Source organism: Bradyrhizobium sp. 604_D8_N2_3, from assembly GCF_051810765.1.
Classification (GTDB): Bacteria; Pseudomonadota; Alphaproteobacteria; order Rhizobiales; family Xanthobacteraceae; genus Bradyrhizobium; species Bradyrhizobium barranii.
In genome coordinates this window covers 7,503,192-7,728,919 of the sequence record NZ_JBPWPM010000001.1, presented here as the reverse complement: position 1 = coordinate 7,728,919, position 225,728 = coordinate 7,503,192, and the positions used below count along the sequence as shown (strand labels likewise).

Annotated in this window: 226 protein-coding genes and 4 pseudogenes (1 of these 230 only partly in view); 146 read left to right on the top strand and 84 right to left on the bottom strand. The window is 63.2% G+C overall.

Annotated elements, in window-relative coordinates; genetic code table 11:
- Positions 1-7: 7 nt before the first annotated feature.
- The 8 genes from AB7245_RS37100 to AB7245_RS37065 all read left to right on the top strand — a co-directional run bounded on the left by AB7245_RS37100 (position 8) and on the right by AB7245_RS37065 (position 9,531).
- Positions 8-631, top strand: a complete 624-nt coding sequence (locus AB7245_RS37100) for a CMD domain protein (protein WP_439035538.1) — start codon at positions 8-10, stop codon at positions 629-631.
- Positions 632-643: 12 nt separating this feature from the next.
- Entirely contained in the window at positions 644-1,228 is a 585-nt protein-coding gene (locus tag AB7245_RS37095; RefSeq protein WP_085399596.1) for an alkylhydroperoxidase domain protein, read from the top strand.
- Positions 1,229-1,287: 59 nt separating this feature from the next.
- A complete protein-coding gene (locus AB7245_RS37090) occupies positions 1,288-2,445 on the top strand; it encodes an ABC transporter substrate-binding protein (RefSeq protein WP_085399597.1) in 1,158 nt (385 codons plus the stop codon).
- A gap of 56 nt (positions 2,446-2,501) precedes the next feature.
- Positions 2,502-4,325, top strand: coding sequence for an ABC transporter permease (locus AB7245_RS37085; protein ID WP_439035537.1), 1,824 nt, complete (start codon positions 2,502-2,504; stop codon positions 4,323-4,325).
- Positions 4,322-5,170 carry an ABC transporter ATP-binding protein gene (locus tag AB7245_RS37080; RefSeq protein ID WP_085399599.1) on the top strand — a complete coding sequence of 283 codons (849 nt, stop codon included), beginning with the start codon at positions 4,322-4,324 and terminating at the stop codon, positions 5,168-5,170. Before AB7245_RS37085 ends, AB7245_RS37080 begins: the two co-directional genes overlap by 4 nt.
- Positions 5,167-5,907: an ABC transporter ATP-binding protein gene (locus AB7245_RS37075; protein ID WP_063981254.1), complete on the top strand. Its 741-nt coding sequence runs from the start codon at positions 5,167-5,169 to the stop codon at positions 5,905-5,907. Before AB7245_RS37080 ends, AB7245_RS37075 begins: the two co-directional genes overlap by 4 nt.
- 254 nt (positions 5,908-6,161) lie before the next feature.
- Positions 6,162-7,235, top strand: a complete 1,074-nt coding sequence (locus tag AB7245_RS37070) for a HoxN/HupN/NixA family nickel/cobalt transporter (RefSeq protein ID WP_085399600.1) — start codon at positions 6,162-6,164, stop codon at positions 7,233-7,235.
- Positions 7,216-9,531: a TonB-dependent receptor gene (locus AB7245_RS37065; protein ID WP_085399606.1), complete on the top strand. Its 2,316-nt coding sequence runs from the start codon at positions 7,216-7,218 to the stop codon at positions 9,529-9,531. Before AB7245_RS37070 ends, AB7245_RS37065 begins: the two co-directional genes overlap by 20 nt.
- A 6-nt stretch (positions 9,532-9,537) precedes the next feature.
- On the opposite strand, the gene AB7245_RS37060 is transcribed toward AB7245_RS37065, so the two are convergent.
- From AB7245_RS37060 to AB7245_RS37030, 7 genes are all read right to left on the bottom strand, one after another.
- Positions 9,538-11,049, bottom strand: a complete 1,512-nt coding sequence (locus AB7245_RS37060) for an ATP-binding protein (protein WP_028154285.1) — start codon at positions 11,047-11,049, stop codon at positions 9,538-9,540.
- 105 nt (positions 11,050-11,154) lie between these two features.
- On the bottom strand, positions 11,155-11,973 hold the full coding sequence (locus AB7245_RS37055) for a YkgJ family cysteine cluster protein (RefSeq protein ID WP_063981257.1): 819 nt from the start codon (positions 11,971-11,973) through the stop codon (positions 11,155-11,157).
- Positions 11,974-12,215: 242 nt separating this feature from the next.
- Positions 12,216-13,280, bottom strand: a complete 1,065-nt coding sequence (locus AB7245_RS37050; protein WP_085399601.1) for a ketopantoate reductase family protein — start codon at positions 13,278-13,280, stop codon at positions 12,216-12,218.
- Positions 13,281-14,093: 813 nt separating this feature from the next.
- Positions 14,094-15,902, bottom strand: a complete 1,809-nt coding sequence (locus tag AB7245_RS37045; RefSeq protein WP_439035536.1) for an autotransporter outer membrane beta-barrel domain-containing protein — start codon at positions 15,900-15,902, stop codon at positions 14,094-14,096.
- Between the two features lie 127 nt (positions 15,903-16,029).
- A complete protein-coding gene (locus AB7245_RS37040) occupies positions 16,030-16,809 on the bottom strand; it encodes a hypothetical protein (RefSeq protein ID WP_439035535.1) in 780 nt (259 codons plus the stop codon).
- 702 nt (positions 16,810-17,511) lie between these two features.
- On the bottom strand, positions 17,512-18,174 hold the full coding sequence (locus AB7245_RS37035; protein ID WP_439035534.1) for a helix-turn-helix domain-containing protein: 663 nt from the start codon (positions 18,172-18,174) through the stop codon (positions 17,512-17,514).
- A gap of 237 nt (positions 18,175-18,411) precedes the next feature.
- Positions 18,412-18,642 (bottom strand): hypothetical protein, encoded by a 231-nt coding sequence (locus tag AB7245_RS37030; protein ID WP_063981259.1) that lies wholly within the window; start codon positions 18,640-18,642, stop codon positions 18,412-18,414.
- 151 nt (positions 18,643-18,793) lie between these two features.
- On the opposite strand from AB7245_RS37030, the gene AB7245_RS37025 reads away from it, so the two are divergent.
- A complete protein-coding gene (locus AB7245_RS37025) occupies positions 18,794-19,090 on the top strand; it encodes a hypothetical protein (RefSeq protein ID WP_063981260.1) in 297 nt (98 codons plus the stop codon).
- 36 nt (positions 19,091-19,126) lie between these two features.
- Here the strand turns inward: AB7245_RS37025 and AB7245_RS37020 are convergent, their stop codons facing one another.
- The gene (locus AB7245_RS37020; protein ID WP_354102280.1) at positions 19,127-19,294 is read right to left on the bottom strand and encodes a hypothetical protein; all 168 of its coding nucleotides are present in this window, start codon (positions 19,292-19,294) and stop codon (positions 19,127-19,129) included.
- A gap of 331 nt (positions 19,295-19,625) precedes the next feature.
- Between AB7245_RS37020 and AB7245_RS37015 the strand changes: the two genes are divergently transcribed.
- Entirely contained in the window at positions 19,626-19,871 is a 246-nt protein-coding gene (locus AB7245_RS37015; RefSeq protein WP_063981261.1) for a PilZ domain-containing protein, read from the top strand.
- Positions 19,872-19,899: 28 nt separating this feature from the next.
- Here AB7245_RS37015 and AB7245_RS37010 read toward each other — a convergent pair whose 3' ends face one another.
- The 3 genes from AB7245_RS37010 to AB7245_RS37000 form a co-directional block, all read right to left on the bottom strand.
- A complete protein-coding gene (locus AB7245_RS37010) occupies positions 19,900-20,088 on the bottom strand; it encodes a hypothetical protein (protein WP_148312123.1) in 189 nt (62 codons plus the stop codon).
- 41 nt (positions 20,089-20,129) lie between these two features.
- Positions 20,130-20,309, bottom strand: a complete 180-nt coding sequence (locus AB7245_RS37005) for a hypothetical protein (RefSeq protein WP_063981262.1) — start codon at positions 20,307-20,309, stop codon at positions 20,130-20,132.
- An 836-nt stretch (positions 20,310-21,145) separates the two neighbouring features.
- Positions 21,146-21,409 carry a hypothetical protein gene (locus AB7245_RS37000; protein ID WP_063981263.1) on the bottom strand — a complete coding sequence of 88 codons (264 nt, stop codon included), beginning with the start codon at positions 21,407-21,409 and terminating at the stop codon, positions 21,146-21,148.
- A gap of 174 nt (positions 21,410-21,583) precedes the next feature.
- On the opposite strand from AB7245_RS37000, the pseudogene AB7245_RS36995 reads away from it, so the two are divergent.
- Together AB7245_RS36995 and AB7245_RS36990 are read left to right on the top strand one after the other, a co-directional pair.
- A pseudogene (locus AB7245_RS36995) lies at positions 21,584-21,922 on the top strand (SOS response-associated peptidase family protein); the annotation flags it as partial.
- Positions 21,923-22,080: 158 nt separating this feature from the next.
- Positions 22,081-22,290, top strand: coding sequence for a hypothetical protein (locus AB7245_RS36990; RefSeq protein WP_439035533.1), 210 nt, complete (start codon positions 22,081-22,083; stop codon positions 22,288-22,290).
- 18 nt (positions 22,291-22,308) lie between these two features.
- On the opposite strand, the gene AB7245_RS36985 is transcribed toward AB7245_RS36990, so the two are convergent.
- Both AB7245_RS36985 and AB7245_RS36980 read right to left on the bottom strand, forming a co-directional pair.
- Entirely contained in the window at positions 22,309-22,551 is a 243-nt protein-coding gene (locus AB7245_RS36985) for a helix-turn-helix transcriptional regulator (protein WP_063981265.1), read from the bottom strand.
- 181 nt (positions 22,552-22,732) lie between these two features.
- Positions 22,733-23,044, bottom strand: coding sequence for a hypothetical protein (locus AB7245_RS36980; RefSeq protein ID WP_063981266.1), 312 nt, complete (start codon positions 23,042-23,044; stop codon positions 22,733-22,735).
- Between AB7245_RS36980 and AB7245_RS36975 the strand changes: the two genes are divergently transcribed.
- The 6 genes from AB7245_RS36975 (at position 23,043) to AB7245_RS36950 (ending at position 27,957) form a co-directional block, all read left to right on the top strand.
- Positions 23,043-23,396 (top strand): hypothetical protein, encoded by a 354-nt coding sequence (locus tag AB7245_RS36975; RefSeq protein WP_187387934.1) that lies wholly within the window; start codon positions 23,043-23,045, stop codon positions 23,394-23,396. The genes AB7245_RS36980 and AB7245_RS36975 overlap by 2 nt on opposite strands.
- 6 nt (positions 23,397-23,402) lie before the next feature.
- On the top strand, positions 23,403-24,107 hold the full coding sequence (locus tag AB7245_RS36970) for a hypothetical protein (RefSeq protein WP_439035532.1): 705 nt from the start codon (positions 23,403-23,405) through the stop codon (positions 24,105-24,107).
- Between the two features lie 39 nt (positions 24,108-24,146).
- A complete protein-coding gene (locus tag AB7245_RS36965) occupies positions 24,147-24,341 on the top strand; it encodes a helix-turn-helix domain-containing protein (RefSeq protein ID WP_063981268.1) in 195 nt (64 codons plus the stop codon).
- Between the two features lie 209 nt (positions 24,342-24,550).
- Positions 24,551-24,784 (top strand): hypothetical protein, encoded by a 234-nt coding sequence (locus tag AB7245_RS36960; RefSeq protein WP_063981269.1) that lies wholly within the window; start codon positions 24,551-24,553, stop codon positions 24,782-24,784.
- Positions 24,785-24,856: 72 nt separating this feature from the next.
- A complete protein-coding gene (locus AB7245_RS36955) occupies positions 24,857-25,504 on the top strand; it encodes a hypothetical protein (RefSeq protein WP_063981270.1) in 648 nt (215 codons plus the stop codon).
- A 65-nt stretch (positions 25,505-25,569) separates the two neighbouring features.
- Positions 25,570-27,957, top strand: a complete 2,388-nt coding sequence (locus tag AB7245_RS36950) for a DUF3631 domain-containing protein (protein ID WP_354102278.1) — start codon at positions 25,570-25,572, stop codon at positions 27,955-27,957.
- A gap of 824 nt (positions 27,958-28,781) precedes the next feature.
- On the opposite strand, the gene AB7245_RS36945 is transcribed toward AB7245_RS36950, so the two are convergent.
- The 5 genes from AB7245_RS36945 to AB7245_RS36925 all read right to left on the bottom strand — a co-directional run bounded on the left by AB7245_RS36945 (position 28,782) and on the right by AB7245_RS36925 (position 32,391).
- Positions 28,782-29,429, bottom strand: coding sequence for a recombinase family protein (locus tag AB7245_RS36945; RefSeq protein ID WP_084795335.1), 648 nt, complete (start codon positions 29,427-29,429; stop codon positions 28,782-28,784).
- 411 nt (positions 29,430-29,840) lie between these two features.
- Positions 29,841-30,263, bottom strand: coding sequence for a hypothetical protein (locus tag AB7245_RS36940; protein ID WP_063981274.1), 423 nt, complete (start codon positions 30,261-30,263; stop codon positions 29,841-29,843).
- Between the two features lie 318 nt (positions 30,264-30,581).
- Positions 30,582-31,241, bottom strand: a complete 660-nt coding sequence (locus tag AB7245_RS36935) for a MarR family winged helix-turn-helix transcriptional regulator (RefSeq protein ID WP_245328548.1) — start codon at positions 31,239-31,241, stop codon at positions 30,582-30,584.
- 650 nt (positions 31,242-31,891) lie between these two features.
- Positions 31,892-32,026, bottom strand: a complete 135-nt coding sequence (locus AB7245_RS36930; RefSeq protein ID WP_256376464.1) for a hypothetical protein — start codon at positions 32,024-32,026, stop codon at positions 31,892-31,894.
- A 122-nt stretch (positions 32,027-32,148) separates the two neighbouring features.
- Positions 32,149-32,391 (bottom strand): hypothetical protein, encoded by a 243-nt coding sequence (locus AB7245_RS36925; RefSeq protein ID WP_439035531.1) that lies wholly within the window; start codon positions 32,389-32,391, stop codon positions 32,149-32,151.
- Between the two features lie 153 nt (positions 32,392-32,544).
- Between AB7245_RS36925 and AB7245_RS36920 the strand changes: the two are divergent.
- The 4 genes and pseudogenes from AB7245_RS36920 to AB7245_RS36905 form a co-directional block, all read left to right on the top strand.
- Positions 32,545-32,752: pseudogene (locus AB7245_RS36920) on the top strand (NAD-dependent dehydratase); the annotation flags it as partial.
- A gap of 359 nt (positions 32,753-33,111) precedes the next feature.
- On the top strand, positions 33,112-33,567 hold the full coding sequence (locus AB7245_RS36915) for a cupin domain-containing protein (RefSeq protein WP_439035530.1): 456 nt from the start codon (positions 33,112-33,114) through the stop codon (positions 33,565-33,567).
- Positions 33,568-33,682: 115 nt separating this feature from the next.
- Positions 33,683-34,396 carry an SDR family oxidoreductase gene (gene bdcA / locus AB7245_RS36910; protein WP_063981277.1) on the top strand — a complete coding sequence of 238 codons (714 nt, stop codon included), beginning with the start codon at positions 33,683-33,685 and terminating at the stop codon, positions 34,394-34,396.
- 682 nt (positions 34,397-35,078) lie between these two features.
- Complete coding sequence (locus tag AB7245_RS36905; RefSeq protein ID WP_439035529.1) at positions 35,079-37,640, top strand: ATP-binding protein; 2,562 nt, start codon at positions 35,079-35,081, stop codon at positions 37,638-37,640.
- Between the two features lie 256 nt (positions 37,641-37,896).
- Here the strand turns inward: AB7245_RS36905 and AB7245_RS36900 are convergent, their stop codons facing one another.
- Positions 37,897-39,207, bottom strand: coding sequence for an LLM class flavin-dependent oxidoreductase (locus AB7245_RS36900; protein WP_354102277.1), 1,311 nt, complete (start codon positions 39,205-39,207; stop codon positions 37,897-37,899).
- Positions 39,208-39,891: 684 nt separating this feature from the next.
- On the opposite strand from AB7245_RS36900, the gene AB7245_RS36895 reads away from it, so the two are divergent.
- On the top strand, positions 39,892-40,953 hold the full coding sequence (locus AB7245_RS36895; protein WP_354102276.1) for a 5'-methylthioadenosine/S-adenosylhomocysteine nucleosidase: 1,062 nt from the start codon (positions 39,892-39,894) through the stop codon (positions 40,951-40,953).
- Between the two features lie 333 nt (positions 40,954-41,286).
- Here the strand turns inward: AB7245_RS36895 and AB7245_RS36890 are convergent, their stop codons facing one another.
- Positions 41,287-42,408: an IS630 family transposase gene (locus tag AB7245_RS36890; protein ID WP_063981152.1), complete on the bottom strand. Its 1,122-nt coding sequence runs from the start codon at positions 42,406-42,408 to the stop codon at positions 41,287-41,289.
- Positions 42,409-42,856: 448 nt separating this feature from the next.
- The gene (locus AB7245_RS36885; protein ID WP_063981282.1) at positions 42,857-44,059 is read right to left on the bottom strand and encodes a serine hydrolase domain-containing protein; all 1,203 of its coding nucleotides are present in this window, start codon (positions 44,057-44,059) and stop codon (positions 42,857-42,859) included.
- Positions 44,060-44,778: 719 nt separating this feature from the next.
- Here AB7245_RS36885 and AB7245_RS36880 point away from each other — a divergent pair.
- From AB7245_RS36880 to AB7245_RS36850, 7 genes are all read left to right on the top strand, one after another.
- A complete protein-coding gene (locus AB7245_RS36880) occupies positions 44,779-46,089 on the top strand; it encodes an aromatic ring-hydroxylating oxygenase subunit alpha (RefSeq protein WP_063986111.1) in 1,311 nt (436 codons plus the stop codon).
- A 10-nt stretch (positions 46,090-46,099) separates the two neighbouring features.
- Positions 46,100-46,624, top strand: coding sequence for an aromatic-ring-hydroxylating dioxygenase subunit beta (locus AB7245_RS36875; protein ID WP_063986112.1), 525 nt, complete (start codon positions 46,100-46,102; stop codon positions 46,622-46,624).
- A gap of 47 nt (positions 46,625-46,671) precedes the next feature.
- Complete coding sequence (locus AB7245_RS36870; protein WP_187387936.1) at positions 46,672-46,821, top strand: hypothetical protein; 150 nt, start codon at positions 46,672-46,674, stop codon at positions 46,819-46,821.
- Between the two features lie 66 nt (positions 46,822-46,887).
- Positions 46,888-48,207, top strand: coding sequence for an MFS transporter (locus tag AB7245_RS36865; RefSeq protein WP_354102275.1), 1,320 nt, complete (start codon positions 46,888-46,890; stop codon positions 48,205-48,207).
- 593 nt (positions 48,208-48,800) lie between these two features.
- On the top strand, positions 48,801-49,217 hold the full coding sequence (locus tag AB7245_RS36860; protein WP_187387937.1) for a GFA family protein: 417 nt from the start codon (positions 48,801-48,803) through the stop codon (positions 49,215-49,217).
- Between the two features lie 200 nt (positions 49,218-49,417).
- Entirely contained in the window at positions 49,418-50,323 is a 906-nt protein-coding gene (locus AB7245_RS36855) for a helix-turn-helix domain-containing protein (protein ID WP_084794980.1), read from the top strand.
- 199 nt (positions 50,324-50,522) lie between these two features.
- Entirely contained in the window at positions 50,523-52,397 is a 1,875-nt protein-coding gene (locus AB7245_RS36850) for a winged helix-turn-helix domain-containing protein (RefSeq protein WP_439035528.1), read from the top strand.
- A gap of 374 nt (positions 52,398-52,771) precedes the next feature.
- On the opposite strand, the gene AB7245_RS36845 is transcribed toward AB7245_RS36850, so the two are convergent.
- Positions 52,772-53,506, bottom strand: a complete 735-nt coding sequence (locus AB7245_RS36845) for a response regulator (protein WP_063981286.1) — start codon at positions 53,504-53,506, stop codon at positions 52,772-52,774.
- A 497-nt stretch (positions 53,507-54,003) separates the two neighbouring features.
- On the bottom strand, positions 54,004-54,324 hold the full coding sequence (locus AB7245_RS36840; RefSeq protein WP_063981287.1) for a YdhR family protein: 321 nt from the start codon (positions 54,322-54,324) through the stop codon (positions 54,004-54,006).
- A gap of 1,443 nt (positions 54,325-55,767) precedes the next feature.
- Between AB7245_RS36840 and AB7245_RS36835 the strand changes: the two genes are divergently transcribed.
- From AB7245_RS36835 to AB7245_RS36820, 4 genes are all read left to right on the top strand, one after another.
- Complete coding sequence (locus tag AB7245_RS36835; protein WP_063981288.1) at positions 55,768-56,577, top strand: SDR family NAD(P)-dependent oxidoreductase; 810 nt, start codon at positions 55,768-55,770, stop codon at positions 56,575-56,577.
- 410 nt (positions 56,578-56,987) lie between these two features.
- Entirely contained in the window at positions 56,988-57,152 is a 165-nt protein-coding gene (locus tag AB7245_RS36830; protein ID WP_187387939.1) for a hypothetical protein, read from the top strand.
- 187 nt (positions 57,153-57,339) lie between these two features.
- Positions 57,340-57,489: a hypothetical protein gene (locus AB7245_RS36825; protein ID WP_187387940.1), complete on the top strand. Its 150-nt coding sequence runs from the start codon at positions 57,340-57,342 to the stop codon at positions 57,487-57,489.
- 771 nt (positions 57,490-58,260) lie between these two features.
- The gene (locus tag AB7245_RS36820; protein ID WP_049832042.1) at positions 58,261-58,485 is read left to right on the top strand and encodes a hypothetical protein; all 225 of its coding nucleotides are present in this window, start codon (positions 58,261-58,263) and stop codon (positions 58,483-58,485) included.
- Between the two features lie 91 nt (positions 58,486-58,576).
- Here AB7245_RS36820 and AB7245_RS36815 read toward each other — a convergent pair whose 3' ends face one another.
- The 6 genes from AB7245_RS36815 to AB7245_RS36790 form a co-directional block, all read right to left on the bottom strand.
- A complete protein-coding gene (locus AB7245_RS36815) occupies positions 58,577-58,819 on the bottom strand; it encodes a hypothetical protein (RefSeq protein ID WP_439035527.1) in 243 nt (80 codons plus the stop codon).
- Positions 58,794-59,969 (bottom strand): integrase arm-type DNA-binding domain-containing protein, encoded by a 1,176-nt coding sequence (locus AB7245_RS36810; RefSeq protein ID WP_439035526.1) that lies wholly within the window; start codon positions 59,967-59,969, stop codon positions 58,794-58,796. The genes AB7245_RS36815 and AB7245_RS36810 overlap by 26 nt, the downstream gene beginning before the upstream one ends.
- A 958-nt stretch (positions 59,970-60,927) precedes the next feature.
- On the bottom strand, positions 60,928-61,563 hold the full coding sequence (locus tag AB7245_RS36805) for a MarR family winged helix-turn-helix transcriptional regulator (RefSeq protein ID WP_028153455.1): 636 nt from the start codon (positions 61,561-61,563) through the stop codon (positions 60,928-60,930).
- An 849-nt stretch (positions 61,564-62,412) separates the two neighbouring features.
- Positions 62,413-63,738, bottom strand: a complete 1,326-nt coding sequence (fliI, locus tag AB7245_RS36800; protein WP_063981292.1) for a flagellar protein export ATPase FliI — start codon at positions 63,736-63,738, stop codon at positions 62,413-62,415.
- Positions 63,739-63,774: 36 nt separating this feature from the next.
- Entirely contained in the window at positions 63,775-64,503 is a 729-nt protein-coding gene (gene flgF, locus AB7245_RS36795; RefSeq protein ID WP_071909949.1) for a flagellar basal-body rod protein FlgF, read from the bottom strand.
- A 3-nt stretch (positions 64,504-64,506) separates the two neighbouring features.
- The gene (locus AB7245_RS36790; protein WP_085405313.1) at positions 64,507-65,307 is read right to left on the bottom strand and encodes a DUF1217 domain-containing protein; all 801 of its coding nucleotides are present in this window, start codon (positions 65,305-65,307) and stop codon (positions 64,507-64,509) included.
- Between the two features lie 142 nt (positions 65,308-65,449).
- Between AB7245_RS36790 and motA the strand changes: the two genes are divergently transcribed.
- The 38 genes from motA (at position 65,450) to AB7245_RS36600 (ending at position 97,355) form a co-directional block, all read left to right on the top strand.
- Positions 65,450-66,346, top strand: a complete 897-nt coding sequence (gene motA / locus AB7245_RS36785; protein WP_085405312.1) for a flagellar motor stator protein MotA — start codon at positions 65,450-65,452, stop codon at positions 66,344-66,346.
- A complete protein-coding gene (locus tag AB7245_RS36780) occupies positions 66,343-67,284 on the top strand; it encodes a flagellar motor switch protein FliM (RefSeq protein ID WP_028153460.1) in 942 nt (313 codons plus the stop codon). Before motA ends, AB7245_RS36780 begins: the two co-directional genes overlap by 4 nt.
- On the top strand, positions 67,265-67,579 hold the full coding sequence (locus tag AB7245_RS36775) for a hypothetical protein (RefSeq protein WP_063981296.1): 315 nt from the start codon (positions 67,265-67,267) through the stop codon (positions 67,577-67,579). The genes AB7245_RS36780 and AB7245_RS36775 overlap by 20 nt, the downstream gene beginning before the upstream one ends.
- A gap of 76 nt (positions 67,580-67,655) precedes the next feature.
- Positions 67,656-68,030, top strand: coding sequence for a flagellar motor switch protein FliN (fliN, locus tag AB7245_RS36770; RefSeq protein ID WP_063981297.1), 375 nt, complete (start codon positions 67,656-67,658; stop codon positions 68,028-68,030).
- A 2-nt stretch (positions 68,031-68,032) separates the two neighbouring features.
- Entirely contained in the window at positions 68,033-69,073 is a 1,041-nt protein-coding gene (locus tag AB7245_RS36765) for a flagellar motor switch protein FliG (protein ID WP_014492656.1), read from the top strand.
- Between the two features lie 13 nt (positions 69,074-69,086).
- Positions 69,087-70,172 carry a flagellar biosynthesis protein FlhB gene (gene flhB, locus AB7245_RS36760; RefSeq protein ID WP_039153365.1) on the top strand — a complete coding sequence of 362 codons (1,086 nt, stop codon included), beginning with the start codon at positions 69,087-69,089 and terminating at the stop codon, positions 70,170-70,172.
- Positions 70,173-70,257: 85 nt separating this feature from the next.
- Positions 70,258-70,638 carry a flagellar basal body rod protein FlgB gene (gene flgB / locus AB7245_RS36755; protein WP_014492658.1) on the top strand — a complete coding sequence of 127 codons (381 nt, stop codon included), beginning with the start codon at positions 70,258-70,260 and terminating at the stop codon, positions 70,636-70,638.
- 11 nt (positions 70,639-70,649) lie between these two features.
- The gene (gene flgC / locus AB7245_RS36750; RefSeq protein ID WP_014492659.1) at positions 70,650-71,066 is read left to right on the top strand and encodes a flagellar basal body rod protein FlgC; all 417 of its coding nucleotides are present in this window, start codon (positions 70,650-70,652) and stop codon (positions 71,064-71,066) included.
- Between the two features lie 2 nt (positions 71,067-71,068).
- Positions 71,069-71,398, top strand: coding sequence for a flagellar hook-basal body complex protein FliE (locus AB7245_RS36745; protein ID WP_014492660.1), 330 nt, complete (start codon positions 71,069-71,071; stop codon positions 71,396-71,398).
- Between the two features lie 17 nt (positions 71,399-71,415).
- Positions 71,416-72,204 (top strand): flagellar basal-body rod protein FlgG, encoded by a 789-nt coding sequence (flgG, locus tag AB7245_RS36740; RefSeq protein ID WP_085405310.1) that lies wholly within the window; start codon positions 71,416-71,418, stop codon positions 72,202-72,204.
- A gap of 35 nt (positions 72,205-72,239) precedes the next feature.
- On the top strand, positions 72,240-72,695 hold the full coding sequence (flgA, locus tag AB7245_RS36735) for a flagellar basal body P-ring formation chaperone FlgA (protein WP_063986113.1): 456 nt from the start codon (positions 72,240-72,242) through the stop codon (positions 72,693-72,695).
- A complete protein-coding gene (flgI, locus tag AB7245_RS36730) occupies positions 72,692-73,822 on the top strand; it encodes a flagellar basal body P-ring protein FlgI (protein ID WP_063981299.1) in 1,131 nt (376 codons plus the stop codon). Before flgA ends, flgI begins: the two co-directional genes overlap by 4 nt.
- Positions 73,823-73,889: 67 nt before the next feature.
- Complete coding sequence (locus AB7245_RS36725; protein ID WP_063981300.1) at positions 73,890-74,660, top strand: MotE family protein; 771 nt, start codon at positions 73,890-73,892, stop codon at positions 74,658-74,660.
- Positions 74,661-75,356: a flagellar basal body L-ring protein FlgH gene (gene flgH / locus AB7245_RS36720; RefSeq protein WP_028153467.1), complete on the top strand. Its 696-nt coding sequence runs from the start codon at positions 74,661-74,663 to the stop codon at positions 75,354-75,356.
- A 42-nt stretch (positions 75,357-75,398) separates the two neighbouring features.
- Entirely contained in the window at positions 75,399-75,842 is a 444-nt protein-coding gene (locus AB7245_RS36715) for a flagellar basal body-associated FliL family protein (RefSeq protein WP_085405330.1), read from the top strand.
- A complete protein-coding gene (gene fliP, locus AB7245_RS36710) occupies positions 75,839-76,579 on the top strand; it encodes a flagellar type III secretion system pore protein FliP (RefSeq protein ID WP_071909955.1) in 741 nt (246 codons plus the stop codon). Before AB7245_RS36715 ends, fliP begins: the two co-directional genes overlap by 4 nt.
- Before the next feature lie 261 nt (positions 76,580-76,840).
- Positions 76,841-77,746, top strand: a complete 906-nt coding sequence (locus AB7245_RS36705) for a flagellin N-terminal helical domain-containing protein (protein ID WP_071909957.1) — start codon at positions 76,841-76,843, stop codon at positions 77,744-77,746.
- Positions 77,747-78,014: 268 nt separating this feature from the next.
- Positions 78,015-78,926, top strand: a complete 912-nt coding sequence (locus AB7245_RS36700) for a flagellin N-terminal helical domain-containing protein (RefSeq protein WP_063981303.1) — start codon at positions 78,015-78,017, stop codon at positions 78,924-78,926.
- Positions 78,927-79,198: 272 nt separating this feature from the next.
- Positions 79,199-80,107, top strand: a complete 909-nt coding sequence (locus tag AB7245_RS36695; protein ID WP_063981304.1) for a flagellin N-terminal helical domain-containing protein — start codon at positions 79,199-79,201, stop codon at positions 80,105-80,107.
- 309 nt (positions 80,108-80,416) lie between these two features.
- Positions 80,417-82,045 carry a flagellar basal-body MS-ring/collar protein FliF gene (gene fliF / locus AB7245_RS36690; RefSeq protein ID WP_063981305.1) on the top strand — a complete coding sequence of 543 codons (1,629 nt, stop codon included), beginning with the start codon at positions 80,417-80,419 and terminating at the stop codon, positions 82,043-82,045.
- Positions 82,042-82,743 carry a hypothetical protein gene (locus tag AB7245_RS36685; protein WP_085405308.1) on the top strand — a complete coding sequence of 234 codons (702 nt, stop codon included), beginning with the start codon at positions 82,042-82,044 and terminating at the stop codon, positions 82,741-82,743. Before fliF ends, AB7245_RS36685 begins: the two co-directional genes overlap by 4 nt.
- Before the next feature lie 6 nt (positions 82,744-82,749).
- On the top strand, positions 82,750-84,090 hold the full coding sequence (locus tag AB7245_RS36680) for a MotB family protein (protein ID WP_085405307.1): 1,341 nt from the start codon (positions 82,750-82,752) through the stop codon (positions 84,088-84,090).
- Positions 84,087-85,274: a chemotaxis protein gene (locus tag AB7245_RS36675; protein ID WP_085405306.1), complete on the top strand. Its 1,188-nt coding sequence runs from the start codon at positions 84,087-84,089 to the stop codon at positions 85,272-85,274. The genes AB7245_RS36680 and AB7245_RS36675 overlap by 4 nt, the downstream gene beginning before the upstream one ends.
- Positions 85,271-86,596: a flagellar hook-length control protein FliK gene (gene fliK / locus AB7245_RS36670; protein WP_085405305.1), complete on the top strand. Its 1,326-nt coding sequence runs from the start codon at positions 85,271-85,273 to the stop codon at positions 86,594-86,596. The genes AB7245_RS36675 and fliK overlap by 4 nt, the downstream gene beginning before the upstream one ends.
- On the top strand, positions 86,547-87,128 hold the full coding sequence (locus tag AB7245_RS36665) for a transglycosylase SLT domain-containing protein (protein WP_085405304.1): 582 nt from the start codon (positions 86,547-86,549) through the stop codon (positions 87,126-87,128). The genes fliK and AB7245_RS36665 overlap by 50 nt, the downstream gene beginning before the upstream one ends.
- A gap of 97 nt (positions 87,129-87,225) precedes the next feature.
- Positions 87,226-88,458 carry a flagellar hook protein FlgE gene (locus AB7245_RS36660; RefSeq protein ID WP_063981311.1) on the top strand — a complete coding sequence of 411 codons (1,233 nt, stop codon included), beginning with the start codon at positions 87,226-87,228 and terminating at the stop codon, positions 88,456-88,458.
- A 34-nt stretch (positions 88,459-88,492) separates the two neighbouring features.
- The gene (flgK, locus tag AB7245_RS36655; protein WP_085405303.1) at positions 88,493-89,968 is read left to right on the top strand and encodes a flagellar hook-associated protein FlgK; all 1,476 of its coding nucleotides are present in this window, start codon (positions 88,493-88,495) and stop codon (positions 89,966-89,968) included.
- A gap of 3 nt (positions 89,969-89,971) precedes the next feature.
- Positions 89,972-91,018, top strand: a complete 1,047-nt coding sequence (locus AB7245_RS36650; protein ID WP_085405302.1) for a flagellar hook-associated family protein — start codon at positions 89,972-89,974, stop codon at positions 91,016-91,018.
- Positions 91,019-91,072: 54 nt separating this feature from the next.
- Positions 91,073-91,417 carry a flagellar biosynthesis regulator FlaF gene (gene flaF, locus AB7245_RS36645; RefSeq protein WP_063981314.1) on the top strand — a complete coding sequence of 115 codons (345 nt, stop codon included), beginning with the start codon at positions 91,073-91,075 and terminating at the stop codon, positions 91,415-91,417.
- The gene (gene flbT / locus AB7245_RS36640; RefSeq protein ID WP_063981315.1) at positions 91,417-91,836 is read left to right on the top strand and encodes a flagellar biosynthesis repressor FlbT; all 420 of its coding nucleotides are present in this window, start codon (positions 91,417-91,419) and stop codon (positions 91,834-91,836) included. Before flaF ends, flbT begins: the two co-directional genes overlap by 1 nt.
- A gap of 15 nt (positions 91,837-91,851) precedes the next feature.
- Entirely contained in the window at positions 91,852-92,271 is a 420-nt protein-coding gene (gene flgD / locus AB7245_RS36635) for a flagellar hook assembly protein FlgD (protein ID WP_071909979.1), read from the top strand.
- Positions 92,268-92,534, top strand: coding sequence for a flagellar biosynthesis protein FliQ (gene fliQ, locus AB7245_RS36630; RefSeq protein WP_014492683.1), 267 nt, complete (start codon positions 92,268-92,270; stop codon positions 92,532-92,534). Before flgD ends, fliQ begins: the two co-directional genes overlap by 4 nt.
- 76 nt (positions 92,535-92,610) lie before the next feature.
- On the top strand, positions 92,611-94,692 hold the full coding sequence (gene flhA, locus AB7245_RS36625) for a flagellar biosynthesis protein FlhA (protein ID WP_071909981.1): 2,082 nt from the start codon (positions 92,611-92,613) through the stop codon (positions 94,690-94,692).
- On the top strand, positions 94,689-95,441 hold the full coding sequence (gene fliR, locus AB7245_RS36620) for a flagellar biosynthesis protein FliR (protein WP_063981318.1): 753 nt from the start codon (positions 94,689-94,691) through the stop codon (positions 95,439-95,441). The genes flhA and fliR overlap by 4 nt, the downstream gene beginning before the upstream one ends.
- Before the next feature lie 5 nt (positions 95,442-95,446).
- Positions 95,447-95,866 carry a hypothetical protein gene (locus tag AB7245_RS36615; protein ID WP_085405329.1) on the top strand — a complete coding sequence of 140 codons (420 nt, stop codon included), beginning with the start codon at positions 95,447-95,449 and terminating at the stop codon, positions 95,864-95,866.
- Entirely contained in the window at positions 95,863-96,348 is a 486-nt protein-coding gene (locus AB7245_RS36610) for a rod-binding protein (RefSeq protein WP_085405301.1), read from the top strand. The genes AB7245_RS36615 and AB7245_RS36610 overlap by 4 nt, the downstream gene beginning before the upstream one ends.
- A gap of 39 nt (positions 96,349-96,387) precedes the next feature.
- Positions 96,388-96,900 carry a hypothetical protein gene (locus AB7245_RS36605; RefSeq protein ID WP_063981320.1) on the top strand — a complete coding sequence of 171 codons (513 nt, stop codon included), beginning with the start codon at positions 96,388-96,390 and terminating at the stop codon, positions 96,898-96,900.
- Complete coding sequence (locus AB7245_RS36600) at positions 96,897-97,355, top strand: hypothetical protein (RefSeq protein WP_014492689.1); 459 nt, start codon at positions 96,897-96,899, stop codon at positions 97,353-97,355. Before AB7245_RS36605 ends, AB7245_RS36600 begins: the two co-directional genes overlap by 4 nt.
- Positions 97,356-97,477: 122 nt before the next feature.
- Here AB7245_RS36600 and AB7245_RS36595 read toward each other — a convergent pair whose 3' ends face one another.
- Complete coding sequence (locus tag AB7245_RS36595; RefSeq protein ID WP_028147148.1) at positions 97,478-98,248, bottom strand: response regulator transcription factor; 771 nt, start codon at positions 98,246-98,248, stop codon at positions 97,478-97,480.
- A gap of 817 nt (positions 98,249-99,065) precedes the next feature.
- Here AB7245_RS36595 and AB7245_RS36590 point away from each other — a divergent pair.
- Positions 99,066-99,998, top strand: coding sequence for a hypothetical protein (locus AB7245_RS36590; protein WP_071909990.1), 933 nt, complete (start codon positions 99,066-99,068; stop codon positions 99,996-99,998).
- A 14-nt stretch (positions 99,999-100,012) separates the two neighbouring features.
- Here the strand turns inward: AB7245_RS36590 and AB7245_RS36585 are convergent, their stop codons facing one another.
- Positions 100,013-100,594 carry a MarR family winged helix-turn-helix transcriptional regulator gene (locus AB7245_RS36585; protein WP_028147146.1) on the bottom strand — a complete coding sequence of 194 codons (582 nt, stop codon included), beginning with the start codon at positions 100,592-100,594 and terminating at the stop codon, positions 100,013-100,015.
- 545 nt (positions 100,595-101,139) lie between these two features.
- On the opposite strand from AB7245_RS36585, the gene AB7245_RS36580 reads away from it, so the two are divergent.
- Together AB7245_RS36580 and AB7245_RS36575 are read left to right on the top strand one after the other, a co-directional pair.
- Positions 101,140-102,366: an MFS transporter gene (locus AB7245_RS36580; protein WP_439035777.1), complete on the top strand. Its 1,227-nt coding sequence runs from the start codon at positions 101,140-101,142 to the stop codon at positions 102,364-102,366.
- Positions 102,367-102,467: 101 nt separating this feature from the next.
- A complete protein-coding gene (locus AB7245_RS36575; protein WP_085405299.1) occupies positions 102,468-103,355 on the top strand; it encodes a dienelactone hydrolase family protein in 888 nt (295 codons plus the stop codon).
- 58 nt (positions 103,356-103,413) lie between these two features.
- On the opposite strand, the gene AB7245_RS36570 is transcribed toward AB7245_RS36575, so the two are convergent.
- A complete protein-coding gene (locus AB7245_RS36570; RefSeq protein WP_085405298.1) occupies positions 103,414-104,682 on the bottom strand; it encodes a serine hydrolase domain-containing protein in 1,269 nt (422 codons plus the stop codon).
- 121 nt (positions 104,683-104,803) lie between these two features.
- On the bottom strand, positions 104,804-105,652 hold the full coding sequence (locus tag AB7245_RS36565) for an NAD-dependent epimerase/dehydratase family protein (protein ID WP_085405297.1): 849 nt from the start codon (positions 105,650-105,652) through the stop codon (positions 104,804-104,806).
- Positions 105,653-105,795: 143 nt separating this feature from the next.
- On the opposite strand from AB7245_RS36565, the gene AB7245_RS36560 reads away from it, so the two are divergent.
- Positions 105,796-106,551 carry an HAD family hydrolase gene (locus AB7245_RS36560; protein WP_085405296.1) on the top strand — a complete coding sequence of 252 codons (756 nt, stop codon included), beginning with the start codon at positions 105,796-105,798 and terminating at the stop codon, positions 106,549-106,551.
- Between the two features lie 24 nt (positions 106,552-106,575).
- Here the strand turns inward: AB7245_RS36560 and AB7245_RS36555 are convergent, their stop codons facing one another.
- Positions 106,576-106,983, bottom strand: a complete 408-nt coding sequence (locus AB7245_RS36555) for a nuclear transport factor 2 family protein (RefSeq protein WP_085405295.1) — start codon at positions 106,981-106,983, stop codon at positions 106,576-106,578.
- Between the two features lie 98 nt (positions 106,984-107,081).
- The gene (locus AB7245_RS36550) at positions 107,082-108,566 is read right to left on the bottom strand and encodes a mannitol dehydrogenase family protein (protein ID WP_439035525.1); all 1,485 of its coding nucleotides are present in this window, start codon (positions 108,564-108,566) and stop codon (positions 107,082-107,084) included.
- 146 nt (positions 108,567-108,712) lie between these two features.
- Between AB7245_RS36550 and AB7245_RS36545 the strand changes: the two genes are divergently transcribed.
- The 7 genes and pseudogenes from AB7245_RS36545 (at position 108,713) to AB7245_RS36515 (ending at position 116,369) form a co-directional block, all read left to right on the top strand.
- The gene (locus AB7245_RS36545) at positions 108,713-109,522 is read left to right on the top strand and encodes a FadR/GntR family transcriptional regulator (protein WP_135216105.1); all 810 of its coding nucleotides are present in this window, start codon (positions 108,713-108,715) and stop codon (positions 109,520-109,522) included.
- A gap of 89 nt (positions 109,523-109,611) precedes the next feature.
- Positions 109,612-110,571: pseudogene (locus AB7245_RS36540) on the top strand (sialic acid TRAP transporter substrate-binding protein SiaP).
- 233 nt (positions 110,572-110,804) lie between these two features.
- Positions 110,805-111,383, top strand: coding sequence for a TRAP transporter small permease (locus AB7245_RS36535; RefSeq protein ID WP_085405293.1), 579 nt, complete (start codon positions 110,805-110,807; stop codon positions 111,381-111,383).
- Between the two features lie 4 nt (positions 111,384-111,387).
- Positions 111,388-112,794 carry a TRAP transporter large permease gene (locus AB7245_RS36530; protein ID WP_085405292.1) on the top strand — a complete coding sequence of 469 codons (1,407 nt, stop codon included), beginning with the start codon at positions 111,388-111,390 and terminating at the stop codon, positions 112,792-112,794.
- Complete coding sequence (locus AB7245_RS36525) at positions 112,791-113,840, top strand: L-idonate 5-dehydrogenase (protein WP_354078040.1); 1,050 nt, start codon at positions 112,791-112,793, stop codon at positions 113,838-113,840. The genes AB7245_RS36530 and AB7245_RS36525 overlap by 4 nt, the downstream gene beginning before the upstream one ends.
- A gap of 72 nt (positions 113,841-113,912) precedes the next feature.
- Positions 113,913-115,103 carry a mannonate dehydratase gene (gene uxuA / locus AB7245_RS36520; protein ID WP_085405290.1) on the top strand — a complete coding sequence of 397 codons (1,191 nt, stop codon included), beginning with the start codon at positions 113,913-113,915 and terminating at the stop codon, positions 115,101-115,103.
- A 114-nt stretch (positions 115,104-115,217) separates the two neighbouring features.
- Positions 115,218-116,369: an alpha-hydroxy acid oxidase gene (locus AB7245_RS36515; RefSeq protein WP_063981332.1), complete on the top strand. Its 1,152-nt coding sequence runs from the start codon at positions 115,218-115,220 to the stop codon at positions 116,367-116,369.
- 20 nt (positions 116,370-116,389) lie between these two features.
- Here the strand turns inward: AB7245_RS36515 and AB7245_RS36510 are convergent, their stop codons facing one another.
- A complete protein-coding gene (locus AB7245_RS36510; RefSeq protein ID WP_439035524.1) occupies positions 116,390-117,328 on the bottom strand; it encodes a LysR family transcriptional regulator in 939 nt (312 codons plus the stop codon).
- 212 nt (positions 117,329-117,540) lie between these two features.
- Between AB7245_RS36510 and AB7245_RS36505 the strand changes: the two genes are divergently transcribed.
- The 6 genes from AB7245_RS36505 to AB7245_RS36480 are packed head-to-tail and all read left to right on the top strand — an operon-like array spanning position 117,541 to position 123,434.
- Positions 117,541-118,623, top strand: coding sequence for an ABC transporter ATP-binding protein (locus AB7245_RS36505; RefSeq protein ID WP_085405288.1), 1,083 nt, complete (start codon positions 117,541-117,543; stop codon positions 118,621-118,623).
- Positions 118,624-118,659: 36 nt separating this feature from the next.
- Positions 118,660-119,373 (top strand): HAD family hydrolase, encoded by a 714-nt coding sequence (locus tag AB7245_RS36500; RefSeq protein WP_085405287.1) that lies wholly within the window; start codon positions 118,660-118,662, stop codon positions 119,371-119,373.
- A 15-nt stretch (positions 119,374-119,388) separates the two neighbouring features.
- Positions 119,389-120,696, top strand: coding sequence for an NAD(P)/FAD-dependent oxidoreductase (locus AB7245_RS36495; protein ID WP_085405327.1), 1,308 nt, complete (start codon positions 119,389-119,391; stop codon positions 120,694-120,696).
- Positions 120,697-120,723: 27 nt separating this feature from the next.
- Positions 120,724-121,770: an ABC transporter substrate-binding protein gene (locus AB7245_RS36490; protein WP_167768221.1), complete on the top strand. Its 1,047-nt coding sequence runs from the start codon at positions 120,724-120,726 to the stop codon at positions 121,768-121,770.
- Positions 121,771-121,794: 24 nt separating this feature from the next.
- Positions 121,795-122,652, top strand: a complete 858-nt coding sequence (locus tag AB7245_RS36485; RefSeq protein ID WP_244623317.1) for an ABC transporter permease — start codon at positions 121,795-121,797, stop codon at positions 122,650-122,652.
- On the top strand, positions 122,649-123,434 hold the full coding sequence (locus AB7245_RS36480; RefSeq protein ID WP_085405285.1) for an ABC transporter permease: 786 nt from the start codon (positions 122,649-122,651) through the stop codon (positions 123,432-123,434). Before AB7245_RS36485 ends, AB7245_RS36480 begins: the two co-directional genes overlap by 4 nt.
- A gap of 198 nt (positions 123,435-123,632) precedes the next feature.
- Here the strand turns inward: AB7245_RS36480 and AB7245_RS36475 are convergent, their stop codons facing one another.
- Positions 123,633-124,283: a TetR/AcrR family transcriptional regulator gene (locus AB7245_RS36475; protein ID WP_085405284.1), complete on the bottom strand. Its 651-nt coding sequence runs from the start codon at positions 124,281-124,283 to the stop codon at positions 123,633-123,635.
- Between the two features lie 208 nt (positions 124,284-124,491).
- Between AB7245_RS36475 and AB7245_RS36470 the strand changes: the two genes are divergently transcribed.
- Both AB7245_RS36470 and AB7245_RS36465 read left to right on the top strand, forming a co-directional pair.
- Entirely contained in the window at positions 124,492-125,832 is a 1,341-nt protein-coding gene (locus AB7245_RS36470; RefSeq protein WP_085405283.1) for an MFS transporter, read from the top strand.
- 21 nt (positions 125,833-125,853) lie between these two features.
- Positions 125,854-127,347, top strand: a complete 1,494-nt coding sequence (locus tag AB7245_RS36465; protein WP_085405325.1) for a carboxylesterase family protein — start codon at positions 125,854-125,856, stop codon at positions 127,345-127,347.
- Between the two features lie 18 nt (positions 127,348-127,365).
- Here AB7245_RS36465 and AB7245_RS36460 read toward each other — a convergent pair whose 3' ends face one another.
- The gene (locus AB7245_RS36460) at positions 127,366-128,265 is read right to left on the bottom strand and encodes an NmrA family NAD(P)-binding protein (protein ID WP_439035523.1); all 900 of its coding nucleotides are present in this window, start codon (positions 128,263-128,265) and stop codon (positions 127,366-127,368) included.
- A gap of 79 nt (positions 128,266-128,344) precedes the next feature.
- Here AB7245_RS36460 and AB7245_RS36455 point away from each other — a divergent pair, with 79 nt between their 5' ends.
- Complete coding sequence (locus AB7245_RS36455) at positions 128,345-128,953, top strand: TetR/AcrR family transcriptional regulator (RefSeq protein WP_085405324.1); 609 nt, start codon at positions 128,345-128,347, stop codon at positions 128,951-128,953.
- Here AB7245_RS36455 and AB7245_RS36450 read toward each other — a convergent pair.
- Positions 128,946-129,419 (bottom strand): GNAT family N-acetyltransferase, encoded by a 474-nt coding sequence (locus AB7245_RS36450; protein WP_321576295.1) that lies wholly within the window; start codon positions 129,417-129,419, stop codon positions 128,946-128,948. The two genes, AB7245_RS36455 and AB7245_RS36450, sit on opposite strands and share 8 nt — an antisense overlap.
- Positions 129,420-129,440: 21 nt before the next feature.
- Entirely contained in the window at positions 129,441-131,138 is a 1,698-nt protein-coding gene (locus AB7245_RS36445) for a GMC family oxidoreductase (protein ID WP_439035522.1), read from the bottom strand.
- A 262-nt stretch (positions 131,139-131,400) separates the two neighbouring features.
- Between AB7245_RS36445 and AB7245_RS36440 the strand changes: the two genes are divergently transcribed.
- Positions 131,401-132,153 (top strand): metallophosphoesterase family protein, encoded by a 753-nt coding sequence (locus tag AB7245_RS36440; protein WP_085405280.1) that lies wholly within the window; start codon positions 131,401-131,403, stop codon positions 132,151-132,153.
- Positions 132,154-132,168: 15 nt separating this feature from the next.
- Here the strand turns inward: AB7245_RS36440 and AB7245_RS36435 are convergent, their stop codons facing one another.
- From AB7245_RS36435 to AB7245_RS36425, 3 genes are read right to left on the bottom strand one after another with little or no spacing between them, the layout of a single operon-like run.
- Entirely contained in the window at positions 132,169-132,801 is a 633-nt protein-coding gene (locus tag AB7245_RS36435; RefSeq protein ID WP_028160721.1) for a hypothetical protein, read from the bottom strand.
- A gap of 8 nt (positions 132,802-132,809) precedes the next feature.
- Complete coding sequence (locus AB7245_RS36430) at positions 132,810-135,059, bottom strand: xanthine dehydrogenase family protein molybdopterin-binding subunit (RefSeq protein ID WP_085405279.1); 2,250 nt, start codon at positions 135,057-135,059, stop codon at positions 132,810-132,812.
- 1 nt (position 135,060) lies between these two features.
- Positions 135,061-135,522 (bottom strand): (2Fe-2S)-binding protein, encoded by a 462-nt coding sequence (locus tag AB7245_RS36425; protein WP_167768222.1) that lies wholly within the window; start codon positions 135,520-135,522, stop codon positions 135,061-135,063.
- On the opposite strand from AB7245_RS36425, the gene AB7245_RS36420 reads away from it, so the two are divergent.
- The gene (locus tag AB7245_RS36420) at positions 135,521-135,739 is read left to right on the top strand and encodes a hypothetical protein (protein WP_135216107.1); all 219 of its coding nucleotides are present in this window, start codon (positions 135,521-135,523) and stop codon (positions 135,737-135,739) included. The genes AB7245_RS36425 and AB7245_RS36420 overlap by 2 nt on opposite strands.
- Before the next feature lie 16 nt (positions 135,740-135,755).
- On the opposite strand, the gene AB7245_RS36415 is transcribed toward AB7245_RS36420, so the two are convergent.
- From AB7245_RS36415 to AB7245_RS36400, 4 genes are read right to left on the bottom strand one after another with little or no spacing between them, the layout of a single operon-like run.
- On the bottom strand, positions 135,756-136,484 hold the full coding sequence (locus tag AB7245_RS36415; RefSeq protein ID WP_085405278.1) for an aspartate/glutamate racemase family protein: 729 nt from the start codon (positions 136,482-136,484) through the stop codon (positions 135,756-135,758).
- A gap of 39 nt (positions 136,485-136,523) precedes the next feature.
- Positions 136,524-137,282, bottom strand: coding sequence for an amino acid ABC transporter ATP-binding protein (locus AB7245_RS36410; RefSeq protein ID WP_085405277.1), 759 nt, complete (start codon positions 137,280-137,282; stop codon positions 136,524-136,526).
- Positions 137,279-137,941: an amino acid ABC transporter permease gene (locus AB7245_RS36405; protein ID WP_085405276.1), complete on the bottom strand. Its 663-nt coding sequence runs from the start codon at positions 137,939-137,941 to the stop codon at positions 137,279-137,281. The genes AB7245_RS36410 and AB7245_RS36405 overlap by 4 nt, the downstream gene beginning before the upstream one ends.
- Before the next feature lie 10 nt (positions 137,942-137,951).
- Entirely contained in the window at positions 137,952-138,788 is an 837-nt protein-coding gene (locus tag AB7245_RS36400; protein ID WP_135216109.1) for a transporter substrate-binding domain-containing protein, read from the bottom strand.
- A 237-nt stretch (positions 138,789-139,025) separates the two neighbouring features.
- Here AB7245_RS36400 and AB7245_RS36395 point away from each other — a divergent pair, with 237 nt between their 5' ends.
- From AB7245_RS36395 to AB7245_RS36330, 14 genes are all read left to right on the top strand, one after another.
- A complete protein-coding gene (locus tag AB7245_RS36395) occupies positions 139,026-139,943 on the top strand; it encodes an NAD(P)-dependent oxidoreductase (RefSeq protein WP_085405275.1) in 918 nt (305 codons plus the stop codon).
- 17 nt (positions 139,944-139,960) lie between these two features.
- Positions 139,961-140,314 carry a RidA family protein gene (locus tag AB7245_RS36390; RefSeq protein ID WP_085405274.1) on the top strand — a complete coding sequence of 118 codons (354 nt, stop codon included), beginning with the start codon at positions 139,961-139,963 and terminating at the stop codon, positions 140,312-140,314.
- Between the two features lie 9 nt (positions 140,315-140,323).
- Positions 140,324-141,550 (top strand): pyridoxal phosphate-dependent aminotransferase, encoded by a 1,227-nt coding sequence (locus AB7245_RS36385; protein ID WP_085405273.1) that lies wholly within the window; start codon positions 140,324-140,326, stop codon positions 141,548-141,550.
- Positions 141,547-143,208 carry a thiamine pyrophosphate-binding protein gene (locus AB7245_RS36380; protein ID WP_439035521.1) on the top strand — a complete coding sequence of 554 codons (1,662 nt, stop codon included), beginning with the start codon at positions 141,547-141,549 and terminating at the stop codon, positions 143,206-143,208. The genes AB7245_RS36385 and AB7245_RS36380 overlap by 4 nt, the downstream gene beginning before the upstream one ends.
- 3 nt (positions 143,209-143,211) lie before the next feature.
- On the top strand, positions 143,212-144,477 hold the full coding sequence (locus tag AB7245_RS36375; protein ID WP_085405271.1) for an NAD(P)/FAD-dependent oxidoreductase: 1,266 nt from the start codon (positions 143,212-143,214) through the stop codon (positions 144,475-144,477).
- A gap of 9 nt (positions 144,478-144,486) precedes the next feature.
- Positions 144,487-145,230, top strand: coding sequence for an aspartate/glutamate racemase family protein (locus AB7245_RS36370; RefSeq protein ID WP_071910045.1), 744 nt, complete (start codon positions 144,487-144,489; stop codon positions 145,228-145,230).
- 108 nt (positions 145,231-145,338) lie between these two features.
- Positions 145,339-146,043, top strand: a complete 705-nt coding sequence (locus AB7245_RS36365) for a GntR family transcriptional regulator (RefSeq protein WP_014492735.1) — start codon at positions 145,339-145,341, stop codon at positions 146,041-146,043.
- Between the two features lie 212 nt (positions 146,044-146,255).
- Entirely contained in the window at positions 146,256-147,518 is a 1,263-nt protein-coding gene (locus AB7245_RS36360) for a site-specific integrase (RefSeq protein ID WP_439035520.1), read from the top strand.
- Positions 147,519-147,792: 274 nt separating this feature from the next.
- Positions 147,793-148,284, top strand: coding sequence for a hypothetical protein (locus AB7245_RS36355; protein WP_439035519.1), 492 nt, complete (start codon positions 147,793-147,795; stop codon positions 148,282-148,284).
- A gap of 400 nt (positions 148,285-148,684) precedes the next feature.
- Positions 148,685-149,119: a hypothetical protein gene (locus tag AB7245_RS36350; RefSeq protein ID WP_439035518.1), complete on the top strand. Its 435-nt coding sequence runs from the start codon at positions 148,685-148,687 to the stop codon at positions 149,117-149,119.
- Entirely contained in the window at positions 149,116-150,588 is a 1,473-nt protein-coding gene (locus AB7245_RS36345) for a PriCT-2 domain-containing protein (RefSeq protein ID WP_439035517.1), read from the top strand. Before AB7245_RS36350 ends, AB7245_RS36345 begins: the two co-directional genes overlap by 4 nt.
- Before the next feature lie 3 nt (positions 150,589-150,591).
- Positions 150,592-151,662: a phage/plasmid primase, P4 family gene (locus tag AB7245_RS36340; RefSeq protein WP_439035516.1), complete on the top strand. Its 1,071-nt coding sequence runs from the start codon at positions 150,592-150,594 to the stop codon at positions 151,660-151,662.
- A gap of 270 nt (positions 151,663-151,932) precedes the next feature.
- Complete coding sequence (locus tag AB7245_RS36335) at positions 151,933-152,205, top strand: hypothetical protein (protein WP_439035515.1); 273 nt, start codon at positions 151,933-151,935, stop codon at positions 152,203-152,205.
- A 58-nt stretch (positions 152,206-152,263) separates the two neighbouring features.
- Complete coding sequence (locus AB7245_RS36330; protein WP_439035514.1) at positions 152,264-152,791, top strand: hypothetical protein; 528 nt, start codon at positions 152,264-152,266, stop codon at positions 152,789-152,791.
- Here AB7245_RS36330 and AB7245_RS36325 read toward each other — a convergent pair whose 3' ends face one another.
- Positions 152,792-153,493 carry a recombinase family protein gene (locus AB7245_RS36325; protein WP_439035513.1) on the bottom strand — a complete coding sequence of 234 codons (702 nt, stop codon included), beginning with the start codon at positions 153,491-153,493 and terminating at the stop codon, positions 152,792-152,794.
- Between the two features lie 917 nt (positions 153,494-154,410).
- Between AB7245_RS36325 and AB7245_RS36320 the strand changes: the two genes are divergently transcribed.
- From AB7245_RS36320 to AB7245_RS36290, 7 genes are all read left to right on the top strand, one after another.
- Positions 154,411-154,593, top strand: a complete 183-nt coding sequence (locus AB7245_RS36320) for a hypothetical protein (RefSeq protein WP_439035512.1) — start codon at positions 154,411-154,413, stop codon at positions 154,591-154,593.
- A 437-nt stretch (positions 154,594-155,030) separates the two neighbouring features.
- On the top strand, positions 155,031-155,573 hold the full coding sequence (locus tag AB7245_RS36315; protein WP_439035511.1) for a hypothetical protein: 543 nt from the start codon (positions 155,031-155,033) through the stop codon (positions 155,571-155,573).
- 36 nt (positions 155,574-155,609) lie between these two features.
- Positions 155,610-155,843 carry a hypothetical protein gene (locus AB7245_RS36310; protein ID WP_439035510.1) on the top strand — a complete coding sequence of 78 codons (234 nt, stop codon included), beginning with the start codon at positions 155,610-155,612 and terminating at the stop codon, positions 155,841-155,843.
- Positions 155,840-156,556, top strand: coding sequence for a hypothetical protein (locus AB7245_RS36305; protein WP_439035509.1), 717 nt, complete (start codon positions 155,840-155,842; stop codon positions 156,554-156,556). The genes AB7245_RS36310 and AB7245_RS36305 overlap by 4 nt, the downstream gene beginning before the upstream one ends.
- Positions 156,553-156,741 (top strand): hypothetical protein, encoded by a 189-nt coding sequence (locus AB7245_RS36300; RefSeq protein WP_439035508.1) that lies wholly within the window; start codon positions 156,553-156,555, stop codon positions 156,739-156,741. The genes AB7245_RS36305 and AB7245_RS36300 overlap by 4 nt, the downstream gene beginning before the upstream one ends.
- Positions 156,738-157,223, top strand: coding sequence for a hypothetical protein (locus AB7245_RS36295; RefSeq protein ID WP_439035507.1), 486 nt, complete (start codon positions 156,738-156,740; stop codon positions 157,221-157,223). The genes AB7245_RS36300 and AB7245_RS36295 overlap by 4 nt, the downstream gene beginning before the upstream one ends.
- A gap of 614 nt (positions 157,224-157,837) precedes the next feature.
- Positions 157,838-158,938: a hypothetical protein gene (locus AB7245_RS36290; protein WP_439035506.1), complete on the top strand. Its 1,101-nt coding sequence runs from the start codon at positions 157,838-157,840 to the stop codon at positions 158,936-158,938.
- Between the two features lie 259 nt (positions 158,939-159,197).
- Here AB7245_RS36290 and AB7245_RS36285 read toward each other — a convergent pair whose 3' ends face one another.
- The 10 genes from AB7245_RS36285 to AB7245_RS36240 form a co-directional block, all read right to left on the bottom strand.
- Positions 159,198-160,226 (bottom strand): hypothetical protein, encoded by a 1,029-nt coding sequence (locus AB7245_RS36285; RefSeq protein ID WP_439035505.1) that lies wholly within the window; start codon positions 160,224-160,226, stop codon positions 159,198-159,200.
- Positions 160,227-160,245: 19 nt separating this feature from the next.
- The gene (locus AB7245_RS36280; protein ID WP_439035504.1) at positions 160,246-160,932 is read right to left on the bottom strand and encodes a hypothetical protein; all 687 of its coding nucleotides are present in this window, start codon (positions 160,930-160,932) and stop codon (positions 160,246-160,248) included.
- Between the two features lie 27 nt (positions 160,933-160,959).
- A complete protein-coding gene (locus AB7245_RS36275) occupies positions 160,960-161,346 on the bottom strand; it encodes a hypothetical protein (protein WP_439035503.1) in 387 nt (128 codons plus the stop codon).
- A gap of 328 nt (positions 161,347-161,674) precedes the next feature.
- Positions 161,675-162,244: a hypothetical protein gene (locus AB7245_RS36270; protein ID WP_439035502.1), complete on the bottom strand. Its 570-nt coding sequence runs from the start codon at positions 162,242-162,244 to the stop codon at positions 161,675-161,677.
- Between the two features lie 167 nt (positions 162,245-162,411).
- Positions 162,412-162,798: a hypothetical protein gene (locus tag AB7245_RS36265; RefSeq protein WP_439035501.1), complete on the bottom strand. Its 387-nt coding sequence runs from the start codon at positions 162,796-162,798 to the stop codon at positions 162,412-162,414.
- The gene (locus AB7245_RS36260; RefSeq protein WP_439035500.1) at positions 162,795-163,115 is read right to left on the bottom strand and encodes a hypothetical protein; all 321 of its coding nucleotides are present in this window, start codon (positions 163,113-163,115) and stop codon (positions 162,795-162,797) included. The genes AB7245_RS36265 and AB7245_RS36260 overlap by 4 nt, the downstream gene beginning before the upstream one ends.
- 28 nt (positions 163,116-163,143) lie before the next feature.
- A complete protein-coding gene (locus AB7245_RS36255) occupies positions 163,144-163,350 on the bottom strand; it encodes a hypothetical protein (RefSeq protein ID WP_439035499.1) in 207 nt (68 codons plus the stop codon).
- A 416-nt stretch (positions 163,351-163,766) separates the two neighbouring features.
- Positions 163,767-164,267, bottom strand: a complete 501-nt coding sequence (locus AB7245_RS36250) for an SgcJ/EcaC family oxidoreductase (protein ID WP_439035498.1) — start codon at positions 164,265-164,267, stop codon at positions 163,767-163,769.
- Positions 164,268-165,170: 903 nt separating this feature from the next.
- The gene (locus AB7245_RS36245; protein ID WP_439035497.1) at positions 165,171-165,410 is read right to left on the bottom strand and encodes a hypothetical protein; all 240 of its coding nucleotides are present in this window, start codon (positions 165,408-165,410) and stop codon (positions 165,171-165,173) included.
- A 43-nt stretch (positions 165,411-165,453) separates the two neighbouring features.
- Complete coding sequence (locus tag AB7245_RS36240; protein ID WP_439035496.1) at positions 165,454-165,663, bottom strand: hypothetical protein; 210 nt, start codon at positions 165,661-165,663, stop codon at positions 165,454-165,456.
- A 424-nt stretch (positions 165,664-166,087) separates the two neighbouring features.
- Here AB7245_RS36240 and AB7245_RS36235 point away from each other — a divergent pair, with 424 nt between their 5' ends.
- The 3 genes from AB7245_RS36235 to AB7245_RS36225 are packed head-to-tail and all read left to right on the top strand — an operon-like array spanning position 166,088 to position 168,057.
- On the top strand, positions 166,088-166,630 hold the full coding sequence (locus AB7245_RS36235) for a thiamine pyrophosphate-binding protein (protein ID WP_063981353.1): 543 nt from the start codon (positions 166,088-166,090) through the stop codon (positions 166,628-166,630).
- Entirely contained in the window at positions 166,630-167,220 is a 591-nt protein-coding gene (locus AB7245_RS36230; RefSeq protein WP_071910051.1) for a thiamine pyrophosphate-dependent enzyme, read from the top strand. Before AB7245_RS36235 ends, AB7245_RS36230 begins: the two co-directional genes overlap by 1 nt.
- 57 nt (positions 167,221-167,277) lie before the next feature.
- Complete coding sequence (locus AB7245_RS36225; protein WP_038934859.1) at positions 167,278-168,057, top strand: SDR family NAD(P)-dependent oxidoreductase; 780 nt, start codon at positions 167,278-167,280, stop codon at positions 168,055-168,057.
- Positions 168,058-168,061: 4 nt separating this feature from the next.
- Here the strand turns inward: AB7245_RS36225 and AB7245_RS36220 are convergent, their stop codons facing one another.
- The 3 genes from AB7245_RS36220 to AB7245_RS36210 are packed head-to-tail and all read right to left on the bottom strand — an operon-like array spanning position 168,062 to position 171,081.
- Positions 168,062-168,889, bottom strand: coding sequence for a carbohydrate ABC transporter permease (locus AB7245_RS36220; RefSeq protein ID WP_081369148.1), 828 nt, complete (start codon positions 168,887-168,889; stop codon positions 168,062-168,064).
- Entirely contained in the window at positions 168,886-169,734 is an 849-nt protein-coding gene (locus AB7245_RS36215) for a carbohydrate ABC transporter permease (protein ID WP_085405270.1), read from the bottom strand. The genes AB7245_RS36220 and AB7245_RS36215 overlap by 4 nt, the downstream gene beginning before the upstream one ends.
- Before the next feature lie 6 nt (positions 169,735-169,740).
- Complete coding sequence (locus AB7245_RS36210) at positions 169,741-171,081, bottom strand: ABC transporter substrate-binding protein (protein WP_063981357.1); 1,341 nt, start codon at positions 171,079-171,081, stop codon at positions 169,741-169,743.
- Positions 171,082-171,158: 77 nt separating this feature from the next.
- On the opposite strand from AB7245_RS36210, the gene AB7245_RS36205 reads away from it, so the two are divergent.
- Together AB7245_RS36205 and AB7245_RS36200 are read left to right on the top strand one after the other, a co-directional pair.
- Positions 171,159-172,214: a LacI family DNA-binding transcriptional regulator gene (locus AB7245_RS36205; protein WP_085405269.1), complete on the top strand. Its 1,056-nt coding sequence runs from the start codon at positions 171,159-171,161 to the stop codon at positions 172,212-172,214.
- Between the two features lie 36 nt (positions 172,215-172,250).
- Positions 172,251-174,401: an ADP-ribosylglycohydrolase family protein gene (locus tag AB7245_RS36200; protein ID WP_135214841.1), complete on the top strand. Its 2,151-nt coding sequence runs from the start codon at positions 172,251-172,253 to the stop codon at positions 174,399-174,401.
- A gap of 6 nt (positions 174,402-174,407) precedes the next feature.
- Here AB7245_RS36200 and AB7245_RS36195 read toward each other — a convergent pair whose 3' ends face one another.
- Genes AB7245_RS36195 through AB7245_RS36185 form a run of 3 tightly spaced genes read right to left on the bottom strand, consistent with a single transcriptional unit; the run spans position 174,408 to position 178,177 of the window.
- Positions 174,408-175,202 carry an IclR family transcriptional regulator gene (locus tag AB7245_RS36195; protein ID WP_085405267.1) on the bottom strand — a complete coding sequence of 265 codons (795 nt, stop codon included), beginning with the start codon at positions 175,200-175,202 and terminating at the stop codon, positions 174,408-174,410.
- Positions 175,203-175,221: 19 nt separating this feature from the next.
- A complete protein-coding gene (locus AB7245_RS36190) occupies positions 175,222-176,955 on the bottom strand; it encodes an FAD-dependent oxidoreductase (RefSeq protein ID WP_085405266.1) in 1,734 nt (577 codons plus the stop codon).
- A gap of 7 nt (positions 176,956-176,962) precedes the next feature.
- Positions 176,963-178,177 carry an ABC transporter substrate-binding protein gene (locus AB7245_RS36185; RefSeq protein WP_135214840.1) on the bottom strand — a complete coding sequence of 405 codons (1,215 nt, stop codon included), beginning with the start codon at positions 178,175-178,177 and terminating at the stop codon, positions 176,963-176,965.
- 375 nt (positions 178,178-178,552) lie between these two features.
- On the opposite strand from AB7245_RS36185, the gene AB7245_RS36180 reads away from it, so the two are divergent.
- Entirely contained in the window at positions 178,553-179,854 is a 1,302-nt protein-coding gene (locus tag AB7245_RS36180) for an MFS transporter (RefSeq protein ID WP_085405264.1), read from the top strand.
- A 6-nt stretch (positions 179,855-179,860) separates the two neighbouring features.
- Here AB7245_RS36180 and AB7245_RS36175 read toward each other — a convergent pair whose 3' ends face one another.
- Entirely contained in the window at positions 179,861-181,399 is a 1,539-nt protein-coding gene (locus AB7245_RS36175; RefSeq protein ID WP_085405263.1) for a hypothetical protein, read from the bottom strand.
- Positions 181,396-182,364 carry a LysR family transcriptional regulator gene (locus AB7245_RS36170; RefSeq protein ID WP_085405262.1) on the bottom strand — a complete coding sequence of 323 codons (969 nt, stop codon included), beginning with the start codon at positions 182,362-182,364 and terminating at the stop codon, positions 181,396-181,398. The genes AB7245_RS36175 and AB7245_RS36170 overlap by 4 nt, the downstream gene beginning before the upstream one ends.
- Before the next feature lie 167 nt (positions 182,365-182,531).
- Between AB7245_RS36170 and AB7245_RS36165 the strand changes: the two genes are divergently transcribed.
- The 10 genes from AB7245_RS36165 (at position 182,532) to AB7245_RS36120 (ending at position 192,710) form a co-directional block, all read left to right on the top strand.
- Positions 182,532-183,809, top strand: a complete 1,278-nt coding sequence (locus tag AB7245_RS36165; protein WP_244623167.1) for a cation:dicarboxylate symporter family transporter — start codon at positions 182,532-182,534, stop codon at positions 183,807-183,809.
- Positions 183,810-183,827: 18 nt separating this feature from the next.
- Positions 183,828-184,862, top strand: coding sequence for a PdxA family dehydrogenase (locus tag AB7245_RS36160; protein WP_085405260.1), 1,035 nt, complete (start codon positions 183,828-183,830; stop codon positions 184,860-184,862).
- Positions 184,852-186,306, top strand: coding sequence for an MmgE/PrpD family protein (locus AB7245_RS36155; RefSeq protein ID WP_085405259.1), 1,455 nt, complete (start codon positions 184,852-184,854; stop codon positions 186,304-186,306). Before AB7245_RS36160 ends, AB7245_RS36155 begins: the two co-directional genes overlap by 11 nt.
- A 17-nt stretch (positions 186,307-186,323) precedes the next feature.
- Entirely contained in the window at positions 186,324-187,760 is a 1,437-nt protein-coding gene (locus tag AB7245_RS36150; RefSeq protein WP_085405258.1) for an MmgE/PrpD family protein, read from the top strand.
- Positions 187,761-187,800: 40 nt separating this feature from the next.
- Positions 187,801-188,772 carry a Bug family tripartite tricarboxylate transporter substrate binding protein gene (locus tag AB7245_RS36145; RefSeq protein ID WP_085405257.1) on the top strand — a complete coding sequence of 324 codons (972 nt, stop codon included), beginning with the start codon at positions 187,801-187,803 and terminating at the stop codon, positions 188,770-188,772.
- Positions 188,773-188,781: 9 nt separating this feature from the next.
- The gene (locus AB7245_RS36140; protein ID WP_085405256.1) at positions 188,782-189,570 is read left to right on the top strand and encodes an SDR family NAD(P)-dependent oxidoreductase; all 789 of its coding nucleotides are present in this window, start codon (positions 188,782-188,784) and stop codon (positions 189,568-189,570) included.
- Entirely contained in the window at positions 189,570-190,388 is an 819-nt protein-coding gene (locus AB7245_RS36135; RefSeq protein ID WP_085405255.1) for an alpha/beta fold hydrolase, read from the top strand. The genes AB7245_RS36140 and AB7245_RS36135 overlap by 1 nt, the downstream gene beginning before the upstream one ends.
- A gap of 88 nt (positions 190,389-190,476) precedes the next feature.
- Positions 190,477-191,268: a fumarylacetoacetate hydrolase family protein gene (locus AB7245_RS36130; protein WP_085405254.1), complete on the top strand. Its 792-nt coding sequence runs from the start codon at positions 190,477-190,479 to the stop codon at positions 191,266-191,268.
- Between the two features lie 83 nt (positions 191,269-191,351).
- On the top strand, positions 191,352-192,143 hold the full coding sequence (locus AB7245_RS36125; protein ID WP_085405253.1) for a transporter substrate-binding domain-containing protein: 792 nt from the start codon (positions 191,352-191,354) through the stop codon (positions 192,141-192,143).
- Positions 192,144-192,287: 144 nt separating this feature from the next.
- On the top strand, positions 192,288-192,710 hold the full coding sequence (locus tag AB7245_RS36120) for a hypothetical protein (RefSeq protein WP_135214837.1): 423 nt from the start codon (positions 192,288-192,290) through the stop codon (positions 192,708-192,710).
- 10 nt (positions 192,711-192,720) lie between these two features.
- Here the strand turns inward: AB7245_RS36120 and AB7245_RS36115 are convergent, their stop codons facing one another.
- The 4 genes and pseudogenes from AB7245_RS36115 to AB7245_RS36100 all read right to left on the bottom strand — a co-directional run bounded on the left by AB7245_RS36115 (position 192,721) and on the right by AB7245_RS36100 (position 196,033).
- Positions 192,721-193,464: an IclR family transcriptional regulator gene (locus tag AB7245_RS36115; RefSeq protein ID WP_063981375.1), complete on the bottom strand. Its 744-nt coding sequence runs from the start codon at positions 193,462-193,464 to the stop codon at positions 192,721-192,723.
- A 17-nt stretch (positions 193,465-193,481) separates the two neighbouring features.
- Positions 193,482-194,333: an HpcH/HpaI aldolase/citrate lyase family protein gene (locus AB7245_RS36110; RefSeq protein WP_439035495.1), complete on the bottom strand. Its 852-nt coding sequence runs from the start codon at positions 194,331-194,333 to the stop codon at positions 193,482-193,484.
- Positions 194,333-194,800: pseudogene (locus AB7245_RS36105) on the bottom strand (MaoC family dehydratase); the annotation flags it as partial. The gene AB7245_RS36110 and the pseudogene AB7245_RS36105, both read right to left, overlap by 1 nt.
- Positions 194,801-194,830: 30 nt before the next feature.
- Complete coding sequence (locus AB7245_RS36100) at positions 194,831-196,033, bottom strand: CaiB/BaiF CoA transferase family protein (RefSeq protein WP_439035494.1); 1,203 nt, start codon at positions 196,031-196,033, stop codon at positions 194,831-194,833.
- A gap of 225 nt (positions 196,034-196,258) precedes the next feature.
- On the opposite strand from AB7245_RS36100, the gene AB7245_RS36095 reads away from it, so the two are divergent.
- Genes AB7245_RS36095 through AB7245_RS36075 form a run of 5 tightly spaced genes read left to right on the top strand, consistent with a single transcriptional unit; the run spans position 196,259 to position 201,646 of the window.
- Positions 196,259-197,287: a TRAP transporter substrate-binding protein gene (locus AB7245_RS36095; RefSeq protein ID WP_085405250.1), complete on the top strand. Its 1,029-nt coding sequence runs from the start codon at positions 196,259-196,261 to the stop codon at positions 197,285-197,287.
- Positions 197,288-197,327: 40 nt separating this feature from the next.
- Complete coding sequence (locus tag AB7245_RS36090; protein ID WP_028147088.1) at positions 197,328-197,882, top strand: TRAP transporter small permease; 555 nt, start codon at positions 197,328-197,330, stop codon at positions 197,880-197,882.
- Between the two features lie 14 nt (positions 197,883-197,896).
- Positions 197,897-199,186, top strand: a complete 1,290-nt coding sequence (locus AB7245_RS36085; protein WP_439035493.1) for a TRAP transporter large permease — start codon at positions 197,897-197,899, stop codon at positions 199,184-199,186.
- A 29-nt stretch (positions 199,187-199,215) separates the two neighbouring features.
- Positions 199,216-200,382 (top strand): acyl-CoA dehydrogenase family protein, encoded by a 1,167-nt coding sequence (locus AB7245_RS36080; RefSeq protein WP_071910096.1) that lies wholly within the window; start codon positions 199,216-199,218, stop codon positions 200,380-200,382.
- 31 nt (positions 200,383-200,413) lie between these two features.
- Positions 200,414-201,646: an acetyl-CoA hydrolase/transferase family protein gene (locus tag AB7245_RS36075; protein WP_085405249.1), complete on the top strand. Its 1,233-nt coding sequence runs from the start codon at positions 200,414-200,416 to the stop codon at positions 201,644-201,646.
- Between the two features lie 30 nt (positions 201,647-201,676).
- On the opposite strand, the gene AB7245_RS36070 is transcribed toward AB7245_RS36075, so the two are convergent.
- The 5 genes from AB7245_RS36070 to AB7245_RS36050 form a co-directional block, all read right to left on the bottom strand.
- Positions 201,677-203,248, bottom strand: coding sequence for an AMP-binding protein (locus AB7245_RS36070; RefSeq protein ID WP_085405248.1), 1,572 nt, complete (start codon positions 203,246-203,248; stop codon positions 201,677-201,679).
- A gap of 33 nt (positions 203,249-203,281) precedes the next feature.
- On the bottom strand, positions 203,282-203,917 hold the full coding sequence (upp, locus tag AB7245_RS36065) for a uracil phosphoribosyltransferase (protein ID WP_085405247.1): 636 nt from the start codon (positions 203,915-203,917) through the stop codon (positions 203,282-203,284).
- Between the two features lie 158 nt (positions 203,918-204,075).
- Complete coding sequence (locus AB7245_RS36060) at positions 204,076-204,204, bottom strand: hypothetical protein (RefSeq protein WP_256478590.1); 129 nt, start codon at positions 204,202-204,204, stop codon at positions 204,076-204,078.
- A 90-nt stretch (positions 204,205-204,294) separates the two neighbouring features.
- Positions 204,295-204,693 (bottom strand): hypothetical protein, encoded by a 399-nt coding sequence (locus tag AB7245_RS36055; protein WP_085405246.1) that lies wholly within the window; start codon positions 204,691-204,693, stop codon positions 204,295-204,297.
- Positions 204,694-204,710: 17 nt separating this feature from the next.
- Positions 204,711-204,902: a hypothetical protein gene (locus AB7245_RS36050; protein ID WP_085405245.1), complete on the bottom strand. Its 192-nt coding sequence runs from the start codon at positions 204,900-204,902 to the stop codon at positions 204,711-204,713.
- A gap of 201 nt (positions 204,903-205,103) precedes the next feature.
- On the opposite strand from AB7245_RS36050, the gene AB7245_RS36045 reads away from it, so the two are divergent.
- A complete protein-coding gene (locus tag AB7245_RS36045) occupies positions 205,104-205,397 on the top strand; it encodes a hypothetical protein (protein ID WP_161495938.1) in 294 nt (97 codons plus the stop codon).
- Positions 205,398-205,433: 36 nt separating this feature from the next.
- Here the strand turns inward: AB7245_RS36045 and dapA are convergent, their stop codons facing one another.
- The 4 genes from dapA to AB7245_RS36025 all read right to left on the bottom strand — a co-directional run bounded on the left by dapA (position 205,434) and on the right by AB7245_RS36025 (position 207,523).
- A complete protein-coding gene (gene dapA / locus AB7245_RS36040) occupies positions 205,434-206,351 on the bottom strand; it encodes a 4-hydroxy-tetrahydrodipicolinate synthase (protein WP_135214836.1) in 918 nt (305 codons plus the stop codon).
- 17 nt (positions 206,352-206,368) lie between these two features.
- Complete coding sequence (locus tag AB7245_RS36035) at positions 206,369-206,623, bottom strand: hypothetical protein (protein ID WP_063981387.1); 255 nt, start codon at positions 206,621-206,623, stop codon at positions 206,369-206,371.
- 133 nt (positions 206,624-206,756) lie between these two features.
- Positions 206,757-207,035, bottom strand: coding sequence for a hypothetical protein (locus AB7245_RS36030; protein WP_081369150.1), 279 nt, complete (start codon positions 207,033-207,035; stop codon positions 206,757-206,759).
- Between the two features lie 20 nt (positions 207,036-207,055).
- Positions 207,056-207,523, bottom strand: coding sequence for a hypothetical protein (locus AB7245_RS36025; protein ID WP_085405242.1), 468 nt, complete (start codon positions 207,521-207,523; stop codon positions 207,056-207,058).
- 380 nt (positions 207,524-207,903) lie between these two features.
- Between AB7245_RS36025 and AB7245_RS36020 the strand changes: the two genes are divergently transcribed.
- The 7 genes from AB7245_RS36020 (at position 207,904) to AB7245_RS35990 (ending at position 216,291) form a co-directional block, all read left to right on the top strand.
- Complete coding sequence (locus AB7245_RS36020) at positions 207,904-208,128, top strand: hypothetical protein (protein WP_085965673.1); 225 nt, start codon at positions 207,904-207,906, stop codon at positions 208,126-208,128.
- Positions 208,129-208,139: 11 nt separating this feature from the next.
- A complete protein-coding gene (locus tag AB7245_RS36015; protein ID WP_041953522.1) occupies positions 208,140-208,229 on the top strand; it encodes a K(+)-transporting ATPase subunit F in 90 nt (29 codons plus the stop codon).
- Between the two features lie 112 nt (positions 208,230-208,341).
- Entirely contained in the window at positions 208,342-210,045 is a 1,704-nt protein-coding gene (gene kdpA, locus AB7245_RS36010) for a potassium-transporting ATPase subunit KdpA (protein WP_208088430.1), read from the top strand.
- 18 nt (positions 210,046-210,063) lie between these two features.
- Positions 210,064-212,178: a potassium-transporting ATPase subunit KdpB gene (kdpB, locus tag AB7245_RS36005; protein WP_085405240.1), complete on the top strand. Its 2,115-nt coding sequence runs from the start codon at positions 210,064-210,066 to the stop codon at positions 212,176-212,178.
- Between the two features lie 57 nt (positions 212,179-212,235).
- Positions 212,236-212,841, top strand: coding sequence for a K(+)-transporting ATPase subunit C (locus tag AB7245_RS36000; RefSeq protein WP_085405239.1), 606 nt, complete (start codon positions 212,236-212,238; stop codon positions 212,839-212,841).
- Positions 212,842-212,881: 40 nt separating this feature from the next.
- Positions 212,882-215,605 carry a sensor histidine kinase gene (locus AB7245_RS35995; RefSeq protein ID WP_085405238.1) on the top strand — a complete coding sequence of 908 codons (2,724 nt, stop codon included), beginning with the start codon at positions 212,882-212,884 and terminating at the stop codon, positions 215,603-215,605.
- Entirely contained in the window at positions 215,602-216,291 is a 690-nt protein-coding gene (locus tag AB7245_RS35990) for a response regulator (RefSeq protein ID WP_028147071.1), read from the top strand. Before AB7245_RS35995 ends, AB7245_RS35990 begins: the two co-directional genes overlap by 4 nt.
- 140 nt (positions 216,292-216,431) lie before the next feature.
- On the opposite strand, the gene AB7245_RS35985 is transcribed toward AB7245_RS35990, so the two are convergent.
- Positions 216,432-217,316, bottom strand: coding sequence for a non-homologous end joining protein Ku (locus AB7245_RS35985; RefSeq protein WP_085405237.1), 885 nt, complete (start codon positions 217,314-217,316; stop codon positions 216,432-216,434).
- 117 nt (positions 217,317-217,433) lie between these two features.
- Here AB7245_RS35985 and ligD point away from each other — a divergent pair, with 117 nt between their 5' ends.
- Positions 217,434-220,100, top strand: a complete 2,667-nt coding sequence (ligD, locus tag AB7245_RS35980) for a DNA ligase D (RefSeq protein ID WP_354078001.1) — start codon at positions 217,434-217,436, stop codon at positions 220,098-220,100.
- A gap of 106 nt (positions 220,101-220,206) precedes the next feature.
- Here the strand turns inward: ligD and AB7245_RS35975 are convergent, their stop codons facing one another.
- Complete coding sequence (locus AB7245_RS35975; RefSeq protein ID WP_007595743.1) at positions 220,207-220,371, bottom strand: DUF3309 family protein; 165 nt, start codon at positions 220,369-220,371, stop codon at positions 220,207-220,209.
- Between the two features lie 182 nt (positions 220,372-220,553).
- On the opposite strand from AB7245_RS35975, the gene AB7245_RS35970 reads away from it, so the two are divergent.
- Positions 220,554-220,871 carry a polyhydroxyalkanoic acid system family protein gene (locus tag AB7245_RS35970; RefSeq protein ID WP_085405235.1) on the top strand — a complete coding sequence of 106 codons (318 nt, stop codon included), beginning with the start codon at positions 220,554-220,556 and terminating at the stop codon, positions 220,869-220,871.
- Between the two features lie 3 nt (positions 220,872-220,874).
- Here AB7245_RS35970 and treY read toward each other — a convergent pair whose 3' ends face one another.
- The 3 genes in view from treY to glgX are tightly spaced (at most 1 nt apart) and all read right to left on the bottom strand, a layout consistent with a single transcriptional unit that may run on beyond the window.
- A complete protein-coding gene (gene treY, locus AB7245_RS35965; protein WP_439035492.1) occupies positions 220,875-223,661 on the bottom strand; it encodes a malto-oligosyltrehalose synthase in 2,787 nt (928 codons plus the stop codon).
- Between the two features lies 1 nt (position 223,662).
- Entirely contained in the window at positions 223,663-225,417 is a 1,755-nt protein-coding gene (treZ, locus tag AB7245_RS35960) for a malto-oligosyltrehalose trehalohydrolase (RefSeq protein WP_085405233.1), read from the bottom strand.
- Positions 225,414-225,728: the 3' end of a glycogen debranching protein GlgX gene (gene glgX / locus AB7245_RS35955; protein WP_085405232.1), read on the bottom strand. It continues 1,764 nt past the right edge of the window; the window shows 315 of its 2,079 coding nt (coding positions 1,765-2,079); its start codon lies beyond the right edge, outside the window; the stop codon is at positions 225,414-225,416. Before glgX ends, treZ begins: the two co-directional genes overlap by 4 nt.

Genomic DNA, 225,728 nt, shown 5'->3' with positions numbered 1-225,728 from the left:
CTGACTGATGGCTACGAAAGATATCATCGACACGCTCGCCGGGATCGAACCGGGCACGGCTCTGAATGGCATTCGCGCACGCCGCCTGCAGGCGCGCGAGAACGCGCAGAAGAGCTATCTCTCGCTGTTCGAGCCAATCGACGCCGGCGACTTTTCGCTTGTGGAGCGCGCCGCGGTCGCGCTCTTCGTGATCGGCCTTCACCGCGAGCCCAATGTGGCCGCCTTCTACCGGGCGAAGCTCGCGGCGACCGCCGATGGTGCGCGCCTGGCCGAGGCGATCGAGGTCGAAATCGCGCGCGGCGAGACGTCAGGCCCGTACGGTGCGTATCCGGCCGGACCGCTGTCAGTCGAGAACACGGCCGGCCTGATCTATCGCGTGAGCGCGGAGGGCAGGTCCGTCCTTAGCGCCAGGCTCGCCGCGGCGCTGGAGCATGCGCATCTGCTGGTGTTCCGCCCGCGCGATGCCGCGTCCGCCGACATGAAGGCGCTGCTGGCCGCCGGCTGGTCGGACACCGGCATCGTCACCTTCTCTCAGCTCGTCGCGTTCCTGTCGTTCCAGGTGCGCGTCGTCACGGGCCTGCGCGTGCTCGGCGCCTCGCTGGGCACCGCAAGCGCTGCGGCCGGCGCGTAAGGAGACTGCATCATGAGCGCTGCAAACAACGTCAATCCGCCCGTCGTCTTCACCCAGGACGAACTCGGCTGGGTGTCGTGGATCGATCCGCTGCCCGAGGCCGAATTGACCGAGCGGCATTTCGCGGGCCTGGTCGATCGCTCCCGTGCCAAGTCCGAATACTTCCGCCTTCTCGTGCGCGATCCCGAGGTGCTGGAAGCCCGCACCAAGACCGACAAGGACATCTTCTACAACGTCGCCGACGGCCTGCCGCGCGCCGAACGTGAGCTCGCGGCGGCCGCGACCTCGCGCTATAACGGCTGCATCTACTGCGCTTCGGTGCATGCGCGTTTCGCCAGCACCTATTCCAAGCGCCGCGACGACGTGCAGCGGCTGCTCGACGAAGGCGTCCAGGCCGACCTCGGCGAGCGCTGGAACGCGGTGGTCAAGGCCTCGGTCGCGCTGGCCGCGACGCCGATCGCGTTCGGCCCTGAGAATGTCGAGGAGCTGCGCCGCGCCGGCCTCGACGATGCCGAGATCGTCGACGTCATCAACGGCGCCTCGTTCTTCAACTGGGCGAACCGGCTGATGCTGTCACTCGGTGAGCCCTCGAAATAGGCAATCTCACCGGCACAAGAATTGCTGTTTGTTTCAACACTATCTGGATGGAGCCGTGCATGAGCAACATCGATCGTCGTACCCTGGTCAAGGGCTCGCTCGCCGCCATGATGGCGGGAGCAGCCGGTTCGCGCGGCGCCTTTGCGCAATCCGCCGAGCCGATCCTGCTCGGCGTCAGCGGCCCCCTGACCGGGCCGAACGCGCAATATGGCACGCAGTGGAAGCAGGGCTTCGACCTCGCGCTGGACGAGATCCAGGCGGCTGGCGGCATCAACGGCCGCAAGCTCACCTACAATTTCGAGGACAGCCAGAGCGATCCGCGCCAGTCGGTGGCGATCGCGCAGAAATTCGTCTCCGATCCCCGCGTCGTCCTGGAGCTCGGCGATTTCTCCAGCCCCGCCTCGATGGCGGCTTCGCCGATCTATCAGCGCGCGGGCCTGGTGCAGTTCGGCTTCACCAATTCGCACCCTGACTTCACCAAGGGTGGCGACTTCATGTGGAGCACCTCGGTCAGCCAGGCCGACGAGCAGCCGCTGCTGGCGTCCTATGCCGTGAAGCGCCTCGGCCTGAAGAAGCTCGCGGTGCTGCACCTCAACACGGATTGGGGCCGCACCAGCCGCGACTATTTCGTCAATGCTGCAAAGGAATATGGCGCGGAGATCGCGGTCACCGAGGGTTATATCGCGGAGGAGCGCGACTTCCGCTCCACCCTGGTGCGCGTGCGCGATGCCAATCCGGACGGGTTGATCCTGATCTCCTACTACTCCGACGGTGCGCTGATCGCACGTCAGGCGCGGCAGGTCGGGCTAAAGCAGGTGATCTGTGCGGCAAGCTCGGTCTACTCGCCGAAATTCCTGGAGCTGGGCGGCGAGGCCGTCGAAGAGGTCCATGTCGGCACGCGCTACTTCCCGGAAGACCCGCGGCCCGAGGTGCAGAAATTTATCGCCGGCTTCAAGAAGAAGTACAACGGTCTGGAGCCAGACGCCTTCAACGCCTACGCCTATGATGCGATGAACATGGCGGCTGCCGTGGTGAAGATCGGCGGCACCGACCGCAAGGCGGTCCGCGACGCCTTCACCAAGGTCAAGGACGTCCCTAGCGTCATCTTCGGCGCCGCGACGTTCGACGTCGCGACTCGCCGCGTCAAGGGCGCCATGAACGCCGAGCTGGTCGTGCGCAAGGGCCAGTTCGCGCTCTGGGACGGCAAGCCGACCTGACATGATGGCCGGAGCGGGGGCTCCGGCCGCTTTCCTCTCTACGCGGTGATATCAGCGTGTCTTCCTGGCTCGACTACACGATCAACGGGCTGATCGTCGGCAATGTCTACGCGCTCGTTGCAGTCGGGCTTGCGCTGATCTTCGGCGTCAGCCGGCTGATCAACTTTGCCCAGGGCTCGATCTATCTCGTCGGCGCCTATATCGGCTGGGTCGCGGTGGTGCAGCTGCATACGCCGCTGCCGCTCACCATCATCGTGGTGGCGGTGGCGGCCGCGATCGTCGGACTGATCATCGAACGGTTCGGCCTGCGTCCGCTCCAGAATTCCGTGCGCATCGCGCCGTTGCTCGCGACCATCGGTATCAGCTTCGTGCTCGATCAGCTGGTGATGCTGACCTTCTCGCCCAACCCGCGCGCGCTGCCGAGCCAGCTGCCCGACGTGCGTTTCCAGGTCGCTGGCGGCACGATCGGACCGCTTGATCTGCTGATCGCCGGCGTCGGCCTCACCAGCGCGCTGCTGCTGTTCGTGTTCCTGCGCTACAGCAAGCTCGGCTGGGCGGTGCGCGCGACCGCGCAGGACCGCGATGCCGCGATGCAGATGGGCGTCGACGTCAACCGGGTTAATCAGGCCGTGTTTGGCATTGCGGCGGCGCTCGGTGGCGTCTCCGGCCTGCTGGTCGGCATGTACTACAACCAGATCGACACCGCGATGAGCCTGCAGGCAACGCTGAAGGGCGTCGTTGCGGAAGTGGTCGGGGGTGCCGGCAACGTGCCGGGCGCCGTGATCGGCAGCTTGTTGCTCGGGCTGGTCGAGAGCTACGGCGTCGCCGTGTTCGGCACGAGCTACCGCAATCTGTTCGCGTTCCTGCTGCTGGTCGTCGTGCTCGTGCTGCGTCCGAACGGCCTGTTCGCCAGCGCGCGGCAGGCGCCACCCGAGCCGCTCACCGGCACCTTCATCGCGCCGAGCCGCCCGGTGCGGATTCCGCGTTGGGCGCTGCTGGTTGCCGCCGGCGTGTTCGCGATCCTGCCGTTCTTCCCGGTGTCCTTCTATGTGCTCCAGACCCTGATCAACGCCTGGCTGCTCGGCATGCTCGCGCTCAGCCTGACGCTGGTTGCGGGCACGGTGGGACAGGTTTCGCTCGGACATGCCGCGCTGCTCGCGATCGGCGCCTACACCTCGGCGCTGCTGTCGCTGAATTTCTCCGTCCCCGTCGGCCTCGCCATCATCGCCGGCGGCCTGATGAGCGCCGCGCTCGGCACGGCATTGATCTCGCCGTCGTTCCGTCTGCGCGGGCATTATGTGTCGATCGCGACGCTGGCCATCGGCGAGATCGTGTCGCTGGTGATTTTGAACTGGGAGAGCGTCACCCGCGGCCCGATCGGCATCTCCGGCATTCCGCCGCTGTCGCTGTTTGGCTACGATTTGGTCAGCCCGACCTCGATCTACTGGTTCAGCTTTGTCGTGATGGTCGTGCTGGCGCTGCTGCAGGGGCGGCTGCTCGGCTCGCATCTCGGCCGCAGCTTCCGCGCCATCCGCGACGACGACATCGCCGCGCGCGCCTATGGCCTCAGCCTGAACCGCTACAAGTCGCTGGCCTTCATCTTCGGCGGCTTCGCCGCCGGCGTCAGCGGCGGCATCGCCGCGCATCTCTATTCCTACATCAACCACGAGACCTTCAACACGCAGCAATCCATCCTGGCGCTGACCGTCGTGATCCTCGGCGGCCTCGGCAACGTCGTCGGCGCCATCGTCGGAGCGGTCGCGCTGGTCGGCTTGCCGGAGGTGTTCCGGATCGCGGCGGAGTATCGCATCCTGATCTACGGCATCGTGCTGCTGCTGCTCGTGCGGTTCAGGCCGCAGGGCCTGTTGGGCACGATATGATGGCGGAGCACGCGCCCATGCTGTCCCTGCGCGGATTGACGCGCCGTTTCGGCGGCCTCACGGCCGTGGACGCCATCGACCTCGATCTCGCCAGGGGTGAGCTCATCAGCATCATCGGCCCGAACGGTGCCGGCAAGACGACGCTGTTCAACCTCGTGACCGGGCTCGATCGGCCCGATGCCGGCAATGTCGGCTTTGAAGGTCAGGACATCACGGGTCTGTCGCCCGAACGGCTCGCTGCTGGAGGTATCGCGCGCACGTTCCAGCTCGGTCGCGTCTTCGGCAATCTCAGCGTCATGGACAACGTCCTGATCGGCGCGCATACGCGGCTGCGCGCGGTGAAGCCCGCAGTGCCTGTGATCGGCCCGCTGCTGGAGTTGGGGCTGGCGCTGTTGCGTCCGGCCAGCGTCAGGGACGAAGAGGAACGGCTGCGCGAGGAGATGAAGACTATTCTCGCACGCTTCGGCGAGCGGTTGCTGCCGCGGATCGACCAGCCGGCCTACAGCCTGTCCTATGCCAACCGCCGCCGCGTCGAGATCGCGCGCGCGCTTGCGCTGAAGCCGCGCCTGTTGCTGCTCGACGAGCCGACCGCCGGCATGAACCCGACCGAGACCGCGGAGATGCAGGGCCTCGTCGCCGAGCTGAAGGCCGAGGGGCTGACCATCCTCCTGATCGAGCACAAGCTTGAAATGGTGATGCGCCTCTCCGACCGCGTCATCGTCATGGACGAGGGCAAGAAGATTGCGGAAGGGCCGGGTGAAGTGGTGCGTGGCGATCCCAAGGTGATCGAGGCCTATCTCGGCCATGGCCTGTCGGAGACGCCGGAGCGGGAGAGCGTGGTATGACGACTGGCGCATCCGAGCCGCTGCTGGCGCTCTCGAACGTCAACACTTTCTACGGCCAGGCGCAGGTGCATTTCGACCTGTCGATCACGGTCGGCCGCGGCCATATCGTCTGCCTGCTCGGCGGCAATGCCAGCGGCAAGTCGACCACGATGAAGATCATCTTGGGCCTGGTGAAACCGCGCTCGGGTGACGTGACCTTCGACGGTGCCTCGCTGCTCGGGCTCACCACGCCGCAGATCGTCCGCCGTGGTATCGCATCTGTTCCCGAGGCGCGGCGGTTGTTCGCGGACATGAGCGTGCGCGAAAACATCCTGATGGGGGCCTTCGTGCGCAACGACCGCGATGCGGTGGCGCAGGATCTCGACAAGATGCTGACGCTGTTCCCGAAGCTTGGTCAGCGGCTGTCGCAGCGTGCCGGTTCGCTCTCCGGCGGCGAGCAGCAGATGGTCGCGATGGCGCGCGCGCTGATGAGCCGTCCGAGGATGATCGTGATGGACGAGCCGACCATGGGCCTGTCGCCGCTCTATGTCGACCGCGTGCTGGAGTTGATCCGCACCATCAACCAGGAAGGCGTGTCGGTCTTCATGGTCGAACAGAACGCCAGCCTCGCGCTCGAGATCGCGCACGAGGCCTATGTGCTCCAGACCGGCAAGATCGTGCTCTCAGGCCCGGCGCGGGCGCTGAAGGACGACCCCCGCATCCGCGATGCCTATCTTGGTGGTTCCGAGGCCGCGTAGCACCATCTCGGCCTGCATGGTTCGCCCGGCGATGCAGAGCATCGTCCGGACGCCCGCTGCGCGGGCTCCTCACCATGAGGGTCTGCTCGCAACGTGGCCGCGAATCCAGGCCTCATCCTGAGGACCCCGCGCAGTGGGCGTCTCGAAGGATGGTTACAAGCATTCCTGCAAAGCGGCCCCCTGGAATTGCATTGGTTAGTGTGATCATTCTATGAAAAGATCATACCGTTGCCGCGAAGGGGCGTGCGAACGGAATGATTGTCGTGACGAAATGGTCCCTACGGGCGGTGGAGCCCGCCACCGTGTTGCTGTTCGGCGGGCTCATCGCCGCCAACGTCGCCGCATGGGCCTGGGCCTTCGCGGCGTTCGGTGACCGGCCGACGGTGATGGCGACCGCGCTGCTGGCCTGGGTGTTTGGCCTCCGCCATGCCGTCGATGCCGACCACATCGCCGCCATCGACAATGTCGTGCGCAAGCTGATGCATGCGGGCGGTGCGCCGCGCAGCGTCGGCCTCTATTTCGCCCTCGGCCATTCCACCGTGGTCGTGGTCGCGACCATGCTGCTGGCACTCGGGGTGGTAAGCCTCGGCGGCGACAGCCTGCTCAGGGATATCGGCGGCCTCATCGGCACATCGGTGTCGGCGCTGTTCCTGCTCGTGATCGCGGCCATCAATCTCGCCATCTTCGTCGGCCTGTGGCGGACGTTTCGCATCGCGCGCGCGCAGGGCATCCACGACGCCGCGCAGCTCGACGCGCTGCTGGCGAGCCGCGGATTCCTGGCGCGCCTGCTCGGCCCGATGTTCCGCCTGGTGACAAAGCCCTGGCACATGCTCCCGCTCGGGTTCCTGTTCGGGCTCGGCTTCGACACCGCGACCGAGATCGGCCTGCTCAGCATCTCCGCGACGGAAGCCGCGCGCGGCGCTTCGCTCGTCGACGTCATGGTCTTTCCCGCGCTGTTCGCGTCGGGCATGGCGCTGGTCGACACCGCCGACTCGGCGCTGATGGTCAGCGCCTATCGCTGGGCCTTCGTCGATCCCCTGCGAAAGCTCTGGTACAACCTCACCATCACCGGCGCCTCCGTCGCGGTGGCGCTGTTGATCGGCGGCATCGAGGCGCTCGGCCTGATCGCCGACCGGCTTGGTCTAACCGGCGGGGTGTGGACGCTGGTCGACGGCCTCAACGAGTCGCTCGCCAATGTCGGCTTCGCCGTGATCGCGCTGTTTGCGATCGCCTGGCTCGTTTCGGTCGTGCTCTATCGCCGCATGTTTGCGGGCGCCGCGTCCCGCGCGAATGTACTTCGGGGCGCCGATGCGACCGAGGCGGCCTGAGCTCGGCCGTCGTTGCGGAGCGTTGACGGCATTTTCGGCCATCATGCTTCTCGCGGATGACGGCAGCGCGTTCGCGCAGAGCAGTAGCGCCTCGCGCGAACTGCCGCCGATCGAGGTCTCCGGCGGCGAGACGACGCCTCACAAGAGACTGCCCGCATCGCGGCGAGCCAGCAAGCCGGTCCTGGCCAATCGCCGTCACGTGGCTCAGCCGACGCAGGCTCCGGCCTCGGACGCCCGCAGCGTCGCCTCCGGCGCAAAGGGCCCGCCAGGCATGGCGAGCGAGATCACCGTCTCCGGCGATGAGATCAATGCGCGTCCTTTCGCCCGGCCGGGCGAGGTGCTCGAAGCCGTGCCGGGGCTGATCGTCACCCAGCATTCCGGCGAAGGCAAAGCCAACCAGTATTTTCTGCGCGGCTACAATCTCGACCACGGCACCGATCTCGCCATCTATGTCGATGACGTCCCCGTCAACATGCGCACCCACGCGCATGGCCAGGGCTATGCCGATCTCAACTGGCTGATCCCGGAAACCATCAGCGCGATGGATGCGCGCAAGGGGCCGTACTTCGCCGACGAGAGCGATTTCGCCTCTGTCGGCAGCGTGCGCATCGGCCTGATCGACCGTACCGAAAAGGGCCTCGCGCAGGTGACCGCCGGCAGCTTTGGCTATCGTCGTCTTCTCGGCATGGACTCAGCGAAAGTCGGTGACGGTTCGCTGCTCGTCGCCGGCGAGATCGGCACCTACAATGGCCCCTGGGACAATCCGGACAACGTGCGCAAGCTGAACGGTCTCGTGCGCTACAGCCGGGGCACCGCGACGGATGGCCTGACCATCGCCGGCATGGCCTATGCCAACAAATGGAATTCGACCGACCAGGTGCCGCAGCGTGCGATCACCGCCGGTTTTATCGACCGCTTCGGCTCGGAAGATCCGAGCGACGGCGGCAACACCAACCGCTTTGCGCTCTCCGGCCGCATCGCGCAGAGCGACGATGTGGGGTCGTGGAAGGCCAACGCCTACGTCGTGAAGAGCCAGCTCGACCTCTTCAACAATTTCACCTATTTCCTCAGCGATCCCGTGCTCGGCGACCAGTTCCACCAGCACGACGACCGCCTGATGGCGGGCGCCAACATCTCGCGCACGCTGAACGGCTCGTTCGCCGGCCTGCCGATGCAGACCACGATCGGCCTGCAATCGCGCTATGATTCGATCGATCTGGCGCTGAGCAACACGTTCCAGCGCGGCTTCCTCTCAAGCATTCGCAGCGACAAGGTCGGCGAGGGCAGCGTCGGTGTCTTCGCCGAGAACACCGTGCGCTGGACTGATTGGCTGAGGACCACTGTCGGCCTGCGCGGCGACTACTATGCGGCCGACGTCACCTCGCTGTTCAATGCCAACAATTCCGGCCGCACTGACGCCGCGCTCGGCAGCCCGAAATTCCGCGTGGCGCTCGGCCCGTTCAACCAGACCGAATTCTTCCTCGGCGCCGGCACCGGCATGCACTCGAACGACGCGCGCGGCGCGACCACGACGGAAGATCCGAGCGATCCCGCCACGCGACTGACGCCGTCGCCGCTGCTGGTGCGTACCAGGGGCGCGGAGGTTGGCGTCCGCAGCAAGATCGTGCCCGGCCTCGACACCTCGTTCAGCCTCTTCATCCTCGATCAGGATTCCGAGATCCTGTTCTCCGGCGATGCCGGCGATACCTCGGCGACCCGCGCCAGCCGCCGCTACGGTTTCGAGTGGACCAATCATTACCGCCCGCGCTCGTGGATCGACATCGATGCCGATCTCGCCATGACGCATGCGCGCTTCCGCGGCACTGACAGCGAGCAGGCGGAGGTCTACGCCTCGCTCGCGGGCTATCCCGAAGCGCAGATCGGCAACGCGCCCGGCAACTACATTCCGAACGCGCCGGCGATGGTGGCATCAGTCGGCATCACGCTCGGCGAGAAGACCGGCTGGTTTGGGGCTTTGCGCTGGCGCTATCTGGCGTCGAGCCCGCTGACGGAAGACAATGCGTTCCGCTCGTCCGCGACCAGCATCTTCAACAGCCGCCTCGGCTATCGCATCGACAACGGCTGGCGCATCCAGCTCGACGTGCTCAATCTCTTCAACACGCAGGCGAACCAGATCACTTATGCCTACGGTTCGCTGCTCAAGACCGACACGCTGTACAATCTCTGCACCGGCGGCGTCGCGCCGACGGCGGTCTGCCAGAACGGCGTGATGGATTACGTGCTGCACCCGGTCGAGCCGCTGAGCTTTCGCCTGACTGTCGCCGGGACGTTCTAGGCGATCTCAAGCCGAGGCCGCGCTCGGAACCGGCTCCGCCGGCAGATCGTCGCCGTTGGGATCGCCCGGCGCGGTGGCCCAGGCCAGCTCCACCAGCGTCACGATCCGGCGGCCGGCGCCGTCGAGCTGGCAGACGATCAGGCCCTGCTCCTCCATGTAGCCGAGCAGGCGCTGGGCGCGGCGCAGCGAATGCGAGCCGTAGGCACGCGCGATCGCGGCATCGCCGGGGCAGGGCCAGCCTTCCTTCGCCGCGCGTGCGATCATCATGAACACGCCCTGCATGTCGTCGGGCAGGATCGAGGCGCGCAGCGACACGTCCTGCCAGACATCGTCCTCGGCATGCTCGGCGCCGAGCCCGGCGCGCGCGCGCGTCAGCATGCGGCGGAATTCGTTCAGATCAGGCACCGCGGAGCCGAGGCCCTCGATGCGGCAGCGAACCACGAACTCCTGATAGAGCACGCCGACGGCGCGGAAGCCGGCATCGGGCTCGGCGAGCACGGCGCGAAGCGTACGATCGACGCGCTCGCGCCGCTCGGCGAGCTCCTCGGCGCTGATCGGCACCTCGGCCACCTCAGGCCGGATCTCCGGCGCGGCCGCCTTCGCGGCGCGGAGCTGCTCGAGCAGATCAGGCGCGGGCCGGCGCTGCGGGCGGCTGGCATCGGGCGGCGGTGCGGCCAGGATGACGGCGCGCATATCCTCGAGTGCGGCTTCCGGCATCGGCATCAGCCGCGGCGTGGAATTGCGCGCGTGGGTGTCGGTCGGGCCGATATGCAAACGCAGGGGGCGTCGCGACAACGCCGGGCCGAGCGCCATGAACTGTCCGCGCTCGAGATCGCGAAAGGATTCGGCCTGCCGCCGCTCCATGCCGAGCAGGTCGGCGGCGCGCGCCATGTCGATGTCGAGGAAGGTCCGGCCCATCAGGAAATTGGAGGCTTCCGCCGCGACGTTCTTGGCGAGTTTTGCCAGGCGCTGGGTCGCGATGATGCCGGCGAGGCCACGCTTGCGGCCGCGGCACATCAGATTGGTCATCGCGCCGAGAGAGAGCTTGCGCGCCTCGTCCGAGACCTCGCCGGCGACCGCCGGCGCGAACAGCTGCGCCTCGTCGACCACCACCAGCATCGGGTACCAGTGATCGCGGTCGACGTCGAACAGGCCGCCGAGGAACGCCGCGGCACGCCGCATCTGGTTCTCGGCGTCCAGCCCTTCGAGATTGAGCACGGTGGAGACGCGATGCAGCCGCGCGCGCTCGCCGGCGACCTGAAGGCCGCGCTCGGTGTGATCCTCGGCCTCGATCACCAGATGACCGAATTGCTCGGCCAGCGTGACGAAGTCGCCTTCGGGGTCGATGATGGCCTGCTGCACCCAGGGCGCGCTCTGTTCGAGCAGCCGCCGCAACAGATGCGACTTGCCGGAGCCCGAATTGCCCTGCACCAGGAGCCGGGTCGCCAGCAGTTCCTCGAGGTCCATGGCGGCCGCGGCGCCTGCCGTGGTCTGCCCCATCTCGATCGCAACTGTCATGTCCCCGACTCAAGTCCCCATCATTCGCGGAGTGGGGCTTATCAACCCGGCCGGGGCGCGTCGAGCGGCACCGTGCGAATCATGCGGTGTTGCCCACGGCGGAGTTCAGGCGTGATTCGATTGCCGTAAAAGTGCGGGCCGATAGGGCGCCTGCGGATCGTCGTCCTCGTTCTCGGGGATCGCACAGGAGCCGAATTCCTGCCGGATACGCTCGATCTCGGCGATGCGCTCGTGCAGCCGCTGCAGATGCTCGGGCGATGTCGCGCGCCAGAACCGGAAGGTGTCGGTGGTGAGCGGCAGGAACGCCGTTCCGAACAGCGTCGGCTCGGGAACGATGGTGCGTCCGAGCAGCAGGAACCGGTTCTCGCCGGAGACCACGAGGGTCGCGTAGCCGCGGTTACCGATCCGCCTGATCCCGTTCAGCGACCATTCGACGAGCTTGCTGAAATAAGGCTCCTCGCGCCAGCGATCGGGGCAGTGGTCGTCGACCGTCACGTTGACCGCGTCCTGGCTGAAATGCACGATGATGCCGGACGTCGCCGGAAACCACGCATCATCGAGATGACCTTGCAGCCAGGCGCAGACGAACGACCGGCACATCTGCGGGCGGCGGTCGTAGATGGTGCACCCGGTTCCCGTCTGCCAGTGTCTGCACAGCTGGTTCACCGGCTTGTCGACGGCGGCCACTTCAAGGATATCGCAGCAGGCGTTGCACGATCCGCACTGCCGGGTCAGCGGCGCCGTTTTCGGCAGGCCGGTCGCGCGAAAACCCTGGCCGTCGCGGACCAGGAGCTTTTGCTTCTCCAGCGTGCTCAGCGCGCGCTCGACCTTGAGGCGGGACAATCCGGTCGCGTCAACGATCCCCTTCATCGTCGTCGCGCCGGCCTCCACCGCGCGAGCGACCTGCAACGCCGTCTGATCCATCGTCTTCTACTTGTTCTTCAGCCCTTCGATCCGGCCATCGCGCTGCCCCGGAACCTGCGGAAATCGGCGCTCGCGTGACGGCTAGCAGTCGCATGTATGCGGGATTTACGCAAACGGACTGCTGAGCAGGATCGCCCGTATTGGGCCAAATTGTAAGCCCATGCTCAGGGGCGATCCGATCTGCATCGACAATTCGATCAGTGCAGGCCGGCGCGACCTATGACGGCAGCGCCGGCACGCTGCTACTGCGCGCCAGATCCGCCCTGCACGATCTTCTCGTTCAGCTTCAGGTCCACGGTCTCGACCGTGCGGTCGATCTCGGCATTGGGGGCGCCGAGCTGATGCGAGATCAGCTTCACCAGCAGGTCGACGCGCTCGATGAAGGGCGCGCCGCTCGCGACCGCGCGCGCGGCCGATGACGGCTTGAGCAGGCTTTCGGCGGCCTTGGCGTATTTCGCGAACGGCACCTGGTCCTGCGGATCGGCGCCGAGACGGCGGGCGATCGCGTCGACATGATCGTAGATCGTCTGCGAACGCTTGAGATCGCCGTGCACGGCGTCGCGGATCGACTGCGGCTCGTGCGGCGTGATGCAGCGATAGTTGCCGGTCAGCAGCATCGACCATTTCGCCAGCGGCACGAACAGCGAAGAGAACACTTTCAGCTTCACCGGCACGTCGTGACCGTCGAGCGTCACCGCGTCGATGTCGGCTTCGAGCTCGCGCAGCACCTTGTTGTGCTTCTCGTCGGCGAAGGCCGATGCCTTGAAATTCGTCGGCAGGCCGACATGAAGCACGTTGGCGGCTTCTTCCGGCGGACGGAAGGCCTGCGGGTCGGGCGAGCACAGCGTCACCAGGCCGGGCTCGAAGCGCTCCCACACCTGCGCATTGGTGTAGGCCTCCTCGAGATCCATGTCGGCAAGCGACGGGATCCGCTTCAGGTAGGGCAGCGGCGGCATGTTCATGATCGACAGGCACGGCAGCTTCGCCGCGGCGATCTTGACCATGAGAACGCGGACCGTGTGGTTGGTGTATTGCGGCTCCTGCATTGCCAGGCCGACCATGTCGTAGCGCGAGAGGTCGACATTGCCCGGCGTCACCGCGTCGAGCTTGCCGGGCAGGTCGCGCGAGAAGATCGCCCGGTGCACCGCCTCGTCACGCAGCTTGATGCGCACCTCGGTACCGTCACGGTTGATCAGCTCAGCGGTCTTGGCGCGGCAGACCAGGGACACGTTATGGCCCGCCATCAGCAGCTTCGTGCCCAGCAGGGAACCGTAGGAAGCCCCGAGAATCAGGATGTTACGCGCCATATTCCGTCCCTTTGAAAATGTGTGGGATTTTTGAGCCCCGGCCGTCATCCGCGGGCGAGTTGCCGGCATGTAAAGCGAAGTCCGCGGGGATGGCAACTGGGATAATGCATACAAGGCGGAAGGCGGACTGCCGGGCGGGCGCGGGTGATCGGTCGCCCGGATGGAGCGCAGCCCGATCCGGGACCGCTCGTCCGGCGCCCACGCCTTTCCCGGATTGCGCGGAGCCTGTCATCGGGCGGCGCTTCGCGTCGAGCTCTCGTTGCCCGACGGGCAAAACACCCGAGAGGGCGTCAAGCCGCGCGGGCGAAAATATTCCACTTTACCGAAATTCGGAATTGGCGCATATGCTGCCCATCCCGGCTCACCAAGAGGGGCGATCTTGTGTCGTCACTGTCGCGAGCCGGGTTGCGGTGGACGCGGCAGCGTTGGGCGCGAGAAGTGCGGGTAGGGCGGATTGCTCTCCGTGAGCCCAAGACTTCGTGCCGGATGAGCGGCGCTGTCAGGTTCGTCTCGTCTGTAAGTTTCCGGCTCCGTCGACAGGGCTGGAAAAACTGCGGCGAAATGGCGGGCCGTGCGTACGGCAAAACCGTGTGGTCCTGGCGTCCAGCACTAATTTTCGGGTGCCGTGGATGAGACAATCTCTTGCAGAACAAGACGTTTTTCAGATCTCTGAATGACGAAGCGAACCGCGGGTGAGATGGCCGGGCCCCAATAGGCCCTAGACCGCTTATCCGCTGAAAGCGGACGCGAACCACTTGTAGGCGGCAAGGGCCCATAAGTTGAAGTCCCTGCCCGAGAAGTGGCGGGCCGTTGTTACCAGCTGTAGCGGATCGTGCCGGTGCCAGCGTAGGTGGATGAGTGCGAGGCGAAGCCGCCGTCGAACTTGGCGAGCAGGCTGATGCCGTTGACGAACCGAAGCTCCGCACCCACCGACGTCAGCGCGGAATCTTTCGGGGGGATCGCCCCGTTGACGATGAAGCTCGCCCCCGGCAGCGCCTGGAACACCGGCATGAGGGTGGGATCACTCACCCAGTCATGCGCCCACGCGAGCCGGCCGCGCAACGTCAGCACGGCGTTGGAATAGAGCGCCAGCGACCGGTCGAAGCGCGCACCAAGCTCACTCCTGGTGTCGGTCGCATCGCGCGAACCGAACGCGAGGGCAAAGCCATTGGGAATGGTGCCGATTTCGCCGTAGCTCGGCGTGTGGAAGCTCTGCGCCTGGATCGCCGCATAGGGCGCAACCCCGACATACGGCGTCTCGAAGTGATAGCCGCCTTCCAGCCGCCCGCCGTAGCTCTGCGCGTTGAAGTCAGCCGTCAGATGGTCGCCGCCAAAGGCGAAGCGGTCGGTTGACATCCAGTGATTGGTGAAGGCGAAGTCCGCGGCGAGATAGGCCGCGCCCCAGCGGGTCGCGCCGTAAATGCCAGCCTGGACGGCATCGCTTCTACCACCGCCAAGCCCGTGCGACAGGCTCCAATTGGTGCCGCCACCGGCGATTGCAAAGCCCACCACGGAATTGGGCGCAAGGCGGTAGTCGAACCCGCCCGCGAAACCCGCGGTGCGTGTCGAAAGATCATGGCTGCCGATCACGGGATCGCCGCTGGTCTTGTTGCCCCCGCCATAGCCGCCACCCCACACCGTCCAGCGCGGCTCATAGATCGGCGCCGGCGCCGGGGGTGCCTTGGTGTACATCGAGGCATAGGCAAGAGCTGGTCCCGACGGCCGAGGCTCGCAGTCGGGCCTGAGGCCGAGCGCTGGATAGTCAGTGCGGCTAACACCGCATCGACCATCGACGAACGGATCGAGCATCAGGTTGAGAAACTGGCTGCCGAGCTGGAATGCGGCTGTCTGTGCACCGGTCGCAGCTTCTCCGGAGATCTGATCGAGGGCATTGGTGAGATTGCTGCCGGCGAGGCCAAAGAGCGGCACGAAGGCCGGCGGCAGCGCACCGCCGTTGTTGAAGAAGTTGTCGATGGCACGGCCGACGTTGAGCTGGTTCTCGGTGAAGACCGGTGGGGGCGGCGGCAGCGTCGGTCCACCCGGTATGGGTGGTATAGGTATTGGCGGGTTAGGATCGGGAACGAGCTGGGCCTTGAGATTAAGTATTGCGTCGTTGCCGACGTAGGCCAGTCGCGCCCCGAAGCCGGCCGGCAAGCCGAAGGTGGCGAGCGCGTCGAACGTGCCGGTGAGCCCGCCGGCGGCCGTCAAAATGGTGTATTGGCGCGAGACATAACTCCCAGGTGCAAAAACGGCCCCCACTGTCCCCGCGAGCGAAGCGGTGCCGGTCACATTGGTGGTCGACGCCGTCGAGGGGTTTACCTGCACGATGTAGAACGCGCCGGATTGAAACGCGAGGCTGCCGGCGACGTTTATGCTGCCCGGCGTCCCCACCGGACCGGGAACGAGGAAGCCGCCCGCGTTAATGCTCGCCGGGCCTACGGTGCCGCTACCGTGGAGCGCAGCGCCTGAGTTCACAGTGGTCAGGCTCGATGATGCGATCGAACCATCCACCAACAGCGAACCGGCGTTCACCGTCGTTGTGCCGGTGTAAGTATTGGTGCCAGACAGCGCTAACGTGCCACTGCCCGTCTTGACCAGCGAGCCGCCGGCGCCGATGATCACACCGCTGACTTCGGTCGATAGATTGTTGCTGCCAACTGTCAGTGTTTTACCGGGAAGTATGTAATTGCCGGCGCCCGCGATCGATCCGGCTGTGATCTGATTGTCGCCATTTGGCCCCGTCGTGAACTCAAAAGTGAGGTTCCCCCCCAGCGTTGACGATCAATTGCGCGTTGCCGCCGGTGCTGTTGCCCGAAAACGTCGTTATACCATTCGTGGTGATGGTGGCGTTGCCCGCCGTGCTGCTGTTTGTGAACATTAACTGAAAGTTGTTCGCGATCGTAGCGGTGCCCGCCGAGCTGTTTCCAGCAAAAGTCACGCTGCCGGCGTTGGTAATTGTGGTGGCGGCAGCGCCCACTGAAGTGCCCGCTGAGCTGTTGTTAGTGAACACCAAATTGCTTAGGGGCGAAGTGGTAATTTGCACGCCGTTCGGAGCAGCGAAGATGCCCGCGCCGGTAAATGTCAGGCTGCTCAAGGGAGCGAGACTGAACGTATAGACCGGCGCCAAATTACTGAAGATAAAAGCGCCGACGCTGTTTGCGGCACCCGAGTTGAACGTCAGGTTGGGGATCGTGGAGAACCCGAAGGACGCGGTGCCGGTCGGCACCGTGGCAGGGTTCCAGTTGCCGGCGGTGTTGAAATCTCCTGAGCCGGGATTGATCAGCCAATCCGCATTCTGCGCGTGTGCGGATGTCGCAGCGAGCAGCGCCGCGACTGCCGTCGTGGCCACCAGATGCGCGCGGACCTCACCCCTGCGCAGACCTCTCAAGGCCAACCGAGTTGCTCCGGAAGCATTTTCCGGTTGATGCGTGGTTCTGAAGCGGTCCGAATATCTTGCCGGTTTGGTCGCGCGAGTTTTCTGCGCATTTGTATCGACGTTGGCTCGCCTGATGCTGTCCCCAGAACTCATCGTTTCCCCCTTCGAGGAGCCGCGACTTCAGCAATGACTGACGAACGGTGAGAGCGTGGATTGCCTTAAGTGTGGCGAACGACAAGCGCAATTACAGTTTGTAGCTTGCTGTTGCGAACGTGTCACGAAGTGGACAGAGTTGCTGACCAGTTCTGAATAGTTCGCTTGCCCCAAGCGGCCTACTTTCCTTCCTTCTCGATGATCGCAAGGCTCTCAAGTTGGTGCGCTCGCTGTCCAGTTATTGGAAATGTTCTTATGCATGGCGGATCGGCGGGCTGAATTCCTCGCATCCGCTCCCAAGAGCTTGTGTTCCGCAGCGTAGGCTCTGCATTGTTCAACCGTGGGCATTGATGCCTCTCCCTGTTTGAGGGCACATCTTCCTCCCTTTTGCAGTACCTACCTATTTTTCCCGTCGCGCTTCGGTAACGTGGATGCCCTCATCGGTTTTGGGTCCTTCCGAACGCGTGGGAACCTGCGGGGACCGCGTGACCGCGACCTTTGAGGATATTTGCAATCGCGCAATCGCGAACTAAATTTTATGCAGGTCGGTACACAAAGGTGGTGCGCGATGTGGCGCAATGCCGTCGTCCGACATCGTAGAAGTCCGAGCCCGTCCGACCGTCAGTGCAGCCTGCTTATTGGCTCAGAAGGGCCAAAAACCGAATTCGCTGTAGAGATTGCCCACTATTGGAAGCGGTGACCTTATGCGTCAAGCTGCGCGAGTTCAGCACGACGTCGGATTATAAATTGTTTATGGCTTGTGCCGATGAGCCGCAGCACGCCGTCGTCCTGAAGGCTCGAAAAGGCCCGTGCTACTGTCTCAAGCGACAATCCGAGATAGTCTGCAATATCGCGGCGGCCCATCGGCAAAACGATCACGTCCGGATGCGCATGCCGCTCGTCCATTTCGAGGATGAATGCCGCCACTTTCTCGCGCGCGGTCTTTCGTCCTAAGAGAAGCATGTGGTTCTCAGCGTGTTGAAGACTTTCTGTAACAAGGCGGAGCAAGCCGGTTCTGCCCCCTTCTTGATTTGCGAATGCGTCAAGAAGGTTGCGCTGCTTCAGGAAAACGGCCCTTGTCTCTACAACAGCTTCGGCAGAGAACCGATGGTTAGCACCATTCTCGAACCCGAACATATCACCCGGCAAGTGGAATGACTTGATCTGGCGGCGACCATCAGGGAGCCGCCTAAAGCATCGAACCGCTCCAGAGAGGACTTGATAGACATGCCCAGTCTCATGTCCTTCGCCGAAGATTTCCCTTCCCCTACGATACTTGAACTCGCTAAAGATCTGCTCGCCTGCAAGGACGGCTAAGCGATGTTCGTTGGAATTGGGGTTAAGTACGTTGTTTCTGACCTGCATCGCGAACTCCGGTTACGAATGTTATGCCGCCGGTGCCCGCGCGATGGCAGTATTGGCCCTCTCCGACCGAGGTGACGCGTCTATTTTATGTAAGTCAAGGCTAAGGAGTGTCACCGACGGGCAGCTTTGCGACTGAGAGCGCGTGCTTCAAGTCAAAACCGACGCCAAAGCGGCACTACTTCCGCGGGGCCAAAACGCGACTTGCTTCTACGTCGGCCCTTAGGCCGGACGGGACGTTCAGGGCCTGCCGCGCTGCTTGATCGCCCACAGCCGGTAGACTTCGTCCTCGTAGGGATCATCATCGACCGGCGGCGGCACAAGCTTCGCGCCTTCGCTGCGGAAGTGATCGAGACCACGGCCCAGCTTGTGGCCCGCCAGCGTGTGCTGATCGTTGGCGAAATCTGGAACAGCCGGAACGTAGCCTTCGAGTTGAAACCGCAGCCCGATCGCGGCAGTGGCACCCAGCACGGCTCTTGGGAGCCCTGCACATGATCCTGATGCAGTTGCCCACCATCAGCCGTGCTTCGCCGATCTTGCTGCTGTAGCGCTCTCTGGACTGCGCCAGCGCCGTCGCGACGAACGGCACGACCCATGGCGCCGCGATGGTGTCGAGGTCTTCATGGCAGATCACTTCGAGCCGATTGCAGACCATGCTGTGGAATGCCTTGCTGGTGTGCAGCAGCTCGCAGGCGAATTCCATGGCTTCCTTACGATCCGGCGCAGCATCGAGCGGGTGGTGTTCCAGGTGCGCGGCGAGATCGCTCGCGTTTGTCAGGAGATGGCCGACAAGTGCGGCGAGCCCACCACTCGACGAACGGTACGGATGATGCTGGCGCATGTTGGCGACCAGCGGCAAATAACAGCGTGTTTACGAGAACGCTGCAATCTCCTCGTGCTGTTGCCGAAAAGCAACTGATTTATTGTTTCTTCGTTGAAGCGTTCTATTTTGCGTTTACGCCGCACCAAACAGTTTTAGTTTTGCGGTCTCCGGGCTGGGGCGTGTTTTACAACAGCGAATTTTCGAACCCGGAGGCTTTTTGAAATGATTTTGGAATTCCTCGCAATTCTTTCTCTCGTTCAGTTCGCCAACATGATTTCGCGACTGATCGGTCGGCGGCATGACGTACTCTCCTACGTTTCAAGATCAGGTCCTCACCGGTAAGAGTGGCTAAGGCGGCATTGCTGGCACCGTTTTGACGGCATCCAATCGTTTGATCTCGCGCTGACTACGTCCTGCCGTCGCGCCACTCGTCGTCTCGGCTGGATTGGTTTGCCGGGTGCGAAACATGCACAAGATCGCGCGGGGACCACGCGCGCACACGTTTGGAAAGATTTGGACCTCGTACAATTTTAAAAAGTTATGGTCTCTTACTTTTAAATCCAAATCGTCGCGATAGTCTGCGCCGATTATCGCGTTAATTTTTGATCCGATGACGTTTGGAGTTGGTCCTATGATTGAGCGGCGAGCATTGGCGCGCATTGAAATCAACCAACCCGCGATGATTCACTTTGACGGAATTGACGGCGTTCATGGCTGCGTGGTGAAGGACGTGAACGATCAGGGGGCGAAGTTTCACTGCCCATTCTACGTGTTTTCTCGCGATTTCGATCTGTCGCTGGATGGCTTCAAGACGACGAGGCGCTGCCATGTAGTGTGGCGGCACGGGACTACGTGCGGCGTCAGATTTGTCTTTTGATACCGCGCTCCAATTGTTTGCAGGTAAATCACGCACCGCGCCAGACGTGGAGCACCCCCTCACGGAAACCGCCAACGAAGTGGTCCGATACATCGGGCGGCATGATGCGGCAAACGTCGTCGAACGATCCGCTGACCACGGTGGCAATCTCATGCGCGGTCGCAACCTTGGCCCAACGCCGGCCTGCGTCCAATCCGCGCTGACGTTCCCGATCCACGCCCATACCTCCCCAGCCAAATGAATCTGCGGCGCGTGGGCTCAGGCCCGACCGCTACGTGTGTGCACGATTATCGAGAGCTTTTTTGCCGTCGCCTTCGCCAGCACAGCGCCCGTGGTGCGATCAAGCTCCTTGGCGATCAGCGAGAGCGGCATGGTGCCCGCCAGCAATTTGAGCTTTTCGATCTCTTGCTCGGTCCAACTTACTTTCCAGCGCCCCATGGGTCTCGAGCCATCCTTTGCAAAAAGCGGCAAATTCGCCCGCACACATTATGGTCGAAATCTCGCCTCGCAACACCGGTTCCCGTGTATCCATTAGCGGCAATGGCCTTTCCGTTGTTGATACGCCGAATGGCACAAACTGCACTTGCTGACGACGACTACTTATCTCAGCGTTTCAACGGCCCCGTCCTTGACGGATGTCCTCCTCCAAAGATCTCTCCGGCGGCGGGCGAGGCAGCGGCCGTCTCCGGCGCCTTCCAGCCCCGGCGCCGGGGCTGACCTTTGCCCTGAGTTCCTACGCTCAAAAGTGGACCATCATTAGCAATGGTTTGCGGCATAGTTTCCTTCGGGACGGCAATGTTGGGCGATGGCGCAGGAACCTCCGGACGACATAGGGCTGACCAAATCGCAGCGAAGCGCACTGGAAGCCGCCGCGCGAGGCGAAGTCACGCATGACCCCCACGTGTTCTCGTTCGGCTTCGTGAATCGGGAGGGCCGCAGTACACGGTCGGTGTGGTGGCTTTGGCGCGCCGGGTTGATCGAGTACGGACGGAAAATCAGTGACCGCAGGGTAATGATGGAGCCAACAGCCCATGGATGGGCGGCGCTTGGACATGCGATTTGTTCACCGCCGAGGAGCTGAACCACGCGCGCTACAACGAAATGCCCATCAGAAAATGGCCGTCGGTGGATGCATAACCAACCACTGTCGGCCCTCGCTGGTCGCCGTGCGAGCACGGCTGGTACACCGGCGCAGCAGCGCTTCTGATCGAGGCCCGAACATAATCGCGCGGCGGTTTTTTCATGGTTGTCCGCCGGGGCCGATGCGATCCGCCTTATCCTGCTTGGTTGCCCGCGATCCACTGACGCAGATCTAGCCAGCGGTCGATAACGACGCCGAAATCGTCGCGATAGCGCCATGTGAGCCGGCATTTTGCCACCGTCAGAAAGTCGTCGAACGTGATGTAGAAATCGATCGGTAGCAGGCCGAGCCGGTCTGAGTGGACGACGGCGCCGGTTCGGCTGACATCGCAAGCAATGACACGCAAATTCTGGCTGCCATCAAAAAAGAGCAGCCCTTCGGTAGGATGCTTGTTCATGTGCAGTCCTCGGTACGTTGGCCGCGCTGGCTTTTGGTACGTAACGGAAGCGCATGGTTTAATGAAAGCAACCATACGCCCTTCAACTGAACTGAAAATCTGGAACCTGATTTAGAGTTAAGTGGCAAATTTTATTAAACTTTTGCTTGTCCGGAAGCTGGGACAGCAGGGATTAAGAAAAAGGATGTGGTGTGGTTCGCGCTGAACGAGGACCGTCTGCTGTTCGCCTTCGCTGGCATCCGGACGACGTTCAACGGTGATCGCGGCACCAAGTCGAAGCCGGTGCCAGGACCGCATCAGGTCTATGGCTTCCTGACAACCGCGCCGAATGCGGTGGTCGAGCCGATCGATCCGAAAGCGATGCCGGTGATCCTGACCACCGATGAGGAGCGCGATGTCTGGATGCGCGCGGCGTGGGACGAGGCCAAGGCATTGCAGCGGCCATTACCGGATGACGCGCTGCGGATCGTGATGCGCGGAGCGGACAAGGAAGACAAGGCAGCGATTGCATAGCGCTGCGCGCCGAGATCGGAGCCCGGCGAACTGGTCGCCGCGATAACGGCACGACAATGATCACGCCTTCGAGAGATGTGAGGCGGTTCACACTCGGCTTGTGGTGCGCGCCGTACACGGAGCGTTGGGCGCAAACTCTCAATCGCATGGAGCTTGCCATGAAGATGATGATGTCGGCACTCGTGCTCGTCGCTCTGCTCGGAATAGGGTCCGGGTTGATGCGATCGGGCTTGCATTTCACCCATTCGACGACGACTGGGCTCGCGACGTCGAAGCCGCAACCGCCTCAAGCCGTCGGCAGCGCCAAACTTCCGGTTCAGGACTTCGACGATCGATCGTTGGTCTTCCCAAGGGTAACCAAGCCGTAAGCGGCTCAGGTTCCCAGACTACGGCGAGAAGCGCGCGTTCGATTTGCCCCCAGCCGTACGCGGGCGACGTCCTTTGCCCCGAGCCCGATGCGGGTTGAATTCATCGACAGCATTCTGCCACGCCACGATCTCGTCCTCAAACCAGATGCGACGGTTCGGGGAGATGTAGGTCGATTTGGGGAAGCGGCCGGATTTCTCCAGTCGAAAAATTGTAGTTCTGGAAACGGGAACGATCGCCAGCACCTGCTTCTCGTTGAGCATGCGGCGAGGACCAGACCTGCGCGCCGCATCAACGCTTGTCTCGTTGGGTGTTCGCCTTGCTGCGGTCATTACGAACTTCCCCTCAGGCCCGGGAGGTTTGATGCGCCAACATCCGGTACTCATGGCAACGTCCTGGCGGCACGTATTGACAACCCAAAGCTACCGCCTCAGCGCCCCCGCGTTACCGTTCTCGCTGTTCAAGGTTGATCTCCGAGCGGCGGCGGATCGCCCGCGGATTCACGAATCGTCTTACCGCTGCTTCGATTTGGCTGAACGCACCGGTTGTGAAAGTAACGAGTTTGGAGAACATTTCGCGTTCAATCGCCGCGGTAACACGGATTGTGAGGCTGACCATGGTTTCGTCAATCTCGTTGAGGTAGTATTCAAAGGTCTCACCGGCGCTGTTGGCGAGTTGCCCGCGCCAAGGGCGAGTGACCTGGTGGTGATGATACACCACTTCGGGTGCCAGGTCAGAAACGCAGGAGCCGGACATGGGAAAATGGAATGTGATCCTCCCGTCCAAGCACCTGAAAGAGTGCGGCCTCGCCGGTAAGTCTCTCGTCGTCGAAATTGAGCGAGCCCCAGCGAAACTCTCGGACCGCGTCGGGCTTCCAGGCGATCGCATCGACATTGCTCAACGAGATGGTCCACTGGAATCCGGACGCGATCGAGCGTCAGCTGCGCACATGGTAGAGAACGACGTTCGCCGCGCCTACATGCACGCCGCCGAATTTTGGGGCGAACGGATCGCAATGATGCAGGTGTGGGCGGATTATCTCGACACGCTTCGGCATGGGTTATCGGAAGACCGGGACGTGCGGCCATTCGTACGCGCTCAGGGGTAATTGGTCGTGCCAGTTGTTCGCGGAAAATTCCCGGAGCCATCGAACGATTGGCGGAACCAAGTCAAGGCAATCATCTCCGAAACCGGGATCGCAACTGTTCTGGACGTCGCCGAACTGTGTCGTGACTTGGACTGGGCGCGCACCTGGTACGTTACTCGGAAGAAGTTGGCGGATTTGCCCAAACGGAAAGAAAAGGTCGGCGAGATTGAGAAGGCGGCACGCAAGCTGAGTTCACGTCTTGCAGACGAAGATGCGTGGGTTGCTATATTGCGTGCGCTGGCTGACGTTGACCCTGACGCCCGAACTGTCGTGAAGCTCATTACCGCAGCGGCAGCGGACTACAACACGCCGATCGAGGAGCCTGCGTGGGCAACCGAAGCGGCAAGGAGAACGATGGCCGAGCTGGGTTTAGAAAAGCTCAGTCCGTTCGACTGGCTCGCCGGTGTCTACCTCACGGCCATCTATAAGCGGCACTTCAATCGTCCTGCGCGCCGCAGTCGAAGCGACGATCAAGTCGTCGGCGGCCCCTACGTCAGATTTGTTCAGGCGACGCTGCAGGAATTGCGTATTTTCAATCGCGGCAGGCCCTACAAGCCGGAGACGATTGCGCGGGCCCTCTCGACTGCACGGGCCCATGGGGGAGATTTGAATCTTTCTTCAAAACTCCCCCACGTCCAAAAGAGCCGGCGGAAGCGTACACCCCGTTCGTAGAAGGCCGCTCACGTGCGGCCTAAACGACGGGAAACACCCATGAACGACATATTCGCATTCTCGCCTGACGAGGCCGCGCATCGCGCGGGCGTCGGGCGGACCTTGATCTTTTCCGAGATCAAGCGCGGGCGCCTGGAGGCCAGGAAGGCCGGCGCGCGCACGATCATCACCGCCGAGGCACTCAAGGCGTGGATCAAGTCCTTGCCCGTAAGGCAGTCGCCGGAGGCCGCGTAGCTGACCGGCGCGCTCCCGCGCCCAGATGACCACGCGGAGCTTGCTCACGCCGGAAGACGGCTGAGCAGGGATCGAAGATGGCCGCGGAAAACAGAGAGTCGAGCAGGTGGCCTGACCGGCAAGTCGAAAGCCACCTGCAATCTCGGCAAATACCGACCCCCCGAGAGGTAACAACAAGTGGGCCGGAGCGCGCCCGGAGGCGCAGGTAGATGAGTATCATCTATGCGAAGAAGGCAGGGGCTGCAAGCCTCTGCGGCAAGATCGGCAACGCGATCCTCGACCGGACGATCGGCGAATTGATTTTCGGTCTGGATATGGCGGCCGACCGCATCCACCCGGACGATCTCGGCGGCGCGAACGAGGCGCATGTCGCGATTAACGCCGCCGTTCAGTTCCTTAACGAACTGCAGGGATGCCTGCATGAGTTGCGCGAAGCGGCCTAGACGACTGACGGCGGCACCGTGACGAGCGGTGCCGCCGTCCTTTTGGTGATCAAGGAAAGAGGAGAAAAGACAATGGCCGACAACGTGAACAACGCTGACGCTGGCACTGCCATGCAGGCCTACACACTCGTTGATGACGGTTGGAACAGCCCCATCGATGACGAGGGCGCCGGTCGTCAGATCCAGGGTACGCTGCTGCGCTTTGACGACAAACAGTGGTTTGCCGGCAAGGAAAAGGCGGCGATCCCCAATGGCAGCTGCTACATCGCTTTGAGTATCAGGACAGGCTGGAAGAGGTGGGAAAACGGCAAGGTCGTCGACTTCGTGACGGAGATCGATGGCCATTATCCTAATCGTCACGAACTCGGCTACACCGACGAGAGCAAGTGGGAATGCGGCCCCGACGACAAACCCACCGATCCGTTGCAGAACTCGCGAGAGGTGCTGCTCATCGACCCGCATACGTGTACGGCTTACACCTTCTGCACGGCCTCGGCCGGCGGACGCAGCGCGGTGGATGATCTCAAGAACGCCGTACGCAACGCCCGCCGTCTTCGCCCCGGCGTCGTGCCGCTGCTGTCGCTGGAATGGCAGGTCATGCGGACAAAGTACGGCATGAGATCCAAGCCGTATTTCAAGATCGTGGACTGGAGCATTCCCGGCGCGGAGGTGATTGCCATCGCGCACGATAGCGGCGGGATGAACGATCCCATCCGCTAACCAAGGTTGCGAAGGCGAGGCTTCGGCCTCGCCCTTTCCTAGTCTCAATTTCGACGAGGCCAGCCGTGACACCCACCGACATACGCCAGCACATGATCAAATCCGGGTACGTGCCGACCCCGGTGGAGGGCAAAGCGGCGGTTCTCGAGGGCTGGCCGGAGCGCGTCGGGGTCTCCCAAGACGATCTTGCTATCTGGAGCAGGCTGTACCCCAGCGCCACCAACACCGGCATGCTCTGCGCGCATTGCCCAACATTGGATATCGACGTTCTGGACGAGGCCGCCGTTGATGCCGCTGTCGCGCTGGTGCGCGAGCGGTTTGGTGAGCTCGGCAAGGTCCTGCTGCGTTATGGGCGTCGTCCCAAGGTCGCTATTCCGTTCCGCACCGATATGCCATTCGCGAAGGTACAGGTCCTGCTGACCGCGCCTGACGGTGACACCAACCAGAAGGTCGAGTTCCTCTGCCGTGGCCAGCAAGTTGTCGTCCACGGCGTTCACCCCGACACTCAAGAAATGTACCAGTGGAGCGGCGGCAATCCCGGCAACACCAAGCGCGCGGAGTTGCCGTTGATTGACGAGGCCGAAGCGCAGGCATTGATGGACGATCTCGCCGCGGTGATGCTGAACCACGGCTATCAGCGCAGCAGGAACGACAACGCCAACGGCAAGCACCGTGATGCGCCTACTGGTGGCGAAAGTACCAACGGCAGCGAGGCGTCTGGCAACTGGGGCGATCTTTACGCGAACATTCTCGCCGGCCATGCCCTGCACGACAGCTTGCGCGATCTCGCCGCCAAGCTTGTTACGGCGGGAACCGATCCCGGTGCGGTGGTCAATACGCTGCGCAGTCTGATGGCGAGATCGGAGGCACCGCGCGACAAGCGCTGGAAGGAACGCCACCGCGAGATCCCGGAACTGGTGAAGAGCGGGTTACGGCTGTTACGGGAAAACAGGCAAAGGGAGGAGGACGCCGCAATTGACGCGGTTGCCGAGCACGACGGTGCCCCTTTGCTCGACGACGTGCGCATCTATTTGGATCGGTTCGTCTGTTACCCGTCTGAGCATGCCACCATCGCGCACACGCTGTGGATTGCGCATACGCATCTGATGTCGGCGTGGGAAAGCACGCCGCGTCTTGCGTTTCTGTCGGCCGAGCCGGAGAGCGGAAAGACGCGGTGCCTCGAGGTAACCGAGCCATTGGTGCCCCGTCCCATCAACACCATGAACTCGTCGGCCTCCTACCTGTTCCGCAAGACCGGCAGCGATGAGGGACAACCGACCGTGCTGTTCGACGAGATCGACACCATCTTTGGTCCCAGGGCGAAGGAGCACGAGGACATCCGGGCCTTTATCAATAGCGGTCATAGGCGCGGCGCCAAGTTTGGGCGCTGCGTGGTTCGCGGCACGATTGTCGAGACTGAAGAGATCGAGAGCTATGCCGCCGTCGCACTGGCCGGGATTGGCTGGCTGCCGGACACCATCCTGACCCGCAGCATCATTATTCGTATGCGCCGGCGTCTACGCGGCGAGCGCGTTGAGCCTTTCCGTCACCGCCTTCATACCCCGGAAGGCGCGGCCCTGTGCCGACGCTTGATCGGCTGGGCGCGCATGGTGGCCGCCGACGCCGAGGAGGCGCGACCCGTCATGCCGCCATCTGTCGAGGATCGTCAGGCGGACGGCTGGGAGCCTTTGCTGGCGGTGGCCGATCTGGCGGGCGGCGCGTGGCCGACATTGGCGCGTGAGGCCGCTGAAGCCCTCGTTGCCGTGAGCCGGGACACGCCGGTCAGCCTGAACCTGAGATTGTTGGGGGACCTGCGCACGGTGTTCCTGAACAACCTGGTGGCGGTCGCGCAGGCGATTCCGCATGGCCTTGCCACCAAGAGGATACTTGAGGAGCTGTTCGGGCTCGAGGATGCGCCGTGGCACACCGTCAACAAGGGGCAGGCCTACACACCCAGCCAGCTCGCGGTCACCCTGCGCGACTATGAGGTGAGGTCGGAGAACCTTCGGCCCCATCCGAACGTGAGGACGCAGGCGAAGGGCTACCCCATCGCCCCTCTCGCCGATGCGTGGCGCCGCTACCTCCCGCCTCTCTCCCTTCCGCCAGACGCCGTACCCAACGTCACCACCGCAACCAAGGACGTATACGAGCGCTTCTTCGAGGTGGTGGTTACGCCGGTTACGGTGGTTACGCCATCTAGCCAGAGGGAGGGAGGAACGTCGCCGCCGTCCGAGTTGGACCCGCCGCGCGTCAATCAGCTGGCTGGCTGGTATTGCCGCCAGGCCAAGGCTCTGAAGGCCGAGATGAGCCCGTCCATCCTGAAGGCTCATCTGGAAAAGCAGCTGCGCGAGACGCTCGGCAACGAAGTGCCGGAGAACGCCCTCGATACCGAGGTGGGCCGCGTCGTGGGGGCGGCAAACAAGTCGAGATCGTCTACGCGAAAGAGGTCATAAAGAGATAGGAAAAGCATGGACGGCCGCGCATCGAGGAGCTTGACGCGGAGCCGCAGCGGCACCAGACCGCGCTTAACCCCGACGCCTGGCGCCGAGTCTTGCTCAGATGCGCAGTAACTCTGCTCCAGAAGGACGGTGATGTGATGCAGCAGTGCGGTGAACCCCAGCGCCGCTTGGCGCACGGCGGCAAGTCTGATGGACGTGGTACACCGGTGCAGCCGCGGTGGCCTTGCCATCGTTACCCGCAACCCAGACATTCGCCGGTCGGGACGAATGGCGCTATATTGGTTTCAGGCCCCCAATGAACCGGCCGGATGACATTGAGCCAGAAACAAAAAGCCGAGGTCCTAACCCCCCGCAACAAGATGGCGTTGGACACGCTGGCGGGGGTTCGGGGGGAGATGGCCAGGCTATACCGCATGGGACTGAACGGTAGGATCCCCTCCGACGAAATGACCCGGTTCATTTATGCTCTGAAAGAGATCCGCGCCTGCCTCGAGGCGGAAGTCTTGACCGACGTTCAACAGCGATTGGCCGTGCTGTCGCGAGATATGGGGGTCCACAATGGTCACCGCATCCTACATCAACCGACTGTCTCAAGCAGTTGACCGGATCGAGAGCTGGGGCCAGCCGCGTCCGGGGAAGGTTGTGACGGTGCCTCGCTGTTATCACGAGGACCCGGATGCCGCGCTAGATCGTCACTACACTATCCACCCAGAAGATCGAGGCGCGGATGTCGTGATTTTCGAGTTTTGCGACGACGAGGAATTGGTCAGCGAGACTCAGGATCGTAGCCCGTCGGCTAGGCCTGCGTGCGAGGAATCCTAGAGACTCCGAGCCAAGACGTTCTTGACGCTGGTGGCGTACCAGGCGCCCCCACGTGGGCCTGCTACTCCTTGAGCATTCAACCGATCAGCGATGTCGCGTAACGACGTCGCTCCTGTTTGCTGAATCTGCTGGATCAGGGGCATCACCTCAACGGCGCGGGCATCGGCGGCTTGCCGAATCTGCCGAATGGCGCGCTGCCGGGCGTCCTCAAGGCCCGGATTACCGAGCCTGACGCCGCGCACCTTTGCCGCCGCCAGCGCAGCCCGCGTTCGTGTTCCAATCAGCGTGCGTTCCTTCTCCGCGAGTGCGGCGAAGAGGTGCAGGACGAAGGGATCGACATCGGCCCCGAGTTCGGCGACCAAAAACGGCACCCGATGCACCATGAGCCCGCTAATGAAGTGCACGTCGCGGCTGAGGCGATCCAACTTGGCGACGCCGAGATGGCACTTGTGCTTCTTCGCGTGCGCCAGCGCGGCTCTGAGCTGCGGACGGCGGTCCAAGGCATCGTGGCCCTTGCCCGAGTCCACTTCGACAAATTCGTCAACGATGTGGAAGCGCTCGGTCTCGGCAAAGTGGAGCAACGCGGCACGTTGCGCTTCGAGACCGAGACCTGAACGACCTTGCTGTGATGTGGAAACACGCATGTAAGTCACTAGGGGCCGCTCGGGAGTCACGGGATACCTCTATAAAAACCGCTGTATTTGGCTATACCACCGATTAGATTCTGTACGATGTGCGTTTTCTGAATCGCAGCGATTCACTTTTGCCGTATCAGCGCGCGTGGCGAGTGCGGCGCCTGTTCGCTGACGACCGTCGTCAGTTTCTTGCCCTCGCACATGCGCGTCACTGCTGCTTCTGCCGGCGCCAATGGACATGGCGGCCGCTATTGGCGTGCTGCAACGTGCAGGCATGTGCAGGCGCTCAAGCGCCGCGGATGGTCCTGGACAGCAATGAATGAGGGGTGGGGCGGCCCCGGGGCACATAGTCGGGATTTCAACGACCAAGGTACCGGTACCGGTTAACAGTGCATCGTCTGGCGTCGGCGTCCCAGCCGGTTAATCCGGCTCCCAGCCATACACCTCAGCGGGTACCCACGGCCGACATCCCATGGCGAAGCCTTCAAAGATAAGGCGGCCCAGCTCACTGCATTCGCGCAGACCTTTGAGTTGGCGCACGATCATGCGGTACTCGGCACTGCCCTCGCGCACATCGTTGAGCCGATAGAGCACGTCGCGGATGAGCTCTTCGAGCTCGTCCCCCTCGCGCCGAGCTTCCGCGTCCTGACGCTCAAGAGCGTCGAGCAGGTCGATGATGCGCTGCTCCCGCGCCTGCTCATCGAGATCAGTCGTCGGGCCTCCGTGCCGCCCCCATTGCGCGTCGATGTAGCCGTCGGAGGTGGGGTACTCCTGACGGAGCAAGCGAGCCAAGACCGGGTCGTCTTCGCTAAGGCGTTCCAGTTCTGCGCGCTTGTCCGACATAACGTGACGTGCCCCTCTCGCCCTATTCCGATTCTACCGAAGCCAATGAAGTCGGCAACGGCTCAAAGTGCCGTGACCCGGAAAAACCCGACGCCGCCGATCAACCTGTCGTTCGTCGGTGCAACGCCGTCGCTCGTGGATGGCGGGACCACCATGCGCCGCGCCCAACGGCTCTTGTGGCCCTCGCGGTGGACAGCTGTCGCTGAGGGTGGGAGCGACCCAGGGGGCGATAGCCGGGATTGAAGGCGACCAGGTACCGGTACCGGTTATCCCAAGGCAGACTTCGGCATGTTTGTGTATTGGCAATGATCCGAAGTTTCAAGCTGTTGACGTTTTGGCTGCCAAGCTCTTCTGTGGACGCGGCTCGAAATACGTACAAAGCAAGCTCGTATCTCTTGGTGCAACGGATCGCCGAAAGAAACGGCAATTGAAATGGCGATGTTTCCCCTCGTCGTTTTCGACCAAAAATAGGCACTGACTGCAAACGTCGGCGTTTTGTCGGCGCTGGGCGACGTCGAGCCGAATCAGAATTTCGCGAAGCGAGTCGCGTAGCTGAGATCGATTTTCGTCCTCAAGCGCCACGATCTGCTCTCGAAGAGCATTTATTGGATCGCGCTCCAGGAACTTCTCGCCTTCACGTGTAACGCTTAGCGTAATCGAGCGCTTGTCGTAGGAAGAAGGCTTACGGACTACCAATCCCTTGCTCTGCAAGATGGCGGCAATCTGGGCTGCGGCGCTTCGGTGGGTGTCTAGAAAAGCAGTGAGAGCAGACGGAGTTCTCGAAAATTCGTTTGCGCGAGCGAGAAAGCGCAAGGCCGACCACTCGCTGTCACTTAGACCGGATCGAAGACCTTCAAAAAGCCAACTGCCGGCGGATTGCAGCAGGAGTTGTACGACTTCATTTGCCACTCCCATTAATAGTCCCCGTGCGGCGGCGTTGGCTGCTTGATAGCCGTGATCAACTGGATCAAGATCCATCGTGTTCGGTGAAAGCTGAATTCCAGTCGGGACTAAGCTGGCTCCGGTATACCGTACCGTGAACTCGAAAGTGGCTGCGCTGCGACTTCCGCCCGATTTGCCGGATTCTGATATCCTCGCCGCTCGATAGATGGAACACCGTACGAATACGGCTGGTGCCGCCGCGTGACGTCCAGCAGCTGAGGTCCGCTTGTGGCCCTTTCGAGACCTGCCGACTACCTCTGAGAATGTCTGCTAGCAGCGGGTGAGCGGATGAATTGTTTGTGTGAACACCGGGCGCAGCTTACTCGGCGCGAAATCACATGCGCCGCGAAGTTATCGAATTCCGTTGCCATGAGCATGCCTTCATCCGCACGACCTTGGGCAAGGATCAGCAATCCCAAAGGGGGGAGGGAAAAACCCCCCTGCAAGCATGCTTATTTTTGGCAAGGCCCCTGACGAAGTCACCCGACGCCCGTCATTGCCGAATGAACACCATGGCAAGCGGTGCTCGCGGCGCGACGTAGAAACGCGCCTCGCATGCCACGCAGGTCAGGTGCTCGGCGATATCAACGCGCAGCCTGGATCGTAATTTGTTCGATCCGCAATCCGGACACTTTCCGACGTTTAGTGCTTCAAGAGTATCTGTCTCGCTCATGACGCCACGAACGTCAGACGCCGAACGAACGCGTGATCTGCTTCGCCATGACGATAACCGAGTCAGTATATTTGCCATTTGATACCTGATGATCGCACAGCATCAGAAAAAGCAGCGCGAAAGCAGCAATCATGCAACCTTTGAGCATAACGGTCTCTCCTGTGAAGAGACTGCCAACCGAGCAGGTCTGGACAATAGTTAGCGAAACGGGTGTCGCCGCCGCGACGATTGCGATAGCCTTAACGTTGGCGACGATCCATTAACATTCCATTAAGCAGAACCAGAGGGCAAGCGCCCCTGATCTTCGGACCAATCAATAATCTCGAAGAACATGCCCCGCCGGAGCATTTCGGTCTCTAGATTGGCGGCATGCTCCTTCCAACCAGACGTTTCGTGAACTTGGAAGCGTGGTTTCTCTCCGGCGACCTTCTGAGCATCGTCCGACGCAAGAGCGCCGCGAACACTCTCATACATCATGGTGAGGCTGTCGTTCGTGAAAGCTCGATAGTCCATCGGTCCAACCAACAAGGAGGCCGTCGCCCGGTTGCGATCAGCGACGGCTCCTGTGTGAGTTCGTTGATAACGACTATGCACTAGACAGCGATAATGATGGACATTGGGGGTTAATGGGCCGTTTCCTGCCAAATTATCGCAGGCAAATTATCGGAGAGCGGGCGGCCGTTCCTGTTCCTGGGCTCCGCTGCACAATGGAGCGGACTCACCGATATGACCGACGCAAGGTTATTTGGCCCGCCGTCTGGAATGGGCCGCAACAACCGGGGTTGCGCGCAATAATGCCTTCAACGTCGTCAACGGCGACGTCTTTCGCTGGAGCTGGATGTGGGCGCGGTTGGCCGGCTGGTTCGGGTTCGACCTTTTTGTCCGTCTTCGCAAGGCGATGATCATCCCTTGATAGCGGATGCCAATAATAATGCTTTCGTTCGGTGAGAGCCGCCCTGTCGATTAGGGTGAGCGCCGCGTGACAGTCCTTATGGACAACAATAAGTACGGTACTCGGGTTGAACGGCTGGGAGTTGTCGAAGCCGGCCGGCGTCGACGCTGGACGGATGACGAGAAGCTCAAGATCGTTCTGGCTTCTTGCAGGTAACAAGTTCGTAACCGGGCGCCGAACCGCGCGAAACGCAAGAATCTTCAAGATTGGTTCTTCCGCACTCCCTAGATCGAGGCCACGGTGCTTGAGGGCAATGTTCGAAACCAAAGTGGACACAGAAAATGAGTCAGACGACAACTTCAGCTTCTCACCCGGATCGCAACGCGCGGGCCGACTGGTTGCAAACGAGGCCTGGCGAGCTTTTCCTGATGCGCGTGTCGGCAGCCGACACAAACGGCGTATATTCATTGGTTGAGATTGTCTCGGACCCCGGCGACGGCACGCCGCTGCACGTCCATCAAAATGAGGACGAATACCTCTTTGTGCTGGAAGGTACAGCGCGCTTCGCGCTCGGCGACAAGATATTCGATGCGGAAGCCGGGACGATGGTCACGCTCCCCAAAGGCATTCCACACGCCTGGGGTAACCGCTCGACCTCAAAGCTGCGGATCGCGGGGATTGCTTACCCCGGCGGTGTTGAGGAAGCCATGCGCGTCATTGCCAAAGGCGGCGTGACGGACCTTCCCGCGCTGGCCAAGAAATTCGCTATCAAGGTGCTCGGCCCCACGCCTTTTTGAGTTGGTCGCGACGCGTCTGACGCTCCGGCGGACACCCAAAGGTCGCTCTGAGTCTTCGGAAGCGGACATCGAGGCCCGCCTGTAGTGCTTGGTACACAAATTCAAGGAGCTAGTTATGGGTGACTTCACTGACAAGAACATTCTCGTTCTCGGCGGCAGCCGGGGTATTGGTGCAGCGATTGTCCGACGTTTCGCGAGGGGGGGCGGCAAAATTGCCTTCACCTATGCCGGATCGAAGGAAGCCGCGGAGGCGCTTGCGGGTGAGACACGCGCCGTAGCGATCCGCACCGACAGCGCCGACCGTGACGCGCTGATTGCAACCGTCGCGTCCCGCGGCGCTCTCGACGTACTCATCGCGAATGCAGGCACGAGCGTTATGGGCGATCCGTTGACGCTTGAGGCCGACGCCATCGACCACATGATCGATGTAAATGCCCGCGCCCCCTATCACGCCGCGATCGAGGCTGCGCGCAAGATGCCCGACAATGGCCGCATCATCGTGATCGGCTCGGTCTTCGGCGACTTTATGCCCTTTCCGGGCGGAGCCGCGTATGCGCTCACCAAATCGGCGGTGCAGGGCATGGTCCGTGGGCTCGCGCGCGATTTCGGCGATCGCGGAATTACCGTCAACAGCATCCAGCCTGGACCGACTGACAGCGATATGAATCCGGCTGACGGACCGATGGCCGAGTTCGTGCGCAGCTTCATGGCAATCAAGCGCCATATTCGCACGGATGAGGTTGCCGAGCTCGCCGCCTATATCGCGGGCCCGCACGGTGCAATGATGACCGGCGCGATGCACACCATCGACGGCGGCATGGGCGCCTGAGCGCGCGCAGGAGCGTGAGATAGGTGTGCGTGTGCACGCCTACCTCAATCGCGAGGAAAGCGTTCAAACGAATTCGGAGTAGTAACGATCCGAACCGCACGGGCCGGGACCCGGGTTGGAATCTGTTCATCGTCTTGCTTGGCACGGCTCCCCCTTCTCAAGAGTTGGAGCCTCTGGCAATCCCGGAGCGGGTCAATAGGCGAGTGGGCAACAAATTTCGGCTCCCGGTGTCGCCCGAAGTAGTGAGCCGCACCGCAGGCATGTTGACTTCCAGCTTATCCGGCGAAAACCCGGGCGTTGGGAAACTGATGTGGCGAAAAAGAAACGCTGCGCCTACGGCTGCGCTTGCCTTCGGGCTTCTGATTGCGTCGCTGGTCTCCGTCGCCTTAGATCCGACCATCGACACGGCCGCGTCGGTGGCATCGGCCGCCATCCTAGGTGCTGGACGTATTACGATCGTAACGAACTTTTCCGCCGATGGCTCCGAGTCGCCACACCGCGCCTACTTATTCCGAGTCTGATGGCGTAAAGTTTGGCACGGGATAGATCAGCACCTACGCGACGTTCCTATCGCGCCGTCAGGATGATTGTCGGGCGTATCGCCGACAGCGCTTCTCCGTCGATCGAGACGAGTTCGGCGTCCCCCGACGGGCGAACGTTACGGGATTGGGGCCTTGGGAAAATGACTCTCTTATCACGCCTATTCGTGCTGGTGGCTGTGGCGCTACTGCCCACGATCGCGATCCAAATGTACAATGAATTCGGCCTGCGCCGCGCGCGCCAAGTCGAAGTGCAGAATCAGGCGCTCAACCTGGCTAAGCTCGCCGCGGCAGAACAGCAGCAGATCGTCCAGGGAATTCGTCAAGTCCTGATCGCAATGTCAGAACTCCCGTCGATCAAGATGAGGGACAGCCAAGCATGCAATGCTTACCTAGCTGCAATGCGGCAGCGTTTCCCGGCGTTCGTTACTTTTCTTGTCACCGACATGAATGGACGGTCCTTCTGCGATACAAACAGCGACCATAGGCCGCTCACGATCGCTGCCCGGGCCTATTTTGCGGACGTCTTGAGGACCGGCGTTTTCACGGTCGGAGAATTCTCAGCAGGTCTGTCAACTGGCCGGAAGGTCATTCAATTTGTGTTGCCGTTTTATGGAAGCGATAACCGGATGGGCGGCGTCATCGTAGCGGGCCTCGGCCTGGATTGGCTCGCTGACCACATCGCTCGAAAGGGTGTTCCGGAAGGAGCTGCGCTCGCCGTCACGGACCGCAACGGTACTTATCTCGCGCGCTACCCCGATAACGACGAGTTGGTCGGCACAAAGATGCCCGGTGAGAAGTACTTGAAACTGGACGAGCGGGGTGCGGTCGAAATACTCGCTGTCGATGGTGTGGAGCGGATCGAAGGTTACTCGGCCCTGCAGGCTGATTCCGGGGGGCTTGTTGTCAGCTTTGGCCTCGACAAGGCGCAGGCCTTCACCGATATCAAAAATCACACGGAACGCGACATCCTCCTGATCGCCCTGAACACGTCGCTGGTGTTGGTTTTGACATCGTTAGGTGCCCGACGGTTCATATATCGCCCGCTTGGCGAGCTGGTCGACGCCGCGAACCAATGGCGGCTCGGCGAATATACCCGTCGTGTAAACATCCTGGATAAATCCGAAATCGGCAGGGTCGCCGACGCGTTCAACTCCATGGCCGATGCACTGGAGCACCGCGAGCATGAATTGTCCAAGGCGAAGGAAAAGGCCGAGGAAGCCGCGGCTCGGATCACGACAATCTTTGAGAGCACGACCGACAGCGTACTCATCATCGATTGCGATTGGCGGATCAGCTATCTCAACGGGCCGGCCTGGGTACAGGTCGCCAAAGGCCGAGACCTGATCGGCATGACCCTTTCGGAAGCCTTCCCAGTCGCTGCCGACATGGAAGTCGTAAAACAAATTCGGGAGGCGGCGTCAGAGCACCGCGCGGCCTTCGTCGAAATGCTCTGTCCACGCACCCAGATCTGGTATGCGATCAACGCGTTCCCCTCAAGCCAAGGTCTCGCAATCTTCCTTCGAGACATCACTGATCACAAGCATGCCTTGGAGGCGCGCCGCCTGATGCAGGAGGAGCTCCACCAGAGCCAGAAGATGGAGTCGGTCGGCCAGCTCACTGGCGGTGTCGCGCACGACTTCAACAACCTGCTGATGGTGGTCTCCGGAAACCTCGAACTCATCGAGGATGCAGCAGACATTGGTAAGGCCCGGCATTTCGCCGCGGCTGCACGGCGTGCAGTCGCTCGGGGAGCAAAGTTGACGGGGCAGCTTCTCGCCTTTTCCCGGCGACAGAGGCTGAACCCAAAACTGGTGAACGCAAACGAGCTGATTTCCGAATTCCAAGGGCTGCTCAGCCAAGCGGTCGGAGGCGCATGCGAGGTCATCCTGCGGAGCGATGAGCCACTGTGGCTGTGCCAAATCGATCCGCCACTGCTGGAGACCGCTCTCCTTAACCTCGCCCTGAATGGGCGCGATGCCATGCCAAACGGTGGCATACTCAAAATCGAGACCCGGAACGTCAATCTGGACGAGGGAGCCGTGGCCGGGTGTTTGCCCGGATCGTATGTACGGGTGTCCGTCACGGACTCGGGCTGCGGGATGCCATCCGAAGTGCGCGATCGGGTTTTTGAGCCCTTCTTCACGACCAAGGAGGTCGGCAAGGGCACCGGACTCGGCCTCAGCATGGTCTATGGCTTTGTCCGACAATCCGGCGGGCATATTGCTATCGAAAGCGCGCCTGGCGCGGGGACCACGGTCGCACTGTACCTACCTAGGGCCACACAAATGCCTGATGCCGAGGTGGAAACCGTCCAAACGCAGGCCATCCCGGGAGGTTCGGAGCGAATCCTTGTGGTCGAGGACAATGAGGATATCCTGGAGGTCACATCGGCAAGACTAACCGAATTAGGCTATCGGATTGTTTGCGCCCGGAATGGTGCGGAGGCCATCCTGATGCTCGAGAGTGGTCAAGAATTTGAACTCTTGTTCAGCGATGTCGTAATGCCAAACGGAATGAATGGCGTTGAGCTTGCCGGCGAAGCGAGACGGCTGAACAAGGGCATCAAGATCCTGCTCACCTCGGGCTACGCGGGGGATGTTTTGGAACGACATCAAGCGGTAGCCGAGTTTCCGATCATCGAGAAACCTTTCCACCTCGCTGACTTGGCGCGGCGCCTGCGGTCAATCCTGCAGGAAACGTAAGATCCCCGCCTTTGCTCCCTCGCACTTACGTCGCCGTCGCAATCGATGACACCTGCACGGCCCGCAGCCTTCCGCATTACAAACGTCGCGCTTCACAAACCAGAACTCATGCCGTAGTTCGGTCCGGTCATCGCCCCGGTATAATTGCAAGAAGAACGACATTCTCGTCCTGATCTGAATCGTGCCGTCCGGCATCAGCTTTTGATGCCTTGTCCGATCGTTTCATCGATATTGGACGCTCCACGACGACTAGGTTTCATTGTGAACCACCCAATTTTCCCAGAGTGATGGCGAGAGCCGCCTTCGCGACGCCGTCCTCTCCCACGGCAGCCGTCACCGATTGAACGAGGCCATTCACAAGCTCCGAACGATGCTGCGCCATATACTCCGCCGACGCCTTGAGATTTCGGGTGTGACCGTTCAATTCGGGCACCACATAGCGTGCGAACAATTCCCACGAACGCATCGTAGCCTCGCGATTGGCCCAATCGTGAACGAAGCCAAGCAGTACGCCGAAACCGCCGGTTATCTTCTGGAGGCTGCGCACCATCTTTATCATCGCATCTGGGGTACCTATCACCGTCGAACCCAGACCAGAACCGCGCTCGCCGGTGACCTGGGCAAGAAGTTGTCTCGGATCTTCTATGCGTGTCGCGCCGGGCAATCCCAGTACACGGACTCTAAGCTCGTTGTGCCACCACCAAAGGCCGTCGATCGCCTCCCGTTCAGCCTGTTCCTTCGTCTCGGCCAGATGGAAGGCCACAAGTACGCGCCAATTTCGTCGGTCGACCGTGTGGCCATGCTTCGCCGCGGCCTTTTCGGCAAACGACCATTGGAGCGGCAGAGCCTGCAGGCCTTCGGTCGTGGTCGAAGCGATCGACAGCACGCCCATTCCATATTTTCCGGCAAGCCGCATGCCTGAAGGGCTGATCGATGAGGCTGCCGCCATCGGTAACGACTCCTGTAGCGGTAGAAGCTGCAGTTGGGCATCATTCAGGATAAACCAGTCGTTGCGATAACTGAACCGTTCCCCACGCAGCAGACGAATGATTACGCCGAGCGCATCATCCTGTCGGTTGCGAAGGAGGATCGGGTCGATGCCAAACGTCCGCGCATCCGCCGGCGACGCGCCGGGGCCCGTTCCAAAGATGACTCGGCCGTTCGTTAAGTGATCGAGTTGCACAATACGCTCAGCAACGTTGAACGGATGATGATAAGGCAGCGATACCACACCAGTGCCCAGCCGAATGCGCTGTGTTCGCTCCCCCGCTGACGCAAGAAACAGCTCAGGTGAGCCGATCGTCCCCCATCCTGAGGAGTGGTGCTCTCCGCACCAGAATTCGTCAAAGCCAAGCCGATCCAGGTGAACGACGAAATCTAAATCGCGGCGCAACTGTAGAGTTGGATGCTCGCCGACGGGATGGTGCGGTGGATGGAAAGCGCCGAACTTCAGCTTTGTCCTCGATTCGCCAGCGAGACTAGGCACGACAAATTCTTTGGAAGGATCGTCCGCTAGTGTGCCGATCACCGGGGCTCTCCATGGTTTCTTTTTTTTCGGATTGTCCATACTGCCGTCATTCGGTACGTGCGGTTTGGGCGAATAAATTGGATGGAGTGCGCTACGCTTTGACTACCGGCTTGGGAATGCGCGCTACGGGTGTAGCCAAGTCGAAGTGGGGAGCTATTACATGCCGCTGGCCCATGTGTGCGGCGGGGCGTGCAAGTGACCTCTCCAAACCCGTGCGCGGCATTGATCGCGCTCCGGAAGATTCTCACCACGACGCGTTCATCGAGTTTGGTTTGCGCCCAGCCACCAGTACCTGCGTTCGCCCGAAAAGGCCCATCACACAACAATTGCAACGGTAGTGAGCCCACTGGTGTAATCGGTAGCGCATAGCAATCAGAATTTATCATGAGCGCGTAGAGCGGCATCTAAAATGTAAAATTCCCGCAATTGCGCGGAGCGCGCTAGAGGCAAGCGTCGCCCGGAACTGGTGCAGTCGAAGAGTGCATTGATACGGCCCAAACGGTCGGTTGTAAGATTATTGCGACCGTAACCCATTATCCGAGAGGAGTGACGCCGATGTAATGGATGGGCTCCAAGCTGTCTCGGGTCTGCCCGGAGCGCTCCATGAAAAAGATCTGCCTGAGATCGAACAACAAGGCATTCCAACGGTCTTTGGCCACTCGCTCGCCCCTCCCGACGGCGCACGACAAGCCTTACCTCTCGATAGAGCCGGAACGCTCTCTTATGGTTCACGCCGAAGCCTCGCCGCTCGAGCACAACGTGCGCGCGTCGACATCTTGCCACCAGCAGGTCAATTTGAAGAGCAGGCGCGCGACAGATTACAACACCCCATTGCTGAAATCAGATCGATTGACCGCTCCGAATAGGAGACGCGCCATGCGTTTTGCGGCAATCGTTGCTGTTTTCCTCAGCCAGCTAATGGATTATGCAGCCTCCGCCAAACAGACTGACCGCACGCCGCGGATTGCCGTCATTTGCGCATACAGCCCAGAATGGCTCGCGCTTAAAAGCGCAATGAGTGAGGTTCGCACGGAGATCATAGCGGATACCACTTACATTATCGGCAAGCTCGAGAATAGAGAAGTCGTTCTCTTCCTCAGCGGTGTTTCGATGGTCAACGCTGCTATGACGACGCAGGGCGCCATCGATCATTTCAAGATCACGCGCATTGTCTTCTCGGGCATTGCCGGCGGCATCAATCCCAGCCTTTCAGCGGGGGATGTCGTCGTTGCCGATCGTTGGTTCGAATATCTTGAATCTGTCTTTGCGCGAAAAACGGGGACCGGTTGGTCGGTGCCGGACTGGCTCGGGAAGACAAAGCCGAACTACGGCATGATCTTTCCCTATGCGGTCGGGATTGCTCATCCAGGTCAGAGCAAGCCGGAGAAGCGTTTCTGGTTTGATGTCGACCCCTCCATGCTGGAGGCGGCACGTTCGGTGGCAGCGAAGATCGAACTGAGAGCCTGCATCAAGAAAGATGTCTGCCTCGGCCACACTCCTCGTGTCGTCATCGGCGGCGCCGGCGTCTCCGGTCCGGCCTTCGTTGACAATGCCGATTTCCGTACCTGGATATACGATACCTTCAAGGCCAACTCGGTTGACAATGAAAGCGCCGCTGTCGCTCATGTCGCCTATTCCAATCACATCCCCTTTATAGCCTTCCGCGGTTTGTCTGATCTAGCGGGCGGCGATATCGGCGAAAATACGGAGGATGCCCTCGAATCTTTGGCTTCTGACAATTCCGCTGCGGTGGTCGAAGTATTTCTGCACGCGCTCCCAAACTGAGCGATCCTGACTGATACAGTCGCGCTCCAAGATCAAATTCCATTTGGAGTTGGGAGCATCGCCAATCGACCTAGGAGTGGCCATCCCCGTTGATCTCGCATTATTGATACGCTGCTTCGGCCCACAATTCTATGGCTCAAACATGCCCCGTCGAGCAGGGAAACAGTACGCCTACCGGCTTGTCGGGATCCGTCTGCAAGAGTGCGCCGAAGGCGTAAACTCCGGCGTCGTCAGTGCACAACTTGGCCCCAACGAGGCCAAGCTCCGACTTATTGCTGAGATCGGCTACCACCGTTTCCACTGTCTAACGCACCTAGTACCTCGTCACAGGGATTATGACTCTTTGGAAGTGGCGGGGTAGGCGCCAGCCATTTTGGCGCGAGCCTTGTCTGTTGTGAACATCCATTTGATGCGGGAGCGGGCGGCATTTCGTTGTCGTTCCCAGGCGGTGATTTCGCGGCGCAGTCGCTTAGGGTCGTCGATCCTGCGATCCAGGCACTGGCCCCGCAGGACGCCGATTTCGATCTCGACCATGTTGAGCCAGCTTGCGTGTTTTGGGGTATAGTGGAACTCGAGCCGTCGCAAAATCCGCCTGGCTTCGGCGGGCGGGAACGCCTGATAGAGGGCGCCGGCGGAGTGGGTCGATAAATTGTCCTGGACGACCCGGATGATCTCGGCGTCGGGATAATGGATGTCGACGAGATCACGCATGCATTGGGCGTAATCCCTTGCCGCTCGCCGCTCGGTGACCTTGACCTTGCGCCAGGGACGATGCACGTCGAGGAGAACGAAGAGATTGACCGTGCCATTGCGACGATACTCATAATCGTAACGTTCGAGCCTGCCGGGCTTGGCCGGGATGGGCTGACGCGTTTCGCCGATGAGTTGCACCGGGCTTTCGTCGAAGCACACCACTGGCCGCCTGGAGTCGGGTGCCTCGGCATAGAGGTCGAGCACATCCTCCATGCGGGCGACGTATTCGCCGTCGACCTGCGGAATGCACCACATGTCTTTGCGCCAGGGCTTGAGGGCATTCTCGGCCAGGCGCCGCCGAACCGTCTCGTGCGACAGGCTCTTGTGTTCGGTGAGCTTGACCATCGCACCCGCCAGCAGCTTTAGCGTCCAGCGGGCACGGCCCCTTGGCGGACTGGCGCAGGCTGTCGCCACCAGCAAGGCTTCTTCCTTGCCCGTGAGTTTGCGCTCCGCCCCGGGACGCGGCTCTTCGCTCAGCGCCCGCTCCAGATTGCCTTCCACGAAGCGTCGCTTGGTCCGGTACACGGTCGAGCCGCTCACGCCGACGCTCCTTGCGATCTCCTCGTCGCTGGTCTCGGCATCGGCGGCCAGCAAAATCTGCGCTCGCTTGAGCTTGCGGGACGCATGCTTGCCGCCGCTGAGCAGTGCCCTCAGTTCGGTGCGCTCGATTTGGCTGAGTTCGACCCGATAGCGTACATTCATGGCGTGCCTCCTCGTTCGAGGCACGCACGAACAACTGAATCGGATGGCCGGCGTGAGTCCTTCGACAAAACCCTTCACGCCCACGCAGGGGCAGTATCTGGCTTTTATCCACCTCTATACCCGGCTGCATCGCAGGCCCCCGGCCGAAACCGACATGCAGGAATATTTCCGCGTCAGCCCGCCTACGGTTCACCAGATGGTCCTGACACTGGAACGCGCCCGCCTCATCAGACGGCAGCCAAGGACGCCTCGCAGCATCGAGGTCCTCGTTGATCCGAAACTCCTGCCGGAGCTAATCTGACCGCCGGACCCAACCTGTCAAAATCACTGTGCAGAGCCACTAGTTTTCGATACGTTTGCGGAAACTGCTCAAGGCACGCAATTTGCGAATTGCGGTCGTCTATCCAAACGAACATCGTTCTATCTGTTTTAAGTTCGTTCCCGATCGTCATAAGTTTATGACGTCGTTTTCATCCACTGATGGCTTGCAATGGCAGTACACGCCGCGCTCGAAGGCGGCGAAGACATCGAGGCACTTGCGGTCGGCGAACGGCAAGACCTGCATCATGATCACACCGGCGATATCGCGCACTGGATCGATCCAGTAATAGGAGTTGGCGAGCCCGGCCCAGGCCAGGCTTCCGGCGCTGCGCCCCTCCGGCGTCTTCGCCGTATTGATCATATAGCTGAGGCCCCATTTCTTCGGCATGTCCGGATAGAAATCGACGTCGTTGCTATAGGGCGGAGCAGCTGTCTTCATCTTGGTCATGTTGAGGTCGCCGATGTGGTTCTGGCTCATCAGCGCCACCGTTTCGGGTTTGAGCACCTGATGGCCGTTGCTGCGCCCTTTGTTCAAAATCATCCGGGCGAATGCGAGGTAATCGGATGCGGTCCCATATAGTCCACCGCCGCCCATGTGGAATTCCGGCTCCTGCTCCAGCTCGAAGGGGAACGGCCGCAATGATTCATCCGGGCCGCGGACGTGCATACCCACGAGGCGGGTCCGCATCGAATCGCGAATCTTGAACGCCGTGTCGTTCATTTCGAGCGGCGCGAACATGTTGTCACGTAGGTAGGCGTCCAACCTTTGCCCGCTCGCGGTCTCGACCGCCTTGCCGAGAAAATCGATGTTGGTGCCGTATTCCCAGCGAGTGCCCGGATCGCCAACGATCGGCACCCTGAGGGCGGCGCGCTTGCAGGTCGTGATACTCGGCGTTCCGGTCTTCTCGAGATAGGTAGCCATGCTATCGTTCCACATGTCATAACAGAAGCCGGCGGTGTGGGTCATCAGCTGCAGTAGTGTGATCGCTGTCCTGGCCGGTCGCAGCTTTGGTTCGCCGTCGGCGCCAAAACCCTCCAGTACCTGTGGATTGGCAAGATCGGGCAACAACTTTCCGATCGGCTCATGGAGTGACAGCTTCTCCTGTTCGACAAGTTGCATCGCCGCCGCCGCGGTGATCGCCTTGGTCATCGATGCGATCCAGAACACGCTGTCGGTCGTCATCGGCTGGTCCTTAGACAAGTCCCGCCTGCCGAACGCAGCGTGATAGATTACCTCGCGGCTTGTGCCGACCGTGGCTACCACCCCGGGAATCTCGCCAGCATCGCTGGTGCGACGTAGGGCCTGATCAATTTCCGCTGAATTGCGCATAACTCTCTATCTCCTTTAGTCGTCCTGGAGGCTGCGGACCTCGGCCCGAGCCGCCCGGTCTGGTGGGTCAGCACCGGCCGACGGACGTGTCAGCCGCGGCACAAGGTGTTGGCAAAGCTGTTGAGTTGCCGAATAACGTTCATGTGCGCGCGTTTCGCAGCCGATAAAGATCTTCCGAACATCATCGTTTTCTTCTTCCCCGCTTCCCTATTAGTCGATGAGTCTCTGCAGGTCTCTGCTAGTTAGGCACTAGAGGAGGGTGATGATTGAACATTCTTGCTGTGCTCGTGTTAAAGACGCGAAGTTGTGCTCGGAATACATCGGGAACGCATTGACCGACGCGCGGGCTTTACTTGAGGCCGGTCTGTATCGGCTTCTGACTTGGCACGTACCCCGCAATTTCTCAGCATGTGGAGAGTGTAAGCGTCGAGGGCTTACACTTGAGCATCGCGTTGTGCCGCGTCTGGAGACGACCTGAACCAATCATCGCCGTTCACCGCTGGAAGTCGACGCCTGCCATGCGCGGCTACAGATGTAACCACGTGTATCAAGACTGCCACCCAAGTGTAACCAGCCTCAATCTAATTTGGTTGATCTGCAGCCGAGCTTCTCCGTCGGGTTGCTCCGCTGGAGTCGCCAAGAACAGGCACGTCAACAAGGTGACGTTCCACGCATCGATCGAAGTCCTACTGGTCGGCCATCACAACAAGGAGCAAGCGATGGAACATCAAGAACTGGACAATTTGATCATCGATGATCGAGTGCGGGGAGTTTTTCGCGTCAACCGTCGCGCCTTCACCGACGTCGCGGTGCTGGACTACGAGCGTCGGGAAATCTTCGATAGGTGTTGGCTTTACGCCGGTCATGAATCGGAAATCAGCAGTCCCGGCGATTACGTCACGCGCAAAGTCGCAGGCCGGCGGCTTCTGATTGTTCGATCTGAAATCGGCGAACCGAAGGCATTTCTCAATAGCTGCACGCACCGCGGCAACGTGGTGTGTCGAGAGAAATCAGGCTCGGCGCGGGTATTTTCTTGCTTCTATCACGCCTGGACGTTCAACGCGCAGGGCGAGTTGATCGGGGTTCCCGGTCAGGAGTCCTATACGCCGGCCTTCGATAAGAAGGAACTGGGGTTGAAAGAGGTCCCTCGATTTGAAAGCTATCGCGGGATGATGTTTGTTTGCTTCGACGCGCAGGTTGCCGATCTCAAAACTTATCTCGGTGAGGAGACACGCGAAAAGCTTGACTACATGATCGATTTTGGCGGTGACGAGGTCGAGATCGTGCCGGGTGCGCAAGCCTACAGCATGAAGGCCAATTGGAAGCTGCTTGTCGAAAACAGCATCGACGTCTACCACGCGATGTCGACGCACAATCGCTATTTTCGTCAATACCTGCCAGATATCGGAGTGGGCAATGAGGGCTGGGTTGCGCCGACGGCGATGACAAATCAGACCCGCGGCGCGGCTCTGGGTGGCGGCGGGCATTCGATGGTCGAAGGTCCAGTGAGGCCGACGCCTTTGTCCGTGTTTGCCAAGGAAGAACTCGCCGAAATCCGGTGGGAACTGGACGTGAAATTTGGTAAGGAACGCGCCCACCAGATCGCGGACTACAACCGCAACCTCTTCATCTTCCCAAATCTTATTCTGGTCTCGTTATGGCGCACGGTTCGCACGTTCTATCCGATCTCGCCAGGCTATATGGAAGTCGACGCGTGGGGGCTCCTGCCAAAGGGCGAGTCGCAAGAACTACGCCAGAAACGGTACGAAAATTTCCTGTCGTTTCTCGGGCCGGCCGGCTTTGCCACACCTGACGACGTTGCAGCCTTGGAGGGTTGTCAGAGCGGCTTTGCGACCAACCAAGAATTGCAGTGGTCCGATATTTCTCGAGGCATGGGACGTGAAGTGCCATCGTCGACCGACGAACTGCAGATGCGGGCGTTTTGGCGAAGGTGGCATGCGCTGATGCGAGGGAAACGCGGACTGACCGATTGTTCCGATCGTGCGGAAGGCCTTCAGGCCGCAGTATAGGAACATCACCATGCAAGGAGAAGCAAAACCTGACCTCTCGCCGGTATTGGCAACAAGGCCGGTTGCGGTCGAGGAAGTCGAACGATTTCTCGTCAAGGAAGCCGCACTTCTTGACGAGTGGAAGCTCAACGACTGGCTCGATCTAATGACCCCGGATGCACGCTATCTGATACCATCGCCGGACCAGCCGGCGTCGGACCATCGTGAGGCGCTTTTCCTGATTGCGGACGATATTAGGAGCCTGAAGTCCCGGGTCAACCAGTTGCAAGGGCGTTCCGTGTGGGCGGAAAACCCGCGGTCCCGCACAAGGCGTCTTGTGACTAACACGCGCATTCTTGAGACGAATGGTTTTGAAACGACGGTCACAGCCAATTTCGCAGTCTGGCGCTTTCAGCTCGACGAGACCGTCACATATGTCGGCCGCTATGTCCACATTCTGGTGCGGGGACCGTCGGGTCTACTGCTCAAGGAGCGGCGTGCGATTCTGGACATGGAAACACTACGGCCACACGGGAAGCTTAGCTTTATTCTTTAGTTCTGAGTGCCGGTGTCTCCGGCAGAGAGTCCATACGCAGAACGATAATGATCCGTTACAAGAAACAGGGATATGTCGAACTGAACGTAGCGACCTCGAAAGTTCGCGAAGGTTCCACCACGATGTCTTCGGTTCGCGATCTGCACATGGCGCAAACTGGCGAAATCGAGGTAGCGAAGATACCTGCCCGGGCGTGATGCCAGACTGACGGTGGCTCGGAGGCGTTAGTCCGGCGTTCGTCGCTCACAAAAAAAAGCAAAAACATGAGTTCTCAAAAATGGTGGAGCTTGCCTGTGCCCGCGGCTGATCGGAGGCTGTTTTCCAATCCTTGGTGGATCGTATTCGGCGCCACGATGGCGATGCTGGTTGCACAGGCGCCCATAACGCTTTTCACGTTTGGCCTCTTCATAAAGCCGCTGGGGGTCGAGTTTGGATGGGATCGGGCGCAGCTATCTGCCGCAAGCGGCGTGGGCGCCGTGTTCTCTGGGCTCGCCACACCCGTCACAGGGATCATGATGGACCGGTGGGGCGTGAAGCGCGTCCTTATTCCCGTTATCTTGCTTTTCGCTGCAAGCGTCGGCGCACTCGCGCTAACTCAGTCCTCAATTGCGGTGTTTACCGTTCTGATGGCTGCAACCGGACTGTTCGGCGCGGGACAGGGGCCTCTGGGTTACGTCAAGTGCATTTCGGGCTGGTTTGACGACAAGCGCGGCCTTGCGCTCGGTATTGCGGTGGCGGGCATAGGCCTTGGCGGCGCGCTAGTTCCCGAATACACACAGTATCTGATTAGTGAATTCGGCTGGCGCTACGCTTACGTCGGATTGGCTGCCCTGCTGCTGTTGATCGCGCTGCCAAGCGTTGTCTTTCTTATCCGCGAACCGACCGAAGGCGTCACCGGAAGTGCGCATCTTGTCGATTTGGACAGCCTCGCACCGGTCGAAATCCTTCCGGGCTTGGACATCAACGAGGCGTTGACAAGCGCCAAGTTCTGGATGTTGGGCGCGGCTATCCTGCTGGTATCGACGGTCGTGAACGGCATGGTTGTGCATACCGTTCCACTACTGACCGATCATGGTTATTCACCGGCGGCCGCTGCAGCATTACTGGCCGCCGTCGGCTTGTCGACGATGGTGGGTCGAATCTTGGCCGGGTTCCTCGTGGACTACATCTTTGCACCCTATGCTGCCGCGTTCCTCTTCGTGCTGCCGTGTGTCGGCATGTACCTGCTCGGAAATGCGATCGTTCCCGTGATCGGCATCATCTCACTTGGGCTGGCGTCCGGAACCGAAGTCGACATGATGGGCTATATGACTTCGCGCTATTTCGGGCTGAACCGCTTCGGTCTGATCTACGGCTGCCTATTTGCGATTTTCGCAGCCGGCGCGGCACTGGGACCGTCCATTCTCGGCTTCACCTTCGTGAGGCTTCATTCATACGCGCCGGCGATGATCGGGTTTGGCGTCTGCCTCATCGTGGCAAGCATTCTCGTGTTGTGCCTGGGACCTTACCGATACCCGACACACAAGCGGACACAAAGGACCAAGCCGGTAACGGTGACTAAAGGAGAGCCGCAGACAGATTAATCGAACTCGGAAACGAGAACGACGGCCGCCGGTGGCGGTCGGAAGGTGGAGCCATGTGCACATGTATGACGTTTTCGAGAAAGCCCGTAAGATGAGGGTCGCCCGCGTGTCTGGGAGGTAGCCGACAAGATCATGTTCCCGCCTTGCTCCGGCATCCCGAACGGCCCGCGATCGAACGATTTGTCGGTACCCGAGTTGTGTTCCAGGCGATCGTCGTGGCTGCAAATCGAGCACTCGAAGCTGGCGATGTGACGACAGGGCGCGATCGACTCGGTTCGGCTGAAGACTGCGCCACACTGGCAGGATCGGTTATGGGATTCTGGCATCCCTTTTTCGGCGGTCAAATTGACCGCTATGAAGGCCAATCGGAAAGAAGTAAGGCCGCCTCAGTGGGCGCCTCTTTTATTTCGGATGTCGCAGGCGCTTCTTCTTCGGTGCCGGGGCATGGTCGATCGCTCAGTGATCGGCTTTGACCCCGCCGGCAAGTGTTGGCGTTGTTACGACATATGACACCGTATTCCCGCAAATTGTAGCCTGTTTGAAATGTCAGCCCACTATCCAGCTTCTAATGCGAATGGATGAGAGCTTCAAGAATGTCTTCCAATAGAACTGCTCACTGCTGCTGTGGGGCGCTGAATGTGCAGACAACTGGAGCGCCAGAACTGGTTGCTGCCTGTTGCTGCGGAGAATGCCAGCGTCGCACCGGATCGATTGTCTCCGTCAGCGGCTATTGGAAGCGCAACAATGTAGTGACGTCCGGTTCGGCAAAGCGCTACCTGCGCAAAGGACACGGTGGCAGAGATGTCGAGCTCTACTTCTGCCCCGCGTGCGGCTCCACTGTTTACTGGTTGCTTCCTGACCTCAAACCTGAGTGGGTGGCAATTGCCGCAGGGATGTTTGGCGACGCAAATTTCCCAAGTCCTTCGATGTCGGTATGGGAAAAAACAAAGCCCGACTGGTTGTCTATACCAGCCGATGTGCATCTCGATGGGCAACCTCAGGAAGTATAGGGAACGCTTGCGAGATCGCCGCGGATCCTAAACTTTGCGTGAAGCGCGGGTGATCTTAGTGCAAGAAAGCAGCCCCTGAGATAGACCCGGCGTGCGAACTCATTGGAAAAGCCGACCACACCGGCCACAGCAGGAATCTTCAAGATTCGTCGCTCGCATGAGTTAAATCGCGGTCCGCAAACTCACAACGGATTGGAAATATGACAGGTCCCGAAGGTCTGCAGATGACCCGGCAAGATGGCGGCTTGCCAAGAACAGTTGCCGCCGGCACGCCTCCGGGCGAGAGCGGCGTCGCCGTTTTCAGGGTAGGGTGCCAAGGCGGTTTGTCCTTCAGCGCGACCCCCACAAAGCACCTGATTTGGTTCCCGACATCGCCGCAGGTGCGTTATGAATGCCGGATGGCTGGTCAAGCTGTGGACCACGTACCACGAACCGGAACGCTGGCCATCACCCCTGCAGGAAGCGACAGCAGCGGTGACGCGGTGGGAAATGCCGACCTCATTCTCGTCGCGATCGACCCCGGCCAGCTCGCGCTGGTAGCAGCCGAGGCATCAGCCCCCGGAGCGCAACTGAGCGATTTCTTGTTGGGATATGACCATGCGCTATTCGATCTTGCGCGCACCTTAGCACTCGAGAGCGCGGGGGAGTACTCGAGTGGACCGCTGTTCTGGGATGAGGTTGCGAGCGGCTTCCTCGACAGTTTGGTAGCCCGTCACAGTTCGCCATTGAAAAACGCGATCCGCGGCGTGCTGGGCAAAGACGTGCTTGGGCGCATCCGCGAGTACGTGATGTCTCATCTCGACGAGGCTATCGAGGTCGCCACCCTCGCACAGATAGCGGGACGCAGTCCGTTCTACTTCACTCGCATGTTCACCCGAACCGTGGGCATCGCGCCGCACCGCTACATTGTCCATCTGCGACTTCGCCGTGCGATTGAGCTTATACGCAGTGGTCAATATGCATTGGCTCAAGTCGCACTCTGTACTGGTTTCGCCGATCAGAGTCACCTAACACGCTGGATGCGGCGGGTTCATGGCGTCTCCCTTACTCAACTAGGGACTGATAACGGAACTCGCCGAGAAAAACAGTCAGCGAGTTCACGGTGAAAGTGAGTGCGTCGCTCGAGATAAGATCACGCCGCAGTTCTATCCGGTAGTTCATCGGCAAAGATAACTTGGATGGGCGCTCTGGCATGAGAGTTAAGTTGTAACCGGAATGGCAAGCCGAATCGGCGACATCGTTGCGACACGCGTCCCGGCCGATTGTCTCGGCCGAGAGTACGAACTGAAGCTCCTGGAGCGTCTCTTGGTCGACGACGGTCCCGTGATCGCGGGCGTGTACGGGATTGGAGGCATCGGCAAATCAACATTGCTCACGGCCTTCGCGGCACGCGCGCAACAGCTCGGCGCAGTGGTTGTCCACCTCGATTGCCGAGTGCTTGAGCCGACTGAGCGAGGGTTCCTGAGCGAACTGGGCGCTGCGGTCGGAACTGATTTACGGAACCCTGACAACGCCGCGCATGCCCTCGAGCTGCTCGGTCGGCGTGTCATTCTCATGCTCGACACCTACGAGCGTTTTCGTTTGATGGACTCCTGGCTACGACAGGTGTTCGTCCCGTCTTTAAGCGACAATGTGCGGATCGTACTCTGCGGGCGCGATCCAATAGTGGCCGGCTGGTCGACGGCGCCGGGCTGGCACGACCTTACCGTCATGCTTGAACTCGACACGTTAAATGATGGCGACGCCCTCGATCTGCTCGAGCGGTCTCAGGTGTCCTCCGCCGATGCGCGGCATATCTTGCGGTTAACGCGAGGCCATCCGCTGGCTCTGAAGCTGGCCGCCGCCGCAGTCTGCGGCAAACGCCGTATGGTCGACCTTGAATCGGCGGTGTTACCGCGCGTCGTGGAGGAGTTGACGCAGCTCTATGTTGCGGAGATCGGCGACTCGTTCACCCGGCGGGTGCTCAATGCAGCATCGGTCGTGCGGCGCACGACGCTGTCCTTGCTGAGCGCAATGCTGCCAGACGCTCCGCCACAGGATGCGTATGAGCGGCTGCGTGCTCTTCCTTTTGTGGCGATGACCCGCGAGGGGCTGCACATACACGACACCATGCAGCAGACGATTGCCGCCGCCCTGAAAGCGGCGGATCCCACCACGTACCGAGAGCACCGTCGTGCCGCCTGGCGGCGGTTGCGCGCGGAATTTCGCAACGCCGGGGCATCGGAGGTGTGGCGGTACACCGCCGACATGCTCTACATCATCGAAAACCCGGTGACGCGTGACGCGTTCTTCCCGCCCAATACGCACCTTCTCGCGGTGGAGACGGCCAGTCCGGCTGACGGACCTGCCATCGAAACGATCGTGGCTCGTCATGAAGGCGATGAGGCCGCGGCCTGGCTGCTCGGATGGTGGCGACGTGCGCCACGGGCCTTTCGTGTCGTGCGCGATCAGCAGGGCACGCTCACCGGCTTCTATGTGCTATTCGAGCCGTCGAGCTTCGTTTGCGACGTTGCGAGCGCGGAGGCTGATCCGGTCGTCGGATCATGGCTCGCGCACCTTCGGCGCATTCCCGTTGCGCCAGGCGAGCGCGTCCTGTTCTGCCTTCGTTGGCTGGGTGCCGCCAATGGTGAGGCGCCGTCATCGGAGCAGGGTGCCGTGTGGCTCGACATGAAACGTTCGTACATGGAGATGCGGCCGCATCTGCGTCGCATCTATATCCCGGTGGTCGACATCGTGACATATGGGCCGATTGCTGCCGGGCTTGGATTTCGTGTGCTTGAGGACGCCGGCGCCACCCTTGACGGTAAGGTGTATCACACCGCGATGCTCGATTTTGGGCAGCAATCGGTGGACGGCTGGCTCGCAGGTCTGGTGGCGACCGAGCTCGGCATTGAAGACGATCAGCTCCTTGATGCCGATGCACGCGAGCTGGTGTTTGGTGGGGAGCGCGTACCGCTGACGCGGCGGGAGTTCGCGGTGATGCAATTGCTGATCGAGCGTCCCGGAACAGCGATTACCCGCGACACGCTGCTCGATAAAATCTGGGGAGCAGACTACGACGGCAGCAGCAATGTTGTGGATGCGGTCGTTCGGCTGTTGCGCAAAAAGCTGGGGGCGCGCTCATCCTACATCGAGTCTGTCAGCGGCTTTGGCTATCGATTCAGACGACGGCAAGATTAGCTGCATAGGGATGACTTCCCCAGTTTCGAAAAAGCATCGGTTCATCAAAAGATCTCAATGCGCGTCACGTGGCATTTCTCTCCTACCGACATGCATCAGGAGATGGCAGCGCACTTGCGCTGCCCCCGGCTCGAACGATTAGCGGTCTTGGCGAGCCGGTAGGCGGTCGCGTTAGCTTCTTCGATCCGCTGCACGATGTGCCGTGCCCGGGGGCTGCAGGAGGTCAAATCCCGGGTAACGGACATGGTCCACGGCGCCCCGATTAAAGCATGGCGCAATGCACCCGCTGCGGACAATCCGCCGATGCCAGCGATCTGTGGCCGCGCGAGAACGGTATTCACCGAGAAAGTCCGGCACCGCGGTCGCTCAGACCTTCAATATGGTTCTGCCGGGAGGGTGAATTCGTAGCCGACGCCACGCACGGTCTTGATCGCGCGCGACGTTCGCGGATCGCGCTCCAGTTTGCGCCGCAGCCGCAAGACCTGGACGTCGATGCTACGATCAAAGATGTCTTCGTGGAGTCGCGTTGCTTGAAGCAGATGATCGCGCGTGAGAGAACGTTGTGGTGCCTCGAGAAAGGCCAAAAGCAAGGCATATTCACCCTTGCTCAACGCGACCGGTAATCCCTCGGGATCTAAGAGCCGTCGGTCGCGACGTTCAAGTCGCCAGCCGTCGAATCTGTATCCACCGCGTTCCGGATGGCGGACTCTTGCGACGCGGCCTATTTCTTGTCGCCGCAAAATGGCTCGGACCCGCGCAAGTAATTCTCTCAGGCTGAAGGGTTTGACAACGTAATCGTCCGCACCGAGTTCAAGACCGACGACGCAATCGCTCTCATCGAGGCGATGACCGGTCATGATGATGACTGGCACATCCGAATGGGAGCGAAGTTCCCGCAGGAGATCGAGGCCGTCGTCGTCGCCAAGCCGCAGGTCAAGAATGACCAAACTGGGGTGCGCTCTTGCGAAGTGACGATTAAGTTCAGCTCGGTTGGAAGCGGCGCTCACCGGGATATCTCGTTCCTCGAAGTAACTGGTCATCATGTGTCGAAGCTCCTCGTCATCATCGACCACAATAATGTGACCCGTCTTGCGCAAAGTTCCGGTCATGCTACGAGCGCCTCCAATGGTGCCAGAGACATAAGAAGCACCATCTCTCATCTGTCATTTACTCTCGCTAGTGATTGATCTGATCTCATCAAAGCATTCGATCTTGAAGAATGTTGCTCCGATCCGATCAAGGTTTCAGATCTTGAAGGATCACGAAGCCGAAATTTGCCGGAGGCGCTGCAACAGGAAACGAAAGGCTCTGAGAACAGATAGGTTGAACATCAGGCCCTCCGGCAGTCGGTCGTGCTGCCGGGCGATCTATCGAGGCGGCTTCGTCGTCACACCGGACCAGGTTTTTCAAGTGACGTATAAACTCGGACATCTTGCTTCGATCTGAGAGTCGTCGAGAGACTCAAGTTGCTTTGCTGATGATATTCGAGCGTCAACCTGCCCTCGGAGGATATGGGAGCCGTTCAGCTTCACTGAACCTGAACGGCTCGATTTGCTGGGTTTGCCACGCTTCTGCGGAAAGGGCGGCGTGCCCTTTCTGGAAATGCTTATGACGCCTGGATCGCCGGAAGCCCGCGGGTCAGTCGCGTGGGCGCTTCGAGGATGCCGAAGTCCTTGCTCGTGATGTTTGTCAAGTTTGGATGCGCGGCCACGAAGGCTGCCACTTCTCCGGCCCTGTAAGCGTCCATCGCGGCACGATTGGTCCAGATATAGACGCCGCCATAGGTATTAGCGGCCGGATCGGCGAGCCAGTACTTGGTCTGCAGACCCGGAATTTCAGCGAATGTTAGCGCCAATTCGTGACTCAGGGCGAGATAGTCCTGTTGGGTTGCATTCTCGAGATTGAAGGTAACGATCTGAATGTGCATCGGAGGTCCCTTTCTTCAACTGATCTGCAGGCGTCGGCCGTGGTAACGTAGCGCGGTGACACGGCTGGGCCCGGGCTCTCGGTATATGACGTGATGCCGAAAGTCATGACGCGGTCATGAGAGAAAAATGAAACGAGACGGTAAGCCCGCCTGCACCGAGTTAGTCCGAGGTCACATTGAAGTGTGCACGTTGTAGCCCTCAAAGTTACTGGAAGCGGTCATTCAAAGAGGAGAGGCCTACTTGCCCTTCTCAGGAAAACTGGGCTGCCTAATATCGAATGACGATAATTGAGAAGGCGCTAACGCGAGTTCTGTTTGCCGCGTCGCCCGGGCCGGGCGCGAGTTGCGTGGAGAGATAGGCGCTCACATATGCCGTCTGCATTTCACTCTGGCGGAAATGAACACGGCGACTATCTGTTATGCATGGCTCGTCGCACCAGTCACCCACCCCGGCTTATCCTTGAGCGTCGATCTCGTGTCGTCATCTCGCGAGCGGGGCTTGCGGTGAACGCGGGCAGTGTTGGGGGGGAGAGTGCAGGCAGGGCATGTATTCTCTGTTAGCCCGAGGCTTGCTGCCAGATGAGCGGCACGATCAGGTCGTCCCGCCGGCAATATTCCTGCAACGTCGACAAGGCCGGAACATTAGGCGGCGAACAGGCGAGCCGTGCGTGCGGCAAAACCGTGTGGAAACTATTATGACCCTTGTGAGCACCAACGGCCCAATATGAGGACGAAAACACCGCTCAATTATGGGCTCTTTCGGAAGTATGCCTTTAGAGCAACGCTGCTGGGCGCCGTTGAAATGAGGCGCAGCTTCTCATTGAACTGACAGAATTGTTATTTGAGGAATGGTCCGTCGCTCGGGAAGCGCGAACCAGACGTCCTTGAACAGCTTAAGTCGATTGCTGACACCAAGAAAGATCAGAAGAAGCAACCGCTACCGGGGCCAGAGGGTCCGGATTGAACGGCGCGCAGATCACCGGCTGAACCAGCGCTGCGCGGCGAGCCGCATCGGCTCAATCTCGACGCGACTTGCGGCGATGGAGTCCAGCGGAATCACCGTGCGGGCAGGTCGCACTCGGCAACGAGGCGCTGCTACTGGCCAAGCCGGGGGACAATCCGCAGTTCCGAGATTACCCAGACGGGTATGCTGCGGAAATGCCAAAATAGACGCGAATGCCCCATTTCGTACCTCAGCGGAAAGCCGCGCTTCGTTTCATTTTCACCAAGAGCTTGTTCGGCCGGCTACAAACGCAGCCACGTTTTCCGAGACTGAAATCGTGCGGTAGCGCAGCCGGCCCAATTTAGGCGGTACCTATCGGCAGCGGGAATCCGGCAGATAAGCAGTCCATCTATTGGAGAGGGAAAGCATGTGCGAAGCCGGACGAGGGCGTGATCGCCGCCATCCTTGGACAACGGACAACATGGAGATGATCTTCCGCTATGGATTTGCGATTGCGAGGAAAGCGTGCGTTAGTCACGGGTAGCAGCATCGGCTTGGGAGAGGCGATCGCGCGAGCCCTTGCTGCAGAGGGTGTTGCTGTTGCGATCCACGGACGCCAACCGGAACGTACATTCGCCGTTGCGGCGGAAATCGAGGCTCATGGCGGCAGAACTGCCGTTGTTCTCGGAGACCTCACGGTCGAAGACGAAGCGCGTAACGTCGCTAACAGCGCGATCAAGCAGCTAGGCGGTATCGATATCCTCGTTAACAACGCAGGTGGACCAGGCGATAGGCTGTTCTGGGAGGAGACGCAAATACGCGCTTGGGCCGAGTCTTACGATCGGAACGTTCTGGTTGCTGTTAGAATGATCAATCATCTTCTGCCGCCGATGCGGCAGTCTGGCTGGGGCAGAATTGTCAATGTCTCGAGCGTGGCTGGTGTGATGCCTCAGCCTACGGGCCCGGACTACGCAGCAAGCAAGGCCGCGATCAACAATCTCAGCCAGTCCTTGACCAAAGCGCTCGGGGCATCGGGAGTGACGGTCAATACGGTTTCCCCCGGCATGATTCTCACGCCGAAGCTGGAAAAAGTACTTCGTCAGATGGCAACTACGAACGGCTGGGTTGCCAGCGGCGCTTCATGGGAAGAGATTGAGCGGGTTTTTTTGAAAGTTTCACAGGTTCCCCTTGGCAGAATTGGTCGCGTTGAGGAGGTCGCGCACGCCGTCGTCTTCTTGTGCAGTTCGATTGCCAGTTACATCACCGGAGCGGACTTACGAATTGATGGCGGGGTCGTACCAACTCTATAGAGCAGCCCTTTGATCACGGTTGGTTGCTCATCAGCCTGTGACGGCCGCCAGCCCGTACCGGGCCGCCCACTGTGAATTTACGGAGGACCTTAAGTTACGGGACGGACGTGATTAACGACGCGCTGTTGAGCACTCATCGCTATGCCGCGCGAGAAAGTAAGCACTCGCTGGGACCAATGAGGTGATCGACGAAGGATGATTTTCGTTGCAGTGCGTGAGTCCGCAAGTGGCCCAAAGCCGGCGTGCAGCAATGTCGGCTTCAACGTCGCCCTCTGAGAGCAATGCGGACGCGAGACTTGCAAGGGTTCCTTCACCTTGATCTAGGGATACATCCGAATAGGCAATAGCCGAACATCGCTTCGCGCTGGAGAGTGAGGCCGCTGCTGCTGGGGGCGAACCGGAGATATCCGATGGGTGCGGCAGGCCGGCGCTTTGCGCATATGAAGAGAACTCTTCGCGTCCGGGCGGTCGTTGTTGGCGTGCTGGAAGGGTTGCCGTTTATCTGCCCGGTGGTGGTCGCAATCGGCTCGCTGGTCATGATCGGCATCACTCTTTACAAGGATTGGCCGCAGTGAGCCGCGTTACACGGCCGGAGTTGCTTTTGCGACCTCAGTATTGAGGTGTTCCTCTAGGCGGGCCGACGACCATACGATCGTTAATCTCTTCTTTGTGGATTGCGCGCGCAAACTTCTATATTTGCAGCTTTCAATAGTGCGCACTCAAATCGAAGGTGCTTCTCTGTGGAGAAGGAGAGGCTGATCGATGACCCAGTTCAATTCTGTCTTTGTCGCGATTGCTCTGGCGCTCACTGCCTACTTTGCCGTAGCCGCTTGGCAAGCTACAGCAGATGATCGCCGCGATCAGGCTTATATTCATAGGATGGAACCATCTGCGGCGTTAACGCAACAGTAGCGGAGGAACGTGCATCGGCCATCATTTGTGAGCGGTCAGGGTGTCTCAGCCCGGCTAGGATCGCCGCGATGGCTGGACGAAAACCGATCTTACCTAACGATGTTTTGCTAATAGTTGCGATCAACGTTGTCGTCGCGGTTGTGGTCTATTACTTGATCGTACTTTGGGGATTGATGGAGGGCTGAGGCAACAATCGGACAGGCGGGTGAGCCTGCCAACCTCAACGTGACTGGCTCACGTGCGGCCTCCCACATCACAATTAAACCGTGATCCGGCAACGGCCGCTGCAGCGCCTTCGCCTCGTCCCAAGGCGCGCGCATCCAGATATCGCAAGCCTCGACAGCGCGGTGAGAAAGTATTGATGGCGCCGTTTGTGTTCAGACTTAGCTCATCCGCGCCTTGGTATCCCGCAACCTCCGAACGTAATAGCCTTGTCTCTGAACGGCCAACCTAATCTCGTCGCTGACCCTAGAAACTCTTCTTTTGCTCTTCCGCCATTTGCTCGATGAACCAAATGCCGGGATCGGAGAGCCTTTGCTTAAGACCAGAAAATCACGTTTATGATTGAAATAGATTTCAAACATCTTTACCCCCGACCGACTAGCTTAATGTCTCGGACGTCTGCACGGCAATTGATGTGCAGCGCGGTAAATCTGCCGCCGAACTTCAAATCTAGACGCGATCCGACGCAAGCCCGCCCCCCTGTGAACAGCGGGGATGATGCTGCGCAATTAATCCTCCAGCAGCAATTTCTGCTTGTATGTTGTTCGCATGTCACGCTCACACACCCGCTCTCTTCTTGATCAGTACGAATTAGTGATCGACGAGATCGTCGCCGATTGTGACGGTGACGTGCGTGGCGCGCTTATGGCATTGATGCTTGTCAATGAGCAGCTAGAGCAACGATTGGAGCGGTTAAGCGCTCAATTAGATGATCAGTCAGAGGATCATCCGCCAAAGGAATTTGTTACTGGCCGCCGCGGCTCGCTCCACTGAAGAAATCTTTCTCGAGTATGAGCGGCCGCCGACGAGAGTAGTCGGGGGCGAAGCCCGATTAAAGCGTTGGATCGGGCTCCCACATGGCCTGCTAGGCGATCAGGCGAGGAAGCCGTAATCCGGTCTCCGCTTGCGTCGCAAGCTGCTGGGTGCCGATGATCCGCCGCAGTTCCGCCGCGACGCCCTCCAGCACCGCGCGCTTCTCCTTCATCCGCTTGGAATGGTTGTAGACCTTGCCGGTGACGGTCGGCACGACGACCTCGGCCTTCTTGCTCGCGGCGTGGTCGAGACATTTCGCGATCCACGCATCATCGAAGCCGAGGTCGCCGGCCAAGGTCGCCGCCGTCCGACGCAGGTCGTGCGGCGTGAACGGCTTGAGGCCGAGCAGTGCGCGTCCTCATCTTGCCCTTGCGCTTGTCGCCGCGCAGCGCGTCCGCCATCGCCTTCCGATGCAGCGGCTTATCGCCGAGAGGGGAGGCGAAGACGTATTGCTTGTTCGATCCCCGCAAGGCTTCCTTGATGATCTCGACCGCGAGACCGGAGAGGGGCTGCTGGATCACCCGGCGCTTCTTGACCCGCTTGAGGGGCACGTCGAAGCGAGGGTAGTCGCCCGCGAGGTCGAAAAGCTCGTCCCGGCGCGCGCCAAGCAATTCGCGTGACCGCAGCATGGTGACCAGCTCGAACTTGAGAGCGAGCCGCGTCCGACGGTCATAGGGGAGGTCGTTGCGGTCCAAGCCGTGCCAGAACGTCCTGATTTCATCCTCGGACAGGACCCTTGTGCGTGGATGCTCGGGGTCCAGCTTGGGCAGGTTGACGCAGGGGCTAGCCGTCACATAGTCGCGGCCCGCCTCCGCTGCCCAGTTGAACAGGCCCGAGGCCGCCTTACGCATGTGCCGTGCGTTGCTCACCGAGGGCTTGCCGAACTTGCCCGCGACGATATCGTTCGACAGCGTCGCGATGTCGTGCTTGGTGACCTCCATAGCGAGCTTCTTGCCGAGGCGGGGGCGGATGAGGCGGTTGAGGTGGCTTGCCGTGTTCTCCCACGCCTCCAGCCGGGGCCGCATCTCGCCGTCCGGCTTCTTGACCGGCGTCTTCATCCAGGTGATTCGCTCGTCGATGATCTCGGCGACGGTCTTGCCGCGCTTGGCCGTCGCGGTCTTCTGGTCGCGGAAGGTCTCGGCGAGCGCCTCGCCGCCCATGGCCTTGAGGCCGTAGACCTTGCTGCGGGCATCCTCGACCGTGAAGGTCTCGGCATTGTAGACGCCAAGCCACCCGGTGCGTTGCTTGCCGGTCTCCCGGTCGGTGAACTTGAACGAGAAGGTCGCCACCCCGGCCGTGGTGATGCTGACGTACAGGCCAGGGCACTTACGGTCGTAGAGCTTAGTCCGTTTGGCAACGCGTTTCTCGCACATGCGGTCGGTCAGAATGGCGCTGCTATTGCGGCCCCGCTTGCCGGCGGGGGAGGGGGTGATGTTACTATCCATGTGGTTTCGGCTCCTAAGGCTTGGGACCAAAGGGCTCGGCCTTGGGGCTTTCAGTTTGTCGTGCGGACGCTGAAAGGCTTAGGGCCGGGCCCTTATTTTGGTGAAGCCCGCTGAAACGGCCCGCATCAGGGTAGTCGAAAAGCGCTTGTTTTATAGGCTTTTCTTAGTTTCGGCGTGTTTCACCGAATACCAAAATATAGACGTGTGGTCCTGGCCGTCGTTGCTACGGTCAAGTGCTTTGCGAATGCGGCAGTCGCGTCAACCGGCGCGGTGTCGGTGACTTTCGCAAGCGTGAGGGAGGCCAGAAGGAACTCGGCTCCCGGGAGAGCACGGCATAAGCCGTCCAACCATCGCGCAGGGAAGGCCGAGTGATTGGCACCACCTGTATGCTGCTGTGCGGTTTCCTTGCGCTACCTTTCGCGCAGCGGACCGCGGGTGCGAGGTCAGCACCCGGCCTTCCCTGCGCCCTCTTGGCTTCGAGGGTGGAGAGATCAAGCAAAGCTCGGGCGAGATGCGCCGCGAGAAGGCGATGGTGCGTCTGCGACCAGGCACTCGCTGTCGTCGCCCGGCTTGACCGGACGATCCAGCATTCCAGAGACGGCTGTGATTGAGCCGAGAGGCCGCGGCGTACTGGATTCCCCGCTTGCCGCCTACGCTAAAGCTTCGGCGGCCCTGGACCTCAGCCCCGGCGAAGCCTTGGCGTAGCCGGGTCGCGGGGAATGACAGTGGTACCTGGAGGACGACGGCGATGCCTCCTACTCCGTCATTGCTTTGCTGCGCTCGCAATAACGTTGCGGAGGGAGTGTGCGCCACTATGTTCCCGTGCCTGGTCAGCGCATCCGGGAGACCGGAGGAAACGAGTGTTTCAAAGAACGATACCGCTGAGAAACTTTACGCAAGCGCCGGCGATCGCATCCGCCCGAAACTTGCGCGTTCCATCACGTCGCGAACTCCCGCCTCATCCCTGGCTCGCCATGCGCGCGCGGTCGAGATGCCCCTCGATCTTCGGGCGGTCGCGGGTGCGCTCGAAGCTGGTGCAGAGGAGCTCGGTCTCCTCGAGGGAAACCGGGGCGCGGTACAGCCGGCACATGAATTCGGCGCTCGCGCGTCCCTTGCCCGTGCCGGGACTGCGTTCGGCGAGAAACATGCAGTCGCGGCAGATGCTGGCATCGAGCCGCTGATGGGCCGCGTCGAGATGATTGAGGATCTCGCGCAGCGAGTCGCGCAGCCTGACGCATTCGTCGGTGCCGAGAGACGTGACCGCGTTCACCACGTGATTGATCGGGTCGTGCTGGCTCAGGCATTTCTCGCCTTGCGCGGTGACGTGCAGCACGACGGACCGCTTGTCCTCGTGCGACGGCTTTCGCACCAGGAAGGACTTGGCTTCCAGCGTCTTCACGATCTGCGATGCCGTGGCCCGGGTCGCGCCGATGAAGCCGGCCAGCGCGGACGGCGTGCGCGAGAACCTGTTGGCGCGGTGAAGAAAGCGCAGCGCCATCCATTCCCGGTCGCGCAACCCGTGCTGATTGCCTTCGAAATACCAGGCTCTGGCCGCCTGAACCAGCAGCTCGACGGCCTCGCGTGCCAACGGCATAAATTCCTACCTTGCCCCGGATATCACGTCTGCGGCGCCCCGGAGCCGCCTTCCGTCGTTGCGCACCAGTCCTTCGCGAGAAGCCGTACCAACCACAACATCCGACACATGCGCAGAGCCAGGCTCTCGCGCGAAAGCACGGACTGTTCTGCCGCCGAACTCGACAGATGGACCCTGCGAGATACGGCGCGAGAAGCTGTGTCGATGATGGTGTGCCAATCGTGGCGTCGTCGAACGAAAGCCCGAGTTGCCGTCACAGCCGGACGATGGATCGGTATTGTTCAACCGTAGCCCCTGAAGTTCAAGTCACACGCAGACGTTTCTTGTATTCCATCGAAACGATGAATGAGCTTCTCAACAAAATCAAGTAGAGACGCTCCCGAAGACTGGCTGTCGCTCGAAGCGATTGTAACGTTCAAGACAATCTCGTTCGTCAGGACACATGATGGTGATCGTAATACGCAGTGTAACAAGCTACTTGCACGCAAATGTGCGACGGTTTGATTGCACGCCTGTTGCTGTCCGCCGTTGATGCAAATTGATGGAAGCTTGTGCATGACGGTGACGCGCAGCGGCGCGTCATCCACAACTTGCGCGATCCGTCACAGAATCGGCAATGGAACTCGTAGGGATTGCACGCAGCGGTTGTTGTGATAATGACAGCGAGACGGGTTCGCCGGATCGCTTTCGCCTCGGCGGCGCGATCTCCACCGAACGGCCGATGCTAGCGCGCGACGGAAAGCGGCAGTCGGCGACGGGTGCGCATGCGCCGGAGGCGCAGCGGTATGCGTGATCGACTGTCGCGATAATGAGCAGGACGACGACGACGGGCGCGCCGGCCGCGCCCGGCTAGTCGCCCTTGAGCATGTCTCGCAGCTCGCGGAATGGATCGGCGCTCGGCCCTGCCGAGGCGTCCTGCCGCATGGCGCTGTAGATCTTCGGAACCATGTCGACGGCCTGGTCGAGACCCGAATCACGCCCCGTCTGATATCCGCCCATCAGGCGAAGATCGCGCGTGTCCTCGTATTTGGCGATCATGGTGCGCAGCTTGCTCACCAATTCGCGCTCCTCGGGGTCCCAGACGTTGTGGGCGAGGCGGGAGACCGAGGCCAGAACGTCGACGGCGGGATAGCGCGCCTGGTCGGCGATGTGCCTGGAGAGCACGATGTGGCCGTCGAGGGTGCTGCGGATGGTGTCGGCGATCGGCTCGTTGTGATCGTCGCCGTCGACCAGCACGGAGAAAATGCCTGTTATCGTCCCGGATCCCTCCTCGCCGGGGCCGGCGCGCTCCAGCAGGCGGGGCAGGTCGGTGAAGACCGTCGGTGCGTAACCGCGTGCGACCGCAGGCTCTCCGGCGGCGAGGGCGACCTCGCGGGCGGCATGGGCAAAACGGGTGATCGAATCGACCACCAGCAGGACCGATTCGCCCCGGTCGCGGAAATATTCGGCGACCGCCATGGCGGTCTTCGGTGCCAGCCGCCGCATCATCGGGCTTTCATCTCCCGTCGATACGATGGTGATGGCGCGGCTGCGGTTGGCGCCGAGCACGTCCTCGATGAATTCGCGCACCTCGCGGCCGCGTTCGCCGACGAGCGCCAGCACGACGGTGTCAAAGCCCTGGCTGCGGGCCAGCATCGCCAGCAGCGTCGATTTGCCGACACCGGAGCCGGCAAAGATGCCGACGCGCTGGCCGGCGCAGATCGGGGCGAACAGGTCGATGACGCGCACGCCGGTGTGCAGCGGCTTGTGGACGCGCGCCCGCTTCATGGCCGCCGGCGCCTCGGCTTCCGCCGAGACGGTGCGCGATCCCGGGGTGAGGGGACCTTGTCCGTCGAGCGGCGCGCCGAGCGCGTTGATGACGCGGCCCTTCCAGCTCGGATCGGGCGCGAAGGACAGTGGCGGCATCCGGTAGGCGACCGAGCCGAGGCCGCCGGCGAACTGCCGGTCGAACGGCTTGGCGATGATGCCCTCGCTGTCGATCCGCACCACCTCGCCGATCTGGGGCTTGCCGCCGGAGTTGACGCCGATCAATTCACCAAGCCTGACGAAGCGCGACAGGCCGGAGACGCGGAAATGCGTCGGAGCGATCTCGGAGATCGCGCCGCTGACGCTGGCCAGGGGAGTGCTCTGCTGAAGCTCCAGCAGCGCCCACTCGAGTTGCCGAAGAGCGTTCAAGGAAACCGTCCACCCTCAATGCGCATGTAGCGCAGTCTATTTGCCCGGCTCGCCCAGCGTCCGGATTGCGTTCTGGAGCGAGCTCTCGGTGCCCTCGATCATCGAATTGGTGCCGTCGAAGGCGCGCGAAGCCGCGATCAGCTTGGTCAATTCCATCATCGGATTGGCGCTGGAGCCCTCGACATAGCCCTGCTTGAAGCCGTCGCGGGAGAAATCGGCGATGGCGGTCGCGGGCCGGTCCGGCGTGACGCCGGAATTGCCGTAGCGCTCGAGATTGGCATCGGCGGGAATGTTGAACAGGCCGATGGAGCCGATCTCGTTGTTGTCCTGGGTGATCGCGCCGCTGCGGGCGATCGCGATCGGTCCGCCGTTCGGGTCGAGCGTGATCTGCGCGCCGCCGGCATCGATCACGGGGAAGCCGGACACGGTCTGAAGGTCGCCGTTGGGGGCGAGCTGGAGGCGGCCGTCCCGCGTATAGACCGTGCCGTTCGGGCCGGCGAAGGCGATCCAGCCCTGTCCGACCACGGCGACGTCGAGCGGGTTGCCGCTCTCGGTGATGCTGCCCATCTCGCGCGAGATGATGTTGTCGCCGGGCGAGGAGAAGGCGACCGGGTTCGCGCCGGCCTTCGACAGCACGGTCTCGAACTTTACGACGTCGGTGCGGAAAGCCGCCGTGTTGACGTTGGCGACGTTGTTGGCGATCGTCTGGAGGCGCTTTTCGAGGGCGACCTGCGCCGACAATCCCACATAGAGGGCCGATTGCATGACTTACTTTCCGAACCGGATGGACTGAAGCTTCGCGAGCATGTCGGTATCCAGGCCGGCCATCGACGACGCGCCGCCGATCAGGACCAGCGCGGAGTTGGTCGAGTTGCCATTGTTGATGTCGTTCTGGGCCTGGGTCGCATCCCACATCGCGGCGAAGCGCTGCACGAACTTGGTGACCTTGGCCGGGTCCTGGAAATCGGTGAGGTCGATCTTGCTCGTGATCAACTTGGCCTGGGCGTCGATGTTTGCCGCGCTGATGGTCGACGGCAGGCCAAGCGCGGTCTGGACCACCTGCGTCATCGCCTTGTCGGCGAGGATCTGGTAGGAGGTGCTGATGGTGGAGGCCTTGCGGGTGAAATAGAGCGCCAGCCGCAGACCCTCGTTCTGGTCGCCGGCCTTCTCCTCCATCGTCTGCGTGACGTATTGGGTCGCCGTACCGGTCGTGGCGGCGGCGGTCTGGGTCGCTTTGTCGCCGAGGGCGGCGAAATTGAAGGCGGCGGCGAACTGCCGGTAGCGGGTGTCGGTCAGCTTGTTGGCGAAGCTCTTGGAGTCGGAGACACCCTCGGTCAGCACCTTGCGCATGAACGCCTTGGCATAGGTCATGTCGCTGAGACCAAAGGCCTTCATCGCGTAGGAGTAGAGGCGATAGTCCTTCAGGAAGTCGTCGATCGTCTTCACATTGCCGATATGGCTGAGAAAATAATCGGTGTCGCGGCTGACGTCCGGCTGGGCCGCGACCTGCGTCAGCGATTTACCCATGTCCTTGGTCAGTCTGGTGTAGTCCGCGATCGTGGATAGCATGGCACGCGCCCCTCTGGCCGCCGTTGCGACTTCGTCTCAAGCTGCCGCCAATTGCTTGCGCGGGGCTGGCGACCACGAAGCCAGCCTCGCGCAAGCGTCGCCGACTAGATATTCCCGATGGGATCGGCGATGGAGTGGCGCGTTGCTCAGTTTCGTGGGGATTTTCATCACGGTAGCGGCACTGCTCGGCGGATTTGCCGCCATGGGCGGGCATCTGGCCGTGCTCATGCAGCCGTGGGAATTCGTGATCATCCTGGGCACCGCGATCGGCACCTTCATCGTCGCCAATCCGTGGAAAACGGTCGTTGATACCGGCGTGGCCTGCATGCAGGCCATCACCGGCGCGGTGCCGAGCGAGCGCTATTACCTCGATCTGCTCGGGGCGCTCCATGCCCTGATGCGGGAGCTCCGGGGCAAGGGCCGCAACGAGGTCGAGGCGCATATCGACGATCCCGCGTCCTCGGAGATCTTCAAGGCGTTCCCGAGCGTCCTCGGTGATCCGCCGTTGCTGCAGTTCATCTGCGACTATGTCCGCCTCATCATCATGGGCAATGCGCGCACGCACGAGATTGAAGCGCTGATGGACGAAGAGATCCACACCATCGTGAAGGCCAAGCTGGCGCCCTACAATTCGATGGTGGTCGTGTCCGAGGCGCTGCCGGCGCTCGGCATCGTCGCCGCCGTGCTCGGCGTCATCAAGGCCATGGGCGCGCTCGACCAGTCGCCGAAGCTCCTTGGCGGCTTCATCGGCGCGGCGCTCGTCGGCACCTTCGCCGGCATCTTCCTGTCCTACGGCGTCCTCTCGCCCTTCGCGATCAAGATCAAGATGACGCGAGAGAAGCGCTGCCGGCCCTATATCATCGTCAAGCAGACGCTGCTGGCGTTCATGAACGGCGCCATGCCGCAGATCGCAGTCGAGCACGGTCGCAAGATGATCGCGAGTGGCGAGCGGCCGTCGATCGACGTGGTCGAGAACGAGACGATTGCAGGTCCCAAGGCCGTCGCGACCGAGACTGAACCGAAGGCTGCCCGCGCATGATGACGGAAGACCTCGACGTCGATCAGCGGAAGCAGTTGCCGAACTACCTGCTGGACGCCGCCGGCATATCGATCGAACGCATGCCGATGCTCAATGTGATCTTCGATCGCATGGCGGCGTCGTGCACCGACAGCCTGCAGCCGATGGCCGGAACGCCGTGCTACTTCTCCGTCAACGGCATCACCAACGACCCGCTCGGCGACATCATCAAGGACTATGAGGGCAACGCGGTTGCCGCCGTGCTCTATGCCGAGCAGTGGGACTCGCGCGTCATCATCATGCTGGATCGCGACTTCGTATTCACCATGGTCGAGGCGATGTTCGGCTCCGACGGCGCCGAACCGCCGCTCGACGTCGAACGCACCTTCTCGAACATCGAGATCCGGCTGGTCCAGGCACTGTTTGAGCGGTTCGCCAAGGCGCTGCAGGGCGCCTTCGCCGGCACCTCCAATGTCACCTTCCGTGTCGAGCGAGTCGAGACGGCGATGGCGTCGCTCGCGATTGGGCGCGCCAGCAATATGTCGATCTGCGCGAACATGATGGTGCAGGCGCTCTATCGCGGCGGCCAGATGTTCCTGATCATTCCGCACTCCGCGCTCAATCCGCTCAGGCAGAAGCTCGCCCACGTCGTCGTCAGCGACGGCCGCGCGGCTGATCCGCGCTGGCGCGAGCAGATGGAGAGCGAGGTTCACCGTACCGAAGTGACGCTGAGCGCGGTGCTCGACGAGAAGATGATTTCCCTCGAGGACGTCGTGCAATTCAAGGTGGGGCAGGTTCTGGAGCTCGAGGCCACGCCACGCACGCTGGCCCGGCTCGAGAGCAACAACCAGGTGCTGTTCTGGTGTCAGATCGGCCAGCTCGATGGCTATTACGCCATGCAGGTGGCGGATCCCGTCGATCAGAAGCGGGAGTTCGTCGATGATATCCTATCTCGTTGATGCCGTGCTGCTGATCGCGCTGGCGTTCACCAGCATGAGGGTGACCCGGATGCACCGCGAATTGGCGCGGCTGCGCAGTTACCAGGGCGAGTTCTCGACCATCGTCCACGAGACGGCGGGCGCCTTCGACACCGTCATCACCGCCGCGCATGATTCCACTGCAAATCTCGGCCGGCTCGCCAATGTGCTGAGCACGAAGATAGATCAGGCCCACGAGGCGATTGCGGCGCTCGACGCGCGGAGCGGGCTCCAACCGGCCTCAACCGTGAGCGGCGCCGAGGCGAACAAGCATTGAATTCGGGACTTGCAGAACACGTGCGATCGGACCGTCGCGGCGCTCCGGGAGCGGAAATACCAAGAGGCGATACCAAATGGCGCAATCTTTCGACTATGAGTCTGCATCGGCATCGGGAGAGACCGATGCGTCTCCGCTGGAGCGGCTGGCGGAGATCGCCGCGCGCACGGCGGAGGAAACCGGCAAATTCGCCAATGTCGATGCCATCCTGCGCATTCCCGTCACGATGCAGGTGGTGCTGGGATCAGCGACCATTCCGGTCGCGAACCTGATGAAGCTCGGCCGCGGCGCGGTGGTTCCACTCGATCACCGCGTCGGCGAGCCCGTCGACGTCGTGGTCAATGGCCGCGTCGTTGCCCGCGGCGAAGTGGTCGTCGTCGAAGAGGACAATTCCCGCTTCGGCGTCTCGCTCACAGAGATCGTCGGACCGCTGGGGCAGGGTGATACCTGATCATGGCGGCACAGGTCGGCGTCGCTCCTATCAAGCAGCGAGGCGTTGCCACGCTAGGCGGAACGGAAAAGGTCGCGGCACTCCTGCTGGCCATGGGCCGGCAGGCGGCCGCGAGCGTGCTCTCGCAGTTCGAGCCGCAGGATATCCGCATCGTCACCAAGGCCGCGGCCGAGCTGCGGCCGATCACCGCGCAGGAGCTCGAGTCGATCGTCGAGGAGTTCGCTCAGCAGTTCTCGATGGGCGCCAACATTCTCGGCACCATCGGCGGTCTCGAAGCCGTGCTGGGCGACGTGCTGCCGGCCGACCAGGTCTCGGCAATCATGTCGGACCTGCTCGGCAATTCGAGCCGGTCGGTGTGGGACCGCGTCTCGTCGGTGTCGGAAAACTCGCTGGCGACGTACCTCTCCAAGGAGCATCCGCAAACCGCGGCGCTGATCCTGTCCAAGGTCAAGCCGTCCTGCGCCGCCAAGGTGATGAGCCAGCTGCCGTCGAGCCTGCGCAATGAGCTGATGCGGCGCGTCCTCAGCCTCAAGCCGATCGTCGACGACGCCATGAAAGTCCTCGAGAAGACCTTGCACGAGGACCTGACGCTCAATTTCGCCCGCAACCTCGGCGCCGACACCTACGCGCGCGTCGCGGACATCATCAACAAGATGGAGCGCGGCCATATCGAAGACATGCTGAAGAGCTTGTCGGAGAAGCGTCCGAAGTCGGCCGAAGTTCTGAAGGAACTGCTGTTCACCTTCGACGACGTGGTCAATTTGACCCCGAAGGCGCGCACCATGATCTTCGACCAGGTGCCGACCGATCGCATCGTTATCGCGCTGAAAGGCACGGACAAGCATTTCCGCGAACTCATCCTGTCCTCGGTTGCCTCGCGCGTCCGCCGCGTCGTCGAGCACGAACTCGCCATCGGCGAGCCGTCGAACCAGCGCGATGTGCTGGAGGCGCGTCGCGTCATCACCGACCTTGCACTCGACCTGGCGGAAAAGGGCGAAATCGAGCTCAACCCCGAGCAGGAGGACGAGCTGGTCTTCCGCTGACCGCTGAACGGGCATGGCAGAAACATCCGATCAGGAGAGCAAGACAGAAGAGCCGACCGAGAAGAAAGTCCGCGATTCGCTCGAACAGGGCAAAATCCCGGTCTCTCGGGAGGCTTCTATCTTCGCCTCGATGGCCGCGCTGATGGTGATCCAGGCGTTCCTGATCGGCCAGGGCGTACAGCAATTGACGCCGACGCTGAAGAGCCTGCTCGACGATCCCGAAGGCTTCCCTCTCAGCAACGGCGCGGACGCGCGCAACCTGCTCACGGTGGTGGGCCTCGAGGCGTTGCGATTCCTGGTGCCGCTGGTCGTCACCCTGGCGGTGTTCGGCCTCGCCGCATCGTTGCTGCAGAATGCGCCGCGCCTGGTGCTGGAGCGCATCAAGCCGCAGCTGTCGCGAATCTCCCCGATCAGCGGCTGGAGCCGGCTGTTCGGAACGCAGGGCCTCGTCGAATTCGCCAAGTCGCTGTTCAAGCTCGTCTCGGTGACGGTCGTCGTCGTGTTCGTGCTGCGCTCGTCCGAAGCCAGGGCGTTCGAGGCGATGTACACGGATCCGGTCGCGCTGCCGGAGATGATTCTCAACATCGCGATGCGGATCGTCTCGGCGATCTGCATCGCCACCATCGTCTTGGTCGCGATCGATCTCGCCTGGGCGCGCTTCCACTGGCGGCGCGAGCTGCGCATGACCAAGCAGGAGATCAAGGACGAACACAAGCAGGCGGAAGGCGATCCTCTGATCAAGGCGCGCCTGCGCTCGCTGGCGCGCGACCGGTCGCGCCAACGCATGATCGCGTCCGCCTCGCGCGCGACGCTGGTGATCGCGAACCCGACGCACTTCGCGATCGCCCTGCGCTACAAGCGCGAGGAAAATGCAGCGCCCATGGTCGTCGCCAAGGGCATGGACGTGATCGCGCTGAAGATCCGCGAAGTCGCGGAGCAGAACCGGATCCCGGTGATCGAGAACAAGGCGCTGGCGCGCGCGCTCTATGAGGCGGTTCAGGTCGACCAGGTGATTCCGGCGGAATTCTTCCGGCCGGTCGCCGAGATCATCTACTTCCTGCAGTCCAAGCAGGCGCCGCGGACCGAGAAGGTTCAGTAGATTTCCGAGCATAGCGTCGGCTGCATCAGCCTGACGAAAGCTTGCGGCCCTAAACTTAATCTTAAGAAATCAGCATGGGGCCGTCGTGGGACCGCTTTATCTCTTCGAACTCGCATCGTCGCAGGCGCGGTACCTCGAGCTCCGCCAGTCGACCATCGCGACCAACGTCGCCAACGCCAATACGCCGGGCTTCAAGGCGCGCGACGTCGAGCCCTTCAACAAGGTGCTCGACGCCACGCCGGTCAGGCTCGCGACGACGTCGCCCTCGCACATGCAATTGTCCGCGGCCGAGACCGATACGCGGAAGACCGCGAAGAAGGACAGCTGGGAAGTGGTTCACTCCGGCAACTCCGTCAGCCTCGAGCAGGAAATGATCAAGGGCAGCGACGTCAGTCGCGACTACTCGATGAACTCGGCGGTCGTGCGGTCGTTCCACCGCATGCTGCTGTCGAGCGCGAAGAGCTGAGGTGAATTGACATGCTGGACTCACTGCAAGCGTCATTGACAGTCGCGAGCTCCGGGCTCGAAGCGCAGTCGACGCGCATGCGCATCGTTTCGGAAAACCTTGCCAACGCGACCTCGACGGGGCGCACGGCCGGCGCCGATCCGTATCAGCGCAAGACCATCACCTTCGATGCCGCCATGGACCGCGCCTCGGGCGCGCAGCTTGCGAAGGTCAAGGAGATCGGGGTCGACACCACGCCGTACCGCGTGGAGTACGAGCCGGGACATCCCGCCGCCGACAAGGCCGGTTACGTCAAGCTGCCGAACGTCAACATGATGATCGAGATGGCCGACATGCGGGAAGTCAACCGATCCTATGAAGCCAATCTCCAGGTCGTGAAACAGGTGCGGTCGATGCTGGGCATGACCATCGACCTGCTGAGGAGCTGACAATGCTTGAGGCAATTTCATCCACCGCGATTTCCGCCGGGCAAGCGGCGAGCCGCGCGACCGAGACGCAGGCCATCGCGCCGGCGGCACCGACCGCCATTCAGTCCACCGACGATGTCGGATTCGAATCGGTGATGAAGCAGGTGACGACGGACGCGATCGGGACGCTGAAGGCGGGCGAAGCGGCGTCGATCTCGGCGATGCAGGGCAAGGAATCGACCCGGAAGGTCGTGGAGGCGCTGATGTCGGCCGAGCAGGCCTTGCAGACCGCGGTCGCGGTTCGCGACAAGGTCGTGCAGGCCTACCAAGAAGTCGTCCGGATGTCGATTTGATCTGAGGGAATGAAGCTGTGAAATCGCTCGCCATTGCGGCCACGGGCATGAACGCCCAGCAGACCAACATCGAAGTCATCGCGAACAACATCGCCAACATCAATTCGACGTCGTACAAGCGTGCGCGCGCGGAATTCACCGATCTGTTCTACCAGATGGACCGCATGCAGGGCGTCGCGAACGTCAATGGCTCCTCGCCGATCCCGGAAGGCTCCAATCTCGGCCTCGGCGTCAAGTCGACGGCCATCCGCAAGCTGCACATCCAGGGCGCGCTCACGCAGACCGGCAACCCCTACGACCTCGCGATCAACGGCCGCGGCTGGTTTCAGGTGCTCGGCCCGAACAACGAGGTGCAATACACCCGCGCCGGCTCGTTCAGCCCCAACGCCAACGGCCAGCTCGTCACCACCGACGGCTATCTGCTGGATCCCGCAATCACGATACCGCAGGGAACGGTTCAGGTCGTCGTCAACCAGACCGGACAGGTGTTTGCCAAGCTGGATACGGAAGTGAACCCGCGGCAGATCGGCCAGCTCAACCTCGCCAATTTCGCCAACGAAGCGGGCCTCGAGCCGCTCGGCAGCAACCTCTATCGCGAGACCACGGCGTCCGGCACGCCGGTCGTCGGACTGCCGGGCGATTCCGGATACGGCAAGCTCAACCAGCAATATCTCGAAGCCTCGAACGTCGACCCGGTCAAGGAAATCACCGAGTTGATCTCGGCGCAGCGCGCCTACGAAATGAACGCCAAGGTCATCCAGGCCTCGGATGAAATGGCCCAGACGGTCTCGAAGGGCATGCGCTAGTTCCGGTGTTCTCGATGTCGAACAGGGTGGGCTTGATGGTGCGCGGGTTGGCCGCCGTGCTGCTGGTTCTCGTCTCGGCGCGCCTCGCTGCGGCCGAGGAGAAGCGGCTTCCCGTGCCGGCCGTGTCGATCCGCGCCGGCGAGCTGATCCGGGACGACATGATCACGGAACGTGCCTTCGCGCCGAATGTGCTCGGCGTTGCCATGTTCATCGAAGGACGCCAGATCCTGGTCGGACGCATGGCACGGCGCGCGCTGCTGCCGGGCCAGCCGATTCCGACCAATTCGGTGGAGGATCCCTGGACGATTGCCCGCGGCGCCATGGTCAAGGTCGTGGTGGAAGACAGCGGCCTGTCGATCGTCACCTACGGCGCGGCGATGCAGTCGGGCGCGACCGGCGCGCTCATCCCGGTGCGAAACACCGACACCGGCGTGATCATCAGAGGCGTCGTCCAGCCGGACGGCACCGTCAAGGTCGTGGATGGATCATGACCAGATTCCTGCTTGCGCTCATCCTGCTCGTTTCCGCCGCCAGCGCCCAGGCGGCCGTCCGCATCAAGGACATCGCGGACATCAAGGGATTGCGCGAAAACCAGATCGTCGGTTACGGCCTCGTCATCGGCCTGAACGGCACCGGCGACACGCTCCGCAACGCTCCGTTCACGGAGCAGTCCCTGCAATCGATGCTCGAGAACATGGGCATCAACGTCAGGAACGAAACCACGAGCACCAACAATCCCCCGCGTCCGACGACGCTGCGCACACGCAACGTCGCAGCCGTCATGGTGACCGCGGATTTGGCGCCCTCGATCGGGGCGGGCGAGCGCATGGACGTGACCGTATCGTCGCTCGGCGATGCGACCTCGCTGCTCGGCGGCACGCTGGTGATGACGTCGCTGCGGGCGGCGGACGGCGCGGTCTATGCGGTGGCGCAAGGCGCGGTCACGGTCGCCGGTTACAGTGTGGGAGGGCAGGCACAGAACGTCAGCCAGGGCACGCCGACGGCGGGCCGCATCCCGAACGGTGCGCTGGTCGAGCGCGAGGTGCAGGGAAGCCTCCACGAGATGGAGTTCCTGGTGCTGGAGCTCAAGAACCCTGATTTCGTCACCGCGACACGCATTCTCGACGCCATCAACGGTTACGCCGGTGGCCGCTACCGCGCGCAGATCGCCTTCGAGCGCGACTACCGCACCATCGTGCTGTCGAAGCCGCGCCATATCGGCCCCGTCCGCTTCCTCGCCGAAATCGGCGAGTTGACGGTCGAGCCGGACACGCCGGCGCGAGTGGTGATCAACGAGCGGACCGGTACGGTGGTGATCGGGCGCGACGTGCGCATATCGACCGTCGCCGTGACGCATGGCAACCTGACGGTTCGTGTCACCGAGCTTCCCGTGGTGTCGCAGCCGGCGCCGTTCTCGCGAGGGCAGACGGTGGTCGTTCCCCAGACGGTGGTCGAGGCCAACGAGGCCGGATCGCAGGTGGCGATCCTGAGCGGCGTCGACCTCCAGCGCCTGGTGCGCGGGCTGAACCAGATCGGCTTGAAGCCGTCGGGCATCATCGCGATCCTCCAGGCGATCAAAACGGCCGGCGCACTCCAGGCCGACGTCATCGTGCAATGATGCACAAGCGTCGTGCAAGCTTGGTCGCTCAATGCTCAGGTCTCGACCGAGAATCGCACGCGGCCCGATGCTGAAGCTGGATCACAAAGCCAAACTCCTCCTCCTGGTCGCGGCCTGCGCGCTCGGATGCGCTTCGCCCGTTCTGGCGCTGGATGAGGCCAAGCCGTCGAAGCCGCTCAACCTGCTGTCGTTCGCGCGTGCCCGCGCGCCCGGACCGCAGAAGCCGTATCCGGCGGCCTCGTCGATACCGGGCGACAATGCGTCGTTCCGGGCGACGGCGTGGGCCGCCGAAGATTCCGGACCTGCGATCACGGGGGCCGTGCCGGCTCCCGAGAAGCCCGCGCCAGCGCCCGCAGTCGCGCCCGCGCGCCCGGCCAAGCCGGGCAGCGTCACGGCGCCGCCGAAGCCCGCACCGGCACAGGCTGCCGTACCTGCGGACAATGAGGTCGCCCTGTTCTGCAGCAATGTCGCCGACCCCGCCGTCGATGCGCGGCTGGCCTGGCAGCTCAGGGAGCTGGAGAAGGCCGAGACCCAGCTCCGGGAGCGGATCGCCGAGGTCGAGGCCAAGCGCGCCGAATACGAGAAGTGGATGGCGCTGCGTGACGACTTCCTGAAGAAGGCCGAAGCCAGCGTCGTCGAGATCTATTCGCGCATGAAGCCGGATGCCGCGGCGACCCAGATCGCCGGGATGGCGGACGAGACCGCCGCCGCCGTGCTTGCAAAACTCAGTCCGAGGAGCTCGAGCGCGATCTTCAACGAGATGGAGACGGCACGCGCGGCGCACCTTGCCGATCTGCTCGGCGGAATGCGTCGCGTGGATGACGGAAAGACCAAATAGATGAAGAATCTGATCCTCATCCTGCCGCTCCTGATGCTGACCGGGTGCATCGGCGATCCCGCGGAAGTGCTGACCGGTCCGCGACTGTCGCCGGTCGGCACCGGCCTGAGGACACAGGCCGATCCGATTCCGGTGACGCCCCGCATGCGTACGCCCGTCAGCTATCGCTCGACCTGGGACGACGGCACGGATCTCTATCGCGATCCCCGTGCCCGGCGCACCGGCGACGTCGTGACCGTCATCATCTCGATGCAGGACAAGGCCAAGCTCGACAACAAGACCGATCGTTCGCGCGATTCGCAAATCAAGTTCGGGCTGGATTGGCTGATGGACGTCGCCGGATGGCAGGACAAGGGCTCGACCAGCGCCAATCTGAACACCAACACCCAGATCAAGGGGAACGGTCAGATCGATCGTACCGAAGACATCAAGCTGTCGATTGCCGCCATCGTCACCGACGTGTTGCCCAACGGCAATATGATGATCAGCGGCTCGCAGGAGTTCAAGGTCAATACCGAGATGCGCGTGCTCAACGTCGGCGGCATCGTGCGTCCGCGCGATATCTCGCGCACCAACACGATCTCCTACGAGAAGATCGCTGAGGCACGCGTGGCTTATGGCGGTCGCGGAAATCTGTCTGACGTGCAGCAGCCTGGATGGGGACATCGGATCTATGACGCCGTGGCACCATTCTGAGAATCGCGCCGACCGCGCCGCGCCGCGAGGGCAGGGGACGTGATGCGCCTGATTGCGGCCATTGTGGTGCTGACCCTGATCGCGATCGGTGCGGGCGCGGTTGCCGGCCTGCAGCTGTTCGCGGCCGCGGAGCGCGCCGCCGACGCGAAGAAGAGCGCCACGCCGCCGCCCCTTGCCACGAGCTACGCCGGCAGTGCACGGCTGAGAAAGCTGTCCCCGATCGTGACCAATCTCGCCGCGCCGGCCAACAACTGGGCCCGTGTCGAAGCCTCCATGGTGACCGAGAGCATGAGCGACGAGGATGCCGGCATCCTGGCCGCCCATATCAGCGAGGACATCGTGACCTATCTGCGGTCGGCATCGGTTGGCCAGTTCGAGGGATCGCGGGGTCTTCAGCATCTGCGCGACGACCTGACGGAGCGCGCCAATATCCGCTCGTCGGGCAAGATCCGCGAATTGATCATTGAGACCTTGGTGATTCAGTGAGAGTGAGAGTCCTGCTGCTCGCGTTGGTTCTGGTCGTGCTGCCCGAGGTGGCGCTGGCCCAGATTCCGGACCTCAACTCGCTGCTGCCGCCGGGCAACGGCTCCACCAGCGGCCGCATCATCCAGCTGATGGCGGTGATCACGGTGATGTCGGTGGCGCCGGGACTGCTGATCATGGTGACGAGCTTCACGCGATTTGCGGTGGCGCTGTCGTTCCTGCGCTCCGGTCTCGGCCTTCAGACCACGCCGGCCAATCTGGTGCTGATCAGCCTCGCGCTGTTCATGACCTTCTACGTGATGGCGCCGACCTTCGACCGCGCCTGGGAAACCGGCGTCCAGCCGCTGATGAAGAACGAGATCTCGGAGGAAGAAGCTTATCTGAAGATCACCGATCCGTTCCGCGAGTTCATGCTGGCCCATGTCCGCGACAAGGATCTCCAGACCTTCGAGGCACTCGCCGCGGAGAGCTTCCGCAAGAAGTTCGACGACAAGCGCATCGACATGCGCGTCATCATTCCGGCCTTCATGATCTCCGAGCTCAGGCGTTCGTTCGAGATCGGATTCCTCATCATCCTGCCGTTCCTGGTCATCGACATGATCGTGGCGACGCTTACCATGTCGATGGGCATGATGATGATGCCGCCGACGATCATCGCGCTGCCGTTCAAAATGCTGTTCTTCGTGTTGATCGACGGCTGGAACCTGCTGGCCTCCGGACTGGTGCGGTCGTTCTCGTAGCGACCGCGATCGCCGGCCGGTTATGGTTAGCGAAAAGTGCCGGTCTATGGTTAGCAGAGGGTAATGTTAACTATATGATATTACAGCGAAATTCAAGCCGATCTTAATCTCGGCGCAAGATTCGACGTGCTAGCAATGCGGCACGGCGGGTTGGACCCCACCCACATCAGTCCAAAGGCATGATGCCGCCCCTCCGTACCGGTGAAAGCCCGGTATGTCCCCTCGTGAAAATGTAACGCGTACATCAAAGGGACATTCGCAATGTCAAGCCTGCTTACGAACTCGACCGCCATGACCGCGCTCCAGACCCTGCGGTCTGTCAGCTCGCAACTCTCCACCACGCAGAACCGGATCTCGACCGGCCAGCGCGTGGCCACCGCTTCCGACAACGCCGCCTACTGGTCGATCGCAACGTCGATGCGCGCCGACAACGCCGCGCTCTCCGCCGTCTCCGACTCGCTCGGTCTGTCGGCTGCGACGGTCGACACCGAATATACCGCTCTGACCACGGTTATCGGCAACAAGGACTCCGGCCTGACCAAGCTGCAGGCGCTGCTGGTCGAAGCCAAGACCGCTGGTATCGACCGCACCAAGATCCAGGCGGACGTCACCCAGATCCAGCAGCAGATGAAGGCGACAGCCAATGCGGCGACCTTCAACGGCGTGAACTGGCTGAGCACGACCGCCACTACCCCGGCGACCGTGAACCTGGTGTCGTCGTTCTCCCGCGTCGGCAGCACGCCGACCACGGGCTCGATCACCCTGACCACCGCCAACTACTCGCTCTACACCGCGACCCAGGGCGGCTTCCTGGACAAGGTGAGCGGCGCGGCGTCGATCGACACGCTCAGCATCGCGGCGCTGACCGACTCCGCGGCTGACCAGACCACGCTCGATGGCTACATCGCGCAGGTCACGGCCGGGATCAACTCGGTGGCCTCGGCCGCCGCCGACCTCGGCGCCGTCAAGACCCGTATCTCGACCAACACGGACTTCGTGAAGTCGCTGATGGACTCGGTTGATCGCGGTATCGGCCAGCTCGTCGACGCCGACATGAACCAGGAGTCCACCCGCCTGGCGGCCCTCCAGGTCCAGCAGCAGCTCGGCGTGCAGGCGCTCTCGATCGCCAACAACAGCAGCCAGAGCATCCTGTCGCTGTTCCGCTAAGCCTTAGACCATCTGGGGAGGGCCGCGCTTCTCGCGAAGCGCGGCCCTTTCGTTTGGTGTGTTGCCGCGCGCACGCCGCAAATTCGGCTGCCCTGTTGCAGTCCGGGCACAGAGCCACAAGCCTCGCACAAGCTTCGCGCGCTATCGTCGCCGCTACGACAGGTTGGGCCTGCTTTTTCGCCGCCCAAAGGCATGACGCCGCCCTGTCGTACCGGTGCAAGCCCGGTATGTCCCCAAAAACAGTTCAATCTTCAAAGGGACATCAAAAATGGGTTCAAGTCTGCTCACCAACTCGTCTGCAATGACTGCGCTGCAGACCCTCCGCAATGTCAGCTCGCAGCTCGCGACCACGCAGAACCGGATCTCGACCGGCCAGCGCGTGGCCACTGCTTCCGACAACGCCGCCTACTGGTCGATCGCGACGTCGATGCGCGCCGACAACGCCGCGCTCTCCGCCGTCTCCGACTCGCTCGGTCTGTCGGCTGCGACCGTCGACACCGAATACACCGCTCTGACCGCGGTTGTCGGCGACAAGACCGGCGGCCTGACCAAGCTGCAGGCGCTGCTGGTCGAAGCCAAGACTGCTGGTATCGACCGCACCAAGATCCAGGCCGACATCACCCAGATCCAGCAGCAGATGAAGGGTACCGCCAATGCGGCGACCTTCAACGGCGTGAACTGGCTGAGCACGACCGCGACCACGCCGGCGACCTTCAACCTGGTGTCGTCGTTCTCGCGCGTCGGCGGCACGCCGACGATCGGGTCCATCACCCTGACGATCGCCAACTACTCGCTCTATACCGCGACCCAGGGCGGCATCCTGGACAAGGTGAGCGGCGCTGCATCGATCGACACGATCAGCATCGCGGCGCTGACCGACTCGACGGCTGACATGACCACGCTCGATGGCTACATTGCGCAGGTCACGGCCGGGATCAACTCGGTGGCCTCGGCCGCTGCCGATCTCGGCGCCGTCAAGAACCGCATCTCGACCAACACGGAGTTCGTCAAGACCCTGATGGACTCGGTGGATCGCGGTGTCGGTCAACTCGTCGATGCCGACATGAATGCGGAATCGACCCGCCTTCAGGCCTTGCAGACCCAGCAGCAGCTCGGCGTTCAGGCGCTCTCGATCGCCAACCAGAACAGCCAGAGCATCCTGTCGCTGTTCCGCGGCTAAGCCTCAAAACCATCCGGGAAGGCCGCGCTTCTCGCGAAGCGCGGCCTTTTCATTTGGCGTACGCTCGTCACGCGTCGTGACCTCCTGGCTCACGTGTTGCGGTCCAGCCACGTCGCCACAAGCCTCGCACAAACTTCGCGCGCTATCGTCGCCGCTACGACAGGTTGGGCCCGCTCTTCGGCCGCCCAAAGGCATGATGCCGCCCCGCCGTACCGGTGCAAGCCCGGTATGTCCCCAAAATCAATTCAATCCGTTTCAAAGGGACGTCAAGAATGGCCTCGAGCCTGCTTACCAACTCCGCTGCAATGACCGCGCTCCAGACCCTCCGGAGCGTCAGCTCGCAGCTCGCGACCACGCAGAACCGGATCTCGACCGGCCAGCGCGTGGCCACTGCTTCCGACAACGCCGCCTACTGGTCGATCGCGACGTCGATGCGCGCCGACAACGCCGCGCTCTCCGCCGTCTCCGACTCGCTCGGTCTGTCGGCTGCGACCGTCGACACCGAATACACCGCTCTGACCGCGGTTGTCGGCGACAAGACCGGCGGCCTGACCAAGCTGCAGGCGCTGCTGGTCGAAGCCAAGACCGCTGGTATCGACCGCACCAAGATCCAGGCCGACATCACCCAGATCCAGCAGCAGATGAAGGGTACCGCCGATGCGGCAACCTTCAACGGCGTGAACTGGCTGAGCACGACCGCCGCCACCCCGGCGACCTTCAACCTGGTGTCGTCGTTCTCGCGCGTGGGCGGCACGCCGACGATCGGGTCCATCACCCTGACGATCGCCAACTACTCGCTCTATACCGCGACCCAGACCGGTATCCTGGACAAGGTGAGCGGCCCGGCGTCGGTCAACACGATCAACATCTCCGCGCTGACCGACTCGACGGCTGACCAGACCACGCTCGATGGGTACATCACGCAGCTCACCACTGCGATCAACTCGGTGTCCTCGGCCGCCGCCGACCTCGGCGCCGTCAAGAACCGCATCTCGACCAACACGGAGTTCGTCAAGACCCTGATGGACTCGGTGGATCGCGGTGTCGGTCAACTCGTCGACGCCGACATGAATGCTGAATCGACCCGCCTTCAGGCCCTTCAGACTCAGCAGCAGCTCGGCGTTCAGGCGCTCTCGATTGCCAACCAGAACAGCCAGAGCATCCTGTCGCTGTTCAAGTAAGCTTCGGCTTTGGAAACAACCGTGCTCCCCCCGGGAGCACGGTCCCTGCCATGACCGGCGGGTGTGGCGGCACAAGATGTGCCCGTAATGGAAGTTCTTCCGACGCCAGACGTCATGCAACACGCCGCAGCCGATTGCGCTGCCATGCGCCCGTGCGCCCGCTTGTTGCTGCTGAGTTGATCGCGTCGTCCAGGACCCTTGTAAAATTGCAACGCCTCGCCCGCGAACCGACACATTCGCCTCCTCGCGCAACCTTCAGACAAGGTTGGCAGCGGAGTGTCCCATACGTTCGCATTGGTACGAGGTCACATGCTGCTCAGTCGTGCGCAGGTACAGCAACTGCTCAACAATCTGCTGGAGCTTGGGCCGCGACGCCTGATGGCCTTGGGACTGATCGGCTTTGCCGTTCTCGTCACCGTCGTCGGCGGCGCCTATTATCTGAGCCGGCCTGAGTTCGAAACGCTCTATACAGGCCTGAATCGCGAAGACGTGACGCGCATCGGCGCCGCGCTGCGCGAGCAGAATATCACATTCGACGTCAATACGGCCGGCGACGCCATCTCGGTGCGCCCGAGCCAGACCATGCAGGCGCGGATGCTGCTTGCCGAGAAGGGGCTGCCGACCAGCGCCAATTCCGGCTACGAGCTGTTCGACAAGATCGGCTCGCTCGGCCTGACCTCGTTCATGCAGGAAGTGACCAAGCTGCGGGCGCTGGAAGGCGAGATCGCGCGCACCGTGCAGTTGATGAAGGGCGTCAAGGCGGCGCGGGTGCATATCGTGATGCCGGTGCGCGGCTCGTTCCGGGCGACGCAGCAGCCGCCTTCGGCGTCGGTCGTACTGCGCACCGACGGCGCGATCGAGGCGCGCACGGCGCAGTCGATCCGCCACCTCGTCGCGGCGGCCATTCCCGGCATGAGCCGCGACAAGGTGACGGTGCTGGATGCCGATGGTTCGATGCTGCTCGCCGAAGAGGACGAAGCCAGCGCGGCCCCGACCAAGATGGCGAGCCTCCAGAAGACGGTCGGCGGGATGGTGCAGGAGAACATCCGCAAGGCGTTGACGCCATATCTCGGTCTGGACAATTTCGAGGTGAGCGTCGCGCCGCAGCTCTCCACCGACAAGCGGCAGACCAACGAGACGGTCTACGACCCGGAGAGCCGCGCCGAGCGTTCGGTCCGGAACGTGCGCGAGAAGGAATCGTCGCAGAATGCGGACCGTTCGACGCCGACCACGGTGCAGCAGAACCTGCCGGACCAGCAGGTGAATAGCGGCGGCACGAAGAATTCCAGCGAGGACAAGACCCGCCGCGAGGACGTCACCAATTTCGAGGTATCGTCCAAGACAACGACGACGGTGAGCGACGGCTATTTGGTCAAGAAACTCTTCATCGCCGTGCTGGTCAATCGCGCGCGGCTCGTCGCCGATCTCGGCGACAAGAGCAACCAGGCGATCGTCGACAGCAAGCTCGCCGAGATCAGCCAGCTCGCGGCGACGGCAGGCGGACTGGACAAGCAGCGCGGCGACCAGATCCAGGTCACGGCCGTCGACTTCATCGAAGGCTCGCGCGAACTGGCGCCGGTGCCGCCGATCAGCTTCGTCGAGATGATCAACAAGCAGCTCGGCAGCGTCATCAATGCGGTCACCATCCTGGCCGTTGCCTCGATGCTGGTCTGGTTCGGCCTTCGCCCCGCGGTCAACGGCATTCTGACGCATCGCGCAGCGCAGGAGCAGACCGAGGCGGCCGAGGCCGCCGAGCTCGAGGCTGCAACGGCCCTTGCACTGGCCGACAGTCAGGACCCCGAGCTCAACCTCGTCGAGGATCTCGAAGGCAAGATGCAGCGGACGCCGCAGAAGCGGCTGGAGCAGATCGTCCGGCTCGATCAGATGCAGGCGGCAGCAATCCTTAAAGACTGGATGCGACGCGAGGAGGCAGCATGAACGCGGCTATCGGAAAACTCCTGACGCAGTTCGACGCGAATGGGCGGGCCAAGTCTCCGCCGCCGCCTCCGCCCCCCAAGATCCAGGATGTGCTGACAAGGCCGATGGAGGTGCGGCGCGAGCCTCAGCCTCAGCCGCCGCGTCAGGTCCAATCGCAGCCGCAGCTTCAATCGCCGCTTCCGGCGCCCGAGGCGGAAGCTCCGTCGGCCAATCTTCTCGAAGATGCCTATCGTCGCGGTCACGCCGCCGGTGTCGCGGAAGGCGATGCCAGGGTCGCCGAGGAGCGCGTTCGCAGCGCGATCCGGCTCGGCGAGGAGCGGGCCAAATGGTCCGACCAGCAGGCGGCCACGATCGTGGGCGGCTTCGAGACGGCCTGCCGCGAGATCGAAACCAACATCGCAAGCTCGGTTGCGCGGATATTGCTGCCTTTCCTCGCCGACGCCGTCCGTGACAAGGCGATCGGATCGCTGGTCGAGCAGATCGCAGCGCTGACCGGCAATTCGCCGGTGCCGGTGTTCAAGATCACCGGCCCGGGCGAATTGCTCGATCTGGTGCGCTCGCAGCTCCAGACGGCCCGGCGAACCGGGATTGAATACGAAGCCGCCGACACTTTCGAGGTCCGTGTTGTCGCCGACCAGACCGTGATCGAGACGCAGATTGCGGCGTGGAGCGAACGTCTGAACGAGGCGCGCCGGTAGTCCGCCATGGAAGAAGTCAAGCACGAGCTGGTGATCATCCGCAGGCGCAGCGCCTTCGCCGAGGAGGCGCATCACGGTGGCGTCTGGAAGATCGCGTATGCGGACTTCATGACCGCGATGATGGCGTTCTTTCTGGTCATGTGGCTGCTCAATGCGCTCAACCAGGACCAGAAGCAGGTGGTCGCGAGCTATTTCAACCCGATCAAGCTCGCGGAGAACGCACCCGCTCCGAAGGGCCTCAAGGATCTCAGCAAGAAGGAGCCGACGCAGTTCGAAGGCCAGGACGGCAAGCGTCAGCCGGCCGGGCCGAACGAAGAACGTCGCGGAGACTCGCCGACGGCGGAGAAGCCTGCCTCCTTCGAAGAGAAGGTTCTGTTCCGCGATCCCTATGCGACGCTTGCCGAGATCGCCAACAGCGCGAACCAGGCCTCGGGCCAGCGCCGTGCCGGCGCGCTGACCTCCGCCGAAGAGGACGGCCTCAAGGGCGGCGATGCCTACCGCGATCCCTTCGATCCCGGCTATTGGAAGTTGACGCCGCAGACGTCCAAGGATGCGGATCACTTCGTCGACAGCGAGCCAAAGCCGAACGCGTCCGCGCGCGACAACGCGTCCGGGACAGGTCAGGGCGAGCCGCAGGCGCAACGTGCCAAGCAGGACGATGCCGGCGGAAGCGTGGCGCCGAACGCGGACGCGTCGTCTGCAAGCCTGTCGCCCCTGCTGCCGCCGGGGCCTGCGCCTTCGCAGGCTCAACGCGATGGCAGTGCCCAGGCAAATGCGCCGCAACCGGGCGCCCAGGCTGGCGCTCAAGCCAATGCCGCCGCGCAGCCACGCCCCGGCGATCAAGCGAAGAATTCCGAATCGCGCGATGCGGCACAGACCCAGCAGCCGACCGTCAAGCAACTACAGTCCGCGATCGCGGATGCACTATCGGACATCAAGGCCGGTGCGGGCCCGGTGGCCGAGGTGCGCCAGGTCGAGGAAGGCCTTCTGATCAGCCTGACCGACGATGCGAGCTTCGGGATGTTCGCGGTCGGCTCGGCCGAGCCGCGGCCTGAGCTGATCCGCGTGATCGACAAGATCGGGCCGCTACTGACGAAGCGCCAGGGCATGATCATCGTCCGCGGCCACACCGACAATCGGCCGTACAAGTCCGAGAATTACGACAATTGGCGGCTGTCGACCGCGCGCGCGCAGATGGCTTACTACATGCTGGTCCGGTCCGGTGTCGATGCGCAGCGGATCGAGCATGTCGAAGGCTACGCCGATCGGCGGCCGAAACTCACGAATGATCCTGCTGCCGCTCAGAACCGCCGGATCGAGATCCTGATCCGGGAGAAGCGCCCTTGATCAGGCCGCTCCTGCGCGCCGCGCTGCTGCTGCTGCCGTTCACGACGGTGTGCGCGTTTGCCGATCCGGCACCGTCCCCGGCATCAACCTCGGGCGAGCCCTATGAGCTCGTGCGCACCTTGCAGACGGTGCAGGATGGCATTGCCCGTGGCGACACCGCTGCGCATGGCAGCCACATCGCGCTGACCCGGCAGGTCGGCGAAAAGTTCCTCGCCGCCGATCCGGGCGTGTGGGGCAACGCGCAGAACGGCCAGGCCGTCATCATCTACTTGCTCAGCGGCGGCGGGCCGCAGGTCGTCCGAAAGCTGCCGCGCGACAAGCTGAACGTCGACGAGCGGCTGTTCAATGGTGCGCTGGCCTATGTCGAAGGCCGCCAGGACGAAGCGCGCGAACTGCTCAAGGACGTCAAGCCGCGCACGCTGCCAACAGGCCTGGGCGGACAGGTCGCGCTGGTCCAGGGCGCGCTGTTCGCGCGCGCCGAGGCATCGCTCGCGATCGAGCGCCTGGACGACGCGCGGCTGCTGTTGCCGGGCACGCTGGTGGAGGAGGCGGCACTGCGGCGCGAGATCCTGCTGGTCGGGCAGGCCGAGGATTTCGACAAGTTCGAGTTCCTGACGCTCGCCTATATCCGCCATTACCGCAACTCGGTCTATGCCGGGGACTTCTGGCAGCGCTTCGCCTCCGGCCTGACGCAATCGAGCATTGCTCTCGACGAGCGCCGCTTTGCGCGGATCGTCACTCTGCTGGAGCAGATCGACCGCGCGAGCCGCCTCAAGCTTTATCTCGTGATCGCGCGCACCGCGATGGTGCATGGACGGCTGGCGGTGACCCGGCTTGCAGGCGAGCGTGCGCTGACGCTTAGCGCCGACGCGTCGGAGGATCGCGAGCGCGCGCATTTCTTCCGCGGCGTCTCGCGGGCGCTCACTGACGAGTATGACGGCGGTGTGGCCGAGTTGAAGGCCCTCGACCGCTCGAAGTTGCCCGAGCGCGACGTTCCGTTGCTAAATGCGACGTTGCAGCTCGCACTCGATGTCCGCAAGCCGTTCGCGGGCGGATCCACCGCCGCCGCCGACAAGCCTCCGGTCACGCCGGCGCGTCTCGATCTCGCCGCGTCGACCGAGACGCTTGCACGCGCGCGGAAGCAGCTCGGCGAACTCGAACGCCTTACCAGGGATCGCCCATGACGAAGCTCAGTGGAACCTCCGGACAGGTCTTTTCGGGTCTCGCCGAAAGCCTCAACGTGCGCGGCGCATCGCGCTCGGGAAAATCCGCCGGAACGAAATCGCCGGCAGATTCGTCGTTCAACGATCTGCTGCACACCGTCTCGAATCTCGCGAAGCGGGCGCTCAACGACGAGGGCGGCAACACGAGCGCGAAGGCCGGATCGTTGCGCACGCACCTCGCGCGCCCGGCCGACAAGGACAAGACGGCGCGCGAACGCACCGAGGCCGACGACGAGTCCGAACCCATTCGCAAATCGTCCGACGAGAAAACTGAAAGATCGCCGGAGACGCAAACTCCGGTCGACCACGGCGCGAAGACCGATGTTTCGGCCCGATCGAGCATTCCGGCGGTCGTCGAACAGCAGTTCGCCGCCGTGCCGGCCGTGAAGCCGCTGCTGCAATCGCCGGCGGGCGACAAGAAGGACGCGCCTGCGCGCGACGAGCGCTCTGCCACGACGAAGCGTGAGGTCCAGGGCACCGCGAAGGTCACCTCTGCCGAGCCCGCGCCGCCCGCTGCCGCTTCAACGGGCACGCGCTCGCAGGCCGCGCCTTCGCAGGCGGCGGCAGCCGCGCAACAAGGCAGCGATGTGTCGTCGAAGCCAATGCCCGCGACGCAAGGCTTCGAGGCCGTCACGGCCAATGTCGAGCGCGCCGTCAAAGCCTCGGCGCGGGACGCATTGCCCGAAGCGACCAAGGTTACCGTGGTCCAGCAGGAGACCCATCTGCCACCGGCGCAGTTCAGCGCCCCGCAGCAAGTCGCCAACGCAGTCGTCGCCGAGCTGAAGGAATCGCCGGCTCCGACGGCGTCCACCGCCCCCGATCTCGCGACGTCGCAGACCAATGCGCCTGAGCCGCTCAAGATCCTGACGATCAATCTCGAACCGCCGGCGCTCGGCAACGTCACGGTACGCCTTCGCCTCGTCGGCTCGGAGGTTTCAGTTCACCTCGCGGCCGCGCGCAAGGACACCAGCCTGATGCTGGATCAGCAGCGCGACTCGATCCGCGATCTCATGCAGTCGGCGGGCTATGTCGCCGACGTCGCGCCCGTGCAGCACGGCTCGCTGGACGGATTCCAGAGCGGCTCCGGCCAGCCGCAGCCGCAGCTCTCCGGCCAGCAACAGCCATCGTCGCAGTCGCAAGGCACGTTCGGCGGCGCCGGCACGTCGTCCGGGCAATCGGACAGCGGTGCGAAGCAGGCCCGGCAGGAGCGCCAGTCCAACGAGGAGACGCGTCATGACCAGGACGTGGGGCCGCATACTCGCCGCGGCCCTGTTTATCTGTAGCGCGGGCGCCGCGGCAGCGGCGACCGACAACGCGCGCCCTTGCGAGCGCGAGATGGCGCGCGCGTCCCAGCAGCATGGGATTCCGCTCGGCATTCTCTATGCGGTCGGCCTCACCGAGACCGGACGGCGCGGTTCGCTCCACCCTTACGCGCTCGGCGCCGACGGCCAGACCGTGTTCGCCAAGGACATGAACGACGCGATCGCGAACTTCGAGACGATGCGCAGCAAGGGCATCAAGCTGATCGACCTCGGCTGCATGCAGATCAACCATTATTATCACGGCGACAAGTTCACGTCGGTGCGCGCGATGTTCGATCCCGCGAAGAACGTTGAATACGCCGCGCGCTTCCTGAAAGAGCTGAAGCAGCGCGAGGGCAGCTGGACCATGGCGGTCGCGCGCTACAACGCAGGCCCCAACAATCAGCCCGCGCAGAAGCGCTACGTCTGTCACATCGTCGCGCATCTCGTCTCCAGCGGCTTCGGCGCGTGGACCGACAAGGCGCGCTCGTTCTGTCAGCCGAAGACGACATGACCGCTACAACCTGAAAGTTGTGCACGGATCCCAATCATCAGCTCCGCGCAAGCAAGAACCCGCATTGTAGATACAACCTGACAAAGGAGCCTACTTCATGAGCCTGTATGGTGTTATGCGCACCGGCGTTTCCGGAATGAGCGCGCAGTCCAACAAGCTGTCGACGGTTTCGGACAACATCGCGAACGTCAACACGACCGGTTACAAGCGGGCTTCGACGGAATTCTCGTCACTGATCCTGAAGAGCGGCTCCGGCAATTACGACTCCGGCGCCGTCGAGACGACGGTTCGCTACGCCATCAGCGACGCGGGACACACGCAGTTCACCACGTCGACCACGGACCTCGCCGTGCAGGGCAACGGCTTCTTCGTGGTGTCGAACGCCGCCAACACGCAGCAATATCTGACGCGCGCCGGCTCGTTCGTGCCGGACGCCCAGGGCAATCTGGTCAACGCGGCCGGCTACTACCTCCTGGGCCAGCCCGGTAAGGTGACCAATTTCTCGCAGAACAGCCTGTCCGGCATGCAGATCGTCAACATTGCCCAGGTTTCGCAAGTGCCCGTGCCGTCGACGGCGGGAACGCTCACGACCGGCAATCTGGATCCGAAAGCGGCTGTGATCGCCGGTCCGCCCGGGCCGGCGTCATATTCGTCGAAGAGCTCGATCGTGGCCTACAACAATATCGGCCAGGCCGTTACGCTCGACGTCTACATGTCCCACACGGCGACGGCCGCCGGCTCTGACACCTGGCAGCTTCAGGCTTACAACTCCGCGACAGGTGCGTCGGTCGGTGCCGCCACCACTTTCACCTTCGATACGACCGCAGCCGGCAAAGGCACGCTGGCCGCGGCGAGCCCGACGACTCTCGCCCTCACCGTTCCCGGCGGTGCGGCGATGAGCCTGGACCTGTCGAACATGACGCAGGTCGGAACCGACTTCAGCTTCAAGGCGACTGTCAATGGCAGCGTTCCATCGGCCATCGACAAAGTCGATGTCGACGATTCGGGCTTCGTGACGGCGATCCTCAAGAACGGTCAGCAGCTGACGCTCTACACCATCATGCTCGCCGACGTCGCGAGCCCCGACAACCTGACGCCGGAGCCCGGCAACGTCTATTCGACCAACATGAATTCCGGCAACGCGCAGGCCGGGAATGCCGGTACCGGCGGTCTCGGCACTGTCCAGTCGGGCGCGCTGGAGGACTCCAACGTCGACCTCGCGGACGAACTCACCGGGATGATCGAGGCGCAGCGCGGCTTCACTGCGAATTCGAAATCGTTCCAGACCGGCGCCGATCTTCTCGACGTCGTCGTCAACCTGAAGCGCTGAATCCTCAAGCGCTCATTCCGGGCAAGAGCAGATCATGTCCCTTACCGCCGCTCTCGACTCCGCTCGTGCGTCGCTCATGGCGTCGGGTATCCAGTCGTCGACGATCTCGCGCAACATAGCCGGTGCCAGCGCCGCCGGCTATTCGCGCAAGATCGCCGTGCTGGACAATCTCCCCGGGGCCGGCGTCTATGTGGCGGCGATCCAGCGCGCCGCCAGCTCGGGTCTCTATAATAACGTCCTGATCGCGACGTCTGGGTCCGCCAAGCAGAATGCGATCCTGGACGGTCTTCAGAAGATATCGGCCTCGACTGTGGACGATCCCGAACTTGGGCAGTCGCCGGCCGCCCAGCTCAACAAGCTGAAGCAGGCGCTCCAGCAATATGCCAACGCTCCGGACAACACCACGCTGGCGCAGGCGGCGGTCACGTCCGCCAAGGACATGGCGACCGCGCTCAACCAGGCCACCAAGACCGTGCAGACGGTGCGCCAGGGAGCGGACGCCGACATGGCGACTTCGGTCGGGAATATCAATCAGCTCCTGACCCAGTTCGATAAGGTCAACACCGCGATCGTGAAGGGGACGATCGCCGGCGACGACGTCACCGATTATCTCGACCAGCGCGACAACATCGTCTCGAAGATGTCGCAGGAGGTCGGCGTCTCGATGACGCTGCGCGCCAACGGCGACGCGGCGCTCTACACCGACAGCGGTGTCGTGCTGTTCGACAAGACGGCGCGCGCGGTCAGCTTCGCGGCGACCAACATCTATACGCCCGGGACCACCGGGAATGCTGTCTATATCGACGGTGTCCCGGTCACCGGCGCCAATTCCGTGATGCCGATCAAGACCGGCAAGCTCGCTGGCCTCGCCCAATTGCGCGACAACGCCACGGTCACGTATCAGAGCCAGCTCGACGAGGTCGCACGCGGCCTTGTCGAATCCTTCAAGGAGGTCGACCAGTCCGGCGCCGCGCTGCCCGACCGGCCCGGCCTCTTCACCTATCCCGGCTCACCCGCGATGCCCGCAAGCGCGACCGTCTCGGTCGGCCTGGCCGGCTCGATCAGCGTTGCCGCGTCGGTCGACCCGGCCCAGGGCGGCAATCCCAACCTGCTGCGTGATGGCGCGATCAGCGGCAACGTCGCCTACAGATACAACACCACCGGCAATGCCGGCTACTCGACCAGGCTGCAGCAGCTGATCGGCAACATGGATGCGTCGCAGCCGTTCGATGCAACCACGCAAGGCAAGCCGAGCGGCAGCTTGATCGACTTCGCGGCGTCGTCGACGAGCTGGATCGAAAACCAACGCAAGGCCGCGGACGACAGCGCCACCTACCAGAACACGCTGCTCGATCGCAGCACCGCGGCGCTGTCGAACGTCAGCGGCGTCAACATGGACGACGAGATGTCCTTGATGCTTCAGGTCGAACGTACCTATTCGGCGTCGTCGAAGATCATCTCGACCGTCGACCAAATGTTGCAGAGCCTGCTGGCTGCCGTGGGGAATTAAGTCATGATGAGCGCCAACTACATCTCGACCTTGATGCTGTCTTCGTCGTTGAGGTCCTCGATCACGAACAATCAGGCCGCGCTGACCAAGGCCTCGAAGGAAGCCACCACCGGCCGCTTCGCCGATGTTGGCCTCGAGCTTGGTGCCACGACGGGAAGCGACATCACCCTGCGGGCGGACCTGAGCTTCGCCGATCAGCTCGTCGATACCAACGGGCTCGTCTCGGGGCGCCTGGACACGACGCAGAACCGGATCACCCAGCTGGGCGCAACCGCAACCTCTTTCCTCAAGGACCTGATCGCGGCCCGTAGCACCGACGGCGGCGGGCGGATCATCCTGCCGCCTGCGTCCGCCAACCTCCAGGATCTGATCGGCGCGCTGAACGTCTCCTATAATGGCTCGTATCTCTTCTCGGGGGTCAACACGCAGAACACGCCGATCACGGCTTACACCGCGGGTTCGGCCAGCAAGAACCAGGTCGATGCCGATTTCCTTGCGACCTTCGGCTTCTCGCAATCCTCGGCCAGCGTGAGCACCATTACCCCGGCCCAAATGCAGACCTTCCTCAACACCACCTTCGATGCCGAGTTCGCGAGCCCGGCCTGGAACACCAATTGGTCAACGGCCACCGACCAGACCATGCAAAGCCGTATCTCCACGACCGAGATCGCCGATACGTCCGTTAGCGCCAACCAGATCGGCTTCCGTAGGCTCGCCGAGGCCTACACCATGATGGCGGATCTTGGGAACGCGAACCTGAGCCAGGACACGTTCCAGGTCGTCGTGGACAAGGCCATCGGCCTCGTCGGTAACGCCATCACTGACCTCGCTACGCTCGGCGGCGGCGTCGGCACGGTCCAGCAGCGGGTCACCGGCGCCACCGAAAAGCTCAAGACGCAGCAGGACATTCTGAACAATCAGATCGTCAAGATGGAGGCCGTCGACCCGACGGAGGCCTCGGTCCGGGTCAACACCCTGCAGACCCAGATCAAGACGGCGCTGTCGCTGACGTCGCAGCTCCAGCAGATCAGCCTGATCAACTATCTCTGAGCCGGGGTCTGTAACTTTGTCTTGTTGTTCGGTCTCCTGCGCAGAGTGGTTCTGATGACGTTTGAAGCCTATGAAGTGGTCGTCGATGATAGCGCCTCTGAGGCGCGGGGCCGCGAGCGGCAGGCGCTCAGCCTCGGCATCGACCGGCTCGAGCGGGTCCAGGGCGGGCGCTTCAGCTTCGAAGATCTGGTCGAGAGCCTGCTCTACGTGCGGCGGCTGTGGACGATCTTCATCGAGGATCTCGCCCATCCGGAAAACGCACTCCCGGAAAAGCTGCGCGCCGATATCATCTCGATCGGCCTGTGGGTCGTCAAGGAAGCCGATCGGCTTCGCGAGGAGAAGTCGAACGACGTGATGCAGCTCATCGAAATCAACCGCCTGATCCGAGACGCGCTCTGATGAAAATATCCTTGCGGGCGGGTGAGCGGATCTACGTCAACGGCGCAGTGCTGCGCGTGGACCGCAAGGTCTCCGTCGAGCTCGTCAACGACGTGATGTTCCTGCTCGAAGGGCAGGTCATGCAGGCTTCCGACGCCACTACGGCGATGCGGCAGCTCTATTTCATCGTCCAGCTCATGCTGATGAACCCGACGGATATCGGCGCCGCAGTCGCGCTCTACGGGGAGCATCACGCGGCCCTGCTCGCGGTTTGCGAGAGCCGTGAGATGCTCGACGGGCTCGCCACGATCCACGAGCTGGTCCGCACGACCCGCTATTTCGAGGCGCTCAAGCGGATCCGGGGACTGTTCCCGGTAGAGGACGCAATCCTGGCCGGCCTGGCCGGCGTCGCCACCGAGATCCCATTCGAGGCTGCCTGACAGCGGAGAGGCTACATGAACGTCAACAGCGCGACCGACAGCACCAGCAAGTCCAACGCGACCAGTTCCACAAAGAACACGGCGAGCAACACCGTCGACTACAATACCTTTCTTCAGCTCCTCGTCGCCGAGATGAAGAACCAGGATCCCACCAATCCGATGGATACCTCGCAGTACATGAGTCAGTTCGCCCAGCTCTCGACGGTCGAGCAGGCCATGCAGACCAATTCGAAGCTGGATGCGCTGCTGTCGTCGCAGTCGCTGTCGCAGGCCAACGGGCTGATCGGAAAGACCGTCAGCTTCACCGACGCGACCGGCGCAACCTTCAGCGGCAAGGTCGTTTCGATCTCCATCAACAACGACGGCTCCATCGCAACCCTCGAGAACGGCACGAAGGTCGCGGTCGGGCCCGGCCTTACAATCAGCCAGTCATGAACGAGCGGGACGCCCTCGACATCGTCCAGGCGGCGATCTGGACCATCATCGTCGCCTCCGGCCCCGCCGTCGGCGCCGCGATGCTTGTCGGCACCGCCATTGCGCTGATCCAGGCGCTGACCCAGGTCCAGGAGGTGACGCTGACCTTCGTGCCGAAGATCATCGTCATCCTCCTGGTCGTTGCCGTTTCCGGCTCCTTCATCGGTGCCCATCTCTCCACCTTCACCGAGATGGTCTATTCGCGGATCGAGCACGGCTTCTGATCCGCGAGAGCCCGGCCACCACCCTCGCGTAAGCTTTGCACGGCAGATTGCGGGGCGGACCCTCTGCCGGTGACCCATGGCCGATACATTAGCTGCTAGCCTGCCGACCCCGCGACGATTGGGGGCCGACGCCTTTTTCGCGGGCGGTATCGTGGCCATGCTCACGATCCTGTTCCTGCCCATACCGCCGATCCTGATCGACCTCGGCCTCGCCTTCTCGATCGCGCTGTCCGCGCTGATCCTGATGGTCGCGCTGTGGATCCAGCGGCCGCTCGATTTCTCCGCCTTCCCGACCGTGCTGCTGATCGCGACGATCCTGCGGCTGGCGCTCAACGTTGCGACCACCCGTCTGATCCTGTCGCGGGGCGGGGAGGGCGAACAAGCCGCGGGTCACGTCGTTGCCGGCTTCTCGAAGTTCGTCATGGGCGGCGACTTCGTCATCGGTCTGATCATCTTCGCGATCCTGGTGACGGTGAATTTCGTCGTGATCACCAAGGGCGCAACGCGTATCGCCGAAGTCGGTGCCCGCTTCACCCTGGACGCCATCCCGGGCAAGCAGATGGCGATCGACGCCGACCTCTCCGCGGGCCTCATCGACGACAAGGAGGCCCAGCGCCGGCGCCGCGAGCTCGAAGAGGAAAGCGCGTTCTTCGGCGCAATGGACGGTGCTTCGAAATTCGTCCGCGGCGACGCAATCGCCGGCCTGATCATCACGGCGATCAACATCTTCGGCGGCATCATCATCGGCGTGACGCATCACGGGCTGACGCTGTCGCGCGCCGCCGACGTCTACACCAAACTCTCCGTCGGCGACGGTCTGGTAACGCAGATGCCGGCACTGATCGTGTCGCTGTCGGCGGGCCTCCTGGTCTCCAAGGGCGGCACCAGGGGGTCGGCGGAGCAGGCCGTGCTGAGGCAGCTCGGTGGCTACCCGCGCGCGGTGTCGGCGGCGTCGTTGATGATGTTCGTGCTCGCCTTGATGCCTGGGCTACCGATGGCACCCTTCGTGCTGCTCGGCGGTGCCATGGCCTTTGTCGGCTACTCGCTGCCGCGGCGGCAGGCGGCGCGGGAGAAGAAAGAGCATGCGCGCAAGGCCGACGAGCGCGCCCAGGCCGATGCCAAGGAATCCGTCAAGGAATCGCTCAAGACCGCAGAGATCGAGGTGTCGCTCGGCGGCCATCTGTCGGTCCATTTGCTGGGCGCGCGTACCGAGCTTGGGCACCGGGTCAGCAAGCTCCGCAAGAAGTTTGCCAAGCAATACGGCTTCGTCATTCCGGAGATCAAGCTCAGCGACAATCTGTCGATCGATCCCAAGGGATACCAGATCCGGATCCACGACACGCGTATCGCCCATGGCGAGCTGCGGCTCGGCGAGGTGCTGGTGCTCGTCGACAAGGACGGCAAGCCCGACGTGCCCGGCGAAGAGGTGATCGAACCCGCTTTCGGCATGAAGGCGCTGTGGGTGACGGAGGCGTTCACCGACGAGGTCAAGCGTCAGGGCTGCAAGCCGGTCGACAACCTGTCGGTGCTGCTCACGCACTTAAGCGAAGTGCTCAGGGCAAATCTCGCGCAGCTGCTGTCCTACAAGGACATGCGCGGGCTGCTCGACCGTCTCGATCCCGAATACAAGCGCCTGGTCGAGGATCTCTGCCCGTCGCAGATCTCCTATTCGGGCCTGCTGGCGATCCTGAAGATCCTGCTGGCCGAGCGCGTGTCGATCCGCAATCTCCATTTGATCCTGGAGGCCATTGCCGAGATCGCACCCCATGTGCGGCGCTCCGAGCAGGTCGCGGAGCATGTGCGGACCCGACTTGCCCAGCAGATCTGCGGCGACCTTTCCGACAACGGTGTGCTGAACGTCGTCCGCCTTGGCAATCGCTGGGACCTGGCGTTCCACCAGAGCCTGAAGCGCGACGCCAAGGGCGAAGTCTTCGAATTCGACGCCGATCCTCGCCTGATCGAGCAGTTCGCAACCGAAGCTAGCGCCGCGATCCGAAAATTCACCGAGAACGGCACCAGCGTGGTTCTGGCGGTCACCCCGGAAGCCCGCCCCTATGTCCGGATGATCCTGGAGCGGGTGTTCCCGACCTTGCCGGTCCTGTCGCATGTCGAGGTCGCGCGCAGCGCCGAGATCAGGGCGCTGGGAGCCATATCGTGATCAGCGGCCTCGCCGACAGCGTGCTGGTCACGTTCATCGTGTTCTGCCGCATCGGCGCCTGCCTGATGCTCGTGCCCGGCTATTCCAGCGTCAACGTTCCGGCCCAGGTTCGCCTGTTCGTCGCGCTCGTCACGACGTTTGCGCTGACGCCGATCCTGATCTCGGTCCTGAAACCTCTCACCGACAACGCCGCGCCGCTGACGCTTGCGCTTCTGATCTGCTCCGAGCTTGTGGTCGGCAGCGTCATCGGGCTTGGCGGGCGGGTGTTCTTCCTCGCGCTGCAGACCATGGCGACCGTGATGGCGGGCGCGATCGGGCTGAGCAACATCCCGGGAACGCCGGTCGGCGACACCGATCCGGCGCCGGCCCTGGTGCCGCTGATCATGGCAGCCGTCACCACATTGTTCTTCATGACCGACCAGCACTGGCAGGTCCTGCGCGGGCTGATGAACTCCTACGACGTCTGGCAGCCCGGCAACAGGATCGGCGGCAGCATGGCGCTCGAGCAGCTCGTCAGCCGCCTGTCCGAGGCGTTCGTGCTGACGCTGCGGATCACCAGCCCTTTCATCGTCTATTCGGTCATCGTCAATCTCGCGGTCGGCCTGATCAACAAGCTGACGCCGGCGATCCCGGTCTATTTCATCTCGGTGCCCTTCGTGCTGTTCGGCGGCTTCCTGCTGCTCTACCTCACCAGCGACGAGCTCTTGACGCAATTCATGCTCGGCGTCTCGTCGTGGCTGGCGGAGTGATGGTCATGACGTCGCGCGCGGACAAGCTCGGCCGGATGGTCTCGCTCGTGAAGCTTCAGCTCCGGCTGTCCGAATGGCAGCTCGCGCATCTGCGGCAGCAGGAGCGCAGCTTGCAGGACGAGCAGGAATGGCTGGTAGGAACCCTCAACGAGGGCAAACCGCCGGCGGGCTCGTCGAGCGATTCAATCGCGCGGCGCCTGAACAGGACGAGCGCCGGTGCGCGCGCGGTCCAGGCGCAGGCGTCGCAGCAGCTCGACCAGGTCCGCGCGGACACCCGCCGTGTGAAACAGCTCGAGCAGGTCGCGAAGGCCGCGCTCGCAGACAAACTTCGCGACGCGGAGGCGCGCTCGCTCGAAGAGATGACGGGAATACGCCCCGCCGTGCGTGACTGGACGCCACGGCCAGCCAGCCGGAACAAGACATGATCGTGACAGCGACGCCCGACCTCGTTCTCGATGTCCTCGATGCCGCCGACCCCGTGACGCAGCGGGCGGCGACCGCGAAGCTCGATGCACTGAAATCATCGGACGCCGATTTCGCCGCCACCATGGACGCGGAGGTCGGCAAGGCCAAGGCGGCGACTGCCGATCAATCCGCGGCGCAGGCTGCCGAAGCGCAGCAGCCGGGTGTGGTGAACGGGCCGCCGGTGCGGGTGATCAAGGCGCCCGCATCCGGCGAGGTGTACCGGAAGTTCGAGGCGTTCATTCTCCAGACCTTCGTCGAGACGATGCTGCCGAAGGAGTCGGAGGAAGTCTTCGGCAAGGGCACGGCCGGCGGCGTCTGGAAGTCGATGCTGGCGGAGCAGCTTGGTGCTCAGCTGGCAAAGGGCAAGGGCATTGGCATTGCCAAGCAACTCGCCGCTGCGCAACCGGCGGGGCCCGGCGTTACGGAAAAGACCGGATCATGATCCGGGAATGGGTGACAGAAGTTGAGGGGTGAATTTCCTATGCAAGCACAAGAAGGTGCGGCGGTCCTGGTGGTGGAGCAGCCGGTCGTGGACGCCGAGGCGATGACGCTGGAAGCGGCAGAAGGCGATGCGTTCTTGCCTGCGCTGCTGCCGAATCTCGGCGGTGACGTGGTGAACGACGGCACCGACGCGGCGAGATCGGACGAGGTGCGTGGCCTGCTGTCTGCGATCCGCCGGCTCGAGAACATCGTCGAGGAGGAGACGGTCGCGCTCTCGACGGGCAAGAAGATCGATTTCGACGACTTCAGTGCCCGGAAGAGCCGGAGCATGCTCGAATTCGTCCGCTTGATGCGGGCACGGATGCATCTCGGCAACGAGGTCGAGATCACCGAGGAGATCCAGCGGTTGCGCGAGAAGCTCGAGCGAAACCGTTCCATCCTCGAAATGCATTACGATGCGGTGCGTGAGGTCGCGGCCATCATCGTCAAGGCGATCAAGGAAGCCGAGTCGGATGGCACCTATACCGGCCGCACAGCACAGGACGGAAAATGATCAGACTCGTGCTGGCCGGGCTCTGGGTATGCATCCTCACCGCGGGCACGAGCTATGCCGTGGCCTATTGGAAGGAAAACGGCAGCCTGCTGCCGGCGAAGGACGAATATCTCGACGGCCTTCAATACCAGAAGACGCGGGCGCTGAGCGTGCCAATGGTCGAGGGCGGCAGCGTGCAGGGCTACATCGTGGCGCGCTTCGTCTACACCGTTGAGGCGCGGATCATGCACCAGCTCAACGTCCCGCCGGAGCCGTTCGTCGTCGACGAGGCCTTCCGCAGGATCTATGCCGACGACCGCCTCGATTTCAGGAAGCTCGCCCGTTACGACCTTTCCATCCTCACGACGGCCATCAAGCAGCGCGTCAACGAGCGGATGCAGGCCGACGTCGTCCAGGACGTCCTGGTCGAGGACTTCAACTATGTTTCGAAGGAAGAATTCCAGCAGAAGCCGTAGCTGTCGCGGCGCCGGCATCGCGAGATCGCTGCTCCGCCATCTCTGCCGCTGAAAGTGCAACGGCCTCTGCGAAGGGTACTCCGCAGAGGCCGTTGTCGTTTTCGTGGCGGTGCCCTGCCGCGTCAGTTTCCGGCCGGGTACGCCGCCGGGGCGGCATGTGCCCTGTTCAGGAGGATGCCGACCTCGTCGAGTTCCTGCATCGGCACGTCGATGGTCTCGCCGGCAGGGATGTTGAGGCGGTATCCGACGTAGCGCCGGGCCACGATCGCGTCGAAGCCGAGGCGGTCGCGGAGTTTCTTGCGCAGCTTGCTGACGTGGCTCTCGATCACGCTCTCGTCGAAGGTCGACTCGAAGATGCCGTAGACCGCGTTGAAGATCTGCGTCTTGGTGATCCACTTGCCGTGGTTGCTGACCATATACTCGAGAATGCGCAGCTCGCGGCGGGGCAGGGTGAGAGCGTGGCCCGCGATCTCGGGGTCACGTCCGTTGAAGAAGACCTGGATCCTGGTCTCGCAGGGCCTCGGCAGCTCGCCCACCCGGCGGCGCGCGATTGCGGCCGTTCGGGCGAGGATCTCGCGCAGGTGAATCGGTACGTGGACGACGTCGTCGACGCCCGATTCGAACAGCTCAAGCGTGTTCTTGAGCATCTTCTGGCCGCTCATGGCGATGATGGGCGCCGAGGAGCGCTTCCGCATCGCCCGTGGCAGGCTTCCGCGGGCATCGCAGTCCCCGAGGAGAAAGGCGTCGACCGCCGCCAGATCCGGTTCGCTCGCAGATTGCAGCCAGTCCCAGAATTCTCCGGAAGAGAAGCCGATCGACGATACACCTTCGCGAACGAGCCCTCCAACGTAGCTGTTCGTGACGCTCTCGCGATCATCAACGATAATATACATTAGTCTTTCGCCCCTGTTTCGCACTTGTTGCGGCCGGATGGTTGTTGTGATGCCCGGCTCGGCAACCATGCTGTTTGACGATATTTCCATCCCGCGAACCGTTATTATGGTTTCGATATTCGCGGGCAGCCCTACGCATTCAGTGCCTGCGTGTGCAGGCCTGCTACTTCGACTCGATACTGAACGCTTACTGCGTGAGGCTCGGCGGGTGTCTTACGGATCACCTCGCGGAGCGGATTGAGACAGACCTAGAACAGTTGCGCCAACTTGCCGATTGCGTCCGAACGCACCTGAACTGTGTCGATCTCCTCGCCAACTGGCGAGAATCACTTGAGTAGGACCGTAACAATTGCCGATTTCCGATCAAGCGCGCGCAGCAAAGCGGTTGCTATGCGTGTTTGATGCTGTTGATTCGTTTCTGGTTGTTTCTTTGTATGTTCGATCGCATCAGTTGATTTGGTGATCGAACTAGTTTTGCACCGTAGCGTTTCTAAAGTTCCGCATCCCCGCGTAATCACAGCTGTTTTGCGCGGTGCTGCGGGTCATGCGCATAGCGGGGTTTTCAACCCGGGATTGACTCTCCTGCTGGTGTTTCCCCATGCGACAATTCGACTCATGTATGGCGAGGCGACTCCAGCTTGGCGAAATCTTGGCGAGTGTGTGTCTTTCGAGTCGCACTCTCGCCACGTCCATGACGCTTTTGACTCATGCGACGTCGCATCGGGCGCGATGAAAAGTTTTCGCTGCGCACGTTTCAGGCAAGCTTCGGCAAATAACTTCACCGTTCGATAGATCGAACCGAACGGAGCATTTTCACATGTTGTCCGATGGACAAGCTCGTCCCAACGCGACCGCTGATGTTTCCGCGGCGGCGAAGCCGGCTCCGGATGCGCGCGATACAAGCACGACACAGACGGCCAAGCCCGCTGCAAGCGCGAAGCGTGTGTCGGCTGCGGCGAACGACGAGACCCTGGCGAAAGAGGCGCTCGAGGGGCTGAAGCGTATTCGCGCCAAGGCGCGCCTCGACAAGATGGCGATACCGAAGCCTGCGCCGACCGTGATGAAGCCGGCCGTGATCGTGGCCAAGCCGCCGCCGCCGCGTCCGACATGGGTCGCGCCGCTCGCAACACTGGCGGTCGCTGCGATCCTGGTGGTCTGCGCCTGCACCGGCGTGATCGCCTATCTCACCACGCAGCCGGCCCAAAGCAACGTGGCCGCCAATACGGAGATCAGGAATCTGCGCGAGACTGTCGCGCTGCTGCGCAAGCAGGTGTCGGGCGTGTCCGAAAATCTCGACGGCCTGCGCACCGCGGTCGATCAGTCGAGCAAGGCGACCAACGATCGCTTCGGCAGGTTCGCCGAGAATCTGGACCGTATCGAGCGGGTGAGTTCGTCCTCGACGGTGAAGCTGGACAAGCTCGCCCAGGCTCAGGCGCAAGCGCCGGCGCCGGCGGCCGTCGCCTCGCAGCCGCCCTCGCAGACGATGCCGATGATGGCCTCGGTTGCCGCGCCCGAGATCACGGGTTCGGTTCCTCCGTCGGCGCCGCGCAAGGTGGTCAAGGGCTGGTCGGTCCGCCAGGCCTATGAGGGAATTGCGATCCTGCAAGGTCCGAACGGCGTCATCGAGGCCGTGCTTGGACAGCAGGTACCCGGGCTTGGCCGCATCGAAGAGATCAAGAACGAGAACGGCCGTCTGGTCGTGGAGTCCAGCGGCGGCGTCATCTACTCGTCACGCAAGGCGACGCCGTGATCGAGGGCCGCCTCCTATTGGCGATGATGCTCGAAGCTGGTGCATAGCAGATCGATCTCCGCCTCGGCGATCGGCGCGCGAAACAGGCGGCAGCTGAACTCGGCGGCGCCGGGCTTGCCGTCCGTGGCGGTGCGATCTTCGCGCAGGAAGATGCATCGCTTGCAGACGTCGGTATGGTGCCGCTGCTCGGCCGCGTCCGCCTGATCGAGCACGTGCCGGAGCGTGTCGCGAAAGCGGATCTTGGCCTCGTCGTCGAGGACGGCGATCGGTTCGAGGAGAACGCTGATGGGGTCGCGCACCAGGAACTTCTTGCCCTGCTGCGTCACGCTCAGCGTCACCGATCGCTTGTCCGTCGCGGAGCGCTTTCGCTCCAGATATCCGAGCCGCTCGAGTTCGCCGATAATGAAAGAGGCGGTGCCGCGCGTGGTGCCGACGTAGCTCGCGAGCGCCGAGGGCGTCCGCGAGAAACGGTTGGCGCGGGAGAGAAAGCGCAGGGCCATCCATTCGCGGTCGCGCAAGCCATGCTTGGTGCCTTCGAACCACAGGATGCGAGCCATCTGTCCCAACAATTCAATCGCTTCGCGAGCTAAAATCATTTCAGTTCCAGGTCGGACAAGCTTTATTCAATTGAGCCTTTGGTAGCGCAATCTGGGTGGACGAGAATGAAGTTCTCGGGCGATTCTTCCTCCGTTGCCGGATGGAAGGACCGCGCTCGGGAAGTTGCATCCGTTCTGCAGATGGAACTTCCGGCCGTGGAACTAGAGCGTCACACAGAAAGTTCGAGTAAATCGCACGGCTCAACTCTTCTGAAAATTTCAATCAAATCACGAGAGCTTGCGCGTGAATTGACGGTGATGTGCGACGCCTGAGCAACATGATGTGTCATTGTCGCCACTGCGAGGCCCATTTGTTGCGGCCTGGAGTTTCGAATACGCAAAAGGGCGCATCACCGGTAACGCTTGGCGGTGTGGCTGGCCGGGAGAGAACCCTCTCTTTCGGTTAATGGATGTTGCGACGCAATGCAGCCAGACGGTTAAGTCCGGCAAACGAGCGAATCCAGGGAGTCAAAGTGTCGTTGGGAATTGAGCAAGCGGCGCCGTTCAACGTCAAACGAGCAGCATTCGCAGCCACCATCGGCAACATGCTCGAATTCTACGACTTCATTACCTACAGCTTCTTCGCCATCCAGATCGGCCATACCTTCTTCCCGACCGGAAGCGAGTACGGCAGCCTGATGCTGTCGCTGGCGACGTTCGGGGCCGGCTTCGTGACGCGGCCGATCGGCGGGATCGTGCTCGGCATCTATTCCGACCGGATCGGCCGGCGGCCCGCCATGCTGCTGAGCTTTGCGTTGATGGGAGCTGCTATCCTGACCATCGCGCTCACGCCGTCCTATCGCATGATCGGCGTCGCCGCGCCCATCATCGTGATTGCGGCGCGCATGGTGCAGGGCTTCGCCCTCGGCGGCGAGGTCGGACCGACGACCGCCTATCTCCTCGAGATTGCGCCGCCCGAGCATCGGGCGCTGGTCGTGGCATGGCAGCCGGCGAGCCAGGAGATCGCGGCGACCGCCGGCGCGCTGGTCGGTGTCATCCTGAGCACGACCATGGCGCCGGAGATGCTGGACTCCTACGGCTGGCGGGTGGCGTTCCTGATCGGGGCCGTCTGCCTGCCGTTCGGGCTCTGGATGCGGCGGACACTGCCCGAGACGATTCCGCATGCCGATGCCGGTGTCGCAGCGAAAGAGCGCACGGGTCACCTCTCGCAGGTCCGGCGTCACCTCGGCATCATCGCGCTGGCCTTGATGATCCTGGCCAGCGGCACGATCTCGACCTATGTCACGCAATACATGACGACCTATGCGCAGAATACCCTGCACGTGTCGTCGACACTGGCTTTCGCCGTGTCGCTCGTCAGCAACGGCATTCAGTTCGTCGGTGCACTGGCCGGCGGATGGCTCGCCGATCGTCTCGGCCGCAAGCCGATCATGATCTGGCCTCAGCTCGCAACCCTCCTGCTCACCTATCCGACCTTCCTGTGGATCGTCCATGCACCGGGCGCGCTGTCGCTCCTGATCGGCTTCGGCGTGCTATCGATCATCGGCTCGCTGCCGTTCACGGCGTTCTATGCGACCTTCACCGAAGCGCTGCCCCAGAACATCCGCGGAGGCGTGTTCGCGACCGTCTACGGGGTGGCGATCGCGAGCTTCGGAGGTACGGCGCAGCTCGTGGTCACCTGGCTCCTCCACGTCACCGGCAATCCGCTGGCACCGGCCTGGTACCTCCTGCTTGCGGCGATCGTCGGACTTGTCGCAATGAGCCTGATGCCCGAAACGGCGCCGCTGAAAAGACGTCAGGGCTTGGCCTGAACGCGAACATGCTCGCAGGCTGGTGATTTGCGTTTCGCCGGCAATTATCGGCGAATGCGCCGCCTGAGGAATCAGGGCCAAGCATCAGGAAGGATCGACCGATGAGCTTCGAAACCACCATGACATCCGACGTCGTCGGGCTGACGAAAGTCGCCCCGGTCTCGCGCCGCGGATTCATGAGCGCCACCGCGGCCGTCGCTGCCGGCTACACGCTTGCGGCCGGTCCGGTCCGCGCCGAAATCATCACGACAGATACCGGCGGCCTCCAGGCTGGCGACGCCAGGATCAAGGTCGGGTCCGAAGAGATGCCGGCCTATTTCGCGCGCCCGGCCGGCAACACCAAGGCGCCGGTGATCATCGTGGCGATGGAGATTTTCGGCCTGCACGAATACATCAAGGACGTGACACGGCGCCTCGCCAAGCTCGGCGCATTCGCGGTCGCGCCCGACTATTACTTCCGCAAGGGTGTCGACCTCACCAAGGTCACCGACATCAAGGATCTGCTGCCGGTCGTTAATGCCAAGCCGGACGCCGAGCTGCTGTCCGATCTCGATGCGACGGTGGCGTGGGCGGGATCGCAAGGCGGCGACACCACGAAGCTCGGCATCATCGGCTTCTGCCGGGGTGGCCGCAATGTCTGGGAATACGCTGCCCACAGTGGCACCCTCAAGGCCGGTGTCGCGTTCTACGGTGCGCCGGTCGATCCCGCCAATCCGGTGTGGCCGAAGAGTCCGCTTCAGCTCGCCCCCGAGATGAAGGCGCCGGTGCTCGGCCTCTATGGCGGCGCTGATACCGGCATTCCCGTGGCCCAGGTCGAGCAGTTCAAGGCGACGCTCGAGCAGGACAAGAAGATCGCCGAATTCAAGATCTATCCGCAGGCGCCGCACGGCTTCCATGCCGACTATCGCGGCAGCTATCGCAAGGATGCGGCGGAAGACGCCTGGAAGCAGGCCCAGGCCTGGTTCAAGAGGTACGGCGTGTTGAGCTGACGCCAGATTCGCAAAGGGCGGCCTGAGCGGCCGCCCTTTCTATTCCAGCGCGCCGGTCTTACTTCACCATCGCGCCATAGACGATGTCCTGCACCTGCTCGCGATAGTATTTCCTGAGCTCGCCCGGCGCCGCCGTTCCCACCACCACGACGAGACGCTCCTTGGGATCGCAGAAGAACTGCGTCCCGTAGGCGCCATTCCAGGTGAACTCGCCGGGATTGCCGGGGACCGACGACTGCCCTTCGCTGGTCCGGACCGCGACCGCGAGACCAAAGCCGAAGCCGGCGCGATGCGGCTCGATGTTGGCCACATTGTTCTTGATCTCGGGACCGAGGTGGTTGGTCGTCATGTGATGCACGGTCTTCGGGGAAAGAATGCGCTGGCCGTCGAGCTCGCCGCCGTTGAGCAGCATCTGGCCGAAGCGGATGTAATCGCCCATCGTCGCGAATGAGCAGGCGCCGCCGCAATCGAACTTGGTCGGGGTGTCCAGCAGCTTGATGGCTTGCGGCTTGCCGGTCAGCGGATCGTTGGCGAACGGGCGGGCGAGGCGAGGGCGCTGCGCGTCGGTCGGGTGGAAGGTCGCGTCCTTCATGCCGAGCGGCTGCCACACATTGGCGGCGAGATAGTCGCCGAGCCTCTGCTCGCTCACCTTCTCGACGACGGCGCCGAGCACGTCGATCGAAAAACCGTATTCGAACTCGGTCGAGGGCTGATGCGCCAGCGGCAGTTTTGTGATGCGGCCGATGAAGGCCTCAGTGTCGCCTTCCACCGCCGGCGCGACGCCATCGGGGTATTGCCGCGCTACCGGACTCGATGAGTCGGGGCGGCCGCCATACATCAATCCGGACGTATGCCGGTAGAGATCGTGGACGAAGATCGGGGACGCCTGCGGTTCGAGCTTGAGCGAGCCATCGGCCCCGGTCGCGCCGACCTTCATGTCGGCAAAGCCGGGATAGTAGTCGGACAGCTTGGCCTGGAGCGGCAACTGGCCTTTCTCCATCAGCGTCAGGCCGGCGACCGCCGCCATCGGCTTGGTCATCGAGGCCAGCGCGAAGATCGCGTCGACCGGCATCGGCGTGCCCTTGTCCGGATCGAGCATGCCGTAAGCCTTGTAGTGCACGAGCTTGCCGTCCCGCGCCACCGCGACGACGGCGCCGGGAACGCGCTTGGCGGCGATCTCGCGCGCGAAGAAGCTGTCGAGCCGCGCGAGACCCTGCTTCGAGAAACCGGCGTCATCAGGGTTGGCTTCGGGCAGTGGTGCGGCGCGCGCCGCACCGAACGTGATGACGGCAGCCGCCGCCGCGATCATGGCGATCGTCTTGTTCATTGCATCCTCCCAAGGCGAGCTCGTTCTGTGGTGGCTCGCCGAGCGGCTAGATCACGGCTGCGCCTGAGCGAAGTCAAGCGCGGGTGGGGCATGTCTGGGACGCGTCGGAGATAACCGGAACCTATCGCCCTTGCCCGGTGCGCCACAATGCATCCAGGCCATGCCGATAGGTCGGATGGGCAAGCGTGACACCGAGCTCGTGCTTCAGTTTCGCGTTGGAGACCCGGGCACTGCTGGCATAGAAGCTGCGGGCCATCGCCGACATCTTGGCCGTCTCGAACGGCTCTTCGGGCGGCGGCGCAAGGTCCATCAGCTTCGCCGCATAAGCGATCACATCCTGCGGCGGCGCCGGCTCGTCGTCGCAGACGTTCCAGGTGCCGCCGTCACTGTGCTTCACCGCGGCCATGATCGCGCTCGCGATGTCGTCGGCGTGGATGCGGTTGAAGACCTGTCCCGGCTTGACGATGCGCCGGGCCGTCCCCGCCCGCAGCGTCATCAGTGCGTTGCGGCCGGGCCCGTAGATGCCCGCAAGCCGCAGGATCGCGACGTCGCCGCGCGCCGCGGCGGTCCAGGCTTGCTCCGCCGCAACGCGCGTTCGCGTGCGGTCGAGGGTGGCCTGCGGCGGCGTGCTCTCGTCCACCCAGCGGCCTGCGTGATCGCCATAGACGCCGATGGTGGAGAGATAGACGATCTTCCGCCGCCGGCGCGCGAGCGCGTCGCCAAAGGCCGTAGCTGCCGGGTCGCCCGCGCTGCCGGGCGGGATCGATATGAGAAGGACATCGGCGTCGCGGACTCGCTCGACCACCTCGCGGGCCGGACTGCTGCCGGAAAAGGCATGCACCTCGATGCCGGCAAGGTCGTTTCGCTTCCCGGGATCGCGCACGGTGCCGGCGATATGCGAGAATGCGCCGCCGAATTGGCCGACGAAATGCCGGGCACTGTAGCCGAGGCCGAGGATGAAGAGCCGCATGCGCCTGCCGTGCTGGAGTTCCCGCTCGCGCGAGCTGCGCGCCGTTCGCTCATAAGGGATTTTTGGGTCCGGCAAAAGATATTGCAATTTTACTCGCCGGCCAGGGCAGGCGATGCTCGCTTGTCAGGAGGGAGGCCTCGGTCATGCAGGCAGAAGCGCCGGCCGCAGTGCCATGCGGTGCCGCGGAGTTGATCGGGCGCGCCGCCGCGCTGATCTTCGATGTCGACGGCACGCTGGCCGAAACCGAGGAGCTGCATCGGCAGGCCTTCAACCACGCCTTCGTTCGCCACGGTCTCGACTGGCAGTGGGACCGGGCCGTCTACAAGGAGCTGCTGCGTGTCACCGGCGGCAAGGAGCGCATGCGCGCCTTTCACGCGAGGCTGCAGGTCGCGCCGCCATTGCCGGATGCCGATATCGCAGCCCTCCACCGCAGCAAGACCGCGCATTACGCCGAGCTGATCGAAACCGGCTGCTGTCCCTTAAGGCCCGGCGTGGCGGATCTTCTCACTGCCGCGAAGGCCCGCGGCCAGCGGCTCGCGATCGCGACCACCACCTCGCACGGCAATATCGATGCGCTGCTGTCGCAAGCGCTGGGAACGCGCTGGGCGGCGGATTTTGATGCGGTCGTCGCCGGCGACGATGTCCGCCACAAGAAGCCGGCGCCGGATGTCTATCTGGAAACCCTGGCGCGGCTGAAGCTGGGCGCAGCCGACTGCGTCGCGATCGAGGATTCCCGCAACGGTCTGATCGCGGCCTCGCGGGCGAACATTCCGGTGCTCATCACCAGAAGCATGTTCTTTCGGGACGATGATTTCAGTGCGGCGCAGGTCGTGCTGGACGATTTGTCGGAATTCGGGGGCTCAAGACAAAAAACTGAAAAACAACCCCATGCACAGTAGTAAGCGCCGGCCGGCTCGCGGCGGTCAGTGGACGCGGTGGCTCGTTCTATCGTCTTCAGTCTGCTCGACAATCTGCGCGATTGGGCTCGACTGGTGGTGCACCAGCCGCCAGCCGTCGCCGACACGCCGAAAATGGTTGGCAGCGGCCAAAGCGGTGCCGTCGACGATCTCGATGCAGAGCACGCGCGCGCTGTCGCCGTCGACGATCGCCTGCGGTTCGGCGCAAACGATCTGCGGCCGCTCCGGATTTTGCAGGATGTCGCGCCAGCTGCCGATCACCGTGGCCCGGCCGATGATGGCCGGCCAGCCGGGATGGATGCAGGAAATGGCGTCGTCATCCGCCCACATCCGCTCCATTTCGTCGAAGTCGCCCGTTGAAAAGGCGGCGTAGAAGGCCGCGTTCGCGGCGATGACCTTTTTGTCCTTTGCCATGCCTCTCGGGTGGGGCAATGGCAGGCAAAAATCAAGCGCGACTTCCGTCCGACTTTGCGTTCGATTTGGACCGCAGTGCAGCATTGCCTGCTTTGTGGTCACGCCGAGACAAGTGTCTCCACCGCCCGCCGCGCGCCGTCCTTATAGAGACGGCTGAGCGCCATGGTCACGGCCTCGCGCAGGCGCGGCTCAGTGCCCAGCGGTCCGAACACTTTCTCGACCCCGAGCAATGCCTGCGCAAGCCGTTCAGCGACGGGACCCGCCTCGCGCGCCAGCGCGGCGAACTCGGCGGCGAGCGGATCGCGAACGTCGATGGCGCGGCCCTGCTCGTCGCGTGCGGTGACGTAACGCATCCAGCCGGCCACCGCGAGCGCATGCGTCGCGATCGGCAGGTCTTTGCGCAGGCGATCCTGCATCGCGCCGAGCAGGCGCTGCGGAAGCTTTTGCGAGCCGTCCATCGCGATCTGCCAGGTACGGTGATGCAGCGCGGGGTTGGCGAAGCGCTTGAGCAGCGAGGCGCGATAGGCGGCGAGATCGGTGCCAACAGGCATCGTCAGCGTCACCGCGGCCTCTTCCATCACCTGCGCGGCGAGACGGGCGAAATGCGGATCCAGCATGGTGTCGGCGATGGTCTCGTAGCCCGCGAGATAACCGAGATAGGCCAGCGCCGAATGGCTGGCGTTGAGCAGCCGCAGCTTCATCAGCTCGAACGGCTTGACGTCGGTGACGAGCTCGACACCGGCGGCGGCGAAATCGGGCCGCCCCGCCGTGAAGCGGTCCTCGACCACCCATTGCGTGAACGGCTCGGTCATCACAGGCCAGGCGTCGCGCATGCCGAGCGCGTTCGAGATCGCATCCCGGTCGGCGTCCGTCGTCTCCGGCACGATGCGGTCGACCATGGTCGACGGGAAGGCGGTGCTATCGGCGATCCACTTGCCGAGGTCCTTCGACCGGAGCGCGGCGAACTGCGTCACGATCCGCTGCACGGTGTGGCCGTTGGCGGCGAGATTGTCGCAGCAGAGCACGGTGAAGGGCGCCAGCCCCTGTGCGCGCCGGCGCGCCAGTGCGGCCACGATGAAGCCGGGCGCCGAGCGCGGCGCGTCAAAAGTGTTGAGATCGTGCACGACATCCGGATGCCGCTCGTCGAGATCGCCGGTCTGCGGCGTGTGGCAATAGCCCTTTTCGGTGACCGTCAGCGAGACGATGCGAATGGCGGGATCGGCCATCCGATCGACCAGTGCTGCCGGCTTCTCGCGCGCGACGACGCTGTCGAGCAGCGCGCCGATGACGCGGTGTTCGGTGCCTTCGGCGGCACGTACGGCCACAGTGTAGAGATGATCCTGCGGGGCGAGGGCGTCGCGCGTATCCGGGCTGCGCAGGCTCGCGCCGACGATACCCCAGGACGAGTTGCCTGCGGCAAGGCAGTCGTCGATGACGACGGCTTGGTGCGCGCGATGAAAGGCGCCCAGGCCCAGATGCACGATGCCGGGCGTAACGCGCGAGCGGTCATAGGCCGGGCGGCGGATGGCGGACGGCAGCCGGTCGAGATTGGCGCGGCCAAGACGCGTTGAACTATGGCGCATGGTCGTCTCTCCCTGTGTTTGGCCGCTGCTTGACATGGCGCCTGTCCTCGGTCAATGCTCCGGTCAATTGGTAAGACCAATTTTCCAAAATTGGCGGGCCGCCGGGACGCGATGCTTCCCGGCGAGACCCTTTCGGGGAGGCCAGCGTGCCGCTGGAAGCTGTGGAGGCGAGACGGCTTTACCGCCAGGTCGCCGATCAATTGCGAAGCCTGATCGACAGCGGCGAGTACGCGGTCGGCAGCCGCTTGCCGACCGAGCGCGAACTCGCCGAACAGCTCAGGATCTCGCGGCCGACGGTGCGCGAGGCCCTGATCGCGCTCGAGGTCGAGGGCCGCGTCCGCATCCGCGTCGGCTCCGGCATCTATGTGACCGAGCCGGCGGACGCCGCGCCTGCGCTTCCGGCCGCCGGCATCGAAGGCCCGTTCGAGCTCTTGCGCGCCCGCGAATTCCTGGAAAGCGCGATCGCCGAGCAGGCCGCGCGCGTGGCGACCAAGGACGATATCGACCGCATCAATGCGTCGCTTGTCGCCATGGAGAATGTCGAGCATCCCGGCGAGGCCTCGATGGTGCACGATCGTGCCTTCCACGTCGCGATCGCCGGCAGTCTCGGCAATGCCGTGCTGGTGCGCGTGGTCGGCGAGCTGTTCGACCAGCGCCTCAATCCCTATTTCGCGCAGCTTGCGCATTACTTCGAAAGCCCGGGCACCTGGCGCACCGCGCTCGACGAGCATTGCGCCGTGCGTGACGCGATTGCGGCGCATGATCCGGACGCCGCGCGCGAGGCCATGCGCAAGCATCTAGCGCGCTCGCAGGAGCGCTTTGCGCAGAACTTTGGTGCCGAGACCGCCGCGGGATCGCCCGCGGAGCGAGGCCGGGTCGCGCGCACGCCGGCGAAACCGGCAAAACCAAAACGCGCGAAGACGCAGGCCAAAAGCGGCAGCGTGCGGCGACGATGAGATTGGGCGGCTCGTCCCGGGTTTGGGGCGGGCAAACAAGAAGCAGACTTTAGTCAGTGGAGGATAAGTCAGTGTTGAAGAAGATGACGATGGTGCTGGCGACTTCGGTCGCGGCAATGTTCGCGGCGACCAATCCCGGCATGGCGCAGACCAAGCTCAAATGGGCCCATGTCTACGAGACCTCGGAGCCGTTCCACACCGCCTCGGTCTGGGCCGCGCAGGAGATCGGCAAGCGCACCAACGGGCGCTAGACCGTCGACGTCTATCCGGCGTCGCAGCTCGGCAAGGAAGCCGACATCAACCAGGGCCTCTCGCTCGGCTCGGTCGACATCATCATCTCCGGTTCGAGCTTCGCGGCCAAGAGCTTCCCGCCGATCGGCGTGACCTACTATCCCTACACCTTCCGCGACGCCGACCATCTCCTTGCCTACACCAAGAGCGACATCTTCAAGGAGCTCGCCAAGGGCTATGAGGACAAGAGCGGCCACCACATCGTCGCGGTCACCTATTACGGCGTGCGCCAGACCTCGTCGAACAAGCCGATCAAGACCTGCGCCGATCTCAAGGGCCTGAAGATGCGCGTGCCCGACGTTCCGGCCTATCTCGCCATGCCGCGCGCCTGCGGCGCCAACACCGCGCCGATCGCGTTCGCCGAAGTCTATCTCGCGCTTCAGAACGGCACCGTCGAGGCGCAGGAGAACCCGCTGACCACGATCGAGGCCAAGAAGTTCTACGAAGTGCAGAAACATATCGTGCTGACCGGCCACATCGTCGACCACCTCAACACGGTGGTGGCGGGCGCGCTCTGGAAGAAGCTCAGCGACGAGGACAAGAAGATCTTCACCGACGTCGCCCAGGAGGCGGCTGCGAAAGCGACCGCTGAGATCAAGCAGAACGAGGCCAAGCTGGTTTCCTTCTTCAAGGAGAAGGGACTGACCGTGACCGAGGTCGACAAGAACGAGTTCCGCGACATCGTGCTGAAGAACGTTGCGTTCGAGACCTTCGGTTATCGCAAGGCCGACTGGGAACGCATTCAGGCGGTGAAATAACCGAGACCCTCATGGTGAGGAGCGCGAAGCGCGCTCCGGACGATGCTTCGCATCGCCGGGCGAACCATGAAGGCCCGGATGTCGCTCGGGCGTCGCCCGAGGCCATCCTTCGAGACGCTTGCTTCGCAAGCTCCTCAGGATGAGGAGCGGAGTTCGTAGAATTAAGTCGTCGTTCCGGGTTCGGCTCTTCGAGTCACCCCGGAATGACGATTAAGAGGTTGAGGAGTAACCCCATGTCCACCGCCGAAATACACCGGCAGATCACCGGGGACGAGATCGCCCACACCTTCGAGGAAGAGGCGGTGCCGAAGGTCGATCTCGGCGTCTACGCTTTCGAGGACTGGGTGGCGCTGGTGATCTTCTGGGTGATGGCGCTTGCTGTCTTCCTCCAGTTCTTCACCCGCTACGTCCTCAACGACAGCTATGCCTGGACCGAGGAGATCGCGACCTACTGCCTGATCGGCGTGGTCTTCATCGGCTCCTCGATGTGCGTGCGGCTGTCGCGGCACATCCAGGTCGATCTGATCTACCGCTATCTGCCGCATGTCGTGGCGCGCGCGCTGGCGACCGCGATCGACCTGATCCGGATCGCCTTCTTCGGCTACGCCATCAAGCTGGTCTGGGTCTACATCCAGATCATCGGCGACGAGTCGATGACCACGATCAATCTGCCCAAGGACTACGTCTATTACGCCGTGCTGGCGGGCTTCGTGCTGATGTTCGTGCGCTCGGTGCAGGTGGCCATCCAACATTCGCGACAGGGCTATTCGATCCTCGAACGTCCCGGCGCCTACGACGGTTTTGAGGGGTAAAGTTATGTTGCTGTTGCTTGGAGGCTTCCTCGTCCTGATGCTGCTCGGCGTTCCCGTGGCGATCGCCATGGCCGCGTCGTCGCTGCTCTACATCCTGGTCAGCGGCGTGACGCCCGATGTCACGCTGGCGCAGCGCATGATCGCCGGCGTCGAGAGCTTTCCGCTGCTCGCGGTGCCGTTCTTCATCCTGGCCGGCAATCTCATGAACATCGCCGGTGTGACCGGCCGCATCTACAAATTCGCGGTCGCGCTGGTCGGCTGGATGCGCGGCGGCCTTGGTCACGTCAACATCATCGGCTCGGTGATCTTCTCCGGCATGTCCGGCACCGCGATCGCGGATGCCGCCGGTCTCGGCACCATCGAGATCAAGGCGATGAAGGACCACGGCTATTCCACCGAGTTCTCCGTCGGCGTCACCGCGGCCTCAGCCACGCTCGGGCCCATCATCCCGCCGTCGCTGCCCTTCGTGATCTACGGCATGATGGCGAACGTCTCGATCGGTGCGCTGTTCCTGGGCGGTGTCATTCCCGGCATCGTCATGACGCTGCTGATGATGGCCACGGTCACCTATTTCGCGCACAAGAACAAATGGGGCAGCGACACGCCGTTCTCCTGGCCGCAGCTCGGCTCGGCCGGCCTCGAGATCGCCATCGTGCTGGCTTTCCCGCTCGCGATCTGGCTGATGGTGCTGGCCGGCATGTCGACCAACATGGCCGTTGTCATCGGCCTCGGCGCGCTGCTCGCGATCGACTGGTACTTCGACTTCTCTGCGGTGATGGCGCTGATGGCGCCGGTCATCCTGATCGGCGGCATGACGCTCGGCTGGTTCACGCCGACCGAGGCCGCGGTCGCCGCCGTGATCTGGTCGCTGTTCCTCGGCCTCGTCCGCTACCGCACGATGACCTTGAAGACCGTGGCGAAGGCGACCTTCGACACCATCGAGACCACGGCCTCGGTGCTGTTCATCGTCACGGCAGCCTCGATCTTCGCCTGGCTGCTGACGGTGTCGCAGGCAGCCCAAATGCTCTCGGACTGGATGCTCAGCATCACCCACAACAAATGGGTGTTCCTGGCGCTCGCCAACGTCCTGATCCTGTTCGTCGGCTGCTTCATCGACACCACCGCGGCGATCACCATCCTGGTGCCGATCCTGCTGCCGATCGTGCTCAAGCTCGGCATCGATCCGATCCATTTCGGCCTGATCATGACGCTGAACCTGATGATCGGCCTGTTGCATCCGCCGCTCGGCATGGTGCTGTTCGTGCTCGCCCGCGTGGCCAAGCTCTCGGTCGAGCGCACGACGGTCGCGATCCTGCCCTGGCTGGTGCCGCTGATGGTCGCGCTGATCGCGATCACCTACATTCCCGAACTGACCCTCTGGCTGCCTAAATACATGGGACTCTCCAAATGACCTCCACCGCTCTCGCCGCAACCCTGTTCGGCCCCGAAGATCTGCGCATGATCGAGCATCCGCTCGACAAGCTCGCTGATGGCATGGTGCGCATCCGCTTCGGCGCCGGCGGCATCTGCGGCTCCGACATGCATTATTTCCGTCATGCCCGGACCGGCGATTTCGTCGTGAAGTCGCCACTCGTGCTCGGCCACGAGATCTCCGGCGAGGTCGTGGAGATCGCAGGTTCCGCAGCGAACCTGAAGGTCGGCGACCGTGTCGCCGTCAATCCGTCGCGCTGGTGCGGCCATTGCGTCGCCTGCCGCGAGGGACGGCCCAATCTCTGCGAGAACATCTACTTCATGGGCTCGGCCTCGAAGACGCCGCACATGCAGGGCGGCTTCGCCAATTATTTCGACGCGGTCCCCGCGCAATGCGTGAAGATCCCCGACCACGTCTCCTATCAGGCCGCGGCGCTGGCCGAGCCGCTCGCGGTCTGCCTGCATGCGGTGGCGCGCGCCGGCAACATCGAGGGCAAGCGCGGCATCATCTTCGGTGCCGGCCCGATCGGGCTTTTGACCATGCTCGCCGCACACCGCGCCGGTATGGCCGACATCACGGTGGCGGACATCGCGCCGGCGCCGCTCGCCTTTGCGACCCGGCTCGGCGCCTCTCACGTCGAGAACGTCTCGAGCGGCGAGGAAGGACTGAAGGCACAGGCCGCATCGCGTCCCTATGACGTCGCGTTCGAGGTCTCGGGCACCGCCGCGGGCCTTGCCAGCGCGATCGGCATTGTCAGGCGCGGCGGCATTGTGGTGCAGATCGGCAATCTGCCGGGCGGCCAGATTCCGACGCCGTCGAATGCGGTGATGGCCAAGGAGATCGACCTGCGCGGCTCGTTCCGCTTCGGCTTCGAGTTCATGACCGCAGTGGAACTGATCGGCGCCGGCAGCGTCGACGTGCTGTCGCTGGTCACCGCCGAGCGGCCGCTGTCGACCGCGCCGGACGCACTGCGGCTGGCGCTCGACCGCTCGCAGAGCGTCAAGGTCGTGCTGACCGCGAACTGATTCTTTGTTTTGACGCGTTTCTTCACGCGAACCGGTATCCACTTCGCTCGAAAACGCTTTAGGAGAATTTCGATGATGCTCGAGGGATGGCGCTGGTACGGTCCGGATGATCCGGTGTCTTTGGACGATGTCAGGCAGGCCGGGGCGACGGATATCGTCTCGGCGCTGCATCAGGTGCCGATCGGCGAAGCCTGGACACGCAAGGCGGTCGAGGAGCGCAAGAACTTCATCGAGCATGGCCAGCCCGGCCGCTCGCAACTGACCTGGTCGGTGGTGGAGTCGATTCCGATCCCCGACGACGTCAAGCGGCTCGGGGCCAACGCGACGGCCTCGATCGAGGCGTGGATCGCGAGCCTCGAAGCGGTGGCCGCGGCCGGCATCAAGATCATCTGCTACAATTTCATGCCGGTGGTGGACTGGTGCCGCACCGATCTGGAGTGGGAGCTGCCGAACGGCGCCCGCGCCATGCGCTTCGACCAGGACCGCTTTGCCGCGTTCGAGCTGCATATCCTGAAGCGTCCCGCCGCCGTTCAGGAGTATTCGCCCGAGCAGCAGGCTCGCGCCAAAAAGCTGTTCGAGAAGATGAGCCAGGCCGATATCGACTACCTCGTCATGGTCATCGCTAGCGCGCTGCCGGGCTCGACCACCGAGCCGATGACCATCCCGCAATTCCGCGACCGGCTGGAGACCTATCGCGACATCACGCCAAAGATCCTGCGCCGGCATCTCGCCGAGTTCCTGGGCCGCGTCACGCCGGTCGCCGAGCAACTTGGCGTCTCCCTGACGCTGCACCCGGACGATCCGCCGCGCCCGCTGTTCGGCCTGCCGCGCATTGCCTCGACCGCCGACGACTATCAGGCGCTGTTCGATGCCGTGCCATCCAAGGCCAACGGCATCTGCCTGTGCACCGGCTCGCTCGGCGTGCGCGCCGGGAACGATCTGCCCGCGATGGCCGAGCGCTTCGGCCCGCGCATTGCGTTTGCGCATCTGCGCGCGACCAAGCGCGAGGCCGACGGCCTGTCCTTCTACGAGTCCGACCATCTCGACGGTGACGTCGACATGGTCGCGGTGCTGAAGGCGCTGTTAAAGGAGAACGCGCGGCGTTCGCCCGACAAGAGAATCGTGTTCCGTCCCGACCACGGCCATCGTATGCTCGACGATCTCGCCGCCACCAAGCGCACCAATCCCGGCTACACCGCGATCGGCCGCCTGCGCGGCCTCGCCGAACTCCGCGGCGCGATCAGGGCGATCGAGCATCGATAGGAGACCGGCGGCGCCATCAGGCGAGAGATCGCCGCGATGGCGGCCGCTGACAGCATCAGCGGCGCGATGGCAAGATGATCGTCGCGCAGAGCATGCCGCGAGCGGAGTTGAGAAATGCGCCTGACACAGTGTCATAATTTCCACGATTTCCGGCGGCTGGCGCGCCGCCGACTGCCCGGTCCGATCTTCGACTATATCGACGGCGCGGCCGACGATGAGACCACCCATCGCCGCAACAGCGCGAGCTTCGAGCATTGCGACCTTCTGCCCAACGTGCTGCGCGGCGTGCAGGACGTCGATCTCTCGGTCACCATCATGGGCCAGAAGCTCGCGCTGCCGTTCTACTGCTCGCCGACCGCCCTGCAGCGCCTGTTCCATCATGAAGGCGAGCGTGCCGTCGCCGCTGCCGCGGCGAGCTACGGCACCATGTTCGGCGTCTCCTCGCTGGGCACGGTGTCGCTCGAGGAATTGCGCAAGGCCCACGACACGCCGCAGGTCTATCAATTCTATTTCCACAGGGATCGCGGTCTCAACCGCGCCATGATGCAGCGCGCCAGGGACGCGGGCGTCGAGGTGATGATGCTGACGGTCGACAGCATCACCGGGGGAAATCGCGAGCGCGATCTGCGCACCGGCTTCAGCATTCCCTTCCGTCTGACGCCTGCGGGCATGTTGCAGTTCGCGATCAAGCCGATGTGGGGTATCCAGTATGTCAGCCACGAAAAATTCAGGCTCCCGCAACTGGAGGAGCACGTCGACATGAGCGGCGGCGCCATGTCGATCGGCCGCTACTTCACGGAAATGCTGGATCCCGCGATGAATTGGGACGATGTCGCGGAGATGGTGCGGACCTGGAACGGCCCGTTCTGCCTGAAGGGGATCATGTCGGTGGAAGACGCGCGCCGCGCGGTCGATATCGGCTGTGCCGGGATCGTCCTTTCCAATCATGGCGGCCGCCAGCTCGACGGCTCCCGCTCGGCTTTCGATCAACTCGCCGAAATCGTCGATGCCGTGGGCGACCGCATCGACGTGATGATGGACGGTGGCATCCAGCGCGGAACCCATATCCTGAAAGCGCTGTCGCTCGGGGCCAAGGCGGTCGGGCTTGGACGATACTATCTCTATCCGCTCGCCGCCGCCGGCCGGCCCGGCGTCGAACGGGCCCTCGGCCTGCTGCGGGCCGAGCTCGTGCGCGATATGAAGCTGATGGGATGTACGTCGATCAGCCAGCTATCGCGCGCCAATCTGCGCTTTCGGCCGGGGTAGCGCGCGGTGATCGTTCGGCCTCAATAGCAGGCAGCCATCGCGCCGAGCTTCGGATAGAGCAGGTCGATCGCGGCGATCTCGCTTTTCATCTGCGCGATGATCCAGTCGCGGATCTCGGCGGCGATGGGGCGCATCGAACGGTTGCGCGGCGGCAGGAATTCGCAGATGCGCCGCGTGGTGGTGAGCGTCTCGGAGGCCGGCACGAGCGCGCCGGTCAGGAGCCAGTGCGAGGCCACCGTCAGCCAGCCGAGTGCGATGCCCTGGCCCAGCAGGGCGGCCTGCATCACGACGGCATAATCGGTGAAGCTCAGCGCCTTGGCCGCGCCGCGGCGGCCGGTCAGAAGCGAGGTGTAATCCGCCGCCCAATCGCCCGGCGTCTCGGCGAGGCGAATGATGGTGTTGCCTTCAGCGGGATCGGTCTCGCCGAGATAGCCAGGGCTGCACATCGGCAGCATGACTTCCTTCATCACCAGCGTGCCGCCGGATGACGGCTCGTCGCGGTCACGGAATCGCATGCCGAGGTCGACATTCTCCACCGGCCCGCGTAGCGCGCCGGAGATCAGCTGGAAGCGCAGATCGACCTCGGGAAACTGCTTCTGGAGCTTGTCGATGCGCGGCATCAGCCAATGCGTGGTGAAGGCGGAGGAGACCGACAGCGTCACCGTCTCGGTGCCCTTGCGGCGCCGCTCGATCTCGACGAGCCCGGTCTCGATGCTGCGAAAGCCTTCGAGCACGCGGCGATAAAGCAGCTCGCCTTCCTCGGTGAGCACCGCGCGCCCCGCAGTGCGGTCGAACAGGCGGACGCCGAGATGCTCCTCGAACTGTCCGAGCATGCGGCTTACCGCCGGCTGCGTGACGTTGAGCTCGGCTGCTGCCGCCGTGAAACTGCCATTGCGCGCCGCTGCGTCGAAGACGAACAGGGCGTTACTGGAGGGCAGCATCCGGCGTAGCTCGGGCATAACGCCATGTTATGGACGCGGTGAGAATTTGGCAATTGCCGAGTTTTGCCAAGTCTGGTGTCATTGGCATCACAGCCTAAAGACAGGGCTTGCGAACGAAGATTTGGTGCGGTGCACGCTTCGGCCGTGAGTGCTCAAAATTCCTGTCTATAAAGCAGGCTTATGGCGCGCAGTGAGGCACGCCATTGCAGGGAACGAGGCGAGGTCGATCGTTGGACAAACGAGCGGAAAGCGTCGAGATCAGGTCCGCGAGCAAGGCGTATGGCCCCGTTCGCGCTCTCGACGACGTTTCGCTCAATGTCGGCGCCGGCGAATTCGTCTCGCTGCTCGGGCCCTCCGGCTCCGGCAAGACCACGCTGCTTGGAATTCTCGGCGGCTTCATCCTGCCATCGAGCGGAACCATCCTGTTCGGCGGTCGTGACGTCACCTGGATGCCGCCGCACAAGCGCGACATCGGCGTGGTGTTCCAGAACTACGCGCTGTTCCCGCATATGAGCGTCGGCGAGAACGTCGCCTTTCCCCTGCGCGCACGGCGCCTGCCGCAAGCGAGCTGGCCCGACAAGGTGCGCGCGGCGCTCGCGATGGTCGGTCTCGCCGGCTATGAAGAGCGCGGCATCGCGCAGCTCTCCGGCGGCCAGCGCCAGCGCGTGGCGCTGGCGCGTGCGATGATCTTCGAGCCGCGCCTGATCCTGATGGACGAGCCGCTCTCTGCGCTCGACAAGCAGCTCCGCGAATCCATGCAGATCGAGCTGCGCGCGCTGCACCGGCGCATCGGCGCCACCATCATCTACGTTACCCACGACCAGCGCGAGGCGCTGACCATGAGCGACCGCGTCGCCGTGATGAAGGACGGCCGGCTGATCCAGATCGACGCGCCCGAGCGGCTGCACGATCATCCCGCGGATTCCTTCGTCGCGAGCTTCATCGGGGAAGCGACGATGCTGCCGGTTCGCCGCGTCGATGCCTCCAGCGTCGCGCTCGGCAATGCGCTGCTGCGCAGCGCCCGTGCCATTCCCGATGGCGATGCCTTGATGCTGGCCGTGCACAGCGAAAAGCTCCTGATCGACGACGGCGCGCAGGATGCCGCCTGCAACCGGCTGACCGGAACGGTCACCGACATCGTCTACCAGGGCGAGAGCCTGCGCATCTTCCTGGCGCTCACCGATGGCATCGCGCTCAGCCTGCGCCAGCCGAGCTATCACCAGGCCTACAGCCGCATCCCGCCGCTCGGCGGCAGCCTCACCGTGACCCTTCACCCCGAGGACACCATCGTTGTCCCCAGGGCGGGGGACTGAACTCAAGCCCTGTTCAACCGAGAGAAGAAACCAAAGATGTCGTCAGCAGCCTCGTTCAGCAATTTCAAGGTTCTCACCTTCGACGTCGTCGGCACCTTGATCGATTTCGAGACCGGCGTGCTCTCCGCGGTGCGCAAGATCTCCGGCAAGTCGCCGGCCGAGCTCAGCGACGAGCAGATCTTCGAGCCCTACAAGCGCGGCCGCGACAAGCATTATGAGCGCTCGAGCGAGGCGATGTTCCACGTCTATCGCCATCTCGCCAAGGAGCTCGGGCTTCCCTCCGACGATGCGTCCTGCGATGTGTTCCAGCTTTCGGTGCTGCGCTGGGGGCCGTTCGCGGATTCGGTCGAGGCGCTGAAGCGCCTGCGCACGAAATTCCGGCTGGTCGCGATGACCAATGCCGACCGCGTCGCGCTCTCCTGCTACGCGCACGCGCTCGGCAATCCCTTCGACGACACCGTCTGCGCCGACGATACCGGCGTTGCCAAGCCGAACCCGGAGTTCTTCGCCTACAACAAGGGACGCCAGTCAGCTTTCGGCTACAAGCAGTCCGACATCCTGCACGTCGCGCAGAGCCAGTACCACGACATCGGGATCGCGCGAAAGCTCGGCTACAAGGTGTGCTGGATCGAGCGCCGCCAGGGCATCGGCGGGTTTGGCGGCACGCCGGCGGTGGAGACGCTGACCAAGCCGGACTTCCACTTCCCGACGCTGAAGGCGCTGGCGGACGCGGCGATCGGGCCGGCGTAAGGCATGAGCGGCGGCATGACACGGGACTGGAGCGCATTGCCATCGGCCAACTCGCTGTGGGAAGCCACGGCGGAGCCGGCGCGCGCGTTTCCCGTGCTGTCGGGCGAGCAACAGGCGGATGTGGTGATCATCGGTGCAGGCTACACGGGCCTGTCCGCCGCGCACCACATCGCCAAGAGCGGCCTGTCGCCGGTCGTGCTGGAGGCGAACCGTCCCGGCTGGGGCGCAAGCGGCCGCAACGGCGGGGTGATCACCGCAAAATTCCGCCTGTCGTTCCGCGAGATCGACGCCGCCCATGGCCGCGCCATGGCGCAGCGCATGTACGAGATCGCGCATGAATCGACTGACATGGTCGAGGAGCTGGTGTCCGAATTCGGCATCGCCAGCGCGGCGCTGACGCGCACGGGCCAGGTCAAGGCCGCGCATAACGAGACGACGCTGAAAGCCGCGATCGACGAAGCCAACTGGATGACGCGCGAGATGGGCTCCGCCGAGGTCCGCATCCTCGACAAACATGGCGTACGCGACGAGACCGGCTCGGACATTTTCGTCGGCGGCGTGCTCAATCCCGGCTCCGGCGGCATTCATCCGCTGAACTATCTGCGCGGGCTCGCCGATGGCGTCGCGCGCCGTGGTGTTCCGATCTTCCAGGAGTCGCCGGTGGTCAAACTCCGGCGTGAGAACGGCGGCATCGTCGCCGAGACGCCGCAAGGCGCGGTGCGCGCGAAACAGGCGATCATCGCCACCAACAGCTACTCCGATCTCACCAGCGCGACCGCGCACATGCAGCGCACGCTGATCCCGTTCCGCAGCGCCCTGGTCGCGACCGAGCAGCTGCCGCGCAATCTCGCGGGCAAGCTGATGCCGACGGGTCGGACCTACACCGAGACCAAGCGCATGATGCGCTGGTTCCGCATGGTCGACAATCGCGTCATCTTCGGCGGGCGCGGTGCTTTCGGCAAGCAGGACTCGCAAGCTGCCTTCGACGCCTTGCGCAAGGCGATGGTCGGCATCTTCCCGGATCTTGCCGATGTGCCGCTCGCCTACAAATGGTCGGGCCTCGTCGCGATGACGCTGGACTCGGTGCCGCATATCGGCCGGCTCGACGACCGCACGCTGGTCTCGATGGGCTACAACGGCGCGGGTGTTGCGATGTCGAGCCTGATGGGCCGCTATCTCGCCGCCTTCGTGCGCGGCGAGACGCCCGAGGTCGGGCTGCTCGATATCAGGCGCATGAAGACGATCCCGTTCTATCCGCTGCGCGAGCCCGCCGTGCGCATGGTCGCCGGCTGGTACCAGTTTCTCGATGCGATCGGTCAGTGAGATTATTTGGTGATGGAGGAGGCGAGGATGATGACGACACGCAATTTTGGATTGGGCTGTGCAATGCTGGGCGCAATCGGATTTACCACTGCGGCGAGCGCCGCCGAGCAGATCACCTTCGTCTCGCAAGGCGGCGCCTATCAGGCGGCGCAGACGGTGGCGATCCTCGATCCCTCCGCCAAGAAGCTCGGCATCACCATCAACCAGGACTCCATCCCGGACGCCTGGCCCGCGATCAAGACGCAGGTCGGCAGCGGCAAGCCGATCTGGGACGTCGTCGACACCCCGACCGGCAACTGCCTGCGCGGCGGCGAGCAGGGGCTGATCGAGAAGCTCGACTTTTCGAAGATTCCAAACGGCGCGGCGATGCCGGAGGCCTATCGCAGTCCCTATTCGGTGTCGTACGAGTTCTATTCCAGCGTGCTGTCCTACAGCCAGAAGACCTTCCCGAAGGACGCGCCGAACAGTTGGGCCGATTTCTGGGACGTGAAGAAATTTCCCGGCCGCCGCGCGCTGCGCAACCATCCGTTCGCGACGCTCGAGGCCGCGCTGATGGCCGATGGCGTTGCGCCCGACAAGCTCTACCCGCTCGACGTCGACCGCGCCTTCAAGAAGCTGGAAGAGATCAAGCCGCACATCACCGTGTGGTGGACCTCAGGCGCGCAGTCGGCGCAGCTCCTCAATGACGGCGAGGTCGACATGGAGATGGCCTGGAACGGCCGCGTCAGCGCGGTGGCCAAGGAGGGTGCAAAGGTCTCCTTCACCTACAACCAGGGCGTCCTTCAGAGCACCTCGCTCTGCATCCTCAAGGGCGCGCCGAATCTGGAGACGGCAGTCAAATTCGTCAACGAGGCCGTCGATCCCGTGCACCAGGCCAATCTGCCGCTCCACATCGACTACGGTCCGGGCAATCCGAAGGCGTTCGAGACCGGCGTGATCAAGCCCGAGCGCGCCGCGCAACTGCCGAGCGAGCCGGCGAATGCGGCCAAGCAGGCGCTGATGTCCTACGCCTGGTGGTCCTCGCCCGCGGGCGAGGCCGCCGAGAAGCGCTGGGCGTCGTTCATGCAGAAGTGAGCGAGGTCAGCCTTGGCGACATCCATGCCAGATTCCTCCCAAAAGCATCAGCGCCGCGAGCATGCGCTGATGCTGGCATTGGTGTCGCCGGCGCTGCTCGTGATTCTTCTCCTGATCGTACTGCCGGTCGGCTGGCTCGCCTGGCAGTCGATCTACCATGACGGCTTCACGCTGGAGAACTATCGCCGGGTCTTCACCGAAGACATCTACTGGCGCAGCTTTGCGCTGACCTTCGAGATCAGCCTCGCCGTCACCGTGATCGCGCTGCTGCTCGGCTATCCCGTGGCCTATCTCGCCAACGCAGTGCCGAAAGGGTGGAGCATCCTGATCCTGTCGCTGGTGGTGCTGCCGTTCTGGACGTCCGTGCTGGTCCGCGCCTATGCCTGGCTGGCGCTGCTCCAGCGCACCGGCGTGATCAACCAGCTCCTGCGCTATCTCGATGTCATCTCCGAGCCGCTCGCGCTGGTGCATAACACGTTCGGCACGGTGGTTGCGACCGTGCACATCCTGCTGCCGTTCATGGTGCTGCCGCTCTATGCCACCATGCAGAAGATCCCCGGTGATTTGATGCAGGCCGGCGCGAGCCTGGGGGCGAGCCCGTCGCTCACCTTCTTCCGGGTGTTCCTGCCGCTGTCGCTGCCGGGCGTGCTCGCCGGCTGCACCATGGTGTTCGTGCTCTGCCTCGGCTTCTACATCACGCCGGAATTGCTCGGCGGCGGCCGCACCGTGATGGTGTCGATGCTGGTGAGCCGCAATGTCGAGCTCTACAACCAGTTCGGCGCCGCGAGCGCGGTCGCCGTGGTGCTGCTCCTCAGCGTGCTCCTGATCTTCTTCGCCGTCAGCCGCTTCATCTCGCTCGATCGCGTGTTGGGGCAGAAATGACGCGCACTTCGCCCGCACGGATTGTCCTCTACGTGATCAGCGCGCTGGTGCTGGTCTATCTGATCCTGCCCGTGCTGATCATCGCGCCGATCTCGTTTTCCAGTGCGCGCTTCCTGACGTTCCCGCCGCCGTCGTTCTCGCTGCGCTGGTACCAGCAATATTTCGCCAATCCGGCCTGGATGCAGGCGACGCGGGTGACGCTGACGGTCGCGTTCTTCACGGTCCTGATCGCAACGCCGTGCGGGGTCGCGGCGGCCTACGCGATCAGCCAGTCGAAGCTGCGCATCATGCGCATCATCCACATGGCGCTGCTGCTGCCGCTGGTGGTGCCGATCATCATCACTGCGGTCGGCATCTTCTTCGTCTATGCAAAGGTCGGCCTGGTCGCGACCATGCCCGGCCTCGTGCTGGCGAATGTGATGCTGGGCCTGCCCTACGTCGTCATCTCGGTGCTCGCGGGCTTGCAGAGCTTCGATCCGGCGCAGGAGATGGTGGCGCGCAGCCTCGGCATGAACCGCCTGCGCAGCTTCTTCGCGGTGACGCTGCCGCAGATCAAGTCCAGCGTGGTCGCGGGCGGCATCTTCGCCTTCATCTCGGCGATGGACGAGACCATCGTCGCGCTGTTCATCTCCGGCGGCCAGTATCAGCCGCTGACCAAGCGCATGTTCACCGCGCTGCGTGACGAGATCGACCCGACCATCGCCGCGATCTCGACGCTGATGACGGTGGCGTCGTTCATGCTGGTGCTGCTGGCGAGCACGCGGGGCAAGAAGGGCGGGTGAGGGGGGCTCCGGCCTCCGCCGTCATCACCCGCGAAAGCGGGTGATTCAGTATTCCAGAGACGGTAGTGGTTCCTCGATAGGCCGCAGCGTACTGGATTCCCCGCCTGCCGCCTACGCTAAAGCTTCGGCGCCCCTGGACCGCAGCCCCGGCGAAGCCTTGGCGTAGCCGGGTCGCGGGGAATGACAGCAAGTGTGCGGCTAAGCCTTCGCTCCCAGCCACGCCAGGATCATCTCCACGATCTGCGTCCGGCTCTTTGCCAGCACCCTGGGCTCGCTGAGGTCGCGGTCGAACAGGGCGCCGAAGGTGTGGCGGTTGGCGACGCGGAAGAAGCAGTAGGAAGAGATGGCGAGGTGAAGGTCGATGGCGTCGACGTCGTCGCGGAAGACGCCTTCGCCGCGTCCGCGCTCGAGGATGCCGTCGAGCGTCGCGATCACGCTGGCGTTGAGCTGGCGCAGTTGCAAATTCTGCTTCAGGTGCTTGCCGTGGTGGATGTTCTCGATGCTGACGAGGCGGATGAAGTTCGGATTGCGCTCGTCATGGTCGAAGGTGGCCTCGATCAGCCGGCGCAGTCCTTCGCGGGCGTCGCAGCTTTCGATGTCGAGCTGGTCTTCCAGCGCGCGGATGCTGCGATAGGCCTCCTCCAGCACCGCGAGGTAGAGCTGCTCCTTGCCGCCGAAATAGTAATAGATCATCCGCTTGGATGTGCGCGTGCGCGCCGCGATCGCATCGACGCGGGCGCCGGAATAGCCCTCCGAGGCGAATTCGGCCATCGCCACTTCGAGGATGTCGCGCTTGGTGCGCTCGGGGTCGTTGGTGCGCTTCGATGGGGGCGGCATACGCTCGAGCATCACTGTTTCTCCCGCCAGTTTCCACGGATCACCTTGAAGGTGAAGGCAAATTTCACCCGTCTGGGCACTGATCCAATGCGTATTGCATAAACGTACTAGTTCGTACATCATCGCTCCAGACCAAAGTTGCGGCAACCAGAACCAGAAAACGCGCGCGAGGCGATCTGCCTGACGCGAACCGCACCGGCCACATGGGGAGGAGCTTTCAATGACGTTGACGTCAACCGCACCGCTGCGCGCATCATCCAGCGCGGAAGCCACGCCGAACAAGCTGCCGAAGCGCGCCGCGCTGGTCAGCTTCGTCGGCAGCATGCTCGAATACTACGACTTCTTCATCTACGGCACCGCGGCGGCGCTGATCTTTCCAAAAGTGTTCTTCGCCAATGTCGATCCCTCGACCGCGACGCTGCTCGCGTTGCTCTCCTTCGGCATCGGCTATATCGCCCGGCCCGTGGGCGCCGTCATCCTCGGCCATTTCGGCGACCGTATTGGCCGCAAGACGGTGCTCTTGTTCACGCTGGTTCTGATGGGCGGCTCGACGCTGGCGATCGGCCTGTTGCCGGATGCCAAGACGATCGGCAACGCCGCGCCTGTCATCCTGACGCTGCTCCGCCTGTTGCAGGGCCTGTCGGCTGCCGGCGAGCAGAGCGGAGCCAACTCGCTGACGCTGGAGCATTCCGCCAATTCGAACCGCGCCTTCTTCACGAGCTGGACCTTGAGCGGCACCCAGGCCGGCGCGATCCTTGCAACACTGGTGTTCATCCCGGTGTCGAGTCTGCCGGAAGACCAGTTGTTGAGCTGGGGCTGGCGCATTCCGTTCCTGCTCTCCGCGCTCGTGCTGCTGGTCGCCTACCTGGTGCGGAGGACCATGCCGGAAACGCCCGTCTTCGAAGACATCAAGGACAAGGCGCAGGTGGCGCGCTTCCCCGTCGTTACGCTCATGCGCGACTACTGGCCGGACGTGCTGCGCGTCATCGTCTGCGCGCTGATCGCGACCGTGAGCACGATGACCGCGGTATTCGCGCTCGGCTATGCCACCAGCAAGTTCGGCGTCGCCCGCCCGACCATGCTGTGGGCCGGCGTGCTCGGCAATGTCACCGCGCTGATCACCCAGCCGCTGTGGGCGCTGCTGGCCGACAGGATCGGCCGCAAGCCGGTGTTCATCGGTGGCGTGCTCGGCTGTGCGGTGCTGGTGTTCCCGTATTTCATGCTGGTGACATCGGGGAATACGCCGGCGATCTTCGCCGCGGCGATGATCCTCTCGGGTGTCATCTACGCCGCGCCGAACGCGATCTGGCCGTCGTTCTATGCGGAGATGTTCGACGCGCGCGTGCGTTACTCCGGCACGGCGATCGGCACGCAGCTCGGCTTCCTCGCCGCCGGCTTCACGCCGCTGGTGAGTGCGAGCCTGGTCGGCGAGGGGCCGAACGGCTGGATCCCCGTGGCAATCTTCGTTGCCTGCTGCTGCGTGATCTCGGCGGCATCTGCGGCAACCGCGCGCGAAACCCTCAATGTCGACATCGCCGATCTCGGCAAGCGGCACGCCTGAGTCGGGATGAGTGAAAGTCGCATGTTGACCAACGCAGTTTCGACCACGAGCGGGCCGATCATCGGCGCCGAGCAGAACGGCTTACGCGTGTTCAAGGGCGTGCCGTTCGCGACCGCGCGGCGTTTTGCCAGGGCGACACCGCCGCTCGCGTGGACGGAGCCGCGCCGATGCACGGACTACGGCGCTTACGCGCCGCAGCCCGGCCACCTCGATCATGCTGACGAGGAATCCTGTCTCAGCCTGAACATCTGGGCGCCGGCGGCGGATCACCCGCTGCCGGTCAAGTTCTTCATCCATGGCGGCGCCTTCGTCACCGGCGGCGGCGCCGATTATGACGGCTCCTTCCTCGCCGCCCACGGTCCGGCCGTCATTGTCACCATCAACTACCGGCTCGGGCCGCTCGGCTTTCTGCAACTGCATCGCTACGGCCTCACCGAAGCCAACAACCTCGCGCTCCAGGATACGCTCGCGGCGCTCGATTGGGTCCGTGCCAACATCGCGAATTTCGGCGGCGATCCGGATGCGATTACGCTGTCGGGACAATCCGCCGGCGCCTCCATGGTGATCGCGCTCGCAACCCTGCCGCATGCACGAAGCAAGTTTATCCGTGCCCTCGCGCTGAGCGCGCCTGGGCGCAACATCATGAGTGCGGGGCACGCCGACGATGTCGCGCGCCACGTGCTCGAGGAGCTCGAGCTTGCGCGCGATCCCAGCGCGATTGCGTCCGTGCCGCTGCCAAAGCTGTTCGCGGCGGTAGAGCGCGTCGGACGCAGGCTCGCGGACGAGACGGACGCAGGCACCGTGTTCGGTCCGGTGCTCGACGGGACCGTGATCGCGTGCGAGCCGCGCGACGTCTTCGCCGACGAAACTTTGCGCGACATTCCGCTCTGGCTCGGCTCCTGCCGCGACGAGATGGTGATGTTCCTGAAGAGCATGCCGCCGGCCGCGATGATCCGCACCACCGAGCGACAAGTGCGCGCGACGTTCGGCGATGCCGGCTGGTGCCGGCTGCTATCGTATTATCGCGCCAACGCGCGCCTCGACGAGGATCCGTACGAGGCGCTGTTGTCGGATGCGTTCTGGCATCGCCCCATGGCCGATCTCGCGCGGCGTCATGCTGCGGCAGGCGGCGCGGTGTGGTTGAGCCGGTTCGATCATCGCCCGGCGCTGGAGCCGTTCCTGTCGCAGGGACCAACCCATGGCGCGGACAATGCCTGCCTGTGGGCGCATCTGCCTGATTTCATCGATCGGCCGATCCTCAGGCGCAAGGGCGGGCCGATGACCCCGGCCGACATTGATGTCGCGGCGCGGTTTCAGGCGAGCGTCTTGCGCTTCGTCACGACCGGCATGCCGGACGTCGCGCAAGCCTGGCCGCAGTTCGAGCCGGGCCATGAGCCGCTCGCGATCTTCGGCCAGCCGTTTCACATCGTGCCGCTCAACAACGGCGCGCGCTTCCGCGTATGGGCGGAGCTATCGGCGCAGTCCGGAGCAGCGCAAGCTGTGACTGCGATGTAGCAAGGCAGCACCATGAGATTAGACTCCATGATGCGTCGCCTGAAACACCGAGATGTTGTCGCTTAGCCAATCGGTTACCGGGCGCGGAGCGTGGCCGGTCAACTCGCGAACAGTTGACGTGGTTTCTGCGAGGACCGATTCGTAGAAAAGGCGATCCAGACCGAGCAGCAGGTCGGCGACAAATTCGTTGAGTCCAGACGCCATCAGCTTCTCACGCTGCTCCGCAGGGCTTCGGTGCTGATATGTGACGACACGTCCAAGCAGTCTGGACATTTCACTTGTTATCTCAGGCATGCTGACTGCGGTTGGCCCGGTCAGGTGATAGGCGCGCTGAGAAGTTACGTGCGCGTCGTCGAGAAGGACAGCGAAAGCCGAGTCCGCCACATCGCGTGCGTCGATCAAGTTGACCAATCCATCGCCGGCTGCCCCGCCCCATGCGTCATTGGCGACTGGAGCGCCAGCCCGTGCCAGGATATCGACGAAACTCGATGGCCGCAAAACCGTGAAGCCTACGTCGCAGGCCGCAAGATGCGCCTCAATTTGCGCATGCCAGTCGAACGGATGTAGCCGAGACGGTGGTCCCAACACGGACAATTTGACGATGTGGCCTACGCCGGCGGCCACGGCTACGTCGATCAGCGCAATTTCATTGGCGACTTGCCGGGGGGACGTGCCGTGGGCGAGGAACAGACGGTCAACTCCGCGCAGCGCGTTGTCCAAAGTCGATCGCGCATCGAAGTCCACGGTCGCAGGCGAAACTCCGGACGGCAGACGTCCAGCATCCGACGTGCGGGTCAATGCCACAATCTCAACCGGTTCCGTGAACAGTTTCGAAATCAAGGCGGAGCCCACGCGACCTGTGGCTCCCGCCACCGCAATGCGCGTACGGGCGGCGCTACGCTGGGAGGGGTTGAACATCCGGATAACCTTTCGTATCTTGGAACGATCAGTTCAAAATACTTGGAACGATCGTTCCATGATGTCAAGTGAGAATGGCATGAGTGGAAAACCCCAATTCGATGACGATGCCGTGATCAACTCCGCGATGGATGTGTTTTGGCGTCACGGCTATTCGGCCTCGTCGATCGATCAACTGACGACGGCGATGGGCTTGTCGCGGTCCAGCATGTACAAGCGATTCCAAGACAAGGACGGCCTATTCGGGGAGGTCCTTTCGGCTTACGTCGAGCGCGTCGAGCGGCGCATGAGCGCCGTTCGAGGCGAGACGAAGCGCCAACAGCTTGAAGCGCTGTTGCACGAATTCTTGCCCAGAGCGGGCAAGACGGCGCGGCCCGCTGGATGCATGCTGGCCCGATCGTGCGCTGAGATGGTGGACCTGCCTCCGGCAGGCCAGTCGGTCGCGCGGCAGGGACTTACGCGGCAGCGCGCGATCCTCGGCGGCATTTTACGCGAGGCGGTCGCAAGTGGAGAATTGGCGGCGACAGCGGACATCGAGGGATTGGCGTGGCACTACCTTGGTGTGTTGCAGGCGATAATGAATTTGCCGCAAGCCGGCGCGACTGTCGGCGAGCTTCGCGGTGTCGTAGAACTTGCAATGTTGGCATGGCCGTTCCTCCCGCCCGCGAGCCAATCCAAGCCTACATAGGGGCAGCGGGCGATCGCTCCATGATGATCGTGCGCTCATCGCCATAGTAGCTGTCGCGCACGGCCTTGAACCCGAGCCGGGCGTAGAAGGATTCGGCGGTGACTGAAGATGGGACGGTCAAAAAAGCGATGTTTCGCTCGCGCGCGATGCGTTCGATCTCGGCCATCAGGAACTTGCCGATCCCCTGCGCCTGAACGTCGGGAGCCACGAAGACCGTGCGGACGACGCTTCCGTCAAGGCTCGCCGTTCCAACGACGCGGCCGCCAAGGGCGGCAACAAGGACCGTGCGTTTGCGGATCAGCTCCAGAACGGCGGTCGGGCTGAAGCTATGCTCGACCCGCTCGATGATTTTGTCTGTGTAATCCCTGGCATTTGTCTCGCGCGGTGCGCGCAGAATGACGGCGCTGATTTCGCCGCTATCCTCTTCGCGCGCCGGGCGGATGCTGCAATCTATTGATCCCTCCACCCGCCCGGCAGTCGCTAGCCCTCACTGCATTATCGACGCAGCGATCTTCTCCGCCGACATCAGCACCGGAAAATTGGTGTTGGCGCACGGCACCACGGGGAAGATCGAGGCGTCGACGACGCGCAGGCCCTGAACGCCTTTGACGCGGCCTTGATTATCGACCACCGCCATCGGATCGTCGGCCCGGCCCATGCGGCATGAGCACGAGGCGTGCCACACCCCGATGGTCGCCTTGCGGACGAAGGCTTCCAGCGCATCGTCGTCGTTCATCACCTGGTCGAAGGTGAAACCTTCGACGACGAAATTATCGATCAGGTAGTGGCGCAGCGCCGCCGGCCCGTCCATCAAGGTCGCGGCGATCTTGGTCAGGATCCTGTTTTTGGTATTGACCACGCCGATCTTGCGCACCTTGTCCGTATAGGCGGCCGGAAACGGCTTGTCCGTCACCGCTTTCACCACGTCGCTCATCTGCACGGCCGCCATCTTGCGGAAGCCGCTCATCAGGCGATCGAGGTCGCGGCGGTCGGACAGCAGATTGAACTCGACAATCGGCTCGGCAGCGGGATCGCGCGAGGCGAGCTTGACCTGTCCGGTCTCGGAATAGGTCTTGTTGACGAAGGTCAGCAGCGAGCCGATCTGCTCGCCGACCGCGTGCCAGGCCGATTTGCTGAGCAGGACGACGAACATGTCGCCCTTCGGTACGCCCGACAGCCCGGATGAATAACGCAGGCCAAGCTGCATGTGGCGCCTGGTGTGCTCGTTCATGCGCGCGCCGCGGCGGACAAAGGACGACAGCGAAATCGAAGGATGATCCATCAGGCGCTGACCGACACCTGCCAGCCCCGTCAGGACCGGAATGCCCATATCCTTGAGATGACCGACCGGGCCGATGCCGGCGCGCAGGAGATGCGCCGGCGAATGGATCGCGCCGCTGGACAGGATGATCTCGCGGCCGCGGAATTCCTGTTCCTGTCCGTCGACCATCGCCTTCACGCCGACGCATTGCGTGCCTTCGAACAGCAGCTCCTTGACCTGCGTGTTGGTGGAGATGGTGAGATTGGCGCGCTTGCGCGTGTCACGATCGAGATAACCCATCGCGGCCGAGACACGTTGCTCGGCCTGATTGGAATGCGTCACCGGAAAATAGCCGTCGACGAACTCGCCGTTCTGGTCAGGCACGAACTGATGGCCGGCCTGCTGGAAGGCGTCGGCGAACGCCTGCGAATGCCGAGTCCAGTGTTCACGCGGAATTCTGCGCACCGGAATTCGGCCGTCCTTGCCGTGGTACGGGCCGTCGAAATCGAGGTCGCGCTCGACCTTCTTGAAGAAAGGCAGCACGTCGTTCCAGCTCCAGCCGTCGGCGCCCCGCGCGTCCCATTCATCGTAGTCGGTCGGTGCGCCGCGGTTGGCCATCTGGCCGTTGATCGACGAGCCGCCGCCCAGCACGCGCGCCTGCTCGTATTTGCGCAGGGGAGGACGCGCTTCGTTCGGATTGTTGTGGCTGACGATCTGGGTCGTGACCTTGAGTTCGGTCCAGTGGAAGCGGGGATCGAAATAGGCCGTGCCCGGATAGCTGTCCCTGATCTCGGCGGGCTCGTTGCCGGGCGGTGTGTCCTGTCCGGCCTCGCACAGCAGGACCTTGTTGGCGCTCTTTGCGGAGAGCCGGTGGGCCAGCACGGACCCCGCCGAGCCGCCGCCGACGATAATGAAGTCGTACACGATTGGCGTTTCCTCTTGGTCTTGTCCGGGAAACGTAGCGCGTTATTTTCCCGAGGTCACGTCGGCATTGCCGCGACAGTTCGTAACTCGCATTGCTTGCCTGGCAACCACGATCGTGTAATTCTTCTGCCAGCGCCGATTTGATCCTCAGCTTGCGGGCGCTTCTACAAATGCAGCTAAAGAGACGTAGCTAAATTGACTAGCCAGTCCTGCATCCCCCGCATAGCGAGAACAATCGGCCATTCCGAATGGAAGGGGCCAAATGAGATTTGCTGCCATCGCGGACGTGCATGGGAATCGTCCGGCACTTGAAGCCGTCCTTGCGGACATTGCCATGCTCGGCCTCGACGAGGTCGTGAACCTCGGCGACCACGTCAGTGGCCCGCTCGAGGCAGCCAGGACCGCGGATCTGTTGATGGCGCGAGGCTTTCCGTCGATACGGGGCGATCAGGATCGAATCCTCGTCGAGCTCTGGGAGGCCGGCGGCTCCCCTCGCAGCGATTTCCGTGAGCTCGCGCGCAAGCATTTCGACTGGATGGCGAGCATGCCGTCCACGCTCACCTATAAGGGACGGGTGTTCCTGTGCCATGGATCGCCAAGGGATGACGCTGCGTTCTGGCTCGACCACATCGCGGACGACGGCTGCCCGCGCCCGAGCGGCATCGACGCGATCGAGGCTGAAGCTGAGGGGATCGACGCCGAGATCATCCTGTGCGCCCACACGCACATTCCGCGCGTGGTCCGCCTGAGGGATGGCCGGCTGGTCGTGAATCCCGGCAGCGTCGGCTTGCCCGGTTATGACGGGAAGGTGCCCGTTCCCTACGTGGTCGAGGTCGGTACGCCGCATGCGTGCTACGCGATTCTGGAGCATGCCGGCGCAGGCTGGTCCGCGACGATCCGCTACGTGCCCTATGACACCGCGGCCATGGCCGCACTGGCGCGCAGCAAAGGCATGCTCAACTGGGCAAGCGCGATTGCGACGGGTTGGGTTCAGCGCGAGCAGGCCTGCCGCTAGGCAACAGCAAGACCGTCAGTTCGGACACGGTTGTCCCGCAGCGCCCCACAGGGCCATGTCCTTGACGTGGTCCTCGAAGGTGCCCGGTGGGGTCGTGCGGCCGGCTCCGGGCGCCCATCCGCGCGGGATGAAGCCGTTCAACGATGCGTCGTGCCGCAAATGCGCCAGCAGGCCTACGGCGTCGCGGCCGCCATTGCGCTTGGGGTCCTTCAGCTGCGTACAGATCTCGGCGCCGCTCTTGCCGAACCAGATGAACTCGACCGGCGCCAGCTGCCAGTCGATGCCGGCACGCGGCGGTGACGGCGCCGGGTCGTTCGCCTGGGTGGAGGTCATGTGACAGGTCGAGCAGGCGACCTTCTCGGCCCCGATGCGGCTGTCGCCGCCGTGGATGTTCATGCCGTGCACGCGCGGCCTGGTTTCGCCTGCCGGCGTCCAGATCGGTATGGCCTTGGCGTCGACGTGGCAGTTGGCACAGCGCGGATGGGTCACCACGGCTTCGATCCGCTTCCAGGCCTCCAGACCTTCGGCGCGGCTGACGCTGCCCGGCGGCAAAGCATCCTTGTTCGCCTCGTCCTTGGCCGCGACAATCCCCGTGAGAGCCGCAATTGTCGAAGCGGCGAAAGCGAGTGCAATGAGAGAACTCTTCATGGCTCGTCTCACACGAAATCGATGAACTTGTTGAAAGGCATTTCGCGGATGCGCTGCCCGGTCGCGGCGAAGATAGCGTTGGCGAGTGCAGGGGCGGCTGGCGGAACAGGCGGCTCTCCGACGCCTCTCACCTTGGGATCGTTCTCGAGCCCGCGAACTTCGATGACGGGGCATTGGTAGATCCGCATCGCTTCGTGATGATTGTAGTTGGTCTGCTGCACCGCGCCCTTGGCGTAGGTGAGCTCGCAATTGATGGCGTGGCCGAGGCCCCAGATGACGCCGCCCTGCACCTGGTTCTCGAAGTTGACGGGATCGACCACCTTGCCGACGTCGACAGCGACCCAGACCTTGTCGATCCTGATGCCTCGCTCCGTCTTCGTGACTTCGACGACTTCGGCTGTCGGCGTGCCGAAGGATTCAACGAACGCGACGCCGCGGCCCCTGCCGTTTCCGAGTGGTCCCTTCCAGTCCGACATCTCCGCGACCGTTTCCAGCACCTTGCGATAATGCGGCACGGTGCACATCGCGATGCGCGCCTTCATGGGATCGAGACCCGCCGCGTGGATCAGCTCGTCGATGAAGCTTTCGGTGAAGAAGCCCGATGTCGAGGCGCCGACCGACCGCCACGTGGTGCTAGGCGAAAGTCCTTGCGCCTCGTAGCTTGTGGCCCGGAAATTGGGGATGTCGTAATAGACATTCCACAGGCCGGCAGCCAATTGCCCATCGGGATCCTTCGAGGGTGTGCCCGAACGCTCGAGCAGCCCCTTGAGCGGAGCAGTCGAGGCCAGTTGCAGATCGGCTGCGACGATCTTGCTCTTGTCGATGCTGCCTCGGTGCCGGGCGATCGCAATCTGCCGCGGAATGTCCTGGAGGAAATCCTCCTCGCGCGAGAACACCAGCTTGATCGGCGTTCCCTTCATCTGATTGGCGATCTCGGCGAGAACGCGGACGTTCTCGTACTCGAGACGGTGGCCAAAGCTTCCACCCGTCCACTGATTGTGGAAGGTGATCTGTTCCGGCTTGAGGCCAATCGCCGTCGCCGCGACATATTGCACGAAACGGGGGCTCTGATGGCCGACCCAGATCTCCATCCCCTTGTCGGTGACGAGGCCGATCCCGTTCAACGGCTCGAGCGGCTGATGCCCCACATAGGGCGCGCGATATTCGGCCTCGACAAGCTTGCCCGTCTTCAGCCCGGCTTCGATATCGCCGATCTTCCGCCACTCCTTGCCCAGGAATTCAGGCTTGAACGAGGATTCAAGAACCTTCCAATGATCCGCCTGCTCGGCGGGATAGGCCGAGGGCGCCCACTCGCAAGTGACGGCGTCGACCGCCTTCATCGCGTACCAGCTGTTCGTGGCGATCACCGCGACGCCATTCTTGATTTCCAGGATCTTCTTGACCCCCGGCATCGATCGCGCCTTGCCGGCGTCGTATGACTTCAGGGGCTGGCCCTTGCCAGGGTTCAGCTTGACGGCGGCATACAGCATGCCGTCCATCTTCTGGTCGATGCCGAACTTCAGCTCGCCCAAGACCTTCGCGCGAACGTCGAGGCGCATCATCGGCTTGCCCAGCATGCGCCATTTCGACGGATCGCGCGGCTTGGCATCGAGCACCGGCGGAATCTTTGCGGCGTCCGCGGAGAGATCGACGTAGGCGATCTTGGTGCCGTTGGGCAGGATCACATGGCCTGATTGGGTGCGCAGGTCGGCCACGGCGACACCCGAACGCTTGGCAGCGGCGGCCTTCAACGTCTCGCGCGCGACCGCGCCGGCAACGCGCAGCTTTTCATAGGTGTCCGGCAGCGTACTCGACCCGCCGGTCATCTGCAGGCCGGACTCTCTCAGCCATTCGAGCGTCTTGGCGCGCGCTTCCTCGGCGGCGGGACTTTGGTCCGCGGCCACGAACGGCGCGAACTCGTCGGCGAAGCCGGTGTTGAAATACGCCGGGCTCGGGCCTGCAAATCGGACTTCGAACTGGCCGGGCTCGAGGTCCATCTCTTCGGCGATCATGATCGGCTGCACCGAGCCGACGCCCTGGCCGATATCGGCGTGCTGGGCGATCAGCGTGATTTTTTCGGGGCTGATCTCGACCCAGGGATTGAAGGTCACGGAATTCGGCGCAAGGCCCGCGGTCAGTGGATTTTCGCTGGCAGTCGCGGCTTGCGCGATGTCGCTGTAGGCGCCGAATGCGATGCCGCCAGCCACGGCGGCAGAGCCGAAAACGAAGGCGCGGCGGGAAAGCGTCTGGTGTCCCATTTCACTTCCCCACCATCTTTGCGGCAGCCGCGTGGATCGCGGTGCGAATGCGCGGGTAGGTGCCGCAACGGCAGAGGTTGCCGGACATCACCTCGTTGATGTCCTCGTCCGTCGGCTTGTCGATCAATCCAAGCAGCGAGATGGCCTGCATGATCTGGCCGGTCTGGCAGTAGCCGCATTGCGGAACCTGATGCTCGATCCAGGCCTGCAGAACGGGATGCTGCTCCCTGTTGTCCAATCCTTCGAGCGTGACGACCGACTTGCCGGCGAGATCGCCGATGCGGGCCTGGCAGGATCGCACGGCGGCTCCGTCGATCTGGACGGTGCAGGCACCGCATTGCGCGACGCCGCAGCCATATTTCGGACTGGTGATGCCGAGCTCGTCGCGGAGCACCCAGAGCAGGGGCATCTCGGGAACGACGTCGACCTGGCGCTTGGTCCCGTTGACCGTGAGCTCGATCATGTCGATGTTCCTTTCGCGCGTCCTCGCGGGACGTGAGGTCGAACAGGCACGCTCCAGCGAGCGTCGTCGAAGGTTGGACCGGCGTGGTCAGCGTGCCGCGCAAGCGCCGATGCTGTCAAACGACGACCCCGCAGCATTTGCGAATTCGCACGAAGAGTATGGTGTGAATTTTTGCCGCGCCTTTGGCGCGATTGACAATCGATTCAATTGCCGCTGATCGTCTGGAAGGGCGATCAGCGCAAGAATGGCACGGGATGGGCCGCGCGATAGAAGAAGTTGATCAACGTGTTGATGTCGAACACCGGAAGGCCCGAGACTTCGGCGACGTCCCGCGAGAACGGGCACATGTTGGTGCATTCGAACAGGATCGCACCCGGGTTTTTGCAGGACGCCATGAAGGCTTCCGTCATCTCGATCATCTCGGCGCGGAGGACGTCGGTGTCCAGTTCCTCGCGGCCGAGAATGTAGGTTGCGGGAAACTGCGCATCGGGCTTCATGCCCTGGATCTGGACGGGGATCTCGTCCGGCGACCAGCCGACACCGCGGAAATGCCCCTCGTTCATGTGGTGGCCGCGTTCGGTGAAGATGCCGATGACCTTGCCCGGCGGCAGCATGGCATGGATCAACGGTGCCTGGATCAGGCTCGAGGTGAAGACCGGGATGTTCACGGCGGCCGCGAGTTGTTTCTGGAATGGCGCGAGGAAGCCACAGCTCGTCGTGATCGCCTTGACGCCGTCGGCTTCCAGCTCGCGGGCCGCCGCGATGAACGGCTCGAGCAGGGCGGGATCGGGATGGTCGCCCATGATCCTTGTGGCGTGTGCGCCGCGCACGATCTTGTAGCGCACCGGGAAATCATAGGAGAGCGCATTGCCGATGTCGCCGCGCGGGCGCGGGAAGCGGGTATCGAGCATCAGGATGCCGATCGTCTCGCCGTAATTCGTGAAGCCGCCGCGGAGTTTCATGGGTGTCCCCACCGATTCGGAAAGGTCGTGCCAGGCAGTCTAATGCGTCTCGTGAAACCGGCTGAGGAAGGACTTCAGCCGTTCGCTGCGGGGCTGGCGGATGGTCTCTTCGGGCGTGCCGATCTCGGCCATGATGCCGTCGTTCATGAAGCCGACGCGGGTGGAGACGTCGGCGGCGAAGGCCATCTCGTGCGTCACCAGCACCATGGTCATGCCTTCGCTCGCAAGGCTGCGGATGACGGAGAGGACTTCGCCGACAAGCTCGGGATCGAGCGCCGAGGTCGGCTCGTCGAACAGCATCACGTCCGGCTTCATGGCGAGCGCGCGCGCGATCGCGACGCGCTGCTTCTGGCCGCCGGACAGGCGGCTCGGAAAGGCATCGGCCTTGTCGGCGAGGCCGACCTTGGCGAGCAGATCGCGGCCGAGCGCATCGGCTTCGTTTCGCGCCATGCCCTTCACCTGCACCGGCCCCTCTGTGACGTTTGCGAGCACCGACATGTGCGGGAACAGGTTGAAATGCTGGAACACCATGCCGACGCTGCGCCGAAGCAGCGCGAGCTGCGCATCGCCGGCGGCGCGCATGCCTTTGCCGAAGGCGAATTTGTGCGTGCCGATCGCAAGCTCGCCCTGCTGCGGCATTTCCAGGAGGTTCAGGCAGCGCAGGAAGGTGGACTTGCCGGAGCCGGAGGCGCCGATCAGGGTGACGACCTCGCCGCGTGCGACCGAGAGCGAGACGCCCTTGAGCACCTCGTGGTCGCCGAACGCCTTGTGGATGTTGTCAGCGATCAGAGCACTCATCGGTGCGCTCCCATCCTCAGCTCGACCCTATCAGCGACCAGCGTCAGCGGGAACAGCACGACGAAATAGAGCACGGCGATCGTGGTGTAGACCTCGAGCGGCTTGTAGCTCGACGCCGTGATGACAGTGCCCTGGTAAAGCAGGTCACCGACCGCGACCACCGACACCAGCGAGGTGTTCTTGAGCTGCATGATGGTCTGGTTGATGAAGGAGGGGATCATCACCTGCGTCGCCTGCGGCAGCACGATGCGGCGAAAGATCTTGCCGCGGCGCATGCCGATGGCGCGGCCGGCCTCCCACTGGCCGGTGTCGACGGCCTCGATGCCGCCACGGAAGATTTCCGCATAGAACGAGCCGGCATAGAGCGACAGCGCGATGAAGCAGGCCATCGCCGGCGACATGTCGACGCCGATCAGCACGGGCAGGGCGTAGTAGACCCAGATCAGCTGCACCAGCAGCGGCGTGCAGCGGAACACCTCGATATAGAGACGCAACGGCACCGTGACCCAGCGCGGTGCCGTCGTGCGCAGGATGCCGACGAACAGTCCGATGGCGAGACCCGCGACCACCGTGGTCACCGTGTAATACACGGTGACCAGGAGCCCTTGGCAGATCAGGCCCCAATACGGCTTGAGCGCCGCGAAGTCCCAGACGTACATCGATCGACCGTCAGAACTGCACTTCGGGCGGGAGATCGTCGGCGGTGAGGCCGACCGCCTCAAAACCCTTGAGCATCCATTCGCGGGTCTGGCCCATCGCGCGGTTGTAGTCGGCCCAGGCGCTGAGGAAATCCTTGTAGCGGCGGTCGCTCTCGGCGCGGATGCCCATGTTGGTCGGCAGCGTCAGCAGCGGGCGCGGAATGGCGAGATCGCCGAGGTTCGGGTTCTTCTTCAGCGTCGAGACCGAAAGCACCGCCAGCGAGACGTTGCAGTCGGCGCGGCCGGTCGCAACCGCCAGGATCGCCTCGTCGCGGTTCTTGAAGCCGAGGATGGTCGCCTTCGGGCAGTAGCGGCGCGCGATCGTCTCGTGGGTCGAGCCGATATCGACGGCGATCTTGACCTCGGGCTTGTTGAGCTCGGCCCAGGTCTGCGGCTTGGCAAAGCCCTTCTTGGTGATGACGGTGAAGGAGTGCACCAGGATCGGCGTCGAGAAGTCGATGACGAGCGCGCGCTCCGGCGTCGGGTTCACGGCGAAGGCGAGGTCGACCTTGTCGGCCTGGAGATCGAGGATCTGGTTGCCCCAGGTCGATTCCAGCGTCTCGACCTTGGCGCCCAGCTTGCCGGCGATGTCCTTGGCCATGTCGATGCAGGCGCCCGACCATTCGTTGGTGGCGAGGTCCTTATGGAAATAGGGCTCCTGGCCGACGATGACGGCGACGCGCAGCACGCCATTCTTCTTGATGCGGTCGAGCGTGGAGGCCGGCGCATCGGCCTTGGCCGAGCCGCTCGCGGCGGCGATCGCTGCGCCTGCCAGCGCGACTGTGGTGAGAGCATCCCTGCGATTCATGGTCTCTGTCTCCCTGGAATCTGGGTCGGATCGTGTCCGGCCTCTGGACTATTTCTGTATTCAGGATAAAATGCAATACGGTATTTCGACTTGCTGGCCATTTGGGCGGCAAGGCAGAAATGAGCCCAATATCTTGGCAGGATTGCGCAAAATTCCTGATGGGGAGGGGTTGTAAATTGCATTTAAGTCTGAATACAAGACTGAACGCAATACGGAAGTGAGCTGAAGGAGAGGCCTGTGCGCGCCCTATTCGTCGATGCGAACGAGACCCTGGCGGCGGTGACCGACAAGCTGCTGGCCTCGCAGAAGCTGCCGGTCAGCATCAACCGCAATCCCTCGATCAAGCCCGACGATCTGCCCGGCCTGCTCGGCGATGCCGAGATCATGATCGTCGACCACACGGCGGTGCCATCAGCGATTGCCGAGAAATGCGCGAAGCTGAAGCACGTCGTCTTCCTCGGCACCGGCGCGCGCAGCTACATGAATCCGGAAGAGCTCGCTGAGCGCGGCGTCTCCGTCCACACCATCAAGGGTTATGGCGATACGGCCGTTGCCGAATGCGCGATCGCGCTGATGTGGGCGTCTGCGCGAAATTTTGGCGAGATGGACCGCGGCATGCGCGAGGGCAACTGGCTGCGCCGTGACGCGATGCAGCTCACCGGCAAGACGCTCGGCCTGATCGGCTTCGGCGGCATCGCGGCGGAAGCCGCGCGCATGGCGGCGGGCTGCGGCATGAAGGTGATCGCCTGGAACAGGACGCCGAAGACCCATCCCGGCGTCGAGTTCGTCTCGCTGCAGAAGCTGCTCGCCGAGAGCCACGTCGTCTCGCTGCATCTCTTGCTCAACGACGAGACCAAGGGTTTCCTGTCGCGCGAGCGCATCGCGCAGATGCGCCCCGGCAGCATTCTGATCAACACGGCGCGCGGCGCTGTGGTCGATGAAGACGCAATGCTGGATGCGCTGCGCTCCGGCCACATCGCCCATGCCGGCCTCGACGTCTTCACCGTCGAGCCGCTTCCCGCCGGTCATCCCGTGACCAAGCTGCCGAACGTGACGCTATCGGCGCATTCGGCGTTCCGCACGCCCGAGGCGAGTGACAATCTCATCGGCGCGGCGCTCGACCACTGCCGCCGCATCATCGCCACCGGCAAGTAAAGACATAAGGACATCCCATGTCGGATATCACTCGCATCGACCAGAACGCCCGCCGCAGCCGCGCTTCCGTGTTCGGCGATCTCGTCTTCCTCGCAGGTCAGGTGGCGGATACCAAGGCCGCTGATATCACCCAGCAAACGAAAGAGGCGCTGGCGAAGGTCGACGACATGCTGGCGCGCGCCGGCACCGACAAGTCCCGCCTGCTCAGCGTGCAGGTCTGGCTCAAGAACATGGACGATTTCGACGCCATGAATGCGGTCTATGATGCCTGGGTCGTGCCCGGCAACACGCCGACCCGCGCTTGCGGCAAGGTCGAGCTTGCCGATCCCGCCTTCCGTATCGAGGTGATCGCGATCGCCGCGCGCAGTTGAGGCTCGGCCGTGACTGTCCAGGCGCCCGCATCGACCTTCCGTCCCGCCCAGCGCATCAGCGCGATCGGCGTCTCCGAGATCCTCAAGATCGGCGCGGTCGCGCAGCGGCTGAAGCGTGAGGGGCGACCGGTGATCGTGCTGGGCGCCGGCGAGCCTGACTTCGATACGCCTGATCATGCCAAGGACGCGGCCGAGCGCGCCATCCGCGCCGGCCAGACCAAATACACCATCCTCGACGGCACCGTGGAATTGAAGGCGGCGATCGCCGAGAAATTCCGCCGCGAGAACGATCTCGTCTATGCCGCCGACGAGATCACCGCAGGCGCCGGCGCCAAGCAGGTGATCCACAACGCCTTCATGGCGACGCTCAGCCCCGGGGACGAGGTCATCCTCGCCGCGCCCTATTGGACCAGCTATGCCGACATGGTGCGCATCGCCGACGGCACGCCGGTGGACGTGCTCTGCCGCGAGGAGAACGGGTTTCGCCTCGACGCCGCCGATCTCGAACGCGCGATCACGCCGAAGACGCGCTGGCTGCTGCTGAACTCGCCGTCCAATCCGACCGGAGCCGCCTATTCGGCCGCGCAGCTTCGCCCGATCCTGGATGTGCTCAAGCGCCATCCGCATGTCTGGTTGATGGCGGACGATATCTACGAGCACCTGATCTATGACGGCATGCCGTTCGTGACCGCAGCGGCGCTCGAGCCGAGCCTGAAATCACGCACGCTGACCGTGAATGGTGTTTCCAAGGCCTACGCCATGACCGGCTGGCGCGTCGGCTATGGCGGCGGCCCGCGCGAATTGATCGCAGCGATGGCGGTGGTGCAGAGCCAGAGCACGACCAATCCCTCCTCGGTGAGCCAGGCCGCTGCGATCGCCGCGCTGACCGGCCCGCAGGACGTGCTGATCGAGCGCCGTGCCGCGTTCCAGCGCCGCCGAGACATCGTGGTCGATGCGCTCAACGCCATCGACGGCGTCAGCTGCCGCCGGCCGGAAGGGGCGTTCTATACCTATGCGAGCTGCGCCGGCCTGATCGGCCGCCGCACGCCGGATGGGACCGTTATCGATAGCGACGCCGCGTTCTGCCGCTTCCTGCTGGAGAGGCATGACGTGGCCGTGGTGCCGGGCAGCTGTTTCGGCCTTGCACCTTATTTCCGCCTGTCCTACGCCACCTCGGAACAAAACTTGCGCGAGGCCGTGATGCGCATCGCCAAAGCCTGCAGGGAGCTGTCATGACCATTCGCAACACCCGCACCGGGGGCCAGATCCTGATCGATCAGCTCGTCGCCCAAGGCGTCGAGCGCGTCACCTGCGTGCCGGGCGAGAGCTACCTCGCGGCACTCGACGCGCTGCATGACAGCCCGATCGACGTCGTGATCTGCCGCGCCGAGGGTGGTGCTGCGATGATGGCGGAAGCCTATGGCAAGCTCACCGGCCGTCCCGGAATCTGCTTCGTCACCCGCGGCCCCGGTGCCACCAATGCCAGCCACGGCGTCCACATCGCGATGCAGGATTCGACGCCGATGATCCTGTTCGTCGGACAGGTCGACACCGGCATGCGCGAGCGCGAGGCGTTCCAGGAGCTCGACTACAAGGCGGTGTTCGGCACCATGGCGAAATGGGCCGTCGAGATCGATCGCCCCGATCGCATTCCGGAGCTGGTCGCGCGTGCCTTCCGCGTCGCCATGCAGGGCCGTCCGGGCCCCGTGGTGATCGCGCTGCCGGAGAACATGCTGACCGAGACGGCGGCCGTTGCCGACGCCATGCGCATCGAGCCGGCCGTGAGCTGGCCGGCACCATCAGATCTCGAGCGCGTCGGCGCCATGCTCGCGAGCGCCAAGGCGCCGCTCGTCATCCTCGGCGGCTCGCGCTGGACGGATGAGGCGACCAAGAGCATCGCGCGCTTCGCCGAACGGTTCGACCTGCCGGTCGCGACCTCGTTCCGCCGGGCCTCGCTGATCGATGCCGATCATTCGCATTATGCCGGCGATCTCGGCATCGGGCCGAGCCCGGGCCTGAAGGCGCGCATCGACAACGCCGACGTCATTCTCCTGATCGGCGGCCGCATGTCGGAGATGCCGTCCTCGTCCTACACGCTGTTCGATATCCCGACGCCGAAGCAGAAGCTGATCCACGTGCATCCGGGCTCGGAAGAGCTCGGGCGCATCTACCAGCCTGAGCTCGCGATCCAGGCGACGCCTGCCGCGTTCGCGGCCGCCGTCGAGACGCTGAAGCCCGCTGGCGCCGTTGCCTGGAAGGGCGAGGCCGCCAAGGCGCATGCCGATTACCTCGCCTGGACCGACAAGGCGCGTGAGCTGCCGGGCACATTCCAGTACGGCCAGGTCATGACCTGGCTCCGCGGCCGCCTGCCGAAGGACGCGATCGTCTGCAACGGCGCCGGCAACTATGCCGGCTGGATCCATCGCCATCACCGTTTCCACAGCTTTGCCGCCCAGCTCGCGCCGACTTCGGGCTCGATGGGATATGGCGTGCCGGCTGCGGTGCTTGCAAAGCGGCAATATCCGGATCGCGTCGTCGTCGCCTTTGCCGGTGATGGCTGCTTCCTGATGAATGGCCAGGAATTCGCGACCGCCGTGCAGTACGACGCGCCGCTGGTGGTCATCGTCGTCGACAACTCGCAATACGGCACCATCCGTATGCATCAGGAGCGTGATTATCCTGGCCGCGTGGTCGGAACTCAGCTCAAGAACCCTGACTTTGCGATGTATGCGAAGGCATTCGGTGGCCATGGCGAGCGCGTCGAGCGCACCGAAGAGTTTGCGCCGGCGTTCGAGCGCGCGCTCGCTTCGGGCAAGCCGTCGATCCTCCACTGCATCATCGATCCGCGCGCGATCTCGGTCGGCAAGGATTTCGCGCCGGCGGTGAAGGCGTAGCCGATGTCGGAAGGCCGCCACGTCGCTATCATCGGAGCCGGCGCGGTCGGCGTGATCAGCGCCATCGAGGCGCTGCGCGAGGGGCATCGCGTCACGCTGATCGACGCAGGCGAGCCCGGTGGCGAACAGGCGGCGAGCTACGGCAATGCCGGCTGGCTCTCCTCCCATTCGGTGATTCCGCCGGCCGAGCCGGGCCTCTGGAAGAAGGTGCCGGGTTATCTGATGGACCCGCTCGGCCCGCTCGCGATCCGCTGGTCTTACTTGCCGAAGGCGCTGCCCTGGCTGGTCAAGTATTTGCTCTCCGGCTGGACCGAGGCACGGGTCGAGAAGACGGCGTTTGCGCTGCGCGATCTGCTGAAGGACGCGCCGCTGCTGCACAAGAAGCTCGCGGAAGAAGCGGGCGTGCCCGAGTTGGTCGAGCGCAACGGCGTGATGCACGTATTCCCGTCGCGCGGCAATTTCGACAGCAATCTCGGCTGGCGCCTGCGCAAGAAAGTCGGCGTCGAATGGATGGAGCTGAACGCCGACGAGATGCGTCAGCGCGAGCCGGATCTGCATCCGCGCTACACCTTTGGCGTGGTGGTGGAGGAGGCCGGACGCTGCCGTGATCCCGGCGCTTACGTTGCGGCGCTGGCCCAGCATGCGCTCGCGAGCGGTGCCAAGCTCGTTCATGCCAGGGCGACCGGTCTGAAGCTTTCAGGCAACAAGCTCGTTGCCGTTCTCACCGAGACCGGTGAGATTGCTTGCGATGCCGCGGTGGTCGCCGCCGGCGCGCGGTCAAAACAGCTCACCGCATCCGTCGGCGATCCCTTGCCGCTCGAAACCGAGCGCGGCTATCACGTCATGATCGAGAACCCGGAATCGGGTCCGCGCAGCTCGATGATGGCGTCCGACGTCAGCATGGTGGTGAACTGGACCGACAAGGGCCTGCGCGCCGCCGGCACGGTCGAGATCGCGGGCCTCGAGGCCGCGCCGAACTGGAAGCGCGCCGAAATCCTGCGCAACAACCTCTTCAGCATGTTCCCGAAACTGCCGAAGGATATTCCAGATTCGCGCATCAAAACCTGGTTCGGCCATCGGCCGAGCATGCCGGATGGGCTGCCCTGCATCGGCCATGCGCGTGCCTCGTGCGATATCGTCTACGCCTTCGGCCATGGCCATGTCGGCCTGGTCGGATCGGCGCGCACCGGCCGTCTGGTCGCCCAGCTCCTGAGCGGCAAGCAGCCGGAGATCCCGCTTGCGCCGTTCGCGCCCACTCGCTTCCTCTGAGAACGCACCATGACCTATCCAGCCAACTCGTCCTCTCGCATCGCCCGCGGCGGCAAGGCCATCTATGGCGCGCCGCTCGGCATTTTGATGCTGGAAGCGCGCTTTCCCCGCATTCCCGGCGACATGGGCAACGGCACGACCTGGCCGTTCCCCGTGCTCTATCGCGTGGTGAGCGGCGCGTCGCCGGAGAAGGTGGTGCTGAAGGGCGCCGCCGGCCTGCTGCCGGATTTCATCGAGGCGGCGAAGGATCTGGTCCGGTTGGGCGCGGAAGCCATCACCACCAATTGCGGCTTCCTCTCGCTGTTTCAGAAGGAGATCGCGGCCGCCGTCGGCGTTCCCGTTGCGACCTCGTCGCTGATGCAGGTGCCGTGGGTGCAGGCGACCTTGCCGCCAGGCAAGCGCGTCGGCCTCGTCACGGTATCAGGTTCGACCTTGACGCCGGCCCATCTCGAAGGCGCCGGCGTGCCGCTCGATACGCCACTGGTCGGCACCGAGCACGGCAAGGAATTCTTTCGCGTCCTGATCAAGGCCGAGAAGGATGACATGGATGTGGCCCAGGCCGAGCGTGACGTGGTCGAGGCGGGCAAGGAGCTGGTCGCGAAAAATCCGGATGTCGGCGCCATCGTGCTCGAATGCACCAACATGCCGCCTTATGCGGCAGCTCTGCAGGCCGAAGTTGGCCTGCCGGTCTACGACATCTATTCCATGATCACCTGGTTTCATGCTGGACTGCGCCCGCGCGCGTTTGCCTGAGCCCGGCTGTCGCAAAGCTATGCACAAGATGTGCTAGGCAGCTGTTTGGATTGCAATCGTCCATGCAGCCCCGGTATATTGGGCTGTGTTCGGGCATGAATGCAGCTTATGAAGAGCAACGTGGAACTGGCTTCCGATAGTATCGTCGATCGCGTCTATGAACAGCTCAAGGCGATGGCCGTGAGCTATGAGTTCAAGCCGGGCGAACGGCTCAACGAGGGCGAGCTGGCAAAACGCCTCGGCGTCAGCCGCACGCCGCTGCGCGAAGCGCTCAACCGTCTCAACACCGAAGGCTTCCTGCGCTTCACGCCGGGCAAGGGCTTCTTCTGCCGCGAGCTCGACGCGCACGAGATCTTCGATCTCTACGAGCTGCGCAAGTCGATCGAGGTCGCCTCGATCCGCCTTGCCATCAAGCGCGCCAGGGACGAGGACATCGACGCGCTCCTGAAATTCCTCGAAGCCACCGGTCCCGATCCCGGCGAGCGTTCGTCGGTGGAGCTGGTCGAACTCGACGAGACCTTTCACGAGCGGCTGATGGGGATGTCGAACAACGCCGAGATGCTGCGCGTGCTGCGCAACGTCAACGCCCGCATCCGCTTCGTGCGCTGGATCGACATGGACCGCATCAACCGCTCCAACACCCAGGCCGAGCACCGCGCTGTCGTCGAAGGACTGAAAGCGCGCGACGAAGAGGCCTGCGTCTCGGTGCTGGAGAAGCACATCGACCGCCGATTGGATCGCATCACCTCGGCGATCAAGGAAGGCTACGCGCAGATCTACATGCCGGCTGCGGCGAGGTCTGCGGCGAATTGAGTCGCTAGTCCAAGCGACAGTGTCTCTTCCCTTCTCCCCTTGTGGGAGAAAGTAGACTTCACCCTACTCCATGATACTCTGCTTGGCGAACCGTAAGTGATTGAAATGCTTACATCGTCTCCATAGTCCTCCATACCACTCTATCCCGCTATATTCCGATGTTTGGGACACTGAGAGGGGCACCGGAGGACTCGGATCGCAGAGGAATCATCATGGCCACCGCACGTTCCGGCAAGCTGGAAAACCGCACCAACCGTTTGAAGCTCGCGGCCCGCAAGAAGCCGTACACGGTGCGGATCGCACCGGGGATCTTCCTCGCCTATCGCCGCAACGAAGGCGCCGGCACATGGTCGGTGAAGGCCGGCGGCAAGCTCACACGGTTTGCGCTCGCGGACGATTTCGAGGATGCCAACGGCCACAGCGTGCTCTCCTATTTCGGCATCGATGAGCGCGAGGCCCGCAAGCAGAAGGTGCCGGTGCAGCAAGGCGCCATGGACAAAGCGCTGGCGCTGGCACGTAGCAGCGAAGGCAACACCGCGCAGCTCGCCAGCGTCGAGGACGCAGTGCGCGGCTATGCCGCCGACCTCGAAGCCAATGGCGGACGCAAGTACAACGCCACGCAGCTCGACCTGCATCTCGACGGCACGCTGCTCAAGAAACAGAAGGTCGCGTTACTGGTCGACACCGAGCTGCGGGACTGGCGCGATGGATTAAGCGCGAAGGGATTGAAAGCGGCAAGCGTCAACCGGATCATCGGTTCGATGAAGTCGGCGCTGAACCTTGCCGCGATGCGCGACAAGCGGATCGGAAATCTCACCGCATGGAAGCACGGACTTGAGCGGCTGTCTGGCAATCGCGACGACGACGAGACCGTGCGCGACAATTATGTTCTGGGCAACGCTACCGTCGAGGCCATCGTGCACGGCTGTTACGAGGAAGGCCGCGATGGTGGCGACGCTTTCGGCGAGCTGATGCAGGTGCTGGCCGAGACCGGCACCCGCGAGTCTCAGGCGTTCCGGCTGAAGTCGCGCGATCTCAAGGACGACAATCCGGCCGATCCCTATCTGCTGATGCCGACTTCGTGGAAGGGCGACAACCGCAAACGACGGCGCAAGGTCGAGCTGCACCCGCTACCGATCACGCCGCAGCTCGCCCGATTGCTGCGGCAACGGGTTGCTAAAAGGACCGCAGACCAGCCGCTGTTCGACAAGATCTGGGGAACGTCAGAACGATTCCGCTGCGTGCTGGAGGATCTCGACCTCGATCTGACACTGACGCCTTACGCCCTGCGTCATAGTTCGATTGTCCGGCAGCTGCGCATGGGCCGGCCGCCGAGACTTGTCGCCGCGCATCACGACACGTCGATCCTGCTGCTCGAAAGAGTTTACAGCAGGTACATTTTGAAGCCCGGCGATGAACAGATGCGCGCGACGCTGCCGGATTTTCGCCCGCAGACGATTGCGAAGGCGGCCTGATTTCGAAATCCGACGAACTCATTGCATACAAGTGAGTCGTCGGCTTTTCGGTTGCGGTCGCGGGACAACGCCAGCGGAAGTGTAAGGTTTTGCGCCCGGCGTATCGCGCCAGCGAGAATTATTTTCGCCCGGTATTCATTCAGGAATTTCCCGTTTCCCTACGCAGCCATTGCGTATTTTTCCTGCAACATCAATGACTTCGGCTTGCATTGCTCCAACGATTTGTTGGAAGTAACTCCATGTGATGTCACGTAACGACAGCAGGGAGAGCACAATGGCCCGTCCGGAAGTCACCGGAAAGAAGCTGGGCAGCGACGCCGAGCCGATGGAGACCCCGCAACAACAGCCGTCGATACAGACACCGCAGCAGCCGTCGATACAGACGCCGCAACAGCTGGCGATGTCCGTTGCACAATTCTGCAAGGCTCACGGCTTCAGCGTCGCGATGTTCTACAAGATGAAAAGGCAGGATCGCAAACTAGTCCCACGCCAGATGACTGTCGGCAACAGGACGCTGATCACGATTGAATCGGCCGCTGCTTGGCGGGCCGCACGTGACGCCGTTGCAGAGGCCGAGAGCTCTGCACCACCACAAACAACTCTGGCAACAGGGCCTGCAAAGCCTCCAGCCGCGCCGGCAACTGCACCGCCCGTGAAGCCTCAAAAAGCGCCGGCAACAGCAAGGCCGGCGAAGGCCGCCCGATTAACACCGACCAAGGCAAAGCCCGCGCGCGGCACCCGTCGCGCCGAAGGCGCCAGCGCCTGAACAAAAAGAAACGAGCTGCCCGACCGGGCAGCCCGTCAACAACTGGTTCGATGGGTACAAGAGACCGCCGGGCGGGGGCAACCGCTTCAGGCGTGACCGGATAAATAGCACACCGGCCACGACCTCGCCAGCGGTCCCCCGAAAAGGGACTAGCCATGTTCGAGATCGGCATCGTCTTCCTCGACGTTCCCCCCGACGACGCACCATGGCGCGAGGTCGACGCCTCGATCACCACGGTCTGCCCGCGCTCGCGAAGCCCGAACAGCGGCGCCTGCAGCCGGCGCCGGCCACGGGCAAGGTGCCGCCGTTCGCGGTCCCGCAGCGGTGTCAGGGGGCGCAGTGCCGACCCCGGCGACGGCCCTAGTCGACCCGGTCATTTCGAACGGCGGAGGGCGTCCTAATGAATGGGCAAATCGCCGCCGCGCGCAGCAAGGCTCAACAAAATCTGCTCACGGCCGCGCTCGATGTCGCGTTCTCGCGCGGGCTGGTCCGCCGCGACGACATCAGGCGGAGCTTCGAATTCCAACTCGCTGGGATGGACGTGATCGCCGCCGTTCGCGGCGACGATGACGAGATCGGCGTGTTCGTCACCGTCGCGCCGACCGAGCTCGGCCGCAAACACGACTGCGCGATGGTCACGCATGCCAAGACGCTGGCCAAGGTCGGCAGCGCATATGCCTGCGGTTGGCTCAGCAGGCGCACCGGGACATTTTACAAGCTCACGGGCGGCTATCACGCGACGTACGCGGCCACTGCTGCGCTCGCGCAGATGTCAATCCAGAAAGAACGTCGAGCCGAACGCTGGCCGGCGCGGAATGAGGGGCGATGGTTATGAGCAACATAGGTCAGACCGTGAAGGCGCCAGAACTCATTCCCGACCGCGAGATGCTGGGCCGGTTCACCGATTTGATGTTCAAGCACGCCGACCGCAATGGCGTGGTGAGCCTGCGCGCATTCCCGGATGAGAAGGCGAACGGAAAAAAGCCGGCGGCGATCTTCGTCGACGGCATCCGGCTCAACGATCCTGATTTCCTGAACGTTGTTGTCGAACGGGCGCGTCAGGCCGCGACGTGGGACAAGCCGGCAGTCTATTGCCCGCCGATGTCGCTGTTCAAGAACCATCAGAACGCGTCAGCGGCCAATCTCATCCAAGGCCCGTGTCTTTCCGTCGAATGCGATCAGAAGCCAAGCGCGGCCCGCGTAAGACTGGAAGCCCTGCTCGGTGCCGCGACCATCATTGTCGAATCCGGTGGCGAATGGACCAATCCGGAGACCGGTGAGGTTGAGCCGAAATTGCATCTGCACTGGCGGCTGAAGAAACCAACAGCCACCGAGGCGGAGCACGGTCTGTTGCGCGAGGCCCGCGAGCTTGCGACCGCATTGGTCGGCGGCGACACCACCAATATTCCGCTGGTGCATCCGATCCGCTGGCCCGGCTCATGGCACCGCAAGGGCGAACCGAGATTGGCGACCATCACCGCCGCATCCGACAATGCCGAAATCGATCTCGATGCCGCGCTCAAGGTTCTGCGCGAGGCCTTCGATGCCGTCAGCGAGGCGAGCGGGACCGCTGCCTTCGTCAGTGCAGGCGTCAAGTCGACCGGCAAGCTGCGCGCCGCCGATGACGCCTATGTGGTGTCGGCGCTCGCCGTGATTCCGAATGGCAACGACAGCGACTGGAATTACTGGAACAACATCGGCATGAAGACATGGGCCGCGACCGGCGGCTCGGAGGCCGGCCGCAAGGCGTTTCACCAATGGTCGAGCAAATCGGCGAAGTATGATAGCGTTGAGACTGACGCGCGCTGGGATCACTACGTGACGTCGCCGCCGACGCAGGCCGGGTTCGGCTCGCTGGTGTATCTGGCGCGCAGGCATGCGCCGAGATGGACGTTCGGCACTGTGGTATCGGTCGTTCAGCTTAATCAATCATCGGGCAATAGCGGCAGCAACAGCAGCGGTGGTAGCCTGACCGCGCCCCCCAATTCCGAGGAATTTCTCGCGCTGGTTTTCGTCGACCGGCACGAAACCGATCTGCGGTTCGTGGCGAAGTGGAGTCAGTGGCTGCACTGGGACGAATTGCGCTGGCAGCACGAGGACACACTGCACGCTTTCGACATGGCGCGCGCGATCTGCCGGGAAGCCGCCATCGCCTGTAACAAGACCTCCATCGCCAAGACGCTGGCCAGCGCCAAGACCGTCACGGCTGTCGAGCGTCTCGCCAAGGCCGACCGCAAGATCGCGGCGACATTCGAGCAATGGGACACGATGGCAAAACAATTGAACACCAGCGAGGAGGACTGAAGCATGGCCACTGTCGACCTCAGTACTGACACCTCGTACAAGCCGCGACGCGAGGATTACATCACGCAGATGACCGCGTGCCGGCTAGCGCCGAAGGGGACTCCACATCCGGTCTGGAGCGCGTTCCTGCAGCGTGTCAGTGCCGGCGACGATGAACTGGTCAAATTCCTGCAGCGCTTTATCGGCTATTGTCTGACCGGCGAGACCACCGAGCACGTGTTTCTTTTCATCTACGGCACCGGGCGCAACGGCAAGGGCACTTTCGTCAACACCATCGTCAAGATTCTCGGCGACTACGCAGCCACCGCGCAGATCGAAACGTTCCTCGCCAGCAAGGGCGAACGGCATCCGACCGAGTTCGCCCGGCTGCACAACAAGCGGCTGGTGGTGGCACAGGAGACGCCGCAGGGCCGTGTCTGGAACGAGGCCAAGATCAAGACGCTGACCGGCGGCGACCGCATCACGGCGCATTTCATGCGGCAGGACGATTTCGAATTCGATCCCAAGTTCAAGCTGATCATCACCGGCAACCACAAGCCGAAGCTGGCCTGCGTCGATCCCGCGATGCGGGCGCGGCTGCTGATGGTGCCGTTCACGGTGCAGATCCCGAAGGCGGAGATCGACCGGGAGCTGACCGCCAAGCTGCGCCCGGAATGGCCAGCGATCCTGCGCTGGGCGATGGACGGCTGCCTGGAGTGGCAGCGCATCGGTCTGGCGCCGCCCGCCAGCGTGATGGCGGCCACCGAGAATTACTTCTCCGGACAGGACCGGTTCACGCAATGGCTGGAGGACGCCTGCGACGTCGAGCCCGGCAACGAACACAAGTACGCGTCCATCGCGGATCTCTATGGCTCATGGGCGACCTATTGCCGGGACAATGGCGACGAGCCGACCAGCAAGAACGAGCTCGGCGACCAGCTGGAGGCCATCGGACTCCCGCGAAAGCAGATTGGCCACGCCAAGGTTCGGTCACATTCTGGCATCCGGCTGAAGCGGCGTAGCGGTCACAGCGATGACGATGGCGACGACGATGCATCAGAGCAGTCGGGAACGCGAACGAAGCCAAGGTTTTAGGCCGGGCTTGCGGACGGATGCGGACGCCATTTCCGGATTTGAACGTCGAAATTTGCGGACGGCTGCGGGCGGCCTTCCGGTTTCAGACGTATAGAGATTTCAAAATCCTATACGTGTAAAACTGGCGAAGTGTCCGCAAGTGTCCGCAAAATCGAACGCTCAAAACGGGATTTTGCCGTCCGCAGGTGTCCGCATTCTGAGTTGACGGGGCTTCGCCGACGACGGCGACGAACTGGGTGTGTAGGCTCCCGGCAATCGTAGGATCTGCCGATGCCGCCGACCATCATCGCCGACCGCATCCTGATCGCGCTACGCCGGGCGCCTGATGGCCTAAGCCGAAGCGCGGTCTCCGCAGCGCTCTGCAGAAACGCGCGCGCCAGCGAGCTCCGGGCGGCGTTTGCGGTGCTGACGGAGCGCGGTGTGGTGACGGTCGAGCGTGGCACACCGGGACCGAAGGGCGGACGGCCGGTCGAGATCTGGCGCGCGGCGATCCCGGCGGAGTTACGAAAAAACCTTCAGCCCGAACCGGCGCTGGACGAATGACCGGGCGGGTGTAGGCTCGAAGGGTACCGAATTCCCTCCACGGGCATGGGGCAAGCGATTGCCACGGAAATCCAAAGCAGAGCTGTTCCGTTCGCCGCACCGGTTGCCGCTGGAGACGCCGGTCGATGTGCGCAGGGAGATGAGCAGGCTTTACCGTGGCGGGCTCAATGGCCGGGTTAAACCGGCGGATCTGAGCCGATTTGTCTTCGTTCTCGACAAAATCCGGGCCTGCATGGAGGTTGAGATCGAGGCGGCGGCGGCGGCCGAGCCGCCGGTCGAGCCGACGAATATCAACATCATCGAGGTGCCCGCGTCGAATTTCTTCCGGCAGGTCGAGCAGATTGCGCCGGGCGGTGATCGGGATGTGTTGCTCGAACACTGTCCGGATGAAGTCCCGGAAAACATCGATAGCACGCAAACGACCGAGCCCGTCGAGCCGCCGGTCGAGCCCGAACCGGTCGACCAATGGATCGACGAAGAGCCCGAGATCGAACCGGAGCCGATCTATCTCAAAAAACTTCGCGAACGCGCACCGATACAACGATCAGCGCCGCTTCCGCCAAAAAGATTTCCGTGCGGAATGTAATCAGTTCAGTCGCGCTTTCAAATTCAACACCGAGCGCGCGGTCCATTGCCCACCGCGCGCGGTGCGGACGCCGCGACGATTGAGCTCCATGGCTGTAGCGTTCGCAGACAGCCCCGTGAGCTCGCCATCGAGCAACGGCTGGATCAGTGCGGCAAACGCATCGGCCGTCTCCTTGAGTACCGCTGCGCCTTTCAGGCCCGCTTTGACGGCGGCCTTACGATCATGGAATTTCAGCGTCTTCGGCTTAGGATTGCCGAGCTTGACGCCTTGCAGTTTCTTCTGCGCCAGCGCGGCCTTGGTGCGCTGGGACAGCGCCTCGCGTTCCTGCTCGGCGACCAGCGCCATAATGCCGACCGTCAAGCGATTGGCGTCGGGGATATCCAGCGCGACGAATTCGACACCGGCATCGCGCAGGCTCAGCAGGAACACGGGATCGCGCGACAGGCGATCCAGCCGAGATATGATTAGCCGGGCGCCATAGCGCTTGCAGGCATCCAGCGCCTTCTGTAGCGCCGGGCGGTGTTTGATCCTCTTTCTGGTGCCGCTCTCGACCTCGACGACCTCGTTGACGAGCTTCCAGCGGCCACCATTGAGCCAGCCCATCACGGCTGCGCGCTGCGCTTCGAGTCCCAAACCGGACTTCGCCTGCTTACCCGTCGAAACACGTAGATAACTCACATACTTGGCGTCGTGCCTGACCATCTTCATCTCCATTTGCACAATGCTATAACGAACGTATGAGCATTTTGCAAGGAGCATTCAGCGTCAAATCCAGCGCCAAAACAATTTCGACTTCTGCTAGAGGGGGGGGGGCATGCTTCACGGGAGGGCTCGTCGATCAGGGCGGGCGGTCCCGACTTACCACGCCCCGAAAATCCCTTACTCAACCTCAAATAGAAACATCAAAGCACCACCCGTTCTCGCTGGAAACCGGGAATCCACGAAAGATTTTTTCGGAAAAACGCATGGTGCAGTGCGCGCGTCACGAAGCTGGTGTCGGCGGAACATTCTAGGCCGGGGAACCGGGGGGCTGTCCTGAAAAGGACACCCGGAACCCGGAATTAGGACACCGTCTTTTGTGACAACTGGATGGCCATAAGCTGCGCGCGTACTGAGTAAGTGCGGCTACGAAGAGCCTCAGTCCCGCCAGCCCCGGACTGGGGCTTTTTCGTTTGCCGAAAGCTAAAAACGCCGCCCGCTTAAACGAGCGCGGGCGGCGGCTTTCCAGCCCCGAGGGGGATAATGCAAAACTCGGTGAGAAATACACTGCACAAGTTGTGCCAAAGTTTTGTGTCGCATTCTGGGATGCCGCCAAGGTTGGCGGAACAAATCACTTGGAAATTTACGGGCCGATTCACATTTGTTGTGGCGGCGGTTTGTTAACCGGGAAAATGTGGCAGCCCGGGGCTGGTTAAGCCATTTCATTTCGGATTTATTGAAACCCGGAAGCGCGAGGGGCCGTTGTCTCTGACAGCGGCCCTTTGCTTTGGCCGCGCGTTGACCGCCCCCCTCAACACAGACATGGCCAAGCCTGACCGTCTTGCCGCTCTTGAACGTCTTCGGTAAAGTTGCATCAGAGCTTAAGCAGATCCTTAGATTGCGTTCCCCGGTCGGGCGCCATGTTCGAAGATGCAGTGAAGTTTCGTCGGGAGTATGAGGAGTGCTGCAAGCAGGCAGCCTTGACCGACATGCCGTCGTCTAAAGCTCAGTGGCTTTTATTCGCCGACGAATGGCTAAAGCAGGCGCTGGCCGCTGAGGCTCTGGGAAAACGCAAGGCGCCGGAAGCTGTCGCGGCCAAGTAGGCCGCTCGGCGGGCCAACCCCGATCTTGGTCCCCGACCCGTGTTTAGCATTGATCTGCATCAAGCCGAGGTGGACCGGCAGCATCAATAAGCACTAGGACGCTCCGCCCACAAGGTGAACGTCTGGGCGGGTGGTATCGACCGGGCCCTAAGCCGCAGGTGCCGCCCGCTGCCTCCAAGGCCGGAATGTTGAGGTTCTTAACTCTCCAAATGGGTGAGACCCCCAGCGTGCCCTTGGAGGGCGCTGGAGACGCATATGATCCACGGGCGCTGACCGGGTGCTAAGCTCCGCCCGAAGGTTACGCCACTTGCCGGACTGATCGCCGCCCTGCAAGCCTTGCTCGCCGATCTGCCGGCACCGCAACCGGAACTGAAAACCGACAGTTGCCAGAGCAACGACTAAGACCGATTGTTCCGCGAGCCCCGAAAGGTTCGCCCATGTCCCCCCGCAAGCATCTCGCCGCCCGCCACCCCGGCGGTCGCATCAAGACGCCCGCCCGCGATCCCGAGCTGCTCGCGCCCGCCGAGCTGCACCGCCTGCTCGATGCCGCCCGATGCGGCCTGCGCGATGCGACATGGGGGACCATGTTGGGGCGCCTGCTGCTCAGCGGCAAGATCACGGCCACGGAGGCGTCTGCGGGCCGGCGCTGGGCCGCGCTGGTCGAGAACTACGCCACCGCTTGTCAGGCGCCACGGCCGCCGCAAAGCGCCTCGCTCGACAAGATGGGCGGCACCCCGGTGGATCCCGACAGCGTCGCCGGACGAAAGCAGGCGAAGATCCACGAGCGCGATACCGCGCGCTGGCTGGAGGGCCGCAACGCGCTCAAGAACGCCGGCCGCGACGCCGAGCACGCGGTGGCCCAATGCATCCAAGACTACGTCCCGACCGGATTCGCGGAGCTCCAAGCATTGCGCGCGGGGTTGTCGGCGCTGGCGGCATGCTTCGCGGCCAAGCGAAAGGCGCCCGCGCGCTGTTCGTGATAGGCTTCAACCCGGTCGCGCACAGGGAGAATACCGATGCCGCAGGTCTATATGAAAGGCACGTTCGTTACCGGCGCCGCGTACCCGGCCGACGACGAACGTCGCAGCCGAATTCAAAAGGGCATGCGCCTGACTTCGAGTCCTATCGTCAAGCGTCACGTGCACGACGTCCCGACCGGCTCAGCGCTCGAACTGGCCATCAGCGAGATCGCCGGCCGCTTGCGCACCGCGCGCCTCAATCTCGAAACCGGCAAGGCCAAGCGGAAATGATCGGCCGCGAGCTCAAACTGAAGCACGCGCAACTGATGCTGCGGCACCGCGTCAAGCCGGTCGAGCGCGCGGCCTTGCCGCTGCTCCCGGCCACGTCCAGTCCGCAGCTCATCGAAGGCATCGCTTCGTCGAGTTCAATCGACACGCAGCGGATGGCCTTCGTCAAAAATTCTTTGAGTTGGGCCGACCTCGAAACGATTCCGCTAACGCTCAATCACGACAGCTCCAAGGTCGTTGGTCGCTTGCTGACATTGGGCTACGCCTCCGATGGCACGCTGCGCGTTCGCTGCGAAGTTCGCGACGAAATCGCGCGGCGCCAACCGGCGTTCTCGATCTCCGCAACGGTTATCGCCAGCACGCTGCACAACGAGGACAGTCCCACCGGCTTCTACTTCACCATCGAGGCCGCGAGGCTCACCGAGCTTACGCTTACGACTCGTCATTCCTGCCCCGACGCGCTCGTTCTCAGTCGTCGTGATGTCGGCGCCTCCGCTGCATCGTTCGACGATATCATCGCGCGCGTGCGGCGGATGCAGCGGCATCTTGAAACGTTTGCGGTCACGCCACCGCCACCGCCATCGTCACCGCCGCAATTCGCAATCGGTGCCGCTCCTGCCCACATCATGAGCCGGCTTCCCATCGCAGCGTTGAAGCCGCACCGCTCGGAGTTCGCCCGTCTGGTCGCAACGTTGCCGGTTGGAGACGCGCGATGAATCCCGCCGAGATCCGCCGTATCCGGAATCGCAGCGTGCATTTTCTCTCCGAGGAAGTCGCACAGTACGCCGGCATGACGCTCGACCAGTTGAAGCAGCTCTCCATCGGTCACTACACCCCGAGCGACGACCAACTCCGGCAACTGGCGCGACGCATGCGCCTCGATGAAAGGACCGCATCATGAGCCTGTTCAGCAAGACACCGGACGTTCCCCCGCCCAATGGCGTCGACGTGCTGCGCGCCCGCCTCAAGGCGTGGAGCGGCAAGCCGGGCGCGATCAATGCCGTCGTGCGCGACGTCGAGGGACTCGGACTGGCCAAGCTGCAGGACTTCATCGAAGGTCGATTCACGCCGTCCATCGAAGTTCTCCAGCAACTGACCAAGGCCGCCTTCAGCGGCTACGCCATCCTCGATGGGCAGACCTTGATGCTGCGCTCTGCTTACGAAGACCAGCCCCAGCGCAGCTTCACGCCGCCGGATCCGTTTCAGCCGGAGGCAAAGCAGATGCCGCGCTACGAACGCGGCCCGCAGCCGGCGAAGCCGAAACGGGTCGCGACCACGACCAAGCGCGATGGCTGGGCTGGGGAATTCTTCCGGACCAAGGTCGAGCCGCCTGCCGTTCGTGAAAAGCAGCGCGAGCGGTTCGTCCGGTTGCGTGAAGTTTGAGGTCACCTGTCACATATGGAGTTACACAACCGAAGGGTAACTGCCGATGATCCGTATTCTTATCTTTCTGCTGTTTTGTGCAGTTGCCCTTTGGTTCGTTGACATGCGCTTTTACAAAGGCCGCTACGGCAACCAAATTTGGCTAGAATTGAACCAGCAAGCGCAAAACGCCAATTACGAAATACGAAGGTGGACTAGATTCTAGGAAACACAGCCCGGCTGCGCCTTGGCACTTCTGTTGTTGGCCCCGTTTGAGACGCGCCCGCCTATCCTTGAGAATGTCCGTTCATCGGGGTAGACCGGAAATCGCCTTGCACCGGCCGAACCGACGCGAATGACCCGGAACAGACATTCGAAACGCTTGGTCCCGTCGTCGAAAATTGCCTACGCTGTGGAGGGGCATCGGGGCTGGGATTTCTACGCTAAAAAAATCGAGTGTTTAGGGCGCGCGTTCGCAGGAATATTGAGGAAGAGGAGAAATTGGCGGCGTAATCAAACCCGGAATCCACCTAGGCTTTGCCGCCAAACTGTCCCGGAAATCTGGACCACCTCAAGAGAAGCTGGCGGCGTGAGCAAAACTTCTATCCGACCTATTTTTTGATTAGGAGTGGTACATGTTTAAGGGCCTACTACGAGCATCAAAAGATCATTGGAAGTTTTCCGGATACTGGGCGGAGGTAATTATTTGTTATGGAAAACTCACTGGCTCGAACCTTGAACAACTCACTAACTCTTCGGAGGACCGAGATTTACTTAATCATTTCTGTCGTAGGGCCATGGATAAACGCATCCCCGCCGTATCCTGTGCGCAAATCATTATTGAATGCGGTTTCAACAACGCAAAGGGGCTAGATGATTTTCAGCTCGCGCTCAATGCTAAGCACGACCTCGACGAACTTGGCTTAGCTTTTGATGCCACCGAACAAAGCGAAGCAGAAAGTAGTCGGTCTGAATTAAGCGAATTCTTCAAGGCGATTGGAATTGATTTTATGCAGCTCCATCCCATTGTTCATAACGTTCTTATTCGAGAAGCGATAATGAGCGGGGCTGAGGCAACTGTAGAAGAGTTCATTTCCGCGGCCCAGCCACTAGAGCAACGAAACATCACGGCGGAAGAAAAAGCGAACTTGTTAATAGAAATTTATGAGGGGCGGGCCAAAGAATTAACACGCGCGAAGCGCGAAGGAAAACGACAATATAAAATCTCGAATAAGGTTCGAGCGACGCTAGTCCAAAGCCCACCAGAGCTTCCTTCCGAAGAAAGACAGCAGCCGCGGTCCATAAAAATCGCAAAACTAGATAGTGAAGGAAAAAAGGCCTTACTTCATGAGATGAGCGATACACTGTTATCTTTCATGCTTTGGCAGGACAGTGAGCTGGATAAGATTTATGCAGAACGTGATCTGAGCGAATTTGAATCGAAGGAACTAGTCTTTCTTTATGATGCAACGAGAGCTCTCTACCAAGATAAGGCCAAGGAATATGCGCTTGTAGCGGACGATTTTTCAATTCTGTTCGTCCATGTAGCGTTTGAGTTTTGTGACTCTAAGGACGTCGAGCCCGAAGAGAAAGATTCAATTTCTTTGTACCATAATGTGCGCGGCTTTTGCGAAGAGAATGACAGCTTCCTTTCAGCAGCTGATGCTTTGCGTGATTATGTTGCGCATGGTGAACGAGCAGAGTTTTGCCAAGCTCTTGCGAGGTGCTTTGAATAACTGATGTCTGATTGCACCACACCGGCGATGAAGTTCTCGCCACATCCTGTCAGGTGCCTCCTGCGCTACTTGCAACTGCCGACGAGATGATTGAATAATTCGGTTCCGCATACTTCCGCTCTTGGCCCATTGCATCAATTGGCGCGGTGCAGTGAAATGTCCGGAGTTCGGCGCACACCTGAAGTCACCGGCTGAAGGCGAAGCGATGCGTGCCTTTGCTGGCACCGCTGATGGGTTGCACGGTCGTCGCAACTTGGTACTACTGCAACTTAGTAGGCGGTGGTGACGCTTTCTTGACGGGAGCGGATTTTGCGGGCCGCGCATCGCGCTGTTCTCTCGCCTGAGATGGCGCTTCTGCCGGAGCGGCTGTTCGGGTGGCAGCTGACATTTCCTTAGACCAATCACTGGGGATATCGTCGGCGATCTTCTTCAGCACGCGCACGAACATTTCATCGCGCTTCTCTAGACGCGCCTGATCCATCGACTGTCCCACGGAATTAATGTCGCCACCCGAGTCTATCGCGTCCTTCTTCTGAAACTGGTACTTCAGCTCAGCCATGCGGGCGAGATCTTTAAGAGACTCTAGGTCGGAAACAAACCGATGTTCGCGGAACGCTGGAGCCAATTTCCTTTCGAGGCGCTCCAAGGTTGCCCTGTCCTCGTAAGGCATGCGCCCGCGATCAATCGCCCCATCGGGTCCTTTCGGACTTCGTTTCTGTATCGCCGTAAGCTGGCTGACATCATTGTTCACGTCCATGCGGCCTAACTTCTCAAGGCTCTCCCGCTCAACCGTATGGAGCGCCACCTCGATTGAGCAGTCGGAAGCAGCCGGCGTGCTCAGGCTATCCTTACGCTCGTTGGCTTGGTCCACCATTCGCAGCACCACAAGCAAACCGAAATAATATGACAGTGGGTCTTTCTCGGTGGGCTCGCGCCCGTTCACATACAGACCGTTGGCGACATCGAACGTCTGCTTGATGACCTTCAAGTCCCGCTGATACGCAGATTCAATGAGGCTTTGAAGCATCACAGCCGACTGACGCTGCGTGAGGCGGCTGAATTCGTCCGCCTCGGCAAGGGTGAGCTGCTCTCCGAGCGGCTTTTTGGGATCTTTCCCTTTGTCGTTAAGGGCTCGGAGCCTGTCGAGCACTTTGAGGCTCTGTTTTGCGCGGTCGCCGTCCGACTGGATCGAAGCGAAAAGCTTGTCGCCAACCGCCGACTCTACGGTGCAGGCTTCGGCTGTGGTCACGGCCAAGGCGGCGCAAAGGGATGCTGCTAGAATTCGCATGAATACTCGGATCTTTTCTTCAACGGCTGTTGTCTGGCTTCGTTGGCGTCTCGAAATAATCTTTCAAACCGGAAAGAAGGCCACCAGCCGGCAATGGAGGCGGCTTGAGCGTGTGAAGAGCATTCGATAGATAGTCAGCCAAGCGGTGATACATGAGCATCTTCAAGAACGGCTCAATTTCCGACGGAAGCGTACTCACCAAACCCGTTATGATCTCAACGATCTTCGCATTGTGTTGCTGTTCTTCGGTGAGGATTTCGACTAAAGATCGGTGCATGTTTTTGACGTTGTGTGCGTATCGATTCCTGATCCGAGACACGCCTTCAATAAAGCGTACCTGATCTTCGGTGAGCAGACCGAGACTTTTTGCAAGTGCTAACTTGCCCACGCGTCCTGAAATTGTCAGCCCGGCGACAAACCCTTGAAAATCGTTGTTCGGCTGAGCAACCGCTGGCGCTCCGAAGATCGATCTCGGCGGACGTGCGGAAATAAGATCATTCAGCATTGGCTCAATCACGGCATATGTCTTCACCGTGGCGATGAAATCCGGGTCGGTTTTGATTGATGAAATGGTGCCCTTTGGAATCTCCAGATATTCCTCGGCGGCAGCGACACTTTCATTCACGCGTTCTATGTATTTGGGCCACCACACCTCGAAGGGTTCATGGGGTGGAACGGCTTGCTTGGGCTTGTCCGGTATAGACATAGGCGTGCTTTCGAAAGCCGAACAATGCTATTGTCGTTTTACGCAGGCATTGACTGCGTAGGCGCATTGCTCTCCAGCAGTCAAAAGTCCCCCTGTGGGTCCGGCATAATTGACGGTGGCGACTTGCCCACCAGCGAACACGATGTTGATGTTACAGAAGCGACTGCTCGCAACGGCCGAGCCACCGTATCGACCGTAGCTGGCATCAACGACCGTCATGCCGTTGCCAGAATTAAATCCCCATACTTCAGTTACGCCTTCGGCAGCCTTGCTTGCCGGCGCACCCATACAGGCAAGCACCTGTTCTTTGGACATCCCGACCATTTGGGTGCGGGCATCTTGAGCAATTTCAGCGCGCTGAAACGCACAGCCGCCCAAAACAAAGCCGAGCACGGCTAATCCCATCGTTCGCATTTAGTGATTTCCCCCGCCCGAGCACATCCAAGCGCAACCATCGGTCGAGATCAACAGAATAGGTGTTAATACTTGTGGCGAAGTCGACTGAACGGGCGGTTGGTTTTTGGCCAAGGCGGCCTACGCTCCGCGAGCGGGCTTTTGCTTTGCGCGGGGACGCTATTCGAATCTGTTTCAGGGTCGGGGAGAGCCTCTTGCGAACAACCGCCTCGATGTGGTCGCGCCATTCCGCGTCTGGTTGTTGCTCACGCCACGAACCAGCCTTGGAAGATCGAGCTGTTGAACAGCGCCACCGTGAACGCCAGAGCGAGCAGCCGAAGCAGGATGTTCATGGCCTTACACGCTTCGTTCCGGCCGGCCGATTCCACTCCGGCCCGAGCTGCTCGCGCAGCGAGGCGTTCTCCTCCTCCAGTTCGGCGACACGAGCCTTGAGTTGGGCGACCTCCGCAACAGCGGCGTGGTGCTCTTCGGCGACCTCGCGCAGCGCGTCATCCTTTGAAGGCTTGGCCGGCTTCAGTGGCTTGATCTTGGTCGCCGCCTCGAACTTGCGCAGAACCGTGGTCGGATGGTTGAGCTTCATCCGCTCGGTGCGGGTCAACGTCGCACGCCAAGCCTCGATGTCGGGCCGCAGCTCCATCACCTTGAACAGCTTGGCCCGATCCGAGGGATCCATGTCGTCGAACTTGTTCTCGATCAGCCACAGATTGAAGGCGCCGGCGTAACCCTTGCCTTCCGGGCGGTTGGTGCCGGCGTCATACATCGCGATCTCGCGGCCTTCGGTCAAAGCCTCGCCGGTCGACATCCAGTCTTCCCATGACTTGTCTTTCTTGAGTCGTGCCCACGCCGCCTTACCTTGCCGGATGATGCGGTCGCGCTCGTCGTTTTCTCTGGTATTCATCTTTGCTGTTGCTCCTTTTAAACAAGGTAAGCCAGCCGGTATGACTGGGACGGTCCCAGTCATAACACATAATTATTGGCTGTACATCGTTATTTTGGCGACGACGATCCCAGTTATGGGTCGGGTGGTTCCAAATTCCCCGTCAACGGGGAATTTCAAATTGTGCGTCAGCGCACGATTTCGATTTCCAGCGTCAGCTCCCGCATCAACCGCTGCACTTCGCGCTCACGTTCGCGGGGATCCAGCAACTGCAGCGCCGCGAGATATGGCCGGCGCAGATATTGCAGCGTGTCGGCGTCGAGCTCGCCGGGCTCCAGCCGGCTGATGTGCGGCGGCAGTGGTGGTGCCTGCGAGTCCCGCTCGGCATCTTCGACGGCCCATTGCTCGCGCAGGATCTTGCGCGCTGCGGCGCGGGCGGCTCCTTCGAATTCAGAAGGCGCGTCCCTCTCCGCCGCCTTCACCGCTCTGTTCATCTCGGTGTCGCGGTTGGATTCCTGCTCATACGTTCGTGCTCCGTGGCGGAATTGACGTTTGGTCGGAGCCTTGTCGGTCATTGCAGACGATCTTCAGACGCCGAGTCGATCAGGCCGAGCTTGTTCATCCACAGCATGGCATCGCCGATCTCGATGGCGTCGCCTTCGTAGTTCTCCATGATGAAACTGAACGCCCACAGCATCGCTGTGGCCATCTCGGTGCGGTTCTCGCTGGAGTCCGGTGACAGCTTTAGCGCCGCCTTGGCGTTTTTCAGACCGTTGGTCTGCTTGCGTGCGATCACGTCTGCCGGGATCTTCGTTTCGATGAAACCGATCATGGTGCGCAGGCCATTGACGAGCCGTCGTGCTTCTGAGTGCGGAATGAGGTAGCGCGGCATCTCTGATTTCATATGATCACTCCGTCATTTATTTGAACCGCTTTCGTGGCCCGCGACCTTGTCGATGCAAGCCGCCGTGCCGCACCATCTCGATCCACGCCTCGCGCTTGGCTTCGTGCTCGCGGAACGCGGATTCCGGAATCCGATCCCAGCCGCCATACTGCTCGACCAGCGCCTCCAGCGACGGCGGCTCGGTCCAGTTCGGGGGCTTCGGGAGATCGTCGTCTGAAGACATGGATCATCGCTTTCTCCCCTCCCGAGAACACGCGCACAGCGACGCAACCCGCCCCGGTCAAGAGAGGATTGCGCCGCCTATCCCTCGCGCGCGCCGTGCAGCGCGACATCGAGGTGAACGAAAATGTTGTGAGCTGATGACCGGGGCTCTGGGTCCGATCAGAAATCTGTTCGTGCGCTTTGTAAATTACGCAGCCATTGCGTAATTGAGCGTTCATTGAAGCAAAAAGCTGAAATCCGCGAAAGGGATCCCAAGATTTTGTTGAGGTCGTCGGGTGTGGAAATTATTTGATCGCGTTTGGGATGTGGCGTCCGGACTGGATTCACGAGATCAAGCATGACGGCTATCGGCTCATCGTCGAGCGCGAGGACAAGCGCGTCCGGCTGTTCACCCGCAACGGCCACGTTCGATCAATACTACGGCTTTGACGCGGCAGAGCCGGGAACAGGGCTTACTACAGTATTATGAAACGACCCGACCCTCCATATGCCGTCGTCCTTGACGAAGACACGGAGACTTAACTCCCGCTGTGATGGCAAGCCCTGTCCATCAGGCGATAGGAGTCCACTTAGTTCGTTGGTCACATGGGCAAGCGCCACGTCGGGTCTAATAAATCTAATCTTCACGTCTTCTGTTTTCAGCGTCGCGGCCTTGCCCCTAGTCTCAAAGATCCGGCGGAGCCCCTTTTCAGCCGCGTCTTTGCCAATGCCCATCTCACCCCTTGCGCTCACAAAATCGGCGTCGGTTTTGTACATGCGAGTTGATGCTTCTGCGTCATGACTGTTGAAGCCGGCGGTCATCTCACCAATGACCTTCTTGATGGCAATTTCATCGTCGGCTGTACCGAGACCTTGAGCAACGCAGACGGTCGCCAAGCCAACAATCATCGAGGCGAAAACCATTTTGGCGAAAAACATGGAATGACCCTTCCCGCTGAACTTAGGCCCCACCTTTCTATTGGACCATCACCCGGAATCTATCCACATTTAACTCCTCCCTGATGACCGCTATCGAGGCAGGCTGCCTGCGGCTGATGACCGCATTGCGCACGCTGGTCAGCCGCCACGTCAGCATGGTTGCAGCACGTTGCGCACGCCCCCCATCTAGCCGAAGGTGATCTTGCGGGTAGGAGGCCGCAGCGAGCAATCGGCCGGCATCCGGCGTTCAGCCGGGTGATGGAGGCGCTTGGTTAGCTTCGCATAAGAGGGATATCCGTAAGGCTAACTCCGACAAGCATGATTGATGTACCCATATCCGTACGACACCTGCGGGCTGCGGCTGCCGAGTTGGTAGATGCCAAGGCTTCGCCTCACGTTGTCGGTCCCGTTCCAGTTGTAAGACAGGGTGCTCAATGGACTGCCTTCTACAAATTGTTGCGCAGCCTTTACTTCATCGGGCGGCCCCAGCTCCCTCGTCCGCTGGCCGGCCAAATTAGCAAATTCATGCAGATTACTGTCGTACGACTTCGTTATTGCGCTTAGGACACTACCGCAAAAGGAGATGCTAGGGCCGTCCTTCCTTAGGATGTAGGAGGTCCAGTTCGAATTGGACCCACTCTTGATCGGGTTGCCAAACGTGTAACCTTTCTCTCCTGCCGCTTTCAAAACTTGTTCGGTCGTCATACCCAAACGAAATCCCTCGATCTCGTTCGCGTTGCTGGTATTGCAGAGCGCGAGAGCCAAAAGGGCGATGCAAATTGACGTTCTCATAGATGCCCCCACTGCGAAGCGGGAGCTTCGCGCAGCAGACGGATGGCGTCAAACACCTGTATAGTCAAGATTGCGCAGCCTTGCTGGAAGCAGCGGTTGTGTTCATTTGCTTTAGCGAGAACCCATCTTCGCCGGCTGGTGATCCGGCCGGATCTCGGCGCCGCGCTTGCCGCAGTTCGAGCATACGAAGCGCGGCTCGACATCGGACAGGCGGACATGGTCGGGCCAGCGGTCGGCGTTGAGCTCGACATGGTGGCCGCAACGGTGGCGGCAATAGATCAGGACGCCGCGCACGCCCATTTCCCGCATCTCGCCGAAGGTGATCTTGACGGGGTAGCTCGTTATAGGCATTTTCGTCGTGACCTTGCCGATTAGCACGCGCGTCTACTACGCTTCACGAATGGGGGACAAAAGCAAAAAGCGAACTCGACTTGATGATGCCAAAACGGCCTACCATGTCGTGGATGCTCTGCATCAGGTGAGCCAACTTCGGCGCAGTTGGAATGATCTCAAAGCGGCGCTCTTTGAATTCCTGATCTTTGCCACGGCAGCGGGAGTGGCCTTGCTCGCGGGATGGTTGATGTAGCGCCCAGAACTTCTGCAAGAGGGACGCAGGACAAAGCGGAGCCCCCTGTTATGATAGCTGAAAGTGACACTGACGGGACACCGGGAGAAATGGCCACTCGCAAACTATTGATCTGGAAGGCTTAATCCGTTTTCCACAAATCATTCCCTCTCCCCTTGTGGGAGAAGGTGGCGCGAAGCGCCGGATGAGGGGTATCTCTCCGCGCATATCGATGCATATGAATGCGCCGAGAGATACCCCTCACCCCAATGAGTTTGTATCTTCCTGCGGTGATGCCCTCTCCCACAAGGGGAGAGGGCGCAGTCATGCGCATCGTGCTCTGGTCCAGGCGACAACGGAAAAGGCAGCTATACAATCCTTCAATACCTGATCGTGCCAGACGGTCAGAGCCGTCGCGCGGAATAATCGCTAGGGTCCGCTCGAATTTCACGGAGACCTCGCGGTGCACAGCCCTCAACCGAATCCTGAAACGCGCAGCAGCGACGACTGGCCGTCCGAGCTCTATCGTATCCTCAAAGCCGCCGACGTCAGGCAGATGTCCTACGTGCCGGATGCCGGCCACAGCCAGCTCATCCGCATGTTCTCGGCCGACCGCGACGTCACCACCAACGTGCTGACGACCGAGGAGGAGGGCATCGCCATCGCCGCCGGCGCCTGGCTCGGCGGTCAGCGCAGCGTGCTGCTGATGCAGTCGAGCGGCGTCGGCAATTGCATCAACATGCTGTCGCTGTCGGCGATCGGGCGCTTTCCGCTGCTGATGCTGGTGACCATGCGCGGCGAATGGGCCGAATTCAATCCGTGGCAGGTGCCGATGAGCCGGGCGACGCAGCCGTCGCTGGAAGCGATCGGCCTGAAAGTGATGCGCGCGGAGACGGCGGAGGATCTGGTCGAGACCGTCGAATCGGCGGCATCGCTCGCCTACGAGTCCGATCAGCAGATTGCGGTCCTGATCGGGCAGCGCCTGATCGGCAAGAAGAAGTGGTGATGCCGATGCAAGCTCAACTCGATCGTCGCGCCGCTGTCGCCGCGCTCCTGAAGGACCGCAAGGACACGCTGGTCGTCTCCGGTCTCGGCTCGCCCACCTACGACCTGCATTCCGTGGGGGATCACGACGGCAATTTTTATCTCTGGGGCGCAATGGGTGGTGCCGCGTTGATCGCGCTTGGGCTCGCGCAGGCGCAGCCGGGCAAGCGCGTCCTTGCGTTGACGGGCGATGGCGAGCAGTTGATGGGTCTCGGCGGCATCGCCACCATCGGCGTCGCGCGTCCGCGCAATCTCGACATCGTCGTGATCGACAATCAGCATTTTGGCGAGACCGGCATGCAGGCGAGCCACACCGGCCGCGGCGTCGATCTCACGGCAATTGCCGCCGCCTGCGGCTTCGCCGCGACCGGGACCGTGCGGACGCTCGAGGAGGTGCAGCGCCTCGCCGCGCAGATCGCCGGACCGGCCGACGGCCCGCGGCTTTTTGTCATCAAGGTTCTGGCGGAAAATCCGCCGCGCTCGCTGCCCTCGCGCGATGCCGTCTTTATCAAGAACCGGTTCCGTGCTCATCTCGGCTTCGCGGCGGCTTGAACCGGGGTCCTCTCCGGGATAGCTCGCTGCCCAAGCAGCTATCCTGGAGTGAGACCCATGAAACTATCCGGCAAGGTCGCCGTCATCACCGGCGCAGCGCGCGGCATCGGCAAGGCGTGCGCAAAGCGGTTCCTCGACGACGGCGTCAAGGTCGTCATCTCGGACGTCGATACGGATGAGCTCGAGAAGACGGTCAACGAGCTGGGCAAGCCCAAGGAATTGTATGCCGTGCCATGTCACGTCGCGCGGCGTGCGGACGTCGATCGCGCGGTGGCGACCGCGGTCAGGGAATTCGGCCGGCTCGACATCATGGTCAACAATGCCGGCGTCGCCCGCAACCGCGACATCCTGGAGATTTCGGAAGAGGAATTCGACGAAATCATCGGCATCAATCTGAAGGGCGCGTTCTTCGGCGTCCAGGCGGCGGCCAAGCAGATGATCGCGCAGGGCGGCGGCGGGGTCATCATCAACATGTCCTCGGTGAACGCGCTGCTGGCGATCCCGACGCTTGCGACCTACGCCATCTCCAAGGGCGGCATGAAGCAGCTGACCTCGGTCGCCGCCGTCGCGCTCGCTCCGCACAACATCCGCGTCGTGGCGGTCGGGCCGGGCACGATTTTGACCGACATGGTGGCGTCGTCCATCTACACCTCGGAGGATGCCCGCAAGACGGTGATGTCACGCACGCCGGCGGGTCGCGGCGGTGAGCCGAGCGAGGTGGCCTCCGTCGTGGCGTTCCTGGCGAGTGATGATGCGTCTTACATCACCGGGCAGACGATCTATCCGGATGGCGGGCGGTTGATCCTGAACTACACGGTGCCGGTGAAGGAGAAGTAGGGCTTCAAGACTTCACCGCGCCCGACGTCATGCCGTCGATGAACTGACGCTGCAGCAGCACGAAGATCGCAACGATCGGCAGCACGATGGTGACGGCTGCGGCCAGCATCTCGCCCCAGTCGGTCGAATACTGGCCGGTCAGATTGTAGAAGCGCACGATCGCGGTGACGTTGCTGTCGTTCTGCAGGAACGTCACGGCGATGACGAACTCGTTCCAGGCGTTCAGCCCGACGATGATGGCGACCGTGAGCAGCCCGGGCCGCATCATCGGCAGGATCACGTACCAGAAGGTCTGCCACGGCTTTGCGCCGTCAACTTGGGCTGCTTCCTCGAGCGCGACGGGAATCGCGAGCGCGTAGGTGCGCAAGAGGAAAATCGCAAACGGCGAGAACATCGCCGTGTAGATCAGCGCCACCGCGGGGATCGAATTGACCAGCCCGAGCTTCGCGAAGATGAAGTAGAGCGGGTAGAGATAGAGCTGCACGGGCACGGTGATCGTGGCCATGAAGTAGAAGGTGATGAAGCGCCAGAATTTTCCCTTCTGCCGCGCAAGCACATAGGCGCAGGGCGTCGCGGTGACGCACACCATCAGAATGGTCAGGATCGCGACTTCGGCACTGTGCAGCAGGCTCGGGCCGAGTTGGGCGTTGCGCCAGGCGGAGGAAAAATTCTCCCAGTGCAACTGGGTCGGCAGCGCGAGCGGATTGCTGCCGATCTCGACCGTCGTCTTCAGTGCGTTCATCACGGCGAGCACGATCGGCAGCAGCGAGCTGAACGATGCGATGCCGATCAGCCCGAGGCTGAATGTCCTGCTCCAGCGATCCCCGATCATGTCGATTGCGCGTCGTCGGTGATCTGGAGCCAGAGATAGACGGCGGTGGCACACAGGCCGAACAGGCTCATGACGCAGGCGGCGGCTGCAGCCTGGCCGACGTCGCCTTCGAAGAAGGCGTGGCGGTAGGCAAACGTCGCCAGCACCTCGCTGCCATAGGCGGGGCCGCCGCGGGTGACGATGAAGATGAATTCGAAGACCTGGAACGACCAGATCACGGTCAGGATCAGCATCAAGGTCAGGGTCGGGCGGATGCCCGGGATCAGAACGTAGCGGAACAAAGCAAAGAAGCCGGCTCCGTCGAGCCGCGCGGCTTCGATCTGGTCGATGCTGATCTGCCGCATCGCCGACAGGAACACGACCGCGAGAAATCCCCACCAGTGCCAGATGTCGACCGCGGCCACAGCATAGAGCGAGCGGTCGGGATCGGCGAGGGGATCGGAGATCGAAAAGCCGTGCTCGTTCAACCAGGCGACGACGCCGGTCGCGGGGCTGAAGATCATGCCCTGAAAGATGCGGCCCGTGACTGCGACAGCGATGATGCGCGGCAGGAAGATGATGGACTGGACCACGATGCGCGCCTTCGGCGCCATCAGCAGCGCGGCTGCCATCACGAGCGCGAGGCAGACCGGCACGGTGAGGAAGATCGCCGTCCAGATGAAGTTATTTGTCAGCGCCGACCAGAACACGGGATCGGCGAACATGTTCTGGAAGTTGGCCAGTCCCGCCCACGCCGGCTTTCCGACACCGTCCCACATGAAGAACGCCGCCGTGAATGTCAGCACGGCGGGAACCAGGATGATGCAGACGTTAATCAGGAGCGCTGGAAGCGCGAAGAGCCACATCGTGCGTCAGGCCGTCCGCGGCGGCAGCGGCGGCACCTTGCCTTCCTTTGCTTCCTGGCTGAAGAGCGTCTGCATCCGCGTGAGGTAAGCGTCCGGCGTAATCTTGTTGAGCCAGACCTGCTCGATGCCTTCGATCAGATAGGAGTTGGTGGCGCCGGGCCAGAACGTCCAGGTGGTGAAGCCGTACTGCCCCTTGCTGAACGCTTCGTGCAGATTCGCGATCGTCTTCTCGAATAGGGGATAGCCGATGCCCTGGAGCATGTCCGGCGGCAGGTCCTTCACCGGGAGTGCCCATTTGCCGGGCCAGTCGCGGTTCATGGTCTCGTAGAACTTGCGCGTCAGCATGAACTCGAACACTGCGGCTGCGCCTTCCGCATTCTGCGAGTTCTTGGCGATCGACAGCGTCGCGCCGCAGGCGAGATGTACCAGTGATCCCGTGAAGGCCGAGCCGAGGGTCGGCGTCGGCATGACGTCCATCACGGTATCGGGCTTCGACATGCCGTAGGATTTGGTGCCGAACGACCAGGTGCCGCTGAACGCCATCGCCGCCTTGGCGTTGACGACCTGGAGGAAGCTCTGCTCGATGGTCAGCGAGAAATAGTTCTTGCCGAAATAGCCCTTGTTGTACCACGCCTTTGACAGTTCGACCGCCTCGACGAACGGCGGCGCGGTCCAGGGCAGTTCGCCGGCAAGTGCCTTGCGCACGTTGTCGGGGCCAGCGACGTTGTTGAAGAACACCGTCATCAGCCACTCGTTCACGCCCTTCCAGTCGGCATTGCCGGCGCCGAAGGGGATGATGCCTTTGGCGAGCGCTGCGTCTGCGATCGCCTCCATCTCCTGCCGGTTGGTCGGCTGCTTCCAGCCGTTCTGCTTGAACAGCTCCTTGTTATAGAACAGGTGCATCGACTCGTAGTCGCGCGGCAGCGCGTAGAGCTTGCCGCCGTAGACGCTGGTGTTGAGCAGCGGTGCCAGGAAGCGATCCTTCCACTTGTACTTCTCGGCGAAATCGTCGAGCGGCAGCACCTGGCCGGCATTCGCGATCGCGGTGAGATAGGCGGGACCCGCTGTCTGCACGATGTCCGGGCCGTTACCGGCGACGAGTGCGACCTTCAGGAGGTTGTTGACGGCGGCGCCCTTCACCTCGAGCTGGAGCAGATATTTGTCCTGCGAGGCGTTGAACGCCTCGACCAAATCGTTGCGCAGCGCGGCCTGGCCGTCCGAATTCGCCTGGCCGAACCAGAAAGTCACGACCTTGCGCCCGTCCTCGGCGCGAACGTCGCGCGGCAAGCTAACGGCAAGCGCGGCAGCGGGGATGGCGGCAACAAGCTGGCGTCGGGTCATGGTCATGGCGATGAACCTCGGTTTCCTCAGGTCATTGGCGGTGATTGTTGATTTTCCTTTAGTAATACGTATAACTAAGCCAAATGGCGACGTCAACAACGAGGACGAAGCGGGGGAAGGGGCGCGACAAACAGGCGCCAGCCCGCCCCACGCAGAAGGATATCGCGCTCGCGGCCGGTGTTTCGCAGGCCGCGGTGTCGCTTGTCCTGAACAAGACGGAGACGCCGTCCGTTCCGCCTGCGACGCGCACGCGCATTCTTCAGGTCGCACAGGAGCTGGGTTATCAGCCGAACCATCCGGCGCGGATGCTGCGCAGCGCGCGGACCATGACGTTTGCCTGTGTCATTCCAGATATCACCAATCCGTTCTATCCAGGCCTCGTCCGGGGATTGCAGACGGTCGCGGCGCCGGCTGGCTATGACGTCCTGATCTTCGACACCGACGGGCGGCCGGAAGGCGAGGCCCGCGCCATCGACTGGCTGCTCCAGGGACGGGCCGACGGCGTCGTCGCAACGTTCTTTCATCTGCGGGCGCCCCAGCTCGCCGTGCTCGCGCGTAAGGGCATCCCGCTGGTGCGGCTGGAGAGCCAGCACAAGCCGGACGGACCGCTCGCGATCGACAGCGTCTATATCGACAATGCCGAAGCGGCCGCGGAAATGACGCGACTTCTGATTGCGCGCGGGCATCGGCGCATTGCCATGATCCAGGCCGAGTTCGGCCCGAGTCAGCGGCGCGCGCAGGGTTACGGCGCGGTGATGCGGGAAGCAGGACTTGCGCCAGATTTCATTACCGATAGCGCCTATTCCGAGGAATCCGGCGCGCGTGCGATGAAGCGGCTGCTCGAAAGAAAGGGCGATCGCCCGACCGCCGTGTTCGGCGCGAGCGACGTGCTGGCGCTCGGTGCGATGGAGGCGGCGCGTGCAGCCGGGCTCTCGATCCCCAGCGACATTGCAATCGCCGGCTTCGACGATATCCCGGTCGCAAAGCTGCTCGGGCTCACCACGGTGCGGCAACCGGAGTTCGATCTCGGCGCGCTTGCGGCGGAGACGCTGGTCAAGCGGTTGCAACCGGGCGGGCTCGCGGCGCCGGGCCAGAGCCATGAATTGAAATTCGAGATCATGAAGCGCTCGTCGGTCTGACCCGCGGGCCAAGCAATTGGATATGGGAGTGAACTCGTGACAGCTATTCCTCATGACTACGCGGAGCGGGTCTATGCCGGCGTGCTTGGCAAGCTCATCGGTGTCTACCTCGGCCGGCCCTTCGAGGGCTGGACCTATGAGCGTATCATGAAGGAGCTCGGGCCGATCAACTACTATGTCAACGAGCGTCGTGACGTCGCGTTGCGATCCCATCATCTCGTCGTCACCGACGACGACGTCTCCGGCACGTTTGCGTTTCCCCGCGCGCTTGCCGACAATGGCTATCCGAAGCGTCTCACCTCGAGGCAGATCGGGCAAGCCTGGCTGAACTACATCGTCGAGGAGCGCGCCATCCTGTGGTGGGGTGGCATCGGCAATTCCACCGAGCACACCGCCTATCTGCGGCTGAAGTCCGGTATCCCGGCGCCGCAGAGCGGCTCGATTGCGCTGAACGGCACGACCGTAGCCGAGCAGATCGGTGCGCAAATCTTCATCGACGGCTGGGCGATGGTGAGCCCGGGTAATCCGGAGCAGGCCGCTTATCTGGCCGAGCAGGCCGGGCGCGTGAGCCATGATGGTGAATCCGTGCATGCCGCAAAACTGCTCGCGGCGATGGAGGCGCTGGCCTTCGTCGAGCACGACGTGCAGAAGCTGATCGATGTCGGGCTCGGCTTCGTGCCGAAGGACGCGCTGATCCGGCGCGTCGTCAACGACGTCCGGGAATGGCACGCCGGCGACAACGGCAACGACTGGGAACGGACCCGTGCGCTGATCGCCGAACGTTACGGCTACGACAAATTCCTCGGCAATTGCCATGTCGTGCCCAACCACGCGCTGATCATTCTGGCGACGCTCTACGGCGGGAACAGCTTTCAGGAGGCGATGCGCATCGCCAACACGGCCGGCTGGGATACCGACTGCAATGCCGGCAATGTCGGCTGCCTGTTCGGCATCCGCACCGGACTTGCCGGCCTCGACGCCGGGCCGGACTTCCGCACCCCCATCGCCGACCGCATGTACATCTCGACGGCCGATGGTGGCGCTGCGATCTCCGACGCCGTGATCGAGACGCAGTCGCTGGTCGCGGCCGGGCTTGCGCTCGCCGGTGCGCCGGCGCTGGCGGTCGCCAAGGACGGCGCGCGCTTCAACTTCAACTTTCCGGGCAGCCTGCAGGGCTTCCACGTGAAGGGCGGCTCGCCCGCACGGCTCCACGAGGTCGAGCTCAGCAATGTCGCCGGCCACAGCCGCACTGGGGAGCGGAGTCTGGCGATCGACTTCCGCCGTCTGGCGCCCGGACGCGTGGCACGCGTTGCGAGCCCCACCTTCTTCGACAAGGAGGTGTTTACGATGCCGACCTACCAGCTTGTGGCCTGTCCGACGCTGTATTCGGGGCAACGGGTGGAGTGCCGGATTGAATCGGAAGCGGATAGCGGCACCGTGGCGGTGCGACTGTTTTCCAGCGTCTATGACGAGCACGACGAGCTGATCCAGATCTACGGCGATGCGCAGGAACTGACCGGCGGCTGTCACGCCGTGCTGAGCTGGGAGGTGCCGGAGACCCATGCCTATCCGATCTTCGAGATCGGGGTGGAGATCGAAACGCGCGATCCGCTCGGCGTCGATGGCACGCTCTATCTCGACTATCTGACCTGGGGTGGCGCGCCTGACACCGTGCTGAAACGGCCGGACAACAATCTGAGCACGATGTGGAAGCACGCCTGGGTCAACAATGTCAGCCAGTTCCAGACCCGCTGGGAGGGCCTGCGCGTTACCAATGGCGACGGGCTTGGCTTCATCGCGCAAGGTACGCGCGACTGGAAGGATTATCGCGTAACGTCCGAGATCATGCCGCTGCTGGCGAACGCCTGGGGCCTCGCGGCGCGGGTGCAGGGACGCGAGCGCTATTACGCGCTGATGTTCGACCGTGCCGAGGGCGGCCGCGTCCGTTTGGTCAAGCGCGTGCATGACGAACTCGTGCTCGCCAGCGAACGCTTCGACTGGCAGCTCGACCGGAGATATCGGATTGAGCTGCGCGTGGCCGGAACCGACATCGAAGCCCATGTCGATGGTAAAAAACTCTTCAGCGTTCAGGACACGGGCGATCTCCCATTGACCAGCGGCGCCGTCGCGCTCGTCGTCGACAGCGGATCGATCTCCGCGGAGGAGGTGCGCGTGTCGCCGGCCTAACAGGCCTCACTCCGCCGCGATCGTCATCCCGTAGCCCAGCCGCTTCGAGATCCCACCGGCGCAGTCGCGCAGGGCATGGGCAATGGGGCTGTCCCAGCGCGCATCAAAAGTGCCTTCCGGCCCCATCGCGGTGATCACCAGCGCGACATGGCCGGAATGGTCGAATACCGGTGCCGAGAATGCATTGACGCCGGGCAGGGGATCGCCGAGCGCGCGGGCGAGGCCGTGCTTGCGGACCTCCGTGAGCATCTCGGCGACCTTCGCGCCCTTCACCGCCCGCTTCGGATTGTAGCCGACGCCATGACGGTCGAGGCCGCTCTCGAGCGCGGCGTTGATCGTCTTCTCCGGTAGGAAGGCAGCAAACGCCCGGCCTGTAGCCGTCTCCAGCAGCGCCATGACCGAACCAGCGCGCATCACGATGTGCACGGGCTGGCCGGGCTCCTCCAGTTGCACCACGGTCGGGCCGTGGGTGCCCCAGACCGCGAGCGAGACGGCATGGCCGATCTGGCTCGCGAGGCCTGCGATCTTCGGACGCGCGATCCGCACGCCGGAGAGGCGGCGCAGGCTGATCAGGCCGAGCTCCAGCGCCAGCGCGCCGATCTCGTAGCGGCCGGTGGTCTCGTCCTGCTCGATCAGCCCGATGCGGGAGAAGCTGGCGAGATAGGGATGCGCCTTGGCCGGCGTCATGCCGGCCTCGCGCGCGAGATCGCGCAGCATCATCGGCTCGCCGCATCTCGCGAGCGCGCGAAGCAATTCTCCGCCGACCTCGATCGACTGGATGCCGCGGCTTTCTCTCTTCATGCGTCTCCTGGCGCGTGGCTTACGCCGCGTTGCGCTTGGCGGCGCTGTCGGCGAGATGACGGCCGGCAATGTAGCCGAAGGTCAGCGCCGGCCCAAGCGTGATGCCGGCACCGGGATAATTGCCGCCCATGATGCTCGCCATGTCGTTGCCCGCGGCATAGAGCCCGGGAATCACCCGGCCTTCGGCGTCCAGCGCCCGCGCGTTCTCGTCGGTGACGATGCCGGCATAGGTGCCGAGATCGCCGATCACCATCTTGATGGCGTAGAACGGGCCGTTCTTGATCGGTGCGATGCAGGGATTCGGGCCGTGCATGGCGTCGCCCTGGTAGCGGTTATAGGCTTTTGAACCTTTGCCGAAGGCGGCGTCGTGCCCTTGCGGCGCAGTCGCATTGAACTGCCTGACCGTCTCGGTGAACGCCGTCGCATCGATGCCGGCCTTTGCCGCGAGCGCCTCCAGCGTGTCGCCACGCATGAGATAGCCGGTATCGAGGTGATGACCGAGCGGCATCGGGAACGGCGGCACGCAGCCGAGGCCGTATTTGCGCAGCGTCGGGTGATCGCAGACGAGATACGCCGCAATCTCCTCGCCGGGCTTCGCGGCCTTGATCATGGCCTGGACGAAGTCGTGATAGGAATTGCCCTCATTGGCAAAGCGCTTGCCGTCCCGCATCACCGCGATCACGCCAGGTTTGGCGCGGTCGATGAAATGCGGCATCACGCCGCTCGAACCATCCTTGCGTTTGGTCACCGACACCGGCACCCAGGCCGCCGCGTTCGGCAGGCGATCCTCGACGTGCCCGCCAGCGCTCTCTGCAAGGCGCAGGCCGTCGCCGGTGTTGCCGGTCGGTCCCGGCGAATAGTGCTCATGGCCGGTCGGTGCGTGTGGAAACATCTTCTTGCGGCGTTCGACGTCATGCGGGAAGCCGCCGCAAGCGAGAACGACGCCTTGGCGCGCGCGAATGCGGATCTCGCGTCCTTCGCGAGTCACAATGGCGCCAGTGACCGCGCCGTTCTCGACTATGAGCTCGCGCACCGGCGAGGACAGCCACATCGGAATCTTCAGATCCTGCGCGGATTTTGCGAGGCGCCCGGCGAGCGCGTTGCCGTTGGTCAAGGTCATGCCGCGGCCATACCGCAGCACGTCTATCAGGTGCCGTGACAGGCGCTTGGCGACGTATACCGCCGAGGTCAGCGACTTCGTCACGCGCATGAAATGGATGATCTCCTTGCCGGAGCCGAGCATCATGCCGAACACGGTCAGCTCGGGCAGCGGCATACCCAGCGTCTTGATCTGGTCACCGAGCTCGCGGCCGTCGAACGGGCGCGTCACCATGGAGCGGCCGCCCTGCGCGCCGCCCGGCGCTTCGGCGTGATAGTCGGGAAACACCAGCGGCATGTCGAAGCGCAGCGCGGTCCTGGTGGTGAAGAAATCGACCGCTTCCGGACCCGCACTCAGGAATGCATCGACCCGCGCGGCATCGAAGTTGTTGCCGGCTTCGTGCCGCAAGTAGGTGCGGGCCTGCTCCGGCGTCTCCTCGATGCCGTAGGCCTTCGCCAGCGAGGTGCCGGGGATCCAGAGCCAGCCGCCGGAGCGGGCGGTGGTGCCGCCGAAGCGCGGCTCCTTCTCGACGATCAGCACGTCGAGGCCGCGATAACCCGCGGTGATCGCGGCCGACATGCCGGAGGCACCCGATCCGGCCACGAGCACATCGCACTCGTAAGTCTCAATTGCGTTGCGCTCGTTGCCGGTCATGCGGGCCTCATTTCTTCAGCAGCGGACATTTGGATTCGGAGACCGGGCGGAAGGCGTCCTCACCCTTCACGGTCTTGACGATCTCCAGATAGTCCCACGGCTCCTTGGACTGCTCGGGCGATTTCACCTTGGCGAGATACATGTCGCGGATGACGCGGCCGTCCTCGCGCAATTTTCCGCCATGGACGAAGGTATCCTCGATCGGCAGCTCGCGCATCTTTGCCATCACCTTGGCGGGGTCGTCGGTGCCGGCGGCCTTGATGCCCTTCAGATAATGCAGCACCGAACCGTAGACGCCGGTCTGGATCATGGTCGGCATCACCTTGGTGCGCTCGTAGAATTTCTTCGACCAGGCGCGCGTCGCCTCGTCCATGTTCCAGTAGGACGCCGTTGTCATGTAGGTGCCCTGCGCGGCCTTCAGGCCGACCGCATGCACGTCGGTGTCGAACATCAGGAGACCGACCAGCTTCTGGCCGCCCTGTACCAGGCCGAACTCGCCGGACTGCTTGATGGCGTTGTCGGTGTCCTGGCCGGCATTGGCGAACGCCACCACGTCGGCCTTCGAACTCTGCGCCTGGAGCGCAAAGGAGGAGAAGTCGGCTGTGTTGGTCGGATGCTTCACGCCGCCCAGCACCTTGCCGCCCATCTCGTTGATGAACCGCGTGGCGTCCTTTTCGAGCTGCTGGCCGAAAGCGTAGTCCGCGGTGATGAAGTACCAGGACTTGCCGCCTTCCTTGATCACGGCGGAGGCCGTCACCTTGGACAGCGCGTATGTATCGTAGGTGAAGTGCACGGTGTTCGGGCTGCACAGCTCGTCGGTGAGCGAGCTCGCGCCGGGGCCGGAGAGCAGCGCGATCTTGTTGCGCTCGCGCACCATGTTGTGCACGGCGATCGCGATGCCGGAGTTGGGGATGTCGACGACGGCGTCGACCTTGCCGTTGTCGAACCAGCCGCGCACGATCTGTACGCCGACGTCGGTTTTCATCTGGTGGTCGGCGCTGATGATCTCGATCGGTTTGCCGAGTACGGTCGGCCCGAATTCCTCGACCGCCATCTTGGCGGCTTCGACCGACCCCGGCCCGCTGTTGTCACGGCCCCAGCTCGACAGATCCGTCAGCACGCCGATCCGCACCGCGTCGTCGGAGACTTGCGCGCGCGCCGCCGTGGTCATGGCAGCCGAAGTCATGGCCGCGAGCAAGGTGCAGGCCAAAAGCCCTCTCATCGTCGATCCCTCTCTTTTATGAGCCGCTTGGCGCGGCCGGTTATCAGTTGGCGGTTAGTTAGATATTAACGAATGAGTTTGTCAATGGCGAATAAGGGGGGTCGATGAGTTCCATGGTCGCCCGGGAGACATTGCCGGAGGCGTGCGCGCAACTGCCGCCACACCCGTCATTGCGAGCGCAGCGAAGCAATCCAGACTTTCTCCGCGGAGGCAGCCTGGATTGCTTCGTCGCAAGAGCTCCTCGCAATGACGGAGTGCGGGAGCAGCGACGCGCAAAATCTCGCATCGTAGTCTCGCACAGAGATCACACCTCCGCAGGTTGCAACCGCCATCGCGATTAGCCATGATGCCGCCAGGAATCTTTTGGGGCAGGGCATGACGGCAGCAACGGGGGTCTCCGCGGCGACGGAGAGATCGACGACGGCGCATGTGGTGTGGGCGAGCGCACTCGGCACCGCGATCGAGTGGTACGATTTCCTGATCTACGGCACGGCAGCTGCACTTGTCTTCAACAAGCTGTTCTTTCCGAGCTTCGATCCCTTCGTCGGAACGCTGGTGGCGTTCTCGACCTATGCGGTTGGCTTCGTGGCGCGTCCGATCGGCGGCGCGATCATCGGGCATTACGGCGACCGGCTCGGCCGCAAGACCATGCTGGTCGCGACCATGATCGCGATGGGGCTCGGCACCTTCCTGATCGGCTGCCTGCCGACTTACAGCCAGATCGGCGTCTGGGCGCCGATCCTGCTCATCATCCTGCGCTTCGTCCAGGGCATCGGGCTCGGGGGCGAATGGAGCGGCGCGGTCGTGATGGTGATCGAGCACGCCGGTGATCGCCGCGGCTTCTACGGCAGCCTAGTTCAGATCGGCTTTCCGGTCGGCGTCGCCGCCTCAACCGGTATCTTCGGCCTGATGACGCAACTGCCCGAGGCGGACTTTTTGAGCTGGGGCTGGCGCGTGCCGTTCCTGATCAGCATCCTGCTCGTCGGCGTCGGCTTCATCGTGCGGCTCAAGCTCGCGGAAACGCCGCATTTCAAGGAAGTCGTCGAGCGCAAGGAAGTGCTGGCGCAGCCGGTGCTGGAGGTGCTGCGCCGCGACTGGCGCAGTTTTCTGCTCGCGATCGGCATCACGGTGTCGGAGGTCGGGCTCGCCTATCTCCTCACCGTCTTCACCGTGGTCTATGCGACGACGAAACTCGGCCTGCCTCGCCAGGTGATCCTGAACGCGGTGGTCTATGCCGCGCTCGTCGAGTTCGCGACGCTGCCGCTCGCCGGCTGGCTCTCCGATATCTTCGGCCGCAGGGCGCTGTATCTCGCCGGCGGGGTGTTCTCGGTGGCGCTGGCGTTTCCGCTGTTCTGGTTCCTCGACACCAGGGAGCCGGCGCTGATCACGTTCGCGCTCGTCGTCACGATGACGCTGACGCACGCCCTGCTGTTCGGGCCGAAGGCGGCGTTCATGCCGGAACTGTTCCGCACCCAGGTGCGCTACAGCGGCGCCTCGCTGGGCGCCAATGTCGCGGCGGCGCTGAGCGGCGGCTTCTCGCCGCTGATCGCAACGGCGCTGCTCGCATGGGCCGGCGCCTACTGGCCGGTGTCGGTCTACATCATCGCGCTGTCGGTCATCACGATCATCGCGACGCTGATGGCGCCGGAGACGGCGCGCGACGCGCTGAAGTCGTAAGGGCCGTCACCGGCAGGCGGGGTTTGCTGCGTCCGGAAACGCCAGGAAGGTGACGGTCGCCGGCACCAGCCGGATCGCCCCCGCAGGTGTTGCGCGCGGCTCAAGTCGGGGCAGTTCGTCGTCGGCACTCAGCGCGAGCGTCTTGCCGTTCAGCTGAACTGTCGCGTCTTGCAGCCGCCTCGCATGTATCGTGTAACGCTCGGCGGGGTGTGACAGCGTCAGGGTCAATGATGCGTGCCGCGACGCGTTGATTGCGAGCATGGACACGGCGCCCCGCATGCCCGGATGGCAATGCGCGTAGAGATGGAGATCTGGCGCGGCGACCGGGTTCGCGTCGAGCACGATCGTTCCCATCAGCCGATGCCAGAGCAGCGCAGCCCAGTAGCTCGGCCGCGGACGGAACGTTCCCTCGTCGAGCAGGCCGTAGTCGCTGGCGGCCAGCGTGTTGTGCATCACCACCTGGACGCCGGCCCTCGCCAGGCGTCCGTGCTGGTCGAGATAGCGGAATGTGTCGAGAAAGGTCTTGTCCGATGGATTGCCGCCGCAGGCGGCGTTTGCCGTCTCCGTCAGCCAGATCGGCTTGCCCGGCTCGAATGCGTCGCGCAGGGCCCGATAGGTCGCGAACGTCGCGTCGGTGCGTGCCAGCCAGTCCGCGGAGAGCGCCTGCGCCGGATCGTCGCGGCCGCCGCAGCGCGGCGAGAGCGTGTTGTAGTGATGATAGGAGAAGCGATCGATGCCGGGGGCGGATGCGGCCAGCAGATCGCGCGTGGTGATGCCCGACCCGGATGGCAACGGCGCGTCGCCGGTTGAACCCGGACCGACGATCAACGTCTCGGGCGCCGCGCGTTGCATCCATTCGCGAAAGATCCTGAAGTCCCGGCCATAAGCGGCCGCATCATATCCCGGCGGTGCGCCGTTCGTCGCCGCAAGCGTCGGCTCGTTCATGAATTCCACCGCCGCGATGTGGCCACCCAGCGAACGCGTCGCGTCGATCAGGCGCTGCGCCTGATCGGTCTTCCACACGCCATCCGCATCGCGGCTGCCCGGACTGATCGCGAAGGAGGTGACGATCTCCGCGTCGACTGCGCGCGCGAAGTCGATGACGTCGCGCCATCGGTTGCGGCTGAGCACGTCATTGAATCCCGGCGGGGGCTTGGCTGGCGCATGGTCCGTGTCGGCAAAGAACGTCGCATTGGCCCAGGTGCCGCTCACGCGCAGATAGGCCGGCGCCAAAGCGGCGGCGAGCTTGCGCAGCCGCGCATTGGCAAGATCGATCGGCGGCCTCTCGCCGTAACGATCCCGCTCATCGAGCGCGCGCATTGTTCGCGGATAAGGCTTCCAGAACCAGCCGCCGGTTACCTCCACCATCTCGATATTGTAGGATTGAAAGCGCGCATCGATCGTCCCGATCGCCTTCAGCTCGGCGGGTGCGATGGAGGCGCCGCCGGCGTGCGCCGCGTCTAACGTTGTGGCAGCGAGCAGGCTCATCAGCAGCATCTGCGGCCGAAGCAGTCCGAAGGCCGACTTGATCCGCGACACGGTCATCTGGTCCGCGGCGCGGGGGCGATGGATTTCCCTCCCGGCCGGCCCTTGCGCACCGAATTCCAGAAATTCTCGGCCGCCCGGGTCATGCGGGCCCGCGTGCGGAACAGCGAGACGCTGATCGGAATGTCCCAATCCGCGCCGCCGGCGCGCAACAGGCGGCCGCTGTCGAGATCGGCGCGGACGAGGCTCATCGGAGCCCACGTCACGCCGCGCCCTTCGCGCGCCATGTCGACCAGCAGCATGACCGGCGCGGCGAAGCCGGGCGCCAGCCACGCCGTCGAATCCTTCGCGGCCAGGAACGAGGTGACGAGCCGCCCCACGCCCGAGCCGGGGTGATAGGCGAGATAGGGCAGCGGCGCGCCCGATGCGCCGGGCAGGGCATAACGAGGCTGTGCCTTTTTGCTGCTGCGTCCACCGCGGCCCGGTTTTGCGGCCGGCGCGCTGATCGGGATCAGCACGTCGGTCGCGAGATCGACGCGCTGGAAGCGGTCCATGTCGAGCCGGCTCACCAGCGTCGGATGGTAGTGCGCCAGCATGAAATGGGCCTGCGCATCCAGAAGTAGCTTCTCGCAGCCGGCGAAATTCGAAGCGACGAGCTGAACGGCCGAGTCGGCCCGCGCGCTGTCGGAGTTGCGAATCCATTCCGGAAAGAAGGTCTGCGACAGTGAATGCGTGGCGGCAAAGGTGATGGTCTCGGCCTTCAGCCGCGCCACTTCGAGCGCTTCCTCGCGTCCGACCAGGACCCGGCGCAGCACGTCCTCCGCGACGGGGCGAAAACTCTCGCCGGCCGGCGTCAGCGTGATCGTGTGGGTCGAACGTTCGAACAGCGGTGTTCCCAGCCACTCCTCGAGCGACCTGATGCGGCGGCTCAGCGCCGGCTGGGTCACATGCCGTCGCTGGGCCGCGCGCGAGAACCCGCCTTCCTCGGCGATGGCAAGGAAATCCTCCAGCCAGACCAGGTCCATGATGCGGTTTTGTCCTCAAATCATACCGATACGGCATTAGCGCCTCGGGCGCTGCTGGTCCAATGTAAACAGCGCAAAACCAGAACAAGGCGCCACTACGCATGGCGCGACGATGCGTTGGAGGAAATCAATTGCAGATCGCCGCAACTCCGCTGTCGGAGCCTATATTGAGCCCGGTTTCCGAACGGCGCCGCAAGCCGCTCTGGCGCGAGCAGTATGTTCTGGTGGTCGCCGGCGCCGCGCTGGGTGCGCTGCTCGGCGCTCTGTTTCCGGCCTTCGCGGTCGAACTCAAGCCGCTCGGCGATGCCTTCATCTCGCTGATCAAGATGACGATCGCGCCGCTGATTTTCCTGGTGGTGGTCACCGGCATCGCGCAGGTCGGTGACATGAAGGCGGTTGGCCGAATCGGCCTCAAGGCCTTTGCCTATTTCGAGGCCGTGACGACGATCTGCCTGTTGATCAGCTTCGTGGTGGTGCGCTGGGTGCAGCCCGGCGCCGGCGTGGCGCATGCCACCGCGCAGCAGGCCGAGACCGTCGCGCGCTATTCGCAGGCTCATGTCGGGTCGCTGTCAGCCTACATCCAGCACATGATCCCGGAGAGTTTTGTCGGCGCGTTCGCGGCCGGCGACGTGCTCCAGGTTCTCGTGCTCGCGCTTCTGTGCGGCATCGGCTTGCTGCTGCTCGGCGAAAAGGCTGCTCCGCTGCGGACGGGCCTTGAGCGGATCACCGAACTCGTCTTCAGCGTCGTGCATGTCGTGGTGGCCTTGGCGCCGATCGGCGCCTTTGGTGCCATGGCTTTCACCGTGGCGAAGTTCGGCGCCGCCACGCTCTATGCGCTGGCGCTATTGGTCGGCACCGCCTGGGCGATGATGGCGTTCTTCATCTTCGTCATTCTCAACGTGATCTGCCGTCTCGCCGGCATCCGCCTGATGGACCTGTTGCGCCTCTTGCGCAACGAGCTGCTCGTCGTGCTCGGCACCTCCTCGTCGGAGACTGCCATCCCCGGCATGATGGAGAAGCTGCCGAAGGCGGGTGTGGGGCGGGCAGTCGCTGGCCTCGTCATTCCCTCCGGCTATTCCTTCAATCTCGATGGTGTCGCGCTGACGCTGCCGCTCTCCACGATGTTCGTCGCCCAGGTCTACGGCATCGAATTGTCGGCCGGCCAGCAATTGAGCCTGTTCGTGGTGATGCTGTTCACCAGCAAAGGCGCCGCGGGCGTCACCGGCGGCGCTTTCGCCGCGCTCGCCGCGACGGTGATCGCCGCGGGGTTGCCGGCGGAGGGACTGGCGCTGCTGCTCGGCATCGACCGCTTCATGTCGCTGGCGCGCGCCATCACCAACACCATCGGCAACGCGGTCGCCGCCATCGTGGTCGCGAAGTGGGATGGAGAATTCAACCGCGAGGACTGGGCCCAGTCCGCCGCTCAAATCCAAGCAGTGAAGTAAGGATCCAAGGCTTTCAATATGGCTACCAACACCAACGAACTGCCCGTCATTGCGCTGACCCCTGGCGACTGTACCGGCATTGGCCCCGAACAGATCGCGCGCATCCTCTCCGACGACCGGCTTGCTGACGCAGCCCGCCTCGTCGTTGTCGGCGATGCCCGCGTGCTCGAGATGGGCATGGCGCATGCCGGCGTGAACCTGAAGGTCGAGCGGATTGCCTCGCCCAAGGCGGCCAATTGGGGCCGCGGCACGGTGCAGCTCGTCGACCTCGGCAACACCGATCCCGCCAAATTCCCGATCGGCAAAGCCAGCGCCGAGTCCGGCCGGCTGACCGGCGAGACGCTGTCGCGCGCGATCGACTTCTCCAAGGCGGGTGAGGTTGACGCCATTACCTTCGCGCCGCTCAACAAGCGCGCGATGTTCGACGGCGGCTGGAAGTTCCCCGACGAGCACAAGATGTTCGCGAGCCTGCTCGGGCATAAGACTTACTTCTCTGAGATGAACGTGCTCGACGGCCAGTGGATGTCGCGCGTCACCGGGCATCAATCGCTGCGCGAGGCGCTCGACGGCATCAATCCGGAGAGCATCACGGACTCGATCGAGCTGGTCGACCGCATGATGCGGAGGGCTGGCGTCGCCAGGCCGCGCATCGCGGTCGCCGCGCTCAATCCGCATGCCGGCGAGAACGGCCTGTTCGGCCGCGACGAGATCGAGATGATCCGACCGACCGTCGAAGCCGCTGCGAAGCGCGGCATTGCGTGCACCGGGCCATATCCCGCTGACACCGTCTATATCCGCGCCTTCGCGGGCGAGTTCGACAGCGTGGTCGCGATGTATCACGACCAGGGCCAGATCGCGACCAAGCTGCGCGGCTTCAACCGCGGTGTCACCGTCACGGCGGGCCTTGAGACCGTCTTCACTACGCCGTCGCATGGCACCGCGTTCGACATCGTCGGCACGGGCGTCGCCAAGACCGGCGCGCTCGAAAGCGCGGTCCGCCTTGCAGCGCAACTGGTATCGATCAAGGTCAAGGAGGCTGCCCATGCAAACTGATCGCAGGACCCTGCTCCAGGCGGCGGCCGCGCTGCCGCTCGCAACCGTCGGCGCCAACGCCGCCTTCGCGCAGACGCCGGCCGCAACGCCCGCAGCAGCGCCACCCAAGGAGGTGACGCGTGCGCTGGCGCATTATCTCGTGACCGCGAGTTATGACGACCTGCCGGCCAATGTGCGCAAGGAAGGCGTGCGCACGCTGCTGAACTGGGTCGGCGTCGCCATCGGCGGATCGCATCACGAGACGGTCGATATCGCGGTCTCGGCGCTCGGTCCGTTCTCCGGGCCGCAGCAGGCCTCGCTGTTCGGGCGGCGCGAGCGGTTCGACATCATGAACGCGGCCTTCATCAACGGTGTGTCGAGCCATATCTTCGACTATGACGACACCCACCTGAAGACGATCATCCATCCTGCCGGTCCCGTGGCGTCGGCCATTCTCGCGCTGTCGGAGATGCAGCCGGTATCGGGCAAGGATTTCCTGAACGCGCTGGTGCTCGGCGTCGAGACCGAGTGCCGGATCGGCAACTCGGTCTATCCGAACCATTACGATGTCGGCTGGCACATCACCGGCACCGCCGGTGTGTTCGGCTCGGCCGCGGCCGTCGGCAAGCTGTTGAAGCTGAACGAGCAGCAGATGACATGGGCGCTCGGACTGGCCGCATCCCAGCCGGTGGGCCTGCGGGAATCCTTCGGCTCGATGAACAAGAGCTTCAATCCAGGCCGTGCCGCATCAAGCGGCATTTTCGCGGCGATCCTGGCCTCGAAGAATTTCACCTCGTCCGACGCCATGATCGAGGCCAAGCGCGGCTGGGCCAACACGATCAGCACCAAGCAGGACTACAACGAGATCCTCGGCGACCTCGGCAAACGCTATGAGGCCGCGCTCAATACCTACAAGCCATTCGCCTGCGGCATCGTCATGCACCCGGCGATCGACGCCGCGATCCAGCTCCGCAACGAGAGCAAGGTGACTGCGGACCAGATCGAGCGCGTCGACCTCAAGGTCCATCCCCTGGTGCTGGAACTCACCGGCAAGAAGACGCCGAAGGCGGGCCTCGAAGGCAAGTTCAGCATCTATCACGCGGTCGCGGTCGCCATCGTCGAGGGCGCCGGCGGCGAGAAGCAGTTCAGCGACCGGGCCGTGACCGATCCGACCGTCGTCGCGCTGCGCGGCAAGGTGAATCCGGTGATCACACCCGGCATCAAGCCGGAGCAGGTCGATCTCACCATCGTGCTCAAGGACGGCCGCAAGCTCAACCGCTACATCGAGCATGCGATCGGCAGCGTCGAGGTGCCGATGACGGACAAGCAGCTCGAAACCAAATTCTCGGACCTTGCAGAGGGTATCATCCCTGCTGCGACGATCCGGCGCGTGATGGACGCCTGCTGGAATGTCGAGAACCTGCCGAACGCGGCGGAGATCGCAAGGATGTCGGTCGCAACCTGACCGCGGAGGAGAACAGCATGCCGTCACGCCGCCGTTTCCTGCAGTCCGCCGGTTCGGTTGCCGCCTTGGTCGCCACCGGCGGCCGTGCGGCTCTCGCGGCGAGCCCAGGTGTCACCGAGCGTCTCGCCCGCTACATGGTCGTCGCGCGCGACCAGGAGCTGCCGGAGCAGGTGCTGCGTGAATGCAAGCACCGCATTCTCGATACGCTCGGCGCGATGGTTTCGGGCTCGCGCATGCGGCCGGGCGAAATGGCGCTGAAATATGTGCGCACCCTCGGCGGCGATGCACAGGCGTCCGTCGTCGGCTCCGATTTCCGGACCACGGCTGTCAACGCGGCGTTGGCGAACGCGATGTGTGCGCATGCCGACGAGACCGACGATTTCGAGCCCGTCACCAAGGCGCATCCTGGGTGTTCGGTCGTGCCGGCTGCACTCGCGATTGGCGAGCGCGAGCATCGCAGCGGACAGGACGTCATTCGCGCCGTCGCGCTCGGCTACGACCTGACCTGCCGGCTGCTGTTCGCTCTGGGTCCCGACCTCGTCCGCGGTTCGCATCGGAGTGCCGAAGGGACGTCCTCGACGTTTGGCGCGCTCGGGGCCGCCGCATCGCTGGCGCGGCTCGATGAAAAGGGAATGCGCTACGCGATCTCCTATTCGTCGCAGCAGGTGTCCGGCCTGTGGAGCTGGGTGAAGGATCACGATCACATCGAGAAGGCGTTCGACTTTGCCGGCATGGGGGCCCGCAACGGCGTCATGGCGGTCGACATGGTGAAAGCGGGCCTCACCGGCGTCGACGACGTGCTCGATGGCACCCACAATCTCTTCATCGCGCTGTCGACCGATCCGAAGCCGGAAGAGATGGTGAAGGATCTCGGCAAGCGCTTCTATGTCACGGAGACGGCGATCAAGACATTTTCGGTCGGCTATCCCATCCAGTCGCCCCTGGATGCAATGCTGACGTTGCGCAAGCAGCACAGCCTCACGCCAGATAATGTGCGTAATATTCTAGTCAAGCTGCCGACCGATGCGATGGGAATTGTGGGCGAGAGCGCGATGCCAGACGTCAACTGCCAGCATCTCGCGGCTGTCGCGCTGGTCAAGGGCGCCGTGTCGTTCAATGACAGTCACGACGTCGCGTTGATGCATGATCCAAAGATCCTGGAGCAGCGCGCCAAGGTGACGCTGGCCGGCGACAAGGCGCTGATGGACCCGGCGGCGCCGCGCGGTGCTGTCGTCGAGGTGACATTGACCGATGGCAGGAAGGTCGAGCACTTCACGAAGTATCCGCCGGGCACCAAGGAGAATCCGCTGAGCACGGAAGCAGTGGCGGCCAAGACGCGGGATCTGATTGCACCGGTATTGGGCAGTGACAGGGCCGAGAGGCTGATCGACCAGATCGGCAATCTCGAACGGCTTGACGACGTCGGCAAGTTGAGGCCATTGCTGACGGCGTGATGAATCAATCAACAACAAGACAAACATCAAGGAAGTGCCCATGCGCGGGGTTATGCGACGCACCTTTGTGGCCGCCTGTGCGGCCGTTCTGTTCTCCGGCTTCGCGGTAGCGCAGGATTATCCCTCCCGACCCGTCAAGATCATCGTGCCGTTCCCGGCCGGTGGGTCCAACGACATCATCGCCCGCATCGTCGCGCAGAAGCTGACCGAGCGGAACGGCCAGACCTTCCTCGTTGAGAACCGCGGCGGCGCCGGTGGCAATATCGGCGCCGAGACGGTCGCGAGCGCAGAGCCCGATGGCTACACCCTGCTGCTGACCGCGCCGCCTCCACTGACGATCAACGGCTCCCTCTACAAAAAGCTACCGTTCGATCCGGCCAAGGCCTTTGCGCCGGTGGCGCTGATCGCCTCGGTGCCGATTGTGCTGGTCGTCAATCCGTCGGTGCAGGCGAAGAACGTGGGTGAGCTGATCGCGCTGGCCAAGGCGAAGCCCGGCTCGCTCAATTTCGGCTCGTCCGGCATCGGCTCGACGAATCATCTGGCGGGCGAATTGCTCAAGAGCATGGCCGGCGTGGACATCGTCCACGTGCCCTATCGCGGCGCCGCGCCAGCGATGAACGATCTGCTCGCGGGCCAGATCCCCTTCATGTTCGACAACATGCCGGCGGTGCTGCCGCAGGTGCAGGGCAGGGCCATCAATGCGATCGCGGTTGCTGGTACCAAGCGTGCGGAAGCACTGCCCGACGTGCCGACCGTGGCCGACACCATTCCCGGCTTCGAGGCTTCGTCCTGGTTTGGGCTGGTGGCGCCGGCCAAGACGCCAGCACCCGCGCTCGCCAAGCTGAGCGGCGAGCTCGAGACCATTCTGAAGATGCCCGACGTCAAGAAGCGGCTTGCCGAGCTTGGCGCCGAGCCCGGCACGGTGTTTGGGCCGGCGTTCGGGCAGTTCATGGCGGACGAAACCACGAAGTGGGGCAAGCTCGTCAAGGCGTCCGGCGCCACAGTGGATTAGGGTAGCGTCATGGATCTCAATCTGGGCGGCAAGGTTGCCGTCGTTACCGGCGGCAGCATCGGTATCGGCCGCGCGATCGCCGCCGAACTCGCGCGCGAGCAGGCGCATGTCGTCATCGTCGCCCGCGATGCCGAGCGGCTTTCGGCGTCAGCACAGGAAATGTCGCGGGACACCGGCCGGCGTGTGATCGCCTGTGCCGGCGACATGACCAAGCCCGACGACATCGCGCGAGCGATGACCACCGCGCGCGAGGCCTTCGGCCGCATCGATATCCTCGTCAACAACGCCGGCGCCTCTCCGATGGGCCGGATCGCGGAGACGCCGGATGCGACCTGGGCCAAATCGATCGAGCTGAAGCTGCTCGGCTACATGCGCTGTGCGCGCAATGTCCTGCCGGAAATGCGCGACCGCCGCTGGGGCCGCGTCATCAACATCATCGGCCGCAGCGGCCACCAGCCGCGCGCGGCCTATATGGCGGGCGGCGCGGTCAACGCGGCGCTGCTGAACTTCACGCTGGCGCTCGCCGAGGAATGCGCGCCCGACAATGTGCTGGTCACCGGCGTCAATCCCGGACCGGTGCAGACCGACCGCTGGGACAGCCTCATCTCTCAAGGTGCGGCGATCGCCGGGCAAGATCAGGGCGCGACCAATGCTGCGGCGATCGCCTCGGTTCCGCTCGGCCGCGTCGGGCAGCCGCACGAGGTGTCCGGCATCGTCGCGTTCCTCTGTTCAGACCGCGCGTCCTTCATTACTGGTACCTGCATCAATGTCGATGGCGGCGGAACGAGGTGTATCTGATGGGTAGCGAACTGCGGAAGATCGGTGTCAGCGAGGATTGCGAGCTTGCGGTTCGCATCGATGATTATCTGCTGCCATGGGACGTCAAACCGCCGGTCGTGATGCTGCACGGGCTCGCCGAGAGCGGCGAGGCGTTCCGGCGCTGGGTGCCCTATTTCGCCACGCATCACCTCGTGGTGCGCCCGGATCTGCGCGGCTACGGCGATTCGACGCCGATGCAGGGCGATTATGTCTATCGCTTCGCAGGCCTTGGCGACGACATCATCCGGATGCTGGACGTGCTGAAGCTCGATCGCGTTTTCCTGGTTGGCGGCAAGATCGGCGGCACCCTGGCGATGCACCTGACCGCAAAACACCCGGATCGCGTGATCGCAGTCGCCGCGGTCGGTGCGCCGGCCTCGCTCACCTCGTTCAACGAGCGGGCGCCGACCTGGCGCAAGCAGATCCGCGAGCAGGGCGTCGAGCCCTGGGTGCGCGAGACCACGGCCGGCCGGCTCGGCTCGTCGCTGCCGCCGGCGGCGCTGGACTGGTGGATCAAGCTGATGTCGAAGACCAAGGCTTCGACGCTGGAGGCGTTTTTGCAGATGGTGCCGACGGTCGATGTCACCGGCGAGCTTCCGTCCATCAAGCGCCCGGCGCTGGTGATCACCACGACCGGCTCCGGTCTCGGCGACGTCGCCTCCGTGAAGGCATGGCAGGAAACGATTCCAGGCTCGAAGCTGGAAGTGCTACCGGGCGATTCCTATCACGTCGCCGCGACTGACCCGGACGCGTGCGCGCAAAAAGTTCGCGCGTTCTTCGATCGCGTCGCGACTTAAGACGTACAGGGCGGGCCATTGGCCCGCCCCGCATTTGGCTCTAAGACTACCGTTCGACAAGAAACGGCAAATATCAGGGAGTGAAGCCATGACAAAAACCACGCGACGCAGCGTGCTCACGGCCGCAGCCGCGATGACAGCGGCAGGCCTTACTGAGGCGGCGCCGGCCGCCGCGCAGGCCGGACCGAAGCCGATCTTCCCGGTGCCGATGGTCACGATTCCGATCGTCGGCGAGACCCAGGTGTTCCAGGTCCGCCGCATCTACTGCATCGGCCGCAACTATGCCGCGCACGCGATCGAGCGCGGGTCGGATCCGAACCGCGAGCCACCCTTCTTCTTCCAGAAGCCGACGGACGCGATCCAGAACGTCGCGATCGGCGAGGTTGCCGACCACCCCTATCCGTCGCTGACCAAGAACTATCATCACGAGGTCGAGCTGGTCGCCGCGCTGAAATCGGGAGGCATCAGCATCCCGGCCGACAAGGCGCTCGATCACGTCTATGGCTACGCGCTCGGCCTCGACATGACCCGGCGCGATCTCCAGAACGGCATGGCCGCGGAGAAGAAGCCCTGGGAGATCGGCAAGAGCTTTGACCACGCCGCGGTGATCGGCCCTATCCACCCCGTGAGCAAAACCGGCCACTTCGAGAAGGGCGCCATTTCGCTCGCGATCAACGGCACGGTGAAACAGAACTCGGATCTCAGCAAGATGATCTGGAGCGTTGCCGAGCAGATCGCAAAGCTCTCCGAAGCGTTCGAGCTGAAGGCCGGCGACGTCATCTATTCCGGCACGCCGGAGAATGTCGGCCCGGTGGTGAAGGGCGACGTTCTGCTGTGCAAGCTCGAGGGCCTGCCGGATATGTCGATCAAGATCGTGTAGTTCTTTACCTCTCCCCGTAAGAACGGGGGCGAGGGAGCGCGCCGTCAGCTTGTCGACGGATTGTCCAATCTTGGAGGCGCTAAATGTTGCGGCGTGGTCTGATTGCTGCGTTGGGCTTGGTCTTCATCATGACCTCCATTCCCAGCTCGAAAGCCGAAGGCCCCGTCGACATCGCGCCGACGGGAGCGCTCCGCGTGGCGGTGGCCGTCGGCCCGGCCGCGTCGGCGTTCTGGACGACGCGCGATCCATCGACCGGAAAACCGCGCGGCGTTACGGTCGAACTCGCCAAGGCTGCCGCTGACAAGCTGCACGTTCCGCTTCAGCTCGTCGAATACCCGAGCTCCGACGAGATCGCCGCCGCCGGCAGCAAGGACGTCTGGGATCTCTCTTTCATGCCGGCGGACGTCAAGCGCGAGCAGTTCGTGGACCAAGGGCCCGCTTACGTCGCCTATATGAGCGGCTATCTCACCCGCGCCGGATCGGACATCCGGATCGTTGCGGATGTCGATCGCGCCGGCATGCGGGTCGGCTGTATCGAAGGGACATCGACGTCACGCACGGTCGAAAAATCCTTGAAGCAGGCGAAGCTGACAAAGTTCGTGAAGCCGGAAGAGGCGGCCGAATTGATCGGCAAGGGGCAGCTCGATGCTCTCGCCATGGGAATGGGAGCCTTGGAAGACCTTTCGCGAAAGCTGCCCGGAACCAAGGTGCTGGATGAGGTGATCCAGTCGACCGGCGTGGTCGTGGTCGTTCCCAAGGGCAAGGCCGTGGCGAAGACCTGGGCGGCGCGCTTCCTGGATGAAGCCAAGATAGACGGCACCGTGCGTCGTGCGCTCGATGGTAATGGATTTACCAGCGACAAGATCGCGCCGTGATCTGGCCCCGCTGGAACCGCGAGTGGCGGCGGAGGTCTTTGAATTGCCGGAGTTCCATCGGCCATTGCCCCGTGTTGGGCAACGAACAAACCTCGTGCGGCCATATTTGAGTAAGAGTGATCTCCCGAGAGGGAGGCGCTTGCGATGAAGAAAGTTCTGATCACTGCGGTCGTGCTGCTGGCTGGCGTGCCTGCGAGCGCCGTTGCGCAGGAGCGCGCTGGTGCTGCGGCGATAGGCGCCGTGTCCGGGGCCGTCGTGCTCGGTCCGGTCGGTGCGGTCGCGGGTGCAGTGATTGGCTATACCGCCGGTCCTTCAATCGCGAGGTCATGGGGCGTGAGAGGTTCGCGGTCGGCAAGACACCAGCAGCCGCCACGCCGCGAGGCGTACCGCGCAGCCGCAACCGGCGCTCCGCCGAGCGCACGTGAGGCGATGAATGCCAACGGCCAGATCAGAGCCGCCAGCAATCCGAATCCGCCGGCTCAAGCCGCGCCTCCGGTGCAGCCAGTTCAAGCTGCCCCGGCTCCGCCGGCGGAGACTTCGACCCCGCCCGTTCAGGGACTCGAATGAGGCTCCGGCTTTAGGCCGCGGTCGTCTTCGGCCGCAGCCGGTCGACGGTCCGTGCGATCAGCGCGGCCACCTCCGGCACTTTTGGACCAATGCGAAATTCCGGCCCTGCGACGACGACCGAGAGCCGGCGATCACCGATCGGCAGCGGGATCGCCGCGCCGGCGAGATCGCGGCTGTAATCGGCAAAGCTCTGGCAATAGCCGCGCGCGATCGAATTGCGCAGCTCGATCTCGACGGCCTCGATGCTGATCGGCGTCGACGGGCCGTATTGCTTGAACTCGATCTTACGATAGACGGAGTCGCGCTCTTCCTGTGAATATTGCAGCAGCAGCGCGCGGCCGCTGGCGGTGGCGTGGATCGGAACGCGGTGCCCGATGGTCGCGAAATAGCGGATCGCGGCCTGGGATTCGACGACGTCGATGAACACCGCCATGACGCCCGCCGGCGCCACAATCGATGCGGTCTCGCCGGTCTCCGCCGAGAGATCTGCGATCAGCTGATGCGTCCACGGCGGCAGCGGCTCGACCTCGGAGATCATCCGCGCCATCGCCAGCCAGCGCGGCGTCGGATAGAAACCGGCGCGCGGCCGCGGCTCATAGAGGTACCCCTTCTCCGACAGCGTCGCGAGCAGGTTGAAGGTCGACGAGCGCGGCCAGCCGAAATGATCGGCGATCTCAGCAAGCGTCGCCGGCTTCCTCGTTTGCGCGAAGAATTCCATGATCTCCAGGACGTTTGCGGCTTGGCGAACGATCATGGTGGCGGCGTTCCGATCTAGGTCTGGCCGAGGATCTTCTTCGCGGCGCGAAGATGCGGCATGTCGATCATCTGGCCGTCGAGCCGCAGCGTGCCGGAGTTCGGATTGCTCGCGAATGCGGCGATCACTTTTTCCGCCCAGGTGCGCTCAGCCTCGGTCGGCTCGAACGCCGCGTTGACGACGTCGACATGTTTCGGGTGGATCAGCGCCTTCGCCGAAAACCCGTCGCGCCGCGCGGCGCGCGTTTCCTGCTCGAGGCCGGCGAGATTGTCGATGTCAGTATAGACGGTGTCGATCGGCGCGACCTCGGCCGCGGCCGCGGCCATCAGGCAAAGATCGCGCGCGAGGCGGTAGGGGCTGTGGAACACGCCGCCTGCGGCCTTTTCCGTGGCGCCGAGCGAAGCCGAGAGATCCTCCGCACCCCACATCAATCCGGCGAGGCGGGGGGAGCAGCCCTTGTAGCTGCCGAGGCCGAAGATCGAGCTGGCTGTCTCCGTCGCGACGCAGACGATGCGCGTCGCGCCGACGGTGATGCCGGCCGCGGCTTCCAAGGCTTCGAGCCAGGTTGCAACCTGGCGCACGTCATCGCCGCCTTGCGATTTCGGCAGAACGATGCCGTCGGGCTTGCCGGGCATCACCGCGGCGAGATCGGTGAGCGTCAGGCCGGTGTCGAGCGCGTTGACGCGGACATAGAGCTGATGCGGGCCGGGGCGGCCCTTCAGCATCGCAAGCGTCAGGGTGCGCGCCTCCGGCTTCTTGTCGGTGACGACGGAATCCTCGAGATCGATGATCAGCGCGTCGGCCTTGCCTTCGCTCGCCTTCTCGAATTTGCGCGGGGAATCCCCCGGCACGAACAGCATCGAACGCATCAGACCGGCCTCTTGTGCATCATCGCCATGCGGCGGCATTTGCCGACGATCTCGTCGTTCTGGTTCAAGGCGTGGTGCTCGAACTCGACGATACCCGCTCTCGGGCGCGATTTGGATTCCCTCAACGAAAGCACCTTCGTCGTCGCCCGCAAGGTGTCGCCATGGAAGACCGGTTTTGGAAACGTGACGTCGGTCATGCCGAGATTGGCAACAGTGGTCCCCATGGTCGTATCATAGACCGTCATGCCGATCATGATGCCGAGGGTGTAAAGGCTGTTGAAAATGCGCTGGCCGAACTCGGTCTTTTCAGCGAAATGCGCGTCGATATGCAGCGGCTGCGGGTTGAGCGTCAGCAGGCTGAACATGGTGTTGTCCATCTCCGTGACGGTCCGGGTCAGCGGATGCCTGAACTCCTGGCCCACAGAAAAGTCCTCGAAATAAAGCCCGGCCATCGCGGTTTCCTCCCTGTATAGCTGCGATTCTGGCCAGCGCTGCCGTTAGGGCGGCGCGGCCAGGTAAACTGCTTTTTGCTCTGCGAGCTGCTCGATCTCGTCGGTCGAGAAGCCGGCCTCGCGCAAAATGTCGCGGCCATGCTGGCCGAGCGTCGGTGCGGGGCCGGCGGCTTCCGGCTGGGTTACGCTCCAGGTGGAGGGCACGCGCATCTGGCGGATCCGGCCTTCCACGGGATGATCCACCGTCCTGAAGAAGTCGATCGCATTGAGATGCGGATCGTCGAGGATCGTCTCCAGCGTGTGCATCGGCATCACCGGAATGTCGGCGCGCTCGAGCAGATCGCGCCATTCTGCGGTGGTGCGTGTGAGGAAGATGTGGCCGATCTCCTCGTAGATCTCGTCGATGTGCTTCGTCCGCGCGGCGTGGTTGGCGAAGCGCGGCTGATCGAGGAAATGCGGCTGTCCGATCGCCTCGAAGAAGCTGCGCCAGTGCTTGTCGTTGTAGATGAGGACGCAGAGATAGCCGTCACTGGTCTTGTAGGGGCGGCGATAGCGCGACAGCAGGCGGGCATAGCCGCCATGGTCGAGCGGCGGATCGTAGGTGAGGCCGCCCAGATGATCGACCAGCACGAACTCCGTCATCGATTCGAACATCGGCACGTCGATGCGTTGGCCAACGCCGGTGCGGCTCTGATGCATCAGCCCGCCCATGATCGCATTGATCAACATCAGGCCGACGATGCGGTCGGCGATGGTGACGGGGACGTAGCGCGGCGTGCCGTCGCCGGCCGCCGCAAGCAGCGTCGGAATCGTGGCGGCGCCCTGGATGAGATCGTCATAGGCGGGCTTTGCGGCATAGGGCCCGGACTGGCCGTAGCCGAACGCGCCGACATAGATGAGCGCGGGGTTGATCTCGCGAAGTGTCTCGTAGTCGAGGCCGAGCCGCGCCATTGCCTGTGGGCGCACGTTGTAGACGAGCGCGTTGGCGTGCTTCGCCAGCCGCAGCAAGGTGTCGCGGCCTTCCGTCTTCTTCAGGTCGAGCACGATGCTGCGCTTGCCGCGATTGGCATTGAGGAACATCCCGCCCATGCCGGGCGTGCGGCCGGGACCGATCTGGCGAACGATGTCGCCCTCAGGGCTTTCGACCTTGATCACGTCGGCGCCCATGTCCGCCAGCACCTGGGTGCCGTAGGGGCCCATCAGCACCGAGGTCAGGTCGAGAATGGTGAAGCCGGCGAGCGGTCCCATGAGGCCTCGTTGGATAAATTCATATACGTGAAGTTAGAGTTCATAAAATAGCGGTGTCAATTCGGCGACTCCAGTTTACGGCGCATGGCTCCATGAATAATTCATATACTTGACAGATAAATTCACCTATATGTACATTTTCAAGCAAGAAATAGAGCGAGGGCCGGACGGCGCCGCAGCAATTCGCTGCCGCGTTCGGCGTGGGGACGCGTCAAGGAGAACGACATGAAGAAGAATCTGGTCCGGGCTGCAGCAGTGCTCGCTCTCTCGCTGCCGGTCTCGACGCTGCAGGCGCAGGCCCTGGAGCTGAAGGTCGCCGATAGCTTCCCCGCCGGTCACTATCTCGTCCGCCTGATGCTGAAGCCCTGGATGGACGACGTCACAAGGCGCACCAACGGTGCGGTGACCTTCACCTATTATCCGAACCAGCAGATCGGCAAGGCGGCGGACATGCTGCGGCTCACCCAGTCCGGCGTGGTCGATATCGGCTACATCGGACCGTCCTACGTCTCCGACAAGATGCCGCTGTCGGAGGTCGCGCAATTGCCGGGTGCGTTCGAGACTGCGTGCCAGGGCACGATGGCTTATTGGAAGGCTGCGCGCGAAGGCATTCTGGCCAAGCAGGAATACGCGCCGAACAAGATCAAGCTGCTGCTCGCCGTAGTGCTGCCGCCCTACCAGGTGTGGACCGTCAAGTCGAAGGTGGAAACCACCAAGGACATGCAGGGCCTGAAGCTGCGCACCACCGGCGGCGCGCAGGACCTGACGCTGCGTGCGCTCAACGCCGTGCCGGTGCGCATGGCTGCGCCCGATGCCTATGAGTCGCTGTCGCGCGGCACCATGGACGGCCTGCTGTTCCCGCTCGACAGCGTCGTCTCATACGGCCTCGACAAGCTGGTCAAGCACGCCACCGAAGGCGTCAGCTTCGGCAGCTTCATCGTTGCCTACTCCATCAACCAGTCGGTCTGGGACAAGCTACCCGACGACGTGAAGAAGGCGATGAACGAGGCTTCGGAGGCGATTACGCCGCAAGCCTGCGCCGGCGTCGAAAAGGAAGGCGAAGTCACCAGGAAGCAAATGCAGGACGAAGGCATCAGCTTCGATCCGCTGCCGGAGGCGACGCGCACCGAGATCAAGGACAAGCTCAAGGGCGTCGGCAAGGAGTGGGCGAGCGGGCTCGACAGCCGCGGCAAGCAGGCGTCTGCCGCGCTGAAGGAGTTCGACGATCTGCTCGCCGCGGGCGGCGCCAAGTAGAGCGCCAGGTAGTCCGACATCCAACAGGGAGGCGCTAGAGGTGATCAAACGGGCAGGAGATGTGCTCGGCGCGCTGGAGCGCGCGCTGACGGTGATCGCGGTGGTGTTCATGTTCGTGATCATGCTGCTGGTGGTGACCGACGTGTTCATGCGTTACGCGCTGAACAGCCCTTTCTCCTTCACCTATGATCTGATCGGGCTCTATCTCCTCGCTGGCGTGTTCTTCTTCACGCTGTCGGACGCGCTGCGTGAGCATGTCCATGTCGGCGTGGACATCCTCTTGTCGCGCTTCTCGCTGACGGGGCGACGGTTGTCCGAGATCGTCACGGCGCTCGCCGGCCTGTTCGTATTCATCCTGATCTGCAAGGTCGGGTTCGAGCGCGCGCTGGAGAATTACGAGCAGCACGACGTGCTCTCCGGCGCGATCCCCTGGCCGACCTGGATTTCGGCGGCGCTGGTGCCGTTCGGCTGCGGCGTGCTGGTGCTGCGGCTGGCGCTGCAGCTCGTCGGCAATGTGCTGAGCCTCGTCAGCGGCCGCGACCTCTATCCGCTGCCGCCGGTGACCGGCGTCGGCGAAGCACGCGGCTTCGAGTAACGGGCGATATCCCCATGACACCTTTCATCGTTCTCGCCCTGCTGTTCGGCCTGCTTGCCCTCGGCACGCCCGTCGGCTTTGCCATGGCTTTCTCCGGCTCGGTCGGCCTCGTCATGGTTGGCGGATGGCCCACGCTGTTCGGCATCCTGCAGACAGCGCCGCTCTCGACCGTCTCGGCCTACGAGCTGATCACCATTCCGATGTTTCTCTTGATGGCAGACCTCGTGCTGCTGTCGGGTGTCGCGGACGATCTGTTCAAGACCGCTTCGGCCTGGGTCGGCCGCATTCCCGGCGGCCTCGGCATGGCAACCGCGCTCGCCGGCGCCGGTTTTGGCGCGATCTGCGGCACCTCGACCGCTTCCGCCGCGACGCTGTCCTCGACCAGCCTGCCGGCGATGATCCGCCAGGGCTACGAGCCGAAGATGGCGGCCGGCGTCGTTGCGATCTCGGGCACGTTGTCGATGCTGCTGCCGACCAGCGTTGCGCTCGTCATCTTCGGCCTGCTGGCGGAGGTAAACATCGGCAAGCTGCTGATCAGCGGCATCATCCCGGCGATCCTGGTCACGTTCACCATCATGGCCACGATCTACTTCCTGGTCTGGCAGGATCCTTCGCGCGCACCGGCCGCGAAGTCTGTACCGTGGCGCGAGAAGTTTGCGCTGCTGTGGCAGGTCTCGCCGATGGTGGTGCTGTTCTCGATCGTGACAGGCACGATCTATCTCGGCGTCGCAACGCCGACGGAAGCCTCCGCCTTCGGCGCGTTCGGCGCCTTCCTGCTCGCCATCGTCAAGGGCAAGATCACGCCGTCCTCGCTCTATGCGACGCTGCTGCGCGCCTGCCACGGCACCTGCATGATCATCATGATCCTGGTCGGTGCCTCGATCTTCGGCTATTTCTTCACGCTGACCCATGTCACGCAGGACCTCGTCGCCTGGATCGGCAGCCTTCCGGCCTCGCGCTGGGTGATCATTACATTGATCCTGTGCGGCTACATCGTGCTCGGCTCGTTCATGGACCAGATCGCGATCCTGGTGCTGACCGTGCCGATCGTGCTGCCGCTGATCAAGACGCTGGGCTTTGATCCGATCTGGTTCGGCGTCATCAAAATCGTCACCGCAGAAGTCGGCATGATCACGCCGCCGGTCGGGCTCAACTGCTTCATCGTTGCTCGCTATGCCAAGCGGCCGGTGGCGGAAGTGTTCCACGGCACCTTCCCGCACTTCATCGCGCACCTGATCGCAATCGCGATCCTGGTGGCGTTTCCCTCGATCATTCTCTTGCTGCCCTCGCAGATGGGGCGCTAGGCCCAACGAGCCTCCATAAGGAGACCATCATGGATTTCGCGCTCACCGATCAGCAGGAAGCCATTCGTGCCGCCGTCGCAAAAGTTTGCGAGGACTTTCCCGACGCCTATTGGCTGAAGAAGGACCACGACGGCGGCTTCCCGCACGACTTCCACAAGGCGATGGCCGATGCCGGCTGGCTCGGCATCTGCGTGCCGGAGGAATATGGCGGCTCCGGGCTCGGCATCACCGAGGCCGCGATCATGATGCGCGCCATCGCGGAATCCGGCGCCGGCATGTCCGGCGCCTCCGCGGTGCACATCAACGTCTTCGGGCTCAACCCCGTCGTGGTGTTCGGCACCGAGGAGCAGCGCAAGCGCATGCTGCCGCCGATGGTCGAGGGCCGCGAGAAGGCGTGCTTCGCCGTCACCGAGCCCAACACCGGCCTCAACACCACGCAACTCAAGACCCGTGCCGTCGCCAAGAACGACCGCTACATCGTCAACGGCCAGAAGGTGTGGATCTCCACCGCGCAGGTCGCGCACAAGATCCTGCTGCTGGCGCGCACCACGCCGCTGGAGGACGTGCGGTCGCCGACCCATGGCCTCAGCCTCTTCTACACGGATTTCGACCGCAAGAAGATCAAGGTCCACGAGATCGAGAAGATGGGCCGCAAGATCGTCGATTCCAACGAGCTGTTCTTCGAGGATTTCGAGATCCCGATGGAGGACCGCATCGGCGAAGAGGGCAAGGGTTTTCAGTACATCCTCGAAGGCATGAACCCCGAGCGTATCCTGATCGCGGCGGAAGCGGTCGGCCTCGGCAAGCTCGCGCTGTCGCGCGCGACCGAATACGCCAAGACGCGCGTGGTGTTCAACCGTCCGATCGGCAAGAACCAGGGCATCCAGCATCCGCTCGCGGTGAACTGGGTCGAGCTCGAGGCGGCCTGGCTGATGGTGATGCAGGCAGCCTGGCAATACGACAAGGGCTTGCCTTGCGGCGCTGGCGCGAACGCCGCGAAATATTTCGCAGGCGAAGCCGGCTACCATGCCTGCGAGCAGGCAGTGATGACCCATGGCGGCTTCGGCTATGCCAAGGAATTCCACGTCGAGCGTTATCTGCGCGAGGTCCTGATCCCGCGCATCGCGCCGGTCAGCCCGCAGCTCGCGCTCAGCTTCATCGCGGAAAAGGTGCTCGGGCTGGCGAAGTCTTACTAGTCTTCGCGCGGATCGCTTAGCGGGGACGCCAATGAACCTCGACTTCTCCGGCCTGATCCGGGAGGGCGACCGTGTCGTGTGCGGGCAGGCAACGGCTGAGCCGGTCACCCTGACCGAAGCGCTGGTCGCGCAAGCCGGGCATCTGCCGGCGTTCCGCATGATGGTCGGTCCAATATTCTCCGACACGTTTTCCGCCGCGTGCGCGCCCAACATCTCGTTCCAGAGCTATGGCGTGATCGGGAATGCGCGGCGGCTCGCGAAAGCGGGACGGCTCGACGTGATCCCGAGCAACTACAGCGCCTTCTGCGCCGATTTCGCCTCACGGCGCCATCGTGCGGATGTGGTGCTGGTGCAACTCGCCGAGTCCGGCGATGGTCGATTGAGCGCAAGCCTCTCCAACGATTATGTCATCGATGCCGCACGGGGCGCGCGAGTGGTCATCGCCGAGATCAATCCGGATGCGCCCCTTACGTTCGGGGCGGAATGGCCCGAGGACGTGCCGATCCATTTGCGTGTGCCGGCCCGGCGCCCGCCGGTGGAATTGGCCTCGCCCCCGATCGATGACATCTCCCGGCTGATCGCCGCGCATGCGGCGAGCCTGATCGCCGACGGCAGTACGCTTCAGTTCGGTGTGGGACGCATTCCGGACGCGATCCTGTCCTCGCTCTCCCATGCCCGCAATCTCGGCATCCATTCCGGCCTGATCAATGACGCCGTTGTCGACCTGATCGAGCGCGGCGCGGTGACGAATGCAGAGAAGGGAATCGATGCCGGGACCACGGTGACGAACCAGGTGATCGGCACGAAGCGGCTCTATCGCTTCGTGCACGAGAACAAGGCGGTTTCGGTGCGGCCGACGTCATATACGCACGGCCAGAATGTGCTGGCGTGGATCAACCGGCTGGTCGCGATCAACTCGGCGCTCCAGGTCGGGCTCGATGGCAGCGTCAACTCCGAAACGCTTAACGGCGTCGCGATCGGCGCCATCGGCGGGCAGCTCGATTTCGTGCGCGGTGCCAATGCATCGCCCGGGGGCAGGGCGATCATCGCGCTGCCGGCGACGGCGTCCGACGGGACCAGCCGCATTGTCGTCCATGTGGAGACCGTGACGACGCCGCGCGCCGATGTCGATGCCATCGTGACCGAATGGGGCGTTGCAGAGCTGCGTGGTTGCGGACTTGCCGAGCGCGCGCGCCGCATGGTCGCGATCGCGGCGCCCGGGCACCGCGATGCGCTGTCGGCACAACTTCGCGCCGCGCGCTAGAATCTGGCGAGCCATCTGAAACAGGCGGGCCTATTCGGCGGCGATCCGTTCCATTGCCATGGCGCGAAGCCGGGCGCGCTGGATTTTCACACCGTTGGCGCTGTCGGTGACGGGGAAAGCGTCGACGATATAGATTCGTGCCGGCACCTTATAGCCGGCCAGCCGCTCGCGCAGGCGGGCCACCAGCATCTCCTGCTGCGGCGGCTCCTCGGCCGGAATCACAAAGGCGACGCAGCGCGCCTGACCCCTAAGATCGACCGCGACAACCTGGGCGTCGGCAACCCCCGTGCAGGCTTTGAGCTCGTCCTCGATCTCGCCGGGCGCAACCAGGAAGCCGCCGAGCCGCATCGCATCGCCCGCGCGGGTCTCGTAGACGAAGGCGCCGTCGCTGCGCATCCGGCCGATGTCGCCGGTGCGGAAGAAGCCGTCCGCGGTGATCGCGTCGTGCGTCGCATCCGGGTTGTTGAAATAGCCGAGGAAGCGCGAGGGCGCGCTGATCTCGATCTCGCCGGAGACGCCTTGCGCCGCCAGCTCCCCGGTCTCAGTGTCGCGCACGCGCACCTTCGCGTCGGGAGACATCGGCCAGCCGCCGCCTTCGATGCGAGCGGCGAAGGCATCACCGGAGCGGGCGATCGAGAACAGCGCCTGCACCTCGCTCGAACCGTAGAGGCCGAACAGCGGCATGCCGCGCGCCTCGGCCTCCGCGGCGAGTTCACGCCAGCCGGGCTGGAACGCGGCGAAGCCGCAGACTTCGAGATGCGGGAATGGCCGTGGTGTGTCGGCGAGCGCGAGGATGCGGCGGAACATCTCGTCGGAGCCGAAGGCGTGCGTGATCTTGTGTTCGCCAAGGACCTTCGACGCTGATGCCGCCTCGAAAGCATCGAGCACATGGATGGTCGCGCCGGCTGCGATGAAGCCGAGCAGGCTGGTCATGCCAAAGGTGCCGCAGAACGGCAGCATGGCCAGCAGCGAATGGCGCTGTGGCGAGAGTTTCAGCGCCTTGGCGACGGAGGCGGCGTGCGTGGCGAGCGTCCGCTGCGAATGCGCGACGAGCTTCGGTCCCTTGGTCGTGCCCGATGTCGTGTAGAGCAGCACCGGCAGATCGACCTCGTCCCGCGCCGGCGGTGCTGGCGGATAGGACGTCTCGAACGCATCGAAGCGCACACAGGGCCAGTGTGCGGGGATCGCATCCCCGCCAACCACCGCGAGCCTTTGCAGCGCGGGCACTTCGTCCCTGGTGACCCCGGCGAGGATGGCGGCAAAATCGATCGAGCGGAACGCGGCCTCGACCACCATCAGCCTGGCGCCGGACACCTTGAGCAGATGGCCGACTTCCGCGCTGCGGTAGCGGGTATTGACCGAGGCGACGATCGCACCGCAGCGGGCGGCGGCGAACAGCAGTGCGATCCATTCGACCCGGTTGACCAGCCAGACCGCGACCACGTCGCCCCGGCCGATGCCTTGCGCGGCAAGCCATGCGGCGGTCTGCTCGACCTTCCCGGAGAATTCCGCGCGCGAGACCGGCCTGCCGTCAAACACGAAGGCGGGCTCGGCGCCTTCGGTGCCGATCAGCGATTGAAGCGAAAATTGGTTGACGCTCATGGCAACCGGACTAACCCGATCGCGCAGACCTGTCTACTTGGTGCCGAACATCCGGTCGCCGGCATCGCCCAGGCCCGGCACGATGTAGCCGTGGTCGTTGAGCCGCTCGTCGATCGCGGCGGTCCAGATCGGCACGTCGGGATGCTCGCTCTGGAACTGCGCGATGCCTTCGGGCGCGGCCAGAAGGCAGACGAAGCGGATGTCGCGGGCGCCGCGCGCCTTGAGCAGGGAGGCGCCGGCGCAGGCCGAGTTGCCGGTCGCCAGCATCGGGTCCATCAGGATCACGGTGCGGTCGGACAGGTCCTGCGGCGCCTTGAAGTAATATTCCACGGCCTGCAATGTCTCGGGGTCGCGGTAGAGCCCGATATGGGCGATGCGCGCCGAGGGCATCAGCGCCAGCATGCCGTCGAGGAAGCCGACGCCGGCGCGCAGGATCGGCGCCAGCGTGAGCTTCTTGCCGGCAATCTTCGGTGCCCGCATCGGCGAGATCGGCGTCTCGATCTCCACCAGCTCCAAAGGCAGATCGCGCGTCACCTCGTAGCCGAGCAGCATCCCGATCTCGTTCAGGATCTCGCGAAAACTCTTGGTCGAGCGGTCCTTCTCCCGCATGAGGGAGAGCTTGTGCTGGACCAGGGGGTGGGCGACGACGTTGACGCTGCTTGTGCTCATGAAACCGATCTACACGGTTCCGTGAAATAGCGCCAGATCGGCCAGATCTTTTCGCGGGGATACGCGGCCTCACGCGGGCATCGCGACGGCGCTACGTACCCAGCTGCTCGCCTCGTAGGCAGCCATGGTCAATTCACGGTCCATCGATGTGCCGGGTTCTAAACTCCCAGCCCGCGTGCCACGAGCGTGATCACGATTGTCAGGACCGCGCCCCAGATCAGGCTCAGCGTCATGGTCAGGATCGTTGTCGTGACCGCCTGCTCCAGATTTCCCTTGAGGAGCTGCATGCTACTTGTCCGTGGCAGGCGCGACGCCGATGCGCAGGCCGAGCAGCAATGCACCCATCACCGCAACCAGGATGGCGATCTTGAGCTCGATCATGTCCGCAGCCTTGCCGCCGCGCGGGCCAGGAGCCGCCTCGCGCCCTCCGCCAGCGCAATCAGCGGATTGCCGCGGTTCTCGATATCGAGCTCGAAGGTCTCGGCGGGAAACACCAGCGCGCATCTTGCGGGCCCACTCTGCCGGTTGGCGAAGTCGACCGCGGAGCTCTTGAACAGGAAGAGACCGCCGATGCGTCCATGCGCCTCGCGCGCGACCCAGAGGCCGGCGCCGTTGCGCCCGATGAAGAAGGCGGGGATGGCGGTGCTGATGACATCCGGGTCGATCGGTCCAAGGCACGCCGCGGACGCGGCGATTGTCGGTCGCTCGGGCTGGCGACGCGCGGCTTGAAGGGCGATCGCGGCCATGGCGGCTTCCTCACACATCTGCAAGGTCATGATGGTCTCCCATGCCGTCAGGCGTGGAGGTGCCAGACATAGATCGCGGTCTTCAGCGCGATCAGCGCTGCGAGCACGCTGCCCATCGAGAGCAGGGTCAGCGCGCTGAGCGCGAGGCGCTTGAGCTGTGCCTTGCGCTCCGGCGAGATCCGTGCGGGGCGTTCGGCCCAGCCAAGGGAGCGCTCAGCGCCATGTGTCAGCATCGACATGTCTGCATTCCTTCGTCAGCGTGGCGGTGGCCGAGGCCGCCGCAATCTGCCTCGTATGATGTCCATCGTTGCGTAGGATTGCGAGATGAGCGCCGAGGCACCAGTATAGGAATGCTACAATGATGCCGACCGTCGCGCCGGCAGCCCTCTGAAGAGACCGGGGTTCCGCTTCGGCCGGGCCTGAGACGGCGCAGGATCCAAATGCGTCATCCCGATCGCTGCGGCAAAGGCGTTCCGCAGCCGCGGTTCATCGATCTGCTTGCAGAAGCATTCCAGCGTCGCTTCCACACTCTGCCGCTGCCCGCTGATGGCCGCACAGAGTTGCGAGCTGGTCCGCCGAAAGAAGTGGAGGGAGTCCCTGGCGCCGCCGCCCAGATGATCGAGGTCCGCCGCGAGCGCGGCGACATTAAGCCTGTCGGACTCATCGAGCGTCACGGCAAATCGCAGCAGCGCGAGCTGCCAGGCGCGGAGCAGCCTGTGAGGCCTTTCGATTGATTGCCGCATGGGGATACCCGGATGCCGTGCGACGCCTCAGGCGCCGACGCGGTCGATCAGCTCCTCGTCGGCGATCGCGGCGAATGCGCGTACCACTTCCCTCTGCGCGGCTGCGTCCAGCGGAACGATCGGAAGCCTTGTGGCGGGCGACATCAGGCCAAGCACGCCGAGTGCACATTTAAGTGCGGCCGGGCTCTCCTTCCCGAGGCAGGCGATCAAGGGGATCAGGCGCCTGTGCAGGTACCGGGCGGATTGCAGCCGGCCCTGCCTGACATGTGAAAAAATCGTGCGGCAGAGATCCGGCGCGATGTTGGCGACCTCCGAGATCGCGCCATCGCCGCCGTCCGCGATGAAGCCGAATGCGGTGGTGTCGTCGCCGGATAGACAGCGGAAGCCGGCAGGCAGGCGGCGGGACAGGCGCATCGGGCGGGTGATGTCGCCGGTCGCATCGCGCAGGCCGACGAACTGGCGCGATTCGACGAGGCGCAGAAGCGTCTCGTCGGCGAGCGGCCGCAGCGTGCGGGAGGGTACGTCGTGCAGGATCACGGGCAGGCCGATCGCGCCGGCAATGGCGCGGAAGTGCGCGAGCATTCCGTCCTGCATCGGCTTGTTGTAGGCGGGCACCACCGACATCACGGCATCGGCGCCGGCGGCCTCCGCGCGCCGCGCGAGTTCGATGGCGTGGCTCGTTGAATTCGACACGGCGCCGGCGATGATCCGCACGCGGCCACGCGCGACATCGACCGCGGTGCGAATGATCAGCGCCTGCTCGGCCGGCGAGAGCGTCGGTGCCTCGCCGGCGGTCTCACACACCACCAGCGCGGGTACGCCGGCTGCGATCTGACGCTCGCAGAGCGCGGCGAACGCCTTCAGGTCGATCGCGTCGGCCGAATCGAACGGCGTCGGCAGGTCCGGTATGAACCCGGTGAACCAGGCGGAGGGTGGGATGAACATGGTTTTTGCCGAGGAACTCAGGCGGCGCGCTTGGGAGCGGCGGCATCGGGCCTGCTGCCCATGTCGAGCTCGATCTCGCGTGGCAGCTCGATGATGGTCTCGGGATGCTGTCCGTTTTCGAACAGCGCATATTTGATGGCCTGGGCGCGGTTGACGAAGAGGCCACCGTAGAGGCCGTTCTGCTGCTGGGCGACCCACTGTCCCCTGTGGTTGCGGCCGATGAAGACGATGGTCGAGGGAGAGCTGCACGAGGGAGGTTCGACGAGTTTCACTTTCGTATTCCTTCCGATTGACGCGGGCGGCGGGTGCGTGTCCCGCGACCACCCGATCAATATCTTTTCAAGCGAATATGATTTCGAGTGAGGCTGCGCGACGATCTCATAGGAAGGTCATAAAGCCCGATGTTCAGGCCAGCTCGTTGACGACCTGAACCAGCGCGAACAGGGCGCCGAAGGCAACGCCCTCGTCCCAATGATTGAGGACGGCACCGAACAGCGGCTCGCGCCTGACGAGGCCGGCGAGGGCGCACAGGATGATCGACATCCAGAGCAGGGCGGAGAGGCTGCGTGCAAAGCCGACGCTGCCGAAGGCTGCAAAGGCGACGAGCAGTGCGATGCGGACGGCAAAGCGCGCGATCAACCGCGTCGGGCTGAGGCCCCGCGACATGTCTGAAGATTGCGGCAAGGCGCGAACCTCCGCTTGGCCTAGCTGAAATTCTCGCAAGCGACCGGCTGATAGAGCGGGTCCGGGGCGGGGCGCACGGTGGGAACGCTCGGCCGCGATACCTCCACGGCCAATGCCTGTACTTCGATGAAGGCCGACAGCAAGGCAAGTGCGAGATCGGCATGCCGGGCTTCGACAGCGGCGTCGAGCCAGTCCGGCAATTCGCGCTCGCGCGACAGCGCGCAATGCCACTCGCCCTCGTCATAGGCGATGCGGCGGACCTGCCACAGCGGCAGCTCGAACTCGATCAGCGCCAGCGCGGCGTCGGTCCAGGCCTCGGCATCGACCAGGCGCATGATGCGCGCACTGCGCTCGCTCCGCCCGCGCGACGGGAAGCGCCGGCAGGCCTGATCGATGATGTCGAGCATCAGCGGACGCGTCATTGCCGGTGCCGCGCGAAGCAGTTGGTTGAGGGAAGGTGGGGCAAGGCGTCGGAGAACGGCGGTCATGTCTGGCCTCCTGGAATTGGCGTCGGTCAGTCGGCCGGCCTCTCCAAGATGGCTGGAAGCGCATTTGAAAACGAGATGGGGACGGGACGGGAGATATAAGGATTTCATAAGTGCACGGAATCTTCCGGATAAGAGCGACAGATCCTCGGCCGCCGTCGCCGCCGAAGGTCGAGGCTTATAGAAGCAGGGCTTTTTGAAAAGACCCTGGCCATGGCCTGCCTTAACAACGGTAGTGAAAGCAACGGTGGCTTGTGTCGCTGCGCTGCCTGCTCGGAACGGCCGCCCGGAATACAGTGTCGGTGCCACATGGCGGACAGCCACGACGTGCCGGCCTTTATGGAATTCATATAACTTCGCCATAGGCCTCATCTCGAAAACCTATGCCGGTGGTGGCACTTCAACACGGTCAAAAGTCCCGGCTGGTGCCGTGGAAATGCTTTGCATTTCCTTCGTTCCACGCGCTCGCCGGACGCCTGAGAAACGGTTGCGTCCGACATAAAGCCGCAACGAGGAGCATTCCCATGATGGACATTCTGATGCTGGCGCTGGGCTTTGGCTTCTTCGCGCTCGCGATCGGCTACACCTACGCCTGCGAACGGCTGTGAGGGAGCGGACCATGACCTTCGATTATTCGCTCGCCGCCGTCGTCTCGCTCGGTCTCCTGTTCTACCTCACTTATGCGCTGCTGCGGCCCGAGCGGTTCTGACCCGTGCTGCTGCTTCTCGAATTGCTGCTCGCGGACGCCGCGCTGGTGGCGTGCCTGCTTGCCCTGATCCTGCCGCTCCTGCGCAGGTCAAACGTCCTAAAGGGTTGATGCCATGACTATGATCGGTTGGCTCCAGATCATTCTCTTTTGCGCGATTATCGTCGCGCTGACAAAACCGCTCGGCGGATACATGACGGCTGTGTTCAACGGCGAGCGGACGTTCCTGTCGCCGGTGCTGCGGCCGATCGAGGCCGGCATCTACTGGTTTTCCGGCGTCGAAGAGAGGCGCGAGCAGCATTGGCTGACCTACACGGTCTCGATGCTGCTGTTCCATGTCGGCGGCTTCCTCATCATCTACGGCGTGATGCGGCTTCAGGCGGTGTTGCCCTTCAACCCGGCCGGGCAGGGCGCGGTCGCCCAGGATCTCTCCTTCAACACCGCGATTTCCTTCATCACCAACACCAACTGGCAGAATTACGGCGGCGAGAGCACGGTATCCTATCTCGTGCAGATGCTCGGCCTGACACACCAGAATTTCCTGTCGGCGGCGACCGGCATCGCGCTCGCGGTGGCCATGATCCGCGGATTCTCGCGCGCCTCGATGCGCACGGTCGGCAATTTCTGGGTCGACGTCACCCGCACGACACTTTACGTGCTGCTGCCGATCTGCGTCGTCTACACGCTGTTCCTGGTCTGGCAGGGCATCCCGCAGACGCTCGGTGATTACGTCGAGGCTACGACGCTCGAAGGCGCCAAGCAGACCATCGCGGTCGGCCCGGTGGCCTCGCAGGTCGCGATCAAGATGCTCGGCACCAATGGCGGCGGCTTCTTCAATGCCAACGCCGCCCATCCCTTCGAGAACCCGACCGCGCTGTCGAATCTTGTGCAGATGCTCTCGATCTTCCTGATCGGCGCGGCCATGACCAATGTGTTCGGCCGCATGGTCGGCAACCAGCGCCAGGGCTGGGCGATCTTCGCGGTGATGGGCGTGCTGTTCATCGCCGGTGTCTCCATCACCTACTGGGCGGAAGCCAACGGCACCTCGATGATGCATGCGCTCGGCCTCACCGGCGGCAACATGGAGGGCAAGGAAGTCCGCTTCGGCATCGTCGCATCCTCGCTGTTCGCCGTGGTGACCACGGCTGCCTCCTGCGGCGCGGTCAACGCCATGCATGACAGCTTCACCGCGCTCGGCGGCATGATCCCGCTGATCAACATGCAGCTCGGCGAAGTCATCATCGGCGGCGTCGGCGCCGGCCTCTATGGCATGCTGCTGTTCGTCGTGCTCGCGATCTTCGTCGCCGGCCTGATGGTCGGCCGCACACCGGAATATGTCGGCAAGAAGATCGAGGCGCGCGAGGTCAAGATGGCGATGCTCGCGATCCTGGTGCTGCCGCTGATGTATCTCGGCTGGACCGCGGTCGGCGTGGTCTATCCGGCGGCGGTCGCCTCCATGGCGAATGCCGGCCCGCATGGCTTCACCGAGGTGCTCTACGCCTTCACCTCGGCGACCGGCAACAACGGCTCGGCCTTCGCGGGCCTCACCGGCAACACGCTGTTCTACAACCTCACGCTCGCATCCGCGATGTTCGTCGGCCGGTTCTTCATGATCGTTCCGGCGATGGCGATTGCGGGCTCGCTGGCCGCCAAGAAGTCGATCCCGCCGTCGGCGGGCACGTTCCCGACCACGGGTGGGCTGTTCGTCGGCCTCGTCGTGGGCGTGATCCTGATCATCGGCGGCCTGACCTTCTTCCCGGCACTCGCGCTCGGCCCGATCGTCGAGCAACTCGCGATGAACGCCGGCAACGTCTTCTGATTGTTTGGAGTGACCTCCATGGATACGATGAAACTGCAAAAACGTGCCCCGATGTCGGCAATGCTCGATCCCAAGATCGTTCTGCCCGCGATCAGCGCGTCCTTCACCAAGCTCGACCCGCGGCTGATGATCAAGAACCCCGTGATGTTCGTGGTCGAGATCGTGGCCGCGCTCACCACGGTGATCTTCCTGCGCGACCTCGTCGCCGGCGGCGAGAATCTCGGCTTCACCTTCCAGATCATCCTCTGGCTCTGGTTCACGGTGCTGTTCGCCAATTTCGCCGAAGCGGTGGCCGAAGGCCGCGGCAAGGCACAGGCCGAATCGTTGCGCAAGACCCGCACCGAGAGCCAGGCCAAGCTCCTGAGCGGCGCGGGCCAGGCCTTCACGCTGGTGCCGGGCACCAGCCTGAAGGTCGGCGACATCGTGTTGGTCGAGGCAGGTGACGTCATCCCATCCGACGGCGAGGTGATCGAGGGCGTGGCCTCCGTCAACGAAGCCGCCATCACCGGCGAGTCCGCGCCGGTGATCCGCGAGTCCGGCGGCGACCGGTCGGCGGTGACCGGCGGCACGCAGGTGCAGTCCGACTGGATCCGCGTCCGCATTACGGCCGCGCAAGGCTCGACCTTCATCGACCGCATGATCAAGCTGGTCGAGGGCGCCGAGCGGCAGAAGACGCCGAACGAGATCGCGCTCAACATCCTGCTCGCCGGCCTCACCATCATCTTCGTGTTCGCCACCGTCACCATTCCGAGCTATGCGGCTTATGCCGGCGGCTCGATCTCGGTGGTCGTGCTGGTCGCACTGTTCGTGACGCTGATCCCGACCACGATCGGCGCGCTGCTGTCGGCGATCGGTATCGCCGGCATGGACCGCCTGGTCCGCTTCAACGTGCTGGCGATGTCCGGCCGCGCGGTCGAGGCTGCCGGTGACGTCGACACGCTGCTGCTCGACAAGACCGGTACGATCACGCTCGGCAACCGTCAGGCCACCGCGTTCCGTCCTGTGCGCGGCGTCACCGAGCAGGAGCTCGCGGACGCAGCCCAGCTCGCCTCGCTCGCCGACGAGACCCCGGAAGGCCGCTCCATCGTCGTGCTGGCGAAGGAGAAGTATTCTATTCGCAGCCGGGATATGGCCGAGCTTGGCGCCACCTTCATTCCGTTCACGGCACAAACCCGCATGAGCGGTGTCGATGCCGGCGGCTCGTCGGTGCGCAAGGGCGCGGTCGATGCCATGCTCAACTATGTCGGCGGCGGTGCGCCGCTGGCCGTTGCCTCCGGCAACACCGCGCGCGCCATCCAGCCTGCAGTGCTTTCCGACGCCGGCCGTGAAGTCCAGACCATTGCCGACGAGATCTCGAAAGCAGGCGGAACGCCGCTTGCGGTCGCCAAGGACGGCAAGCTGCTCGGCGTCATCCAGCTCAAGGACATCGTCAAGGGCGGCATCCGCGAGCGCTTCGCAGAACTGCGCCGCATGGGCATCCGCACCATCATGATCACCGGCGACAACCCGATGACAGCCGCTGCGATCGCGGCGGAGGCGGGCGTCGATGACTTCCTCGCGCAGGCAACGCCCGAGGACAAGCTGAAGCTGATCCGCGACGAGCAGGCCAAGGGCAAGCTGGTCGCCATGTGCGGCGACGGCACCAACGACGCGCCCGCGCTCGCCCAGGCCGACGTCGGCGTCGCCATGAACACCGGCACCCAGGCCGCCCGCGAGGCCGGCAACATGGTCGACCTCGATTCCAACCCGACCAAGCTGATCGAGGTGGTCGAGATCGGCAAGCAGCTGCTGATGACGCGCGGCGCGCTGACCACGTTCTCGATCGCCAACGACGTCGCAAAGTATTTTGCGATCATCCCGGCGATGTTCCTGGCGTTCTACCCGCAGCTCAACGTGCTCAACGTCATGAACCTGTCGAGCCCGCAGAGCGCCATCCTGTCGGCGATCATCTTCAACGCGCTGGTCATCATCGCGCTGATCCCGCTGGCGCTGAAGGGCGTGGCCTATCGCGCGGTCGGTGCCGGCGCATTGCTGAGGCGCAACCTCCTGATCTACGGCCTCGGCGGCATCGTGATTCCCTTCATCGGCATCAAGGCGATCGACCTCGTCGTCACCGCCTTGCATCTGGCTTGATCGTCGCCGCGGGGCGCACCGCGCCCCGCGCAGTGACGAAAGATTTGGAGACCTAACATGCTCAGAGAAATTCGCCCCGCCATCGTCCTGCTGCTGGTGCTCACCGCCATCACCGGCCTGGCCTATCCGCTCGCAATGACCGCTATTGCCGGTGCGATCTTCCCCTCACAGGCGCAGGGCAGCCTGATCGAGCGGGACGGCAAGGTGATCGGCTCCGCCCTGATCGGGCAGGAGTTCAAGGAGGACAAATATTTCCACGGCCGCCTTTCGGCGACTTTGGCGCCGGACCCGAATGATTCGACCAAGACGGTGTCGGCGCCCTACAACGCGGCCAACTCGGGCGGCTCCAACCTTGGCCCGACCAGCAAGGCGCTGGCCGACCGGCTCAAGGAGGATGTGGACAAGTTGAAGGCTGAAAATCCGAACGCCGCCGTGCCGGTCGACCTGGTCACCACCTCGGCCAGCGGCCTCGACCCGGACATCTCGCCGGAAGCGGCTGAATTTCAGGTGCCGCGGGTGGCGAAGGCGCGGAATCTGCCGGACGCTCAGGTCAAGCAGCTCGTGGCCTCCAACACCCAGGGCCGTTTGCTCGGCCTGATTGGCGAACCGCGGGTTAACGTTCTGGCACTGAACCTCGCGCTCGATCGCGCCACCGCGAAGTAGCGGTCTAGGCTGGGGGCGGGCGGATGATTATATTGGCCTGATGGTCCGAGAGCGCCGCGATCCCGAACAACGTCCGTCCCCTGAGGCGCTGCTTGAAGCCGCGCGCCGGGAGGAGAGCGCGAGCGGCAAGCTGAAGATCTTCGTCGGCGCCGCCCCCGGCGTCGGCAAGACCTACGAGATGCTGCAAAGCGCCCATGCCAGGCGCAAGGCGGGCATCGACGTGGTGGTCGGCTTTGTCGAGACCCATGGCCGCGCCGAGACCGAGGCGCTGGTGCGCGGGCTCGAGGTGGTGCCGCGCAAGAGGTTCGACTACCGCGGCCAGAGCGTCGAGGAGATGGACCTCGATGCCGTGATCGAGCGCCGCCCTCGAATCGCGCTGGTTGACGAGCTCGCTCACACGAATGCCGCCGGCAGCCGCCATCCCAAGCGCTATCTCGACGTCGAGGAGCTGTTGTCCCACGGCATCGACGTCTACACCGCCGTCAACATCCAGCATATCGAGAGCCTGAACGACGTCGTCGCCCAGATCACCCATGTGCGGGTGCGCGAGACCGTGCCCGACTCGGTATTCGACCGCGCCGATGCGATCGAGCTGATCGACCTCACGCCCGACGATTTGATCCAGCGGCTGCGGGAGGGCAAGGTCTATGTGCCCAAGCAGGCCGAGCGGGCGCTGGAGCACTATTTCTCGCCGGGCAATCTGACCGCGCTGCGCGAACTGGCGCTGCGGCGTACGGCCGAGCGGGTCGACGAGCAGCTTCTCAATCACATGCAGGCGAATGCCATCGCCGGCCCCTGGGCCGCGGGCGAGCGCATCCTCGTCTGCATCAGCGAGGATCCGCGCGCGGCCGGGCTCGTCCGCTACACCAAGCGGCTAGCCGACCGGCTGCATGCGCAATTCACCGCGATCTCGATCGAGACCCGGCGGTCGCTCCAGCTTTCGGACGAGGAGCGCGATCGTCTCGCCGATACGCTGCGGCTTGCCGAATCGCTGGGCGGTGAAGCGCTGACCATCCCCGCTGTCGGCCGCCGCATCGCCGACGACGTCATCAACTTCGCGCAAGGCAACAACGTCACCCAGATCGTGATCGGGAAATCGACGCGCTCGCGGTGGTTCGAACTGACGCGCGGCTCCGTCGTGCATGATCTCGTGCGCAGTTCCGGCAATATCAGCGTTCACGTCATTCCCGGCGATGAGCTCGCGGCCGAGCCGGCGCCGAAGACGGCGGTTCAGACGGCGGCACGGGCAGAGGCGTTTGATGCACGTCCCTACTTGAAGGCGCTCGGGATCACCGCGCTCGGCCTTGCCGCAGCGGTGGCCATCAAGCCGTATTTCGGCATCGAAAACGTCGACCTGATGTTCCTGACCGCGGTTGTCGCCGTGGCTGTTCGCTACGGGTTGTGGCCGTCGCTCCTTGCGAGCGTCGCGGCGTCGCTGGCGTACAACTTCTTCTTCCTGCCGCCGGTCTACACTTTCACGATTACCGACCCGACCAATGTCGCGGCGTTCTTCTTTTTCATGTTGATCGCGTTCGTGGTGTCGAACGTCGCCGGGCGGGTGCGCACGCAGGCGGACACCGCGCTCGGCCGCATCCGCACGACCGAGCAGCTCTATGCGTTCAGCCGCAAGCTCACGGGCACCGGGACGCTCGACGACGTGCTCTGGGCAACTGCCTATCAAACTGCGCTGATGCTGAAGGTTCGCGTGGTCCTGCTGCTGCCGGAGGAAGGCCTGCTCACGGTGAAGTCCGGCTATCCGCCCGAGGACCAGATCGACCAGGCCGATCTCGCCGCCGCCAATTGGGCCTGGAGCAATGATCGTCCCGCCGGCCGCGGCTCGGACACGCTGCCCGGTGCCAAACGGCTGTTCCTGCCGATGCGCACCGGGCGTGGTCCGATCGGCGTCATCGGTATCGACAATGATCGCACCGGTCCGCTGCTGACCCCGGACCAGCGCCGGCTGCTCGATGCACTCGTCGACCAGGGCGCACTGGCAATCGAGCGCGTGCTGCTGGTCGAGGACGTGGATCGCGTCAAGCGCACCGTCGAATCCGAGCGGTTGCGCTCCGCGCTGCTGACATCGATCTCGCACGATCTCAAGACGCCGCTGGCCTCCGTGCTCGGCGCGGCCTCGACCATGCGCGATCTCGCCGGTGCCTTGTCCGACACCGAGAAGCGCGATCTGCTCGCCACCGTGATCGACGAGTCCGAGCGCCTCAACCGCTTCATCGCCAATCTGCTCGACATGACAAAGCTCGAATCCGGCGCCATCGTGCCCAACGCGGCACTGCACGATCTCGGCGAGATCGTCGGCAGCGCGCTGCGGCGTGCGAGCAAGATATTGACGGCGCACAAAGTGGAGCTGGTGCTGGCCGCCGATCTGCCGATGCTTCAGCTCGATGCCGTGCTGTTCGAGCAAGTGCTGTTCAATCTGCTCGACAATGCCGCGAAATATTCGCTGCCCGATACAACGATCTCGATCCGCAGCCGGCGCGAGGGAAATCATGTTGTGCTAGAAATCGCCGATCAGGGTGGCGGCATTCCGCCTGACGAGCTCGAGAGCGTGTTCGACAAGTTCTATCGCGTGCAGAAGGGCGACCATGTCCGTCCCGGCACCGGGCTGGGGCTCGCCATCTCCCGCGGCTTCGTCGAGGCGATGCAGGGCACGATCTCGGCCGCCAACCGCGGCGACCGCAGCGGCGCGATCCTCACCATCCGGCTGCCCGTTCCGGCACGGACCCACGCATTGGATACAGCCGCATGAGTGCCGCCCCGATCAAGGTTCTGGTCATCGACGACGAGCCGCCAATCCGAAAATTGCTGCGGATGGGACTCTCGACGCAGGGCTACGAGATCCTGGAAGCGTCGAACGGAAAGACCGCGCTCGAGAAGCTCGCGGAAGAACCCGCGCTGATCATTCTCGATCTCGGCCTGCCGGACATCCAGGGCCACGAATTGCTGCGCACCATCCGCGGCCGCAACGAAGGCGTGCCGATCGTGGTGCTGTCGAGCCGCGGCGACGAGGCCGGCAAGGTGCAGGCGCTCGATCTCGGCGCCGACGATTACCTGACAAAGCCGTTCGGCATGGACGAGCTGTTGGCGCGCCTGCGTGCGGCGCTGCGGCACCAGCTCCAGGTCAAGGGCGAGCGTCCGGTGTTCCGCACCGGCGATCTCTCGGTTGATCTCGTGCGCCGCATCGTCAAGGTCGGCGAGCGCGAGATAAAGCTGTCACCGAAGGAGTACGATCTCTTGCGCGTGCTGGTGCAGCACGCCGGCAAGGTGCTGACCCATCGTTTCCTGCTCAAGGAGCTCTGGGACGAGCTCACCGACGCGCAATATCTGCGCGTCTATGTCCGCCAGCTCCGCCAGAAGATCGAAGCCGATCCCGAACGCCCGCAATATGTGCTGACGGAGACCGGGATCGGGTACCGGCTGAAGGCGGGGGATTAGCTTTCGATCCTCATCCTGAGGAGCGCGGAACGAGCGTCTCGAAGGATGAAGGCCCGGCTGCGGCAGCGAGGCCTGCATGGTTCGAGACGGCGCTTCGCGCCTCCTCACCATGAGGGCAGAGAGTGGGGCGCGCGGCGAAATCACCCCGCCTTCCTCTGCCGCGTCGTCGAGCGCTGCGTCTTCTTCGCGTTGCGCGGGCGGCCGGTGGCACGACGCGCATGGGACTTCGCCACCGCCTTCTTCCCACCGCGTCCCTTCAGGCTCTGCTTCAGCGCGTCCATCAAGCTGACGACGTTGCTCGGGCGCTCGTCGCGCTCCGGCAGCTCGATTGTCTTGCCGCTGGCCTTGCGCTTCACCAGCGCCTTCAGCGCGGTCTCGTACTCATCCTTGAACTTGCTCGGGTCGAAATGCGCGGCCTTGGTCTGCAGGATGTGGCCGGCGAGCTCGACCATGTCCTTGGTGATCTTGGGGCTCTTGATGCCGTCGAAGAACTGGTCCTCGTCGCGAAGCTCATAGGGGAAGCGCAACGTGGTGCCGAGCAGGCCCTTGCCGAGCGGTTCGATCGCGATGATGTGCTCGCGGTTGGTGAGCACGATCTTGGCGAGCGCCACGCGGTCCTGGTCCTTCATGGCGTCGCGGATCACGGCGAAGGCATCGACCGCAGCCTTGCCGTCGGGCGCGATATAATAGGGATGATTGAGATAGCGCTGGTCGATCTCGTCGCTCGGCACGAAACTCTCGATGTCGATGGTGTGGTTGCTTTCGATCTGGACCGCCTCGAGCTCCTCCGGCTCGATCTCGACATATTTGCCCTTGCGCAGCTCATAGCCGCGCCCCTTCTGGCCGCTCTCGACCACGTCGCCGGTCCCGGAGTCCACCATCTGCTGCTTGAGCCGGTTTCCGGTCTCGCGGTTGATCATGTGAAACCGCGTCTTCTCGGCCGCGGTGGTCGCCGGATAAAGCGCGACCGGGCAACTGACCAGCGAGAGCTTTAACGTTCCCTTCCAATAGGCGCGCGGGGCCATTCCGTTCTCCAGCGTTTCAAGGCATTTTGGAACCCCAACAGCCCCATCGGGTTTTGGTTCCGGGTGGGACTTCCGCCGTGATAGGCTTCAACGCCGAAAGAGAATGCGGGACCGGTCGTGCTGCGAAAACTCTCCACCTACCGACAGAAACGCGATTTCGAGAAGACACCGGAGCCGTCGGGCAAGACCGCGGTGGCGCCATCGGCGCAGCGGCGCTTCGTGATCCAGAAGCACGATGCGACGCGACTGCACTATGATCTGCGGCTCGAGTTCGACGGCGTGTTCAAGTCGTGGGCGGTCACCAAGGGACCCTCGCTCGATCCGCATGACAAGCGGCTGGCGGTCGAGGTCGAGGACCATCCGCTCGACTATGGCGATTTCGAAGGCACGATTCCGGACGGGCAGTATGGCGGCGGCACGGTCATGCTCTGGGACCGCGGCACCTGGGAGTCCGAGGATCCCGAGCGCGGCTTCCAAAAGGGCGACCTCAAGTTCACGCTCCACGGCGACAAGCTGCATGGAAGCTGGGTGCTGGTGCGGATGAGGCATGACCGCACCGGCGGCAAGCGCACCAACTGGCTCCTGATCAAGCATCGCGACGAATATGCCAGCGAGAGCGACGACATTCTCAGCGAGGACAAGTCGGTGGCCTCCGGCCGCGCGATGGCAGAGATCGCCGATGGCAAGGGTCGCGCGCCAAAACCGTTCATGTTGGCGAAGGGTGCCAAGGTCAAGGCCGATGCGGTCTGGCAGTCCAATCGTGTCGAGGAGCCGAAAGGGCGCACCGTCAGGCCGGCGCCCGGTGCGGCGTTGAAGCGCGGGACGGGCGCAAAGACGAAAGCGACGACCGCGACAAGCGCGAAAAGAGTCTCAGAGATGCCGGACTTCGTCGCGCCGCAGCTCTGCACCCCGGTCGAGCGGCCGCCGGCGGCCGACGGCTGGTGCCACGAGATCAAGTTCGACGGCTATCGCGTCCAGCTCCGCGTCGAGGACGGCGAGGCGACGCTGAAGACGCGCAAGGGCCTCGACTGGACCGACAAGTTCGCAGCCATCGCGAAGGAGGCGGGCGAGCTTCCCGACGCCATGATTGACGGCGAGATCGTCGCGCTCGATCACAACGGCGCACCGAATTTCTCCTCGCTCCAGGCCGCGCTGTCGGACGGCAAGACCGAGGACCTGATCTTCTTTGCCTTCGACCTCCTGTTCGCCGAGGGGCTCGATTGCCGGCGCCTGCCACTTGGCGAGCGCAAGGACCGCCTCAGGCAACTCCTGGAAGCAGGCAAGAAGAAATCGAGCCAAATCCGCTATGTCGAGCATTTCGAGAGCAGCGGCGATGCCGTGCTGCAATCGGCCTGCAAGCTCGAGCTCGAAGGCGTGGTGTCGAAGAAGCTCGATGCGCCTTACCGGTCGGGGCGAACGGAAAGCTGGACCAAGGCCAAATGCCGCGCCGGCCATGAGGTCGTGATCGGCGGCTGGAAGACCACCAACGGCAAATTCCGCTCGCTGATGGCCGGCGTGCACCGCGGCGATCATCTTGCCTTCGTCGGCATGGTCGGCACCGGCTTCGGCGCGGACACGGTCAGGCGCATCATGCCGTCCTTGAAAGCCATGGAGGCCAGGCAAAGCCCCTTCGGCGGCAAGAACGCGCCGAAAAAGACGCGCGACGTGCACTGGCTGAAGCCGGAGCTCGTCGCCGAGATCGAGTTCGCCGGGTTCACCGCCGACGGCAATATCCGCCAGGCCGCCTTCAAGGGCCTGCGGCAGGACAAGCCGGCCGAGGAGGTCGAGGCGGAAACACCCGTCGATACCGAACTCGCAAAACCCTCGACCAGGAAGCCTGCTGTGCCGAAGGCAGGCAAGCGGAAGGATGCCGGTACGGCCGAGGTGATCGGTGTCGTCATCTCGAAGCCGGACAAGGAGCTGTGGCCGGATGGCGGCGACGGCGCGGGCGTCACAAAGCTCGATCTCGCGCGCTATTTCGAGGCCGTCGGCGCCTGGATGATCGAGCACATCAAGGGCCGGCCCTGTTCGATCGTGCGTGCGCCTGACGGCATCGGCGGCGAAAAATTCTTCCAGCGCCATGCCATGCAGGGCACGTCGAACCTGCTGGAGCTCGCAAAGGTCTCGGGCGATCGCAAGCCGTACCTGCAGATCGATCGCGTCGAGGGGCTCGCCGCGGTCGCGCAGATCGGCGGCGTCGAGCTGCATCCCTGGAATTGTGCCCCGGACGCCTACGATACGCCGGGCCGGCTGGTGTTCGATCTCGATCCCGCGCCGGACGTCAAATTCGCCGATGTCGTGGACGCCGCCAAGGAGATGCGGCAGCGCCTCACCGACGTCGGCATGGAGAGCTTTTGCAAGACCACCGGCGGCAAGGGCCTGCACGTGGTGGTGCCGCTGCTCCATGGCGCGCGCGACAAGGTGAGCTGGAAGGAGGCCAAGGCGTTCGCGCAAGGCGTTTGCCAGTGGATGGCCGACGACGATCCCGAGCGCTATCTGCTCAACATGTCGAAGAAGCTGCGCAACGGAAAGATCTTCCTGGATTATTTGCGCAACGATCGCCTGTCGACGGCGGTAGCTCCGCTGTCACCCCGTGCGCGCGATGGCGCGACCGTGTCGATGCCTGTGACGTGGGCGCAGGTGAAGGGCGATCTCGATCCGAAGCGGTACACGGTGCGGACGGTGCCGGGTCTGCTGGCGCGCTCGAAGGCCTGGGATGGCTATGACGACGCGGCCACATCGATCACTGCGGCGGCGAAGAAGCTCGCGGGGAAGAAGAAGTAGGGTGGGCAAAGCGAAGCGTGCCCACCAGCTTTCTTATTGCGGCGAAGAGGTGGGCACGGCGCGTTGCGCCTTTGCCCACCCTACGAGGCCGCTACAGCTCCTTGCGCTAGATCCGTCCGAGCAACAGCAGGATCAGCAGGATGACGATGACGAGCCCGAGGCCGCCGCCGCCGTAATAGCCGGTGCCGTAGAACGGGCCGCCGCCGATGCCGCTGAAGCCGCCGAGCAGCGCGATGACCAAAATGATCAGAATGATCGTACCGATAGACATGCTAGTCTCCTCCAGCCCTTTGTTGAAAGGGTCGTTTGCACCTGTCCCGTGGTGCGAGGGCAACTTGCCGCAGGTTCTATAGTTCCCACGATGAAACACGGCGAACGGGGCCAACTTGCATGGAACCTTTGCCAGTCCAGGCGGCATGACTATGTGAGGATCAGTCACCACAGGGCAGCGCCATGTCAGCACCGCTTGTCGTCTCCATTCCGCATCGTCTCGGCCGCGAGGAAGCCGTGCGCCGGCTCAAGACCGGGCTCGGCCGCGCCGCAGCCAGCATTCCCGTGATGCAGGTCGAGGAGGAGCGCTGGAACGGCGACAGCATGAATTTTCGCATCCGCGCGCTCGGGCAGATCGCGAGCGGTCAGGTCGATGTCGCCGACGACCACGTCAAGGTTGAGGTGGTGCTGCCGTGGCTGTTGCAGCGCTTCGCCGAGATGGCGCAGGCGACCATCCGCAAGCGCGGGCAGCTGCTGCTGACCAAGGACGGGGGCAAGTAGCCGTCAGCTACGAGCGCGCTGTTGCCTGGGTCTCGCCGTGCTTGCGGCGCGTGCTTCGATGACCGCAGCGGGAATATCCCGGAAGGCTTGCGCAAGCGGCAATTGATTGCCGGCAAAGCCCGGCCCGGTGTAGCCGGTGATGTCGATCGTCGCGTCAACACCCTCGAACGCGGGCCATTGTCGGCCCTCTTGCGTGAACGGCGCAAACTGGCGCCCGACCACGACGATCGCAGCCGTGCGGCCGTGTCGGCGGACAAAGGCAATGACGTGGTGTGCGTGCGCGCCCTGGACCTGCAGTGGCTGATACTCGCCCTGCGCGAACACATCGGCGAGTTCGTTGCGCAGTTTGAGCAGGTGCCGCGTCCAGGCCAGCTTGAGCTGGCCATTCGGCCAGGTCTTGATCAGCCCGCGCCAGTCCGGCGCATCCAGTGACGTCAGCGCCGTCTGCCGCGCGGCAAAGTCCACCGGGCGGCGGTTGTCGGGATCGACCAGCGACAGGTCCCAGTATTCGGTGCCCTGGTAGAAGTCCGGCACGCCGGGCAGCGTCGCCTTGAGCGTGAGCTGGCTCAGCGAATTCAAGGCGCCGAGCAGCGCGACGCGGCGTGCCAGGATTTGCAGCGCGTCCGGGAACTCGCTGGATTGTACTGGATCGAGGATCTTCCCGATGAAGCTCGCGACGCCGTTCTCATAGGCCTCGTGCGGGTTGAGCCAGCTGGTCTCCTCCTTGCCCTCGCGCGCGGCCTTGAGCGCATAGGCCTGGATGCGCTCGACGAAGCCGGCATCGGCCGTCTCCCCAAGCGGCCAGGCGCCGAGCAGGGTCTGGTAGAGCATGTATTCGAACGTCGCCGACGGGGCGCGCAGATTGCCGTCGAGCGCGAGATGCGGCGCGTTCAGGACTTTCCAGCGCGCCACCGCACTGGTCCATTCGCCGGGAATTTCGCTGAGCGCCGCGATCCGCGCGCGCGCGTCCTCGCCGCGCTTGGTGTCGTGGGTCGCGGTCGCCGTCATCCCTTGCGGCCATTCGTTGGCACGCGCGCGCATGGCCTCATGGAAGGCAGGTACCGTGAGGCCGTTGCTCGCGGGGTCGCCGCCGACCTCGTTCAAGGCGAGCAGCCGGTGGGATTGATAGAACGCGGTGTCCTCCAGCGACTTCGCCATCATCGGTCCCGTGAACTGCTGCACCTTCAGCGCGAAGCGGCGCACCCGCGGGGCGCTGTGCGGGGGACGGCCGGGTTTGAGCAGGTCCATGGTCAGCGCGTCGCGCAGGAAGTCGAAGATGCCTTCATCCGCAGCGAACCATTCCGCGCGGGCCCGTTCGATGGTGTCGTCGATCAGCTTGCGGTCGAGCGCGGTCGGGCCGCTATGCGTCAAATAGGTGCGATAGACCGGGAAATGCAGCACGTATAATTCGAGCGCCTGCCGCAGACTGTCGGCGGAGAAGTCGCGGGTCGAGTAGTGGCCGTTGGCGATGCGCGCGAGCAGTCGGGTCAGCACGGTGAATTCGCTGGTCAGCAGCGTCTCCAGCACGCGCCGCTTGGCATCCTTGACGTAAGGAGCCAGCCGCGGCGGGCGGTTGCTGATCTGCCGCCAGGTCTCGTTCAGCGCCTCCAGCCCTTTCGCGTCGACCAGAACCTGAGTGATGACATTCATCCACTCATAGCCCGTGGTGCCCTGAACGCCGGCAAAATGCGGCAGGCGCTCGTGCTCGCACAGGATCTTCTCAATCACGGTATAGAACGGCTTTGTGTTGCCTTGCGCGTCGCGCACCAGCCGGCGCAGCCGCTGACAATATTGTGCAGGATCGCGCAGGCCGTCGATGTGATCGAGGCGGATGCCTTGCAGCTTGCCGTCGGCAATGAGCTGCTTCACCAGCCGGTGCGTGGCGGCGAACGTGCTCGCGTCCTCGACGCGCAGGCCCGCAAGCCCGTTGACGTCGAAGAAGCGGCGATAGTTGATGTCGCTGGAGGCAAGCCGCCAGTGCCCGAGCTTGTAGTGCTGGCGCTCCAGCAGATGATGCAGCGCCAGCGTCTGCGCCGGACGATCCTTGGCGGAACGATAGGCGGGGAGGCCGCGCTCGATGATGTCGGCGCTGCCGGCGATCTCCTTGAGCTCCGCCTTGAAGCCGGGCGCTTCCCTGCGGTTGGGACGACGCAACCCCGTGTAGCGGGCCGCGAGCGCGAGCAGGCGCTTGCCGGCCTCGGTCTCGGCGGCGTCGGCTTCCTTCACGATCACGCGCAGCATTTCGCCATAGCGTTCCGGTGCGATCGGCAGGCGATGCTCGAAATACCAGGCGGAAAAACTGCCTTCATCGGCATCGTAGCGCAGCTCGATGTCGCCGCGCTCCAGCGCCTCGCCATAGGGCGAGCCGAGGATCGGCAGCAGCACGCCGCCCCGGGCGCGATAGGCCAGTTGATCCCAGTCGATGTCGAAGGAAACCGCATGCGGCGAGGCCTGGCCCCATTCCAGCACGTCGAGCCACCAGGGATTGTCGGCAAAGTGCACGCCGACATGGTTCGGCACGAAGTCGATGATGAGGCCGAGGTCGTGCTGCGTGAGGGCATCGCTCAATCGAGCAAAGCCGGCCTCGCCGCCGAGCTCGGGATTGAACTGGCTGTGGTCGACGGTGTCGTAGCCGTGGGTCGAGCCCTTGCGCGCCTTCATCACCGGCGAGGCGTAGAGATGCGTGATCCCGAGTGCCTTGAGGTAAGGCACGACCGCGGCGGCCTTGTCGAAGTCGAAATCCGCGGTGAGCTGAAGCCGATAGGTCGCAAGAGGAATGGCAGGAGGCATGCTAACCTCCGAGATGCCAGATCACCGACCAGGGTGGGAGCCGATCGCCGCTGACGGAGCCCCAGATCGGCGTGCCTGTCGCGTCGCTGGGACGTGCGATGTCCTTGTCCGAGAGATTGGCGGTCAGGCGCAACCTCGCGCCGTCGCCCATGCGCCAATGTGCGGTGAGCAGGCCGCTATCGGCCGTCGCGGCATCGCCGAACCTCGCACCCTTCAGGCGCGGTGCGATCTCCTTGTGACGCAGCGCGAGCAGCTCCCGCACCAGCGCCAGCCGCGCATCCTGCCCCGGCGTGTGGCCGGTCCAATCCAGCACGGCCGATTGCAGCGTTTTGGGATCGAGCGGATCGGGGACCTCGTCGCCGTATTTCTCGTAGGCCCAGGCATATTCCTGCTTGCGGCCCTTGCGCACGGCATCGGCAAGGCCACCCTGGAAATCGCAGAAGAACGGGAAGGGCACCGTGGAGCCCCATTCCTCGCCCTGGAACAGCATCGGCACCATCGGTGCGAGCAGGGTCACCACGAGCGCGGCTTCGATCTGCCGCGGTGATGCCAGGCTCTCGAGCCGGTCCCCCAATGGGCGATTGCCGATCTGGTCGTGGTTTTGCAGGAAGTTGACGAAGGTCGCCGGCGGCAGCTCGCCGCTCGCCTCGCCGCGCGGCTTCTTGCCCCAGAACTCCGAGGTCTCGCCCTGGTAGACGAAGCCCGAGGCGAGCGCGCGCGCAAGATCCATGCGCGGCGTCTGGTAGTCGGCGTAATAGCCCGCGAGCTCGCCGGTCAGCATCACGTGCCAGACGTGGTGATAATCGTCGTTCCACTGCGCGCGATATTTGCCGTTGGGCGGATCCTGCGCGGCATCGAGCAGGCTGGCGCGGTTGTCGCCGTTCTCCAGCACGAGATGGATATGCCGTCCGGTGGCCTTGGCAAGCTCGCCGGCGGCGACGCTGAGATCCTGCAACATCGACTGCTCGCCCGGGATCGCCATGATGTGATTGGCGGCATCCAGTCTCAGGCCATCGAAGCGGTAGTCGGTGAGCCAGGACAGCGCGTTCTCGACCGCGAAGGCCCGGACCTGCGGCACGCGATAATCGATCGCGCTGCCCCATGGCGTATGCGCATCGGTGAAGAAGGCCGGCGCATAGCGGCCGAGATAATTCCCCTCGGGGCCGAAATGATTGTAGACGACGTCGAGGAACACCATCAGCCCGCGCAGATGCGCCTCGTCGATCAGTGTCTTCAGGTCCTCGGGCCGGCCATAGGCGCTGTCGGGCGCGTACCACAGCACGCCGTCATAGCCCCAGCCGCGGCGGCCGGCGAAATCGGCCAGCGGCATCAATTCCAGCGCGGTGATCCCGGTCGCAACGAGATGATCGAGCTTGTCGATCATGGCGCGGTAGGTGCCCTCAGGCGTGAAGGTGCCGACATGGGTCTCGATCAGCACCGTCTCTTCCCAGGGACGTCCGCGCCAATCGCGCGCGCGCCACGCGAAGGCATCATGATCGACGACTTCGCTCGGGCCAAAAACGTCCTCCGGCTGGAAGGCCGATGCGGGATCGGGCACGTCGATCTCGTCGTCGATCCTGAACTGGTAGGGACTGCCGACGGGCAGGCCGGCAATCTCGGCGACATACCAGCCATCCTGCCGGCGCTGCATCGCGTGCCGTCTGTCGAGCAGGAGATCGACTCGGCGAGCACCGGGCGCCCACAGCCGGAACGACACGCCGTCCTTGGTCGGCCTCGCCCCGAAGGATGGTCTCATAGCGCCCCCGCGAAGGCGAGCACGGAGCGCGGCGGCGCCTTGCTGTCGCTTCCGGGCTGCAGATCAACACTGTTCGGCCTGGCATCAGTGGTGTTCAGGATCTGCTGCCAGCTTTTGTACTCGGCCATTTTGGGCAATTTGAATGCGATCTCTTCGGGGGCGGCGTTCAGTACGATAAAGATCGCGGCGCTCCCCGGTTCCATCGGCCCCATCACATACGAGAGGAACCGCCCTTCCGGGAATTTCCAGTCGTTCTCCGTCATCTCGTCGCCGGCAGGCGTCAGCCACAGCGCGCCGTAGGAGACGCCGTC

Bases quoted from the DNA above. Each gene is read 5' to 3' on its own strand.
- AB7245_RS37100 (WP_439035538.1), top strand. From the start codon at position 8: ATGGCTACGAAAGATATCATCGACACGCTCGCCGGGATCGAACCGGGC.
- AB7245_RS37095 (WP_085399596.1), top strand. From the start codon at position 644: ATGAGCGCTGCAAACAACGTCAATCCGCCCGTCGTCTTCACCCAGGAC.
- AB7245_RS37090 (WP_085399597.1), top strand. From the start codon at position 1,288: ATGAGCAACATCGATCGTCGTACCCTGGTCAAGGGCTCGCTCGCCGCC.
- AB7245_RS37080 (WP_085399599.1), top strand. From the start codon at position 4,322: ATGATGGCGGAGCACGCGCCCATGCTGTCCCTGCGCGGATTGACGCGC.
- AB7245_RS37075 (WP_063981254.1), top strand. From the start codon at position 5,167: ATGACGACTGGCGCATCCGAGCCGCTGCTGGCGCTCTCGAACGTCAAC.
- AB7245_RS37070 (WP_085399600.1), top strand. From the start codon at position 6,162: ATGATTGTCGTGACGAAATGGTCCCTACGGGCGGTGGAGCCCGCCACC.
- AB7245_RS37065 (WP_085399606.1), top strand. From the start codon at position 7,216: ATGCGACCGAGGCGGCCTGAGCTCGGCCGTCGTTGCGGAGCGTTGACG.
- AB7245_RS37060 (WP_028154285.1), bottom strand. From the start codon at position 11,049: ATGACAGTTGCGATCGAGATGGGGCAGACCACGGCAGGCGCCGCGGCC.
- AB7245_RS37055 (WP_063981257.1), bottom strand. From the start codon at position 11,973: ATGGATCAGACGGCGTTGCAGGTCGCTCGCGCGGTGGAGGCCGGCGCG.
- AB7245_RS37050 (WP_085399601.1), bottom strand. From the start codon at position 13,280: ATGGCGCGTAACATCCTGATTCTCGGGGCTTCCTACGGTTCCCTGCTG.
- AB7245_RS37040 (WP_439035535.1), bottom strand. From the start codon at position 16,809: ATGAGTTCTGGGGACAGCATCAGGCGAGCCAACGTCGATACAAATGCG.
- AB7245_RS37035 (WP_439035534.1), bottom strand. From the start codon at position 18,174: ATGCAGGTCAGAAACAACGTACTTAACCCCAATTCCAACGAACATCGC.
- AB7245_RS37025 (WP_063981260.1), top strand. From the start codon at position 18,794: ATGGCAGATCACTTCGAGCCGATTGCAGACCATGCTGTGGAATGCCTT.
- AB7245_RS37020 (WP_354102280.1), bottom strand. From the start codon at position 19,294: ATGCCGCCGACCGATCAGTCGCGAAATCATGTTGGCGAACTGAACGAG.
- AB7245_RS37015 (WP_063981261.1), top strand. From the start codon at position 19,626: ATGATTGAGCGGCGAGCATTGGCGCGCATTGAAATCAACCAACCCGCG.
- AB7245_RS37005 (WP_063981262.1), bottom strand. From the start codon at position 20,309: ATGGGGCGCTGGAAAGTAAGTTGGACCGAGCAAGAGATCGAAAAGCTC.
- AB7245_RS37000 (WP_063981263.1), bottom strand. From the start codon at position 21,409: ATGAACAAGCATCCTACCGAAGGGCTGCTCTTTTTTGATGGCAGCCAG.
- AB7245_RS36990 (WP_439035533.1), top strand. From the start codon at position 22,081: ATGAAGATGATGATGTCGGCACTCGTGCTCGTCGCTCTGCTCGGAATA.
- AB7245_RS36985 (WP_063981265.1), bottom strand. From the start codon at position 22,551: ATGCTCAACGAGAAGCAGGTGCTGGCGATCGTTCCCGTTTCCAGAACT.
- AB7245_RS36975 (WP_187387934.1), top strand. From the start codon at position 23,043: ATGGGAAAATGGAATGTGATCCTCCCGTCCAAGCACCTGAAAGAGTGC.
- AB7245_RS36980 (WP_063981266.1), bottom strand. From the start codon at position 23,044: ATGTCCGGCTCCTGCGTTTCTGACCTGGCACCCGAAGTGGTGTATCAT.
- AB7245_RS36965 (WP_063981268.1), top strand. From the start codon at position 24,147: ATGAACGACATATTCGCATTCTCGCCTGACGAGGCCGCGCATCGCGCG.
- AB7245_RS36960 (WP_063981269.1), top strand. From the start codon at position 24,551: ATGAGTATCATCTATGCGAAGAAGGCAGGGGCTGCAAGCCTCTGCGGC.
- AB7245_RS36955 (WP_063981270.1), top strand. From the start codon at position 24,857: ATGGCCGACAACGTGAACAACGCTGACGCTGGCACTGCCATGCAGGCC.
- AB7245_RS36945 (WP_084795335.1), bottom strand. From the start codon at position 29,429: ATGCGTGTTTCCACATCACAGCAAGGTCGTTCAGGTCTCGGTCTCGAA.
- AB7245_RS36940 (WP_063981274.1), bottom strand. From the start codon at position 30,263: ATGTCGGACAAGCGCGCAGAACTGGAACGCCTTAGCGAAGACGACCCG.
- AB7245_RS36935 (WP_245328548.1), bottom strand. From the start codon at position 31,241: ATGGATCTTGATCCAGTTGATCACGGCTATCAAGCAGCCAACGCCGCC.
- AB7245_RS36930 (WP_256376464.1), bottom strand. From the start codon at position 32,026: ATGCTCAAAGGTTGCATGATTGCTGCTTTCGCGCTGCTTTTTCTGATG.
- AB7245_RS36925 (WP_439035531.1), bottom strand. From the start codon at position 32,391: ATGGACTATCGAGCTTTCACGAACGACAGCCTCACCATGATGTATGAG.
- AB7245_RS36915 (WP_439035530.1), top strand. From the start codon at position 33,112: ATGAGTCAGACGACAACTTCAGCTTCTCACCCGGATCGCAACGCGCGG.
- bdcA (WP_063981277.1), top strand. From the start codon at position 33,683: ATGGGTGACTTCACTGACAAGAACATTCTCGTTCTCGGCGGCAGCCGG.
- AB7245_RS36905 (WP_439035529.1), top strand. From the start codon at position 35,079: ATGACTCTCTTATCACGCCTATTCGTGCTGGTGGCTGTGGCGCTACTG.
- AB7245_RS36900 (WP_354102277.1), bottom strand. From the start codon at position 39,207: ATGGACAATCCGAAAAAAAAGAAACCATGGAGAGCCCCGGTGATCGGC.
- AB7245_RS36895 (WP_354102276.1), top strand. From the start codon at position 39,892: ATGGTTCACGCCGAAGCCTCGCCGCTCGAGCACAACGTGCGCGCGTCG.
- AB7245_RS36890 (WP_063981152.1), bottom strand. From the start codon at position 42,408: ATGAATGTACGCTATCGGGTCGAACTCAGCCAAATCGAGCGCACCGAA.
- AB7245_RS36885 (WP_063981282.1), bottom strand. From the start codon at position 44,059: ATGCGCAATTCAGCGGAAATTGATCAGGCCCTACGTCGCACCAGCGAT.
- AB7245_RS36880 (WP_063986111.1), top strand. From the start codon at position 44,779: ATGGAACATCAAGAACTGGACAATTTGATCATCGATGATCGAGTGCGG.
- AB7245_RS36875 (WP_063986112.1), top strand. From the start codon at position 46,100: ATGCAAGGAGAAGCAAAACCTGACCTCTCGCCGGTATTGGCAACAAGG.
- AB7245_RS36870 (WP_187387936.1), top strand. From the start codon at position 46,672: ATGATCCGTTACAAGAAACAGGGATATGTCGAACTGAACGTAGCGACC.
- AB7245_RS36865 (WP_354102275.1), top strand. From the start codon at position 46,888: ATGAGTTCTCAAAAATGGTGGAGCTTGCCTGTGCCCGCGGCTGATCGG.
- AB7245_RS36860 (WP_187387937.1), top strand. From the start codon at position 48,801: ATGTCTTCCAATAGAACTGCTCACTGCTGCTGTGGGGCGCTGAATGTG.
- AB7245_RS36855 (WP_084794980.1), top strand. From the start codon at position 49,418: ATGACAGGTCCCGAAGGTCTGCAGATGACCCGGCAAGATGGCGGCTTG.
- AB7245_RS36845 (WP_063981286.1), bottom strand. From the start codon at position 53,506: ATGACCGGAACTTTGCGCAAGACGGGTCACATTATTGTGGTCGATGAT.
- AB7245_RS36840 (WP_063981287.1), bottom strand. From the start codon at position 54,324: ATGCACATTCAGATCGTTACCTTCAATCTCGAGAATGCAACCCAACAG.
- AB7245_RS36835 (WP_063981288.1), top strand. From the start codon at position 55,768: ATGGATTTGCGATTGCGAGGAAAGCGTGCGTTAGTCACGGGTAGCAGC.
- AB7245_RS36830 (WP_187387939.1), top strand. From the start codon at position 56,988: ATGGGTGCGGCAGGCCGGCGCTTTGCGCATATGAAGAGAACTCTTCGC.
- AB7245_RS36825 (WP_187387940.1), top strand. From the start codon at position 57,340: ATGACCCAGTTCAATTCTGTCTTTGTCGCGATTGCTCTGGCGCTCACT.
- AB7245_RS36820 (WP_049832042.1), top strand. From the start codon at position 58,261: ATGTCACGCTCACACACCCGCTCTCTTCTTGATCAGTACGAATTAGTG.
- AB7245_RS36810 (WP_439035526.1), bottom strand. From the start codon at position 59,969: ATGGATAGTAACATCACCCCCTCCCCCGCCGGCAAGCGGGGCCGCAAT.
- AB7245_RS36805 (WP_028153455.1), bottom strand. From the start codon at position 61,563: ATGCCGTTGGCACGCGAGGCCGTCGAGCTGCTGGTTCAGGCGGCCAGA.
- flgF (WP_071909949.1), bottom strand. From the start codon at position 64,503: ATGCAATCGGCCCTCTATGTGGGATTGTCGGCGCAGGTCGCCCTCGAA.
- AB7245_RS36790 (WP_085405313.1), bottom strand. From the start codon at position 65,307: ATGCTATCCACGATCGCGGACTACACCAGACTGACCAAGGACATGGGT.
- AB7245_RS36780 (WP_028153460.1), top strand. From the start codon at position 66,343: ATGATGACGGAAGACCTCGACGTCGATCAGCGGAAGCAGTTGCCGAAC.
- AB7245_RS36775 (WP_063981296.1), top strand. From the start codon at position 67,265: ATGATATCCTATCTCGTTGATGCCGTGCTGCTGATCGCGCTGGCGTTC.
- fliN (WP_063981297.1), top strand. From the start codon at position 67,656: ATGGCGCAATCTTTCGACTATGAGTCTGCATCGGCATCGGGAGAGACC.
- AB7245_RS36765 (WP_014492656.1), top strand. From the start codon at position 68,033: ATGGCGGCACAGGTCGGCGTCGCTCCTATCAAGCAGCGAGGCGTTGCC.
- flhB (WP_039153365.1), top strand. From the start codon at position 69,087: ATGGCAGAAACATCCGATCAGGAGAGCAAGACAGAAGAGCCGACCGAG.
- flgC (WP_014492659.1), top strand. From the start codon at position 70,650: ATGCTGGACTCACTGCAAGCGTCATTGACAGTCGCGAGCTCCGGGCTC.
- AB7245_RS36745 (WP_014492660.1), top strand. From the start codon at position 71,069: ATGCTTGAGGCAATTTCATCCACCGCGATTTCCGCCGGGCAAGCGGCG.
- flgA (WP_063986113.1), top strand. From the start codon at position 72,240: ATGGTGCGCGGGTTGGCCGCCGTGCTGCTGGTTCTCGTCTCGGCGCGC.
- flgI (WP_063981299.1), top strand. From the start codon at position 72,692: ATGACCAGATTCCTGCTTGCGCTCATCCTGCTCGTTTCCGCCGCCAGC.
- AB7245_RS36725 (WP_063981300.1), top strand. From the start codon at position 73,890: ATGCTGAAGCTGGATCACAAAGCCAAACTCCTCCTCCTGGTCGCGGCC.
- flgH (WP_028153467.1), top strand. From the start codon at position 74,661: ATGAAGAATCTGATCCTCATCCTGCCGCTCCTGATGCTGACCGGGTGC.
- AB7245_RS36715 (WP_085405330.1), top strand. From the start codon at position 75,399: ATGCGCCTGATTGCGGCCATTGTGGTGCTGACCCTGATCGCGATCGGT.
- AB7245_RS36705 (WP_071909957.1), top strand. From the start codon at position 76,841: ATGTCAAGCCTGCTTACGAACTCGACCGCCATGACCGCGCTCCAGACC.
- AB7245_RS36700 (WP_063981303.1), top strand. From the start codon at position 78,015: ATGGGTTCAAGTCTGCTCACCAACTCGTCTGCAATGACTGCGCTGCAG.
- AB7245_RS36695 (WP_063981304.1), top strand. From the start codon at position 79,199: ATGGCCTCGAGCCTGCTTACCAACTCCGCTGCAATGACCGCGCTCCAG.
- fliF (WP_063981305.1), top strand. From the start codon at position 80,417: ATGCTGCTCAGTCGTGCGCAGGTACAGCAACTGCTCAACAATCTGCTG.
- AB7245_RS36685 (WP_085405308.1), top strand. From the start codon at position 82,042: ATGAACGCGGCTATCGGAAAACTCCTGACGCAGTTCGACGCGAATGGG.
- AB7245_RS36680 (WP_085405307.1), top strand. From the start codon at position 82,750: ATGGAAGAAGTCAAGCACGAGCTGGTGATCATCCGCAGGCGCAGCGCC.
- fliK (WP_085405305.1), top strand. From the start codon at position 85,271: ATGACGAAGCTCAGTGGAACCTCCGGACAGGTCTTTTCGGGTCTCGCC.
- AB7245_RS36665 (WP_085405304.1), top strand. From the start codon at position 86,547: ATGACCAGGACGTGGGGCCGCATACTCGCCGCGGCCCTGTTTATCTGT.
- AB7245_RS36660 (WP_063981311.1), top strand. From the start codon at position 87,226: ATGAGCCTGTATGGTGTTATGCGCACCGGCGTTTCCGGAATGAGCGCG.
- flgK (WP_085405303.1), top strand. From the start codon at position 88,493: ATGTCCCTTACCGCCGCTCTCGACTCCGCTCGTGCGTCGCTCATGGCG.
- AB7245_RS36650 (WP_085405302.1), top strand. From the start codon at position 89,972: ATGATGAGCGCCAACTACATCTCGACCTTGATGCTGTCTTCGTCGTTG.
- flaF (WP_063981314.1), top strand. From the start codon at position 91,073: ATGACGTTTGAAGCCTATGAAGTGGTCGTCGATGATAGCGCCTCTGAG.
- flbT (WP_063981315.1), top strand. From the start codon at position 91,417: ATGAAAATATCCTTGCGGGCGGGTGAGCGGATCTACGTCAACGGCGCA.
- flgD (WP_071909979.1), top strand. From the start codon at position 91,852: ATGAACGTCAACAGCGCGACCGACAGCACCAGCAAGTCCAACGCGACC.
- fliQ (WP_014492683.1), top strand. From the start codon at position 92,268: ATGAACGAGCGGGACGCCCTCGACATCGTCCAGGCGGCGATCTGGACC.
- flhA (WP_071909981.1), top strand. From the start codon at position 92,611: ATGGCCGATACATTAGCTGCTAGCCTGCCGACCCCGCGACGATTGGGG.
- AB7245_RS36615 (WP_085405329.1), top strand. From the start codon at position 95,447: ATGACGTCGCGCGCGGACAAGCTCGGCCGGATGGTCTCGCTCGTGAAG.
- AB7245_RS36610 (WP_085405301.1), top strand. From the start codon at position 95,863: ATGATCGTGACAGCGACGCCCGACCTCGTTCTCGATGTCCTCGATGCC.
- AB7245_RS36605 (WP_063981320.1), top strand. From the start codon at position 96,388: ATGCAAGCACAAGAAGGTGCGGCGGTCCTGGTGGTGGAGCAGCCGGTC.
- AB7245_RS36600 (WP_014492689.1), top strand. From the start codon at position 96,897: ATGATCAGACTCGTGCTGGCCGGGCTCTGGGTATGCATCCTCACCGCG.
- AB7245_RS36595 (WP_028147148.1), bottom strand. From the start codon at position 98,248: ATGTATATTATCGTTGATGATCGCGAGAGCGTCACGAACAGCTACGTT.
- AB7245_RS36590 (WP_071909990.1), top strand. From the start codon at position 99,066: ATGTTGTCCGATGGACAAGCTCGTCCCAACGCGACCGCTGATGTTTCC.
- AB7245_RS36585 (WP_028147146.1), bottom strand. From the start codon at position 100,594: ATGATTTTAGCTCGCGAAGCGATTGAATTGTTGGGACAGATGGCTCGC.
- AB7245_RS36580 (WP_439035777.1), top strand. From the start codon at position 101,140: ATGCTCGAATTCTACGACTTCATTACCTACAGCTTCTTCGCCATCCAG.
- AB7245_RS36575 (WP_085405299.1), top strand. From the start codon at position 102,468: ATGAGCTTCGAAACCACCATGACATCCGACGTCGTCGGGCTGACGAAA.
- AB7245_RS36570 (WP_085405298.1), bottom strand. From the start codon at position 104,682: ATGAACAAGACGATCGCCATGATCGCGGCGGCGGCTGCCGTCATCACG.
- AB7245_RS36565 (WP_085405297.1), bottom strand. From the start codon at position 105,652: ATGCGGCTCTTCATCCTCGGCCTCGGCTACAGTGCCCGGCATTTCGTC.
- AB7245_RS36560 (WP_085405296.1), top strand. From the start codon at position 105,796: ATGCAGGCAGAAGCGCCGGCCGCAGTGCCATGCGGTGCCGCGGAGTTG.
- AB7245_RS36555 (WP_085405295.1), bottom strand. From the start codon at position 106,983: ATGGCAAAGGACAAAAAGGTCATCGCCGCGAACGCGGCCTTCTACGCC.
- AB7245_RS36550 (WP_439035525.1), bottom strand. From the start codon at position 108,566: ATGCGCCATAGTTCAACGCGTCTTGGCCGCGCCAATCTCGACCGGCTG.
- AB7245_RS36535 (WP_085405293.1), top strand. From the start codon at position 110,805: ATGTCCACCGCCGAAATACACCGGCAGATCACCGGGGACGAGATCGCC.
- AB7245_RS36530 (WP_085405292.1), top strand. From the start codon at position 111,388: ATGTTGCTGTTGCTTGGAGGCTTCCTCGTCCTGATGCTGCTCGGCGTT.
- AB7245_RS36525 (WP_354078040.1), top strand. From the start codon at position 112,791: ATGACCTCCACCGCTCTCGCCGCAACCCTGTTCGGCCCCGAAGATCTG.
- uxuA (WP_085405290.1), top strand. From the start codon at position 113,913: ATGATGCTCGAGGGATGGCGCTGGTACGGTCCGGATGATCCGGTGTCT.
- AB7245_RS36515 (WP_063981332.1), top strand. From the start codon at position 115,218: ATGCGCCTGACACAGTGTCATAATTTCCACGATTTCCGGCGGCTGGCG.
- AB7245_RS36510 (WP_439035524.1), bottom strand. From the start codon at position 117,328: ATGCCCGAGCTACGCCGGATGCTGCCCTCCAGTAACGCCCTGTTCGTC.
- AB7245_RS36500 (WP_085405287.1), top strand. From the start codon at position 118,660: ATGTCGTCAGCAGCCTCGTTCAGCAATTTCAAGGTTCTCACCTTCGAC.
- AB7245_RS36495 (WP_085405327.1), top strand. From the start codon at position 119,389: ATGACACGGGACTGGAGCGCATTGCCATCGGCCAACTCGCTGTGGGAA.
- AB7245_RS36490 (WP_167768221.1), top strand. From the start codon at position 120,724: ATGATGACGACACGCAATTTTGGATTGGGCTGTGCAATGCTGGGCGCA.
- AB7245_RS36485 (WP_244623317.1), top strand. From the start codon at position 121,795: ATGCCAGATTCCTCCCAAAAGCATCAGCGCCGCGAGCATGCGCTGATG.
- AB7245_RS36480 (WP_085405285.1), top strand. From the start codon at position 122,649: ATGACGCGCACTTCGCCCGCACGGATTGTCCTCTACGTGATCAGCGCG.
- AB7245_RS36475 (WP_085405284.1), bottom strand. From the start codon at position 124,283: ATGCTCGAGCGTATGCCGCCCCCATCGAAGCGCACCAACGACCCCGAG.
- AB7245_RS36470 (WP_085405283.1), top strand. From the start codon at position 124,492: ATGACGTTGACGTCAACCGCACCGCTGCGCGCATCATCCAGCGCGGAA.
- AB7245_RS36465 (WP_085405325.1), top strand. From the start codon at position 125,854: ATGTTGACCAACGCAGTTTCGACCACGAGCGGGCCGATCATCGGCGCC.
- AB7245_RS36460 (WP_439035523.1), bottom strand. From the start codon at position 128,265: ATGTTCAACCCCTCCCAGCGTAGCGCCGCCCGTACGCGCATTGCGGTG.
- AB7245_RS36455 (WP_085405324.1), top strand. From the start codon at position 128,345: ATGAGTGGAAAACCCCAATTCGATGACGATGCCGTGATCAACTCCGCG.
- AB7245_RS36440 (WP_085405280.1), top strand. From the start codon at position 131,401: ATGAGATTTGCTGCCATCGCGGACGTGCATGGGAATCGTCCGGCACTT.
- AB7245_RS36435 (WP_028160721.1), bottom strand. From the start codon at position 132,801: ATGAAGAGTTCTCTCATTGCACTCGCTTTCGCCGCTTCGACAATTGCG.
- AB7245_RS36430 (WP_085405279.1), bottom strand. From the start codon at position 135,059: ATGGGACACCAGACGCTTTCCCGCCGCGCCTTCGTTTTCGGCTCTGCC.
- AB7245_RS36420 (WP_135216107.1), top strand. From the start codon at position 135,521: ATGTCGATGTTCCTTTCGCGCGTCCTCGCGGGACGTGAGGTCGAACAG.
- AB7245_RS36425 (WP_167768222.1), bottom strand. From the start codon at position 135,522: ATGATCGAGCTCACGGTCAACGGGACCAAGCGCCAGGTCGACGTCGTT.
- AB7245_RS36415 (WP_085405278.1), bottom strand. From the start codon at position 136,484: ATGAAACTCCGCGGCGGCTTCACGAATTACGGCGAGACGATCGGCATC.
- AB7245_RS36410 (WP_085405277.1), bottom strand. From the start codon at position 137,282: ATGAGTGCTCTGATCGCTGACAACATCCACAAGGCGTTCGGCGACCAC.
- AB7245_RS36405 (WP_085405276.1), bottom strand. From the start codon at position 137,941: ATGTACGTCTGGGACTTCGCGGCGCTCAAGCCGTATTGGGGCCTGATC.
- AB7245_RS36400 (WP_135216109.1), bottom strand. From the start codon at position 138,788: ATGAATCGCAGGGATGCTCTCACCACAGTCGCGCTGGCAGGCGCAGCG.
- AB7245_RS36390 (WP_085405274.1), top strand. From the start codon at position 139,961: ATGTCGGATATCACTCGCATCGACCAGAACGCCCGCCGCAGCCGCGCT.
- AB7245_RS36380 (WP_439035521.1), top strand. From the start codon at position 141,547: ATGACCATTCGCAACACCCGCACCGGGGGCCAGATCCTGATCGATCAG.
- AB7245_RS36375 (WP_085405271.1), top strand. From the start codon at position 143,212: ATGTCGGAAGGCCGCCACGTCGCTATCATCGGAGCCGGCGCGGTCGGC.
- AB7245_RS36370 (WP_071910045.1), top strand. From the start codon at position 144,487: ATGACCTATCCAGCCAACTCGTCCTCTCGCATCGCCCGCGGCGGCAAG.
- AB7245_RS36365 (WP_014492735.1), top strand. From the start codon at position 145,339: ATGAAGAGCAACGTGGAACTGGCTTCCGATAGTATCGTCGATCGCGTC.
- AB7245_RS36360 (WP_439035520.1), top strand. From the start codon at position 146,256: ATGGCCACCGCACGTTCCGGCAAGCTGGAAAACCGCACCAACCGTTTG.
- AB7245_RS36355 (WP_439035519.1), top strand. From the start codon at position 147,793: ATGGCCCGTCCGGAAGTCACCGGAAAGAAGCTGGGCAGCGACGCCGAG.
- AB7245_RS36350 (WP_439035518.1), top strand. From the start codon at position 148,685: ATGAATGGGCAAATCGCCGCCGCGCGCAGCAAGGCTCAACAAAATCTG.
- AB7245_RS36345 (WP_439035517.1), top strand. From the start codon at position 149,116: ATGAGCAACATAGGTCAGACCGTGAAGGCGCCAGAACTCATTCCCGAC.
- AB7245_RS36340 (WP_439035516.1), top strand. From the start codon at position 150,592: ATGGCCACTGTCGACCTCAGTACTGACACCTCGTACAAGCCGCGACGC.
- AB7245_RS36335 (WP_439035515.1), top strand. From the start codon at position 151,933: ATGCCGCCGACCATCATCGCCGACCGCATCCTGATCGCGCTACGCCGG.
- AB7245_RS36325 (WP_439035513.1), bottom strand. From the start codon at position 153,493: ATGGTCAGGCACGACGCCAAGTATGTGAGTTATCTACGTGTTTCGACG.
- AB7245_RS36320 (WP_439035512.1), top strand. From the start codon at position 154,411: ATGTTCGAAGATGCAGTGAAGTTTCGTCGGGAGTATGAGGAGTGCTGC.
- AB7245_RS36315 (WP_439035511.1), top strand. From the start codon at position 155,031: ATGTCCCCCCGCAAGCATCTCGCCGCCCGCCACCCCGGCGGTCGCATC.
- AB7245_RS36310 (WP_439035510.1), top strand. From the start codon at position 155,610: ATGCCGCAGGTCTATATGAAAGGCACGTTCGTTACCGGCGCCGCGTAC.
- AB7245_RS36305 (WP_439035509.1), top strand. From the start codon at position 155,840: ATGATCGGCCGCGAGCTCAAACTGAAGCACGCGCAACTGATGCTGCGG.
- AB7245_RS36300 (WP_439035508.1), top strand. From the start codon at position 156,553: ATGAATCCCGCCGAGATCCGCCGTATCCGGAATCGCAGCGTGCATTTT.
- AB7245_RS36295 (WP_439035507.1), top strand. From the start codon at position 156,738: ATGAGCCTGTTCAGCAAGACACCGGACGTTCCCCCGCCCAATGGCGTC.
- AB7245_RS36290 (WP_439035506.1), top strand. From the start codon at position 157,838: ATGTTTAAGGGCCTACTACGAGCATCAAAAGATCATTGGAAGTTTTCC.
- AB7245_RS36285 (WP_439035505.1), bottom strand. From the start codon at position 160,226: ATGCGAATTCTAGCAGCATCCCTTTGCGCCGCCTTGGCCGTGACCACA.
- AB7245_RS36280 (WP_439035504.1), bottom strand. From the start codon at position 160,932: ATGTCTATACCGGACAAGCCCAAGCAAGCCGTTCCACCCCATGAACCC.
- AB7245_RS36275 (WP_439035503.1), bottom strand. From the start codon at position 161,346: ATGCGAACGATGGGATTAGCCGTGCTCGGCTTTGTTTTGGGCGGCTGT.
- AB7245_RS36270 (WP_439035502.1), bottom strand. From the start codon at position 162,244: ATGAATACCAGAGAAAACGACGAGCGCGACCGCATCATCCGGCAAGGT.
- AB7245_RS36265 (WP_439035501.1), bottom strand. From the start codon at position 162,798: ATGACCGACAAGGCTCCGACCAAACGTCAATTCCGCCACGGAGCACGA.
- AB7245_RS36260 (WP_439035500.1), bottom strand. From the start codon at position 163,115: ATGCCGCGCTACCTCATTCCGCACTCAGAAGCACGACGGCTCGTCAAT.
- AB7245_RS36255 (WP_439035499.1), bottom strand. From the start codon at position 163,350: ATGTCTTCAGACGACGATCTCCCGAAGCCCCCGAACTGGACCGAGCCG.
- AB7245_RS36250 (WP_439035498.1), bottom strand. From the start codon at position 164,267: ATGTTTTTCGCCAAAATGGTTTTCGCCTCGATGATTGTTGGCTTGGCG.
- AB7245_RS36245 (WP_439035497.1), bottom strand. From the start codon at position 165,410: ATGCCTATAACGAGCTACCCCGTCAAGATCACCTTCGGCGAGATGCGG.
- AB7245_RS36230 (WP_071910051.1), top strand. From the start codon at position 166,630: ATGCCGATGCAAGCTCAACTCGATCGTCGCGCCGCTGTCGCCGCGCTC.
- AB7245_RS36225 (WP_038934859.1), top strand. From the start codon at position 167,278: ATGAAACTATCCGGCAAGGTCGCCGTCATCACCGGCGCAGCGCGCGGC.
- AB7245_RS36220 (WP_081369148.1), bottom strand. From the start codon at position 168,889: ATGATCGGGGATCGCTGGAGCAGGACATTCAGCCTCGGGCTGATCGGC.
- AB7245_RS36215 (WP_085405270.1), bottom strand. From the start codon at position 169,734: ATGTGGCTCTTCGCGCTTCCAGCGCTCCTGATTAACGTCTGCATCATC.
- AB7245_RS36210 (WP_063981357.1), bottom strand. From the start codon at position 171,081: ATGACCATGACCCGACGCCAGCTTGTTGCCGCCATCCCCGCTGCCGCG.
- AB7245_RS36205 (WP_085405269.1), top strand. From the start codon at position 171,159: ATGGCGACGTCAACAACGAGGACGAAGCGGGGGAAGGGGCGCGACAAA.
- AB7245_RS36195 (WP_085405267.1), bottom strand. From the start codon at position 175,202: ATGAAGAGAGAAAGCCGCGGCATCCAGTCGATCGAGGTCGGCGGAGAA.
- AB7245_RS36190 (WP_085405266.1), bottom strand. From the start codon at position 176,955: ATGACCGGCAACGAGCGCAACGCAATTGAGACTTACGAGTGCGATGTG.
- AB7245_RS36185 (WP_135214840.1), bottom strand. From the start codon at position 178,177: ATGAGAGGGCTTTTGGCCTGCACCTTGCTCGCGGCCATGACTTCGGCT.
- AB7245_RS36180 (WP_085405264.1), top strand. From the start codon at position 178,553: ATGACGGCAGCAACGGGGGTCTCCGCGGCGACGGAGAGATCGACGACG.
- AB7245_RS36175 (WP_085405263.1), bottom strand. From the start codon at position 181,399: ATGACCGTGTCGCGGATCAAGTCGGCCTTCGGACTGCTTCGGCCGCAG.
- AB7245_RS36170 (WP_085405262.1), bottom strand. From the start codon at position 182,364: ATGGACCTGGTCTGGCTGGAGGATTTCCTTGCCATCGCCGAGGAAGGC.
- AB7245_RS36160 (WP_085405260.1), top strand. From the start codon at position 183,828: ATGGCTACCAACACCAACGAACTGCCCGTCATTGCGCTGACCCCTGGC.
- AB7245_RS36155 (WP_085405259.1), top strand. From the start codon at position 184,852: ATGCAAACTGATCGCAGGACCCTGCTCCAGGCGGCGGCCGCGCTGCCG.
- AB7245_RS36150 (WP_085405258.1), top strand. From the start codon at position 186,324: ATGCCGTCACGCCGCCGTTTCCTGCAGTCCGCCGGTTCGGTTGCCGCC.
- AB7245_RS36145 (WP_085405257.1), top strand. From the start codon at position 187,801: ATGCGCGGGGTTATGCGACGCACCTTTGTGGCCGCCTGTGCGGCCGTT.
- AB7245_RS36140 (WP_085405256.1), top strand. From the start codon at position 188,782: ATGGATCTCAATCTGGGCGGCAAGGTTGCCGTCGTTACCGGCGGCAGC.
- AB7245_RS36135 (WP_085405255.1), top strand. From the start codon at position 189,570: ATGGGTAGCGAACTGCGGAAGATCGGTGTCAGCGAGGATTGCGAGCTT.
- AB7245_RS36130 (WP_085405254.1), top strand. From the start codon at position 190,477: ATGACAAAAACCACGCGACGCAGCGTGCTCACGGCCGCAGCCGCGATG.
- AB7245_RS36125 (WP_085405253.1), top strand. From the start codon at position 191,352: ATGTTGCGGCGTGGTCTGATTGCTGCGTTGGGCTTGGTCTTCATCATG.
- AB7245_RS36120 (WP_135214837.1), top strand. From the start codon at position 192,288: ATGAAGAAAGTTCTGATCACTGCGGTCGTGCTGCTGGCTGGCGTGCCT.
- AB7245_RS36115 (WP_063981375.1), bottom strand. From the start codon at position 193,464: ATGATCGTTCGCCAAGCCGCAAACGTCCTGGAGATCATGGAATTCTTC.
- AB7245_RS36110 (WP_439035495.1), bottom strand. From the start codon at position 194,333: ATGCGTTCGATGCTGTTCGTGCCGGGGGATTCCCCGCGCAAATTCGAG.
- AB7245_RS36100 (WP_439035494.1), bottom strand. From the start codon at position 196,033: ATGGGACCGCTCGCCGGCTTCACCATTCTCGACCTGACCTCGGTGCTG.
- AB7245_RS36095 (WP_085405250.1), top strand. From the start codon at position 196,259: ATGAAGAAGAATCTGGTCCGGGCTGCAGCAGTGCTCGCTCTCTCGCTG.
- AB7245_RS36085 (WP_439035493.1), top strand. From the start codon at position 197,897: ATGACACCTTTCATCGTTCTCGCCCTGCTGTTCGGCCTGCTTGCCCTC.
- AB7245_RS36080 (WP_071910096.1), top strand. From the start codon at position 199,216: ATGGATTTCGCGCTCACCGATCAGCAGGAAGCCATTCGTGCCGCCGTC.
- AB7245_RS36075 (WP_085405249.1), top strand. From the start codon at position 200,414: ATGAACCTCGACTTCTCCGGCCTGATCCGGGAGGGCGACCGTGTCGTG.
- AB7245_RS36070 (WP_085405248.1), bottom strand. From the start codon at position 203,248: ATGAGCGTCAACCAATTTTCGCTTCAATCGCTGATCGGCACCGAAGGC.
- upp (WP_085405247.1), bottom strand. From the start codon at position 203,917: ATGAGCACAAGCAGCGTCAACGTCGTCGCCCACCCCCTGGTCCAGCAC.
- AB7245_RS36060 (WP_256478590.1), bottom strand. From the start codon at position 204,204: ATGCAGCTCCTCAAGGGAAATCTGGAGCAGGCGGTCACGACAACGATC.
- AB7245_RS36055 (WP_085405246.1), bottom strand. From the start codon at position 204,693: ATGACCTTGCAGATGTGTGAGGAAGCCGCCATGGCCGCGATCGCCCTT.
- AB7245_RS36050 (WP_085405245.1), bottom strand. From the start codon at position 204,902: ATGTCGATGCTGACACATGGCGCTGAGCGCTCCCTTGGCTGGGCCGAA.
- AB7245_RS36045 (WP_161495938.1), top strand. From the start codon at position 205,104: ATGCGTCATCCCGATCGCTGCGGCAAAGGCGTTCCGCAGCCGCGGTTC.
- dapA (WP_135214836.1), bottom strand. From the start codon at position 206,351: ATGTTCATCCCACCCTCCGCCTGGTTCACCGGGTTCATACCGGACCTG.
- AB7245_RS36025 (WP_085405242.1), bottom strand. From the start codon at position 207,523: ATGACCGCCGTTCTCCGACGCCTTGCCCCACCTTCCCTCAACCAACTG.
- AB7245_RS36020 (WP_085965673.1), top strand. From the start codon at position 207,904: ATGCCGGTGGTGGCACTTCAACACGGTCAAAAGTCCCGGCTGGTGCCG.
- AB7245_RS36015 (WP_041953522.1), top strand. From the start codon at position 208,140: ATGACCTTCGATTATTCGCTCGCCGCCGTCGTCTCGCTCGGTCTCCTG.
- kdpA (WP_208088430.1), top strand. From the start codon at position 208,342: ATGACTATGATCGGTTGGCTCCAGATCATTCTCTTTTGCGCGATTATC.
- kdpB (WP_085405240.1), top strand. From the start codon at position 210,064: ATGGATACGATGAAACTGCAAAAACGTGCCCCGATGTCGGCAATGCTC.
- AB7245_RS36000 (WP_085405239.1), top strand. From the start codon at position 212,236: ATGCTCAGAGAAATTCGCCCCGCCATCGTCCTGCTGCTGGTGCTCACC.
- AB7245_RS35995 (WP_085405238.1), top strand. From the start codon at position 212,882: ATGGTCCGAGAGCGCCGCGATCCCGAACAACGTCCGTCCCCTGAGGCG.
- AB7245_RS35990 (WP_028147071.1), top strand. From the start codon at position 215,602: ATGAGTGCCGCCCCGATCAAGGTTCTGGTCATCGACGACGAGCCGCCA.
- AB7245_RS35985 (WP_085405237.1), bottom strand. From the start codon at position 217,316: ATGGCCCCGCGCGCCTATTGGAAGGGAACGTTAAAGCTCTCGCTGGTC.
- AB7245_RS35975 (WP_007595743.1), bottom strand. From the start codon at position 220,371: ATGTCTATCGGTACGATCATTCTGATCATTTTGGTCATCGCGCTGCTC.
- AB7245_RS35970 (WP_085405235.1), top strand. From the start codon at position 220,554: ATGTCAGCACCGCTTGTCGTCTCCATTCCGCATCGTCTCGGCCGCGAG.
- treY (WP_439035492.1), bottom strand. From the start codon at position 223,661: ATGCCTCCTGCCATTCCTCTTGCGACCTATCGGCTTCAGCTCACCGCG.
- treZ (WP_085405233.1), bottom strand. From the start codon at position 225,417: ATGAGACCATCCTTCGGGGCGAGGCCGACCAAGGACGGCGTGTCGTTC.